Origin of the sequence: Methylobacterium carpenticola, assembly GCF_042748905.1 — a bacterium.
GTDB lineage: Bacteria > Pseudomonadota > Alphaproteobacteria > Rhizobiales > Beijerinckiaceae > Methylobacterium > Methylobacterium carpenticola.
Window position 1 is genome coordinate 5012501 of sequence record NZ_JBHZEO010000001.1, and the last position, 218627, is coordinate 5231127.

Annotated in this window: 217 protein-coding genes, 1 tRNA gene and 2 pseudogenes (2 of these 220 running past the window's edge); 106 read left to right on the forward strand and 114 right to left on the reverse strand. The window is 72.0% G+C overall.

All coding sequences use genetic code 11. The features are described 5' to 3' along the window. The 4 genes from ACE101_RS23230 to ACE101_RS23245 all read right to left on the reverse strand — a co-directional run. Window positions 1-1003 carry the 5' portion of a L,D-transpeptidase family protein gene (locus tag ACE101_RS23230; protein ID WP_379134670.1) on the reverse strand. Its footprint begins 128 nt before the window's first position, so only the first 1003 of its 1131 coding nucleotides appear in the window; the start codon lies at window positions 1001-1003; its stop codon lies off the left edge, out of view. A gap of 51 nt (window positions 1004-1054) precedes the next feature. Beyond that, window positions 1055-1735 carry a haloacid dehalogenase type II gene (locus ACE101_RS23235; RefSeq protein ID WP_379134672.1) on the reverse strand — a complete coding sequence of 227 codons (681 nt, stop codon included), beginning with the start codon at window positions 1733-1735 and terminating at the stop codon, window positions 1055-1057. Between the two features lie 156 nt (window positions 1736-1891). Further along, entirely contained in the window at window positions 1892-3421 is a 1530-nt protein-coding gene (murJ, locus tag ACE101_RS23240; protein WP_379134674.1) for a murein biosynthesis integral membrane protein MurJ, read from the reverse strand. Window positions 3422-3487: 66 nt separating this feature from the next. Further along, entirely contained in the window at window positions 3488-4507 is a 1020-nt protein-coding gene (locus tag ACE101_RS23245; protein ID WP_379134677.1) for a glycosyltransferase family 2 protein, read from the reverse strand. Between the two features lie 93 nt (window positions 4508-4600). On the opposite strand from ACE101_RS23245, the gene ACE101_RS23250 reads away from it, so the two are divergent. Continuing rightward, the gene (locus ACE101_RS23250; protein ID WP_379134679.1) at window positions 4601-5473 is read left to right on the forward strand and encodes a ChbG/HpnK family deacetylase; all 873 of its coding nucleotides are present in this window, start codon (window positions 4601-4603) and stop codon (window positions 5471-5473) included. A 4-nt stretch (window positions 5474-5477) separates the two neighbouring features. Here ACE101_RS23250 and ACE101_RS23255 read toward each other — a convergent pair whose 3' ends face one another. Continuing rightward, window positions 5478-5780, reverse strand: a complete 303-nt coding sequence (locus tag ACE101_RS23255) for a ribbon-helix-helix domain-containing protein (RefSeq protein WP_379134682.1) — start codon at window positions 5778-5780, stop codon at window positions 5478-5480. A 283-nt stretch (window positions 5781-6063) separates the two neighbouring features. On the opposite strand from ACE101_RS23255, the gene ACE101_RS23260 reads away from it, so the two are divergent. From ACE101_RS23260 to ACE101_RS23280, 5 genes are all read left to right on the forward strand, one after another. Then, window positions 6064-7176, forward strand: coding sequence for a pyridoxal phosphate-dependent aminotransferase (locus tag ACE101_RS23260; protein WP_379134685.1), 1113 nt, complete (start codon window positions 6064-6066; stop codon window positions 7174-7176). Next, window positions 7169-8104 (forward strand): prephenate/arogenate dehydrogenase family protein, encoded by a 936-nt coding sequence (locus ACE101_RS23265; RefSeq protein WP_379134688.1) that lies wholly within the window; start codon window positions 7169-7171, stop codon window positions 8102-8104. Before ACE101_RS23260 ends, ACE101_RS23265 begins: the two co-directional genes overlap by 8 nt. Window positions 8105-8276: 172 nt before the next feature. After that, a complete protein-coding gene (locus ACE101_RS23270; RefSeq protein WP_379134691.1) occupies window positions 8277-9464 on the forward strand; it encodes a patatin-like phospholipase family protein in 1188 nt (395 codons plus the stop codon). A gap of 71 nt (window positions 9465-9535) precedes the next feature. Then, entirely contained in the window at window positions 9536-12232 is a 2697-nt protein-coding gene (mdeB, locus tag ACE101_RS23275; RefSeq protein WP_379134694.1) for an alpha-ketoglutarate dehydrogenase, read from the forward strand. A gap of 102 nt (window positions 12233-12334) precedes the next feature. Further along, window positions 12335-13588 (forward strand): 2-oxo acid dehydrogenase subunit E2, encoded by a 1254-nt coding sequence (locus tag ACE101_RS23280; protein ID WP_379134697.1) that lies wholly within the window; start codon window positions 12335-12337, stop codon window positions 13586-13588. Between the two features lie 278 nt (window positions 13589-13866). Here the strand turns inward: ACE101_RS23280 and ACE101_RS23285 are convergent, their stop codons facing one another. Then, window positions 13867-15102 (reverse strand): hypothetical protein, encoded by a 1236-nt coding sequence (locus ACE101_RS23285; RefSeq protein WP_379134700.1) that lies wholly within the window; start codon window positions 15100-15102, stop codon window positions 13867-13869. A 256-nt stretch (window positions 15103-15358) separates the two neighbouring features. Here ACE101_RS23285 and ACE101_RS23290 point away from each other — a divergent pair, with 256 nt between their 5' ends. Both ACE101_RS23290 and ACE101_RS23295 read left to right on the forward strand, forming a co-directional pair. Continuing rightward, window positions 15359-16207: a 23S rRNA (adenine(2030)-N(6))-methyltransferase RlmJ gene (locus ACE101_RS23290; protein ID WP_379134703.1), complete on the forward strand. Its 849-nt coding sequence runs from the start codon at window positions 15359-15361 to the stop codon at window positions 16205-16207. 61 nt (window positions 16208-16268) lie between these two features. Then, window positions 16269-16487 (forward strand): hypothetical protein, encoded by a 219-nt coding sequence (locus ACE101_RS23295; protein WP_379134705.1) that lies wholly within the window; start codon window positions 16269-16271, stop codon window positions 16485-16487. Between the two features lie 107 nt (window positions 16488-16594). On the opposite strand, the gene oxlT is transcribed toward ACE101_RS23295, so the two are convergent. Next, window positions 16595-17857, reverse strand: coding sequence for an oxalate/formate MFS antiporter (gene oxlT, locus ACE101_RS23300; protein WP_379134707.1), 1263 nt, complete (start codon window positions 17855-17857; stop codon window positions 16595-16597). Window positions 17858-18100: 243 nt separating this feature from the next. Between oxlT and ACE101_RS23305 the strand changes: the two genes are divergently transcribed. The 5 genes from ACE101_RS23305 to tam all read left to right on the forward strand — a co-directional run bounded on the left by ACE101_RS23305 (window position 18101) and on the right by tam (window position 21537). Continuing rightward, window positions 18101-18892 carry a class II glutamine amidotransferase gene (locus tag ACE101_RS23305; RefSeq protein WP_379134709.1) on the forward strand — a complete coding sequence of 264 codons (792 nt, stop codon included), beginning with the start codon at window positions 18101-18103 and terminating at the stop codon, window positions 18890-18892. Between the two features lie 138 nt (window positions 18893-19030). Beyond that, on the forward strand, window positions 19031-19741 hold the full coding sequence (locus ACE101_RS23310; RefSeq protein WP_379134711.1) for a sigma-70 family RNA polymerase sigma factor: 711 nt from the start codon (window positions 19031-19033) through the stop codon (window positions 19739-19741). A 155-nt stretch (window positions 19742-19896) separates the two neighbouring features. After that, window positions 19897-20310: a DUF1236 domain-containing protein gene (locus ACE101_RS23315; RefSeq protein WP_379134713.1), complete on the forward strand. Its 414-nt coding sequence runs from the start codon at window positions 19897-19899 to the stop codon at window positions 20308-20310. Window positions 20311-20438: 128 nt separating this feature from the next. Next, the gene (locus ACE101_RS23320) at window positions 20439-20690 is read left to right on the forward strand and encodes a hypothetical protein (RefSeq protein ID WP_379134716.1); all 252 of its coding nucleotides are present in this window, start codon (window positions 20439-20441) and stop codon (window positions 20688-20690) included. 70 nt (window positions 20691-20760) lie between these two features. Then, complete coding sequence (gene tam / locus ACE101_RS23325; RefSeq protein WP_379134718.1) at window positions 20761-21537, forward strand: trans-aconitate 2-methyltransferase; 777 nt, start codon at window positions 20761-20763, stop codon at window positions 21535-21537. A gap of 30 nt (window positions 21538-21567) precedes the next feature. Here the strand turns inward: tam and ACE101_RS23330 are convergent, their stop codons facing one another. The 4 genes from ACE101_RS23330 to ACE101_RS23345 form a co-directional block, all read right to left on the reverse strand. After that, window positions 21568-22284: an LptA/OstA family protein gene (locus ACE101_RS23330; RefSeq protein WP_379134720.1), complete on the reverse strand. Its 717-nt coding sequence runs from the start codon at window positions 22282-22284 to the stop codon at window positions 21568-21570. Further along, entirely contained in the window at window positions 22281-23003 is a 723-nt protein-coding gene (gene lptC / locus ACE101_RS23335; RefSeq protein WP_379134723.1) for an LPS export ABC transporter periplasmic protein LptC, read from the reverse strand. The genes ACE101_RS23330 and lptC overlap by 4 nt, the downstream gene beginning before the upstream one ends. Window positions 23004-23111: 108 nt before the next feature. Next, window positions 23112-23726 (reverse strand): ribonuclease D, encoded by a 615-nt coding sequence (locus tag ACE101_RS23340; protein WP_379134725.1) that lies wholly within the window; start codon window positions 23724-23726, stop codon window positions 23112-23114. Window positions 23727-23819: 93 nt separating this feature from the next. Beyond that, a complete protein-coding gene (locus tag ACE101_RS23345; RefSeq protein WP_379134728.1) occupies window positions 23820-24197 on the reverse strand; it encodes a ComEA family DNA-binding protein in 378 nt (125 codons plus the stop codon). Between the two features lie 249 nt (window positions 24198-24446). Here ACE101_RS23345 and rpmF point away from each other — a divergent pair, with 249 nt between their 5' ends. Continuing rightward, entirely contained in the window at window positions 24447-24632 is a 186-nt protein-coding gene (gene rpmF / locus ACE101_RS23350; protein ID WP_012334986.1) for a 50S ribosomal protein L32, read from the forward strand. Between the two features lie 32 nt (window positions 24633-24664). Here rpmF and ACE101_RS23355 read toward each other — a convergent pair whose 3' ends face one another. Beyond that, window positions 24665-24880, reverse strand: a complete 216-nt coding sequence (locus ACE101_RS23355) for a hypothetical protein (RefSeq protein ID WP_379134731.1) — start codon at window positions 24878-24880, stop codon at window positions 24665-24667. Between the two features lie 65 nt (window positions 24881-24945). After that, window positions 24946-25545, reverse strand: a complete 600-nt coding sequence (phaR, locus tag ACE101_RS23360; protein WP_379138871.1) for a polyhydroxyalkanoate synthesis repressor PhaR — start codon at window positions 25543-25545, stop codon at window positions 24946-24948. A gap of 246 nt (window positions 25546-25791) precedes the next feature. On the opposite strand from phaR, the gene ACE101_RS23365 reads away from it, so the two are divergent. From ACE101_RS23365 to ACE101_RS23380, 4 genes are all read left to right on the forward strand, one after another. Next, complete coding sequence (locus ACE101_RS23365; protein WP_379134733.1) at window positions 25792-26973, forward strand: acetyl-CoA C-acetyltransferase; 1182 nt, start codon at window positions 25792-25794, stop codon at window positions 26971-26973. 164 nt (window positions 26974-27137) lie between these two features. Next, window positions 27138-27866, forward strand: coding sequence for an acetoacetyl-CoA reductase (phbB, locus tag ACE101_RS23370; RefSeq protein ID WP_379134736.1), 729 nt, complete (start codon window positions 27138-27140; stop codon window positions 27864-27866). Between the two features lie 180 nt (window positions 27867-28046). Next, complete coding sequence (locus ACE101_RS23375) at window positions 28047-28820, forward strand: ferredoxin--NADP reductase (RefSeq protein WP_379134738.1); 774 nt, start codon at window positions 28047-28049, stop codon at window positions 28818-28820. An 11-nt stretch (window positions 28821-28831) separates the two neighbouring features. Next, window positions 28832-29557: an aspartate/glutamate racemase family protein gene (locus tag ACE101_RS23380; RefSeq protein WP_379134740.1), complete on the forward strand. Its 726-nt coding sequence runs from the start codon at window positions 28832-28834 to the stop codon at window positions 29555-29557. Between the two features lie 7 nt (window positions 29558-29564). Here the strand turns inward: ACE101_RS23380 and ACE101_RS23385 are convergent, their stop codons facing one another. From ACE101_RS23385 to ACE101_RS23395, 3 genes are all read right to left on the reverse strand, one after another. Then, window positions 29565-30047, reverse strand: a complete 483-nt coding sequence (locus ACE101_RS23385) for a hypothetical protein (protein ID WP_379134742.1) — start codon at window positions 30045-30047, stop codon at window positions 29565-29567. 208 nt (window positions 30048-30255) lie between these two features. Beyond that, window positions 30256-31749, reverse strand: coding sequence for a M48 family metalloprotease (locus tag ACE101_RS23390; RefSeq protein ID WP_379134745.1), 1494 nt, complete (start codon window positions 31747-31749; stop codon window positions 30256-30258). A 5-nt stretch (window positions 31750-31754) separates the two neighbouring features. Further along, complete coding sequence (locus tag ACE101_RS23395) at window positions 31755-32570, reverse strand: DNA-binding protein (RefSeq protein WP_379134748.1); 816 nt, start codon at window positions 32568-32570, stop codon at window positions 31755-31757. Window positions 32571-32940: 370 nt separating this feature from the next. On the opposite strand from ACE101_RS23395, the gene ACE101_RS23400 reads away from it, so the two are divergent. The 4 genes from ACE101_RS23400 to trmB all read left to right on the forward strand — a co-directional run bounded on the left by ACE101_RS23400 (window position 32941) and on the right by trmB (window position 36154). Then, window positions 32941-33360 carry a hypothetical protein gene (locus ACE101_RS23400; protein WP_379134750.1) on the forward strand — a complete coding sequence of 140 codons (420 nt, stop codon included), beginning with the start codon at window positions 32941-32943 and terminating at the stop codon, window positions 33358-33360. A 188-nt stretch (window positions 33361-33548) separates the two neighbouring features. Then, window positions 33549-33998, forward strand: coding sequence for a helix-turn-helix domain-containing protein (locus tag ACE101_RS23405; RefSeq protein ID WP_379134753.1), 450 nt, complete (start codon window positions 33549-33551; stop codon window positions 33996-33998). A 91-nt stretch (window positions 33999-34089) separates the two neighbouring features. Beyond that, complete coding sequence (metK, locus tag ACE101_RS23410; RefSeq protein WP_379134756.1) at window positions 34090-35268, forward strand: methionine adenosyltransferase; 1179 nt, start codon at window positions 34090-34092, stop codon at window positions 35266-35268. A gap of 184 nt (window positions 35269-35452) precedes the next feature. Next, window positions 35453-36154: a tRNA (guanine(46)-N(7))-methyltransferase TrmB gene (gene trmB, locus ACE101_RS23415; RefSeq protein WP_379134759.1), complete on the forward strand. Its 702-nt coding sequence runs from the start codon at window positions 35453-35455 to the stop codon at window positions 36152-36154. A 108-nt stretch (window positions 36155-36262) separates the two neighbouring features. Here trmB and ACE101_RS23420 read toward each other — a convergent pair whose 3' ends face one another. Beyond that, window positions 36263-36511 (reverse strand): hypothetical protein, encoded by a 249-nt coding sequence (locus ACE101_RS23420; RefSeq protein WP_379134762.1) that lies wholly within the window; start codon window positions 36509-36511, stop codon window positions 36263-36265. 173 nt (window positions 36512-36684) lie between these two features. Here ACE101_RS23420 and ACE101_RS23425 point away from each other — a divergent pair, with 173 nt between their 5' ends. Then, window positions 36685-38478: an HWE histidine kinase domain-containing protein gene (locus tag ACE101_RS23425; RefSeq protein WP_379134765.1), complete on the forward strand. Its 1794-nt coding sequence runs from the start codon at window positions 36685-36687 to the stop codon at window positions 38476-38478. Window positions 38479-38527: 49 nt separating this feature from the next. Here the strand turns inward: ACE101_RS23425 and ACE101_RS23430 are convergent, their stop codons facing one another. Next, window positions 38528-39364 (reverse strand): hypothetical protein, encoded by an 837-nt coding sequence (locus tag ACE101_RS23430; protein ID WP_379134768.1) that lies wholly within the window; start codon window positions 39362-39364, stop codon window positions 38528-38530. Between the two features lie 206 nt (window positions 39365-39570). Here ACE101_RS23430 and ACE101_RS23435 point away from each other — a divergent pair, with 206 nt between their 5' ends. Together ACE101_RS23435 and ACE101_RS23440 are read left to right on the forward strand one after the other, a co-directional pair. Next, entirely contained in the window at window positions 39571-40170 is a 600-nt protein-coding gene (locus ACE101_RS23435; protein WP_379134771.1) for a superoxide dismutase, read from the forward strand. A gap of 707 nt (window positions 40171-40877) precedes the next feature. Next, the gene (locus ACE101_RS23440) at window positions 40878-42557 is read left to right on the forward strand and encodes a methyl-accepting chemotaxis protein (RefSeq protein ID WP_379134774.1); all 1680 of its coding nucleotides are present in this window, start codon (window positions 40878-40880) and stop codon (window positions 42555-42557) included. 30 nt (window positions 42558-42587) lie between these two features. Here ACE101_RS23440 and ACE101_RS23445 read toward each other — a convergent pair whose 3' ends face one another. From ACE101_RS23445 to ACE101_RS23460, 4 genes are all read right to left on the reverse strand, one after another. Next, a complete protein-coding gene (locus ACE101_RS23445; protein WP_379134777.1) occupies window positions 42588-44156 on the reverse strand; it encodes a GMC family oxidoreductase in 1569 nt (522 codons plus the stop codon). Between the two features lie 140 nt (window positions 44157-44296). Continuing rightward, complete coding sequence (locus ACE101_RS23450; RefSeq protein WP_379134780.1) at window positions 44297-44845, reverse strand: twin-arginine translocation signal domain-containing protein; 549 nt, start codon at window positions 44843-44845, stop codon at window positions 44297-44299. A 47-nt stretch (window positions 44846-44892) separates the two neighbouring features. Further along, window positions 44893-45288, reverse strand: coding sequence for a VOC family protein (locus ACE101_RS23455; protein WP_379134782.1), 396 nt, complete (start codon window positions 45286-45288; stop codon window positions 44893-44895). A 98-nt stretch (window positions 45289-45386) separates the two neighbouring features. Continuing rightward, window positions 45387-45959 carry a TetR/AcrR family transcriptional regulator gene (locus tag ACE101_RS23460; RefSeq protein ID WP_379134785.1) on the reverse strand — a complete coding sequence of 191 codons (573 nt, stop codon included), beginning with the start codon at window positions 45957-45959 and terminating at the stop codon, window positions 45387-45389. Window positions 45960-46078: 119 nt separating this feature from the next. Here ACE101_RS23460 and ACE101_RS23465 point away from each other — a divergent pair, with 119 nt between their 5' ends. Together ACE101_RS23465 and ACE101_RS23470 are read left to right on the forward strand one after the other, a co-directional pair. Continuing rightward, window positions 46079-46426, forward strand: coding sequence for a darcynin family protein (locus ACE101_RS23465; protein WP_379134787.1), 348 nt, complete (start codon window positions 46079-46081; stop codon window positions 46424-46426). Window positions 46427-46463: 37 nt separating this feature from the next. Beyond that, window positions 46464-47678 (forward strand): adenylate/guanylate cyclase domain-containing protein, encoded by a 1215-nt coding sequence (locus ACE101_RS23470; protein ID WP_379134789.1) that lies wholly within the window; start codon window positions 46464-46466, stop codon window positions 47676-47678. Here ACE101_RS23470 and uraH read toward each other — a convergent pair. Both uraH and pucL read right to left on the reverse strand, forming a co-directional pair. Beyond that, complete coding sequence (uraH, locus tag ACE101_RS23475; protein ID WP_379134792.1) at window positions 47654-48493, reverse strand: hydroxyisourate hydrolase; 840 nt, start codon at window positions 48491-48493, stop codon at window positions 47654-47656. The two genes, ACE101_RS23470 and uraH, sit on opposite strands and share 25 nt — an antisense overlap. Beyond that, entirely contained in the window at window positions 48490-49329 is an 840-nt protein-coding gene (gene pucL / locus ACE101_RS23480; RefSeq protein ID WP_379138874.1) for a factor-independent urate hydroxylase, read from the reverse strand. The genes uraH and pucL overlap by 4 nt, the downstream gene beginning before the upstream one ends. 217 nt (window positions 49330-49546) lie before the next feature. Between pucL and rnhA the strand changes: the two genes are divergently transcribed. Continuing rightward, window positions 49547-50218, forward strand: coding sequence for a ribonuclease HI (rnhA, locus tag ACE101_RS23485; RefSeq protein ID WP_379134794.1), 672 nt, complete (start codon window positions 49547-49549; stop codon window positions 50216-50218). An 84-nt stretch (window positions 50219-50302) separates the two neighbouring features. Here rnhA and ACE101_RS23490 read toward each other — a convergent pair whose 3' ends face one another. The 3 genes from ACE101_RS23490 to ACE101_RS23500 all read right to left on the reverse strand — a co-directional run bounded on the left by ACE101_RS23490 (window position 50303) and on the right by ACE101_RS23500 (window position 55510). Beyond that, window positions 50303-51382 carry a tartrate dehydrogenase gene (locus ACE101_RS23490; protein WP_379134796.1) on the reverse strand — a complete coding sequence of 360 codons (1080 nt, stop codon included), beginning with the start codon at window positions 51380-51382 and terminating at the stop codon, window positions 50303-50305. A 99-nt stretch (window positions 51383-51481) separates the two neighbouring features. After that, on the reverse strand, window positions 51482-53215 hold the full coding sequence (gene mqo, locus ACE101_RS23495) for a malate dehydrogenase (quinone) (RefSeq protein WP_379134798.1): 1734 nt from the start codon (window positions 53213-53215) through the stop codon (window positions 51482-51484). Window positions 53216-53689: 474 nt separating this feature from the next. Then, on the reverse strand, window positions 53690-55510 hold the full coding sequence (locus ACE101_RS23500) for a chloride channel protein (protein WP_379134801.1): 1821 nt from the start codon (window positions 55508-55510) through the stop codon (window positions 53690-53692). 200 nt (window positions 55511-55710) lie between these two features. Between ACE101_RS23500 and ACE101_RS23505 the strand changes: the two genes are divergently transcribed. The 3 genes from ACE101_RS23505 (at window position 55711) to ACE101_RS23515 (ending at window position 56434) form a co-directional block, all read left to right on the forward strand. Then, window positions 55711-55787 (forward strand) — tRNA-His (locus ACE101_RS23505). 135 nt (window positions 55788-55922) lie between these two features. Beyond that, entirely contained in the window at window positions 55923-56108 is a 186-nt protein-coding gene (locus tag ACE101_RS23510; protein ID WP_379134803.1) for a hypothetical protein, read from the forward strand. A 5-nt stretch (window positions 56109-56113) separates the two neighbouring features. Further along, window positions 56114-56434: a hypothetical protein gene (locus tag ACE101_RS23515; RefSeq protein WP_379134805.1), complete on the forward strand. Its 321-nt coding sequence runs from the start codon at window positions 56114-56116 to the stop codon at window positions 56432-56434. Window positions 56435-56573: 139 nt separating this feature from the next. Here the strand turns inward: ACE101_RS23515 and ACE101_RS23520 are convergent, their stop codons facing one another. Beyond that, window positions 56574-56765, reverse strand: coding sequence for a hypothetical protein (locus ACE101_RS23520; RefSeq protein ID WP_379134807.1), 192 nt, complete (start codon window positions 56763-56765; stop codon window positions 56574-56576). Window positions 56766-57047: 282 nt separating this feature from the next. Then, window positions 57048-57347, reverse strand: coding sequence for a hypothetical protein (locus tag ACE101_RS23525; RefSeq protein ID WP_379134809.1), 300 nt, complete (start codon window positions 57345-57347; stop codon window positions 57048-57050). Between the two features lie 177 nt (window positions 57348-57524). Between ACE101_RS23525 and ACE101_RS23530 the strand changes: the two genes are divergently transcribed. The 4 genes from ACE101_RS23530 to ACE101_RS23545 all read left to right on the forward strand — a co-directional run bounded on the left by ACE101_RS23530 (window position 57525) and on the right by ACE101_RS23545 (window position 59641). Then, window positions 57525-58118, forward strand: coding sequence for a hypothetical protein (locus tag ACE101_RS23530; RefSeq protein ID WP_379134811.1), 594 nt, complete (start codon window positions 57525-57527; stop codon window positions 58116-58118). Window positions 58119-58328: 210 nt separating this feature from the next. Next, on the forward strand, window positions 58329-58712 hold the full coding sequence (locus ACE101_RS23535) for a phasin (RefSeq protein WP_379134813.1): 384 nt from the start codon (window positions 58329-58331) through the stop codon (window positions 58710-58712). Between the two features lie 61 nt (window positions 58713-58773). Continuing rightward, the gene (locus tag ACE101_RS23540; protein WP_379134816.1) at window positions 58774-59364 is read left to right on the forward strand and encodes a hypothetical protein; all 591 of its coding nucleotides are present in this window, start codon (window positions 58774-58776) and stop codon (window positions 59362-59364) included. Between the two features lie 10 nt (window positions 59365-59374). Then, on the forward strand, window positions 59375-59641 hold the full coding sequence (locus ACE101_RS23545; protein ID WP_379134818.1) for a hypothetical protein: 267 nt from the start codon (window positions 59375-59377) through the stop codon (window positions 59639-59641). Window positions 59642-59865: 224 nt separating this feature from the next. On the opposite strand, the gene ACE101_RS23550 is transcribed toward ACE101_RS23545, so the two are convergent. Continuing rightward, window positions 59866-60132: a hypothetical protein gene (locus ACE101_RS23550; RefSeq protein ID WP_379134821.1), complete on the reverse strand. Its 267-nt coding sequence runs from the start codon at window positions 60130-60132 to the stop codon at window positions 59866-59868. Between the two features lie 113 nt (window positions 60133-60245). Continuing rightward, a complete protein-coding gene (locus tag ACE101_RS23555) occupies window positions 60246-62282 on the reverse strand; it encodes an elongation factor G (protein ID WP_379134823.1) in 2037 nt (678 codons plus the stop codon). A 173-nt stretch (window positions 62283-62455) separates the two neighbouring features. Between ACE101_RS23555 and ACE101_RS23560 the strand changes: the two genes are divergently transcribed. From ACE101_RS23560 to ACE101_RS23595, 8 genes are all read left to right on the forward strand, one after another. Beyond that, entirely contained in the window at window positions 62456-63601 is a 1146-nt protein-coding gene (locus ACE101_RS23560) for a CaiB/BaiF CoA transferase family protein (protein WP_379134825.1), read from the forward strand. A 29-nt stretch (window positions 63602-63630) separates the two neighbouring features. After that, window positions 63631-64785, forward strand: a complete 1155-nt coding sequence (locus tag ACE101_RS23565; protein ID WP_379134828.1) for an acyl-CoA dehydrogenase family protein — start codon at window positions 63631-63633, stop codon at window positions 64783-64785. Continuing rightward, window positions 64785-65666 (forward strand): HTD2 family dehydratase, encoded by an 882-nt coding sequence (locus ACE101_RS23570; protein ID WP_379134831.1) that lies wholly within the window; start codon window positions 64785-64787, stop codon window positions 65664-65666. The genes ACE101_RS23565 and ACE101_RS23570 overlap by 1 nt, the downstream gene beginning before the upstream one ends. Window positions 65667-65771: 105 nt before the next feature. Then, window positions 65772-66794: a TRAP transporter substrate-binding protein gene (locus ACE101_RS23575; protein WP_379134834.1), complete on the forward strand. Its 1023-nt coding sequence runs from the start codon at window positions 65772-65774 to the stop codon at window positions 66792-66794. Between the two features lie 391 nt (window positions 66795-67185). Next, window positions 67186-67773 carry a TRAP transporter small permease gene (locus ACE101_RS23580; protein ID WP_379134837.1) on the forward strand — a complete coding sequence of 196 codons (588 nt, stop codon included), beginning with the start codon at window positions 67186-67188 and terminating at the stop codon, window positions 67771-67773. Next, a complete protein-coding gene (locus ACE101_RS23585; RefSeq protein WP_379134840.1) occupies window positions 67770-69095 on the forward strand; it encodes a TRAP transporter large permease in 1326 nt (441 codons plus the stop codon). The genes ACE101_RS23580 and ACE101_RS23585 overlap by 4 nt, the downstream gene beginning before the upstream one ends. 80 nt (window positions 69096-69175) lie before the next feature. Then, window positions 69176-69754, forward strand: coding sequence for an NADPH-dependent FMN reductase (locus tag ACE101_RS23590; protein WP_379134841.1), 579 nt, complete (start codon window positions 69176-69178; stop codon window positions 69752-69754). Between the two features lie 213 nt (window positions 69755-69967). Next, window positions 69968-70372: a hypothetical protein gene (locus ACE101_RS23595; RefSeq protein ID WP_379134844.1), complete on the forward strand. Its 405-nt coding sequence runs from the start codon at window positions 69968-69970 to the stop codon at window positions 70370-70372. A 374-nt stretch (window positions 70373-70746) separates the two neighbouring features. On the opposite strand, the gene ACE101_RS23600 is transcribed toward ACE101_RS23595, so the two are convergent. The 3 genes from ACE101_RS23600 to ACE101_RS23610 all read right to left on the reverse strand — a co-directional run bounded on the left by ACE101_RS23600 (window position 70747) and on the right by ACE101_RS23610 (window position 73694). Continuing rightward, entirely contained in the window at window positions 70747-71631 is an 885-nt protein-coding gene (locus ACE101_RS23600) for an HpcH/HpaI aldolase/citrate lyase family protein (RefSeq protein ID WP_379134847.1), read from the reverse strand. A 159-nt stretch (window positions 71632-71790) separates the two neighbouring features. Next, window positions 71791-72681: an N-formylglutamate amidohydrolase gene (locus ACE101_RS23605; RefSeq protein ID WP_379134849.1), complete on the reverse strand. Its 891-nt coding sequence runs from the start codon at window positions 72679-72681 to the stop codon at window positions 71791-71793. Between the two features lie 107 nt (window positions 72682-72788). After that, complete coding sequence (locus ACE101_RS23610) at window positions 72789-73694, reverse strand: glycosyltransferase family protein (protein ID WP_379138877.1); 906 nt, start codon at window positions 73692-73694, stop codon at window positions 72789-72791. A gap of 148 nt (window positions 73695-73842) precedes the next feature. Here ACE101_RS23610 and cpdR point away from each other — a divergent pair, with 148 nt between their 5' ends. The 4 genes from cpdR to ACE101_RS23630 all read left to right on the forward strand — a co-directional run bounded on the left by cpdR (window position 73843) and on the right by ACE101_RS23630 (window position 76059). Continuing rightward, entirely contained in the window at window positions 73843-74199 is a 357-nt protein-coding gene (gene cpdR / locus ACE101_RS23615) for a cell cycle two-component system response regulator CpdR (protein ID WP_012334928.1), read from the forward strand. 71 nt (window positions 74200-74270) lie between these two features. Next, entirely contained in the window at window positions 74271-74528 is a 258-nt protein-coding gene (gene grxC / locus ACE101_RS23620) for a glutaredoxin 3 (RefSeq protein WP_379134852.1), read from the forward strand. Between the two features lie 76 nt (window positions 74529-74604). Then, entirely contained in the window at window positions 74605-75483 is an 879-nt protein-coding gene (locus tag ACE101_RS23625; RefSeq protein ID WP_379134855.1) for a carbon-nitrogen hydrolase family protein, read from the forward strand. Window positions 75484-75588: 105 nt separating this feature from the next. Next, a complete protein-coding gene (locus tag ACE101_RS23630; protein WP_379134857.1) occupies window positions 75589-76059 on the forward strand; it encodes a DUF1178 family protein in 471 nt (156 codons plus the stop codon). 18 nt (window positions 76060-76077) lie between these two features. Here ACE101_RS23630 and ACE101_RS23635 read toward each other — a convergent pair whose 3' ends face one another. Next, window positions 76078-76581 (reverse strand): disulfide bond formation protein B, encoded by a 504-nt coding sequence (locus ACE101_RS23635; protein ID WP_379134859.1) that lies wholly within the window; start codon window positions 76579-76581, stop codon window positions 76078-76080. 11 nt (window positions 76582-76592) lie between these two features. After that, window positions 76593-77174 carry a YqaA family protein gene (locus ACE101_RS23640; protein WP_379134862.1) on the reverse strand — a complete coding sequence of 194 codons (582 nt, stop codon included), beginning with the start codon at window positions 77172-77174 and terminating at the stop codon, window positions 76593-76595. A gap of 223 nt (window positions 77175-77397) precedes the next feature. Here ACE101_RS23640 and ACE101_RS23645 point away from each other — a divergent pair, with 223 nt between their 5' ends. From ACE101_RS23645 to ACE101_RS23660, 4 genes are all read left to right on the forward strand, one after another. Next, window positions 77398-78735, forward strand: coding sequence for a protoglobin domain-containing protein (locus tag ACE101_RS23645; RefSeq protein ID WP_379134864.1), 1338 nt, complete (start codon window positions 77398-77400; stop codon window positions 78733-78735). A 209-nt stretch (window positions 78736-78944) separates the two neighbouring features. Continuing rightward, window positions 78945-79070 (forward strand): type B 50S ribosomal protein L36, encoded by a 126-nt coding sequence (ykgO, locus tag ACE101_RS23650; protein ID WP_379134867.1) that lies wholly within the window; start codon window positions 78945-78947, stop codon window positions 79068-79070. A gap of 97 nt (window positions 79071-79167) precedes the next feature. Beyond that, complete coding sequence (locus ACE101_RS23655) at window positions 79168-79791, forward strand: tetratricopeptide repeat protein (RefSeq protein WP_379134870.1); 624 nt, start codon at window positions 79168-79170, stop codon at window positions 79789-79791. A gap of 15 nt (window positions 79792-79806) precedes the next feature. Beyond that, window positions 79807-80844: an alpha/beta fold hydrolase gene (locus ACE101_RS23660; protein WP_379138879.1), complete on the forward strand. Its 1038-nt coding sequence runs from the start codon at window positions 79807-79809 to the stop codon at window positions 80842-80844. Window positions 80845-80891: 47 nt separating this feature from the next. Here ACE101_RS23660 and pyk read toward each other — a convergent pair whose 3' ends face one another. The 4 genes from pyk to ACE101_RS23680 form a co-directional block, all read right to left on the reverse strand. Next, on the reverse strand, window positions 80892-82328 hold the full coding sequence (gene pyk, locus ACE101_RS23665) for a pyruvate kinase (RefSeq protein ID WP_379134873.1): 1437 nt from the start codon (window positions 82326-82328) through the stop codon (window positions 80892-80894). 119 nt (window positions 82329-82447) lie between these two features. Next, the gene (locus tag ACE101_RS23670) at window positions 82448-82909 is read right to left on the reverse strand and encodes a DUF1036 domain-containing protein (RefSeq protein WP_379134876.1); all 462 of its coding nucleotides are present in this window, start codon (window positions 82907-82909) and stop codon (window positions 82448-82450) included. Continuing rightward, window positions 82881-84185, reverse strand: a complete 1305-nt coding sequence (locus tag ACE101_RS23675) for a glycerate kinase type-2 family protein (RefSeq protein ID WP_379134878.1) — start codon at window positions 84183-84185, stop codon at window positions 82881-82883. Before ACE101_RS23675 ends, ACE101_RS23670 begins: the two co-directional genes overlap by 29 nt. Window positions 84186-84219: 34 nt before the next feature. Then, on the reverse strand, window positions 84220-85170 hold the full coding sequence (locus ACE101_RS23680; protein ID WP_379134881.1) for a DMT family transporter: 951 nt from the start codon (window positions 85168-85170) through the stop codon (window positions 84220-84222). Window positions 85171-85343: 173 nt separating this feature from the next. On the opposite strand from ACE101_RS23680, the gene ACE101_RS23685 reads away from it, so the two are divergent. Further along, complete coding sequence (locus ACE101_RS23685) at window positions 85344-86126, forward strand: N-formylglutamate amidohydrolase (RefSeq protein WP_379134884.1); 783 nt, start codon at window positions 85344-85346, stop codon at window positions 86124-86126. A 142-nt stretch (window positions 86127-86268) separates the two neighbouring features. Further along, window positions 86269-86574, forward strand: a complete 306-nt coding sequence (locus tag ACE101_RS23690) for a DUF1244 domain-containing protein (protein ID WP_379134887.1) — start codon at window positions 86269-86271, stop codon at window positions 86572-86574. Between the two features lie 5 nt (window positions 86575-86579). On the opposite strand, the gene ACE101_RS23695 is transcribed toward ACE101_RS23690, so the two are convergent. Continuing rightward, on the reverse strand, window positions 86580-87065 hold the full coding sequence (locus ACE101_RS23695; RefSeq protein ID WP_379134890.1) for a nucleoside deaminase: 486 nt from the start codon (window positions 87063-87065) through the stop codon (window positions 86580-86582). A gap of 151 nt (window positions 87066-87216) precedes the next feature. On the opposite strand from ACE101_RS23695, the gene ACE101_RS23700 reads away from it, so the two are divergent. Further along, window positions 87217-87483: a DUF2312 domain-containing protein gene (locus ACE101_RS23700; protein ID WP_015932389.1), complete on the forward strand. Its 267-nt coding sequence runs from the start codon at window positions 87217-87219 to the stop codon at window positions 87481-87483. A gap of 35 nt (window positions 87484-87518) precedes the next feature. Here the strand turns inward: ACE101_RS23700 and ACE101_RS23705 are convergent, their stop codons facing one another. The 4 genes from ACE101_RS23705 to croR form a co-directional block, all read right to left on the reverse strand. Then, window positions 87519-87938, reverse strand: a complete 420-nt coding sequence (locus ACE101_RS23705; protein WP_379134893.1) for a DUF2141 domain-containing protein — start codon at window positions 87936-87938, stop codon at window positions 87519-87521. Next, window positions 87935-89509 (reverse strand): phytoene desaturase family protein, encoded by a 1575-nt coding sequence (gene crtI / locus ACE101_RS23710; RefSeq protein WP_379134896.1) that lies wholly within the window; start codon window positions 89507-89509, stop codon window positions 87935-87937. The genes ACE101_RS23705 and crtI overlap by 4 nt, the downstream gene beginning before the upstream one ends. Before the next feature lie 160 nt (window positions 89510-89669). After that, window positions 89670-90488, reverse strand: coding sequence for a TrmH family RNA methyltransferase (locus ACE101_RS23715; RefSeq protein ID WP_379134898.1), 819 nt, complete (start codon window positions 90486-90488; stop codon window positions 89670-89672). A 13-nt stretch (window positions 90489-90501) separates the two neighbouring features. Continuing rightward, window positions 90502-90969, reverse strand: coding sequence for a 3-hydroxybutyryl-CoA dehydratase (gene croR, locus ACE101_RS23720; RefSeq protein WP_379134900.1), 468 nt, complete (start codon window positions 90967-90969; stop codon window positions 90502-90504). Window positions 90970-91167: 198 nt separating this feature from the next. On the opposite strand from croR, the gene ACE101_RS23725 reads away from it, so the two are divergent. Both ACE101_RS23725 and ACE101_RS23730 read left to right on the forward strand, forming a co-directional pair. Beyond that, window positions 91168-92055, forward strand: coding sequence for a metallophosphoesterase (locus tag ACE101_RS23725; protein WP_379134902.1), 888 nt, complete (start codon window positions 91168-91170; stop codon window positions 92053-92055). A 132-nt stretch (window positions 92056-92187) separates the two neighbouring features. Continuing rightward, window positions 92188-92409 (forward strand): hypothetical protein, encoded by a 222-nt coding sequence (locus tag ACE101_RS23730; RefSeq protein WP_379134905.1) that lies wholly within the window; start codon window positions 92188-92190, stop codon window positions 92407-92409. A 109-nt stretch (window positions 92410-92518) separates the two neighbouring features. Here ACE101_RS23730 and ACE101_RS23735 read toward each other — a convergent pair whose 3' ends face one another. Beyond that, window positions 92519-92896: a 4a-hydroxytetrahydrobiopterin dehydratase gene (locus ACE101_RS23735; protein ID WP_379134906.1), complete on the reverse strand. Its 378-nt coding sequence runs from the start codon at window positions 92894-92896 to the stop codon at window positions 92519-92521. A gap of 214 nt (window positions 92897-93110) precedes the next feature. On the opposite strand from ACE101_RS23735, the gene ACE101_RS23740 reads away from it, so the two are divergent. From ACE101_RS23740 to ACE101_RS23775, 8 genes are all read left to right on the forward strand, one after another. Beyond that, on the forward strand, window positions 93111-94082 hold the full coding sequence (locus ACE101_RS23740; protein ID WP_379134909.1) for an ABC transporter substrate-binding protein: 972 nt from the start codon (window positions 93111-93113) through the stop codon (window positions 94080-94082). A 67-nt stretch (window positions 94083-94149) separates the two neighbouring features. After that, a complete protein-coding gene (locus ACE101_RS23745) occupies window positions 94150-94884 on the forward strand; it encodes an ABC transporter permease (RefSeq protein ID WP_379134912.1) in 735 nt (244 codons plus the stop codon). Further along, on the forward strand, window positions 94865-95635 hold the full coding sequence (locus tag ACE101_RS23750) for an ABC transporter ATP-binding protein (RefSeq protein ID WP_379134914.1): 771 nt from the start codon (window positions 94865-94867) through the stop codon (window positions 95633-95635). Before ACE101_RS23745 ends, ACE101_RS23750 begins: the two co-directional genes overlap by 20 nt. Window positions 95636-95651: 16 nt before the next feature. After that, on the forward strand, window positions 95652-96608 hold the full coding sequence (locus ACE101_RS23755; RefSeq protein WP_379134917.1) for a quinoprotein relay system zinc metallohydrolase 2: 957 nt from the start codon (window positions 95652-95654) through the stop codon (window positions 96606-96608). A 455-nt stretch (window positions 96609-97063) separates the two neighbouring features. Then, window positions 97064-98866 (forward strand): lanthanide-dependent methanol dehydrogenase XoxF5, encoded by a 1803-nt coding sequence (gene xoxF5 / locus ACE101_RS23760; protein ID WP_379134920.1) that lies wholly within the window; start codon window positions 97064-97066, stop codon window positions 98864-98866. Between the two features lie 138 nt (window positions 98867-99004). After that, the gene (locus ACE101_RS23765) at window positions 99005-99616 is read left to right on the forward strand and encodes a c-type cytochrome, methanol metabolism-related (RefSeq protein WP_379134923.1); all 612 of its coding nucleotides are present in this window, start codon (window positions 99005-99007) and stop codon (window positions 99614-99616) included. Continuing rightward, window positions 99616-100485, forward strand: a complete 870-nt coding sequence (xoxJ, locus tag ACE101_RS23770) for a rare earth element methanol dehydrogenase accessory protein XoxJ (RefSeq protein WP_379138880.1) — start codon at window positions 99616-99618, stop codon at window positions 100483-100485. The genes ACE101_RS23765 and xoxJ overlap by 1 nt, the downstream gene beginning before the upstream one ends. 53 nt (window positions 100486-100538) lie before the next feature. Further along, window positions 100539-101039 carry a PQQ-dependent catabolism-associated CXXCW motif protein gene (locus ACE101_RS23775; protein WP_379138883.1) on the forward strand — a complete coding sequence of 167 codons (501 nt, stop codon included), beginning with the start codon at window positions 100539-100541 and terminating at the stop codon, window positions 101037-101039. Here ACE101_RS23775 and folK read toward each other — a convergent pair. Genes folK through folP form a run of 3 tightly spaced genes read right to left on the reverse strand, consistent with a single transcriptional unit; the run spans window position 101029 to window position 102714 of the window. After that, the gene (folK, locus tag ACE101_RS23780; RefSeq protein ID WP_379134926.1) at window positions 101029-101544 is read right to left on the reverse strand and encodes a 2-amino-4-hydroxy-6-hydroxymethyldihydropteridine diphosphokinase; all 516 of its coding nucleotides are present in this window, start codon (window positions 101542-101544) and stop codon (window positions 101029-101031) included. The genes ACE101_RS23775 and folK overlap by 11 nt on opposite strands. Beyond that, the gene (gene folB / locus ACE101_RS23785) at window positions 101537-101905 is read right to left on the reverse strand and encodes a dihydroneopterin aldolase (protein WP_379134929.1); all 369 of its coding nucleotides are present in this window, start codon (window positions 101903-101905) and stop codon (window positions 101537-101539) included. Before folB ends, folK begins: the two co-directional genes overlap by 8 nt. Next, a complete protein-coding gene (folP, locus tag ACE101_RS23790; protein ID WP_379138886.1) occupies window positions 101905-102714 on the reverse strand; it encodes a dihydropteroate synthase in 810 nt (269 codons plus the stop codon). Before folP ends, folB begins: the two co-directional genes overlap by 1 nt. A gap of 771 nt (window positions 102715-103485) precedes the next feature. On the opposite strand from folP, the gene ACE101_RS23795 reads away from it, so the two are divergent. Next, the gene (locus ACE101_RS23795) at window positions 103486-104298 is read left to right on the forward strand and encodes a quinoprotein dehydrogenase-associated SoxYZ-like carrier (RefSeq protein WP_379134930.1); all 813 of its coding nucleotides are present in this window, start codon (window positions 103486-103488) and stop codon (window positions 104296-104298) included. Here ACE101_RS23795 and ACE101_RS23800 read toward each other — a convergent pair whose 3' ends face one another. The 13 genes and pseudogenes from ACE101_RS23800 to ACE101_RS23860 form a co-directional block, all read right to left on the reverse strand. Further along, complete coding sequence (locus ACE101_RS23800) at window positions 104299-105222, reverse strand: cyclase family protein (RefSeq protein WP_379134932.1); 924 nt, start codon at window positions 105220-105222, stop codon at window positions 104299-104301. A gap of 121 nt (window positions 105223-105343) precedes the next feature. Next, window positions 105344-105709, reverse strand: coding sequence for a hypothetical protein (locus ACE101_RS23805; RefSeq protein ID WP_379134935.1), 366 nt, complete (start codon window positions 105707-105709; stop codon window positions 105344-105346). Further along, complete coding sequence (locus ACE101_RS23810; RefSeq protein WP_379134938.1) at window positions 105690-106385, reverse strand: hypothetical protein; 696 nt, start codon at window positions 106383-106385, stop codon at window positions 105690-105692. The genes ACE101_RS23805 and ACE101_RS23810 overlap by 20 nt, the downstream gene beginning before the upstream one ends. Further along, a complete protein-coding gene (gene pqqE / locus ACE101_RS23815) occupies window positions 106382-107521 on the reverse strand; it encodes a pyrroloquinoline quinone biosynthesis protein PqqE (RefSeq protein WP_379134940.1) in 1140 nt (379 codons plus the stop codon). Before pqqE ends, ACE101_RS23810 begins: the two co-directional genes overlap by 4 nt. A gap of 11 nt (window positions 107522-107532) precedes the next feature. After that, window positions 107533-107814, reverse strand: a pseudogene (pqqD, locus tag ACE101_RS23820) (pyrroloquinoline quinone biosynthesis peptide chaperone PqqD); the annotation flags it as partial. An 11-nt stretch (window positions 107815-107825) separates the two neighbouring features. Beyond that, window positions 107826-108632, reverse strand: a complete 807-nt coding sequence (gene pqqC / locus ACE101_RS23825; RefSeq protein WP_379134943.1) for a pyrroloquinoline-quinone synthase PqqC — start codon at window positions 108630-108632, stop codon at window positions 107826-107828. Window positions 108633-108877: 245 nt separating this feature from the next. Continuing rightward, window positions 108878-109777 (reverse strand): pyrroloquinoline quinone biosynthesis protein PqqB, encoded by a 900-nt coding sequence (pqqB, locus tag ACE101_RS23830; protein WP_379134946.1) that lies wholly within the window; start codon window positions 109775-109777, stop codon window positions 108878-108880. 45 nt (window positions 109778-109822) lie between these two features. After that, window positions 109823-109912 (reverse strand): pyrroloquinoline quinone precursor peptide PqqA, encoded by a 90-nt coding sequence (gene pqqA / locus ACE101_RS23835; RefSeq protein ID WP_012335429.1) that lies wholly within the window; start codon window positions 109910-109912, stop codon window positions 109823-109825. A 75-nt stretch (window positions 109913-109987) separates the two neighbouring features. Further along, a complete protein-coding gene (gene pqqA / locus ACE101_RS23840; RefSeq protein WP_012335429.1) occupies window positions 109988-110077 on the reverse strand; it encodes a pyrroloquinoline quinone precursor peptide PqqA in 90 nt (29 codons plus the stop codon). Between the two features lie 240 nt (window positions 110078-110317). Next, complete coding sequence (locus ACE101_RS23845; protein WP_379134949.1) at window positions 110318-111022, reverse strand: response regulator transcription factor; 705 nt, start codon at window positions 111020-111022, stop codon at window positions 110318-110320. A 40-nt stretch (window positions 111023-111062) separates the two neighbouring features. Next, the gene (locus ACE101_RS23850) at window positions 111063-112643 is read right to left on the reverse strand and encodes a sensor histidine kinase (protein ID WP_379134952.1); all 1581 of its coding nucleotides are present in this window, start codon (window positions 112641-112643) and stop codon (window positions 111063-111065) included. Between the two features lie 181 nt (window positions 112644-112824). Beyond that, on the reverse strand, window positions 112825-114687 hold the full coding sequence (locus ACE101_RS23855; protein ID WP_379134955.1) for a flagellin N-terminal helical domain-containing protein: 1863 nt from the start codon (window positions 114685-114687) through the stop codon (window positions 112825-112827). 543 nt (window positions 114688-115230) lie between these two features. Then, a complete protein-coding gene (locus tag ACE101_RS23860; protein ID WP_379138888.1) occupies window positions 115231-116229 on the reverse strand; it encodes an NAD-dependent epimerase/dehydratase family protein in 999 nt (332 codons plus the stop codon). A 92-nt stretch (window positions 116230-116321) separates the two neighbouring features. On the opposite strand from ACE101_RS23860, the gene ACE101_RS23865 reads away from it, so the two are divergent. After that, window positions 116322-117212 carry a LysR family transcriptional regulator gene (locus ACE101_RS23865; protein ID WP_379134958.1) on the forward strand — a complete coding sequence of 297 codons (891 nt, stop codon included), beginning with the start codon at window positions 116322-116324 and terminating at the stop codon, window positions 117210-117212. A 7-nt stretch (window positions 117213-117219) separates the two neighbouring features. Here the strand turns inward: ACE101_RS23865 and ACE101_RS23870 are convergent, their stop codons facing one another. The 5 genes from ACE101_RS23870 to ACE101_RS23890 all read right to left on the reverse strand — a co-directional run bounded on the left by ACE101_RS23870 (window position 117220) and on the right by ACE101_RS23890 (window position 123118). Next, window positions 117220-118575 (reverse strand): OprO/OprP family phosphate-selective porin, encoded by a 1356-nt coding sequence (locus tag ACE101_RS23870; RefSeq protein ID WP_379134961.1) that lies wholly within the window; start codon window positions 118573-118575, stop codon window positions 117220-117222. A 127-nt stretch (window positions 118576-118702) separates the two neighbouring features. Next, on the reverse strand, window positions 118703-119500 hold the full coding sequence (locus tag ACE101_RS23875) for a formylmethanofuran dehydrogenase subunit C (RefSeq protein WP_379134964.1): 798 nt from the start codon (window positions 119498-119500) through the stop codon (window positions 118703-118705). Beyond that, complete coding sequence (fhcD, locus tag ACE101_RS23880; protein ID WP_379134967.1) at window positions 119497-120432, reverse strand: formylmethanofuran--tetrahydromethanopterin N-formyltransferase; 936 nt, start codon at window positions 120430-120432, stop codon at window positions 119497-119499. Before fhcD ends, ACE101_RS23875 begins: the two co-directional genes overlap by 4 nt. A gap of 2 nt (window positions 120433-120434) precedes the next feature. Continuing rightward, entirely contained in the window at window positions 120435-122066 is a 1632-nt protein-coding gene (locus tag ACE101_RS23885) for a formylmethanofuran dehydrogenase subunit A (protein WP_379134970.1), read from the reverse strand. After that, window positions 122060-123118, reverse strand: a complete 1059-nt coding sequence (locus tag ACE101_RS23890; protein ID WP_379134973.1) for a formyltransferase — start codon at window positions 123116-123118, stop codon at window positions 122060-122062. Before ACE101_RS23890 ends, ACE101_RS23885 begins: the two co-directional genes overlap by 7 nt. 449 nt (window positions 123119-123567) lie before the next feature. On the opposite strand from ACE101_RS23890, the gene ACE101_RS23895 reads away from it, so the two are divergent. From ACE101_RS23895 to fae, 7 genes are all read left to right on the forward strand, one after another. Next, window positions 123568-124563 carry a beta-ribofuranosylaminobenzene 5'-phosphate synthase family protein gene (locus tag ACE101_RS23895; RefSeq protein WP_379134976.1) on the forward strand — a complete coding sequence of 332 codons (996 nt, stop codon included), beginning with the start codon at window positions 123568-123570 and terminating at the stop codon, window positions 124561-124563. A gap of 179 nt (window positions 124564-124742) precedes the next feature. After that, complete coding sequence (locus tag ACE101_RS23900) at window positions 124743-125636, forward strand: NAD(P)-dependent methylenetetrahydromethanopterin dehydrogenase (protein ID WP_379134979.1); 894 nt, start codon at window positions 124743-124745, stop codon at window positions 125634-125636. A gap of 92 nt (window positions 125637-125728) precedes the next feature. After that, window positions 125729-126859 (forward strand): ATP-grasp domain-containing protein, encoded by a 1131-nt coding sequence (locus ACE101_RS23905; protein ID WP_379134982.1) that lies wholly within the window; start codon window positions 125729-125731, stop codon window positions 126857-126859. Then, complete coding sequence (gene mch / locus ACE101_RS23910) at window positions 126856-127830, forward strand: methenyltetrahydromethanopterin cyclohydrolase (protein WP_379134985.1); 975 nt, start codon at window positions 126856-126858, stop codon at window positions 127828-127830. Before ACE101_RS23905 ends, mch begins: the two co-directional genes overlap by 4 nt. Before the next feature lie 70 nt (window positions 127831-127900). Then, window positions 127901-128818, forward strand: coding sequence for an ATP-grasp domain-containing protein (locus tag ACE101_RS23915; protein WP_379134988.1), 918 nt, complete (start codon window positions 127901-127903; stop codon window positions 128816-128818). A 4-nt stretch (window positions 128819-128822) separates the two neighbouring features. After that, window positions 128823-129707, forward strand: a complete 885-nt coding sequence (locus ACE101_RS23920; RefSeq protein WP_379134991.1) for a triphosphoribosyl-dephospho-CoA synthase — start codon at window positions 128823-128825, stop codon at window positions 129705-129707. A 213-nt stretch (window positions 129708-129920) separates the two neighbouring features. Continuing rightward, on the forward strand, window positions 129921-130436 hold the full coding sequence (fae, locus tag ACE101_RS23925; protein ID WP_379134994.1) for a formaldehyde-activating enzyme: 516 nt from the start codon (window positions 129921-129923) through the stop codon (window positions 130434-130436). Between the two features lie 236 nt (window positions 130437-130672). Here fae and ACE101_RS23930 read toward each other — a convergent pair whose 3' ends face one another. Next, the gene (locus ACE101_RS23930; RefSeq protein ID WP_379134997.1) at window positions 130673-131386 is read right to left on the reverse strand and encodes a HisA/HisF-related TIM barrel protein; all 714 of its coding nucleotides are present in this window, start codon (window positions 131384-131386) and stop codon (window positions 130673-130675) included. A gap of 44 nt (window positions 131387-131430) precedes the next feature. Between ACE101_RS23930 and ACE101_RS23935 the strand changes: the two genes are divergently transcribed. Further along, window positions 131431-132495 (forward strand): hydantoinase/oxoprolinase family protein, encoded by a 1065-nt coding sequence (locus ACE101_RS23935; RefSeq protein ID WP_379134999.1) that lies wholly within the window; start codon window positions 131431-131433, stop codon window positions 132493-132495. Window positions 132496-132647: 152 nt separating this feature from the next. Here ACE101_RS23935 and ACE101_RS23940 read toward each other — a convergent pair whose 3' ends face one another. Further along, window positions 132648-135209, reverse strand: coding sequence for a putative bifunctional diguanylate cyclase/phosphodiesterase (locus ACE101_RS23940; protein WP_379135002.1), 2562 nt, complete (start codon window positions 135207-135209; stop codon window positions 132648-132650). Window positions 135210-135421: 212 nt separating this feature from the next. Continuing rightward, window positions 135422-137587 (reverse strand): hybrid sensor histidine kinase/response regulator, encoded by a 2166-nt coding sequence (locus tag ACE101_RS23945; RefSeq protein WP_379135005.1) that lies wholly within the window; start codon window positions 137585-137587, stop codon window positions 135422-135424. A gap of 245 nt (window positions 137588-137832) precedes the next feature. Between ACE101_RS23945 and ACE101_RS23950 the strand changes: the two genes are divergently transcribed. The 4 genes from ACE101_RS23950 to ACE101_RS23965 all read left to right on the forward strand — a co-directional run bounded on the left by ACE101_RS23950 (window position 137833) and on the right by ACE101_RS23965 (window position 140466). Further along, window positions 137833-138543 (forward strand): gamma-glutamylcyclotransferase, encoded by a 711-nt coding sequence (locus tag ACE101_RS23950; RefSeq protein ID WP_379135007.1) that lies wholly within the window; start codon window positions 137833-137835, stop codon window positions 138541-138543. A gap of 326 nt (window positions 138544-138869) precedes the next feature. Then, entirely contained in the window at window positions 138870-139076 is a 207-nt protein-coding gene (locus tag ACE101_RS23955; RefSeq protein WP_379135009.1) for a hypothetical protein, read from the forward strand. A gap of 277 nt (window positions 139077-139353) precedes the next feature. Further along, window positions 139354-139521: a hypothetical protein gene (locus tag ACE101_RS23960; RefSeq protein ID WP_379135011.1), complete on the forward strand. Its 168-nt coding sequence runs from the start codon at window positions 139354-139356 to the stop codon at window positions 139519-139521. A 123-nt stretch (window positions 139522-139644) separates the two neighbouring features. After that, window positions 139645-140466 carry a hypothetical protein gene (locus ACE101_RS23965; RefSeq protein WP_379135013.1) on the forward strand — a complete coding sequence of 274 codons (822 nt, stop codon included), beginning with the start codon at window positions 139645-139647 and terminating at the stop codon, window positions 140464-140466. Here ACE101_RS23965 and ACE101_RS23970 read toward each other — a convergent pair. Next, window positions 140448-140694, reverse strand: a pseudogene (locus ACE101_RS23970) (hypothetical protein). The gene ACE101_RS23965 and the pseudogene ACE101_RS23970 sit on opposite strands and share 19 nt — an antisense overlap. Window positions 140695-141001: 307 nt before the next feature. On the opposite strand from ACE101_RS23970, the gene ACE101_RS23975 reads away from it, so the two are divergent. Both ACE101_RS23975 and ACE101_RS23980 read left to right on the forward strand, forming a co-directional pair. Beyond that, a complete protein-coding gene (locus ACE101_RS23975) occupies window positions 141002-141277 on the forward strand; it encodes a hypothetical protein (RefSeq protein WP_379135014.1) in 276 nt (91 codons plus the stop codon). Window positions 141278-141414: 137 nt separating this feature from the next. Beyond that, the gene (locus ACE101_RS23980; protein WP_379135017.1) at window positions 141415-141720 is read left to right on the forward strand and encodes a hypothetical protein; all 306 of its coding nucleotides are present in this window, start codon (window positions 141415-141417) and stop codon (window positions 141718-141720) included. Here ACE101_RS23980 and ACE101_RS23985 read toward each other — a convergent pair. Both ACE101_RS23985 and ACE101_RS23990 read right to left on the reverse strand, forming a co-directional pair. Next, entirely contained in the window at window positions 141675-142040 is a 366-nt protein-coding gene (locus ACE101_RS23985) for a BLUF domain-containing protein (protein ID WP_379135020.1), read from the reverse strand. The genes ACE101_RS23980 and ACE101_RS23985 overlap by 46 nt on opposite strands. Window positions 142041-142187: 147 nt before the next feature. Further along, window positions 142188-143222: a Rieske 2Fe-2S domain-containing protein gene (locus ACE101_RS23990; RefSeq protein WP_379135023.1), complete on the reverse strand. Its 1035-nt coding sequence runs from the start codon at window positions 143220-143222 to the stop codon at window positions 142188-142190. A 181-nt stretch (window positions 143223-143403) separates the two neighbouring features. Here ACE101_RS23990 and ACE101_RS23995 point away from each other — a divergent pair, with 181 nt between their 5' ends. Next, a complete protein-coding gene (locus ACE101_RS23995) occupies window positions 143404-143823 on the forward strand; it encodes a DUF3597 domain-containing protein (RefSeq protein ID WP_379135025.1) in 420 nt (139 codons plus the stop codon). 45 nt (window positions 143824-143868) lie between these two features. Here the strand turns inward: ACE101_RS23995 and ACE101_RS24000 are convergent, their stop codons facing one another. Further along, the gene (locus ACE101_RS24000; RefSeq protein WP_379135028.1) at window positions 143869-144753 is read right to left on the reverse strand and encodes a fumarylacetoacetate hydrolase family protein; all 885 of its coding nucleotides are present in this window, start codon (window positions 144751-144753) and stop codon (window positions 143869-143871) included. 389 nt (window positions 144754-145142) lie between these two features. On the opposite strand from ACE101_RS24000, the gene ACE101_RS24005 reads away from it, so the two are divergent. Further along, entirely contained in the window at window positions 145143-146438 is a 1296-nt protein-coding gene (locus tag ACE101_RS24005) for an OmpP1/FadL family transporter (protein ID WP_379135030.1), read from the forward strand. A gap of 78 nt (window positions 146439-146516) precedes the next feature. Here the strand turns inward: ACE101_RS24005 and phaC are convergent, their stop codons facing one another. Beyond that, window positions 146517-148265 (reverse strand): class I poly(R)-hydroxyalkanoic acid synthase, encoded by a 1749-nt coding sequence (gene phaC, locus ACE101_RS24010; RefSeq protein ID WP_379138891.1) that lies wholly within the window; start codon window positions 148263-148265, stop codon window positions 146517-146519. Window positions 148266-148425: 160 nt separating this feature from the next. On the opposite strand from phaC, the gene ACE101_RS24015 reads away from it, so the two are divergent. The 5 genes from ACE101_RS24015 to ACE101_RS24035 all read left to right on the forward strand — a co-directional run bounded on the left by ACE101_RS24015 (window position 148426) and on the right by ACE101_RS24035 (window position 151593). Next, the gene (locus ACE101_RS24015; RefSeq protein ID WP_379135032.1) at window positions 148426-148752 is read left to right on the forward strand and encodes a hypothetical protein; all 327 of its coding nucleotides are present in this window, start codon (window positions 148426-148428) and stop codon (window positions 148750-148752) included. A gap of 235 nt (window positions 148753-148987) precedes the next feature. Then, window positions 148988-150208 (forward strand): LL-diaminopimelate aminotransferase, encoded by a 1221-nt coding sequence (locus ACE101_RS24020; RefSeq protein WP_379135034.1) that lies wholly within the window; start codon window positions 148988-148990, stop codon window positions 150206-150208. Window positions 150209-150401: 193 nt separating this feature from the next. Further along, window positions 150402-150617 (forward strand): hypothetical protein, encoded by a 216-nt coding sequence (locus tag ACE101_RS24025; protein ID WP_379135037.1) that lies wholly within the window; start codon window positions 150402-150404, stop codon window positions 150615-150617. 128 nt (window positions 150618-150745) lie between these two features. Continuing rightward, on the forward strand, window positions 150746-151093 hold the full coding sequence (locus ACE101_RS24030) for a hypothetical protein (protein WP_379135039.1): 348 nt from the start codon (window positions 150746-150748) through the stop codon (window positions 151091-151093). Between the two features lie 119 nt (window positions 151094-151212). After that, window positions 151213-151593, forward strand: coding sequence for a hypothetical protein (locus ACE101_RS24035; protein WP_379135042.1), 381 nt, complete (start codon window positions 151213-151215; stop codon window positions 151591-151593). A 12-nt stretch (window positions 151594-151605) separates the two neighbouring features. Here ACE101_RS24035 and ACE101_RS24040 read toward each other — a convergent pair whose 3' ends face one another. Continuing rightward, a complete protein-coding gene (locus ACE101_RS24040; RefSeq protein WP_379135044.1) occupies window positions 151606-152592 on the reverse strand; it encodes a quinone oxidoreductase family protein in 987 nt (328 codons plus the stop codon). Window positions 152593-152897: 305 nt separating this feature from the next. Here ACE101_RS24040 and ACE101_RS24045 point away from each other — a divergent pair, with 305 nt between their 5' ends. Further along, window positions 152898-155171, forward strand: coding sequence for a S8 family serine peptidase (locus ACE101_RS24045; protein WP_379135046.1), 2274 nt, complete (start codon window positions 152898-152900; stop codon window positions 155169-155171). Between the two features lie 40 nt (window positions 155172-155211). Here the strand turns inward: ACE101_RS24045 and ACE101_RS24050 are convergent, their stop codons facing one another. The 3 genes from ACE101_RS24050 to ACE101_RS24060 form a co-directional block, all read right to left on the reverse strand. Then, complete coding sequence (locus ACE101_RS24050; protein ID WP_379135049.1) at window positions 155212-155469, reverse strand: hypothetical protein; 258 nt, start codon at window positions 155467-155469, stop codon at window positions 155212-155214. A gap of 80 nt (window positions 155470-155549) precedes the next feature. Beyond that, on the reverse strand, window positions 155550-155867 hold the full coding sequence (locus ACE101_RS24055; protein WP_379135051.1) for a S8 family serine peptidase: 318 nt from the start codon (window positions 155865-155867) through the stop codon (window positions 155550-155552). 609 nt (window positions 155868-156476) lie between these two features. Next, on the reverse strand, window positions 156477-160220 hold the full coding sequence (locus tag ACE101_RS24060) for a vitamin B12-dependent ribonucleotide reductase (protein ID WP_379135054.1): 3744 nt from the start codon (window positions 160218-160220) through the stop codon (window positions 156477-156479). Between the two features lie 535 nt (window positions 160221-160755). On the opposite strand from ACE101_RS24060, the gene ACE101_RS24065 reads away from it, so the two are divergent. Both ACE101_RS24065 and ACE101_RS24070 read left to right on the forward strand, forming a co-directional pair. Then, on the forward strand, window positions 160756-161172 hold the full coding sequence (locus ACE101_RS24065) for an NADH:ubiquinone oxidoreductase subunit NDUFA12 (RefSeq protein ID WP_379135057.1): 417 nt from the start codon (window positions 160756-160758) through the stop codon (window positions 161170-161172). A 131-nt stretch (window positions 161173-161303) separates the two neighbouring features. Further along, the gene (locus ACE101_RS24070) at window positions 161304-161960 is read left to right on the forward strand and encodes a DUF2155 domain-containing protein (RefSeq protein WP_379135059.1); all 657 of its coding nucleotides are present in this window, start codon (window positions 161304-161306) and stop codon (window positions 161958-161960) included. A gap of 267 nt (window positions 161961-162227) precedes the next feature. Here ACE101_RS24070 and aat read toward each other — a convergent pair whose 3' ends face one another. From aat to ACE101_RS24090, 4 genes are all read right to left on the reverse strand, one after another. Next, window positions 162228-162908 (reverse strand): leucyl/phenylalanyl-tRNA--protein transferase, encoded by a 681-nt coding sequence (gene aat, locus ACE101_RS24075; protein ID WP_379135062.1) that lies wholly within the window; start codon window positions 162906-162908, stop codon window positions 162228-162230. Window positions 162909-163018: 110 nt separating this feature from the next. Next, a complete protein-coding gene (gene accC, locus ACE101_RS24080) occupies window positions 163019-164374 on the reverse strand; it encodes an acetyl-CoA carboxylase biotin carboxylase subunit (RefSeq protein ID WP_379135065.1) in 1356 nt (451 codons plus the stop codon). A gap of 10 nt (window positions 164375-164384) precedes the next feature. Then, window positions 164385-164864: an acetyl-CoA carboxylase biotin carboxyl carrier protein gene (accB, locus tag ACE101_RS24085; RefSeq protein ID WP_379135068.1), complete on the reverse strand. Its 480-nt coding sequence runs from the start codon at window positions 164862-164864 to the stop codon at window positions 164385-164387. Between the two features lie 149 nt (window positions 164865-165013). After that, window positions 165014-165787, reverse strand: coding sequence for a DsbA family protein (locus ACE101_RS24090; RefSeq protein ID WP_379138894.1), 774 nt, complete (start codon window positions 165785-165787; stop codon window positions 165014-165016). 199 nt (window positions 165788-165986) lie between these two features. Between ACE101_RS24090 and ACE101_RS24095 the strand changes: the two genes are divergently transcribed. Beyond that, window positions 165987-167159: an aminotransferase class I/II-fold pyridoxal phosphate-dependent enzyme gene (locus tag ACE101_RS24095; protein WP_379135070.1), complete on the forward strand. Its 1173-nt coding sequence runs from the start codon at window positions 165987-165989 to the stop codon at window positions 167157-167159. Between the two features lie 26 nt (window positions 167160-167185). On the opposite strand, the gene ACE101_RS24100 is transcribed toward ACE101_RS24095, so the two are convergent. The 3 genes from ACE101_RS24100 to ACE101_RS24110 all read right to left on the reverse strand — a co-directional run bounded on the left by ACE101_RS24100 (window position 167186) and on the right by ACE101_RS24110 (window position 172988). Beyond that, a complete protein-coding gene (locus ACE101_RS24100) occupies window positions 167186-168541 on the reverse strand; it encodes a methyl-accepting chemotaxis protein (RefSeq protein WP_379135072.1) in 1356 nt (451 codons plus the stop codon). Window positions 168542-168958: 417 nt separating this feature from the next. Continuing rightward, window positions 168959-172069: an Rne/Rng family ribonuclease gene (locus ACE101_RS24105; RefSeq protein WP_379135074.1), complete on the reverse strand. Its 3111-nt coding sequence runs from the start codon at window positions 172067-172069 to the stop codon at window positions 168959-168961. Window positions 172070-172664: 595 nt separating this feature from the next. After that, entirely contained in the window at window positions 172665-172988 is a 324-nt protein-coding gene (locus ACE101_RS24110; RefSeq protein ID WP_379135077.1) for a hypothetical protein, read from the reverse strand. Between the two features lie 226 nt (window positions 172989-173214). Here ACE101_RS24110 and ACE101_RS24115 point away from each other — a divergent pair, with 226 nt between their 5' ends. From ACE101_RS24115 to prfB, 3 genes are all read left to right on the forward strand, one after another. Next, the gene (locus tag ACE101_RS24115) at window positions 173215-174486 is read left to right on the forward strand and encodes an N-acetylmuramoyl-L-alanine amidase (RefSeq protein WP_379135079.1); all 1272 of its coding nucleotides are present in this window, start codon (window positions 173215-173217) and stop codon (window positions 174484-174486) included. Window positions 174487-174630: 144 nt separating this feature from the next. After that, a complete protein-coding gene (locus ACE101_RS24120) occupies window positions 174631-177057 on the forward strand; it encodes a penicillin-binding protein 1A (protein WP_379135082.1) in 2427 nt (808 codons plus the stop codon). A 254-nt stretch (window positions 177058-177311) separates the two neighbouring features. Further along, window positions 177312-178440 (forward strand): peptide chain release factor 2 gene (prfB, locus tag ACE101_RS24125; protein WP_379135085.1). Its coding sequence is split into 2 segments (ribosomal slippage): window positions 177312-177380 and window positions 177382-178440, totalling 1128 coding nucleotides; the frame shifts between segments, so codons are not numbered across the junction. Between the two features lie 27 nt (window positions 178441-178467). Here the strand turns inward: prfB and ACE101_RS24130 are convergent. Both ACE101_RS24130 and bcp read right to left on the reverse strand, forming a co-directional pair. After that, the gene (locus ACE101_RS24130; protein ID WP_379135088.1) at window positions 178468-179688 is read right to left on the reverse strand and encodes a M23 family metallopeptidase; all 1221 of its coding nucleotides are present in this window, start codon (window positions 179686-179688) and stop codon (window positions 178468-178470) included. A gap of 471 nt (window positions 179689-180159) precedes the next feature. Beyond that, on the reverse strand, window positions 180160-180624 hold the full coding sequence (gene bcp, locus ACE101_RS24135) for a thioredoxin-dependent thiol peroxidase (RefSeq protein WP_379135090.1): 465 nt from the start codon (window positions 180622-180624) through the stop codon (window positions 180160-180162). A gap of 223 nt (window positions 180625-180847) precedes the next feature. Between bcp and ACE101_RS24140 the strand changes: the two genes are divergently transcribed. Continuing rightward, entirely contained in the window at window positions 180848-184291 is a 3444-nt protein-coding gene (locus ACE101_RS24140; protein WP_379135092.1) for a YhdP family protein, read from the forward strand. A 26-nt stretch (window positions 184292-184317) separates the two neighbouring features. Here the strand turns inward: ACE101_RS24140 and ACE101_RS24145 are convergent, their stop codons facing one another. After that, a complete protein-coding gene (locus ACE101_RS24145; protein WP_379135095.1) occupies window positions 184318-184533 on the reverse strand; it encodes a hypothetical protein in 216 nt (71 codons plus the stop codon). Window positions 184534-184742: 209 nt separating this feature from the next. Between ACE101_RS24145 and ACE101_RS24150 the strand changes: the two genes are divergently transcribed. Beyond that, window positions 184743-184886, forward strand: a complete 144-nt coding sequence (locus tag ACE101_RS24150; RefSeq protein WP_379135097.1) for a hypothetical protein — start codon at window positions 184743-184745, stop codon at window positions 184884-184886. Between the two features lie 64 nt (window positions 184887-184950). Here ACE101_RS24150 and ACE101_RS24155 read toward each other — a convergent pair whose 3' ends face one another. Further along, a complete protein-coding gene (locus ACE101_RS24155; RefSeq protein WP_379135100.1) occupies window positions 184951-185901 on the reverse strand; it encodes a ribokinase in 951 nt (316 codons plus the stop codon). An 89-nt stretch (window positions 185902-185990) separates the two neighbouring features. Between ACE101_RS24155 and ACE101_RS24160 the strand changes: the two genes are divergently transcribed. Beyond that, the gene (locus tag ACE101_RS24160; protein ID WP_379135103.1) at window positions 185991-186785 is read left to right on the forward strand and encodes a GntR family transcriptional regulator; all 795 of its coding nucleotides are present in this window, start codon (window positions 185991-185993) and stop codon (window positions 186783-186785) included. Window positions 186786-187021: 236 nt separating this feature from the next. Here the strand turns inward: ACE101_RS24160 and ACE101_RS24165 are convergent, their stop codons facing one another. From ACE101_RS24165 to mnmA, 4 genes are all read right to left on the reverse strand, one after another. Beyond that, entirely contained in the window at window positions 187022-188455 is a 1434-nt protein-coding gene (locus ACE101_RS24165) for a sensor histidine kinase (RefSeq protein ID WP_379135107.1), read from the reverse strand. Between the two features lie 81 nt (window positions 188456-188536). Further along, a complete protein-coding gene (locus tag ACE101_RS24170; RefSeq protein WP_379135109.1) occupies window positions 188537-189367 on the reverse strand; it encodes a TVP38/TMEM64 family protein in 831 nt (276 codons plus the stop codon). A 17-nt stretch (window positions 189368-189384) separates the two neighbouring features. After that, complete coding sequence (locus tag ACE101_RS24175) at window positions 189385-190038, reverse strand: class I SAM-dependent methyltransferase (protein WP_379135112.1); 654 nt, start codon at window positions 190036-190038, stop codon at window positions 189385-189387. Between the two features lie 112 nt (window positions 190039-190150). Continuing rightward, window positions 190151-191299 carry a tRNA 2-thiouridine(34) synthase MnmA gene (mnmA, locus tag ACE101_RS24180; RefSeq protein ID WP_379135114.1) on the reverse strand — a complete coding sequence of 383 codons (1149 nt, stop codon included), beginning with the start codon at window positions 191297-191299 and terminating at the stop codon, window positions 190151-190153. 277 nt (window positions 191300-191576) lie between these two features. Here mnmA and ACE101_RS24185 point away from each other — a divergent pair, with 277 nt between their 5' ends. From ACE101_RS24185 to sciP, 3 genes are all read left to right on the forward strand, one after another. Next, window positions 191577-192788, forward strand: coding sequence for a flagellar hook-length control protein FliK (locus tag ACE101_RS24185; RefSeq protein WP_379135117.1), 1212 nt, complete (start codon window positions 191577-191579; stop codon window positions 192786-192788). Between the two features lie 101 nt (window positions 192789-192889). Beyond that, window positions 192890-193585, forward strand: coding sequence for a flagellar hook assembly protein FlgD (locus ACE101_RS24190; RefSeq protein WP_379135119.1), 696 nt, complete (start codon window positions 192890-192892; stop codon window positions 193583-193585). Between the two features lie 109 nt (window positions 193586-193694). Continuing rightward, entirely contained in the window at window positions 193695-193970 is a 276-nt protein-coding gene (gene sciP, locus ACE101_RS24195) for a CtrA inhibitor SciP (RefSeq protein ID WP_012334833.1), read from the forward strand. Window positions 193971-194013: 43 nt separating this feature from the next. Here sciP and flbD read toward each other — a convergent pair whose 3' ends face one another. From flbD to fliF, 5 genes are read right to left on the reverse strand one after another with little or no spacing between them, the layout of a single operon-like run. Further along, window positions 194014-195378: a sigma-54-dependent transcriptional regulator FlbD gene (flbD, locus tag ACE101_RS24200; RefSeq protein WP_379135122.1), complete on the reverse strand. Its 1365-nt coding sequence runs from the start codon at window positions 195376-195378 to the stop codon at window positions 194014-194016. A 55-nt stretch (window positions 195379-195433) separates the two neighbouring features. Beyond that, complete coding sequence (fliN, locus tag ACE101_RS24205) at window positions 195434-195784, reverse strand: flagellar motor switch protein FliN (RefSeq protein ID WP_379135125.1); 351 nt, start codon at window positions 195782-195784, stop codon at window positions 195434-195436. A gap of 16 nt (window positions 195785-195800) precedes the next feature. Continuing rightward, window positions 195801-196484, reverse strand: coding sequence for a FliH/SctL family protein (locus tag ACE101_RS24210; RefSeq protein ID WP_379135128.1), 684 nt, complete (start codon window positions 196482-196484; stop codon window positions 195801-195803). Between the two features lie 46 nt (window positions 196485-196530). Next, the gene (gene fliG, locus ACE101_RS24215) at window positions 196531-197583 is read right to left on the reverse strand and encodes a flagellar motor switch protein FliG (protein WP_379135131.1); all 1053 of its coding nucleotides are present in this window, start codon (window positions 197581-197583) and stop codon (window positions 196531-196533) included. Window positions 197584-197604: 21 nt separating this feature from the next. Further along, entirely contained in the window at window positions 197605-199242 is a 1638-nt protein-coding gene (gene fliF / locus ACE101_RS24220) for a flagellar basal-body MS-ring/collar protein FliF (RefSeq protein ID WP_379135133.1), read from the reverse strand. Between the two features lie 361 nt (window positions 199243-199603). Between fliF and ACE101_RS24225 the strand changes: the two genes are divergently transcribed. Beyond that, a complete protein-coding gene (locus ACE101_RS24225) occupies window positions 199604-200449 on the forward strand; it encodes an SGNH/GDSL hydrolase family protein (RefSeq protein WP_379135135.1) in 846 nt (281 codons plus the stop codon). Between the two features lie 44 nt (window positions 200450-200493). Here ACE101_RS24225 and bioB read toward each other — a convergent pair whose 3' ends face one another. Further along, complete coding sequence (bioB, locus tag ACE101_RS24230) at window positions 200494-201492, reverse strand: biotin synthase BioB (protein WP_379135138.1); 999 nt, start codon at window positions 201490-201492, stop codon at window positions 200494-200496. Between the two features lie 113 nt (window positions 201493-201605). Between bioB and ACE101_RS24235 the strand changes: the two genes are divergently transcribed. Next, on the forward strand, window positions 201606-202505 hold the full coding sequence (locus tag ACE101_RS24235; RefSeq protein ID WP_379135141.1) for a LysR substrate-binding domain-containing protein: 900 nt from the start codon (window positions 201606-201608) through the stop codon (window positions 202503-202505). Between the two features lie 21 nt (window positions 202506-202526). On the opposite strand, the gene ACE101_RS24240 is transcribed toward ACE101_RS24235, so the two are convergent. Further along, entirely contained in the window at window positions 202527-202808 is a 282-nt protein-coding gene (locus ACE101_RS24240; RefSeq protein WP_379135144.1) for a hypothetical protein, read from the reverse strand. 75 nt (window positions 202809-202883) lie between these two features. Beyond that, window positions 202884-204002, reverse strand: coding sequence for a PA0069 family radical SAM protein (locus ACE101_RS24245; RefSeq protein ID WP_379135146.1), 1119 nt, complete (start codon window positions 204000-204002; stop codon window positions 202884-202886). A gap of 111 nt (window positions 204003-204113) precedes the next feature. On the opposite strand from ACE101_RS24245, the gene ACE101_RS24250 reads away from it, so the two are divergent. Continuing rightward, entirely contained in the window at window positions 204114-204617 is a 504-nt protein-coding gene (locus ACE101_RS24250) for a hypothetical protein (RefSeq protein WP_379135148.1), read from the forward strand. A 516-nt stretch (window positions 204618-205133) separates the two neighbouring features. Here ACE101_RS24250 and moaB read toward each other — a convergent pair. From moaB to ACE101_RS24265, 3 genes are all read right to left on the reverse strand, one after another. Continuing rightward, entirely contained in the window at window positions 205134-205682 is a 549-nt protein-coding gene (moaB, locus tag ACE101_RS24255; protein WP_379135151.1) for a molybdenum cofactor biosynthesis protein B, read from the reverse strand. A 10-nt stretch (window positions 205683-205692) separates the two neighbouring features. Further along, window positions 205693-206601, reverse strand: coding sequence for a KPN_02809 family neutral zinc metallopeptidase (gene ypfJ, locus ACE101_RS24260; protein ID WP_379135153.1), 909 nt, complete (start codon window positions 206599-206601; stop codon window positions 205693-205695). 93 nt (window positions 206602-206694) lie between these two features. Further along, complete coding sequence (locus ACE101_RS24265) at window positions 206695-207555, reverse strand: uracil-DNA glycosylase (RefSeq protein WP_379135156.1); 861 nt, start codon at window positions 207553-207555, stop codon at window positions 206695-206697. 212 nt (window positions 207556-207767) lie between these two features. Here ACE101_RS24265 and ACE101_RS24270 point away from each other — a divergent pair, with 212 nt between their 5' ends. Next, complete coding sequence (locus ACE101_RS24270; protein WP_379135158.1) at window positions 207768-209432, forward strand: electron transfer flavoprotein-ubiquinone oxidoreductase; 1665 nt, start codon at window positions 207768-207770, stop codon at window positions 209430-209432. A 133-nt stretch (window positions 209433-209565) separates the two neighbouring features. On the opposite strand, the gene ACE101_RS24275 is transcribed toward ACE101_RS24270, so the two are convergent. From ACE101_RS24275 to ACE101_RS24290, 4 genes are read right to left on the reverse strand one after another with little or no spacing between them, the layout of a single operon-like run. Continuing rightward, on the reverse strand, window positions 209566-210429 hold the full coding sequence (locus ACE101_RS24275) for a PPC domain-containing DNA-binding protein (protein WP_379135160.1): 864 nt from the start codon (window positions 210427-210429) through the stop codon (window positions 209566-209568). Further along, window positions 210419-212029 carry an acyl-CoA synthetase gene (locus ACE101_RS24280; protein WP_379135163.1) on the reverse strand — a complete coding sequence of 537 codons (1611 nt, stop codon included), beginning with the start codon at window positions 212027-212029 and terminating at the stop codon, window positions 210419-210421. Before ACE101_RS24280 ends, ACE101_RS24275 begins: the two co-directional genes overlap by 11 nt. Window positions 212030-212080: 51 nt before the next feature. Further along, window positions 212081-212728 (reverse strand): ribonuclease HII, encoded by a 648-nt coding sequence (gene rnhB / locus ACE101_RS24285; RefSeq protein WP_379135165.1) that lies wholly within the window; start codon window positions 212726-212728, stop codon window positions 212081-212083. Then, window positions 212725-213573: a glycoside hydrolase family 25 protein gene (locus ACE101_RS24290; protein ID WP_379135167.1), complete on the reverse strand. Its 849-nt coding sequence runs from the start codon at window positions 213571-213573 to the stop codon at window positions 212725-212727. The genes rnhB and ACE101_RS24290 overlap by 4 nt, the downstream gene beginning before the upstream one ends. Before the next feature lie 196 nt (window positions 213574-213769). Between ACE101_RS24290 and ACE101_RS24295 the strand changes: the two genes are divergently transcribed. After that, the gene (locus ACE101_RS24295; RefSeq protein ID WP_379135170.1) at window positions 213770-214213 is read left to right on the forward strand and encodes a DUF488 domain-containing protein; all 444 of its coding nucleotides are present in this window, start codon (window positions 213770-213772) and stop codon (window positions 214211-214213) included. 68 nt (window positions 214214-214281) lie between these two features. Here ACE101_RS24295 and ACE101_RS24300 read toward each other — a convergent pair whose 3' ends face one another. Together ACE101_RS24300 and ACE101_RS24305 are read right to left on the reverse strand one after the other, a co-directional pair. Then, window positions 214282-214629, reverse strand: coding sequence for a DUF6481 family protein (locus ACE101_RS24300; protein ID WP_379135173.1), 348 nt, complete (start codon window positions 214627-214629; stop codon window positions 214282-214284). Window positions 214630-214828: 199 nt separating this feature from the next. Then, the gene (locus tag ACE101_RS24305; RefSeq protein WP_379135175.1) at window positions 214829-215599 is read right to left on the reverse strand and encodes an NAD kinase; all 771 of its coding nucleotides are present in this window, start codon (window positions 215597-215599) and stop codon (window positions 214829-214831) included. 83 nt (window positions 215600-215682) lie between these two features. Between ACE101_RS24305 and cutA the strand changes: the two genes are divergently transcribed. Beyond that, the gene (cutA, locus tag ACE101_RS24310; RefSeq protein WP_379135176.1) at window positions 215683-216003 is read left to right on the forward strand and encodes a divalent-cation tolerance protein CutA; all 321 of its coding nucleotides are present in this window, start codon (window positions 215683-215685) and stop codon (window positions 216001-216003) included. A gap of 4 nt (window positions 216004-216007) precedes the next feature. On the opposite strand, the gene ACE101_RS24315 is transcribed toward cutA, so the two are convergent. From ACE101_RS24315 to ACE101_RS24325, 3 genes are all read right to left on the reverse strand, one after another. Then, the gene (locus tag ACE101_RS24315; protein WP_379135178.1) at window positions 216008-216970 is read right to left on the reverse strand and encodes an MBL fold metallo-hydrolase; all 963 of its coding nucleotides are present in this window, start codon (window positions 216968-216970) and stop codon (window positions 216008-216010) included. Window positions 216971-217046: 76 nt separating this feature from the next. Further along, window positions 217047-218285 carry a Zn-dependent hydrolase gene (locus ACE101_RS24320; protein ID WP_379135181.1) on the reverse strand — a complete coding sequence of 413 codons (1239 nt, stop codon included), beginning with the start codon at window positions 218283-218285 and terminating at the stop codon, window positions 217047-217049. Window positions 218286-218495: 210 nt separating this feature from the next. Continuing rightward, on the reverse strand, window positions 218496-218627 hold the end of the coding sequence (locus ACE101_RS24325; RefSeq protein ID WP_379135183.1) for an NAD(P)H-dependent flavin oxidoreductase. Its footprint extends 837 nt past the window's final position; 132 of the gene's 969 nt are visible here — the last part of the coding sequence; the start codon falls outside the window, past its right edge; the stop codon is at window positions 218496-218498.

Here is a 218627-nt window from a genome sequence, read left to right on the forward strand (position 1 = left end):
CGATCACCGGCAGGGCGACGAGGATCGGCACGGGCGGGGCCGCGGCGATCACGGCGTGCCGGGCCGGGATGGTGATCACCTCCTGGCCCGCCATCGCCAGGGCTTCCGGCCGGCTGACCTCGCCAAGAGCGGCGCCGCGGCGCAGGAGCGCCGCGAAGACCGGATGCTGGCCGCCATCCGCGTAGGTGGTCCGCACCGCCTCGATGCCGCGCCCGACGAGAGCGGCGATCCGCGCCTCCTCCCCGGTGCGGCGCGCCAGCGCCAGCGCCTCGATGGCCGGGTCCGGATAGGGCACGAAGCTGTAGCGCCCCGCCACAACGGTCACGATCGGCTCGCGTCCGGTCGCCTCGAACCGGTCGGAGCCCTCCTTGAGCTGCCGCCAGAAGGCGATGTGCGGATCCTGCCGGTGACGGGCAAGGTTCTCGGCCGTCATGCGGAACGGGAAGGCCTGGAACTGAAACGCCGCCTGGCCGCCCGCGAAGGCCTCGCGGGCGAGCGCGAAGATCTCACCCACCTGCCGGTCCGTCATGGCGAAGCAGCCGGCCGACGAGCAGGTGCCGTGCACCATGAGAGCCGAGCCGGTGCCGCCCTGCGCCCGGTCGTAGGCATTCGGATAGCCGACGTCGAAGGACAGGTAATAGCGCGATTTGGGATTCATCTGCTGCGGGCGGACCGCGTAGAATCCCTCCGGCGCCTGCCGGTCGCCCGCCTTGCGCTTCGGGCCGAGCTGCCCCGACCAGCGGCAGATCGGGAAGGTCTTGAGCAGCACGAAGCGGCCGTCCGCAGCGCGCTTCCAGACCTCGATCTCGGATTCCTTCTTGTAGGCCCGCATCAGGATCGGGGCGGCCGGGTTCGTGTCCCGCGCCGTCATCAGCGCGAGGGTCGCGGCGGGAAGCGGCGTGAGATGCTTCGGCGTGGATTGCGCCCGCGCGGCCGGAGCGGCGGGCAGCACCGCCAGCGCCGCGATCATCACCCACCGAACCGCCATCCGCCGCCTCGCCATTCCGGCCGTCTCCCCTTGCACGCCATTGTGCGGATCTTGCGGCGCCGGGGCTCAACCATGGAGAAGCGCGTCGAGACGGTCGATCACCCGCAGCGGCGGCAGGTCGGGATATTCGTCGGGCTGGCCGGTGCGGTTCACCCAGGCGGGCAGGAAACCTTGCCCGGCGGCGCCCGCCACGTCCCAGCGGTTGGACGACACGAACAGGATGGCGGCGGCCGGCAGCCCGAGCCGGTCCGTCGCCAGAGCATAGGCGCGCGGGCTGGTCTTGAAGGTTCCGGCCGGGTCGACCGAGATCACCGCGTCGAGGAGCGGGCCGAGCGACGCCGACCGCACCGCCTCGTCCAGCATGCCGGGATCGCCGTTCGAGAGGATCGCGGTGGCGAGTCCCGCCCGCCGCAGGGCGCCGAGGGCGGCGGGCACCTCCGGATAGGGATCGAGCCGCCGGTAGGCGTCGAGGAGCGGAGCGCGCATGGACCGGTCGATGCCCGGATGCTTGGCGAGCGCGTAATCGAGAGCCTGTGCGGTGAGCGCGCTGAACGGCGCGTAGCGGCCGGCGAGGGAGAGCACCCAGGAATATTCGAGCTGCTTGTGCCGCCATGTCTCGGAGAGGCTCGCCGCCTCGGCGCCGATCGCCGCCGCGTGGCGCTGCACGGCGGAATGCACGTCGAACAGCGTGCCGTACGCATCGAAGACGACGGCGCGGGCGGCGTCGAACGGGGAGGGGAGGGGCATCGGCCGTCTCGCGAGGCGCAGAAGCCATCCATGTAGGGCGGGCCGAACCGTCAGGATGTCCGCTCCGGCGGAAAACCGCGACCGAAGCGCAATCTCGCAGCCAAGCGCAGGCTCATGTCCGATATCCGCAAGATCGCGATCTTGCGGATATCGGGCTCACACCCGCTTCAGCCGCACCCCGAACAGCCGCAACGCCGCGAGCAGCGTCGCCGCGTAGGCGATCAGACCGAGCGACCCGAGCGCCGTCAGGATCGCGAGTTCGCGGAAGCGGGGCAGGGCGGGCATCAGGCGTTCGAGGAGCGGCAGCCCCCCGATTGTGCCGGCGGCGAGCACCGCGCAGCCGGCGAGCACCCCGCAGGTGGTGACCGCGAGCGCCCGGCTCGGCGCGGTCCAGCCGCGGCGGCGGGCGATCAGGAACAGCATCAGCCCGTTCACCCAGACGCCGGCCGCGGTGGCGAGCGCGAGCCCGGTCACCCCGAGCGGGCCGGTGAGCGCCACCTTGAGGGCGACGTTGAGGGCGACGGCCGTGAGCGAGGCGATGACGGGCGTGCGCGTGTCCTGCCGGGCGTAGAAGCTCGCCACGATGCTGCGGATCAGCACCGCGGCCGGCAGGGCGAGGCCGTAGGCCGCCAGCACCGCGCCGGCACGCGCCGCCGCCTCCGCGTCGAAGGCGCCGCGCTGGAACAGGGCCGTCATGATCAGGTCCGGCACCAGCAGGAAGGCCACCGCGAAGGGGGCCGAGAGGGCGAGCGAGAAGCCCGTCGCCCGGTTCTGCGCCGCGTGGGCGGCGGCGGCGTCCCCGGCGGCGAGCCGGCGGCTCATCTCCGGCAGCAGAACGGTGCCGGCCGCGATGCCGATCACCCCGAAGGGCAGCTGGTAGAGGCGGTCGGCGTAGTAGAGGGCCGAGACCGCTCCCGTGGGCAGGAACGAGGCGATGATCGTGTCGGCGAACATCGCGATCTGGACGCCCGCCGAGCCGATCACCGCCGGCCCCAGCATCCGGAAGAAGCGCACCATCCCGGTGTCGGACAGCGTCGGGCGGGCGAGGCGGGGTGCGACGCCGGCCCGCGCCGCATCCGCCCAGACGAGCAGGAATTGCAGCACCCCCGAGACCGCCACGCCCCAGGCCGCCGCATAGGCGGCGTTCGGGAACAGGAAGGCGAGCGCCAGGGCGGCGAGCAGCGAGAGGTTGAGCAGCACGGGCGCGGCGGCGGCGGCGGCGAAGCGCCGGCGCGCGTTGAGCACGCCGGAGAGCAGCGTGACCAGGGTGATGAACAGCAGATACGGGAAGGTGATGCGGGTGAGCGCCACCGCGAGGACGAATTTCTCCGGCTCGTCCGCGAAGCCCGGCGCCAGCGCCCGCACGATCCAGGGCATCAGCGGCAGGGCGAGCGCGAGGAGCGCCACCTGCACGCCGAGCATCAGGGTGAAGATGCGGTCGGCGAACAGGCGCGCGCCGGTGACCTCCCCGGCCCCGTCGAGCCCCGCATAGGTCGGCACGAAGGCGACGTTGAAGGCGCCCTCGCCGAAGATCGCCCGGAAGTGGTTGGGCAGCCGGAAGGCGACCACGAAGGCGTCGGCGATCGGGCCCGCACCCATCACGGCGGCCATCACCACGTCCCGCAGGAAGCCGGTGACGCGCGACACCAGGGTCCAGCCGCCGACCGAGAGGATGCTGCGGATCATGTCACCGAATCTCTCACTCTGACGGGCGCATCCGCGCCCGCAGCGGGCGCCCTCGCGCCCGCCGGGTCATACGGCGCCGGTGAAGGTGGCGCGGCCGCGGCGATCGTCCGGGAAGGCTCCGCTCTGCCCCGCCGCGGCGGGGCCGATCCGCTCGGCCACCACGTAGAGCGGGCGCCGCTTCACCTCGGCGAAGATGCGCCCGATATACTCCCCGATGATGCCGAGCGACATCAGCTGCACGCCCGAGAAGAACATCACCGACACGATCAGCGAGGCGAAGCCCGGCACGTTCGGGCCCCAGAACAGGTACTCGGCGATGAAGTAGAGCGCCGCCAGGATGGCGAGCGCCGCGATGGCGCCGCCCAGATAGGTCCAGACCCGCAGCGGCACGGTCGAGAACGAGGTGATGCCGTCGAAGGCGAAGCGGAACAGCTTGCGGAAGCTCCACTTGCTCTCGCCCTCGTGGCGCGCCGCGACCACGTAGGGCACGCCGACCGAGCGGAAGCCGATCCAGGAATAGAGGCCCTTGGAGAAGCGGGCGCGCTCGGGCAGCGCGCGCAGCACCTCGACGCCCTTGCGGTCGATGAGGCGGAAATCCCCCGCGCCCTCCGGCAGCGGCATCTCGCCGAACCGGGCGAAGAGCCGGTAGAACAGGCGCGCGAAGCCGCGGCGCAGGGCGCTCTCCCCATCCCGGTCGACGCGCTGCGCGTAGACCATGACGTTGCCCTCGCGCCAGCGCTCCACGAAGGTCTCGATCAGCTCGGGCGGGTGCTGGAGATCGGCATCCATCAGCACCACGGCGCGGCCGCGGGCATGGTCGAGGCCGGCCGCGATGGCGACCTCCTTGCCGAAGTTGCGGCTGAACGAGACCGCGCCGACGCGCGGCTCGCGGGCATTCTGCCGGGCGATCACCGCCGCGGTGTCGTCGCGGCTCCCGTCATCGACGAACACCACCTCGAAGGCCGGGGTGATGCGCTCCAGGACCGGCAGCAGGCGGCCGAGGAGCGCACCGATATTGGCGCTCTCGTTGTAGACCGGTATGACGACGCTGAGGTCGATCGGGTCGCTGGGCCTGAACAGCTCCACGGTGCCGTTCCTCAATCTGGTGCCGGCGGGGCCGGCTTCTGGCGGGCATCAAAAGCCGGTTTCGACGCCCGGCTCAAGGGAATGCTGTAGCGGATGCGACCTGAACGGCGCCCGATCGTGCTCTGCGCGGACGATTACGGGCTGAGCGCCGGGGTGAGCCGCGGCATCCGCGCCCTGGCGGAGGCGGGGCGCCTCTCGGCCACCGGCGCGATGACGAACCTGCCGGCCTTCGCGCGCGAGGCCCCGGCCCTGCGCGCGTTCGACGGGCGGATCGGGCTCGGCCTGCACCTGACGCTGACGGCGGGTGCGCCGCTCGCGGCGATGCCGCGCCTCGCCCCCGCCGGGAGCCTGCCCCCGCTCGGCCGGCTGATGCGGATGGCCTTCGCGGGCGCCCTCGACGGAGGGGAGATCGCCGCCGAGATCGCGCGCCAGCTCGACGCCTTCGAGGAGGCGATCGGGCGCCCGCCCGATTTCGTGGACGGGCACCAGCACGTCCACGTGCTGCCCGGGATCCGCGGCGCCCTCCTCGCGACGCTCGCGCGGCGGGGCCTGTCGGGCCGGCTGTGGCTGCGCGACCCGGCCGACCGCCTCGCGGCGATCCGGGCACGGCCCTCCGCCCCGAAGGCCGCCCTGGTGCGGACCCTCGCCCTCGGCTTCCGGGCCGCCGCCGCCCGACAGGGCTTCCCGACCAATCGCGGCTTCTCGGGCTTCTCGGACTTCGCCTCCGGCGAGGCCTTCGCACCGGCCTTCGAGCGGGCCTTCTCCCATCCCGGGCCGGCCCCGCTGGTGATGTGCCATCCGGGCGAGGTGGACGACGAGCTGCGCGCCCTCGATCCCGTGGTGGAGAGCCGGCCGGCGGAACTCGCCTACCTCGCCTCGGACCGGTTCGCCGATTTCCTGGACCGGGCGGGCCTCGTCCTCGCCCCGAGCCCCGTGGCGGTCTCCGCTGCGGTCCAGGCGGGCTGAGGCCTTATTCCGCCGCCATCAGGGCCGGAACGCCGAACCGGCCGGTCCCGCCCTTGGCGAGGTAGATCAGGCAGGAGCAGCGCAGGAGCGAGGCGAAGTTGCGCACCTCGCCGTGGCGTTCCAGCACCTCGTCATGCAGCTTGGTCGCGAACTTGGCGACGCTCAGGTTCTCCTGCCGGGCGATGTCCTCCAGGATGGTCCAGAACGCGGCTTCGAGCCGCAGCGACGTGCAGTGCCCCCCGATGCGCAACGAGCGCGTCTCGCAGGCGTAGTTCTCCGGCGGCTGCTCCGCGAAGATGCGGCACATGGCTTTCCTCCATCATTGGAAGAAGTCTAAGCGGGTTTGCCCGGGCAAGCCAACGCGTCACCCACGCGGCCCTTTGATGTGACGCCGATTGCGGATGACCGCACGGCACGCGCCCGCCCCCCGCTCGGGCATCCGTGCCGGCCCGGCACGGGGGCGGCCTTCGCCGCCGCGCGACGGCGGGGCCGGACGCGGTGGCGGGGGAGGGGCGCGTCCCGCTCCTGTTCCCCTCGCACCCGACATGTTCTAGACGGGCGACGTCCTCACCGCATGCCCGGAATCCGTCATGTCCGCCGCTCTCCGTCCCGTCCCGCGCCCCGGCGTTCTCGAGATCGAGGCCTATGTGCCGGGCAAGAGCGCGGCGCCGGCCGGCGTGAAGCTGCACAAGCTCTCCTCGAACGAGACGCCGCTCGGCCCGAGCCCGGCCGCCGTGAGCGCGATGCGCGACACCGCCGCCCATCTCGAACTCTACCCGGACGGCAGTTCCACCGCCCTGCGCCGGGCCATCGCGGCGAAGTACGGGCTCGACCCCGAGCGGATCGTCTGCGGGGCGGGGTCGGACGAGCTCCTGTCGCTCCTCACCTACGCCTATCTGGGCGCGGGCGACGAGGGGATCTATTCGCAGTACGGCTTCCTCGTCTACCGCATCGCCATCCTGGCGGCGGGAGGCACGCCGGTCGTCGTGCCGGAGCGCGACCACACGGCCGACGTGGACGCGATCCTGCGCGCCGTCACCCCGCGCACCCGCATCGTCTACCTCGCCAATCCCAACAACCCGACCGGCACCTACCTGCCCTTCGACGCGGTGCGCCGCCTGCATGCGGGCCTGCCGGGCAACGTGCTCCTGGTGCTCGACGCGGCTTACGCGGAATACGTGCGCCGCAACGACTACGCGGCCGGCCTCGAACTGGTGGCCGAATCCGAGAACGTCGTGATGACCCGGACCTTCTCGAAGGCCTACGGGCTCGCGGCCCTGCGCATCGGCTGGATGGTGGCCCCGGCGGCGGTGGCGGACGCGGTCAACCGCATCCGCGGCCCCTTCAACCTCAGCGCGGCGGCCATCGCCGCCGGCACGGCCGCGGTGGCCGACGACGCCCACATCGCGGCGGCCGTGGCCCACAACGAGGAATGGCTGCCGAAGGTGAGCCGGGCGCTGACCGATCTCGGCCTCGCGGTCACCCCGAGCGTCGGCAACTTCGTGCTGATCCACTTCCCCGACACGCCCGGCCGGAGCGCGGCCGATGCGGATGCCTTCCTCACCGCCCGCGGCCTGATCCTGCGCCGCGTCGCGGCCTACGGCCTGCCGAACGCGCTGCGCATGACCATCGGCTCGGCCGAGGCGAACGAGGCCGTGGTCGCGGCCCTCGGCGACTTCGTGCGGGAGCGCGGACATGCGTGAGGAGCCCGCCCGCATCCGCCGCCTCGCCCTGGTCGGCCTCGGGCTGATCGGCTCCTCGATCGCCCGCGGCGCCCGGGCGAACGGCCTCGTCGACAGCATCACCGCCATCGACCGCGACCCGGAGGTGCTGGAGCGCGTGCGGGCGCTCGGCATCGCCGACCACGTCACCGACGACGTGGCGGCGGGCGTCGCGGAGGCGGATCTCGTCATCCTGTGCGTGCCGGTGGGGGCGGTCGGCCCCGTCACGGCGGCGCTGGCCGACACCCTCAGGCCGGGCGCCATCCTGTCGGATGTGGGCTCGGTGAAGGGCGCGGTGGTGGCCGCCGCCGCGCCCCACCTGCCGGCGCACGTCGCCTTCGTGCCCGCCCACCCGGTCGCCGGCACCGAGCAATCGGGCCCGGATGCGGGCTTCGCCACCCTGTTCCAGGGCCGCTGGTGCATCCTGACCCCGCCCGACGACACGCCCCCGGAGGCGGTCGCCCGGGTGCGCGGCTTCTGGGAGGGCCTGGGCTCGGTGGTCGAGACCATGAGCGCGGCCCATCACGACCTCGTGCTCGCCATCACCAGCCACGTGCCGCACCTCATCGCCTTCAACATCGTGGGCACGGCGGCGGATCTGGAGACCGTCACTCAATCCGAGGTGATCAAGTTCTCGGCCGGCGGCTTCCGCGACTTCACCCGCATCGCCGCCTCCGACCCGACCATGTGGCGCGACGTCTTCCTCAACAACAAGGAGGCGGTGCTGGAGATGCTGGGCCGCTTCAACGAGGATCTGGCGGCGCTGGCGCGAGCGATCCGCTGGGGCGACGGCGACGCGCTGCACGCCCTGTTCAGCCGCACCCGCACGATCCGCCGCGGCATCGTCGCCATGGGCCAGGAGACGGCGGAGCCGGATTTCGGCCGGCGAGGCACCAAGACGGCGGGCTGACCGCGCCGCTCCGGCGGCGGCAGGGCCGCCGGAAGCGCACCGATGCACCGCGGCCACGCCCGCCCCGAAGGGAACTCTTCCGGGCCTCAAGCTTTGCCATAAGCGTTGCCATTCCGGCGCGCTTGCCCGAGAGTCCGGGCGAGGCGGCAGCGAGACCGACGGCGGAGTTCCCGTGTTTCTTCGATCGCATCCTGTGCGCGCGCTCCTCGCCGCGCTGGTCGCCGCGCCGATCGCGGCCTGCTCCTCGATCCCGCGCACGCCCTACACGGCCGCGGAGGCCGCCATCGCCACCGTGCCGGGGCAGGCGCCCAGCATCCGCTACTGGGCCGACGCGCCGGCCTCCGCCTTCGCCAGCGTGAGCGAGGCGGCCACCTCCCAGAAGGAGCCCTTCACCTACCTTGCCCTCTCGGGCGGCGGCGGGGACGGCGCCTACGGGGCGGGCGTGCTCAACGGCTGGACCGACAGCGGCCGGCGCCCGGCCTTCACCCTCGTCTCGGGCGTCTCGACGGGGGCGCTGATCGCGCCCTTCGCCTTCCTGGGGCCGGCCTACGACCCGACCTTGCGCGAGATCTACACCAGCGGCATCGCCTCGACCCTGGTGCAGTCGCCGAGCCCGCTGAACCTGCTGCTCGGCGACGGGCTGTTCGGCGACCAGCGCCTGCGCGACCTCGTCGGGCGCTACATCAGCCCCGAGATCCTGGCCCAGATCGCCGAGGAGCACCGCAAGGGCCGCCGCCTCCTCGTCGTGACGACGAATCTCGATTCGCAGCGCGCCATGATCTGGGACATGGGCGCCATCGCGGCGAGCGGCCAGCCCAACGCCATGGAGCTGTTCCGCGACGTGCTCACCGCCTCGGCGAGCGTGCCGGCGGTGTTCCCGGCCATGCTGATCGAGGCCCAGGCCGGCAACCGCGCCTTCCAGGAGCTGCACGTGGACGGGGCGGTGGCGACCCCGGTCTTCACCCTGCCGGAATCCTTCCTGGGCCAGGACCGGCACTTCGCGAGCCGCCGGGGCAGGCCCAACATCTTCGTGATCATCAACGGCCGCATCGAGCCGAGCTTCGACGTGGTCGAGAACCGCACCCTCGCCATCGCCTCGCGCACTCTCTCGACCGTGGGCCGCGCCCGCTCGCGCGCGACGCTGGCCAGCACCGCGGCCTTCGCACACCGCAACGGCATCGGCTTCAACCTCACCTATATCGACCGGCGGATCCCCGAGGTCGCAGCCCAGCAGGGCTTCGACACCGCCTACATGCGCAGGCTGTTCGACGACGGCTACGACAAGGCGCGCTCGGGCGCCCTCTGGCAGACGGCGCTGCCGCGCGACCAAGTGATCGAGGCGCAGGCCCTCCCCCGGTAATCGGCGCTTGTGGTTCTCCCCGGCTTGGGCGATTCCAGCCTGAAGAGGCGAGACAGCCGGGAGGAGAAGCGATGAGCGCCAGCGTCAAGCCGGGCGTCACCCCGTCGATCGTGGGACCGCGCGGCGTCGCCGATGCGGATCCCGGCGAGACCGCCGACTGGCTCGCCTCCCTCGAATCGGTGGTGCGGCATGCCGGGCCCGAGCGGGCCCGCTTCCTCCTCGACCGGCTGGAGGAGAAGGCCAAGGCCATCGGGCTCGTGGACGAGGCACCGCCCTATTCGCCCTACCGCAACTCGATTCCCCTCGAGAAGCAGCCGCCCTATCCGGGGGACCTCGCCACCGAGGAGCGCCTGACCTCGATCATGCGCTGGAACGCGCTCGCCATGGTGGTGCGGGCGAACATGGCCTACGGCGAACTCGGCGGCCACGTGGCGAGCTACGCCTCGGCGGCGGAGATCTTCGAACTCGGCTTCAACCACTTCTTCCGCGCCGGCGACGAGACCGGGGCCGGGGCGGATCTCGTCTTCTTCCAGCCGCACTCGGCGCCCGGGGTCTATGCCCGCGCCTTCCTGGAGGGGCGCCTCTCGGAGGATCACCTCAAGCATTACCGGCAGGAGATCGCCGGGCAGGGCCTGTGCTCCTACCCGCATCCCTGGCTGATGCCGGATTTCTGGCAGGTGCCCACGGGCTCGATGGGCATCGGGCCGATCAACGCCATCTACCAGGCGCGCTTCATGCGCTACCTGCGCGACCGCGGCCTCGCCGATACCGACGGGCGCCACGTCTGGGGCGTGTTCGGCGACGGCGAGATGGACGAGCCGGAATCGATCGGCGCGCTCAGCCTCGCGGCGCGGGAGAAGCTCGACAACGTCACCTTCGTGATCAACTGCAACCTCCAGCGCCTCGACGGCCCGGTGCGCGGCAACGGGCAGATCATCCAGGAGCTGGAGAGCCTGTTCCGCGGCGCGGGCTGGCACGTGATCAAGGTGCTGTGGGGCTCGGAGTGGGACGCGATCTTCGCCCGCGACACCAACCACGCCCTGCTGCGCCGCTTCGCCGCCACGGTGGACGGCAAGTACCAGACGCTGGGCGCCAAGGACGGAGCCTACAACCTCGCCCACTTCTTCGGCGAGGACGAGGAGGTGAAGGCCCTCGTCTCGCACATGTCGGACGCGGACGTGGACCGGCTCAAGCGCGGCGGCCACGATTTCCGCAAGCTCTACGCGGCCTTCGCGGCGGCCCGCGCCACCCGGGACCGCCCGACCGTCATCCTGGCCAAGACCAAGAAGGGCTACGGCATGGGTGGGGCGGGTGAATCGCGCATGACCGCCCACCAAGCGAAGAAGCTCGACACCGACGCCCTCAAGGCCTTCCGCGACCGCTTCGCCCTGCCGCTCTCCGACGCGGAGGTGGAGCGCCTCGACTTCTACCGCCCGCCGGAGGGCAGCGCGGAACTGCGCTACCTGCGCGAGCGCCGCACGGCGCTCGGCGGTTCCCTGCCGAAGCGCCGCCGCACCGCCCCGCCCGTGCCGGTGCCGGAGCTGTCCTCCTACGCCGCCTTCGCCCTGGAGGCGGACGGCAAGGAGATGTCGACCACGACGGCGGCGGTGCGTCTGTTCGGCAACCTCCTGCGCCACAAGGAATTGGGGCCGCGCATCGTGCCGATCGTCGCCGACGAGGCGCGCACCTTCGGCATGGCGAACCTGTTCCGGCAGGTCGGCATCTACTCGCCGCTCGGCCAGCTCTACGAGCCCGAGGATGCGGGCTCGATGCTGTTCTACAAGGAGGCGCGAGACGGGCAGCTCCTGGAGGAGGGCATCACCGAGGCGGGGGCGATCTCGTCCTGGGCGGCGGCGGCCACGGCCTACAGCGTCCACGGCCTCGCGATGCTGCCCTTCTACATCTACTACTCGATGTTCGGCTTCCAGCGGGTCGGCGACCTGATCTGGGCGGCGGCCGACCAGCGGGCGCGGGGCTTCCTCATCGGGGCCACGGCCGGGCGCACCACGCTCGGCGGGGAGGGGCTCCAGCACCAGGACGGGTCGAGCCTGCTCGGCGCCTCGACGGTGCCGAACTGCCGGGCCTACGACCCGGCCTTCGCCTACGAGATGGCGGTGATCCTCGATCACGGCGCCCGCCGGATGATGGAGCAGGGCCAGGACGAGTTCTACTACGTCACGGCCATGAACGAGAACTACGCCCAGCCCTCGATGCCGGCCGGCGCCGAGACGGGCATCGTGCGCGGCCTCTACCGCTTCGCCGCCTTCGGCGAGGGCGAGCGGGTGCGGCTCCTCGGCTCGGGCGCCATCCTGCCGGAGGTGATCGCCGCGGCCCGCATGCTCGCCGAGGAATGGGGCGTCGGCTCGGCGGTGTTCAGCGCCACGAGCTTCAGCGAACTCGCGCGCGACGCGCAAGCGGCCGAGCGGGAGGCGCGGCTCAAGCCGCAATCCGCGGCCCGCCGCAGCCACGTGGCGGACCTCCTGCCCGGCAAGGCCCCGGTGGTGGCCGCCACCGACTACGTGCGGGCCTATCCGCAGCTCATCGCGCCCTATCTGGAGGGGCGCTTCGTGACGCTCGGCACGGACGGGTTCGGGCGCAGCGACACGCGCAGCCGCCTGCGCCGCTTCTTCGAGGTCGACCGCCAGCACGTCGTCGTGGCGGCCCTCGCGGCGCTCGCCGACGAGGGCGCGATCGGGCGCGAGCGGGTCGCCGAGGCGGTGACCCGCTACGGGCTCGATCCGGAAGCGCCGCCGTCCTGGACGGTGTGACGCATCAGCCTGCCCCTCTCCCGCAGGCGGGAGAGGGGAACCCGCGCCGGAGCCTCAGCCCGTCCGATCTCTCCCCGAAGCCCTCCGCCCGAAGCCCCCCGCATGACCTCCCGCCTGCCCGTCACGCTTCCCGATATCGGCGACTTCACCGACATTCCCATCGTCGAGATCCTGGTGAAGCCCGGCGACCGCATCGCCGTGGACGACCGGCTCATCAGCCTCGAATCCGACAAGGCCACCATGGAGGTGCCCTCGCCGGTGGCCGGCGTGGTGGCCGAACTCCTGGTCGCGGTCGGCACCAAGGTCTCGGCCGGCACGCCGATCCTGATGATCGACACCTCCGGCGAGGCACCCGCGCCGGTCCCGGCCGCGCCGCCTCCCGCCACACCCGACGCTCCGGTCTCCGCGCCTCCTGCGCCGGCGGCTCCGCCGACCGCGCCCGGCGTCCACGCCACCCCGGCGGTGCGGGCCTATGCGCGGGAACTCGGCGTGCCCCTCGACGAGGTGCCCCCGACCGGCCCCGTCGGCCGCGTGCTGCGCGAGGATGTGCAGGCCTTCGTGCGCGGCTCGCTCGCGAACCCGCCCGCGAGCGCCCCGCCGGCGCCGGCCGCCTCCGGCATCGGCGCCGGCCTGCCGGCTTGGCCGCAGGTGGATTTCTCCCGCTTCGGCCCGGTGCGGCGCGAGCCGCTCTCGCGCCTTCAGCAGCTCTCGGGACCGAACCTCGCCCGCAATTGGCTCACCATCCCGCACGTCACCAATTTCGACCATGCGGATGTCACCGAGACCGAGGTGTTCCGGCGCGAGCTGAATGGGCAGCCGCGCCAGCCCGCCGCGAAGGTCACGATGACGGCCTTCCTCCTGAAGGCCGCCGCCGCGGCCCTGCGCGCGTACCCGCGCTTCAACGCCGCCCTCGACGGGGGCGACCTGATCCTCAAGGACTACGTGCATGTCGGCTTCGCCGCCGATACGCCGCGCGGCCTCGTGGTGCCGGTGGTGCGCGACTGCGACCGCAAGGGCGTGGTGGAGATCGCCGCCGAGATGGCGGCCCTCGCCGCGGAGGCGCGGGCCGGCACCCTCAAGGGCGAGGCCATGCAGGGGGGCTGCTTCTCGGTCTCATCCCTCGGCGGCGTGGGGGGCGACGGCTTCACGCCGATCATCAACGCCCCCGAGGTGGCGATCCTCGGCGCCGCGCCGGCCCGGATCGAGCCGGTCTGGGACGGTGCCCTGTTCCAGCCGCGGCTGATCCTGCCCTTGAGCCTGTCCTGGGACCACCGGGTGGTGGACGGCGTCGCGGCGGCCCGCTTCCTGCGCTTCGTCGCCGAGGCTCTCGCCGATATCCGCCGGGCGGTCCTCTGATCCGATTTCCGATTGGTTGCTCGGCGATTGCCAGGGCAATCGCCTCGCAAGGGGCCATCGGCTTCGCCCGGATGTGCGCGCAAGGCTCCGCGCCGCGCGGGCTCGTCGTGAGACCTGTGCGCGACGCGTTGGGACCACGACATGTTGGGGGTGCGCCCTGGCAGGAACCACCGTGGATGGTGGCACCGTCGCGCCGCGCACAGGTCTCAGGGTCCGGCCCCCGCTCGATCGAGGCGGGTGCCGGATCACCCCCCGCCGGGCGGGCGCGGGTGGAGCCGCTACATCGCCGTGCTGCGCAGGATATACGTCACGCCGCTGCCGAGATCGGCGACGAAGGGGCCCGCGAATTCGAGGCTGTCGTTGTCCAACCGGCCGAGGGAGGTGCAGGCGAGGACCGACGTCATCTCGCCAGCCCGCGAGAACAGGAACAGCTGGCCGGACGGCGCGTGAATCTTCCAGCTGTGCTCGTTCGCGAAGGCGGCAACGCCGGCCTCGTCGGTGATCCTGCCATCCGGGTGCAGGGCGAGGAGCGGCCCCGGCGCGGAGAGCGTGTTGACGAACATCCGGTAGCGGCCGGACACCCGCGCATTCGCCGAAGCCAGCGTCTGCACGCTCTGGCCCCGCTCGTAGGACAGGCTGCCCTCGCCCGCGTAGGAGGCCGGATACGTCTCGCGTGCGAGGCGCCGGTATTCCTCAAGCAGATCGGTGGCTTCGAGGTAGTGCCGCTGCGGCGTGAAGGCCCAGTGCGCGCAGATCGCGTCGCCGCAGATCGAGGCCGGCGACTTGTGCAGCACCGGGCCGACGGCGCTGATCCAGAATTCCTCGTCGCCCGGGACGACGCCCGAGAACTCCGCGAACCGCTTGCCGAACCACGCGAAGCAGTTGACGGAGAAGCGTCCGAAGATGGTCTGCGACGGGATGCGGATGGCGTCGAGCCGGCCCGCCCGCAGGGTGTCCAGGAAGAACCGATGCACGCTCTCGGCAAAACCGCCGTGGGCCCAGCCGACCGGATCGGTACAGCTCGTGCCGACCAGTTGCGCCATCGCGGCGGCACCCGACCCGGCGAACACGCCCTGGCAATTCATCAGGAAGGTGGAGACTGAATTGTTGATGATCTGCGGGAAGACGACGAAATGATCTGGATTCGCGACGCGATACCGGAGGAACCTTTCGAAGAAATACTCTTCCAGATAGACGACGTCGTCGTCGAAGCGGATGTAGATGGCGTCGGTGTCGATGCATTCCTGGAAAAACTGACCGATCGTCAGCCCCGCCCAGCTGTCGCCCGTGCGCTTGATGGCGGTCGGTAGGATCGGCTTGATCTTGGCATGGCGCGCAGCCAAGCTATGGATATAGTCGAGATCACCCGCGGCGTTGGTGTTGACCCAGAGATGGAGCTCATCGACAAGTTCCGAAGAGATAATATAGGGAATTATAATTTCCATATACTGCCGCCGTCCGGCCGGCATCACAGCAACGACGCGGTATCCTTCGTACATGATGGGCTCCAGCAAGGACCTCTCGACCCAAACATACTTTACCAGCGGTCGCAAGCGAGGCCCTGGAGATGGCCGCCGCCCGTGGCCCGGCTGCAATGGTCGCGCGGTTGTATTTGGCTGATCATGCGGGCGTGCTGAATGCGGCGGCGGAATGCCGGAGCACGCCGCTCGCGAGGTGGAGGGCGAGCGGCCGCCGACACGAATCAGGGTTCGGCGGCTGCCCGCGACGGGCCGGTTCCCTCCCTGTCGGGGAATGCTCTAGAAGGGCGGCGTGAACTACCGCCATGCCTTCCACGCCGGCAACCACGCCGACGTCCTCAAGCACCTCGTGCTCACCCGGGTGCTGGCCTACCTCCAGCGCAAGGAGGCACCGTTCCGCGCCATCGACACGCATGCGGGCCTGGGCTGGTACGATCTCACCGCCGACGAGGCCACCCGCACGGGGGAGTGGCACGATGGCTGGGGCCGCCTCGCCGAGCCCTTCGCGCCCGAGATCGAGGTCCTGCTCGCGCCCTACCGCGCGGCGGTGGCCCACCTGCAGGAGCGGCACGGCCCCGAGAGCTATCCGGGCTCGCCCGCGCTGATCCGGCACTTCCTGCGCCCGGGCGACCGGGGCGTATTCGTGGAGCTGCATCCGGCGGACGGGGCGCTGCTGCACGAGCGCTTCAGCCATGATGCCCGCACCAAGGTGATGGCGCTCGACGGCTGGACGGCGCTGCCGGCCCTGATCCCGCCCAAGGAGCGCCGCGGCCTCGTGCTGATCGACCCGCCCTACGAGGTGCCGGGTGAGATCGGCCGGCTGGGCCGCGACCTCGCCAAGGCGGTCGCCAAGTGGCCGACCGGCCTCTATCTCGCGTGGTATCCGATCAAGGATATCGGGGCGGTCGACCGCATGGCCGCCGCTCTCGGCGCGGCCCTCGACCGGCCGGCCCTGCGCATCGACCTCCTCATCGACTCTCCGGACGATCCGACGCGGCTCTCCGGCAGCGGCCTCATCGCGGTCAATCCGCCCTACACGCTCGCGGGCGAGATGGAGACGGTATTGCCGGCCCTGGCCGAGCGGCTGGCGCGCGGCGCCTACGGCGCCTTCCGCTGCGAGGCGATCGGGCGAGCAGCGTAGGGGGCGAGGAAACCTTAAGCCGATCGTGCTTCCGTCCGGGCTCCTGACGGGAGCCCACCCCATGACGAACGCCATCGGCAGCGCCACCACCGGCCTTCTCGCGGCGACGGGCCGCTTCGCGGCGGGCGCCACCCGGGTCGCCGCGGCACCATCGGGCGGGCCGGGCGGCGCCGTGGAGGCCGCCGTGGGTCTCGCCGCCAAGACCGACCTGTCGATCCAGACGGCGATGCTACGGCAGGCCAACGAGATCCAGAAGCGCGTGCTCGACATTCTGGTGTGAGGGCGTCGTCAGCGTCGTCGCCGCCGAAGCGGTGACAGCTTCGGCGGCGGCGACGATGCGAAACCAAGGACCTCGGCGGAATCTCTCGATGCCATTCCGCCGAGGCGTTACGCCTGCGCGTGGTGGCGCTTGAGCATGGGTCTGAGGACGGTGATGGCGAGGCAGGCGGCGATCAGGTCGAGGATGGCGACGGTGTAGAGAACGCTCGTCCAGGTGCCGGTGGCCTGCATCAGCAGGTTGCCCGCGGGCACCAGCAGCGCCGCCAAGCCCTTCGCGCAGTACAGCACCCCGTAGATCTTGCCGATGTGCCCCGACCCGAACGTGTCCGCGGCGGTGGCGCTGAACAGGCTGTAGACCTCGCCCCAGGCCAGGAACACGATCCCGCTCAGGATCACGAACGCCCACGGATTGTGCCCGAACGTGCCCAGCGCCACGATCCCGATCCCCTCCAGCGAGAAGGCGATGAACATCGTCTTCTCCCGCCCGATCCGGTCCGAGATCCAGCCGAAGAACGGCCGCGAGATCCCGTTCATGATCCGGTCCAGCATCAGCGCGAAGGGCAGCGCCGCCATGGTGATGAAGTACAGGTTGACCTGGAAGTTCTTCACCCCGAGATCCTGCGCGATCACCCCGAGCTGGGCCACCGCCATCAGCCCGCCGGTCACCGTGCAGGTGAACATGATCAGCATCACCCAGAACACCTTGGTGCGCAAAGCCTCGCCCAGGGTGTAGTCGCGCCGGCTCTGCTGGACGGTGGTGGAGAAGGTCACCTCGCCGCGGGCCGGCGAGCGCAGGCCGATCGAGGCCAGGATGATCAGCGCGCCCTGGATCAGGCCGAAGACGAAGAAGGCCTGCTGGAAGCCGCCATCGGCGATCATGCTGGCGATGGGCAGGATGGTGAGCGCGGATCCGGCCCCGTAGCCGCCGGCGGTGAGGCCGACGGCGAGGCCGCGGCGGTCGGGGAACCACTTGAGGGCGTTGGCGATGCAGGTGGCGTAGACGCAGCCGACCCCGATGCCGCCGATGACCGCGCCGATGTAGAAGCCGGTCAGGGAGGAGGCGTAGGAGTTCACCACCCAGGCCAGGCCGGTGAAGAAGCCGCCGGCCATGACGACGCGGCTGGGGCCGTAGCGGTCGATGAAGTGGCCCTCGATGGGGGTGAGCCAGGTCTGGACCACCACGAAGATGGTGAACGCGACCTGGATCGCGGCCCGGTCCCAGCCGAAGGTCTTCTGGATTTCGGGGACGAACAGCGTCCACGCGTACTGGATGTTGGCGGCGGCGACCATGCAGATCACGCCCAGGATCAGCTGGAACCAGCGACCCGCGATCGCGGGCGAGTGGGTCCGGGTAGCGGCGACGGACGTCATCTGCGGCTTCTCTCCCTGCTGCGCTCGCCGGCGGGACGGCTTGGCCATGCGCTTGGGGTTCAGTATTTTTAGCTTGATCTCATAGGCAAAGGAAAAATTTTGAATACCAGGTGAAATTCCGATGAAGCGGGGCGCCGCGGGGATTGCGCGCCCGAGGCGGTTTCGGGAAGAGTGCCAACCCCTTGGACGGAGGTCGCGCGCGGCCCCGGCCCGCTTCCGCCCACTCCTCGTCAGGTCCGCGCGATGTGCGAACTGCTCGGCATGAGCGCGAATGTGCCCACCGACATCCGCTTCAGCTTCGCCGGCCTCGCCCGCCGCGGCGGCGAGACCGGACCGCACGGGGATGGCTGGGGCATCGCCTTCTACGAGGGCAGGGGCTGCCGCAGCTTCCACGACCCGCAGGCGAGCGCCCGCTCGGAGATCGCCCGGCTGATCCGCCAGTACCCGATCAAGAGCCGCATCGTGGTGGCGCATGTGCGCCGCGCCAATCGCGGCCGGGTCTCCCTCGAGAACACGCACCCGTTCAGCCGGGAATTGTGGGGCCGCACCTTCACGTTCGCGCATAACGGGCAGCTCAAGGGCGTGAAGCGCCTGCCCCTGGGACGCTTCAAGCCGGTCGGCACCACGGATAGCGAGCACGCCTTCTGCTGGATGCTCGGTCGGCTGGAGGCGCGCTGGACGACGCTGCCGCGCCCGACCCTCCTCGACGGCGCCGTGCGGGCGCTGGCGGCCGAGCTGCACGGGCTCGGCGTGTTCAACATGCTGCTCACCGACAGCCGCACGCTCTACGCGCATTGCGGCAAGCGGCTCTGCTACCTCACCCGCCGGGCGCCGTTCGGCACCGCCACGCTCATCGACGAGGATTGGTGCGTGAACTTCTCCGAGGAGACCACGCCCGACGACATCGTCACGGTGGTGGCGACGCAGCCGCTCACTCGGGACGAGCGCTGGACGGACCTGGCGCCCGGCACGGTCCTGGCTTTCCGGCTCGGCGTGCCGGACGGCGACGAGACGGGAGCGGCGGTCGGCGGCTGACGATCGCGGGGCTGACGGCCTGGCCTTTTCGCAGCCGCGGCGCGACCCATCTCTCTCAAGGAGCCCTCGGTCCGGCGCCCGTGATCCGGACCGCGCGGGAGCGCCCCCGCCCCGTCGGTGAGCCAGATGCGGAGACCCATGTCGCACGACCAGCCGACCGATCCCCGTCCCGGCCTGTCGGCCACCATCCGCAGCCATCTCGGCAACCAGTTGCGCGTCGCCTACGAGGCGCTCGGGTCCGAGGATTCGAGCGGGCGGTTCGCCGACCTTATCGAGCGGCTCGAAGCGGCGCTCGCCGCGCAGGGCGAGGTGGTGCGGCCCGAGTTCCGCGACGGCCTGTTGCAGGCGGTGCCCTCGCTGCGCGCCTTCGCCCTCTCGCTCACCAGCAACGCCGCCCGGGCCGACGACCTCGTGCAGGACACCCTGCTGAAGGGCTGGCAGCACCGGGCGCGGTTCCAGCCCGGCACCAACCTCAATGCGTGGCTGTTCACCATCCTGCGCAACATCTTCTACTCGGATCACCGCAAGCGGGTGCGCGAGGTCGAGGATCAGGACGGCTCCTACGCGGCCCGCCTCGCCACCGCCCCGCATCAGGGCGACCGGCTCGACGTGGAGGATCTCCAGAGCGCGCTCGCCAAGCTGCCGCCCGACCAGCGCGAGGCGCTGGTGCTGGTGGGCGCCGAGGGCGTCTCCTACGAGGAGGCGGCGGCGATCATGAACTGCAAGGTCGGCACGGTGAAGAGCCGGGTCAGCCGCGCCCGCAACCGCCTCGCGGAACTCCTCGGCTACGACGAGGAGGATCTCGGGGCCGACCGGCTGATCCAGTCGGCCATGCCGAAGGACGGCTGAAGGGGCGTCGCCGCACCCGGGCGGCCGGTCCGCCCAAGCAACATCCGAGATTCCGGCCGATCTCGACTGAACCGTTTCGCGTGTCGCGGCGTTACTCCCGCCGAATCCCGCCTCGCTCGACCGGGGCGGACCGGACCGAAACGGAGAGTGAATCCATGAAGACCAAGACGCTTCTGGCCATGACCGCCCTCGCCCTGTCCCTGCCGATGGCCGCCCAGGCCCAGGGCCTGGTGCGCGGCGCCGAGCGGGGCGCGCAGGAGGGTGCGGACGCGGCCGGGCCGATCGGCGGCATCGTCGGCGGCGCGGTGGGCGCGGCCACGGGTGCGGTCGGCGGCCTCCTCGGCGTCGACGATCGTCCGCGCTTCCGTGAATACGCCACCAGCCGCCGCGTGCGCTCCTACGATTACGACGGCGACATCCGCGTCGGCGCCGTGCTGCCCTCCTCGGGCGTGACCTATTACGAGGTGCCCTCCGAGTACGGCGTGCGCGGCCGCCGCTACACCGTCGTCAACGATCGCGTCGTGCTGGTCGATCCGGGCAGCCACCGCATCGTGCAGGTGATCGACTAAACGCGATCGGCCAAGACCTTCGTCGGGCGCCGCGCGGGCGGCGCCGACTCCCTCCGAGCCCTGGCCCCTCACCCGATGGGCCGGGGCTCTTCGATTCCCCATCGATCACTCCAACGGGATTGCGGATCATGGCGGACAACGATGCCCTCGACCCGCCCGCGCTGCCGCCGCGCGTGCGCGAGCACCTCGCCCAGCAATTGCGCGCCACCTACAACCAGCGCTCCGAGAAACCGGATTACCTCGGCGATCCCGGCCTGCCCTCTGCCTTCGATCCGCAATTGCGCCGCCTCGAGCGGCGCCTGAAGGCGCAGGAGGCCGGAGCCGCGGCGGTGGCGGCGGCCCTGCATGGCATCGGCCGCTCCGAGAGCGGCGACGCGTAAGGAACCGCTTCCGCAACAGTCGATCTCCGGCTAAGGTTCTGTCACGACGGGCGGAAATCCGGAGGGCGCCATGGCGGGCTGGGATGCGGCGCAGTACCTCAAATTCGCCGACGAACGGACGCGGCCGGCCGCCGACCTGCTCGCCCGGGTGCCGCTCCAGGCACCGGCCCGGGTGGTCGATCTCGGCTGCGGCCCCGGCAACAGCACGGAACTCCTCGTCGCCCGCTTCCCGCAAGCCGACATCCGCGGCCTCGACAGTTCACCGGAGATGCTGGATGCGGCGCGTCAGCGCCTGCCCGGGATCGCCTTCGCGGAGGCGGACATCGCGACCTTCAGGCCGGAGCCGCCCCCGGACCTGCTCTTCGCCAACGCGGTGCTGCAATGGCTGCCCGACCATGCGAGCCTGCTGCCGCGCCTCGCGCGCAGCCTCGCTCCCGGCGGCTGCCTCGCCGTGCAGATGCCCGACAATCTGGAGGAGCCGTCGCACCGGCTGATGCGCGCGGTCGCGGGCGAGCCACCCTTCGCGACGCGCCTCGCCGCGGCCGCCGCCTCCCGCGCCCGCATCGGCAGCTTCGCGGAATACGACGCGTGGCTCTCGGCGGCGGGCTGCACGGTCGAGATCTGGCGCACCACCTACGTCCATCCCCTCGCGGGCCATCGCGGCATCGTCGAATGGGTGCGCGGCACGGGCCTGCGCCCCTTCCTCGATCCGCTCGACGGGGAGGGACAAGCGGCGTTCCTCGCCCGCTACGAGGCGGCCCTCGCCGAAGCCTATCCGCCGCAGAGCGACGGCCGGGTGCTGCTGCCCTTCCCGCGCCTGTTCCTGGTGGCCCGGCGGACGCGGTGAATCCCGGTCAGCTGGTTTGCGCGCGCGGCTTCAGTTCGCCTGCGCGCGCGGCTTGGGCGCGGGCTTGCCGGCCTGGGCGGGGGGCTGCTGGCAGCCGGCCTGCTTGCCCTTGGCCTCCTCCTTGCCGCCCGGCACGAACATCGCGGAGACGCGCCCGCCCGCGGTCGGGTCCATGTTCGCCCGGCCGGTATTCATGTCGTAGACGAGGCGGTTGCCGCGGGTGACGTTCTGGCACTGGCTCAGCACCACGTTGCCGGTGAGGATCACGCGGTTGGCCGCCTTGTCGAACACGGCGTTGTCGCCGGTGGCGACCTGATCCTTGTTCACCACCGTCACCGGCCCGGCACAGACCACCTGCTTGATCGCGCCGCTGTCGGTCGGATCGGCCGGCTTCGTCTCCGCCTTGACCTCCGCCAGCTTCGCATCCGCCGGTTTGGAATCCGTGGGTTTGGCGCCGTCCTTCGCCTTCGCGTCCTTGTTGCGCAGGTAGTGGACCGTCATGGTGGAGCAGCGGATGGTGCTCTCGCCCTGCACGGCCACGACGTTGCCGGCGAAGATCGCCTTGTTCTCGCGGTCGAAGACGTCGAGGCGGTCCGCGTCGATCTTGATCGGCTCCTTGCCCGAGCCGCCGAAGGCGCCGAAGCCGGAATTGCGCTCCTTCTTGGGCGGCGCGGTCTCGCCGTGGAGGGCGGCCGGAGCGGCGAGCAGCAGGGTGGCGGCGAGCGCCGCGGCGAGGCGGGTGGTCACGGCTGGTCGTCCTTCACCTCGGCCGCGGAGGTCCGCACCGGCGCGTCGCCGGTCCCCGTCACGCCGCCGTCGAACACGGTCTTGACGTTGCCGACGAACGAGATCGAGCGGCCGTTATCGACCACCTCCAGCCCGTCGGACCGGATGGTCCCGTTCGGCAAAGTCACGGTCACGGGCTCGCGGGAATTCAGCGTCCCGGCCTTGAAGTTCACCTGGGCGGAGGTGAGGCGCGCCTCCTGGCCCTTGTCGGTCCAGAGCCGGATGCTGCGGCTCAGCTCCAACGATTCCTTCTGCGTGTCGAACACGCCCGCGGCGGCTTCGAGATGGGACTGGGTCCCGGTCTCGTCGGCCTGCATGCGGCCCTTCATGCTCTGCAGCTCGATCACGGTCGGGCGCCGCACATCCTGGAGCGCGGCCTTGGCCGTCACCTCGTAGGGCCGGCCGTCCTTGCCGCGATAGCCGGTGAGGCGAGGGCTCTCCATCGTCACCTTGGAACCCGAGACGCTGACCTCGCCGAGGCTCACCGTGACGCCGAGGGCCCCGAACGGATCGAGCCAGGCCACGGCCGCCACGGCGAGCACCGCTGCCGCGGCCCCGAGGGGAATCGCGACGCGCAGGAAGCGCACCTGCGCGCTGTGGCGCTGCGCCCGCCGATGCGCGCGCTGGCGGCGGGCATCGAGCGGCGCGAGGCCGGGGCCTGGAATCTCGACGGCTTCCATCACGGGGCTCGCCCCACCTCTCTCGCGCTCCGGCTGGGATCCTGCCGGCAGAGGCGGGCCCGTCGGCCTCCTTGCCGCGCTCCGGTGTCGAAGTTGTGGCCGCGCCGCTCAGCTATGGGCCAGGATGTCGACGTCCTCCCAGCCGAGCAGGTCGAGCTTCGCCCGGGTCGGCAGGAAGGCGAAGCAGGCCTCGGCCATGGCGGTGCGCTCCTCGCGGGCCAGCATCACGTCGAGCTTGGCGCGCAGGGCGTGCAGGTGCAGCACGTCCGAGGCCGCGTAGTCGATCTGCGCCGGGGTGAGCGTCTCCGCGCCCCAATCGGAGGATTGCTGCTGCTTCGAGAGCTCGACGCCGAGGAGTTCGCGCACGAGGTCCTTGAGGCCGTGCCGGTCCGTGTAGGTGCGCGCGAGTCGCGAGGCGACCTTGGTGCAGTAGATCGGTCCCGGCATCACGCCGAGCCGGTGATAGAGCACCGCGAGGTCGAATCGCGCGAAGTGGAAGATCTTGGTGACGGTGGGATCCGCCAGGACCCGCTTGAGCACCACGGGCTCCGGACCGACCTTGGGGATCTGCACCACGTCGGCCTCGCCGTCGCCGCGGGAGATCTGCACCACGCAGAGCCGGTCGCGGTGGGGCTGGAGGCCGAGCGTCTCGGTGTCGATCGCGATGGCCGGGCCCGGATCGTAATCGGCGGGCAGGTCGCCGCGGTGCAGGCGATGGGGCATGGGGCTGGGTCCGGACCTGTGCGCCGCCGTCTCGCGCGGCGGCTCCCCCGCGCCTAACACCCCCTCCCTGCACCGGCAAGGCGCTGAAGCGGCTCAGGTCTTCTGGCGGGCGACGACCTTGTCCTTGATGCCCTCGTAGACGTTCGACGGAACGATCTTCTTCGAGAGGAGCTCGTCCTTGCCGCGATAGGGCCGGCCCTTGATGATCGCCTCGGCGCGGGCGGCGCCGATGCCCGGCAGGGTGTCCAGCTCCTCCTTGGTGGCGCTGTTGAGGTCGATGAGGGCGGGCTTGGCGGCGGGGGCCGGGGTGGTCGGAGCGGCGGGCTTGGCGGCCGGGGCGGCGGGGGCCGGCTTGGTCGTCGTCGTGGGGGCCGGCGCCGGCGCCTGGGCCAGTACGGGCGCCGCCGCGCCGAGAAGCGCCGCCGCGGCGAGCGCGCGGCCGAAGCGGGCTAAAGGACGGATCTGGATCATGGGAGGGACCTCCGAGGGTCGCTTGCGCCGGGTCCTGGCCGGCTCGCCCATCAGGCGCCCCGCCGGTTGAACTGCGGCTTAACGGTGAGCGGTGGATCCTGCCGGCGGCCTCCGGCGGAGAAATCCCGGCGACGGGCTAGCCAGGGCCGTCCGGCCTCTGTATAAGCCGCGCTCCATCAGTTCTCAGGGTGCGCGGCGGCTCCGCCCGGGGCAGCCCCGTGCCTGTTTTGCTGCAAGAGAATACGTGTCATGGCCGTTCCGAAGCGAAAGACCTCCCCGTCGCGGCGCGGCATGCGCCGCTCTGCCGATGCCCTCAAGGCCCCGACCTACGTCGAGGACAAGGATTCCGGCGAGCTGCGCCGCCCGCACCACATCGACCTGAAGACCGGCATGTACCGCGGCCGGCAGGTGCTGAAGGTCAAGACCGAGGCGTAAGGCCTTCGCGCGGGGCGGCCTATCCGCCCCCGTCAGCCCATCCGTTTCGCACCGGCCGCGTAGCGCTCCGACGCTTCGCGGCTGCGTTGGTTTCGGGGTGGGCGCAACGATCCCGCCGGGCCATCGATCAGTTGGACGAGGAACGGCGCCAGCGGCCGGGCCGGGACGGCCCGCGCCGGGGCAGGCGCCCCGACGAGTGCCAGCGCCCACGACGGCGTCTCCGGCTTCTCCGTGTCGGCGTGGGACATTCCGGCGCTCTCCGCATCCTCCGGCGCATCAACCCGCAAGGCGTGCGCCGGTGCCGCGGGAGCCCTCACTTCTTGGCGAGGGCGTCGAGCCGGCTCTGCATCTCCAGCATCTGCCGGCGCAGGTCGTCGAGTTCGCCCCGCGAGGCGGCCGGCGGCGCGACGGGAACGTCCTCGGCCGGCGGCTTTTCCGGCTGGGTCCCCGGCGTGAAGGGCGTGAACATCTTCATCGCCTCGCTGAAGAAGGTCATGTTGGCGCGGACCTGCTCCTCCATGGCGTGCTGGAAGGCGCTCGCCCCGAAGGTCTGGGACATCTTCTCGCGCAGGCCGTTCTGCTCCTTGGCCAAATGGTCCATGGAGAATTCGAGGTAGCTCGGCACCATCGCCCGCATGCTGTCGCCGTAGAAGCGGATCAGCTGGCGCAGGAAGGCGACGGGCAGCAGGTTCTCGGCCCCCGCCTTGTTCTCCTGCTCGAAGATGATCTGCGTCAGCACCGAGCGGGTGATGTCCTCGCCGGACTTCGCATCGTAAACCACGAAATCCTCGCCGGCCTGCACCATGGCCGCCAAGTCTTCCAGGGTCACGTAGGTGGACGTGCCCGTGTGATAAAGACGCCGGTTGGCGTACTTCTTGATGACGGTGGGTGCCGACTTGCCGCTGTCCGCCATCTCCACGGGCTCTCCTCTGGGTCAACCTGCAGCCGACGTAAGGCCGCCGGTCCGGGTCCGCTGTTCAGCGCGTTTCCACGTATGGACCTTAAGGCGTTCCTGTGCTGGCGAAAATAGCAATCTGCGCGGCATCCACGCAAACCGTGTCTCGACACCACCGACAGCCAGCTTGACTTCCCCCTGGCCAGGGCGTTCATCGGCTTCAAACGCGCCGGGTGGCGCGGAGATCGAAAGGTGGAGGTGCGCATGGCCGAGAAGCAGGACATCGTCATCGTGGGCGCGGCGCGCACGCCGGTCGGCTCCTTCAATGGTGCCTTCGCGAGCCTGCCCGCCCATCAGCTCGGCGCCGTCGCCATCCGCGCCGCCCTGGAGCGCGCCAAGGTCTCGCCGGAGGACGTCGACGAGGTGATCTTCGGCCAGGTGCTCACCGCCGCCGAGGGCCAGAACCCGGCCCGCCAGGCCGCCATCGCCGCGGGCATCCCGCAGGAAGCCACCGCCTGGTGTCTCAACCAGCTCTGCGGCTCGGGTCTGCGCACCGTCGCGGTGGGCATGCAGCAGATCGCCAACGGCGACGCCACCATCATCGTGGCCGGCGGCCAGGAATCGATGTCGATGGCGCCCCACGCGCAGCACCTGCGCGGCGGCCAGAAGATGGGTGATCTCGCCCTCGTCGACACGATGCTGAAGGACGGCCTGATGGACGCCTTCAACGGCTACCACATGGGCGTCACGGCCGAGAACATCGCCCAGAAGTGGCAGCTCACCCGCGAGGAGCAGGACAGATTCGCGGCCCGCTCGCAGAACAAGGCCGAGGCGGCGAAGAAGGAGGGCCGCTTCAAGGACGAGATCGTCCCCGTGACCGTGAAGACCCGCAAGGGCGACGTGGTCGTCGACACCGACGAGTACATCCGCGACGGCGCGACCCCCGAGGGCATGGCCAAGCTCCGCCCGGCCTTCTCCAAGGAAGGCACGGTCACGGCCGGCAACGCCTCGGGCATCAACGACGGCGCCGCCGCCATCGTGCTGATGTCCGCCGCCGAGGCCGAGAAGCGCGGCCTGAAGCCGCTCGCCCGCATCGCCTCCTGGGCCACGGCCGGCGTCGATCCCAAGATCATGGGCACGGGCCCGATCCCGGCCTCCCGCAAGGCCCTGGAGAAGGCCGGCTGGAGCGCCTCCGAGGTCGACCTGATCGAGGCCAACGAGGCCTTCGCGGCCCAGGCCCTCGCGGTGAACAAGGAACTCGGCTTCGACGATTCCAAGGTCAACGTGAACGGTGGCGCCATCGCGATCGGCCACCCGATCGGCGCCTCGGGCGCCCGCGTGCTGGTGACCCTGCTGCACGAGATGCAGCGCCGCGACGCCAAGAAGGGCCTCGCCACGCTCTGCATCGGCGGCGGCATGGGCGTCGCCATGTGCGTGGAGCGCTGAGCGCCGCATCGGCCGGGCGGCCGAGGCCACCCTATACTCCGGACGAGGCCCGGCGAGGGCCTTGTCCAGACGGACGAAAGAACCAACAACGAAGAGACGTCTGGGCTCTTCTCGAAGTGCCCGGGCATCTCTAGGGAAGAAATGCATCCGCAAGGAGAGGGCACATGGCAGAACGCGTCGCACTGGTGACAGGCGGAACGCGCGGCATCGGCGCCGCGATCTCGAAGGGTCTGAAGGCGGCCGGCTACAAGGTGGCGGCCAATTACGGCGGCAACGACGAGGCCGCCAACGCCTTCAAGGCCGAGACCGGGATCCCGGTGTTCAAGTTCGACGTGGGTGATGCCGCCGCCTGCGAGGCGGGCATCCGGGCCGCCGAGGCCGAACTCGGACCGATCGACGTCCTGGTCAACAATGCCGGCATCACCCGGGACGGCATGTTCCACCGGATGACCTTCGAGCAGTGGCAGGCGGTGATCCGCACCAACCTCGACTCGATGTTCACCTGCACCCGTCCGGTGATCGACGGCATGCGCGCCCGCGGCTTCGGCCGCATCATCCTGATCTCGTCCATCAACGGCCAGAAGGGCCAGATGGGCCAGACCAACTACTCGGCGGCCAAGGCCGGCGTGATCGGCTTCGCCAAGGCGCTCGCTCAGGAGAACGCCAACAAGGGCATCACCGTGAACGTGATCGCCCCGGGCTACATCGCCACCGAGATGGTGATGGCGGTGCCCGCGGAGGTGCTCAAGACCAAGATCCTGCCGCAGATCCCGGTCGGCCGCCTCGGCGAGGCGGAGGAGATCGCCCGCGCGGTGGAGTTCCTGGCCGGCGAGCAGGCGGGCTTCATCACGGGCTCGACGCTGACCATCAACGGCGGCCAGTACATCGCCTGATCGACGGGCGGCGGCGCCGGTCGCGCCGCCGCCTGCGCCCGGAACGATTCCAGCGAACCACCCTTTGCCGCAGTGATCTGATCACGATGCAGACCGGGTGCGTTCCCAGGCACCTTGACGGCTCTGCTGCAGGTGCGAGATGACCGGCGCCAAAAGGTTGACGATCCAGGAATCCGTCCGATGAGCAATTTCAACGAGGAGCGTGTGCTGTCCGTCCATCACTGGACCGACACGCTCTTCAGCTTCCGCACGACCCGCGACCCGTCGTTCCGCTTCCGCAACGGCGAGTTCACGATGATCGGGCTGAAGACGGAGGGCAAGCCGCTGCTGCGCGCCTACAGCGTGGTTTCGGCCAATTACGAGGACGAGCTGGAGTTCTTCTCCATCAAGGTGCCGAACGGCCCGCTCACCTCGAAGCTCCAGCATCTCAAGGTCGGCGATCCGATCGTCGTCAGCCGCAAGGCCACCGGCACCCTCGTCCTCGACAACCTGCTGCCGGGCCGTCACCTCTATCTCCTCGGCACCGGCACGGGGCTCGCCCCCTTCCTGTCGATCATCAAGGATCCGGAGACCTACGAGCGCTTCGAGAAGGTGGTGCTCGTCCATGGCTGCCGGCAGGTGCAGGAACTCGCCTACGGCGAGACGATCACTCAGGATCTGCCGAACCACGAGCTGATCGGCGAGATGGTGCGCGAGCAGCTCATCTACTATCCGACCGTGACCCGCGAGCCGTTCCGCAACCGCGGCCGGATCACCGACCTGATCACCTCGGGCAAGCTGTTCGAGGATGTCGGCCTGCCCGCGATGAGCATCGAGGCCGACCGCTTCATGCTGTGCGGCAGCCCGGACATGATCCGCGACACCCGCGAGCTGCTGTCGAGCCGCGACTACGTCGAGGGCAACCACGGCGAGGCCGGCCACTACGTGATCGAGAAGGCCTTCGTCGAGAAGTAGGACCGCCCGGCTTGCGCCTGCTCGTCATCAACCCCAACACCACCGCGGCGGTGACCGACCTCGCCGCGTCCGCCGTGCGGCGGGTGCTGCCGGGTGTCGCGCTGCGGGCGGTGACGGGCCGCTTCGGCGGTCACTACGTGGCGAGCCGGGCGACCTACGCCATCGCGGCCCACGCCGCCCTGGACGCCCTCGCCGAGCACGGCGCGGGTTGCGACGGGGTCTACCTCGCCTGTTTCGGCGATCCCGGGCTTCTCGCCCTCAAGGAGGTCTCGGCGGTGCCGGTCGTCGGCATGGCGGAGGGCGCGCTCCACCTCGCCTGCACGCGCGGGCGGCGCATCGGCATCGTCACGGGCGGCGCCCTGTGGAAGCCGATGCTGGAGGAATTCGCCGCGAGCCTCGGCTTCGCCGGCCGCATCGCCGGCATCCGCACCATCGCGCCGACCGGGGGCGAGATCGCCCGGGATCCCGACTCGGCCCTCGCCCGCCTCGCCGCCGCCTGCCGGGCCTGCGCCGCGGAGGACGGGGCCGACGTGGTGGTGCTCGGCGGGGCGGCCCTCGCGGGCCTCGCGGACCGGATCGCCCCGGACGTGCCGGTGCCGGTCCTCTGCTCGGTGGAGGCGGGGGCCCGGATGGCGCTCGCCGCCGCGGCGGTGCGGGCCGGCCGCGCCCTGCCGCCCGCCATGGCGAGCACCGGGCTCGCTCCCGCGCTCGCGGCCCTGCTCGCCGAGCCGGCCTGACCGGCCGCTACTGCACGATCTTCGGAGCCGACCCCTCTGGCGCCTGCGGCACAGGCGCCTGCGGCGCAGGCGCTTGCGGTGGCTGCCCCTCCGGCGCCTGCGGCGCTTGTCCCTCCGGCGCCTGGACCACCGCCGGCAGCAGCACGCCCTTGGCGACGCTTCCCTCCGGCCCGAACTCGCCGGCGACGAGGCGGCAGGCGGTGTCGCGGTTCGCCATCATCTGGTTCGACATCAGCGTGAACATCGTCTGCACCTTGGCGCCGAAGGGACCTCGCGGCGGGCGCACATCCTCGATCGTCACGTTGAAACGGCCGAGCAGGGCCTCGAAGGCCGCGACCCCGATCGGGTAGCCGCAGACATTCGCCGCCGCGAAGACATAGGCCGCGGTCTCGAGGGAGCGGGGCGGGGGCGCATTGCGGATCTGCTGGGCGGCGGCGCTGCCGGCGCACAGGACGAGGCCGGCGAGCGCCGGGGCGAGACGGGATGGCATCGGGCTTCCTCCGGGGCGATGGGGCGGGGCTCTGCGGCCCCGCTCCGGCTCGCGGCACTAAGCAGACTTGCGTCGGCGTGCCAACGCCTCCTCCGCTTAGGCTCCTGATGTTCCGCAGGTTTCTGTCGCAAAACCGGCGATCGCCCCTGCGAAACCTGCTGAGAGCAGGATCCGTTCACGGCGCGATCGGATCCGAACGGAAGCGCCCCTATTCCACGATGAGCTTGTAGGGCTGCCCCGGTCTCAAGGCGGCGCCGCGCTCCAGGCCGTTCAGCACCAGGAAGGTCTCGGTGCCCCGGTCGCCCACCGCCATGCGGCTTCCCATCACCTCGGCGGTGTCGCCGGGCGCGGCCGCCACGATCTGGATCCGCGCGGGCCGCAGGCGCCGCGCCTCGTCGGGACCGACCGCCGCGACGCTTCCCAGCCAGCGCCCGAAGGCGGCCTCGGGATCGCTCGCCCCCTTGGCGGCGATGATCATCCGGAAGGTGTTGGTGCCGACACGGACCGCGGCGAGGCGGAAGAACCACTCCTTGCCCTTCGACACCGCCGTCACGGCCGGGAAGCCGTTGATCATGCGGTTCTCGAAGCTGCCGGTCTCGATGGCGTCGTTCCAGGTCGCCCGCAGGACATCCTCCAGGCCCTGGCCCGGGTTGGTCTCGACGGCATCGAACAGGAGCCGCCGGCTCCCGTCCGGGGTGGTGCCGAGCACCGCCCGCGCGGTGTTCTCCAGGGCGAAGCCGTCCGGTGCCTCGAACGTGACGCCGAGCCGCGGGTGGATGAAGCGGCGCCCGCGCACCAAGCCGTCGGCCGGGTTGTCGCCATAGGCGATGCCGTCGATGCCGGCGAGATAGTGGGTGCGGTCGTCGGTGCCGAGACCCGGCGCCCCGATGCGGCGGGCCGCCTGCGTCACCTGGGTGATGCGCTCGGGCGTGCTCGGATGGGTTGCGAGGAGATCCGGCTCGGACGAGAGGCCGCTGCCGGCCCGCAGCGCCGTCGCCCGGTTGAGGCTGGTGAGGAAGCGGGCGGCGCCGAACGGGTCGTAGCCGGCCCGCGACAGGGTGCGCACCCCGGTCTGGTCCGCCTCGAATTCCTGCGAGCGGGAGAACTTGGCCAGCACGAAACGCGACTGGTCCTGCAACAGGGCGCCGGTCGCCGGATCCTTGAGGACGTCGGCCACGACCTTGCTGACGAGTTCCGAGCGCAGGGCCATCTCGGTGCGGGCATTGGCGTGCCGCAGGGTGACGTGGGCGATCTCGTGCGCCAGCACGGCCGCGAGTTCCGAGGTGTCGTTGGCGAGCGCCAGGAGCCCGCGGGTGACGTAGAGCCGGCCGTTCGGCAGGGCGAAGGCGTTGACGGCGGGCGCGTCGAGCAGGGTGACCGCGTAGGTCTCGTCGGGCCGCTCCGTCGCCTTCACCAGCCGGTCGGTGACCTCGCTCACGAGCTTCAGCGCGGCCGGGGCCCGGTACTCGCCCCCGAAGGAGGCGACGAGCTTGGCATGGTCGGCATCCGACCCGGTGCGCTCGCGCCCGCCGGTGGTGCGCGGCGCCTCCGGCGGCACCGCCACGGCCACGGGCGTCAGCGCCCCGGTCTGGTCGCCCGCGCAGGCCGCCGCCGCCAGGATGAGCACCAGCGCGGCGACGCGGCGCGTCGCGGCGGCTCCCGGCCCGCTGGCCGGCGATTTCCACGTGAAGAGCCCGTCCATCGCGATCAACGGCGCTGCGCCCGCTCCTCGTCCAGCATCTCGATCGTCTCGGCCGCGCCGATGTCGAGGGTCGGCCCGCGCCAGAGCTCGACGAAGCCGCGAGCCCGCACGCGCCGTCCCCGAAGCGCGGCTGCCGTCAAACCACGTTCGAGCAGGGTCCGCCAAGTGCGTTTCGACACCGTGACCGTCAGACCTTCCTCTCCGAAAGGGGCGAAGTTGAGGTAAGTCCGGCTGCGACGCTCGCCGACGCTGCGCACCCGCCCCTCCGCCACCACGAACCGGCCCGCCAGGGCGGCGAGCCGCGCCGCATCCTCGGCGGGGATCGGCTGCCGGTCCGCCCAGAGGCCGCGCCGCTCCCGCCGGGCCGCCGCCTCCACGGAGAGAAGCGCCGGCCGGCAGAGCCTATCCGATTCGCCGGCATCGACCAGGGCGAGACCCGCCGCCACGAGGCCGCCCGCGAGATCGACGGGCTCACCCTCCGCCGTCTCGGCATCGAGGACCACGCGTTCCCAGCGGTCCGGGGCCGGCTCCTCCCGGGTGGCGAGGGGGCGGCCCACCCGCGCGCCGAGCCACGCGCGGGCCGCTGCGGCGAGCGCCGGCTCCTCCGGCCAGCGCACCCCGTCGAGCCGCGCCCGGCGGCCCGAGGCGAGCAGCAGATCCCCCTCCGGGGTGAGCGCCTCCAGCCGGTCCTGCCCGGGGACCCGGTGACGGCAGCCCTCGGCCGCCGCCGGCGCAGCGGCGAGAATCGCCAGGATCGTGCCGGCGAACGGCCACTTCCTGCATGCCGCCGGTTGGCTGCGCCTCTCCGGGATGCTATGCACGCGCCGTGGGTCTCCGTAGCTCAGCTGGACAGAGCACAGGTTTCCTGAACGGAAAATTGGGCGTCGCGCCGGGAAACCACGCGACGGATCCGCTCAAAGTCGGGGAAAGCGTCGATCTCGCGTCACGCCGATCCCGAGCCAAGCCCGGCCCCGCCGGGAAGGTGTAGAGACTAGACGGGCGGCACCTAAGGGCTTTCTCGGCCTATGGTGAAGGGATAGTCCAGACCACGAACGCCGGATGGCGGCGGCGAAAGCCGAAGTGGGATGAAACCTGGGGTCGCAGGTTCGAGCCCTGCCGGGGACGCCACGCTTCTCTGAGCCCCTTCGGGGCCGAGATTCCTCTTGAAATCAGCGATTGAGACTGCAACCTGTGGATGCGGGCCCGCATGCGGCGCTGCACCCGGATGCCGTGCGGCGCTGCGGCCGGGGGGACACGGCGGCCGCATACCGGCGGCACTATTATCAAATGCGAAAGCAGGAGCTTGGCGATTTCGCTTATGCGAAGGGCATGATCACTCGACTTGATTCGCAGCCGGCCCGCATCGCCACCGGGACCGGATCGGAAGACGGCCTGCTGCTGTTCGCGGACGGTTTGCTCGTCGCCGTCGTCTCTCAGCTCCGCCATTCGGTGGGCGACGAATTGATCGGCCGCTGGTTCCTCGAAGCGGGGTTCGGCCCCTGCGCATACCGCGCTCCCGAAGTCTTCGACACCGCCGAGGACGCGAAGCAATGGGTCAGGGGCCGCGTCGAGGACGACGCGGCCGACCGGGGCTGCGCCGCCGCCGCGTGACGCGGGTCGCGGGTCCTCCGGCCCGCGCCGTCTCCGCCGAGCGACGCTGTTTCCCGCGCCGGGCGTTGCCGCGCCGAACGGCCCGTTCGGCCCGACGCCGAGCGTTTACGCACTCTCAACCATCGGGGAGCAACAATCCGGGCACTTCCCCCGATGGCGCGGCCTGCGCGCCGCTCCTGCGAGCCCCCATGGCCGGCAAGCCCGCCGACGCGCGCGACGTTCACATCGGCCAGCGCATCGAGATGCTGCGGGTGCGGGCGAAGCTGTCCCAGGAAGCCCTGGCCCGCCGGCTCGGCATCTCGGCCTCGCAATTCGGGAAGTACGAGAAGGGGCAGAACCGCATGAGCGCGGCCGACCTCGACCTCGTCGGCCGCCTGTTCGACGTGCCGATCGGGTACTTCTTCGAGGGATTGCCCGCGGTCGAGAATGCGCGGCCCGGCTTCGCGGAAAGGCCCCAGGCGGCCCTGCTCGGCCCGGGTCCCTGGGCGGATTTCGCCGGAGCCGTGGCCCGCGCCGCCGATGCGCATCTCGGCGCCGAGGAACGCCGGCGTCTCGCCGCCGTCGTGCGGGCCCTCGACCGTGCTCTCCAGGCCACGCCCTCGTTCGATATAGAGAACGACTCCGGTTCTTCAGGTTGACCGCCGCTTTGCCGGCTGCCACAACCCGGACGCGCCGAAACCGCCGGGTCGACGATCGGACGGTCGCGCCCGGCTGGTCAGGGGATAACCGATGGCACGTACCGATTACCTGTTCACAAGCGAGTCCGTTTCCGAGGGGCACCCGGACAAGGTGTGCGACCGCATCTCCGACACGGTCGTGGACGCCTACCTCGCCGAGATGCCGGAGGCCCGCCTGGGCGTCGAGACGCTCGCCACCACGAACCGCATCGTCATCGCGGGCGAGGTGCGCGGTCCCGATTCGGTGACCTTCCAGCGCCTTGAGGAGCTGACCCGGGCCGCCGTGAAGGACATCGGCTACGAGCAGGACGGCTTCCACTGGAAGCACAACGACGTCCAGATCTTCCTGCACGCCCAGTCGGCCGACATCGCCCAGGGCGTGGACGCCGCGGGCAACAAGGACGAGGGCGCGGGCGACCAGGGCATCATGTTCGGTTACGCGACCGACGAGACCCCCGCCCTGATGCCGGCCCCGATCTACTACGCCCACAAGATCCTCAAGGACCTCGCGGATGCGCGCAAGGGCCGGGTCGGCGAGGCCGCCAAGCTCGGCCCCGACGCCAAGAGCCAGGTCACGGTGCGCTACGCGGATGGCCGTCCGGTCGAGGCGACCCAGATCGTGCTCTCGACCCAGCACCTCGACGAGAACCTCGATTCGGCCGCGGTCCGCGCCATCGTCGAGCCCTATATCCGCGCGGCGCTGCCGGGGTCGTGGGTCACCGACCGGACCGTCTGGCACGTGAACCCGACCGGCAAGTTCGTGATCGGCGGCCCGGACGGCGATTGCGGCCTCACCGGCCGCAAGATCATCGTCGACACCTACGGCGGCGCGGCCCCTCACGGCGGCGGCGCCTTCTCCGGCAAGGATCCGACCAAGGTCGACCGCTCGGCGGCCTACGCGGCGCGCTACCTCGCCAAGAACGTGGTCGCTGCCGGCCTCTCCCGCCGCGCCACGATCCAGCTCGCCTACGCCATCGGCGTCTCGAAGCCCCTGTCGATCTACGTCGACCTGCACGGCACCGGCGAGGTGGACGAGGCGAAGCTGGAGAAGGTGCTCGGCGAGATCCTCGATCTGTCGCCGCGGGGCATCCGGACGCATCTCGGCCTCAATAAGCCGATCTACGCCCGCACCTCGGCCTACGGCCATTTCGGCCGCGACCCCGAGGCGGATGGCGGCTTCTCCTGGGAGAAGACCGACCTCGCCGGAACCCTGAAATCGGCCCTGGCCTGATCCGCCGCTCCGGTGCTACGGGGCGCCCTAAGCAGGTTTCGCAAAAGTGCTCGCCGGCTTTGCGGCGAGAACCTGCGACACCTCGGGAAACGCAGCGGACGAAGCGGTGGCACGCCAACGCAAGTCTGCTGAGCGATGGGGCGCCCCGCAGCGGAGCGCGCCCCGCCACCTGCACCGGACGACGATGACCGACGACGACACCGACGCGGCCCCCGAGCGGGGCCGCGCCTTCTACGGCCGCCGCAAGGGCAAACGCCTGCGTGCGGGCCAGGAGGAGCGCATCGCCGCGCTCCTGCCGCGGCTGCGGGTGCCCGCGGACGGGCCCCTCGATCCCGCCGCCCTGTTTCCCCGCCCCGTCTCGGCCCTGTGGGTCGAGATCGGCTTCGGCGGCGGCGAGCATCTGGCCGCCCAGGCCCGCGCCCATCCGCAGATCGGCTTCATCGGCTGCGAGCCCTTCGTGAACGGCGTCGCCAAGCTCCTGCGCGCGGTGGACGACGGCGGCCTCGACAATGCGCGGCTGTGGGACCGCGACGCGATGGAGCTGCTGCCGCGCCTGCCGGCGGCGAGCGCCGCCCGCGTCTACCTGCTCTATCCCGATCCGTGGCCCAAGCGCCGCCAGCGCAAGCGGCGCTTCGTCTCGGACGAGAGCCTCACGGAGATCGCCCGCGTGCTCGCCCCCGGCGGCGAGTTCCGCTTCGCCAGCGACATCGACGATTACGCGGGCTGGACCCTGGTTCGGACCGCCCGCGCGCCGCATCTGCGCTGGACCGCCGAGCGGGCGAGCGACTGGACGCAGCCCTGGCCCGACTGGCCGGGCACCCGCTACGAGGCCAAGGCCGTGGCGCAGGGCCGCCGGCCGACCTACCTCGCCTTCGCGCGCGACTGAAGCTTCGCGCGCGACCGAAACCTTGGCGCGCGACCGAGTCGTCTCCAGGATCGACCTCCCGCGCCCTCCCCGGGCGATGGCGCGGGTTTCCGCACGCGCGGGCGCCCGTCAGCGGGCGAGCGCCTGGCGCAGGGCCGTGATCGCCGCCTCCAGCATCGCCTCCGCCTCGGGCCGGAAGACGAGTTCGTCCGCCGTCGCCTCGATCAGGCCGGCCGCCGCCAACTCCTCCACCGCCCGAGGATCGGCGGAATGGCCCGCCCCGTCGTGGCGCACGACACGCGAGACCTTCTGCCCGCTCTCGAGTTGGTGGTACGCTGCGAATGCGAAGACCGAGAGAGCCTTGTCGCTGAGTGCCATGACGGTCATCATCCTCGGACGGCCAAGCCCGTCGGGCCTGGGCGGGGACAGAAGGAGCGGAGAGATACCGGGACCGGTCCGAACGGGTGCCGGCCGGATGCGGTTCCCCAACGCGTGAGCCGCCTTTCCGTTCGTGGCCGGCGCGGCCGGCCTTGAGACCAGTGGGGCGCGTCTTGAACCACAGGCCTGACCAGCAGCCCGGCCGGCACGGGGACGCGCCGGATCCGGGTTCATCCGAGGATGCCGGCGCGCGCTTCGCCTTCGAGGCGGCGCCGCTCGGGCTCGTCTGCCTGGCCGGGCCGGACGACCGCATCGTCGCCGTCAACCCGCGCCTCTGCGCGCTCCTGTCGGCGACGCCGGCCGACCTCCTCGGCCGAACCCTCGCCGATCTCACGGATGCCGACGCTGCGGCGCCCGACACCGCGTCCGGCGCGGCCGTCGAGCAGTGCTGGCGGCGCCCCGACCGCGGCGCCGTCTGGGTGATGGTCCGGGCCGGGCCGCCGCGCGACGGCCGGCGCGTGCTGGTGGTGGAAGCCGCGGAGGATCACGGGGCCGCCGCCCGCGCCGAGCAGACCCGCCTCGCTCTCGCCTCCGCGGGGCTCGGCGACTGGAGCTGGAGCCCGGCGAGCGGGGCGATCACCCTGTCGGAGCGGGCGGCCGAGATCCTCGGCCTGCACCCCGGCCCCTCGATCACCTGGGAGGAGCTTCAGCTGCGCCTGCGGCGCGACGACCTGGAGCGGGCCCGGGCCCTGATCCACGAGACGATGCCCGAGGGCCGGGCCTATGCCATCGACCTGCGCTACCGCCGACCGCCGGACGATCAGGAGGTGTGGATCTCCGCCCGCGGCCGGGCTCAGTTCGGGCCGGACGGCACCGTCACCGGGATGATCGGCGTCGTGCAGGACGTCACCGCCCGCGAGGAGGCGCGCCGGGCGCTGCACGACCGCGAGCAAAGGCTGCGCGTCGCCACCTCGGTCGCCGCCCTCGGCATCTTCGAATGGCATCTCCTCGACGATCAGGCGCTCTGGGAGAACGAGCGTATGTGGGAGATCTTCGGCCGCCGTCCGCAGGACGGCACGATCAGCATGACCGAGTTCTTCCGCGACGTGATGCACCCGGAGGACAAGGGCCCGTTCCGCGCCGCCGTCGCGGCGGCCGTTCAGGGCGAGGGCGTGCTGCACGCCACGGGCCGCGTCCGCCGCGCCAGTGACGGGACGTGGCGGACGATCGAGATGGCGGGGCGCTTCGAGCGCGACACGCCGGGGAGCCTGCCGCGCCGCCTGATCGGCGTCGTCGCCGACATCACCGACCGGCGCCTCGCCGAGGAGCGCCAGACTCTCCTGATCCGCGAACTCCATCACCGGGTGAAGAACACGCTCGCCACCGTGCAGGCCATCGTGGGCTCCACCGCCCGCACGGCGTCGAGCATCGAGAGCTTCTACGAGGCCTTCGTCGGCCGGATCATGTCGCTCGCCCACACCCACTCGGTGCTGACCGAGGACGTCTGGCAGACCGCCTCCCTGCGCGGTCTCCTGGAGAACGAACTCAAACCCTACGCGGACGGGCCGATGACCCCGGAGGCGGACGGACGCGTCACCCTGGACGGGCCGGCGGTCGATCTCGCCTCGGAGATCGCGGTGCCGATCGGCATGGCGATCCACGAACTCACCACCAACGCGGCGAAGTACGGCGCCCTGTCCAACCGCGCGGGCCGCGTGCGGGTGCGCTGGAGCCTGGAGCCCGAGGGGGAGCGGGTGGTGCTGCGCTTCGAGTGGCGGGAGACCGGCGGGCCGCTGGTCAAGCCGCCGAGCCGCCAGGGCTTCGGCTCGCGGCTGCTGCAACGGGTGCTCTCGACCCAGGTCCAGGCCAACGTGGCGATCGACTACGACCCCGAGGGCCTGCGCCTGACGATGCTGGCGCCGATGCCCAAGCGCAACATCGCCCTCAACCCCCTCGCCAAGCTCTGATCCGGCTTCCCGACGACCCGCCCGGAAGCCGAATGAAGGGGCCGCCCGCTCAGGCAGCTCCCGAGCGCAGCTCGTCTCCGGCCTCGCCGCCCTCGGCGATGAAGGTCTTGAGTTCGTCGAGGGAGTGGAAGCGGTACTTGCCGCCCGGCGTCTGCGCGTCGATCGTGCCGTCGGAATACATCACGTAGGTGTTTCCGCCCGACGCATAGGTGCCGACGATGGCCGGCTCCTCGGGGCCCGGCCCGGCTTCCGGCTCCGGGCCGGAGGGCGGCTCCGGGGCCGGGGCGGGCGGCATCTCGGGCGCCGGGATCTCGGCCCGGGGCTCCTCCGGCGGCGGAGCGGCGGGCACCGCCGCCGCCGCGTCCGGTGGCGGGGAGGGGAGCTCGGAGGACGGCGCCGGCTCGGTCTCGGCGGGGGACGACGGATGGTCGTCGGGGTCGGCCCGCGTGAAGCGCAGCTCGGGCGCGGCGAGAACCGCCGCGCTCGCCACGCCGGCCTCGCCGAGGGCTGCGGCCACCGGGGAGGGGACCGGCGGCGCGGGCGGCGGCTCGTCGGCCGGCGGCACCGGCTCGGCGGACAGGGCGGGGGCAGGGGCGGGCGGCGCCTCGGCCCGGAGCGGCAGCGGCATGGCGGGAAGCGGCGGCGCGGGCTCCGGCGCGGCCGCGCGGCCGGCCTGTGCCCGGGCGGCGAGGAGGTGCTCGATGCGGGCGAGCCGGGCGACCGCCACGGCGATGCCGAGCAGCACCGCCCCGCCGCTCGCCCCGACCGCGCCGGCGATGACCATGGTCCAGCCGATCTCCAGCCGCACGAAGGGAAGGCCCTGCGCGATGGCGGCGAGGCCGCCCAGGATCATCAGCAGGGAGAGCGCGAACAACGCACCAATCATCAGGACTCTCGAACACGCGCGGGCGGGGCCGCTCACGGCCGAGATTTAAAGCCCTGCCGCCCTTTTGCAAAACCGGGGAGAGGGCGATTCTCCGCCCATGCGGCACGTTGCCGGCGAGCTCCGGCCGACTTACGTAACGCCCGGATCCCGCGCCGCAGCGAGGCTGCCGGCGGCGGTCCATCGCTCTAGCGATCCGGAGACACCCGATGGCCTTCACGCTGCCCGAACTGCCCTACGCCTACGACGCGCTGCAGCCCTACATGTCGAAGGAGACCCTCGAGTTTCACCACGACAAGCACCACAAGGCCTATGTCGACACCGGCAACAAGCTCCTCGAAGGCTCGGAACTCGCGGGCAAGAGCGTCGAGGAGGTGGTGAAGGCCTCCTACGGCCAGAACCAACCCCTCTTCAACAACGCCGGCCAGCACTACAACCACATCCATTTCTGGCAGTGGATGAAGCCGAACGGCGGCGGCGCGATCCCCGGCGCCCTTGAGAAGAAGATCGCCGAGGACCTCGGCGGCACCGACAAGTTCAAGGCCGACTTCATCCAGGCCGGCGTGTCGCAGTTCGGCTCGGGCTGGGCCTGGCTCGCCGTGAAGAACGGCAAGCTCGAGATCATGAAGACCCCGAACGGCGAGAACCCGCTGGTGCACGGCGCCAAGCCGATCCTCGGCGTCGATGTCTGGGAGCACTCCTACTACATCGACTACCGCAATCGGCGCCCCGACTACCTCAAGGCCTTCATCGAGAACCTCGTGAACTGGGAGCACGTGGAGAAGATGTACGCCGAGGCGATCGCCTGAGGCCGGATCTCCGGACCTGAGTTCCTCCACCCGGGAGGGGATGAGGACCGACGGCGCTCCGCTCTCGGGCGGGGCGCCGCTTTCAGATGGGCCGCCCGGAAGCCGTGCCGCCCAATCGAGAGCTTCTCTAAGTCTTTGATTTTGTTCACCACCAGGGCGTGGTGCCGCGTGGCGCATCCCTCCGTCGGCCTGACGGGCTCCCCTCTCCCACTCGGGAGAGGGGAGCCCGCGCCTCGATCGGAACCCACGAGCCGGATCCATCGGGACGGTCGTCGAGACCAGCCTGGCCCTCGTCCGTCAGGGTCGACGCCGCCGGTCGCCACCTCATGGTGGGGTGATACGGTTTCCGGAAGATCACTTTCGGAAACCGTATCACGAGCCCGCGCGGCGCCTGAGCGAGGCCGGTTTCCGCATCGCGAAGCGATCATCCGGAAACCGTATGACAGCCTGCACGCTGGGCTGCGCGGGCGCGACGCCCGGATGATCGTCCGGAACCCGATGATTGACGATCTGCCGGCCCTCTGTCGCAAGGTCATGGTGGCGCCATGACCTGCTCACCGGATATTTTCCACGAAGCATGACTGTTATAACGGTCAGTTCGAATCGAACTCCATAGCATAGTTGGCTAAAATTCATTCGATTTAAGAGCGAATTAAAAATTCCCGCCTAGGCATAGCTCCATCTTCCACAGACAAAGCACTCCTCCCATGCGCATCACCCTTGGACGCAAGCTGGGCGCGGTCGTCCTCATTCTCAGCCTCGTGGCGGCCGGGATCTCGGCCTTCGCGCTTCATCAGGCGGCAAGCGAGCAGCGGCGCGCCGCGGACACGGAGGCGATCTGGGCCGCCGCCCTCCAGGCGCGGACGCTGGCGCAGGCGATCGAGCACGCGGTCGTCGCCGCCACCGCGGTCTACACGGCCGACGACACGCAGGGCGCCAAGGGCTACTTCTCCGCGCTCCAGGCGGCGCTGGCGGATGTCGAGCGGGCCCGCGCCCCCTTCCTGTCCGCCCTGCGCGCCGAACTCGCGCCCGAGGAAGCCCGCCGGCTCGACCTCGCGATCAAGGAATTCATCGCCTACCAGACCGATACGGCGCAGCTCGGCCTCACCGTCTCGCCCAAGGCCGCGCTGATCCAGGCCACCGACGAGGCGACGGTGCGCAACCGCGAACAGATGGTCTCCCACATCACCAAGCTCGGCGAGACGACGCTCGCGGCCCTCGACCAGACGCGCGCCGCCGCCGCCGCGGAGCGCGAGCGAGCGGCCCTGGCGCTCGTCGTGGCACCCGGCGCGGCCATCGCCCTCTCCCTCGCCGCCGCGTTCTGGATCGCCACCACCCAGATCCGGCGCCCCCTCGTGCGCCTGAAGGAGACCATGCGCGCGCTCGCGGCCGACCGGCTCGAGGCCCGGGTGCCCTACGCGGAGCGCCGCGACGAGGTCGGCGAGATGGCGCAGGCCATCGCGACCTTCCAGGCCGCGCTGATCGAGAAGCGCGCCCTCGATGCCGCCGCCCGCGACCGCACCGCCCGGGACGTGGTGCGCGGCGAGCAGCTCGCCGAGGCCACCGGAGCCTTCCGGCGCGAGACCCAGGACATCGCCGCGACCCTCGTGCGCGCCGCCGCCGAGATGCAGGGCGCGGCCGAAACGTTGCTCGGCGCCTCCGGCGAGACGGCCGAGCAGACCGCCGCCGTCCTGCGGGCCTCCGAGCAATCCTCCGTGATGGTGACCACGATCGCGGGGGCGGCCGAGGAACTCTCGAGCGCCGCCCACGAGATCGGCACCCGCGTGCATCTCACGGAGGCGGTGGCGACGAGCGCGCTCGCGGAGGCCCGCGGCCTGGAGACGACCGTAACGGCGCTCACGACGGCGGCCACCGAGATCGGCGCGGTGGTGACCCTGATCCGCACCGTGGCCGAACAGACGAACCTGCTGGCGCTGAACGCCACCATCGAGGCGGCCCGGGCCGGGGAGGCGGGGCGGGGCTTCGCCGTGGTCGCCGCCGAGGTGAAGTCCCTCGCGGGCCAGACCGCGCTCGCCACGGACCGGATCACCGCGCAGGTGAGCGCGATCCAGGACGCGGCCCAGGACACGGCGGGCGCCCTCGGCGCCATCGGCGCGACGATCGGGCAGGTGAGCACGATTGCCCGCGACGTCGCCGCCGCGGCCGACCAGCAGGTCACGGCGAGCCAGACCATCGCGGCCTCGATCGCGGGCGCCGCGGCCGAGGTCCGGACGGTGTCCCGGAGCATCGGCGGCGTGCAGGCGACCGCCTCCTCCACCGAGGAGCAGGCGGGGCAGGTGCGGCAGGCGGCGAACGCGATCGCCGCCCGCACGCAGGCCCTGCAGACCGCGGTCGCCTGCTTCGTGGAGCGCGTGCAGGCCGCCTGAGCGCCGACCCGCCGCGCCGGGCCGTTTGCGTCAGATCTCCCGGCGCTGCATCGCTCCGGCGATGTGGTCGGCCTGCCGCAGCGCCAGCGCCACGATGGTGAGGGTCGGGTTGCAGGCCGCCCCGCTGGTGAACTGGCTGCCATCCGAGACGAACAGGTTCTTCACGTCGTGCGTCTGGCCGAACTTGTTCACGACGCCGTCCCGCGGCTTCGCGCTCATCCGGTTCGTGCCCATGTTGTGGGTGCTCGGATAGGGCGTGACCGGATAGGTGACGGTGGCCCCCACCGCCTCGTAGACCGATGCCCCCTGCCGGTAGGCGTGGGTCCGCATGGCGACGTCGTTGGGATGGTCGTCGAAATGGACGTTCGCCACCGGCATCCCGAACTTGTCCTTCACGGCCGCATCGAGTGTGATGCGGTTCGTCTCCTGCGGCAGGTCCTCGCCCACGAGCCACATCCCGGCCATGCGCGGATACTGCTCCATGGCGCTGGTGAAGCTGCGGCCCCAGGCGCCGGGATTGAGGAAGGCCGCCATGAAGGGGATGCCGAGGGAGACCGTCTCCATCTCGTAGCCGCCCACGAAGCCGCGGGACGGATCGTGCCGCGCCTCGTCCCGGATGATGCCCGCCATGGTGGTGCCGCGGTACATGTGCACCGACTTCTCGAACACGCCGTAGACGCTGCCGGTCATGTGCCGCATGTAGTTGCGGCCGACCTGGCCGGAGGAATTGGCGAGCCCGTCCGGGAACAGGGACGAGGCACTGTTGAGGAGAAGGCGCGGGCTCTCGATCGAGTTGCCGGCCACCGCGACGATGCGGGCCTTCTGGCGCTGGAGCGCGCCGGTCTCGTCCGCGTAGACCACGCCCGTGACCTTGCCGGCGGCGTCGTGCTCGATGCGGAGCGCCATGCAGTTCGGGCGCACCTCCAGCTTGCCCGTCTCCTCGCCGCGGGGGATCTCGGCGATGAGCGTCGACCACTTCGCGCCGGATTTGCAGCCCTGGAAGCAGAAGCCGATCTGCTGGCAGGAGCCGCGGTCGTGGCGCTCCTGGCTGTTGATCGCCATGCGGCCGGTATGCACCTCCCGGTAGCCGACGCGGCGGGCCCCGGCCTCCAGCACCTTGTAGTTGTTGTTGCCGGGCAGGCCCGGGATGCCGTTGGTGCGGGTCACGCCCATCCGGTCCTCGGCCTTCTCGTACCAAGGGTCGAGTTCGGCCCGGGTGATCGGCCAGTCGAGGAGGTTGGCGCCCGGGACCGGGCCGTAATGGTCGCGGGTGCGGAACTCGTGCTCCTCGAAGCGCAGGGAGGCGCCTGCCCAATGCACGGTGGATCCGCCCACCGCCTTGACGATCCAGGCCGGCAGGTTGGGAAAGTCTCGCGCCACCCGCCAGGAACCCGAGGTGGTGCGCATGTCCGCCCAGGCGAGCTGGGCGAAGCTCGCCCACTCGTCGTTGACGAAATCCTCCATGTTGTGGCGGGCGCCCGCCTCCAGGATGACGGTGCGGATCCCCTTGAGCGCGAGTTCCGTGCCGAGCGTGCCCCCGCCCGCGCCCGAGCCCACGATGACGACGACACCGTCGTCGTTGAGGTCGAATGTGGCCATGCTTTCCTCCGGTCGCGCCGGCGGGCCGCGCTTCGCGCGTCGCCACAGCCGCGCATCTCTCGTTCTTCGTGCTTGTCTTGGACTTGGGCTTGGACTTGGACTTGGCTTGAACTTGAACTCGGGCTTGGACGGCCGGGTGCTCAGACCTTCGGAAGCCAGTCGATGTCGTTGAAGCCGCGGTTGATGTAGCCGCCCTTGTCGGCCGAGGAGCCCTCGTAGCCGAATTTCGGCCAGAGATCGGGCTGGTTGTAGAGCGAGACGACGAGGTCGGCGCGCAGCGCCTTGAAGAACGGCGTGTGCTCGATCGCCTGGAGCAGGACGACGCGGTCGGCCTCCCAGCCGATCTGCGCGTAGGCGACCCTGTGGCGGCTGCGGGCATCCTCGTCGAGGCGGCGGATCCCGTCGCCGAGGAGCTGCTTCACCGCCGGGTCGCTCGCGGCCTTGGCATCCCAGGGCCTCACGGCCGCGATGTAGGAGGTGTCGGCGAGAAAATCGTGCGGGTAGATGTCCCGCGCCACCTTCACGAGGGTCTTCAGCTCGGCGGGCGAGAGGGCGGCGCCGCCCTCCGCCCAGGCCTCCTCGGCGGACAGCCCGACGCCGGTGGCGACGGCGGCGGCCGGCGCCGCCACGGCCGCGCTCTGCAGGAAGCTGCGCCGGCTCACCCGCCGGCGCGGATCGACTTCTCTCATGGGCGTTTCCTCACGATGTGTTGTTCTTGATGCCGGGTCGGCGGCGTTCAGCCGAAGCGTCCGCCCTTCTGGATGACCTCGATCTTGTACCCGTCCGGATCGGTGGCGAAGAAGAACCGGGCGAGGGTGCGGCCCTGGTGCTGGAAGTCCTTCACGGGCGTCGCCGGCAACCCCTCGCGCGTGAAGCGCGCATGCTCGGCATCGACGTCGTCCACCACCACGGCGAGGTGGCCGTAGCCGTTGCCGATCTCGTAGGGCTCCTGACGGTCGAAATTGACGGTGAGTTCGAGTTCGAAGGGCGAGGCGGGATCGCGGAGATAGACGAGGGCGAAGCCATCGAACTCGAACCTGTCGGCGACTTCGAGCCCGAAGGCCTTGGCGTAGTAATCGCGCGAGCGGGCCTCGTCGCGCACGCGGATCATCGAATGGACGGGCTTGGCCATGAAACCGGGTCACCTCTCTCCGGGGCCGGCCGCGGCCGGCTGGTGATCCGGATCGTAGCGCAGCACCGCAGCCGCAGGTGGTAGCGGGCTGTGTCGCCTCAGGGGCCCGGCGGCTGACCCAGATAGCCGAAGACGGCGCGCCCGACGCGCACCTCCAGCCGGCCGGGATCCGTCTCGCCGCGCTCGCCCGCCGCATCGACGAGGCCCTTGACCATGGCGAGGACATCCGTCGACGCCTCGTGCAGGTCGTCGACGGCGAGGGCGGGCAGCCGCGCGAGTTGCCCGACGAGCATCGCCGTGAAGGCGTCGGAAATCCGGCGCTCGTCCTCGCCGAGAGGCAGCCGCCGCTCCTCGAAATCGAGCAGCCTCGCCAGAACGGGGCGTCGCATCTGGTGCCGGACGGCCGCCGCGATGAGATGGAGCACCGCGCTGCGGCCGTCCGGCCTGTGTTCCGCCGCGGCGATGTCGGCCAGGAGCAGGGCCGTCTCGCGTTCGATCAGCGCCACGGTCAGCGCCTGCTTGGCGGGGAAGTACTGGTAGAGCGAGCCGATGCTGACGCCCGCCCGCTCCGCAACGGCATTCGTCGTGTACCCGGCGAAACCGCGCTCCTCCAGAATGCGAGCCGCCGCCTCGACGATGATCCGCACGGTCTCCGCCGACCGGGATTGCACGGGCTTCTTCCGTGGCTTGAGGGAGGCGGAACGGACCTGAACCGGCATGGGAATGCGAGTAGGCGATGTGACCGATCGCTCGCAGATTTGGGCCGTCAACGAACGCAAGGCAAGACCTCATGTCGGCCCCTGAAACCCTCAGCATCTTCATGCTCGTCAAGACCTCCCCGGAGTGGCTCGGCTTCCCTGTCCCGACCCGCTTCGCTCATCTCCGCAAAGATTTGCAGCCGATCATCCGGAAATACGCCGACCGGGTGACGTTCCGCTGGTACGATGCGGAATTTTACACGACACGCCTGACGGATCTCTGGCTGATCGAAGCGAAAAGCAGCCACGACTACGAGATGATGGTGGAGGAGCTGCGCGAGACACCGCTCTGGGACAGGTATTTCCAGATCGTGGAGATCATCCCGGCAATCGAGAACGCCTATGCGCGGAACTACGACGAGGCGCCGGTCGGCGCCTGAGCGGCATGAGGGCGGCAGCCTGTCCCGGACTATGGCGATGACCGATGATCTGCTGCGCTGCACGGGGGAACTGGCCCGATCGACCCTCGCAGGAGCGTCCGAGACCGATCTCCTTGCACGCTTCTGCGAGGAACTCCGTGCGAGCGGCATCCCCCTGTCGCGTGTCGAGGTCGGCTGTGATGCTCTCAGCGCCGCGTGCGCGAACCGCTTCTTCTGCTGGCGGCCGGGCCGGGCGGTCGGAGACGGGAGCCGGGCCGCGGCGGCGATCTTCCGCCGCATGCTCGCCGGCCGCCTGTCCCGGCTCCGGGCGGCGCGGTCGCCTGGAGGAAGCGGTGCGGAGACCGGTCCGCCCGCCGTGTTCGGCGCCGAGGGCGTCACCGAATTCGTGGCATTCGCCACGCATCTCGAGCCGGATGCCACCCTGGGCCCCCTCGACGACGTCATGACGCTGTTCGCCACCGCGCGCCCGGGAGGGTTCGGCGCGGACGAGATCGCCTTCCTGGAGCGGATCGTGCCGTTCTTCGCGCTGGCCCTGAGCACCCGCCTCAACCTCGAAACGGCGCGCACCCTGTTCGACACCTATCTGGGCCCGCACGCCGCGGCCGCCCTGCTCGCCGGACGGGCCCGGCGCGGCGCGGTGAGGCGGATCCGCGCGGTGGTGCTGTATTGCGACCTCGTCGGCTTCACGGGGCTGACCGAGCAGGTCTCTGCCTCCGACCTGATCGCGACGCTGAACCGCTTCTTCGATGCGGTGACGCAGCCGATCGTGGCGGCCGGCGGGCATGTCTCCGGCCATGTCGGCGATGCTGCCGTCATGTACTGCCCGATCCGGTCCGCCGACGACATGAGAGCCGTCTGCGCCGCGGCCGTGCGAGCGGCCACCCTTGCCCTCGACGCCGTGGCGGGGCTGGCGCCCTGCGGCTCGGGCCGGGGCCTTCGCGCCAGGATCGGGATCGACGTGGGCGAGGTCGTGCATGGCAACATCGGCTCGGCCGACCGGTTCTCATTCACCATCATCGGCGATCCGGTCAACCGGGCCGCTCGGCTGCAGGAGCTGGCCAAGGAACTCGGTGTGTCGCTGCTGATGACCGGAGCCGTGGCCGGACGCGCCGGGATCGCATCCAGGAGCTACGGCCTGCACGTGCTGCGCGGGTCCGACCGAACCGTCGAGGTGGTGGGGCTGCCCGCGCCGGCCCCCGAAGGGCCGAGTGCGGGCCGCCCGCCGGCTCAGCTCCCCCGGTACACCGTGTAGCTCCACGGGGTCGCGATCATCGCCACGTGGTAATGGCCCTCCGGCTCGTCGATGCCGAAGCGGATCGGCACCGTTTCCAGAAAGAGATTGCGCACCGCGCCATCGACCCGGCCACGGAAATACGGCCCGATGTCGAACTCGATCTCGTAGCGGCCCGCGCGCAGGGGAGCGCCCGCGAGGAGCGGCGCGTCGGTGCGGCCATCCGCGTTGGTGGTGCGGCTGTCGAGGAGCCGGCGCCCGGCCCGCCCGACCGCGTAGAGGCGCAGCGCGACGCCCGCGGCGGGCCGGCCGCCATGGGTGTCGAGAACGTGGGTCGAGAGGCGCCCGGTCGATGGCGGCAGCCCCGGCCCCTCGACCGCGCGGGCGAGGCGAAGCCGGACGATATGCCCGAATTCGCCGAGCGAAGCGGCGCGCTCCGCCGCGGGTTCGCCGGCGAGCCGGGCCGCGAGGGCATCGAGGACCGCGTCGATCGTCTGCCGCTCGGCACAGATCAGGAAGGGAAAGCCGAACCGCTCCCGATAGGCCGCGAGGCCGCGGGCGAAGGCCTCCGCCTCCGCGGCCGCCGCCAGCGGGTCGAGTCCGGCGGCGTCCTCGGCCGTGGGCTCCGGATGGGCCGCCAGGAGAGCCCGCTGCTCCTCGGGGGAGGCGGCCATCAGCGCTGCCATGAGGGCCGCGTGCAGGGCCGAGACGGTGGCGAAGGGGCGGGCGGACGCGGCCCGCTCCCCGAGGAAGGCCGCCCCCGGGATCAGGCTGCCCACGAAGCCCGCGAAATCCTCCGCCGGGGCCGCGTTGAGGGAATCGAGATGCGTCGTCATCGTCCCACCGTGCACTCGATCTGGCCGTGCGGCTCGTCGGTCGGCAGGAAGACCTGGTTCTCGTTGTCGAGGCCGAAGGGCGACAGGTCGAGGAGCAGGTAATGCTTGTTCGGACAGGCCAGGGTGATGGTCTCGATCTCCGGCACCGCCGCCAGCGCCGCCTCGCCCATCCGGTAGAGGCTGTCCTGGATGCTGTGGCTGTAGGTGGTGGCGAAGACCCGCAGCAGGCTCTCCAGGATGCGGGCATTGGCGGCCGGATACGCGGCCGGCGGGCGCGACCACAGCCAGGACGCCTCCATGCTGGAGGCGGCGAGGCGGTCATGCGTCTCGCGGATCGTGGTGTAGGGATCCTTCACGTAGTTGGCCCAGCCGGATTCGGTGGTCTTGAGGAAGGTGAAGTCCGACAGGCCCGATTCGAGGATCTGCGCCCCGTCCCGTCCCAGCACCACCTTGGCGACGGAGGTCCCGTTGCCGTCGAGGGTGAAGGCGTGCGGGTGGGGCGTCCCGTCGACGGCGAGCCGCGACCAGCGCGTCTCGTGGGCGGTCACGGTGGCGGTCTCGACCATGGCGTAGGAGTCGAGCAGGCGCCGGGCGACCGCCTGGCAGAACGCCTCCGTGGCGAGCGTCAGGCTCTCGCGCGCCACCACGTTGACGACGTTCTTCACCGTGTCGGTGGAGACCGTGGTCGAATTGTCGGCCTGCGTGAAGGCCGGATCGAAGCCGCCGGTCAGCATGGCCTGGACGGTGAGTTCGCGCACCTCGTGGCGCTCGCCGTCGCGATGGACGCGCATCACGCGGACGCGGCTCTTGCCGTAGGTCTTGTGCAGGAGGGTCATGGTCTCGAGGGTCTCCACCGGGACCGATCCTGCGCGGCGGCGGCGGCCCGGCGCAAGGCTCACCGTGCTGCGCCGGTCGTCGAGATGCGGGTCACCCGCGGGCTGGGATTCCGTTCAGCTTCGCGTGAGAGGATGCGCTCCGCGGTTGCGGCGCCGCCCGGATGGCGGCAGTCAGGACGGGGCCGCCCGCCTTCACACGCGAAAGAGTTCAGTGCCCATGCGAACCATCGTCTACGCCGACGGCGGCTGCGACCCCAATCCCGGCCCGGGGGGCTGGGGCGTCGTGATCCTGGCGCCGGAGGGGCCGGTCGAGCTCTGCGGCGGCGATCCGCGCAGCACCAACAACCGCATGGAGCTGATGGCGGCGATCAGCGCCCTCGAGCATTTCCCCGAAGGCGCGGCGATCGAGATGCGCTGCGACAGCCAGTACGTGGTGAAATCCGTCACCGAGTGGCTGCGCGGCTGGAAGGCCAAGGGCTGGCGCACCACGACGGGCGAGGTGAAGAACCGCGACCTGATGGAGCGCCTCGACGCGCTCAACGCCCGCCGCGACGTGCGCTGGGTCTGGGTGCGGGGCCATGCGGGCGAGGAAGGCAACGAGCGCGCCGACCGGCTCGCCGCGGAGGGCCGCCGCAAGGCTCTCGGCCTGCCGCCCGGCCCCGCCGCCCCGGTCGCGGTCCCGGCGCCGCCGCAGCCCACCGCCCCCCGCGGCACCGCGATCCCGATCGACGGCGCCCTCGGCCTTCAGCTCGCCCGCGCCGCCAAGCAGGCGGGGCTGACGCCGCAGGCCTTCATGGAGGAGGCGGTGCGCCTCGCCCTCGATCTCGGGCCGGAGGGCGTGGCGCAGGCGCGCGCGTCCGTCCGCGCCCGCAAGGCTCCCGCCGCCTGAGCGGAATTGCCACGTGGCGATGCTGCCGACCTCATCGCGTCGGCATCATCCGCCGACCCGGTGACCGGTTCGGCGGATGAGTACCTAACCGAGCGCCTCGGCCACGGCCTGCCCGCAGGCCGTGGTGTCGGCATTGCCGCCGAGGTCGCGGGTGCGCAGGGTGCGCTCGGCGAGCACCCGCTCGATCCCTGCCACGATCTCCGCGGCGGCCTCCCGTTCGCCGAGATGCTCCAGCATCATCGCGCCGGACCAGATCTGCCCGATCGGGTTGGCGATGCCCTGGCCGGCGATGTCCGGCGCCGAGCCGTGCACCGGCTCGAACAGCGAGGGGAAGGTCCGGTCCGGGTTGATGTTGCCGGAGGGCGCGATGCCGATCGTGCCGGTGCAGGCGGGGCCGAGATCCGACAGGATGTCCCCGAACAGGTTCGAGGCCACCACCACGTCGAACCAGTCCGGGTGCAGCACGAAATGCGCCGTCAGGATGTCGATGTGGTACTTGTCCCAGGACACGTCCGGGTAACGGGCCGCCATCGCCTCCACGCGCTCGTCCCAGTAGGGCATCGTGATCGAGATGCCGTTGGACTTGGTGGCGGAGGTGAGGTGCTTCTTCGGCCGCGACTGCGCCAGCTCGAAGGCGAAGCGCAGCACCCGGTCGGTGCCGTGGCGGGTGAAGATCGATTCCTGCACCGCGAATTCGCGCTCGGTGCCGGAGAACATCCGCCCGCCCGCGTTGGAATACTCGCCCTCGGTGTTCTCGCGCACGACCCAGAAGTCGATGTCGCCGGGCTTGCGGCCGGCGAGCGGGGACGGCACGCCGGGCATCAGCCGCACCGGGCGCAGGTTCACGTATTGGTCGAAGTCGCGGCGGAACAGGATCAGCGAGCCCCAGAGCGAGACGTGATCCGGGATCTTCTCCGGCCAGCCGACCGCCCCGAAGAAGATCGCGTCGTGTCCCTCGATCTGCGCCCGCCAATCCTCCGGCATCATGCGGCCGTGCCTGGCGTAATGGTCGTAGGAGGCGAAGTCGAACCAGTCCTGCTGCAGGGTGAAGCCGTGGCGCTTGGCCGCCTGCTCCAGCACCCGGACGCCCTCGGGCACCGTCTCCTTGCCGATTCCATCCCCGGGGATCACGGCGATGCGATAGTGGCGCTTGGCGGCGGACATGGCGCGTCTCCCGAGATGCCTGTTTCCTCCGCCCTCGCGCATCCGGGCGCGCGGGTCAATCGAAAGCCGCGCGCCCGTCCTCCACCCGATCCGCCCCGGTCAGGGCGCGAGATCGTGGACCGGCTCCGCAACGGCCCCGCTGTTGCTGTTCAGCACGGTGCTGCTGCTCGGAACGTTCGGCTTCAGCGCCGACCGGTCGATCTGCGGCGGCGCCGGAAGCTGCAGTTGCTCGCTCGTAGAGGCCCAGGCCTGGGCGACCCGCTCCGGATCGTCGTTCAGCCGCTGGCCGTAGCTCGGAACGATCTGCCGGATCTTCGCCTGCCATTCCGGCGTCGCGACGTTCGCGGCGAAGACCTTCTCCAGCACCTGCAGCATGATCGGGGCGGCGGTGGAGGCGCCGGGCGAGGCCCCGAGGAGCGCGGCGATGCTGCCGTCCTTCGCGTTGACGATCTCCGTGCCGAGCTTCAGCACGCCGCCCTTGTCCTTGTCCCGCTTGATGATCTGCACGCGCTGGCCCGCCTGCCACAGGCGCCAGTCCTCCTTGCGGGCCTTCGGGAAGTACTCGCGCAGGGCGGCGAGGCGGTCCTCGTCGGACAGCATCAGCTGCCCGGCGAGGTATTCCACCAGCGGATACTCGTCCAGGCCCACGCGCAGCATGGGCCAGACGTTGCTGGTGGTCGTGGAGGTGAGGAGGTCGAAATACGAGCCCTCCTTCAGGAACTTCGTCGAGAAGGTCGCGAAGGGGCCGAACAGGATGACGCGCTTGCCGTCGAGGACGCGGGTGTCGAGGTGGGGAACGGACATCGGCGGGGAGCCGACGGAAGCCTTGCCGTAGGCCTTCGCGAGGTGCCGCGTCGCCACGTCCGGGTTCTCGTTGATCAGGAACGAACCGCCCACGGGGAAGCCCGCGTAATCCTCGCCCTCCGGGATGCCGGAGGCCTGCAGGAGGTGCAGGGCGCCGCCGCCCGCGCCGATGAACACGAACTTGGCGTCGACGCTCTGCTTGGAGCCGTCCTTGAGGTTCCGGGAGGTCACGCGCCAGGACCCGTCCGCGTTCTTCGCGATGCCATCGACCTCGGTCGAGAGCCGCAGCTTGAAGTTCGGCTGGCCCTGCAGGTGGGACACGTACTGGCGGGTGACCTCGCCCCACTCGACGTCGGTGCCGAGCGGCGACCACGTGGCGGCGACCTTCTGCTTGGGATCGCGCCCCTCCATCATCAGGGGGACCCACTTCCCGATCTGCTCCGGATCGGCCGAGTATTCCATGCCGGCGAAGAGCGGGCTGGCCTTCAGCGCCTCGTAGCGCTTCTTCAGGTAGGCGATGTTGTCGTCGCCCCACACGAAGCTCATGTGCGGCGTGTAGTTGATGAAGGAATGGGGGTTCTTCAGAACGCCCTTCTTGACCTGCCAGGCCAGGAACTGGCGGGTCACCTGGAAGGCCTCGTTGATCTCGACGGCCTTGGCGATCTCGACCTGGCCGTTCTTCTTCTCGGGCGTGTAGTTCAGCTCGGCGAGGGCGGAATGCCCGGTGCCGGCGTTGTTCCAGCCGTTCGAACTCTCCATCGCCACGCGGTCCAGGCGCTCGACCATCTGGATCGACCAGCCGGGCTCCAGTTCGTTCAGCCACACGCCCAGCGTCGCGCTCATGATGCCGCCGCCGATCAGCAGCACGTCGACCTTGCCCTCCGCGGGCGCGGCCAGGGCGACCGGGCCCGGCAGAGCCGCCGCCGCCACGCCACCCATCGCGGCTGCGAGGATCTGCCTGCGGCTGAGCGGAAGGATGTCGTGCGAAGACTCTGCGGGACGGTGCTTGTTCCTGTCGTCGGCGTTCATCGATGAACCTCGTTCTCGCGCGCGCCCGCAATGTCCGGCGTCGCGCGTCTGGATTTGGACAATCATTGGATTGAAACGATCGGAATCCTGCCCTGCCCAGGGTTCAAGCCGTCCGTTCGGATTCAATCTCAAGACGCGGAAGATCAGCCGGCTGACAATCCAGCCGGCACTCGGCTTCCCTGAAGCGCCCAATTATCCTGGCATTACCTTAAGAAAGACCAGACAGCCTGAGCCGATCGAAGAGGCAGATGCTCTGCCCGCTTGCGCGGGGCGGCCCGACGAGGCGGTTGCGGCGCAATCGCAGACCGATCCCGGAAGCTGGAATGACGTTGGCGGCCGTCAGGGCGGGAAGACGCTGGCTGATTTGGCTCAGCGATTTGATGCCGGCCTCCCTAGACGATCGTGCCCGAGAGGACAATCGGGGCTGCCGGTAGGGCACGGCGCCGCGTCGGGAGCGGCCGGGGCGCTCCGACCTCACCCCACCTCGCCCACGGTGGCGGCGCGCTGGCGGTCCAGCTCCTCGCTGTAGCGGCGCAGGGTGTGCTTCTCGGTGAGCAGCCCGATCACGCGCGCGGTCTGGCGGCTCTCGACCACCGCCAGGGCCTCGCTCTCGGTGCGGTCGAACAGGGCGGCGGCCTCCTTGGCGTTCATCTGCGGCAGGAGCATGTCGCCGCGGCAGCGCAGGATGTCGGCCACCCGGGTCGCGCCGGCCTGCTCGTCGATGGGCGCCGCATGCGCCTCCGGCACCAGCACGATGCCCGCGTAGAGCCCCACCTCGTCGACGGCGACGACCTGGCTCGCCGAGCCGAGGGGGAAGCTGCGCCGGAAGGTGGCGAGCGTCGTGTCGGCCCGCACCGTGCGCACGTCGCGGCGCATCATCTGGCCGACCGTCAGCGTGCGGATCCAGCCGATGTCGTGGGCGCTGCGGATGCTCTCGCCGCGCAGGTGGAAGCGCCAGGTGGCGAAGGAATAGCCGAAGGTCTTGCGCACCGTCAGCGAGGAGGCGATCACCGCCACCAGCACGAGGGCCGTCACCGGGAAATCGCCGGTCATCTCCAGCGCCAGGAAGGTCATGGTGAGCGGCCCGCCGATCACCGCCACCGCGAGCGAACTCATGCCGACGATGGCGTAGGTGGTGGGGGGCAGCGCCGTGGCGATGAGGGGCGGCATCAGCACCGCGTAGACCTTGCCGGCGATCGCGCCGAGGAACAGGGAGGCGAAGAACAGGCCGCCCCGGAAGCCGGTGCCGATCGAGATCGCGGAGGCGAGCGCCTTGGCGCAGAACAGCCCGATGAGGGCGCCGGCCCCGAGCACCGGGCCTTCCTGCGCGAGGTTGAGATGCAGCGCCCCGTGCCCCGCCGAGAGCACCTGCGGCGAGGCGACGATGGCGAGCAGGCCGATCAGGAGGCCCCCGAGGGCGGGCCGCGCCAGGGTCGGCAGGCCGCTGCGCCGGACGCTCGCCTCGGCGAGCGTGACGGTCTGCATGATCAGGATGCCGAGGCCCGCGCAGATCAGGCCGAGCCCGATCGTCGGCAGGTAATCCCCCGGGCTCACGGGGGGCGTCGGGTCGAGGACGATGCCGGCCGGATGCGGCAGCACCGCCCGCGAGACCAGGGCGCCCACGAGCGCGGCCGCCACCACCGGCGTGAGCGACGCGATGGCGTAGGTGCCGATGATGAGTTCGAAGGCGTAGAAGGCCCCGGTGAGGGGCGCGTCGAAGGCCGCCGCGATGGCGGCGGCGGCCCCGCAGCCGACCAGCACGCGCATGTCCGAGCGCCGCAGCTCGAAGCCGAGGCCGAGGCGCGAGGCGAGGCCGGCGGAGATCTGGGTGTAGCCCGCCTCCAGCCCCACCGAGGCGCCGCAACCGTTCGAGATCAGGTTCTGCAGCGCGACGAGGGTGGAATCGCGCAGGCTGAGCCGCCCGCCATGCAGCGCGTTCGCCTCGATCGGGTCGACCACCGGGCGCCCCGGGACCCGCCGGAACCGGTTCCCGAACCGGATGGCGAGGCCGAGCACGATGCCGCCGATCACCGGCACGCTCAGCACCACGGCGGGCGCAAGGGAGGGCACGGCACTCAGGCGGCCATCCGCGACGAGGCCGTAGAACAGGCGGTGCAGCGCCTGCGTGGTCCAGGCCATGCCGCTGACCGCGAGCCCGGAGAGACATCCCACCACGATCGCGAGCCCGACGAGACCGACCTCGCTGCCGCGCACCAGGGCCCGCAGGCCGCCGGGAGCCTGCACGACGGGGCCGTCGGTGAGTGAGCGTCGGATCGTCTCGGGCTTCGCCGTCATCGGGCCGTCGGGATGGGCGTGCCGGGCCGCGGGAACCGGCCCGGGCGGCCCCGGGTGTTTAGGGGCGGGTCGGCCCCGGGTCGACCGGCATTTGTCGTCCGCCTGCTCAGCGCCCCCGCGTTTCACGATTTTCTGCCCCCCGATCGTGCGGACACGGCTTGTCAGAGCCCTCCGGGCGCATTACACAGCGCCCCACGTCGGCCGCCATAGCTCAGTTGGTTAGAGCGCTAGATTGTGGATCTAGAGGTCCCCCGTTCGAGCCGGGGTGGCGGTACCACCGACCCGGCCTCGCGCCGCAGGCGTCTCCGACGCGACCATCCCCGGACCGCACCGCCCTACATCAATCCGAATGCCGCGCTCTGCCGCGGGAACGACGTCGGCCGTGCTACGGTTCGGCAAGCGGAGGGACGTGATGGCCGATCCTGAACACACCGACGAGATGACCCAGGAAGAGGCGTTCCACATCCCCGACGAGGTCGCCGCCGCGCTGACCGAGTTCGCGGCCGTGGAGCAGCTCAGCCGGGGCGACGCGATCTGCACCATCCTCGCCGAGTACCTGCGCCTGAAGGGCTACCTGAAAGGGTGGCCGCGCGCGTGAGGGCGATGGTTCTTCTCGCTCTCCTCGCCGCGGCGGGGCCGGCCGCCGCACAGGATCGGGCGCTGGTGCTGCCCCACGTGGAAGGGGAGCGGCTCGGAACCATCGTCGGGCGGGCGATGGCCTGCGGCGCCCCGGAGGCGGAGACCCGGCGCGCCAGCGCGGCCGCCTCCGCGCGCCTGCGCGGGGCCGTGGGCGAAGCGGGATGGCGCGACCGGTTCCTGCCGGCCTTCAACGACGCCGTGGCGCTCGTCTCGCAGCTGCCGGAGGCCGATTGCGACCGGGCGCTGGCGGCCTTCAGTGCCCTGGAGCGGAACCCGGCGCCGTGACGGCGGGGGCAGTTCCCCGCACACCGGCATCCGCCGTCGCGCCGATCAGCCAGAGACCGAGGCCCGCGATCAGCATGAGCCTCACCAGAACGACGAGATCGTCGAACAGGCGGCGCATCGGGCTCGCCGGCGCCGTGCGTCAGGGATCGATGCCACGCAGCTGGATCTCCAGCCGCTCGATATCGTCCCGCAGCCGATCCATCATGCGCCGCGCCGCCGGATCGGCCGGAGCGGCCTCGGCAGCACTCGCGGCGGCGCGCAGGGATTCGCGCTTCGCCGTCAGGGCGAAGGAGATCTGGGCACGGGCTTCTTCGGGGGTGCGGGCCGACATGGGTGCCTCGGGATGGGGTGCCTCGGACGCGGCCGGAGCCCCATGCTCCGGCCCTGAAACCGGAACAACGGCCGGGAGGCCGCCAGGCTCCATCACGCCTGCCGGGCCGGGAGCCGGCTCGGCAGGCGCTCGCGGCCCGCGTCGCGATCCTCTCGCCCTTCGGTCGCCGCGTCCCTTCGCCCGGCTGGAGCCCGCCGGCCGCATCACCCCGACCGTGCCGGGCGTTTCCGCCCGGGCACCGGCGTCACCGCGCCGGTCGCGGGCGGATCGACGGATCGGGCGTCAGAGCGGAAGGGCGTGCTGGGGCCGCGACTGGGCGTAGAGGCTCGCACCCGCATCCGGCCCGACCACGCGCACGAGCGCCTCTTCGTCGCAGGTGCCGGCGATGCGCAGACCCAGCCGGTGGAGATGGTCCTTGTCGGTGCAGTAGGCGGCGAGCCGAGCCCGGCCGGTCTCCGGCACCCGGGCGACCAGCGCATCGACGTCCGACTCGCTCGCGCGGTGCAGGGCCGCCAGCAATTCGAGCGGAATCGGATATTGCGCGAAGGCCTTGGGCATCGGCCGGACCTGATTCTGAGCCATGGGCGATCTCCAGGGATTCGGGAGCCCGAGCTTCGCGCCGACAGGGTTAGCAGAGTGTTAAGACGGGCCGCCGGTGCATCCGAACGGCCTGCTCCGACAGTCGGTCTGGACGCACCTTGCCATCGACACAATAATCGCGACGCTTGAGAGGCGCACCGAACCCGGTGGCGATGCAGAATGATCGATGCCGAGACGGCGAATGCGGGCACCGTGAGCGAAGCGGCGATCCGCCAAGCGCTGACGGACTACCTTCAAAGCCAGACTTTCCGACGCTCTCCGAAGCTCGCTGCCTTCCTGTCCTTCATCGTCGAGGAGGAGTTGGCCGGGCGCGGCGACGCCATCAAGGCGTATACGATCGCCACGCGGGCCCTCAATCGCTCGCCGAGCTTCGATCCGGCCAACGATCCGAGCGTGCGGGTGGAGGCCGGCCGGCTGCGCCGCGCCTTGGAGGAGGCCCAGAACCAGGAGGGCGCCGCTTGGCCGGTGCGCATCGTGGTCCCGGTGGGCGGCTACCGCCCGATCTTCGAGCCGCGCAGCGGGACGGCCGCGCCCGAGCGGCCTGAGCCGGTGCCCGTCCGGCCGGAGACGGCTTCACCGCCCGAGCCCACGCCCGAGCCGGCCCCCATCTTCGACACCCGCGGCCAAGCCATCATCGCCGGGCTCCTGACGGCGATCCTCCTGCTCCTCGCCGTTCAGGTGGGCCTCAAGCTCCACGGCCTGTACGGCAGCGCGACCCGGCCCGTGCCGGCGGATGACGGCCGCCACCGCTGATCCCGCGGACGCGTGGCGGCAGCGCGGGGCGAATTTCCCTTCGCGGGAAAATGCTCTAGCGTCGCGGGCCGGACGGCTCCCGGCAGGCTCCGTCCGCGGTGCGGCTCCTCCGGCGCCGGTCGGTTGACACCCGCATCGCACTGCAACATAGTTCTGCTGCGTCGCACAACAGCACGGCGGCCTGCGGCAGGACCTTCGGGGGAGACGACCATGACGAACAAGGGCTTCGAGATCCCGAACGAGGTGCGCGACAGCGCCGAGAAGGGTCTCCAGCAGGCCAAGAGCGCACTCGGCAACCTGCTCGGCACCGCCCGCAAGTTCGCCGAGACGGTGCAGACCTCGACGGAGACGGCTCAGACCAAGGCCGGCACCGCGGTGACGAAGGGCTTCGACTACACCGAGCAGCACCTCGCCGCGACCTTCGACCTCGCCGAGAAGCTCGTGAAGACCCGCGACCTCAAGGAGGCCATGAACCTCCAGAGCGAGTACATGCGCAACCAGATCGCCGCGCTCCAGACGCAGGCGAAGGAATTCACCACCTTGACCGAGGAGGCCGCCAAGGCCGCCGCCGACAAGGCCACCGGCAAGGCGTGACGGATCAGGAGCGCAGCCCCGCCCGGCATCGCGGATGCCGAGCGGGGCGCGGGACCGCGCGATGACGAACGGACGCAGAGGACGCCCCGAGAAGCCGCCCCGGCGGATCCGCGGCCAAGCCGGGGGCTCGGCCCTGGCGCAGAACGGGCCGCCCGCCGCGGAGGCACCGGACCGCGCCCCTGCGGACGAAGCCGCGGCGATGGCCGTCGCCGGCCAGCAGCCGGAGGCTGCGGCTGTCGCGATCGAGGCGGCGCCCGTGCCGGTCGATCCTGAGCCCGAACCCGAAACGGCGCCGCCCGAGGCCGCCGAGGCGCCGGATCCCGTGGACGCGACGGTGCCCGCGGCTCCGCCTCCCGTGCCCGAAGCGCCCGTCCCGGTGCCGATGGCTCGGGAGACCGCCGCGCCGGAGGCCGAGGAGTCGAAGCCGTCCATCGCCGGTCCTTCGGGACTTGCCGCGATGAACCTCCGCCTCCTCACCTTCATGCAGGACGAGATGACGGCCGCCTTCGCCCATTGGAGCGCCCTGCGCGAGATCCGGGCACCGGGCGATGCGGCCCAGTTGCAGCTCGCGGAATTCAACCGCCGCCTCGCCGCGGCGATGGACTGCTGGCGCGACCTCGCGCGCCTCGCCCTCGGCTCCCGCACCATCTGAGAGACGCTTCATGTTCGGACCGTGGTACGCGGCGACGCTGCTCGCCATCGAGTCGCAGACGGTGATCGCGCTGCGCCTCGCCGCCCTCGCCGCGGGCGGTCCGGCCGCGCGCCGCGAGACCGAGCGGATGATCAACGAGAAGATCGGCGCCGCCGTGGAGGCCGCCGACACCCTGCTGACCGGCGGCACGCCCGACGCGGTGATCGCCCGCTACCGCGAGCACGTTCAGGCCAACGTGACGCGCCTGAGCGCGGACAAGCCGGTCCTGCCGGCCTGACCGGAACGAGGCGCTGCCGGCTCCTCGTTCCCGCATCATCGCCGCCGAAAAGGCGGCGGCTTCGGCGAAGGATGCTCATACGGCTTCCGATTGATCGCTTGGCGATGGCTGCGCCATCGCTTGCGCGATGCGCAAACCGGCTTCGCTCAGGCGTGCGCGGAGCCCTGCTCCGCGCCGCGCCGGCCGATGATACGCCTTCCAGACGCGATCGTCCGGAAACCCTATCAGTTGATCTGGCAGAAGCCCCTGCCGCTGCCGACCACACGCCCGTCCGCGCACCAGGGCTTGGCGGGCTTGGCGAGCGGCAGGGTCGTGCCGGTCGTCGTCGGAATCGGCCCGTCCTCGGCGGAGGCGGTGCGGAGCCGGGGCGGCACGGCCGGCGCCGCCTCGCCCGCGGGTTGCGGGGTGGCCTCCGCCCGCAGATCCCCCGCCTCGGCCGCCCGGCCGGCGAGCAGGCAGGCAAAGGCCGCCATCAGAAGACCCGTCCGCATGATCTCCTCCACCATCGGAGCGGGAGACTGGCGGAGGAAGTCTTAACGCCCGGTCTTGCCGATCCGCCGCAATCGCGCGACCGCGATCGAAGCCTGTGGATGGCGGGGCCCGATCAGCCCGCCCTGCGCACCGGCTGGCCTGCGCGGACCGCGTCGGCGGACCGCCCGGTCAGCTCGGCCCGGTGATCGAAGCGCGCCGTGTAGTGGCCGACGCCGGCCGTGGCGGAGCGCAGCTCCACGATGAGGCCGTTCATCTCCGCCTCCGGGATCAGCGCCTCGACCTGATCCCAGCCCGTCCAGCCGGGCCGCGCGTCGAAGCCGAGGATCTGCCCGCGGCGGGCGGTGACGAGGCCGGTCGCCCGCGCGGTGGCCGAACTCGGCACCGAGAGGGTCACGGCGAGGATCGGCTCCAGCAGCACCGGCCCGGCCTTGGGCAGGGCGTCGTCGAGGGCGAGCCGCGTCGCGGCCTGGAAGGCGGCGTCGGAGGAATCCACCGCGTGGGCGGCCCCGTCCTTGAGGGTCACGGCGATGTCCTCGACCGGGAAGCCGAGGGGGCCGCGGGCGAGGGCGGCCCGGGCGCCGGCCTCCACCGAGCCGATATACTGACGCGGCACCGACCCGCCCACCACCTCGTCCTCGAACCGGAAGCCCTCGCCGCGCGCGAGCGGCCGGACCGTGATCGCCACGTCGGCGAACTGGCCGTGCCCGCCCGTCTGCTTCTTGTGGCGCCCCCGTGCCACCGCGCCGCTCCGGATGGTCTCGCGGTAGCCGACCCGCGGCCGGTCGAGATCGACGCCGATGCCGAACCGCGCGCCGAGCCGCTCCACCGCCACCCGCAGATGCATCTCGCCCTGGCCGGTGAGCCGCATCTCGCCGAGATCGGCATGCTGCTCCAGAGAGAGCGCCGGATCCTCCTCCAGTACCTTGGCCAGGGCCCCGGCGAGACGCACGTCGTCCTTGCGGTCGCGGATGCGCAGGGAGACGGCATGGACCGGTTCGAGGGGCGGCAGCGCCACCAGGGCGGCGGGCGCCTCGTTCCCCACCGCCACGGTCTCCGCGGTGGCGATGCCTTCGAGCTTGGCGAGGCCCGCAACCTCGCCCTCCCGCGCCTCCGGCACCCGGGCTCCCGCGGCGCCGGTGAGCGTCATCAGGCCGGCGATGCGGGCCTGGTTCCCGCCGCTGCCCGTCACCCCGTCCCCCTCCCGCAGCACGCCGCGCAGGACGCGCGCCACCGAGAGCTTGCCGCCGAAGCCGGCATGCAGGGTCTTGACCACCTGCGCGAGGCCGGGGCCCTCCGGCGCGACGCCGAGCCGGGCGCGGGTCTCGGCGAGGCCGGGCGCCTCGTGCCGCAGGGCCTTCAGCAGCCGCGTCACGCCGTGCCCGTGCTCCGCCGCGCCGAACAGCACCGAGACCACCTGCCCCTCGCGCAGCTCCCGGGCGAGATCCGCGAAGACGCGGTCGCGCGCGGGCTCCACCTCGGAGATCAGGTCCTCCATCAGCGCATCGTCGTGATCGGCGAGGCGCTCCAGCATGGTGAAGCGCTCGGCCTTCTCGCGCGGCCACTCGCCCTCCGGCAGGGCGACAACCTCGCTCGGGGCCTGCTCGCGGTAGACGAAGGCCCGCTCCAGGGCGAGGTCGATGAAGCCGACGGCCTGCTCCCCCTGCCAGAGCGGGATCTGGCGCAGCAGCAGCGGGACGCTGGAGGCGGGCTGGAGCAGGGCGAGGGCGTCCCGCAGGGAGCCCGGCGTCGCATCCGCCTTGTTGATGAACAGGAGGCGCGGGATGCCGGCGGCTTCGAGGTCGCGCAGCACCAGTTCGAGGGCCGGCCGCTTGCGCTCGTCCGCCTCGCAGACGACCACCGCCGCGTCGCAGACCGGCAGAGCCGCGCGCATGTCGTGCGCGAACTCCACCGAGCCGGGACAATCGATGAAGGTGAAGGTATCGCCGAGGAAGCTCACGCTCGCCACGGCCGGCTCCACGCTCATGCCGTGGGCCCGCGCCTCCGCCGAGACGTCACCGGTCCGGTTGCCGCTCGCCGCGCGGCCCGGGCGGTCGATCGCGCCCGTGCGGTGCAGGATGGCTTCGAGCAGGGCGGTCTTGCCGCTCTGGAACGGTCCGACGATCGCGATGCACCGGGTTTGCCCAGCCACGTGACGCCTCCTCGACCTGTGCGGCCCGTTGATTGGGCACTTAGCCAATGAGTTAAGCACCGGGTCCGGTTCAGGGCAATCCTTCGCCGAAGGCCGCGATCGGGCCGGCCGCGGGATTGGACAGCGGCCCGACGCCGTCGCATGGTCCCTCCCAACGAGAACCGGGAGGAGCGATGACGGATGCTGGCGGATCGGGCGCGCGGCCGCTCGACGGGATCACGGTGCTCGCGCTCGAACAGGCGGTGGCGGCGCCCTACTGCTCCTCGCGGCTGGCCGATGCCGGCGCGCGGGTGATCAAGGTCGAGCGGCCGGAGGGCGACTTCGCCCGCGGCTACGACGCCGCGGTGGGCGGCCTGTCGAGCTACTTCGTCTGGCTCAACCGGGGCAAGGAGAGCCTCGTCGCCGACATCAAGGATCCGGCCGATGTCCGCCTCCTCCACGCCATCCTGGCCGAGGCGGACGTCTTCATCCAGAACCTCGCGCCGGGCGCGGCGGAGCGGGCGGGCTTCGGCTCGGAAGCCCTGCGCGCGGCCCATCCCCGGCTGATCACCCTCGACATCACCGGCTACGGCAGCGGCCATGCCTACGCGCAGATGAAGGCCTACGACCTCCTGGTCCAGGCGGAGAGCGGGCTCGCCGCCATCACCGGGCATCCGGCCGGGCCGGGCCGGGTCGGCGTCTCGGCCTGCGACATCGCCTGCGGCATGGCGGCCCACGCCGCGGTGCTCGAAGCGCTCATCGCCCGCGAGCGCACCGGCCGGGGCTCCCGGCTGTCGGTCAGCCTGTTCGACGGCATGGCCGACTGGATGAACGTGCCGCTCCTCTACTACGAGGGCACCGGCCGGGCGCCGCAGCGGGTCGGGCTCGCCCATCCGTCGATCTGCCCCTACGGCGCCTTCCGCACCGCCGACGACGGCCTCGTGCTGATCGCGATCCAGAACGAGCGCGAATGGGCGGCCTTCTGCGCCGGCGTGCTCGGGGAGCCGGACCTCGCGACCCGCGCGGGCTACCAGTCGAACACCGTCCGGGTGGCGAACCGGCCCGAGGTCGACGCGCGGGTGGCGGCGGCCTTCGCGGGGCTCACCCGCGACGCGGCGGCCGAGCGCCTGCGCGCGAGCGGCACCGCCTACGGCTTCGTCAACGAACTCGCCGACCTCGTCACCCATCCGGCCCTGCGGCGCGTGAGCGTGGAGACGCCCGCCGGCTCCGCCCGCATCGTCGCCCCGCCCGCCCTGATCGACGGAAGCAGCCGGCCCCTCGGCCCGGTGCCGGCGATCGGCGCGCAGAGCGACGCCATCCGGGCCGAGTTCGGCCGCTGAAGCTCGCCGCTGAAGCCCTTGGAGACCCCATGACCGAGACGACCTATCCGGAGATCCGCGAGGCGGTGCAGAAGCTCTGCGCCCGCTTCCCGGGGGAATACTGGCGCGCCCTCGACCGGGAGATGGCCTATCCGACCGCCTTCGTGACCGCGCTCACCGAGGCCGGCTACCTCTCGGTGCTGATCCCCGAGGAATACGGCGGCTCCGGCCTGCCGCTCTCGGCCGCCGCGGCGGTGCTGGAGGAGATCCAGCGGGCCGGCTGCAACGGCGGCGCCTGCCACGCCCAGATGTACACGATGGGCACGGTGCTGCGGCACGGCTCGGAGGCGCAGAAGCGGCGCTACCTGCCGGAGATCGCGTCGGGCGCCCTGCGGCTCCAGGCCTTCGGCGTCACCGAGCCGACGAGCGGCACCGACACCTCCGCCCTCAAGACCACCGCGCGGCGCGACGGCGACCACTACGTCGTCAACGGCCAGAAGATCTGGACCAGCCGGGCCGAGCATTCCGACCTGATGCTGCTGCTCGCCCGCACCAGCCCGGTCCCGGAGGGGGGCAAGCGCACCGAGGGGCTCTCCGTCCTCCTCGTCGACATGCGCGAGGCGCTCGGGCGCGGCCTCACCATCCGGCCGATCCGCACGATGATGAACCACGCCACCACGGAGGTGTTCTTCGACGACCTGCGCGTGCCGACCGGGAACCTGATCGGCGAGGAGGGCAGGGGCTTCCGCTACATCCTCTCGGGCATGAATGCCGAGCGCATCCTCATCGCGGCCGAATGCGTGGGCGATGCCAAGTGGTTCATCGACAAGGCGACGGCCTATGCCAAGGACCGGCGGGTCTTCGGCCGGCCGATCGGCCAGAACCAGGGCATCCAGTTTCCCGTCGCCACGGCCTACGCCCATATGCGCGCCGCCGAGCTGATGGTGCGCGAGGCCCTGCGCCTCTACGAGGCCGGCACCAATCCGGGGCCGGAGGCGAACATGGCCAAGATGCTCGCCGCCGACGCCTCGTTCGAGGCGGCGAATGCCTGCATCCAGACCCATGGCGGCTTCGGCTTCGCGGAGGAATACGACGTGGAGCGCAAGTTCCGCGAGACCCGCCTCTACCAAGTGGCGCCGATCTCCACGAACCTGATCCTGTCCTACCTCGCCGAGCACGTGCTCGGCCTGCCGCGGTCGTACTGATGCCCGATCTCGACATCGACCACCTGCGCGGCTGGATCGGCCGCACGCGCGTCGTGGAGGATCTCGTCACGCCCCGCCTCGTGGCGGAGTACCGGGCGACCCTGGCGCCGAACCTCGCCCCGGTGGGGGAGGGGGAGGGGGAGGCGCCGCTCGCGCTGCACTGGTGCCTCGCCCCCGAGACACCGGCCGCCGACACGCTCGGGCCGGACGGCCACGCGGCGAAGGGCGGCTTCCTGCCGCCGGTGCCGCTGCCCCGGCGGATGTGGGCCGGCGGCGAGGTCGAGACCCTCGCGCCCCTGCGCCTCGGCGACCGGGTGATCCGGCGCGAGACCGTGGCGGACGTCGCCGTGAAGGAAGGCCGCACCGGCACGCTCTGCTTCGTCACCGTGCGGCACGAATACGAGACGCCGCGCGGGCTCGCGATCCGCGAGCGGCAGGACATCGTCTACCGCGAGGCGAGCCGGCCGGGCGATCCCCCCGCCGCGGCGCCGCCCGCGGCCCCCGCGCTCCCGGGGGCCGATCTCGCCTGGAGCGTCGCGGCGACGCCGGTGCTGCTCTTTCGCTACTCGGCCATGACCTTCAACGGCCATCGCTTCCACTACGACTTTCCGTACGCGACGCAGGTCGAGGGCTATGCCGGCCTCGTGGTGCACGGGCCGATGCAGGCGAGCCTGCTCCTCAACCTCGCGGCCTCGCTCCTCGGGCGCCCTCCGGCCCGGTTCCGCTACCGCGGCGTCTCGCCGATGATCGCGGGCCAGACCTTCACGGTGGCCGGCCGCCGCGAGGGCGGCGGCGTCTCCGGCTTCACCGCGGACGCCGCCGGCCGCCGCTGCATGGAAGCGGAGAGCTTGCAGGTGGAGAACTCGGAGGCGGAGAGCTGACGCGTCGGCGTTGAGCGATCGTCGCATTGCGCCCTGCCGGCCCGCCTGCCAGGGTCGGCAACGAGAACAGGGCCGGAGCACCGGCCGGAACCACGAGGAAACGCCATGTCCCGCTCCCCCGGCCGTCTCGGGCCGCTCTCCCGCCGCGCGCTCTGCGCCGCGGCCACGCTGCTGATGCTCGGCGGCGGCGCCGTCGCACAGGCGCCCATCGTCATCAAGTTCAGCCACGTCACCGCCCCCGACACGCCCAAGGGCCGCGGCGCCGACAAGTTCAAGGAGCTGGCCGAGAAGTATACCGGCGGCAAGGTCAAGGTCGAGGTCTATCCCAACTCCCAGCTCTTCAAGGACAAGGAGGAGGTGGAGGCGCTCCAGCTCGGCGCCGTGCAGATGCTCGCGCCCTCGCTCGCGAAGTTCGGGCCGCTCGGCGCGAAGGAGTTCGAGGTCTTCGACCTGCCCTACATCCTGCCCGACAAGGCGGCCCTGCGGCGGGTGACGGACGGCGCCCTCGGCAAGCGCCTGTTCGAGAAGCTCGAATCGAAGGGCATCACCGGGCTCGCCTACTGGGACAACGGCTTCAAGATCATGAGCGCCAACAAGCCGCTGCGCCAGCCCGCGGATTTCCGCGGCCTCAAGATGCGGATCCAGTCCTCGAAGGTGCTGGAGGCGCAGTTCCGCGCGCTCGGCGCCATCCCGCAGGTGATGGCCTTCTCGGAAGTGTACCAGGGCATGCAGACCGGGGTCGTGGACGGCTCCGAGAACACGCCCTCGAACATGTTCACGCAGAAGCACCACGAGGTGCAGAAGTTCGCGACCCTCTCGGATCACGGCTATATCGGCTACGCGGTGATCACGAACAAGAAGTTCTGGGACGGCCTGCCGGCGGAGGTGCGCGGCCAGCTCGACAAGGCGATGGCGGAGGCGACGACCTACGCCAACGAGGTGGCCGGCAAGGACAACGCCGACGCGCTTTCGGCGATGAAGGCCTCGGGGAAGATCACCTTCATCGACCTCACCCCGGAGGAGAAGGCGGCGTGGCGCAAGGCGCTGGAGCCGGTGACCGCCGAGATGACGAAGCGCGTCGGCAAGGACGTGATCGAGGAATTCCAGCGCGAGGCGCGCACGCAGTAGCGGGTGTCCCGTCGGGACGGACACGCTTCCCCTCTCCCGGGCGGGAGAGGGGCTAGAGCATTTTCCGACGAAGTGGATCCCGGTTCGTCGCAGAAAATGCGGTAAAATCAAAGACCTAGAGCGGCGCCTGATTGCAACGTGATCGGGCGCCGCTCTAGGGGTGAGGGACGGACGCGTCGGCAGGAAGCCTGAACCGTACCGCCGCCCCGCTCGCCGCTTCGCGCCCGACCCCGAGGCCGAGCCACCCTCACGCGGGCGTTCAGGCCCGTGCGCGATCCTCGATCGCCTGCCCCTCTCCCACCCGGGAGAGGGGTCCCGCGAGCGTCCGGCGAGGTCCGGTCGCTGGCGCCGTGCGAACCGCCCCGCCCCATCCACCCCAGGTCCTCAACCGATGATCCTGCTGCGCGTCCTCGACCGCCTGGAGGAGATCCTGATCGCGAGCCTGATGGCCGCGGCGACGCTGCTGATCTTCGTCGCCGTCGTCCATCGCTACGCCTCGGGCATCGATCTCCTGTTCCCCATCACCCAGGCGATCCACCTGTCCTGGGCCCAGGAACTCTGCATCTACATGTTCGTCTGGATGGCGAAGTTCGGCGCCGCCTACGGCGTGCGCACTGGCATCCATGTCGGGGTCGACGTGCTGGTCAACCGGCTCGATCCCCGCCTCCGCAACAAGGTCATCCTGTTCGGGCTCCTCTGCGGGGCGCTGTTCACGGCGATCATCGGCACGATGGGCTGGAAGTTCGTCCTCGGCCTCGTCGATACCGACCAGACCTCGCCGGACCTCGAGATCCCGAGCTGGATCGTCTATCTGGCGATTCCGCTCGGCTCCTACCTGATGTGCTTCCGCTTCCTGCAGGTGGCTTGGAGCTTCGCGCGCACGGGCGAGCTGCCCCACCACGATCCCGGCCACGTGGAGGGCGTGGTCGAGAGCCCGCAGGCCGCCCGCGATCTCGCCGCCGAGGAGCGCTCCCGATGAACGCCGCCGTCATCTTCGGGCTGCTCATCGCCCTGATGCTCACCGGCATGCCGATCTCGATCGCGCTCGGCCTGTCGGTGCTCACCTTCCTGTTCGTGATGACGAGCGTCCCGATCGAGGCGGTGGCGCTGAAGCTGTTCACCGGGATCGAGAACTTCGAGATCATGGCGATCCCGTTCTTCATCCTGTCGGGCAACTTCCTGACCCATGGCGGCGTCGCCCGGCGGATGATCAACTTCGCCACCGCGATGGTCGGCCACTGGTACGGGGGCCTCGGGCTCGCCGGCGTGATGGCCTGCGCGCTCTTCGCGGCGATCTCCGGGTCGAGCCCGGCCACCGTGGTCGCCATCGGCTCGATCATCCTGCCCGCCATGGTGGCGCAGGGCTTCCCCAAGCGCTTCGGCGCGGGCGTGATCACCACCTCGGGGGCGCTCGGGATCCTGATCCCGCCCTCGATCGTCATGGTGATGTACTCGGTGGCGACGAGCGGCGCGGTGGTGTTCGGGCCGGACGGCAACCGGGTCTCCTCGGCCTCGATCTCGACCCTGTTCGTGGCCGGCGTGGTGCCGGGGCTGATGCTCGCCGCGCTCCTCGGCTTCACCACGTGGTACCGGGCGCGCAAGCACGATTATCCCCGCATGCCGCGCGCCTCCTGGCGCGAGCGCTGGGTCGCCTTCCGCAAATCCGTGTGGGGGCTCCTGCTGATCGTGCTCGTCCTCGGCGGCATCTACACGGGCGCCTTCACGCCCACCGAGGCCGCGGCGGTGAGCGCCGTCTACGCCTTCGTGATCGCGGTCTTCGTCTATCGCGACCTCACGTGGCGCGACGTGCCGCGGGTGCTGCTCGATTCCGCCAACATGAGCGCGATGTTGCTCTACATCATCACCAACGCGGTGCTGTTCTCGTTCCTGATGACGAGCGAGCAGATCCCGCAGGCGATGGCGAGCTGGATCACCGGGGCCGGCCTCGACTGGATCGTCTTCCTGCTCATCGTGAACCTGCTGCTGCTGATCGCCGGCAACGTGATGGAGCCGTCCTCCATCGTGCTGATCATGGCGCCGATCCTGTTTCCGATCGCCGCCAAGCTCGGCATCGATCCGGTGCATTTCGGCATCCTGATCGTCGTCAACATGGAGGTCGGCATGTGCCATCCGCCCGTGGGGCTCAACCTCTACGTGGCGTCCGGCATCACCAAGATGGGCATCACGGAACTCACCATCGCGGTCTGGCCCTGGCTGCTGACCATGCTGGTGTTCCTCGTGATCGTGACCTACGTGCCGGCGATCTCGCTCTGGCTGCCGCGGCTCCTCGGGATGATGTGAGGGAGCGGCGGCCCGGGATCCCCTTCGGCGGGAAGCGCTCTAGGTCCGTCGGCGGATCCGATCGTCCCGGAGTACCCGCCATGGTCCTCGTCGTTCCCGTCATTCTCGGCAGCGTCCGCCATGAGCGCCACGGCCTGCGCGCCGCCCGCTACATGGTCCGGGCGCTCGAAGCCCGCGGCCACGAGGCGCCGCTCGTCGATCCGGCGGCCCTCGCGCTGCCCCTCCTCGACCGGATGTACAAGGAATACCCGAAGGGCGAGGCCCCCGCGGTGCTGGAGACGCTCGCCGCCACCTATCGCCGGGCGGACGCCTTCGTGATCGTCTCGGCCGAGTACAACCACAGCATCCCGCCGGCCCTGTCCAACACGCTCGATCACTTCCTGGAGGAGTATTTCTGGCGGCCCTCCGCGATCGTCTGCTACTCGGCCGGCCGCTACGGCGGCGTGCGGGCGGCGATGCAGCTGCGGGCCATGCTGGCCGAACTCGGCATGGCGAGCATTCCCTCGCTCCTGCCGATGCCCGAGGTCCAGAAGGCCCTCGATCCGGACGGCGCGCCGCTCCAGCCCTGGCTCGACAAGAGCGCGGGCCGCTTCCTCGACGAACTCACGTGGTACGCCGAGGCCCTGCGCGCGCGGCGGCAGGGCGGCACGCCCTATTGAGGGCTGGACCCTGATCCTTCGCGCAGGGTTCCGCAGGGCCCGCGCGGCACGGAAGCCACCCCGCCAAGATGCGGCCATGATGAGCAAATCCTGCCTGCCGCCGGTCAACCGCAAGAGCCTGTTAAGGAAGCTTCGCCATCGTTGAGGCTGTCTCCGACCTGTCGATCGGGACGTACCGGGTTCCGGCCCGGCCTCACGCCTGACGAGGATCCGATGTCCGTACTGCGTTTCCGCTCCTCTCCCGCCGGCTTGGCCGTGGTGGCCCTCGGCGGCTTCGCCCTGTTCGGATGGGGCGCGTTCGGCGTGACGGCCGCCGGGCAGCGCAGCCTCGAAACCCGCCTCGCGCAGGCGGAGAGCGACCGCGACACCCTCCAGGCGTGGCAGAAGCAGTTCCGCGACGTGGAGACCGAGCTGCGGGAGATGCAGGCCAAGGTCGGTGCCACCCGCGATGAACTCGCCCAGGTCACGGCCACCCGCGAGAAGGCGAAGGCTCAGCTCGCCGCCACCCAGCGCGACCTGACGGCGATCACCAAGCGCCTCGATCAGGCCCGGGAGAAGGCCACGCAGACGACGGGCAGCCTGCCCGCCGCGGACCCGGCCAAGAAGCCGGCCCGCTGATACGGTTTCCGGAAGATCACTTTCGGAAACCGTATCACGAGCCCGCGCGGCGCCTGAGCGAGGCCGGTTTCCGCATCGCGAAGCGATCATCCGGAAACCGTATGACGCCGCGGATCGCCGGTCAGGCGGCAACCTCGCGCCCGCTGCGCGCCGCATCCCCGTCGCGCAGGGCCTCCTGCGCCGCGCACCGGGAGGGGATCGCCCGGCGCATCGCCACGCATCGAGACGCGACCTCCACTGTCCGGCGCCGGGACGACGCGGGTCACCAATTCCTGCACGATTTGTGCGTCGCGGGATGAGCGGGTCAAGCCGCGCCGGACGGACGTGACCCGGCCGCGGATCCGCCGCGGCCGGGTCGGCCTCAGCGGTCCTTGTCAGCGGTCCTTGGACGCGATGGCGTCGGCCCAGGCCACCGCCCGGCGGGCCATGCCGATGTGCTGGCGCTCGAACATGCGGCCGTTGATCTGGATGGCGCCGCGCTTGGCGTTCTCGGGGCGGTCGAAGGCCGCGATGACGCCGCGGGCGATCTCGACCTCGGCCTCGGTCGGGGTGAAGGCGGCGTTGGCCGGCCCGACCTGGTTCGGGTGGATCAGCGTCTTGCCGTCGAAGCCGAGGATGCGGGCTTGGCCGCATTCCTCGCGCAGGCCCTCGACATCGGCGAAGTCGTTGAACACGCCGTCGAGGATGGTGAGCCCCTCGGCGCGGGCGGCGGCGAGCGCCATCATCAGCCAGGGCAGCATCGGGGCGCGGCCGGGGACGATCTGGGTCCAGGTGTCCTTGGCGAGGTCGTTGGTGCCGAGGACGAAGCAGGCGAGCCGGGTGCCCGGGTTGCGCCGCGCCGCCGCGATCGCCTGGATGTTGAGGATGGCGGCCGGCGTCTCGATCATCGCCCAGACCCGGATATGCGCGGGCGCGTCGAGCGCCTCCAGGCGGTCGGCGATGTTCTCCAGCACGGCCGGGGAAGAGACCTTGGGCATCAGGATCGCGTCGGGGCCGGCCTCGATCGCGGCCTTGAGGTCCGCCTCGCCCCACGGGGTCTGCGGGGCGTTGACCCGGACGATCAGCTCGCGGTCGCCGTAGGCGCGGCTGCGCACGGCGGCGCAGACCTGCTCGCGGGCGACCTCCTTGGCGTCCGGCGCCACCGCGTCCTCCAGGTCGAGGATCAGCGCGTCCGCCGGCAGGGTCTTGGCCTTCTCCAGGGCGCGCGGGTTGGAGCCCGGCATGTAGAGCACGCTGCGGCGCAGGCGGAGATCGGTCATGGCGTCGTTTCCTCTGGGTTCGCCCTCTCGACAGGTTCCGGAATGATCCTCGCGGGCGCCCATCGAGAACCTGCTGCCTCTCGGCAGAGAGCTGCCTCCTGGCGGCACCCTAATCGAAAAATGCTGCGCCGCACACAACCCGGCCCGCGGGGTCGCCCGCTACTCGGCGGCGATGCGGGCGGGAGCGAGGTCGAGGGGCAGGGCGGAGACGGCGCGGAACACCGCGGCGAGGCGCTCCACCAGGGCATCGAAGCCCGGCTTCGGGATCAGCGTGCGCTCGTCCATGTAGAGGGCGCGGTTGATCTCGATCTGCAGCGCGTGGCGGCCGAGGGAGGGCTCGCCGTAATGCTCCGTGATGAAGCCACCCGCATAGGGCTTGTTGCGCACCACCCGGAAGCCCTGATCCTGCAGGGCGGCCTCGACGCCGTCGGTGAGCGTGTGGGCGCAGGCGGTGCCGAAGCGGTCGCCCAGCACCACGTCGACCCGGGGGCCCTCCTCGCGCCCCAGGCTCGTGGAGGGCATGGAGTGGCAATCGATCAGGACGACATGCCCGAACAGCGTGGTGGTGCGGGCGATGAGCCCGCGCAGGGTGCGGTGATAGGGCTTGTAGAGCCCCTCGATCCGCGCGGTCGCCTCCTCGACGGGCAGGCGCCCGCGATAGATCTCCTGCCCGTCCGCCACGACGCGCGGCACCGTGCCGAGGCCCCCCGCGACCCGCATCGAGCGGATGTTGGCGAAGGGCGGCAGGCGCCCGTCGAACATGCGCGGGTCGAGCTCGTAGGGCTCGCGGTTCACGTCGAGATAGGCCCGCGGGAAGCAGGCCCGCATCAGCGGCGCGCCGAGGCCGACCACGGGCGCGAACAGGCGGTCCACGAAGGCGTCCTCGGAGCGGCGCAGGGAGACCGCGTCGAGCCGCGAGGCGGCCACGAAGGACGGCGGATAGACCGCACCGGAATGCCCGGTGTTGAAGACGTAGGGCAGGCTGTGCCGCTCCGGCTCGTCGACGACGAAGGGCGGCGAAAAGAGGCTTTCGGGACCCGGGCTGCTCATCCGGCCGCCCGGGCGCGCGCGACGGGGAGGGAAGGGGGCTTCAACCGCATGTCGCTACTGTGACGTCCGGGCCGGGAGCTGTCCACTGGCGCGCGCGCGGGAAACCGTCACGGAAGCGGCCGGAAGACGCGCTCCGGGGAACCGAGCCGGGCGCGCGAACCGTCGAGGAGGCCGCGCCCGACCGCGCGACGCACCTCCCGGGAGAAGCGGTTGCGGGCGAGGTAGATGCCGATCCGCGGCGGCATTAGCAGCAGGGTCTTGGCCTTGTGCGCGCGGGGCACGTGAGGCAGGCGCAGCATGGCGAGCTGGTTGCGGATGAAGGTGTAGAGCCGCCGCGGCGGCTGGTCCGTGAGGGTCAGGCCGAAGGGGAGCCGGATCACGCCCCGGCCGAGTTCATGCGCCATCGGGATGTCGGGAGCCACGAAGATCGCGTAGCCGCGATGCGCCGCGCGCATGCCCCATTCGACATCGATGGCATCGATGAAGAAGTCGGCCCGGAAGGGACCGACCGCCCGCGCCGCCGCGCAGGCGAGGAGCGAGCCCGACGAGAAGGCGAAGCCGACCCGCCGCACCGGCGCCTCGGGCCAGCGCGGATCGGGATCCGGCACCGCGCCGAGGGGCCGCCCCTCCGGGCCGACCGGCTCGGCGGCCACGATGGCCGGGCGCTCGCCCGCCCGGCTCAGCGCGCCGTGCCGGGCCGCCAGCGCCCGCACCGCCCCGGGCGCGGGCAGGCTGTCCTGATCGAGGAGGAACAGGAAGGCGTCGCCCGCCGCCTCGGCCGCCGCGAGAAGGCGGTTGTAGGCCGCGCCCAGCCCCTCGTTGGCGGCGGGACGCAGCAGATCGAGCGGGGTCTCCCCCGCCGCCCGCCGCAGCGCCGCCTCGAGTTCCGGCGGCAGCGGCGAGTTGGCGACGATCGCGAGCGCCCGCGCCTGCGGCGCGACCCGGGCCACGAGGCGCAGGAGCTGGTCCGGATCGGGGTGGAACACCACGATCCCCGCCAGCACGGTGTTCATCTTGCCTAAGGGAATTGCGTCCAAGGGTGCCGTCCGTTTCGGGTTCCCCGAAGCGCCGCCGAGACTGGGCCGGCGCATCAACACCTTGTTTACCAAGCCGACGCTTTATGGAAAGAACGCGTCGAATCGACAGCCGGGACACCGCTCGATGAAGATCCTCCTCGCGGAAGACGACAACGACATGCGTCGCTTCCTCGCCAAGGCCCTGCAGAATGCGGGCTACGACGTGGCCTCGTTCGACAACGGACTCTCGGCCTACAACCGGCTGCGCGAGGAACCGTTCGAACTCCTGCTCACCGACATCGTGATGCCCGAGATGGACGGGATCGAACTCGCCCGCCGGGCGACGGAGCTCGATCCGGACATCAAGGTGATGTTCATCACCGGCTTCGCCGCGGTGGCGCTCAACCCGGATTCGAAGGCCCCGAAGGACGCCAAGGTCCTCTCGAAGCCGTTCCATCTGCGCGAGCTCGTCAACGAGGTCGAAAAACTGATGGCGGCCTGACCGGGCCGGCTTTCGCTTCCGGACGAAACCCTCTATCCGGCGCGGGCGACCAGACCCGCGAGAGCCGCCCGATGCAGCCCGTCACGATCTACACCACGAGCTGGTGCCCCTACTGCTCGGCCGCGAAGTCCCTCCTGCGCGAGAAGGGCGCCGCCTTCACGGAGATCGACGTGGAGGCGAAGGCGGGCGCGCGGCGCGAGATGACCGAGAAGGCGGGCGGGCGCACCAGCGTGCCGCAGATCTTCATCGGCGCCACCCATGTGGGCGGCTGCGACGACCTCTACGCCCTCGACCACGCCGGCAAGCTCGACCCGCTGCTGGCGGGCTGAGGCGCGAACGCCCTTTTCCTGTCCGCCGGACTTCCTCTAGGCTGACGCGCCCCGCACGCCAGAGAGAGATCCGCCCATGACCGCGCCCCGCTTCGTCGCCGCCTGCGTCCAGATGCGCTCCGGACGCGACCCGGCGCAGAACCGCGACGCGGCCGTGGCCGGCGTGCGCGCGGCGGCGGAGCGCGGCGCGCATTACGTCCAAACCCCGGAGATGACCTCGCTCCTGGAGCGCGGCCGCGACAACCTGTTCGCGAAGATCACGGTGCCGGAGGCGGACATCACGCTCGCCGCCCTGCGCGAGACCGCCCGGGCGCACGGCGTCGTGGTGCATGTGGGCTCGCTCGCGGTGCGCAACGGCGACAAGGTGGCCAACCGCGCCTTCCTGATCGGGCCGGAGGGCGAGATCCTCGCCTCCTACGACAAGCTCCACCTCTACGACGTCGACCTGCCGAACGGCGAGAGCTGGCGGGAATCCGCCACCTACACGGGGGGCGCCTGCGCGGTCGTCGCCGACCTGCCCTGGGCCCGGCTCGGCATCGCCATCTGCTACGACGTGCGCTTCCCCGCCCTCTACCGGGCGCTGGCCGAGGCGGGTGCCGAGATCCTCACCGCGCCCGCGGCCTTCACGCGCCAGACCGGCGAGGCGCATTGGCACGTCCTGCAGCGCGCCCGCGCCATCGAGACCGGCTCGTTCATGATGTCGGCCGCGCAGGGTGGGCGCCACGAGGACGGCCGCGAGACCTACGGCCACTCGCTCATCATCGATCCCTGGGGACGCATCCTGGCGGAGGCGGACGGGGCCGAGCCGGGGGTGATCCTGGCCGAGATCGATCTCGGGCTCGTCGCCGACGCCCGTGCCCGCATCCCGGCCCTGCGTCACGCCAGACCCTTCACGGTGGAGACCCGCACGGCGGAGACCCGCACGGTGGAGACCGCGACGGCGCGCCGCGCCTGACCGGGCGGAAAATGCTCCGGAAAATGCTCTAAGAGGCGCCCGCCACGGTCGGATTCGCGAGGATCGCCTCTCGCGGGCGCGGCCGCTCATCCCGATATCCCGATCATGATCCGTTACGCCCTCTCCTGCGAGGCCGGCCACGCCTTCGAGAGCTGGTTTCCGTCGAGCGAGTCCTACGACGACCAGCTCGCGCGCGGCCTCGTCGCCTGCCCGGTCTGCGCGAGCCCCAAGGTCGCCAAGCAGCTGATGGCGCCCGCCCTCGGCCGGCGCGGCAATCGCGGCGGCCTTCCGGCCCCGGCGGAGGCCCCTCCCGCCGCTCCGGCCCCCGAGCCGGTCCGCCTGATGTCGGAGCCCGAGCGCCAGCTGCGCGCGATGATCAGGGAGCTGCACGAGCACGTGGCCCGGACCTCGGACCATGTCGGCGACCGCTTCGCGGAGGAGGCCCGCAAGATGCATTACGGCGAGGCCGAGCAGCGGGCGATCCACGGCGAGGCGAGCCTCGCGGAGGCCCGCGCCCTCCTGGAGGAGGGCATCGCCGTCCAGCCCCTGCCGTCGCTGCCGGACGAACGGAACTGAGACCCGGTTCGCCGGCGCTCAGCTCCGGACGGCGCGCAGGGACGCCGCCCCGGCGAAGCCCGCCAGGGCGAGCGAGATCAGGGCGTTCCAGCCCGCCAGCGACACGCCGAGGAAGCGCCACGCCGCATCCGTGCAGCTCACCACCCGGATCGTGTCGAGGCTCTTGAGGAAGTCGTTGACGCTCGCCGGTGCGGCCCCGGTCCCGCCGCCGCAATCGCTCGGTCCCGGCCAGAAACCCCATTCCGCCCCCGCGTGATAGGCGCCGAGCCCGGCGCTGGCCAGGAACAGGAGGGCGAGCCCCGCCAGGACCCAGCGCGCGAAGCGCGGCGGCAGCAGGGCCGCCGCGAGCGCGAGCGGCAGGGCGAGGTAGTAGGGCTGGCGCTCCGTCAGGCAGAGCTTGCACGGCACGTAGCCGAAGCCGTGCTGGACAATCAGCGCCGCCCCGACCGTCGCCGCGGCGGCGGCAAAGAGCACCAGCGCCGCCGGACGGGTCGCCGTGACCCGGAACGCGATCGCCGTCATGACCCTCACCCTCAGAACAGGTAGCGGAAGCTCACGAACCCGGCCACGCCGACCGCCACCACGACGGCGGCCACCGCGTTCAGGTGCCGGTCGAGCACGGTGCGGATCCCGACCCCGTAGCGGCTCACCAGCCCCGCCAGGATGTAGAACCGCGCGCCCCGGGTGATCAGGGAGAGCAGCGTGAACCAGAACAGGTCGTAGCCCGCGAAGCCCGAGGTGATGGTGACGAGCTTGTAGGGGATCGGCGTGAGGCCCTTGAGCAGGATCACCCAGTGGCCGTGCTTGGCATAGGCCTCCCGGAAGGCCTCCGCCCCGTGCGACAGGCCGTAGAGGTTGAACAGCCATTGCCCCAGGGAATCGTACAGGAGGGCGCCGATCGCGTAGCCGACGAGCCCCCCGACCACCGAGGTGAGCGTCGCCACGAGGGCGTAGGTCCAGGCCCGCTCGGGCCGGCTCACCACCATCGGCACCAGCATGACGTCCGGTGGGATCGGGAAGAACGAACTCTCCGCGAAGGAGACGGCCCCGAGCGCGTAGGGTGCGGAGGGGCGCGCGGCGAGCGCGAGGATCCACTCGTAGAGGCGGCGGAGCATCGATTCGAGGGCCTGTCTTCGCGTGAGGATGTGCCCTTTCAGCACAGGATTGCGGCGCTGGCGAGAGCCATGCACGCGGCTCTTCCGATGCTCGTCCGGAAGATCGCGGCGCGCGGGCCCCGGACCGCCCGGCACGATCGCCGCCCGGGCAACGGACCGTTAAGCGCGATCTGGGACTGTCCGCCGCAGTTTCGACCAGTTATCCGGCGCCCGGGGGCTCCACGTGCAGAGCAGCGATGAGATCAGCGGCCGCTTGGCGTTCATGGAGATCGATACCGCCACGGTCGCGACGCTACGACGCCTGTGGCCGGTGATTGCGCCGGCATTGCCGGGAATCCTGGCGCGATTCTACGACACGATGCGCAGGACGCCGCGACTCGCGGCGATGATCGGCCCGCAGCAGCCGCGGCTGGTCGCCGCCCAGTCGGCGCATTGGGAGGAGCTGTTCAGCGGGCGCTTCGATGCCGAGTACCTGGCGAGCATCCGGCGCATCGGGCGCGTGCATCACCGGATCGGGCTGGAGCCGCGCTGGTACATCGGCGGCTACACCCTCGTGCTGAACGCGCTCGTGGGCGTGGTGACGGAGCGGGCCGGCCTTCTCGGGCGCCGCACCCTGCCCGCGCAGATCGCCGCCATCAACAAGGCGGTGATGCTCGACATGGATCTCGCCCTCACGGTCTACGTGGACGTGCTGACGGACGAGCAAGAGCGCCGGGAGCAGGCGCTCACGCAGGCGATCGCGCAATTCTCCGGCGCGGTGCAGTCGAGCCTCTCGGTCTCCGGCGCGGCGAACGGCGCGCTGGCCCGCAGCGCCGAGACGCTGAACGCCGCCGCCGCCGATGCCAGCACCCTCGCCGACGAGGTCACGGGCACCGCCGAGCAGACCGCGTCGAACCTCCAGGCCGGCGCCGCGGCCGCGGAGGAACTCGCCGCCTCGATCCGCGAGATCGGCCTGCAGGCCGGGCGCTCCGCCGACGTGGCGCGGCAGGCCGTGGACAGCGCCCGCAGCACCGAGGAGACCGTGCTCGGCCTCGCCGAGCAGGCCCGGGCGATCGGCGAGGTCGTCGACCTCATCAACGAGATCGCCGGCCAGACGAACCTGCTGGCCTTGAACGCCACCATCGAGGCGGCCCGGGCCGGGGAGGCGGGCCGCGGCTTCGCGGTCGTCGCCGCCGAGGTGAAGTCCCTGGCCGGGCAGACGGCGAAGGCGACCACCGATATCGGCTCGCGGATCGGGGCCATCCAGGAGGCGACCCGGCGCAGCACGACGAGCATCCAGGACATCGTCCGGGTGATCGGCGAGGTGAGCACCATCGCGACCACGATCGCCGCCGCCGTCGAGGAGCAGACGGCCGTCACCTCGGAGATCGCCGGCAACGTCCAGCGGACGGCGGCGGCCACGAGCCTCGCGGTGGAGAGCATCGCGACCCTGCGCGACCGCACCGCCTCGTCGGCCGCGGCGGCCCAGGACGTCACCCAGGCCCGCGAGACCCTGGATCAGCAGCTCGCCCGCCTGCGCACCGACATCGACGGCTTCCTCGACACCGCCCGCTCGGCCTGAGGATCAGGACAATCGCGGAAGCAATCGCCTTGGCCTCCCGATCAATCAACATTGACTTTTCGGCCCGTCACGGTACACAGGCGGCCCTCGCACGGACGGCGCCTTGCGCCGCCCGGCCTTGGCGTTTGGTCTCGGGCCGCGCCGCGATTTCGTTCAACCTCGACACCGCGACCGGTGAGGAGCCGGCGCGCCGACGTGAGACCAGACCGATGAAGATCCGCAATTCGCTGAAGTCGCTCGCCGGTCGGCACCGCGACAACCAGATCGTGCGCCGCAAGGGCCGCATCTACATCATCAACAAGACCCAGAAGCGCTACAAGGCCCGCCAGGGCTGATCGGCGGCGCGGAGCCCCCGCGGCTGCCCAGCCGCAAGGGGGCGCCGCGGCAAGCCATCGCGTTGACCATCCGGCCCGGGCGCCGGAGCATGGCGGCATGCGTCGCCTCTCCGCCGCGCCCGGCCTCGCCGGGCTTCTCCTGACCGGTCTTCTCCCGGTGAGCCTCGCCGGTTCTCCGGCCGGAGCCCAGAATGCGGCTCCGCCCGATCCCGGTGGAGCGCCCAAGGAGGCGCCTCGGCCGCCCGCGACGCTGGACGACCTCTTCGGCCGGCTCAAGGCCGCCAAGACCGACGCCGAGGCCCGCGCCGTGGCGCAGCTCGTGGAGCGTCGCCTCGACCGCTCCGGCAGCGACACCGTCGATCTCCTGGCCAACCGCGCCGGCCAAGCCCTCAAGGACAAGGACGCCGCCCTCGCGGTGGAACTCCTCGACCGGGTGGTGGCGCTCGAACCCGGCTGGGCCGAGGGCTGGAGCCGCCGGGCCACCGCCTTCTACCTCCTGGAGGATCAGGCGAGCGCGCTCGCCGACCTGAGCCGGGCGCTGCGGCTGGAGCCGCGGCATTTCGAGGCCTGGGCGGCCCTCGCCCACATCTACATGGCGAGCGACGACAAGGCCCGGGCGCTGGCGGCCTTCCGCCGGGCCCAGGAGATCTATCCCCGCATGGGCAAGGTGCGCGAGGCCATCGATCATCTCTCCCCCGACGTCGACGGCCGCGACCTGTGAGCCGCGCGCTTGCGCATGCCGCCCGGCCCTGAGCCGCGGTCCCGGCGGATCCTGCGCGTGCTGACGGCTTTCCTCGGCGGGATCGCGGCGCTGGTGCTGGCGCTCGCCGCCGGCGGCGCCCTCGCCACGTGGTTCATCACCCGCCAGGTGGAGGCGCGCTATCCGCCCGCGGGCCGCACGGTGCCGGTGACCGGCGGGCACCTCGCCGTGCTGGAGGCGGGCCCGGGAGAGGGCAGGCCGAGCCGCGGCACCGTGGTGCTGCTGCACGGCGCCTCGGCGAACGGCATGGACCCGATGCAGGCCTTCGGCCGGCGCCTTGCCGGGGACGGGTTCCGGGTGCTGGCCTTCGACCGGCCGGGCTTCGGCTGGAGCGAGCGCATCGCGGGGCCGGCGGCCGCCTCGCCCACCGTGCAGGCGCGGCTGATCGCCGAGGCGCTGGAGGCGATGGGCGTCGGCCCGGCGACATTCGTCGGCCATTCGTGGTCCGGGGCGCTGGCCGCGACCCTCGCCCTCGACCATCCGGACCGGGTCTCCGGTCTCGTGCTGCTCGCCCCCGCCCTCTATCCCTGGCCGGGCGGGACGGTGTCCGGCTACGCGGGCTGGTCCCGCTTCCCCCTCGGCCGGGCGCTGCTCTGGATCGCTACGCGCACGATCGCCGCGCCGCTCGGGCTCACCTGGCTCGACCGCTTCGCCGCGGCGGTCTTCCGCCCTGATCCGCTGCCCGCGGACTACGTCGACGCGGCCCGGGTGCCGCTGGTGCTTCGCCCCGCCACCTTCGCGGCGAACCTGCAGGATCTCGACGGGCTCTACGGCTTCCTGGCCGGTCAGAGCCCGCGCTATCCCGAGATCGCGGTGCCGACGACGATCGTGGCCGGCGACATCGACCCGATCGTGCGGACCGAGGTCCATGCGGTGCCGATGGCGCGGGCGGTGCCCGGGGCCCGGCTCGTGGTGCTGCCCGGCATCGGCCACATGCTGCACTACACGGCGACCGACACGGTGGTGTCGGAGATCGAGGCGGTGACGGCCCGCCAGCGGGCGGGAGCGGATTGAGGGGAGGCGCGGTCGCGGGCTCGCGGATGCCGGGCCCGCGCACCCCGTCAGGCCTTCGCGGCGTGCTCGCGGGTCACCTGGGCGATGCGGATCAGGTTCGTCGCCCCCGGCGTGCCGAAGGGCAGGCCGGCCACCACGATCACCCGGTCCCCGACCTTGGCGAAGCGCTCGCGCACCGCGAACTTGCAGGCGCGGAACGACATGTCGTCGATGTCGCTCGCGTCGTTGGTGACGATCGGGTGCGTGCCCCAGGCCATGGCGAGGCGCCGGGCCGTCTCGCGCTTCGGGGTGAGCGCGATCACCGAGGCGTTCGGGCGGGCGCGGGCGAGCCGCAGGGCCGTGGAGCCGGAGGCCGTCCAGGCCATGATCGCGTCGAGGCCGAGGGTGCCGACGATCTGGTGCGCGGCGAGCGCGATCGCGTCCGAGGCGGTCGCCTCCGGCACCGAGCGCTGGGCGGCGATGATCGACCAGTAGATCGCGTCCTGCTCCACCTGCTCGGCGATGCGGCTCATGGTGGTCACCGCCTCGACCGGGTAGGCGCCCGAGGCGCTCTCGGCCGAGAGCATGACCGCGTCCGCCCCCTCGTAGACGGCGGTGGCGACGTCCGAGACCTCGGCGCGGGTCGGGACCGGGGCGCTGATCATCGATTCGAGCATCTGGGTCGCCACCACCACCGGCTTGCCGAGGCGCCGGGCGCCGCGGGTGATGCGCTTCTGCACGCCGGGCACCTGCTCCAGCGGCATCTCCACCCCGAGGTCGCCGCGGGCCACCATCAGCCCGTCCGACACCTCCATGATCGCGTCGAGATGGGCGAGCGCCTGCGGCTTCTCGATCTTCGCCATGACCAGGGCGCGGCCGGCGGCGATCGCCTTGACCTCGGCCACGTCCTCCGGGCGCTGCACGAAGGAGACCGCGATCCAGTCGATGTTGGCGGCGAGTCCCGCCTCCAGGTCGAGATGGTCCTTCTCGGTCATGGCGGCCACCGGGATGGTGGTGTCGGGCAGCGAGACGCCCTTGCGGTTCGAGATGCGCCCCCCCACGAGGACGCGGGTCACGGCCCGGCGCGGCCCGACCTCGACCACCGACAGGCGCAGCTTGCCGTCGTCGATGAGCACCGTGTGCCCCGGCTCCAGGGAGGAGAGGATCTCCGGATGGGGCAGGTGGACCCGGGTGGCGTCGCCGGGGGCCTCGTCCCCGTCGAGGACGAAGGTCTGGCCGGTCTCCAGGATCGCCGCGTCCCCGGCGAAGCGCCCGACCCGCAGCTTCGGCCCCTGCAGGTCGAGCAGGATGGCGATGGGCCGCCGCAGGCGCTGCTCGATGGAGCGGATCACGGCGACGCGCTCGGCAAGGTTCTCGCGGGGCAGGTGGCTCATGTTGAGCCGGAACACGTCGGCCCCGGCCTCGAAGAGCCTCTCGATCACCTCCGGTTCGCCGGAGGCCGGGCCGAGGGTGGCGACGATCTTGGTGCGGCGGGCGCGCTTCATGGCAGTTCCGGGCGGAGAGGGCGACGGCCGCCCCGCCGGGAGAACCGATCGGGGTCGACCGAGCCCTGCATACCAGTCCGGGCCGGGCCGATCTCCTCTCCCTTCTGGCGAGACGGCGCTCAGGGACTCGAGGCGGGCCGGCCCGGATCGGTGAGCTGGATGGTCCAGCTCTTCTGCTCGCCGGTATCGACCTCGAAGAAGCCGTTGCGGTCGAAGCCGCGGGCGAGGCAGTCCTCGACGCCCCGGATGGTGAACTCGCGGTCGCGGGTGCACATCAGCGAGCGCCCGCTCCACTCGCCGCCGCGGTCGTAATCGACCGCGAAGACGTAGTAGTAGCGGGCGGCGAGCGCCCCCTTCAGCAGGGTCTCGCAGCCCTTGGCGGTGAGGTTCCACCAGCCTTCGGTGACCCAGCCGCCGGCATCGCGGTAGCCGAGGGCCACGCCGATGCGGCTCCCGGTCATGTTGCACATGCGCAGGTCCGCCCGCGCGGGCGCGGCGGTGACGGCGGTGACGAGGAGCGCGGCGAGGGCCGCGCCGGTCGTGCGGAGAATCCTATCCCACCAGGATGATGCGGCAATCATTGACGTTGGTGCGGGTCGGTCCGGGCCGGACGAGGTCGCCGATCCGGTCGAAGAAGGGGGTCGAGTCGTTCTCCGACAGACTGACCCGCGGGTCCAGCCCCGCTGCTGCCGCACGGGCGAGCGTCGTCTCGTCCACGATGGCCCCGGCCGGGTCGGTGGCCTCGCCCCGCCCGCCATCGGTGCCGTCGGTATCCGCCGAGAGGGCCGCGATGCCGGGCGCCCCGTCGAGGGCGACGGCCATCGCCAGCATGTATTCCTGGTTCGGCCCGCCCTGGCCCTCGCCGCGGATCGTCACGGTGAGTTCGCCCCCGGAGATGAGCGCCACCTTGCGGCCCTCGGCGGCCATCTGCCGGGCGAGCGCGGCGTGCTCGGCCGCGACCTCCCGGGCCTCGCCCTCGAGGTCGGCCCCGAGCAGCACCGGCTCGTAGCCCGCCGCCTGCGCCGCCGCGGCCGCGGCCTTGAGAGCGTCGATCGGCCGGGCGATGATCCGGTACTCGGTGCGCGCGAAGAGCGGGTCGCCGGGCTTCGGGCTCTCGTTGGCGGGGTCGTTGAGCAGCGCCTCCGCGGCGGGCGGCAGCGGAATGCCGCGGCGGGCGCAGATGGCGCGGGCATCCGCCAGCGTGGACGGGTCCGGCACGGTGGGGCCCGAGGCGATCACCGCGGGATCGTCGCGCGGCACGTCGGAGATCGCGAGCGTGAGCAGCCCGCCGGCCTCGCGGGCGGCGAGGGCCAAGCGCCCGCCCTTGATGCGCGAGAGGTGCTTGCGCACGCAGTTGATCTCGTCGATGGCGGCGCCCGAGCGCAGCAGGGCCTTGGTGATGCCCTGCTTCTCCGCCAGGGTCAGGTCGCCCGCGGGCGCGATCCAGTTCGCCGAGCCGCCGCCGGAGAGCAGCACCAGGACGAGATCGTCGGCCCCCGCCGAGGCGGCGAGTTCGAGGCTGCGGCTCGTGGCGTCGATGCCGGCCTGATCCGGCACCGGGTGGCCGGCCTCCACGACGGCGATGAGGCCGGCGGGCTCGCCGTAGCCGTGGCGGGCCACCGCCTGTCCGACCAGCCGGTCCGGGCCGAGGCCGTGGACCTCGCGGTAATGGCGCTCGGCCACCGCCGCCATGCTGGCGCCCGCCTTGCCGGCGCCCAGGATCACGAGGCGGCCGGCCGGCGGCGGGGGCAGCTCGGGCACGAGGCAGCCCCGGGGATGGGCCGCCGTCACGGCATCGTCGAGGAGGCGCAGCAGCAGCGCGCGGCGCGCATCGGCGGGGGAGGGGCTGGCGGTCACGGGGCGGATCCTCGGTCTGTTTGTTGCGTGTCGATCAGGATCGGCGGCGCCGGGGACGGGCGACCGCGATGCCGATGAGGATGAGGGCGCCGCCGAGGGCCTGCGGCCCGCTCAGCGCCTCGCCGAGGACGAGCCAGCCGAGGGCGGCGGCGGCCACGGCTTCGAGGAAGATCACGAGGGACGAGAAGGCGGCGGGCAGCCGGCCGAGGGCGACCGAGAGCAGGCCCTGGCCGCCCGCGTGGCTGAGGAGCGCCAGGGCGACGAGGCCCGCGACCGCCCCGGCCGAATGCGGCAGGACGGGCCGCGTCTCGACCGCGAGGACGACGCCGAGCAGCACGACGGCGGTGACGCAGGAGGCCACGAAGGTGACGCGGGCGGCGCCGAGGCCCTGTGCCCGGGCGCGCTCCACGGTCAGGAAGTAGAGGGCGAAGAACACCGCCGTGACCACGCCGTCCCGGTCGCCCGCGAGGCGGGCGGGGTCGACCTGGACCGACTGGCCGATCAGCGCCACGCCGCCCGCGAGGCAGAGGGCGAGGCCCGCCAGGGTCGCCCGGGCCGGCCGACGGCGCAGGCCGATCCAGGCGAAGAGCATCACGAAGACCGGAGCGGTGGTGGCGAAGAAGGTGGCGTTCGCCACCGTGGTGCCGAGGATGGCCCTGTGCCAGAAGACGAGGTCGCCCGCGAAGGCGAGGCCGGCGAGCAGCGCCGCGGGAGCGAAGGCCGGCCGGCGCAGATGGGGGCGGTGCGCCTCCTCGACGCGCATCCAGGCGTAGAGGGCGGGCAGCGCCAGGGCGACGCGCCAGAAGGCGCTGGCGAAGGGGCCGACCTCGGGGCTGACCAGCCGCACGAGCACCGGAGAGACGCCCATCGCCACCGCGCCGAGGAACAGGGCCAGGACGGCGAAGCCGGCCCCCTCGCTCGCCGGGCCGGCCGCGGGAGCAGCCCGCTTCGCGGCAGCCAGGTCGGGCAGGGACGGGCGGGACATCGTTGCGCGGTCTCGGGTCGGGGCGGCGGATCGATCCCCGAAGCACTATGGCATGTCGCGGCCCGCGTCACCCTGGCGGCCGGTCCGGGCACGGGCCCGGCCGCTCGGCCATTTGGGTGAGGCGGCGGGCCTGCGCTAAGGAGCCGGCTCCCGCCCGCCAGCCCCGGCCCGCCATGCCCGATCCCGTCCCGAGCCATCCCGTCGAGAGCCATCCCGTCGAGAGCCATCCCGTCGAGAGTCTTGCGGGAGACCCGGCCTGCGGGCTGCTGCTGCTCTGCGACCACGCCTCGAACGCGGTGCCGGAGGATCTGGGCTCGCTCGGCCTCGACGCGCCGCATTTCGAGCGGCACATCGCCTACGACATCGGCGCCGCCGCGGTGACGCGCTCGCTCAGCCGGCGGCTCGGGGCGCCGGCCCTGCTCACCACCTTCTCGCGCCTGATCATCGACCCGAACCGGGGGCGGGACGACCCGACGCTGGTCATGCGCCTCTCGGACGGGGCGGTGGTGCCCGCCAATGCCCGCATCGGCCCGGAGGGCGTGGCCGCGCGCATCGCCCGCTTCTACGACCCCTACGACCGCGCGATCGCGGGAGCGCTCACCGCGGCGCGGGCGGCCGGGCGGCCGCCGGCCGTGGTGGCGGTGCACAGCTTCACGCCCGCGTGGCGCGGAGTGCCGCGGCCCTGGGAGGTCGGCATCCTGTGGGACGGCGTCGACGGGCGGGTCGCCCGGCCGCTCCTCGCGGGGCTCTCGGCGGATCCGGCGGGATTCACGGTGGGCGACAACGAGCCCTATGCGGGCGGCTTGCCGGGCGACACCCTGGACCGCCACGCGAGCGCGCAGGGCTTGGCCAACGCCCTGATCGAGATCCGCCAGGATCTCATCGCCGACGCGGCCGGCCAGGAGGATTGGGCGGCGCGCTTCGCCCGCCTGCTCGCACCGCTGATGGCGGCTTGACGCCCCGGCCCGGAGCGCCGACCTGAGCCGAAGCCGCGTTCCAGGCAGCATGGCCCCCGCGATCCTGCCTGGCTTCGTATTGTCCGCATCATCGCCGCCGCCGGCTCGGCGGCCATTGCGAATGATGCCGAGGGAGAGACCCATGCAAGGGATCGACGAGACCACCCGCACCGAACTCGAAGCCGCGGTGTTCCGCCGCCTCGTGGCGCATCTCCAGGCGCGCACGGACGTGCAGAACATCGACCTGATGAACCTCGCGGGCTTCTGCCGGAACTGCCTGTCGAACTGGCTCAAGGACGCCGCCGACGCGCGCGGCCTGCCGCTCACCAAGGACGAGAGCCGCGCGCACGTCTACGGCATGCCCTACGAGGAGTGGAAGGCGAAGCACCAGACCGAGGCCGGCCCGGCCCAGCAGGCGGCCTTCGCCGCCCGCCCCGAGACCCACTGACGGGTTCAGCCGTCCCGGCTTCCGGCCGCGGCATCGGCCCGGTAGGCCTGCCACACCGCCACCGCCTCCGCCCGCATCATCGGACGGGTCGGGATCGAGCGCGCCCCGGTCGGCTTGGCGACCTCCCGCACCACAGCGCTGTCGTCGAAGTCGCTGTAGGTGCGGATGTCCTCGGCCGTCGAGGCGTAGCGGATCTCCGCGATGCCCGCCCAGTAGGCGGCGGCCGCGCACATCGGGCAGGGCTCGGCGCTGGTGTAGAGGATCGCCCCCGGCAGCTGCGGGCTCCCCGCGCGCCGGCAGGCTTGGCGGATCGCATCCATCTCCGCGTGCCAGGTCGGGTCGTTCTCCGCCGCCACCCGGTTCGCGCCCTCGGCCAGGATCCCGCCGTCCCGGACGATGACGCAGCCGAAGGGCCCGCCCGCCCGGTCGATCAGGGCGGTCTTTTCCGAGAGCGCGATGGCGCGCCGCATGAACTCCGTCTCGTCGGTCATCGGATCTCCCCGTTTCGGTGGCAGACAGGCCGTCACACGGCCGTGGCAGGCTCGCCCCCTGCCCCGGCAAGAACTCGGTAAGGTTGAGAGCCTATCAACCCTGACGAGGGCGCCCCTCGGGGAGCGCCGATCCGACAGAGGAATTCGAGCCATGGCTGCATCCCCCGTGCTCGCGGTCGACAACTCGTCGGTCGCCGCCGACCAGCTGAAGAGCATCATCGAGCGCATCGAGCGCCTGGAGGAGGAGAAGGCCGGCCTCGCGGGCGACATCAAGGACGTCTACGCCGAGGCGAAGGCCAACGGCTTCGACACCAAGGTGCTGCGCAAGATCATCTCGATCCGCAAGCGCGACCACGAGGAGCGCCAGGAGGAGGAGGCGATCCTGGAGCTCTACATGCAGGCCCTCGGCATGGCGTAGGGTCGGGGTCTGCGCGACCGCGGGCCTCGGCCATCCTACCGCGCCCCGAGCGCCCGCTGCAGCCGGATGCGGATCGCCGCGCCCGGCTCGGCGAGGCGGAAGGCCGCCGCCGCGTAATCCGGCCGGCCGCCCCGGCCGGCGCCGTTCGAGAAGCCGTAGGGCTCCCGCGGCAGGCCGAGCGGCGTGCGCGCCAGCCGGCCGTCGCCGTCGAGATCCTGGAACGCCGCCACCGCATAGGTCCCGGGCGGCACCTCCGTGAAGACGACGCGCAGGGTCGGCGCGCGCGCCGGCGCGTCCCGGCCGTCGCGGCAGAACTCCTCCGACAGACCGCCGACGCAGAGCGCCACGTAGACGGTGCCGCCCCCCGGCTGCACCCCCTCGACCTCGACGGCGAGGTCGGCGGCGAGCGCGGGCGCGCCGAGCACCGCGAGGAGGAGGGCGCCCCGGAGCCTCACGGGACCTCGCCGCCGGGCGCGACCTCGAGCGGCGCGAGCGATGACGGGGCGGGCCGCGGCTCGCGGGCCAGATCCTCCATCAACAGCCGCGCGGTGATGCGGGCCCCCTCGTAGATCACCGGCAGGCCCGAGCCCGGATGGGTGCCCCCGCCCACGAGGTAGAGGCCCCGCCCGAAGCGGTTATGCGGGCGGAAATAGAGCATCTGCCCGAGATCGTGGGACAGGTTGAAGGTCGCGCCCTCGTTCACCGCGAAGTCGTCGCGCCATTGGGTCGGATCGACGATGCGCTCGTAGCGGATGCGGCTCTCGATGTCGGGCAGGCCGAGCAGGCGCAGCCGGTCGAGGACGAGGCGGCGGTAGACCGGCCGCACCGCATCCCAGTCGATCCCGGCGCGCAGGTTCGGCACCGGCACCAGCACGTAGAGGCTGGTATGGCCGGGCGGCGCCATGCCGCCATCCGTGTAGCCCGCGTGCTGCACGTAGAGCGAGGGCTGCATCGGCAGGATGCCGCCGGAGATCTCCGCGATGTTGCGCCGGTAATCCTCGGCCAGCAGGATCGTGTGGTGGCCGAGCGCCTCCGGCATCCGGCCCTCCAGGCCCAGATACAGCATGAAGGTCGAGCAGGAGAGGCGGGCCTTGTCGAGCTTGGCGTCCCGCCAGCGCGGCCGGTGGCGCTCGGGCACGATCTCGCGCACGACCTTGGCGAAGTCGCCGTTCACCACCACCGCGTCGGCCATGATCCGCTCGGAGCCGGCCTCGATCCCGACCGCGCGCTCGTTCTCGAACAGCACCCGGTCGACGCTCGTGCCGAGCCGGATGTCGACCCCGAGGCGCCGGGCGAGCCCGGCCATCGCCTCCGAGACCGCGCCGCAGCCGCCCACCGGGTGGAAGACCCCGTGCTCGTATTCGAGGAAGCTCAGGATGGTGAACAGGCTCGGGCACCGGAACGGCGACATCCCGAGGTATTTGGTCTGGAACGAGAAGGCGAGGCGGACCCGCGGATCCGCGAAGTAGCGGGCGAGGTCGCGGTCGACGGTGGCGTGCGGGCGCAGGAGCGGCAGCGCCCGCAGCATGGCCGGCGAGGCGAGGCTGCGCAGCGAGTCGAAGGCCTGCTCCAGCACCGGCCGGAAGGCGGCGAGCTTCGCCCGGTTGTCGGCGAGGTAGCGCCGGACGTTGCGGGCATCCGCCGGCGCGATGCGGGCGATCTCGGCCTCGAGACGATCCATGTCCGAGGAGGCGCGGATCTCGCCGCCGCCCTCGAAGACGAGGTGGTAGAGCGGATCGAGCCGCTCCAGCCTCACGTGATCCTCCAGCCGCTCGCCCACCGAGGCGAAGATGTCGGCGAGGATGCGCGGATAGAGGAAGAAGGTCGGCCCGATGTCGAAGCGGTAGCCTCCCGGCGCCGTCATGGTGCGGGTGCGCCCGCCGACCTCGGCCTCCCTCTCGACCAGCGTGACCTGAACGCCCTCGCGGGCGAGCAGCAGCGCCACGGCGAGGCCGCCCGGCCCCGCCCCGACCACCACCGCCCGCCGGCCCGTCAAGGTGCGGCTGCCCTCCCGCGGCTGAAACAAACCTCACTCCTCGCGCGCCTGGCCCGGATCGACCGGAGATCCCCTCACAGTCCAGTTCTGGGGCGCGCGGGCATCCCGGCAATAGCCGCTCCATGCCGCACCGGCATTTTGCGTGATTCTCGTCCGCTGACGATCGGATCGCGTCCGAGGCAGGCGCCGGTCAGCCCCGCGCGACGGCGAGCCGCGGACCGGCGAGGCGATGGAGCGCCACCGCGCCCGCGACGGACACGTTGAGGGAATCGACGCCCGGCGCCATGGCGATGCGCACCCGGCGGGCCCGGGCCATCAGCGCCTCCGGCAGGCCGGTCCCCTCGGTGCCCAGCAGGAGGAGCGCCCGCGGCGGGGGCGGCAGCGCCGCCAGATCCTCGGCCCCGCCGGGGGTCAGCGCCACCGGCACGAGGTCGTGCCGCGCGCAGAGCCCGAGCAGGGCCTCCCCGTCCGGCACCCGGCCGAAGGGCATCGTCAGGGCGGTCCCGGCGGAGACCCGGATCGCCTTGCGGTAGAGGGGATCGCAGCTCCCCGCATCGAGGAGCACCGCATCCGCCCCGAAGGCGGCGGCGTTGCGGAACAGGCCGCCGACATTGTCGTGGTTGGCCAGCCCCACGAGGCCGAGGAGCAGGGCGGGCCCCGGCGGCACCAGGGCGTCCGGCTCGGGGGGCGGGCCGCTGCGCCCGATCGCCAGCACGCCCCGGTGGATCGGGAAGCCGGCGAGCGCGCTCATCACCGGGCGCGGGGCGACGTAGAGCGGAGCCTGCGTCCCGGCTGCGGCGATGGCCGGCAACAGGCCCGGCAGGCGCTCGGGCGAGAGCAGGATCGAGTCGATGGCGAAGCGGGCGCGGGGCGAGAGCAGCACCCGCAGCACCACCTCGCCCTCGGCGACGAAGCGGCCCTGGCGTCCCACGAGATCCCGCTCGCGGATCGCCGCATAGGCGGCGATCCGCGGGTCGGCGGGATCGTCGATGGGGATCGGGTCGGGCACGCGGGCGCGCCGCTCAGCCTTTGGCCGGGCGGGCGGCGAGCGGGTCGGCCTCGGCCTTGGTCGGCACCTTCACCAGGGCCTCGCCGTCGAGCACGGTCTCGCCGTTGACGGTGCAGGTGCATGTGAGGCGCGCGCGGCGGCGCTCGGGCACGAGTTCGGCGACCTCGACGGTGACGTCCACCGTGTCGCCGATGCGCACGGGCGCGCGGAAGTTCAGGCTCTGGCTGATGTAGACGGCGCCCGGCCCCGGCAGGCGGGTGCCGAGCACCGCCGAGATCAGCCCCGCCGTGTAGAGGCCGTGGGCGATGCGGGTGCCGAACGGCGTGCGGGCGGCGAAGTGCTCGGAGAGATGGATCGGGTTGCGGTCGCCGGTGATCTCCGCGAAGCCGACCACGTCCGAGGAGGCGATGGTCTTCGTCAACGTCTCCGCCATCCCGACGGCGAGATCCTCGAAGTATAGAACGCGCAGTTCGGGCAGCATGGCGTCTCTCTCCCTCACGCAGCATTGCGCCATGCGCGGCCTCGCACAGGATGAGGGGGAAAATCCAGTGTCCGAAGGTCGGGGAGGGCCGGAACGCGCCGCCGGGCCCTGCACCATCGGCGAGGCTCGGCGAGGCTTGGCCTTGCCGGGGCGGCACGGCATAGACGCCGGGCCCGCCACCGCGACGGAGCGCCCAGGATGCCGACCGACGACACCTTTCCGGCCTTGCGCCCCACCCTGCGCCTGTTTCCGCTCTCGGACCTGCATCTGGAGCGGCGCAAGGCCGCCGACCTGCCGCCGCTCGCGCCGGATTTCGACGTGCTCGTCTGCGCGGGCGACGTCTGGGAGGGGCAGCCGGAGCGGGGACTCGCCGTGCTCCTCGATCTCGCGGGGGAGCGCCCGGTGGTGCTGGTGCCGGGCAACCACGAGCATTACGCCCCGGCGGGCGACCCGCGCACGGCCCCGGCCCTGCTCGCGGCGCAGGAGGCGGAGGTCGCCCGGATCAACAGCGCGGCGGGCCGGACCCGGATCGCGCTGCTGCGGGCGGGCGCCGCGACCGTGATCGGCGGCGTGCGCTTCGTCGGCGCCACCCTGTGGAGCGACTGGTCCCTCGCCGGGCGCTGGCTCAAGCCCGAGGCCCCGAACCGCCCGGCGGATCCGGTCGCCGACGCGGCCGCCCGCATGACCGACCCGCTCACCGGCTCGCGGGAATATCGGGCGATCCGCCTCGCCGACGGCACCGCCTGGACCCCCGCCGCCGCGATGGCGGCGCATGCGGAGGACCGGGCCCGCCTCGCGGCCGCCCTCGCCGTGCCGCATGCGGGGCCGACGGTGGCGGTGACCCACCACCCGCCGATCGCCGAGGCCGCCGACCGCTACCGCGACGCCCCGGGTGTCCCCTGGTGGGTGCCGGCCTTCTACGCCACCACGCTCCTCGACGATCTCCCGGCGGCGCACCGGCCGGCCCTGTGGATCTCAGGCCACTTCCATGCCGGGCACGATCTCGTGCTCCATGGCACGCGCTGCGTGGCGAACCCGGTGGAGGGGCGCAGCTTCGAGGCCGGGAAGGTCGTGGCGGTCGGGTGATCCCGCGCCCTCGTCCTGAGCGCGGTTGGCCGGGGAAACGAGGGAGCGCCCACCCGATTCCCACCGCCGCGGACCCCTTGGCGCCGCGAATCCGCGCCCCATCCTGCTCCGACCCCCGACCGGAGCGCTCCGATGAACGGCTTCCTCGCGATCGTGCTGATCTGCGCCAACGGCATCGCGGTGCAGGATTGCGAGGAGGCCACCGCCACCGACGTGTTCAAGACCAAGGTCGCCAACGAGATCGGCTGCGCCAGCGGCTGGCAGGAGATCATCGCCCGCTCGGAGGTCCGCGCGGGCATCGGGCAGACCGCCTATCTCAAGACCCAGTGCAAGCGCATCCGCCAGAGCGGCTGACCTCTCATACGGTTTCCGGATGATCGCTTCGCGATGCGGAAACCGGCCTCGCTCAGGCGCCGCGCGGGCTCGTGATACGATTTCCGAAAGTGATCTTCCGGAAACCGTATCACTTGTCGTACTTGATGTAGGCGAAGCGCGGGTCGGCCGGGGTGCCTTCGAGGGCGCCGCCCTCCAGGCCCGGCTGCCAGCCCACCACCTCCTCGATCTTCCGCGCCAGGGCGAAGTCCTTCTCGGTGATGCCCTTCGCCGAATGGGTGGTCAGCCGCACCTCGACCCAGGCGTAGGAGGCGGTGAGGTCGGGGTGGTGCCACGCGGCCTCGGCGAGGTGGCCGACGGTGTTGATCACCATCAGCGTGCCCTTCCAGCCGTTCGTCTTGTAGACGCGCTTGATCCAGCCGTCCTCGTAGTGCCACGCGGGCAGGTCGCGGGCGATGCGGTCGGCGATGGCGCTCGGCTCCAGCACGGCGTCGCGGGTCACGGCCATGGGACGTCTCCTCATCCGCTCGACGAAAGTACGGGTGACCGGGGGCGGGCGGGCGCCCCAAGGTCGGCACCGCCGGCAGCGGCGCGATGGCGAAAAGGTGAACCGGCACCCGGCCTTGCGCAAGCCTGCGTGGTGGACGGAACCGGCGGCTCTCCTTAACGAGGGCGCCGGATGAAGCGGCCGGACGGACCGGACCGGATCAGGGAGGAGCGCGATGCTCTCACGGCGCGGATTGCTGGCGGCCGCCGCCCTCTGGCCGCTGCCGCTCGGCGCGGCGGAGGCGGGCGCGCTCCGGGTCGGCGTGCTGCCCTTCGGCACCGTCTCGTGGGAGGCCGCCGTCATCGCGGAGCGGCGCCTCGATGCCGCCCAGGGCTTCGCCCTGGAGACTCTGCGGCTCGCCGGCAACGACGCCGCCCGCATCGCCTTCCAGGGCGATCAGGTCGACACCATCGTGTCGGACCTGCTCTGGGCCGCACGCCTGCGCGCCGAGGGCAAGCCGGTGAAGTTCCTGCCTTATTCCTCCACCGAGGGCGCCCTGATGGTGGCGGCCGCCAGCCCGATCCGCACCGTGGCCGACCTCGCGGGCAAGCGGATCGGCGTGGCGGGCGGAGCCCTCGACAAGAACTGGCTCCTCCTCAAGGCCCGGGCCGAGAAGGACGGGCTCGACCTCGAACGGGCCGCCCGGCCGGCCTTCGGGGCGCCGCCGCTCCTGATGCAGAAGCTGGAGACGGGCGAACTCGACGCGGCGCTCCTCTACTGGACCTTCTGCGCGCGGCTGGAGGCGAAGGGCTTCCGGCGCCTGATCGGTGCCGATGAGATCGCCGGCGCCTTCGGGGTGGAGGGACCGATCGCGCTCCTCGGCTACGTCTTCGACGAGGCGCTCCTGCAGCGCAAGGCCGCGGTGGTGGCGGCCTTCGCCCGGGCCTCGCGGCAGGCCAAGCAGGCGCTCCTGACCGACGAAGGCGCGTGGCGCCCCGTCCGCCCCCTGATGGCGGCCGAGGACGAGGCGACCTTCGCGACCCTCAAGCGCGACTTCCTGGCCGGCATTCCGCGCCGGCCGGTGGCCGCGGAGCGGGCCGATGCGGAGCGCCTCTACGCCGTGCTGGCGCGGCTCGGCGGCGAGCGGCTCGTCGGCAGCGCCACCGCCCTGCCGGAGGGGCTCTACTGGGATGCGCCGAATGGCTGAGCGGGCTGCGCAGGCGGCTTGCCCCCGCGGGCGCGGCGCCCTCCCGGCCGGGCGGGCGTGAGCCGGCATGGCCCTCGCGACGCGCCTGCTCTCGGCGCTCCTCCTCCTCGCGGCGTGGTGGCTGGCGAGCCGCTTCACCGACCTGCGCACGCTGCCCTCGCCCGAGGCCGTGGCGGCCTTCGTATGGCGCGAGACGCAGAGCGGCGACATGCCCCGCAACGTCGGCATCACCCTGTGGCGGGTGGCGCTGTCGTTCCTCCTCGCCATGGTGACGGGGGCATGCCTCGGCATCCTGCTCGGGCGGCTGCGGACCGCCGACCGGCTCCTCGACACGCCGCTCCTCGTGCTCCTCAACACCCCCGCCCTGGTGATCACGGTGCTGGCCTATATCTGGCTCGGCCTCACCGAGACGGCGGCGATCCTGGCGGTGGCGCTCAACAAGATGCCGAACGTCGCCGTGATCATGCGCGAGGGTGCCCGCGGGCTCGATCCGGGGCTCGAGGAGATGGCGCAGGCCTTCCGGTACGACCGCCGCACCTGGATCCGCCACGTGCTGCTGCCGCAGCTCGAACCCTTCGCGGTGGCCGCCGCCCGGTCCGGGCTGTCGCTCGCCTGGAAGATCGTGCTCGTCGTCGAGCTGCTCGGGCGCCCGAACGGCGTCGGCTACGCCATCTCCTACTATTTCCAGCTCTTCGACGTGACCGCCCTGTTCGGCTACAGCCTCGTCTTCAGCGCCGTGATGCTGGCCGCCGACACCCTGCTGCTCCAGCCCCTCGATGCGCATGTCCGACGCTGGCGCTAAGTTCGACGCCGGGGTCGAACCCGGCGCCGGTCCGGCCGTCGCGGTCGCGATCCGCCGCAAGACCTATGCGCGCCGCGGCGAGCGCGTGGAGGCGGTGCGCGACCTCGCCTTCACGGTGGCGCCGGCCGAGACCGTCTGCCTGATCGGCCCCTCGGGGGCGGGCAAGACCACGACGCTGCGCATCCTCCTCGGCCTCGACCGGGACTTCGAGGGCAGCGTCGTCCCCGATCCCGCCTCCCTGGCGACGGGCATCGTGTTCCAGGAGCCGCGGCTCCTGCCCTGGCGCACCGTGGAGCAGAACGTGCGCCTCTCCCTGCCGCGCCCGGAGCGCGGTCGGCCCCTCGGGGGCCTGTTCGAGGAACTCGGCCTCACGCCGTGGCGCGACCGCTACCCGGGCGAGCTCTCGGTCGGCATGGCCCGCCGGGTGGCGCTGGCCCGGGCGCTCGCCATCGAGCCGCGCCTCCTCGTCCTCGACGAGCCCTTCGTCTCCCTGGACGATGCCGCCGCGGCGGCCTTGCGCGGGGCGGTCTTCGGCGCGGCGCGGCGGCGGCGGGCGGCCGTGCTGATGGTGACCCACAACGTGCCCGAGGCGCTGGAGGTGGCCGACCGGCTCCTGCTGCTGACGCCCCGGCCCGCGCGCCTCGTCGCCGCGGTGCCGCTCGCGACGCCGAAGGCCGAGCGCGGCCGCGCCTGGCTGGAGGCGACCCGCCGGGACCTCGCCGCCCGCTTCCCCGAAACCGTGGCGGCCTGACATTCGGAGATCCGCGATGCGCGCCCTTCCATCCTGGCTCCTCGTCGCGGCGCTCGCCCTGCCCCCCGGCCCGGCCCCGGCCGTCCGCGCGGAGGAGGCACCGCCCGCCGCGGCCGAGACCGCGCCCCTGCCGGTGCAGGAGGTGGCGCCCGGAATCTTCGTCCATGCCGCCCCCTATGCGCTTGCCGCCCGGAGCAACGCGGGGGCGATCGCCAATGCGGGATTCGTCGTCGGGACGGAGGCGGTGGCGGTGATCGACACCGAGGGAAGCCTCGCGGCGGGCCGGCGCCTGCTCGCGGCGATCCGCGCCAGGACCGCGCTGCCGATCCGCTACGTCGTCAACACGCATGTCCACCCGGACCACGTGCTCGGCAACGCCGCCTTCGTGGCGGAGGGCGCGACGTTCGTCGGCCACCGGAACCTGCCCGACGCCCTGGCCGCGCGGGCCGGGAGCTACCTGCAATCGAACGCCCCGCTGGTGGGACCGGCCTTCGCGGGCACGCGGATCGTGCCGCCGACCCTGCTCGTCGAGGACCGGCGGGATCTCGATCTCGGCGGACGGGTGCTGCGCCTGGACGCGTGGCCCACCGCTCACACCAACAGCGACCTCACGGTGCGCGACCTCGCCACCGACACGTGGTTCCTCGGCGACCTCCTGTTCGTCGGCCACGTGCCCGCCCTGGACGGGCGGCTCGCGGGCTGGATCGCCGTCCTGCGCCGCCTGAAGGCGGAGCCCGCCGCCCGGGTGGTGCCGGGTCACGGCCCGGCCGTCGTGCCCTGGCCCACGGCCGCCGGCCCCATCGACCGCTACCTCGCGACCCTGGAGACCGAGGTGCGGGCGATGGTGCGCGAGGGCCGGCCGATCGGCGAGGCCGGCGAGGCGGCGGCCGGCGAGGCGAAAGACTGGTCACTCTTTCGTGAATTCAACGCCCGAAACGCAACCACGGCGTATCAGGAACTCGAATGGGACTGAGCGGCATCCGTCGAATCCGATCACTCCATTGAGGTTCAGAGCCGGCTCATCCTGAGACAAGCGGCCTCATCGGCGTGCCGCTCGATTACACAAGTCGTTGATGATGCAATGCAGCAATTTTGCGCTGCGATGCAGCGCAGAGGGAAATTCGTACTTAAGTCACCCTTTTCGATGCCGAAACCGCTGCGGACGGGCACCGATCGTTGTTGACGCCGCCTATTTTTCTCTTAGAGTTCGTTCAGCTTCGGTTTCCAACGGTGCCGCCAGGGGAGGGCGGTTGCCGGTTCGCAGACACGGCATGCCCCAACGGCAGAACAAGCCCGGGCCAGCAACCAAGCCTGTTGTGACACGCTGCCGAAGCATAAAAGACGTCCCCAAACGCAAACAGCAGGTTCGTGCCGCCATGCTCCTGAATCCAGGGGCGGGTCACGCAAATGCACCTGTCGGAGGAATCCATGAGAGCGGTCCATCTCCTCGCGTTGAGTGCCGGCGTTCTGGGCGTGACGCCCGCCCTGGCGAATGACGATCTGATCAAACAGATCGCGAACCCGGCGCAGCAGGTTCTGCAAACCGTCGACTACGCCAACACCCGCTATTCGAAGCTCGACCAGATCAACACCGGCAACGTCAACAAGCTGCAGGTGGCCTGGACGTTCTCGACCGGCGTGCTGCGCGGTCACGAGGGCTCGCCGCTGGTCGTCGGCGACATCATGTACGTGCACACGCCGTTCCCGAACATCGTGTACGCGCTCGACCTGAACCAGGACGGCAAGATCGTCTGGAAGTACGAGCCGAAGCAGGATCCGAACGTGATCCCGGTGATGTGCTGCGACACGGTCAACCGTGGCCTGGCCTATGCCGACGGCAAGATCATCCTGCACCAAGCCGACACCACCGTGGTCGCCCTCGACGCCAAGACCGGCAAGGTCGCGTGGTCGGTGGTCAACGGCGACCCGAAGAAGGGCGAGACCAACACCGCCACCGTGCTGCCGGTGAAGGACAAGGTCATCGTCGGCATCTCGGGCGGCGAGTACGGCGTGCGCTGCCACGTCACCGCCTACAACCTGAAGGACGGGAAGCTCGCTTGGCGCGGCTACTCGATGGGTCCGGACAGCGAGATGCTCGTCGACCCCGAGAAGACCACCTCGCTCGGCAAGCCGGTCGGCAAGGATTCCTCGCTGAAGACCTGGGAAGGCGATCAGTGGAAGCAGGGCGGCGGCTGCACCTGGGGCTGGTTCTCCTACGACCCCAAGCTGAACCTGATGTATTACGGCTCGGGCAACCCCTCGACCTGGAACCCGAAGCAGCGCCCCGGCGACAACAAGTGGTCGATGACCATCTGGGGACGTGACGTCGACACCGGCGTCGCCAAGTGGGTCTACCAGATGACCCCGCACGACGAGTGGGACTACGACGGCATCAACGAGATGATCCTCACGGATCAGAAGGTTGACGGCAAGGATCGTCCGCTCCTGACCCACTTCGACCGCAACGGCTTCGGCTACACCCTCGACCGCGCGACCGGCGAGCTCCTCGTCGCCGAGAAGTTCGATCCGGTGGTGAACTGGGCCTCCAAGGTCGACATGGACAAGTCGTCCAAGAACTACGGCCGTCCGCTGGTCGTGGCCAAGTACTCGACCGAGCAGAACGGCGAGGACGTGAACTCGAAGGGCATCTGCCCGGCGGCTCTCGGCACCAAGGACCAGCAGCCGGCGGCCTTCTCGCCCAAGACCAACCTGTTCTACGTGCCGACCAACCACGTCTGCATGGACTACGAGCCGTTCCGGGTGAGCTACACCCCGGGCCAGCCCTATGTCGGTGCGACCCTGTCGATGTACCCGGCCCCGAACAGCCACGGCGGCATGGGTAACTTCATCGCGTGGGACGGCGTGGCCGGCAAGATCAAGTGGTCGCTGCCCGAGCAGTTCTCGGTGTGGTCGGGTGCGCTTGCCACCGCCGGCGACGTGGTGTTCTACGGCACGCTCGAAGGCTACCTGAAGGCCGTCGACGCCAAGTCGGGCAAGGAGCTGTACCGCTTCAAGACCCCGTCGGGCATCATCGGCAACGTGATGACCTACGAGCACAAGGGCAAGCAGAACATCGCCGTCCTGTCGGGCGTCGGCGGCTGGGCCGGCATCGGCCTCGCGGCCGGCCTGACCGACCCGAATGCCGGTCTCGGCGCGGTGGGCGGCTACGCGGCCCTGTCGAACTACACGAACCTCGGCGGTCAGCTCACCGTCTTCACGCTGCCGAACTAATCGGTCGCAGGTTCTACCCGTACATAAGTCTGGCCGGCGCGGGTTTCCGCGCCGGCTTCCTTATGATTATGATTATGCGGACCTCGGGACCCCGGCCCGCGATGGGGGGCTCTCGTCGTATACAGGGAGAAACGTCCGTTGCGTCACCTCAGCACGACCGCCCTGCGGCCCGTCCTGGCCGGCCTCGCCCTAGCAACCCTGTCCGTGGTTGCCGTATATGCTGAGGGTGCCAAACCCGCCGATCCGGCGCTCGCCAATTCGCTCAATGCCAACGACAAGACCGCCGAGGTCGACCAGAAGGTGCTCGACAAGGCGCAGGCCACGAAGGTGGAGGACGGCAAGTACCTCGACGCCGACGGCCATCCGACCTTCCACGTCAGCGACAACGGCAAGAAGGTCGACTGGTACGCCTATTCGGGCTACCGGCGCTATCATGCCGAGTGCCACGTCTGCCACGGCCCGGACGGCATGGGCTCGACCTACGCCCCGGCCCTGAAGGACTCGCTGAAGCACCTCTCCTACGAGGAGTTCATCGGCATCCTGGTCGGCGGCAAGCAGGACGTCAGCGCGTCGCAGCAGCAGGTGATGCCGGCCTTCGGCGACAACAAGAACGTGATGTGCTACGCGGACGACCTCTACGTCTACCTGCGCGCCCGCGCGGCCGGCGCCATGGGCCGCGTGCGCCCCTCCGACAAGGAGGACAAGCCCGAGGCGGCCAAGAAGGCCGAGAAGGAGTGCCTGGGCGGCTGATGGCCCGGGCCGGCGCCTCCCACGCGACGGGCCGGCTGCTCGCCGGCCTCGCGGTCCTGCTGATGGCGGCGGGACCGCGGGCCGCTGTCGCGCAGCAATTGCCCGACCTCGTCACCACCGACGCCCTGCGCGTCTGCGGCGATCCGGGCAACATGCCCTTCTCCGACCGCAAGGGGGAGGGGTTCGAGAACCGGATCGCCGCGATCCTCGCCGACGAGCTGAAGGTCCGCTTGCGCACCTACTGGTTGACGCAGGGGCCGGGCTTCGTGCGCAACACGCTGGGCTCGGGCCTGTGCGACGTGATCATCGGCTCGGCGCTCGGCACCGATCTCGTCCAGAGCACCAACCCCTATTACCGCTCGGCCTACGTGCTGGTGTCGCGCCGGGGCGACCTCCCGGGCGTCGGCGCCCTCGACGATCCACGGCTCAAGGGCAAGGCGATCGGCGTGGTGGCGGGCACGCCGCCGGTGAACCGGATGGGGGATCTCGGCCTCGTCGGGTCGATGCGGCCCTACGCGCCCTACCAGTTCGATCCGTCGAACCCGCACCAGACCGTGTCGGCCCAGATCGTGGCCGACCTCGCCGAGAAGAAGCTCGACGCGGCGATCCTGTGGGGCCCGGCGGCGGGCTGGCTCGCCCGCCAGAGCGGGGTGCCGATGGAGGTGGTGCCTCTCCTCAGGGAGCCCGACCGTCCGGCGCTCACCTACCGCATCGCGATGGGGGTGCGGATCAACGAGAACGAGTGGAAGCGCACGCTCAACACCGCCCTGCGCAAGCGCCGGGCGGAGATCGAGCAGGTGCTGCGCGACTACGCGGTGCCGCTCCTCGATGAGGAGCAGAATCGGCTTCTCGACGAAGCCAAGCCGTGAAGCGGGCCGCCTTGGGGTATGGTGTCCTGGCGGCTCTCGCGCTGCTGGCCCCGATGCGGCCGGCCGCCGCCGCGCCCCCGCCGCCCGAACCCTCCGGCTACCGCAACGACAACTTCCGCTCCCCCACGCCCGCGACGCTTCAGGGCGCGCGGGTGGTGACGACGGAGGAGGCCGAGGCGCTGTGGCGGGCGGGCGTGCTCTTCGTGGACGTGATGCCCCGGCCGCCGCGGCCGGCCACGCTGCCCGCGGGGACGATCTGGCGGGATCCCCCGCACGAGAGCATCCCGCACGCGCACTGGCTCGCCAATACCGGCCTCGGCGCCCTCGCCCCGGAGACGGAGGCCTATTTCCGCGACACCCTCGACCACCTGACCGGCGGCGACAGAGGCAGGCCCCTGGTGTTCTTCTGCCTGCGGAACTGCTGGATGTCGTGGAACGCGGCGAAGCGGGCGCTGTCCTACGGCTACCGCCGGGTGATCTGGTTCCCGGACGGCGCCGATGGCTGGAGCGACGCGGCGCTCCCTCTCGAGCGCCTGCAACCGGTCAAGCCCTGAGGGGCGGTCCGGCGGCGGGGGCGCCCCCGGCCTCGTCCGGCTCGATGCCGGTGCGGTCGAGCTTCGCCAGCGCCTGCGTCACCGTTTCCCCGCCGATCACGAGGCCGGGCGCGATCTCGGCCAGGGGCACGAGCACGAAGGCGCGCTCGCGCACGAAGCGGTGGGGCAGGACGAGGCGCTCGTCCTCCACCACGGCGCCCGCATAGTGCAGCACGTCGATGTCGATGACGCGCGGCCCCCAGCGCCGCTCGCGCACGCGGCCGAGCCGCGCCTCGACGGCGAGGCAGGTCTCCAGCAGGGCGTGGGGCGGCAGGGTCGTGTCCACCCCGACCGCGGCGTTGAGGAACCAGTCCTGATCGGTGTCGCCCCAGGGGGGCGTGCGGTAGAAGCGCGAGCGCGCGGTGATGCGGATGCCCGGTGCCGCATCGAGTTCGGCGATGGCGCGGGCGAGCATCGCGGCCTTGTCGCCGAGATTGCTGCCGAGCCCGAGATAGGCCTCAGCCATGGCGCGTCCTCGTGACCTCGACCGAGACTCCGTCGAGGATGGCCGGGATGGGGGCGGAGGGCTTGTCGACCCGCACGGTGATCGCCGTGAGGGCGGGGAAGCGCGCGAGGCTCTCGGTCGCGATGGTCTCGGCCAGGGCCTCGATGAGGCGGAAGCGCCGGCCGGTGGCGATCTCCGTGGCGAGGGCCGCGAGGTCGGCGTAGCTCACCGTGGCGGCGATGTCGTCGCTGCGGCCGGCCGCGCGCAGGTCGAGGCTGACCTCGAGGGAGAGGTAGAAGCGCTGGCCGAGCCGGTTCTCCTCCTCCAGCACGCCGTGATGGGCGAAGACCGCGAGGCGGTGGACGAGGATGCGGTCGCCCATCAGGCGGCTCCCCCGCGGGCGGTTGCACCACTCGCGGCGGGATCCCGGCGCATGATGGCGTCGATCACCTGGCAGGCTTCGACATGGGGGCGCACGTCGTGGGCGCGCACGATGTCGGCGCCGAGCGTGGCGGCGGCGGCGTGGGCGGCGATGGAGCCGAACAGCCGGTCGGCCGGCGCCGTCGCGGTGTTGTGGATGCGCCCGAGCAGGGATTTGCGGGAGATGCCGACGAGGAGCGGAAAGCCGAGCGCCCGCAATTCGGGCAGGCGGCGGATCGCCTCCAGGTGCTGCTCCCAGCTCTTGCCGAAGCCGATGCCCGGATCGAGGACGATGTCGCGCTCCGGGATGCCGGCCTTCGCCGCGATGGCGAGGGAGCGGTCGAAGAACCGCTTCATCTCGTCGAGGATGTCGAGGCTGGCATCCACGCTCTCGCGGTTGTGCATCACGATCACCGGGGCGCCGTGGGCCGCGGCGACGCGGGCGATGTCGGGCTCGCGCTGGAGGCCCCAGACGTCGTTCACGATGCGCGCGCCGGCCTTGAGGGCGGCCTCGGCGGTGGAGGCCTTGTAGGTGTCGATGGAGATCGGCACCGGGCAGGCGGGCGCGACCGCTTCGAGGACCGGGACGACGCGGGCCTGCTCCTCCTCGGCGGGGACGGGCACGTGGCCGGGCCGGGTGGATTCCCCGCCGATGTCGAGGATGGCGGCGCCCTCCGCCACGAGGGCGGCGGCCTGGGCCCGGGCGGCCTCGCGCTCCTGGAAGCGCCCGCCATCCGAGAAGGAATCCGGCGTGACGTTCAGGATACCCATGACCAGGGTGCGCCGGCCGAGTTCCGGCAGCAGGGCGGCGAGGACGGCGGGATGGTCGGTCACGGGAACCTCGGCGGGATCGGCGCGGGACGTCTCCCGCGCTTATGCCGGATCGCGGGCGGGGCGCAACGTTCGGCGGCGCGCGGGACATCCGCCGCGGCGTCGTACCTTGGGCGGGGTCGCGGCGTCCGGCGCCCGCGGCAGGGGAGGGGCGGCGGCCCGGATGCTCCCGGAGCCGCCGGGTGTTGCGATCCGCGCGCCCGTCAGGACAGGCGGCGCGCGATGGACGCGATGGAGACGACCGCAACGATCGGCTGGTTTCAATCCGTGCCCCCGCGAGGGGGCGACCTTGACAGCGGCGACCGCCCGTTCAGTATCAGTCTTGTTTCAATCCGCGCCCCCGTGAGGGGGCGACTTCCCTTGTGTAACCCACACCGGCCCCGAACAGAATGGCGACGGTTGCGCGAACCGGGGGAGTGACGGCGCAAGGAATCGGTCGCGAACCCGCCCCACCATCCGCTGCCCCACGATCTCAAGGCCTTAAGGCCAGCGCGAGCCTCCGCCGCGCCGGCCCATCGCTTCCGGTTCGCGCGCAGAAGGATCACGATCCAGCGTGTCCCCGGCCAAAGCGCCCGGCCGTCAGGGGTTTGACCGCAGGATGGCATGGCGCGCGGCGCTCCCGGCCTCTACATCTGATGGCACAGGCAAGAGGCGGCACAAGAGGCGGCGGACGCCCCGGCCCCGGCGGAGGACACCGATGAGGAGCCCACGATGATCCGATCCCCCAAGAGACCGAGTCTCTGGAGACCGGCCCTCGCCGGCGCGGCGCTGGCGCTCGGGCTCGCCGGTCCCGCCCTCGCCCAGGACGAGGCGCGGCCCGAGACCGCCTGGACAGAGCTGCGCGCCGGCATCACCGGCGACAGGCCGATCCGGGACGGGGCCGGCCTCGTCACCCTGGAGACGCCCAAACGCGCCGAGGATGCGGCCATCGTGCCCGTCGCGATCCGCATCGCCCTGCCGGGAGGCGACGCGCGCGCGGTCAAGAGCCTGACCCTGGTGGTGGACGAGAATCCCTCGCCGGTCGTCGGCACCTTCCGCTTCGCCAAGCCGCAGCACCGCTTCGACCTCTCCACCCGCATCCGGGTGAACTCCTACTCCTACGTCCGCGCCATCGCCGAGACGGAGGACGGCGCCCTCTACATGACCAAGGCCTACGTCAAGGCCGCGGGCGGCTGCTCGGCGCCCGCCGTCAAGGATCCGGCCGAGGCCAAGGCCAATCTCGGCCAGATGCGCTTCCGCAGCTTCGCCGATCGCGGCGAGGCCCAGGTCCAGGTCCGCCACCCGAATTATTCGGGGCTCCAGATGGATCAGGTCACGCGGCTCTACACGCCGGCCTGGTTCGTGGAATCGCTCAGCGTCCGCCAGGGCGAGACGCCGCTGTTCTCGATGACGGGCGGCATCTCGGTGAGCGAGGATCCGACCTTCCGCTTCAGCTTCACGGGGAACGGCGAGCCGGTGACGGTGGTGGCCAAGGACACGGAGGGGCGGACCTTCACGCACAGCTTCCCGGCCTCCGGGAGCTGATCAGGGCGGGGTCGGGCGCATCACGCCGTCCGGCCCGCGCCGGAGCGGGGCGGGCTGCTCGGGCAGGGGCGCGCCCGGTGCCTGCGCGATGCTCACGCCCTCGGGCCAGTCCGGCGGCGCGATCGCCACGTAGCGGGCATAGCCCCCGGTGCCGCCGAGCGGCTTGGCGAAGCCGATCGTGATCAGCGCGCCCGCCTCCGGCACCTTGTCGAGATTCGCCACGCCCTCGGCCTGCGCGAAGTTGTTGTGCATCAGCCACGCCTCGCCTTCGAGGGTCGGCGTGGTGTCGGTGTCGAGCGGCTCGTGGCCGTGGAACAGGATCCGTCGCTCGCGGTGGAGGAATTGCAGCGCGGCGAGGCTCACGCCGGGAAACGGCTTCCGGCGGAAGCGCTCCGTCTCGGCCCAGCGCTTCGACCAGTCCGAACGCACCATCACCACGGCGCCCTCGGGGATGCGCCCGTGCCGCTCCTCCCAGGCCGCCACGTCGGCGACCTGGAGGTGGTAGCCCTCGTCGCCGGCGACCTGCGGGGTGATGTCGATGACGACGAGCGGGCGCAGGGCGTAGGTCGCCGGCAGGTCGCTGATGGTGGCGCCGCGCGGGTTCCAGTGGGCCGGCGGGTCGAGCTGCGTGCCATACTGGTCGGTCGGCAGGTCGTAGGCGGTGGCGACGAAGCCGTGCTTCTCGTAGGTGAACACGTCGCCCAGCGCGACGTAGCCCGGGATGTCCTGCCCGGCCTGCGCGGCCCTGAAGCGGGCATGGGCGAAGCCCGGCCAGACCGGCTGCACCGGCGCGAAGGCGTGGGTGAGGTCGATGTACTTGGCGCGCTTGAGCGTGGATTCGTAGACCCTCCACAGGGAGGTGTCCTCGGCCCGCGCCGGCAGGGCGAGGAGGGCGAGCATCGCAGCGGCCGCGGACCGTCTCATCATCGCGTCTCCCATGCGGTTGCGCAGCGGGAGAGTGACGCGCGGCAGGATCGCTGACAACCGGGGCCGGAGGTGGGTCCTCTCTCCGCCGGGTGGGACGACGAAGAGAGGGCCCCCAGGGTCAGTTCACGCTCGCCCGGTAGCAGCGGATCTCGGCCTCGGCCTGGGCGCGGCGCAGCTCCGCGACCTTGTCGTCGAAGAGCTTGGTGGAGCGGAACTCGTTCGCGCGCTGGCCGATGCCCTGGCGCATCGACAGGATGGTCGAGGCCTGGACGTACCGCTCGTAAGGCAGCACCGCCGCGATCGCGTCGATCGAGCAGGAGCATTTCTGGAGCGCGTCGCGGGTCTGGCCGTTCGCCGCCATGCAGCCGAAGACGTAGTCGGCCCGCGCGTCGGTCGGGTAGTCGTTGTCGTCGGCGGCGGCGGCGAGCGCCCCCGCCAGGAGGGCGCCAGCGGCGAGCGCCCCCTTAACCCAGGCTCGGTTCATACGTGAGTGTCTCCTGCAGGAGCTTGCCGCCGTCCGGGGTGGTCGCGTCGATGGCGATCGAGACGATCTGGCCCGGCACGGCGGGCGAGACCACGAAGGTGTAGGTGAGGCTGTCGAAGCCGCGCAGCTTGTCCTTGACCGGGTCGTTCACGAAGGGCCGCAGCACCACCCGCCAGCCCGGGCGGGTCCCGCCCTCCACGGCAACCTCGGTCGGGGTGACGGTGCCGCCCTCGCGCATCGCCTTGCGGATCGCGTTCTTCAGGTAGCGCGGGTTGCCCTTGAGCGCCTTGGCGACGTCGAGGACGTGGTATTCGAGGAACTGCGCCAGCAGCGGATTGCCCGCCATGTTCTCGTAATGCGCGGTCGGCTGGCGGCGCTCGCCCGTGAAGGCCTCCACCGTCAGGTCGCGGGTGTCGGGCTCCTTGCCCGGGGCCACCATCTCGCGGATATGGTCCTCCACCGGCGGGCCGAAGGGCCCGTCCGCGATGCCGCTGAAGCGGGTGTAGCGGTAGGTCAGGGTGCGGCCCGGCGGCGTCGCGGCGAAGTGCTTGCCCTCGAACAGGAGGTCGATGGCGTCCGGCGTCCCGGCCTGGGTCGCAGGGGCCGGCTGCGTCTGGGCGAGCACCGGACCGGCCGCGAGCGCTCCGAGCACGGCCAGCAGAACGGCGGATCTCACGCGGATACTCCCTCGGGTTGGGGCACGGCCGGCGCGCCGCCGATCGTGCGGTACTGGTAATCGGGCGCGGTCTCCAGGGCCGATTCGGCGATGGCGAGCGCCTGGACCTTGCCGTGGAGCGGCGACAGCGAGCAGGCCGGGTCGGTGGCGGCGGCGTCGCCCGCGAGCGCCAGCGCCTGGCAGCGGCAGCCGCCCCAATCCTTCTCGCGCCGGTCGCAGGAGCGGCAGGGCTCCTTCATCCAGCTCGTGCCCCGATAGGCCTGGAAAGCCGGGGATTGCGCCCAGATCTCCCCGAGGGCGTGGTCGCGCACGTTCCAGAATTCGAGGCCCGGGATCGTCTCGGCGGCGTGGCAGGGCAGCACCTTGCCGGCGGGCGTGACGTTCATCAGGCGCCGGCCCCAGCCGCCCGCGCAGGCCTTCGGGTACTTGGCGTAGTAGTCCGGCACCACGAGGTCGATGACGAGCTGGCCCTTGAGGCGCTCGCGGGCCTCCTCGACCACGCGGATCGACCAGTCGACGTCGGGCTTGGCCGGCATCAGGGCGGCGCGGTTGACGTAGGCCCAGCCGTAATACTGGGTGTGGGCGACCTCCAGCCGCTTGGCGCCGAGCTTCACCGCGAGGTCGATGATGGTCGGCACCTCGGCGATGTTGCCGCGGTGGATCACCGCGTTGAGGGTGAGCGGCAGGCCGAGCGCCACCACCCGCTCCGCGAAGGCGAACTTCTGGGGCTGCGCGTTCCGGAGGCCGCCGATCTTCTCGGCATTGGCCGCCTCGGCCGCCTGGATCGAGAGCTGCACGTGGTCGAGCCCGGCCTCGGAGAGGGCGTCGAGTTTGCCCAGCGCCCCCGCCACCCCGGAGGTGATCAGGTTCGAATAGAGGCCGAGATCGGCGCAGGCCTTGGTGATCTCGACGATGTCCTGCCGGGCGGTGGGCTCGCCGCCCGACAGGTGGACGTGCAGAACGCCGAGAGCCGCCGCCTCCGCCAGCACCCGCTGCCACGTCGCCGTGTCGAGTTCGCCCGAGCGCTTGTCGAGTTCGAGCGGGTTCGAGCAGTAGGGGCAGCGCAGCGGGCAGCGATGGGTGAGCTCCGCGAGGAGCCCGATCGGGGCCGGCAGGGTGGGGGTGACGGCGTTCATGGGACCTGTCCTCAGGCCGGCGGCGCGGCCGGCAGCGTCTCCAGCACGCGCTTCTCCGCGAGGCCATTCAGCATGGTGATGACGTCGGGCTCGATCACGCTCGCCGGCGCGTCGTACTGCGCCGCCAGCGCCTCGGCGATCGCCCGGATGCTGCGCGCCCCGTCGACCAGCGACAGGACCGCCACGGCGTTCTGGTCGAGGTCGAAGGTGCGCTCGGGCGCGAGCAGCACATGGGCGCCGCGCACGCCGTCGAAGCGCATCCGCACGCCGCGCGGCAGGCGCGGCACGTCGGTGGAGGTCAGGCTCACGCGCGCGCCTCCACCAACCCCTCGCCGGGCTGCCACGCATCCGGCGGCACCATGCCGGGGCTCACATAGGCGAAGTAGAGGGCGTCGAGCTGCGTCCAGAGCACCGTGCACTTGAAGATCAAGGCGTCCATGGCCTGCCGCTGCAGCGCCGGAGTGGTGGCGTGCTGCTTGACGTAGTCGAGGGCGAAATCGGCGTCGCGCGGCGCCTGGGTGAGGCGCTTGTCGAAATAGGCGAGCGTGTCCTTGGTGATGAAGTCGTAGTTCTTCAGCATGCCGGCGACGCGCTCGGAGATGATCGTCGGCGAGAACATCTCGGTGAGCGAGGACGCGATCGCTTCGAGCAGCGAGCGCTCGGCCACGAAATGCACATAGGCCTCGACCGAGAAGCGGGTGGCCGAGAGGATGCCCCGGGTCGAGAGCACGTAGGCGCGGTCGAAGCCGACGCCCTCGGCGAGCTTCAGCCAGCGCTCGATGCCGCCATCGCCCTCGTGGTCGCCGTCGTGGTCGACGATGCGCTGACGCCAGATCCGGCGGAGATTGGCGTCGGGCATGCGGGCGAGCACGGCCGCGTCCTTCACCGGGATCATCGCTTGGTAATAGTAGCGGTTGAGGGCCCAGGCGCGGACCTGATCCTTGCTCAGCTTGCCGTCGTGCAGCAGCCGGTGGAAGGGGTGCAGGTTGTGGTAGCGGCGGGCGCCGATGTCGCGGAGCGCCGCTTCGAGCTCCGCGGGGCTCAGCAGGCGCGCGTCGCCCGCCGCCGGAGCGCCGGCCGCGGGGAGGGACAGGGACAGGGCTGCGGTCATGGCGTGATCGGTTGCCTTCGTGATGGTGTTCATCGGAGCGCTGACGGCCCCGTTCCTCCCGGAGCCGAGGTGGCGGCTGCGGCCGCTGGGGTCAAGGGTCAAGCCCTTCACGTTCCTGGCAATCCGGATCCGCCTCATGGTCGGAGGATGGTCGATCCCCGCTCCGGACCGCCGCTCCTCGCAGCCCGCGCCGGGCGCCGGCCCTGCGCTGGATCAAGCGTTGCACCGCACCGGCAACGGCTGGATCACAGCGCGATCGTCAGCCCGTCATGGGCGACGGTCCAGCCCTCGGCCTCGACGGCCCGGCGGGCGTCCGAACCCTCGACCAGCACCGGGTTGGTGTTGTTGATGTGCACGAAGATGCGCCGGCCGATCGGCACGGCGGCGAGCGCCGCGATGGAGCCGCCATCCCCGGTCATCGGCACGTGGCCCATGCGCCAGCCGGTCTTGGTGCCGACGCCGGCGCGGATCATGTCGTCGTCGGCGAGCACCGTGCCGTCGAACAGGAGCAGGTCGGCGCCCGCCAGCCGGCACTTGAGATCGTCGGTGACGCGCGCGCAGCCCGGCACGTAGGCGAGGCGCTTGCCCCCCGCCTCGATCATCGCGCCGACCGTGGTCTCGGTCTCGGCGCCGATCTCGGGCGTGCCGTCCTCCAGCCAGAGCGGCACCTTGCCGGGCACCGCGAAGAGCGTGACGGACAGGCCCGGCACCGGCTCGAAGGTCTCGTTCAGCGCCACCTCGCGGCGCGCCACGTGCTCCGCCGCCAGCACGTCGAAGACGCGGTTGGCGGAGACCGAATCGAGGATGTTGCGGGTGGCGTGCAGCCGGAAGGGCTGGCCCTCGCGCAAGGTGAGCAGCCCCGCCACGTGATCGACGTCGCCGTTCGTCAGCAGCACCGCCGCGATGGGCGAGTGGCGCAGGCCGTGGCGCGGATGCAGGGCGGGGGTGGCGAAGAGCTGCTGCCGGATGTCCGGCGAGGCGTTCACCAGGAGCCAGGTGTCGCCATCGGGGGAGACGGCGAGGCTCGACTGGGTGCGGGGCAGGACCCTGCGGTCCCCCGCCCAGGCCATGGCGCAGATCGGGCAGCGGCAGTTCCACTGCGGAACCCCGCCCCCCGCCGCGGAGCCGAGGATGATCGCCTGCATGGTGTCCCTCGTCGGCGCGACGTCATCCTGACGGCCGGAGACCCCTCAGTTGAAGGGATCGATCTCGGCCGACTCGTAGCTGGTGACTTCCATGCCGACGCAGACCTCGGCGACCACCGGAAGAGCCCACTTCATGATGTTTCCCCTCTCGCTGACAGGTGGATCAGAACCCCCGGCGGCGAAACCGCCGGAGGCGTGGAACCGACGCCCTTAGTTGAAGGGATCGATCTCGGCCGACTCGTAGCTGGTGACTTCCATGCCGACGCAGACTTCGGCGACCACAGGCAGAGCCCACTTCATGACGCTTCTCCTTGGACTTCCAGGATCCTCATAAGAGGTTCCTAAGATGTTGAGATGACAGTGTTTTCTGTCACCCGGGATATATCGGCAATCGTGATCGGAAGCGCAAGAGGTATTTTTCCTGTCGCCGATCCCCAAGCGGGGCCGATCCTCTCAGACCGGTCTTATTGTGCCGGTCCCGCACGGGCTTAGGCACGATGGATCGTGCCCCAAAAAATCTCGTGAATGGCAAACCCGGGATTACTGCCGGAAGCTCGGCTCGTGCAGGTCGAGCATGAAGCCGCGCCCGCGCACGGTCACGATGCTGGGGCCGCCGAGCCGGGCGATGTCGCCGAGCTTCGTGCGCAGGTAGCCCACATAGACGTCGACCACGTTGAGCGAGAGGCCGCCCTGGTTGGCCCAGAGCCGGTCGAAGATGTCGCCGCGGGTCACGGGCCGGCCGGCCTGATCCATCAGCACGCAGAGCAGTTCCGCCTCGCGCTGGGTGAGGCGGGCGGTGGTCTCCCCGCAGCGCACCTGCCGGGTGGCGAGATCGAGGGAGAGGCGGCCGGCACTCACCAGGGTGCGCGGCTCACCCGCCGCGCGCCGCCGCTGCAGGTGGGTGCGCAGGCGCGCCAGCAATTCATCGAAGGCGAAGGGCTTGACGATGTAGTCGTCCGCTCCGACCGCGAGGCCGTCGACCCGGTCGCTGACCTCGTCCTTGGCGCTGAGGAACAGGATGGCGCCCGGATAGCCGCCCTCGCGCAGGGAGCGGCAGACCTCGTGGCCGGAACCGTCCGGCAGCATGATGTCGAGGAGCACCGCCTCCGGCACCCGGTCGCGGGCGGCGGCCAGCGCCTCGTCGACGCTGCCCGCGAGGTTGACGGAGAAGCCTTCGGCGCTCAGGCCGCGGGCCAGCATGCCGCGGATGTCGCCATCGTCCTCGACGACGAGGACGCTCGTCATCGGGCCATGCTCCGGATCTCGGCCGGATCGTCGGGCGCACTCACGCCGCGTCCTCCCTGGCTTCGGCGGGCAGCTCAAGGGTGACCCGGGCGCCGCGCTCCTCTGAACCGCCCGAACTCAGGCGGATCGTGCCATCATGGCGCTCGACGACCCAGCGCGCCAGTGCCAATCCGATGCCGAAGCCCTGCGCGGGCGAGGAATTGCCGCCGCGGCGGAAGCGTTCGAACAGGGTTTCGGCCTCCTCGGGAAAACCCGCCCCGTCATCCGCCACGGTCACCTCGGCACCGTCGCGGCGGGCGCTCAGGACCACCCGGACACTCGTCGCCCCGGCCGCGTGGCGCAGCGCGTTGTCGATCAGCCCCTCGACGATCTGGCGCAGCCATTCGGGATCGGCCTGGATCTCGACGTCGGTCTCGCTCGGCTCGAAACTCAGGGCGATGCGGCGGCGCTTGGCCTCCGAGGCGCAGTTCTCCACCGCCTCGGACAGGACGCCCGCGAGGCTGACCGGGCGCCGCTCCAGCTCGATCTGCCCGGATTCCGAGCGGGCGATGCGCAGCATGTCCCCGACCCGGCGGTGCAGGCGCAGCGCCCGCTTGCGGATGGTGGCGATGACCGGCCGGAAGGAATCCGGCGTCTCGGGGGAGCGCGCGGCGAGATCGCACTCGCCGAGGATCACGGTGAGCGGCGTGCGCAGCTCGTGGCTGACATCGGCGAAGAAGCGCCGCCGCGAGCGGTCGATCTCCTCCAGCCGGCTGTTGGCGGCGCGCAGCTCCGCGGTGGCCTGGGCCACGGTCTCCTCCAGGGCGGCGCGGGCGGCGGCGATGCGCTCCTCGCGGCGCTTGAGGCGGGCGGCCATGCGGTTGAAGCCCGCGACGAGGAGGCCGAGTTCGTCGTGGGCGGCAACGGGCAGCCGGGTGTCGAGTTCGCCCCGGCCGATGGCGGCGGCCCCCGCGCGGATGTCCTCGATGCGCCGCAGGAGGGGCCGGGTGAGGATGCGCTGGACGAGCACCAGCACCACCACCGCGAGGACGGCCACCGCGAGGGCGACGATCCGCAGGCGCCCGGCCAGCGCCCGGGCCTGGGCGGAGGCGACCTCCACCCCCCGCCGCTCGGCCTCGACCAGGAAGGTGAGGGGCTGGCCCGTCACCGCCCCGAAGGCGTTGAGGGCGCCGCGGATCGCGTCCGAGCGCTTGGCCGCCTCCGGCTCGCGCTGGATCTGCGCCACCTGCCGGTCGAGCATGACCCGGGCGGCGCGCAGGCGGGCCAGGGGCCGCGAGCGGGCGGCGTATTGCGTGCGGTCGATGATCGCGTCGCTCTGCGCGACGGCGCGGTTGAGGCCCTCGTCGACGGCATTGAGCGCCCGGTCGACCTCGTCGCGGGCATTGGCAAGGCGCTCGGGCCGGCTCGGATTCTCGCCCACCGCCTCGACGGCGGCGAGGCCGAACTCGGTCAGGCGCCCGGACAATTCGGCGATCAGCTCCAGGCGGACCTGCGCTTCGAGGGTGCTGTCGAGGGTGCGCTCGGCGGCGGTGAGCGCCCAGTAGAGGCCGCCGGCCGCCAGGACGACCAGAGCCGCCGCGCTCCCGATCAGGAGCCCGAACCGTACCCGCAACGACCCCATCGGCGCTCCTCCGTGGCGGCGCCCCGCCGCCCGCCCGATTTTGCGGCGCCCCGCCGCTGGCCCCATTCTGCCACAGGGCCGCGGGCCCATGGTGCGCGACGCGGCCGGCCTCCGGACGGGGCCCGAACGCGAACGGCCGGGGCGAGGCCCCGGCCGCATGGGTCGTCCGTGGTGACGTGGATCAGCGCAGGAGCTGGAGCACGCCCTGCTGGGCTTGGTTGGCCAGCGACAGCGCCGAGATGCCGAGCGAGTTGCGGGTCGAGAGGGCCTGCGAGTTCGCCGCCTCCTCGTTCATGTCCGCGTTGGTCAGGTTCGCCGCGCCGGTGTCGAGCACGTTGATGATCTGCTTGGTGAAGTCCTGCCGGTTCTGCACCACCGCGAGGTTGGCGCCGAGCGACGAGGCGAGGTTCTTCAGGTTGCTGACCGCCGAGTTGATCGTCGTCAGCACCTTGTTGATCGCGTTCGTCTCGAGGAAGTCGTTCTGGCCGATGGTCGACAGGCCGAGGCTGGCGGCCGAGACGTCGTTGCCCGAGACCGAGAGCGAGGAAGTGCTCTTCTCGTTGAAGTTGATCCGCAGCGTGTCGCCCGCGAGCAGGTTGACGCCGTTATAGCCCGAATCGGCGGCGAGCTGGTCGATCTGCGTCAGCAGGTTGTTGTAGGTGGTGACGAGCCCGTTGCGCGAGGTCAGGCCGTCGCCGCCGATCGTGGCATTGGCGGTGGCGGTGTTGAACGGGTTGGTGGCGCCGACCGTGAGCAGGGTGAGGCTCTCGGCGCCGGCCTCGTTGGTGGTGGTGACCTTGATCTGGCCCGTCGTGGCGTCGAGGGAGGCCTGGGCGTTGGCCGGGGCCAGCGCCGCGTTGAGCTGGGTCAGGGTCGCGATCTGGCCGAGCGCCGTGCCGAAGGTCAGCGACACCGCCGTGCCGCCGCCCACTTGGACGGTGATGGTCTGCCCGTCGAGCCGGCTCGCGTTATAGGTCGTTCCCGTGATCGCGCCGCGGCCCGCCTCGAAGAACTGCGTGTCGAAGCCGAGATTCTTCACCTTGGAGGTGGGGGTGCCGCCGTCGCCGACGGCGATCGTCGTCGAGGGATCCGCCGCCGTGAAGGTGAACTTGCGGGTGTTGGCGTCGTAGGCGGCGGTCACCGCACCACCGGTCGCAACTCCCACCTTCTGGGCGAGCGAGATCATGGTGTCGTTGCGGGCGACCGTGATCGTCTTGCCGTTGACGGTGAAGTTGTCGCCGACGTGGAAGCCGAGGCCGGTGGCGAGCGAGGTCGAGGTCGGCACGAGCACGCCGGCCACTTCGTTGGGCGAGGCGCCGAACAGGTTCGTGGTGCCGGTATCGGTGCCGATGGTGAAGGCGCCGCCATCGGCCGTGCCCTTGGCCACGATGTTGGCCCCGCTCGCCTCCACCGTCACCGCCGAGCCGTTGGATTTCAGCTGCGTGTTGATGGATTTGACCAGGACGTCCTGGCTGACGTCGTCGACGCCCTTGTTGAGGGTGATCTTGACGTCGTCGATGGTCAGCGTGGCGGTGTTGCCGGAGGCGAACAGCGCGGCGTCGATGTTGGTGGTGTCGCTGAGGTCGACCGTGCCGGTGGTGGTCTGCTGGGTCACGCCCGTCGAGGCGCCGATGGCGCGGTCGGCGGAGGCGGCCGTCGGGCCGACCGAGAGCAGGTTCGAGGCGGTGGCGCCGGTCAGCGCGGTCGAGGCGACGCTGGCCTTGGCCGTGAAGGCGTTGGAGGCGGCGAGGGCCTGCTGGGCCACCGATTTCAGCTGGTCGGTGAGGCTGCGCAGCTTGGTGATGCCCGTATTGGCCGCCTGGATGATCTGGATGCCGTTCGACACGCCATCGAGCAGCGCGCTCAACCCCGCGGAGCGCGACGACAGCCCGTCGGCCGTGAAGTAGTTGGTCGGGTTGTCGAGGGCCGAGTTGACCTTCTTGCCCGTCGCGAGGCGTTCCTGCGTGGTGGCGAGGAGGTTGGCGGTGTCCTGCAGCGACAGCAGGTTCTGACGCGTCGCAGCCGAGAGGGTGATGGACGACATCTGAGCAGAGCCTATTCATGTCGGCGCCCTCTCCGCTCCGAGAGCGCGCGCACGTGTCGCTTTCCACGAAATTACGGCGGCATGGTTTAAAATCAGTTAAGGCGTCGAGTACCCGCCGGACTGCTCGCGCGAGGGCAGCAGAAGGGCTGAAGAGCAGGCCCGAACTGCCAGCTTGCGGGCACCTTCAGCGAACAATTCGAGCCCCGGCACCCGACCAATTCTCGGCAGACCCGCAGTAGGATTGAGTGCGTGCAGTGGCAGGACACGCAACAAATCGCACCCCGCCGGACAGTTCCGGAGGCGGGCCCGTGGGTTACGGGGGGCACCGCGGCAGATGCAGATCCCCCGGAGCACTCAACAGATCGGCCCTGAATTACGCCGGCCATCGGTCGCTTGATTCGCCGCGCCACGGCTGATTCGGGCGACATGCCTATCCGCATCGCTGTCAACACGGATTCGAAGCGTCATCGCCAAGCAGAGGGGCGGCAGCGCCACGACCCGGAACCGGGCCTCCGCTGGTCGACGAGCCCGCTTGAATCCGCATCAACTCACCCCGGCCAGGGACGATGCAGCCGGCGCTCCCGCGGGCAGGCAGCCGAGATCCGCCAGGGTCGCCGCCACCGCGGCGTCGAGGGGCGTGTGCGGTTCGGCCCCGAGCAGGGCGACGAGCCGCCGGTTGTCGAGGTGCAGCGGCTCGCGCCAGAGATAGAGCATCTCCCGGGCCTCGCGCAGGAAGGGCACCATGGGCTCCGCGAGCCGCGCCAGCCCCCAGGGCACGCGGCGCACGGGGAGATCCGGACGGCCGACCGCCCGGGCGATCGCCGCCGCGATCCGGGTGCCGTCCGCGTCCCAGTGCCCGCCGCAATGAAAGCGGGCGAAGGCCGGCAACTCCGCCTCCCGCTCCGCCACGCGCACCATCGTCTCGGCGAGGTCGGGCAGGTAGGCCCATTGATGGCCGATCCCGCGCGGGCCCGGATACCACAGGCGCCGGACCGGCCGCCCCCGGCGGGCGAAGAGCGAGAACCACGTGTTGCCGGTGGCCCCGGGGCCGAAGAAGTCGCCGGCCCGGACGATCAGGCTGCGCACGCCCGCCTGCGCGGCCTCCTCCAGGCGCCGCTCCATCACGACCCGGATCGCGCCCTTGCGGGTGAGGGGGTTCTGCGGCGCGTCCTCGTCCGGGTTCGGGCCCGCATCGGGTCCGAAATTGTAGACGTTGCCGGGCAGCAGGATGCGCGCCTCCGCGGCCCGCGCCGCCGCGAGACTCGCCCCCAGCATCGGCAGCACCAGCCGGTCCCAGTCGCGGTATCCGGGCGGGTTGACCGCGTGGACGATCAGCCCCACCCCGCGGGCGGCCTGCGTCACCGCGGCCTCGTCCCGGGCGTCGCCCCGCATCCAGGCGAGGCCGTCGCCCTCGCGGCGAACCGCGGCGGGATCGCGGTGCAGCGCCCGCACCGTCCAGCCCTCCGCTTGCAGGCGGCGCGCCACCGCGCCGCCGATGCCGCCCGTCGCGCCGAGCACCAAAGCCGTCCTCGTCCCGCCCATCATCCGCTCCCGTTCCATCGATAGGGGGAGGGTCTCACCCAAGCGCCCATCCGTGAATTGCGGATCGCCGGCGAGCCGCTATACGAAAATGCATGACCCTGCCGAGCTGGGACCATTGCCGCGCCGCCCTCGCCGTCCTGGAGGAGGGCTCGCTCTCGGGCGCGGCGCGGGCGCTCGGGCTGACGCAGCCGACCCTCGGCCGCCAGATCGCGGCCCTGGAGGCGGCGCTCGGCGTCGTGCTGTTCACCCGTTCGCAGGCCGGGCTGGTGCCGACCGAGGCGGGCTCGGCCCTGCGTCCCTACGCGGAGGCGCTGCGGGCGACCGCCGCGGCCCTGGAGCGGGCGGCGACGGCGGCGGAGGAGGCGGTCGCCGGGACGGTGCGGATCACCGCCTCGGAGATGGTGGGCGCGGCGGTGCTGCCGCCGATCCTGGCCCGGCTCCATGCCGCGCATCCCGGGCTCGCCCTCGAAGTCGTGCTCTCGGACCGGGTGCAGGATCTGCTGCGCCGCGACGCCGACATCGCCGTGCGGATGACCGAGCCGGCCCAGGGCGCGCTCCTGGCCCGGCGGGTCGGCGCGGTGCGGCTCGGCTTCCACGCCCATCGTTCCTACCTGGCGCGGCGCGGCACGCCCGCCACGCCCGCCGACCTCGCCCGCCACAGCCTGATCGGCTTCGACGCCGAGACCCCGTTCATCCGCAGCATGCGGATCCCGGACGCCGCGTTCGACCGCGACCGTTTCGCGTGGCGCAGCGACAGCACCCTCGCGCAGGCCGCGGCGGTCCGGGCCGGCTTCGGCATCGGCGTCTGCCAAACGGCCCTCGCCGCCGCGGAGCCGGATCTCGTGCCGGTCCTGCCGGAAATCCGCTGGGACCTGCCGACCTGGATCGTCATGCACGAGGATCTGCGCCGCCTGCGGCGCTACCGGGCGACCTTCGATGCCCTGACGGAGGGCTTGGCGGCGCATTGCGCCGCCGCCTCGTGAGCGGGCTTCACCAGTAGAGCTGCACCCGGCCGATGAACACGTCCGCATCGATGGTCCGCCCGCCCTGGCTCGCGGCCGAAGGGGAGGTGCGGGAGCGGACGTAATCCGCCATCAGGCGCAGGTTCGGCTCCGGATACCAGTTCACGCCGAGGGTCAGGTCGCGCTCGATGCCGCCGCGCACGGAGCCGTCGTCGAGGTCGACGGCGCTCAACCGGGCCGAGACTTCGAACACCCCGGCGCCGCCGTTGCTGACCCGCTGCGCGTCCCCGACCTTGATGCCCTCGAAGATCGCGTAGGTGGTGCCGTATTTCGGCGTCAGCGCATAGGCGCGGTTGTCGCCGTTGAGGACGTAGCTCGCCTGCACGTAGCCGCCCTGGAAATCCAGGGGCGCGGCCCCGCCCCGGCGCTCGACCCGGGTGCGGATGTATTCCGCCTGCACCAGCAGCGGGCCGCCGCGATAGGCGGCCTCCAGGCCGACCCGGCCGATGCTCGCCGCGTCGCGGATGTCGCCCGTATCCACGAACCGGCGCGTGAACAGGAAGGCCTCCGAGCGCGAGGAGAGCTGCAAGGGCTCCTCGCCGGCCGGCAGGCCGCGATAACTGCCGGCCAGCCCCAGATGCAGCACCGTGCCGTCGCGGCGGATCGGCGCCCAGGTGGCACGCGCGGTGCCGGCGATGCCCTCGCTGCGCACCCCCGTATTGATGTTGCCGCCGAACACGCCCGCCACCACCGTCCAGTCGTCGCGGGCGTGGCCGAGCGCGAAGCCGAAGTTGCGGGCGGGCGCGAACGCGTCCGCGAGCGAGCGCTCGGTGAACAGGGTGTTGTTGTCGCTGATCAATTGGTCGAGGCTGAACGGCTCCTTGACGTTTCCGAGGGTGAGGATCGTGTCGGAGATGCCCTTCCAGGAGACCGCCGCGTCCTGGATCGGGCGCACCGGATCGTTGAAATCGTACTGGAAGGCGAATTCCCAGGTCTTGCCGAGGCTGAGAAAGCTCTCGATCCAGGCGCGGCGCACCGCCACGTTGTCGGCAAAGGGTTCGGGGAAGCCGGGCTGGCGGATGCCCGCCGCGCCGACATCGACCTGCAGCCGCCCGCCGATGCGGAAGGTGGCGGTATCGTCGGGGAAGCGCAGGGTGATGCCCTTCTCGCCGATGGTCAGCGTCTCGCCATAGGGCCCCGCCGGGCCCTCGGCCCAGACGGGACCTGCGGCGCGGGACTTCCCCTCACGGGGCTTTCCATCCCAAGACTTTCCGTCCCAAGGCTTTCCATCCCAGAACTTTTCTTGGGAGCGCGCCGGTCCGGGCGCCTGCCCGGCCAGGGCTGCGACGAGGCCCGCGGCGCACGCGATCGATCGACGGCCCATGTGCCGGCTCCCTGAACAGCGTCCCGCCGCACGGTAGCGGGGATGGGACGCCGAGGCTCGGTCTTTTGGGTGACAGTCTCACGACGAACATGCGTCGCGCCGCCGTCGCGGGAGGGCCTGGGGGACTTCAGCCGAGCGGGGTGAGCAATTCGCCCTTGCCGAGGGTCGCGAGGTCGCCGGAGCGGCGGGCGAGCCGCGCCCGGGCGAGGCCCGCGAAGCGCGCCGAGACCGGCTCCAGCGCCTTGGCGAGGAGGCGCAGGAACACGAGGTCCTGCGTGCCCGTCTCCACGAAGGTCGGCAGCAGGGCGCCGTGGCGTTCCACCAGCAGCGTGCCCCGGCGCATGCCGTAGCCCGGATGGTCGCCGACCGCCCCGGCGACGATGGTGCCGGCGATCATGCGCGCGCCGGCATGGTCGCCCGCCGCCTCGGCCACGATCAGCCCCGCGCGCATGCGGTCGCCGAGGCGCTCGCCCGCGCGCCCGCCGATCACCAGGGTCGCCCCGTCGAGGCCGCCCATGGCACCGTGCAGGGCCCCGCCCGCGCTCGCACCCGCATCGCCCGCGACCGCGATGGTGCCGCCCTTGGCCGCCGTGCCGGCGAAGGGCCCGGCCGCGCCGGAGACCCGGATCGCGCCGCCGGTCATGCCCTCGCCGAGGCGCTGGCCGACATCGCCCTCGACCACGACGGTGCCCCGCGCGAGGCCGGCACCGACCCGGTCGAGGCGGTCCGAGCCGCCCACGATGCGCAGGTCCTCCGTGCCGTCGAGCGACAGGGCGAAGCAATCGCCCAGCACCAGCCCCCGGCGGCTGGTGCCGATGGGCAGCCGCGCGGCCTCCGCCTCCGAGAGGCCGGCGAGGCGGGCCGGCGTGAGGCCGGAGAGGTCGAGCCGCTCGGGCGGCGCTTGGCGCAGGGTGAGGGTGCTCATGCCGCCGCCCCGTCGATGAGGTCCCGCAGGTGGAAGTGGTGGCGGCCGAGATTGCCGCCGTAATTGCCGGCCGTGACCGCGACGAGGCCGAGTTCGCCCCCGGCCCGGGTGGCGGCGTGGAGCGCCGCCCGCATGGAATGCGAGATCGCGCCCGCCGAGAGCCCGTCGATGACGATCTCCAGCACCACGTTGACCTCGGGGGGCAGGGCCGAGCCGGCCCGTCCCTTCAGGGTCGGGCAATAGGCGTCGTTGGTGGAGGCCATCATGCCCTTGGTGCGCGCGCCGACCTTGGAGCCCGAGCGCACGATGCCGCCCGGGAAGGGCAGGATCACGTCCGGCACGCCGCGCGCCGCCGCCACCGCGATCTCGGCCACCTTCAGGGTGTCGCCGAAGGCCCGGCCGAGGAACAGCAGGTTGCCGCCGCCCACCGCGCCCTCGATGGTCGGGACGGAATGCTCGCACAGGAACTCGCCGTCCATCACCGGCGTGCGCCAGAAGCGCCGTCCGCCGAAGCGCTTGGCCACGGCGAAACCGTCGCCGAACATCCGGATGGCGCCGCCGAGCTTGATCGCCTTGCCGCGGTTCGGGTCGTCCCAGGCGATGCCCGCATAGGCCGCGCTGCCCGGCGAGGTCAGCACGCATTGCCCGACGCGCTTGAGGAGCTGCGATTTCAGCCCGCCCGCATCGAAGCCGAACAGCAGCACCCGCACCCCGGGCCGCCCGTCCGGCGTCGCGTCGGGGCCGAGCACCGCGTCGATCCCCGCCTCGGCGCCGCAGCCGATCACGGAGGTGGCGAAGCCCGTCATGGTGGTGGCGGCGATCATCGCCCATTCGGGCGTCTCGGCGGTGAGCACGAGGGCCGTGCCCGCCATGTCGAAGGCCTCCGCGAAGGTGTCCTCGACCCGGATGCCGTTGAGAGTGAGGTCCGCCATCGTCAGCCCCGCACTGCCACCGGCTCGAAGGCGTCGCGCCCGGCGAAGGCCGCGTCCGGCACCGAGAAGGTGTCGAGCCCGGCCCCGAAACGGCCCTGCAGGTAGGAATCGGTGCGCCGCGCCATGCCCTGATCCGCCTCGACCGCGAGGCTGAGCGTGCGGCCGAAGCGCCGCGCCACCACGGTCCCGTCCTCCACGATCACCACCCCGTCCTTCAGCACCCGGTGGGCCGCGCCGAACATCGCCGTCCGGTCCGGCTGGTCGCGGTAGACCGCGACGTCCGCCCGCGCGCCGGGGCGCAGGTGCCCGCGGTCGGTCAGGCCGAGGAGCTTGGCGGGCCCGGAGCGGGTGAGCTGGGCGACCTCGCCGAAGCTGTACTCGCGGGTGAGCGCGTGGAGGCTGGAGCGCTCCGTCGCCACCTTCGGGTGGCCCGCGAGTTCGCGGTCGCGCGCCTCCTTGTCCATGAGCAGGTGCAGGATGCGCGGATAGGCGGTGAAGGGCCCGCCATTCGGGTGGTCGGTGGTCAGGATGGTGCGCTCGGGGTCGGGCGAGAGCAGCATCAGCTCGAGGCCGATGGCGAATTGCAGCGAGGAGGTCGGGCCGCGGTCGCGGTAGCGGAACGGCACGATGCCGCCGCCCTCGGCGTCCCCCGCATTCACGATCCACTTCTTCGGGTTCGCCCCCTTGCGGCCGGCGAACTGGCGCAGGATGTCGAGGGAGATGGTGCAGGTCTGCCCGAACACCACCTGGCCGACATCGAGGGTGGCGTTGGGATGGCGGCCCATCGCCTCGGCGATGCGGGCCGCCGCCGAGGTGAAGCCGCCGCCGAGCGGGTTCTGCGGATCCACCGCCGCATAGGCGTAGAACTGGGCGTGCGCGAAGTGGATGCGCCGCCCCTCCGCCGCCTCCAGCGTCTCGATGAAGCTGTCGTCGGCGCCCGGCAGGCCGAGATTGCTGCAATGGACGTGCAGCGGATGCGGCACGCCGATGCTCTCGACGGCGTTCAGCAGCCCGTCCAGGATCTGCCGCGAGGTGAGCCCGTAGGCCGGCACCGCGTCGTCGAGGGAGAAGCGCACCGCGCCGTCCTTGAAGGCCTCGGCGCCGCCCGCGTTGATCACCTTCACGCCGAGCGCCCGGGTGGTGGCGAGGTTGAGCGCCACGAGGTCGCGCACCGCGTTCGCCCCGGCCTTGTCGCGCAGGAGCTGGAGCAGGTGGTCGTCGTTGCCCATCACGCAGAGCCCGCCCCGGTCGAGGAGCGGGATGTCGGCGAGTTCGAGCTGGGTCGCCAGCGCGTTCACCGGCGGCATCGCCGGCTCGACGGCGGTGGTGTAGCCCATCCGCGCGTAGAGCGCGCCGATATCCGAGGCCGAGCCGTGCGGGTTCGCCGCGTCGGCGGATTCGGCGATGCCGAGTTCCGGCAGCAGCAGGCGCGACAGCACCACGTTGCCGCCCGCGATGTGCGAGTGGACCTCGACGCCCCCCGCCATCACCACGCAGCCGGCGGCGTCGATGGTCTGGTCGGGGGCGCGGTCCGGGGCCGCGACGATGCGGCCGTCCTCGATCCAGACGTCGCCGATGGCGTCGCGCCCGGCGGTCGGATCGACGACCCGGCCGCCGGCGATACGGGTCAGCATGAGGCGGAGCGCTCCTGAGCGGGCGTGAGGCGGTCGTGAAGGGCGTCGATCAGCGCGGCGGCCGCGGGCGCGGCCCCCGGCTTCGCGGCGGGATGCCAGGTGATCGCGGCGCGGCGGGGATGCCAGAGGGCGCCGCCTGCATCCTCGCCCGGAACCGCGACCGCAAGGACGATTTCGGCCTCGCTGCCGTCGGGGGCGCCGAGGAGGGCGATGCTCGGCACCGTGGCGAGCCAGCCGGGCCGCGGGGCCGGGAGGGAGCCGAGCCAGAGGGCGGCATCCGCCTCGCCGGCCTCGGCCAGGCGTGACGCAGCGAAGCGCCAGGGATCGTGCTCCGGATAACCGCGGCCGAAGCCGACCCGCGGTCCCTGCGCGGTGGTCCAGGCGGCGACCTGGGCGACGGCCCGCCCCTGATGCGGATCGGAGAGCGGCAGGGCGAAGACCCGCGTCGTCTCGTTCAGGTCCTTGACGAGGCCGTTCAGCATCTCGGCCCCGAGGCCGCCGATCTCGGCGGGATCGTAGAGGATCACGCCGTAGCGGGCGGCGCCGAGGCGCCCGGCGAGGTCGGAGAGGGGGGTCTCGCCCGCGATGCGCCCGGCCACGAGGGCGCGCAGCAGGCCGATCGCGGCCGGCAGCCCCGCCGCGCCCGCGGCGAAATCGGCGCCCTGCCCGGCGGCGAGGGACAGGATGGTGCGGCCCGATCCCGCGGCGCGGCCGCGGCTCGGGCCCGATGCCGCGAGATCGGCGAGGATCGCCGCCTCGGCGGCGCGGTCGCCCAGCACCAGGACGAGATCGGCCCGGCCCACCGCCTCGGCGGGGGTGGTGGTCATGGCGCCGCCCGCGGCGAGCGCGCCGAGATCCGCGTAGAGCCCGTCCGACGAGACCGTATCGAGGGAAGCGCCGATGCTCCGCGCGAGCCGGAAGGCGGCCTGCACCGCCGCCACGTCGGCGCTGAGCCCGGCCACCACCGGCGCGCGGGCGCGCCTCAGGAGGTCGGCCGCGGCGGCGAGCGCCGCGTCGGGATCCGTCGCTTGCCCTTTCACCCAGGCCGTCATCCGCCCTCGCATCCTTGGCCGGCCGGGCCGGCCCGCATGAAACCGGCCCGCACGAAACCGGCCCACGTGAAATCCGCCTCGGCGTTCGCCGCCGTTCCGTCGTGCGGAGGCCTGCGGCCGGGAGTACTCCCGAGGCCGCCCGAGACGTTTGCATCCCGGGCTCCCGGCAAGCAAGTCCCCCTGAAAGTCGGGGCGGATCACCCGAAAAATTTCTTGAAGGCCGGCGCGTTGCCCTCGGCCGCGGCGTTATGGGACAGTGTCGCATCGCCCCGCATCAACCCTTGCGCGTGCCCCTCCGATCGTGAGAACGGGCCTTCCGCGAGAGGCCGCGGGCTCAGGCAGGGGTACGGGTTGGCGGACGGGGCAGGCAGTCGGCAGGCTCGCGGGGGAGCGCCCACGCGAACCCGCCTCGCGCATCGGCTTGACGCAGGTTCTTGACGGAAAACCGCATGGCACTTTTCCGAAACCTGCTTGAGCAGGGGCTCGTGCGGGTGCGCGCACCGGCCCGGCTGCATTTCGGCTTCCTCGATCTGCACGGTGGCCTCGGCCGGCGCTTCGGCAGCATCGGCGTCGCCGTGGACGCCCCCGGCATCGACCTCACGGTCGCCCCCGCCGAGACCCTGAGCGTGGCGGGGGAGGGGCCGGGCATCGCCGCGGAGCACGAGCGCGTGCGGACCGCCGCCATCGCCGCCGCACGCCAGCTCGGCGTGCCGGCCTCCGGCGCCTTCCACCTCGATGCGGTGATCCCCGCCCATGCGGGCTTCGGCTCGGGGACGCAGCTCGCGCTCAGCGTCGCAGCGGGGCTCGCGGCGCTCCACGGGGCGCCCTTCGCGCCCGCGGATTTCGCCGCCGCCCTCGACCGCGGCAACCGCTCGGGCGTCGGGCTCGCGGCCTTCGTCGCCGGCGGCCTGATCGTCGATGGTGGGCGCGACGGCAGCGACGCCGCCCCGCCCATCGTCTCGCGCCTGCCCTATCCGGAGGCGTGGCGCATCGTGCTGCTGCTCGATCCCGCCGGCACCGGCGTGCACGGGGCGCAGGAGCGTCACGCCTTCCGGGACCTGCCGCGCTTCCCCGCGGGCGAGGCGGCGGAGATCTGCCGCATCGTGCTGATGCAGGTGCTGCCCGCCGCCGTCGCGGGGGCGATCGAGCCCTTCGGCCGCGGCATCACCGAGATCCAGCGGCGCATCGGCGACTATTTCGCCCCCTACCAGGGCGGGCGCTACGCCAGCCGCGCGGTGGCGGCGGCGCTCGCCGACATCGAGGCCCTCGGCATCGGCGGGTTCGGCCAGAGCTCCTGGGGACCGACCGGCTTCGCCCTCGTCGGCTCGGAGGCGGAGGCCGCGGCCCTGGCCGCGCGGCTGCGCACGAACCACCCGGATCTCGCGATCGTCGTCGCCCGCGGGCGCAACCACGGCGCCTCGGTCACCCGCGAGCCGGCCACCTGATTCCGCCGGACCATGGTCGGGGTCCGAACCGGCGGTAAAACGTCTATCAAGGACCGCCGCGGCACGATGCCGGGACGCGCCTTCCGGGACGATCGGGCTTCGCTCCCGTATCCCGGAGGACCATGATTGATCATCCGTCCACGGGGCCCCCGGGCGGATGACGTGAGGAGACCCGCGCCATGGCCCGCTCGATCCTGCACATGCTGACGCCCCTCAAGCACATGAGCCCGTTCGACGTGAACATGGCGGTGGATGCGGGCTTCGAGGTGGTGACGACCTATACGGGCGTGAGCCTGGGGGAGGTCGGGCCGCTGGTGCAGGATTCGATCTTCTCCCGCGCGCCCCAGGACGGGGTGCGCACCGGGATCTTCATCGCGGGCAAGAACGCCGAGGACGCCCTCGACATGGTCGACCGGGCGCGCAAGGCCTTCGTGCCTCCCTTCGTGAACCACATCTTCGCCGATCCGGCCGGCTCCTTCACCACGGGGGCGGCGATGGTGGCGCAGGTGCACAAGGCCCTGCGCGACCGCTTCGGCGCCGGGCTCCAGGGCCAGCGCATCGTGATCTTCGGCGGCGCGGGCGTCGTCGCCTACGTGGCGGCGGTGATCGGCGCCATCGAGGGCGCCCGCCCGGTGATCGTCGGCCATGACGGGCAGGAGCGGGTGAGCAAGATCGCCGCGACCATGAAGTGGCGCTTCGACATCGACGTCGAGGCGGTGGACGGCTCCAGCGGCGAGGCGCGCCGCGCCGCCATCGTGGACGCGGACGTGATCCTCTCGGCGGGCCCGGCCGGGGTGGCGATCCTCTCGGCCGAGGATCTCGGCCACGCCCCGAAGCTGAAGGTCGCCTCCGACGTGAACGCCGTGCCGCCGGCCGGGATCGCGGGCATCGACGTGCATGCGGACGGGGTCCCGCTGCCCAGCGGGCGCGGCGTCGGCATCGGCGCGCTCGCGGTCGGCGACGTGAAGTACAAGACCCAGGCCGGCCTGTTGCGCCGCATGCTGGAGGCCACCGAGCCCCTCTGCCTCGACTTCCGCGACGCCTACCGGCTCGCGGTGGAGATCGCGGGCTGAGGGCGGAAGGGCCCGGAGCGTGTCCCCGCATCCGCCCCCGCGATGACTTCATGACGCCGCCCCCATGACCCCGCCCCCATGACCCCGCCCCCATGACGCGCCCCGGCGGCGCGATCCTGATCGCCGCGCAGTCCGGGCGCGCGCTCGCGGCGGCGGCGCGGCGGGCGGGCCTGCGCCCCTTCGTGGCCGACCTGTTCGGGGATGCCGACACCCGGGCCCTCGCCGCGGGCTACCGGCAGGTGCCGGGCCGCTTCGGCGCCGGGCCGGGCGGGCGGGCCGTGCTCGCGGCCCTCGACGCCCTCGCGGCCGAGGCGGGCCCGAGCCTCGGGGTGGTGCTCGGCAGCGGCTTCGAGGGCTCGCCCGCCCTGATGCGGGCCATCGCGGCGCGCCACCGCCTCATCGGCGCCGCGCCCGATACCGTCGCGGCCCTCAAGGATCCGCCGGGCCTCGCCGCCCTCTGCACGCGGCTCGCCATCCCGCACCCGCCCCTCAGCCTCGATCCGGTGCCGGATCCCGAGAACTGGCTCCTCAAGCGCCGGGGCGCCTCGGGCGGCGGCCATATCCGGCCGGCCGGGCCGGGACCCGTGCCCCGGGGCGCCTCTCTCCAGCGCCGGATGCCCGGCCGCGCGCAGTCCCTGAACTTTCTCGCCGACGGACGCCGGATCCTCGTCCTCGCCGACACCGCCCAATGGTCCGCCCCGGCCCCGGGACGGCCCTTCCGCTACGCGGGCGCCGTCGATCCGGGCGGGATGCCGGAGGGCGTGCGGGCGGCCGCGACGGCGGCCGTCGCCGCGCTCGCGGAGGCGACGGGGCTGCGGGGCCTCGCCAGCGCCGACCTCCTCGTCGACGGGTCCGACTGGTGGTTCCTCGAGATCAACCCGCGCCCCGGCGCCACCCTGGACGTGCTCGACCGCCGGGCCGAACCGCTCCTCCTCCGCCACATCGACGCGGCGGGCGGCCGGCTCGGGCCGACCCTGGCCCTTCCTCCAGATGCGGCCGCCACCGAGATCTGTTACGCCGCCGAGGCCATAGCACCGGTGCCGCCCCTGGCTTGGCCGGACTTCGTGATGGACCGGCCGCTCGCCGGCAGCCGGATCCCCGCCGGGGGGCCGATCTGCACGGTGCGGGCCGCCGGGCCGGATGCCGAGGCCGCCCGGACCGGGGTTCGGGCGCGAACGGGGGCCGTGCGGGCCCTATTCACCGCGAGGGAGACCGTCCCATGAGTTCCACCATCGTCCGCCCGAGCGTGAACGCCGTGGCCTCCCCCCTGGTCGAGGCCCTGGTGGCCGATGCGGCCAAGCTCCGCCTCGCCGTCTCGGCCAATCGCGGCGAGGCGCGCCTCGTCGATGCCGGGGCGAGCGCCCTCGGCTCGATCGAGGCCGGGCGCCGCATCGCCGAGATCTGCCTCGGGGGCCTGGGCACCGTGACCATCGCGCCGACCGGCCCGCTGACCGCCTGGCCCTTCACGGTGACGGTCCACAGCACCGATCCGGTGCTCGCCTGCCTCGGCAGCCAGTATGCGGGCTGGAGCCTCGCGGACGAGGGCGGTGATTCCGGCTTCTTCGCCCTGGGCTCCGGCCCCGGCCGGGCCGCGGCGGCGGTGGAGCACCTGTTCGAGGAGCTGCACTACAAGGACAACGCGGTGCAGATCGCCCTGGTGCTCGAATCCGCGAGCGCCCCGCCGGCCTCCGTGGTCGCCAAGGTGGCCGAGGCCGCGGGCGTGCGGCCCGAGGCCGTCACCTTCATCTACGCGCCGACCCAGAGCCTCGCCGGCTCGACCCAGGTGGTGGCGCGCGTGCTGGAGGTGGCCCTGCACAAGGCCCACTCGGTCGGCTTCGACCTCGCCCGCATCGTCGACGGCATCGGCGCCGCCCCCCTGAGCCCGCCCCACCCGGACTTCGTGCAGGCCATGGGCCGCACCAACGACGCCATCATCTATGGCGGGCGGGTGCAGCTCTTCGTGGATGCGGAGGATGCGGAGGCCAAGGGCCTCGCCGAGGCGCTGCCGAGCACGACCTCCCGCGACCACGGCGCGCCCTTCGCGGAGATCTTCGCCCGCTTCAAGGGCGACTTCTACGCCATCGACTCGCATCTCTTCAGCCCGGCCGAGGTGGTGGTGACCTCGGTCCGCACCGGCCACAGCCATCGCGCCGGCCGGCTGGTGCCGGAGCTGGTCGAGCGCTCCTTCGCGTGACGCGTCCCGCGCGGGATCCCCTCGCCCGAGAGCGGAGCCCGCGCCATCCCCCAAACCCGGAGATCCCCCGATGCGCATCGGGCTCGCGGCCGATAACGGCGCGTGGCACAAGGGCCGCCTGCAGGCGGCGCTGACCCGGCTCGGGGCCGAGCCGATGCTGTTCTCGCTCGCCGAGGTCACCGTCGAGACCGGCGCTCCCGAGCCCCTGCGCGTGCCGGGCTTCGGCGATGCCCTGCCGGACGGCGTCCTCCTGCGCACCATCGCGGGGGGCACCTTCGAGGCCACGACGATGCGGCTCGGCGTGCTGCATGCCCTCGTGGCCGCCGGCACGGTGGTGTGGAACAGCCCCACCGCCATCGAGCGCTCGGTGGACAAGGCCGCGACCAGCCTGCTCCTCGCCCGCCACCGCGTGCCGACCCCCGAGACCTTCGTTCTCTCCCGGCGCGAGGCCGCCGCCGCTCTCGTCGCGCGCGAGGCCGGGCCGGGACGCCCGCTCGTGCTCAAGCCCCTGTTCGGCTCGCAGGGCGAGGGCCTCCAGCTCATCGAGCGGCCCGACGAATTGCCGCCGGAGGAACTCGTCGGCCGCGTCTACTATCTCCAGCGCTACATCGCCCGCCGGGACGGGGCGTGGCAGGATTACCGGGTCTTCGTCTGCGACGGGCGGGCGGTGGCCGGGATGATCCGCCAGGGCGACGGCTGGATCACCAACGTCCACCGGGGCGGCCGGCCGCTGCCCTGGGGCGTGCCGCCCCGCGCCGCGGACCTCGCCGAGGCGGCGGCCCGGGCGGTGGGCGTCGACTACACGGGCGTCGACCTCGTGGAGGACGGGGAGGGCGGCTTCATGGTGCTGGAGGTCAACAGCATGCCGGCCTGGTCGGGGCTGCAGCAGGTGACCGACACCGACATCGCCGAAACCGTGGCGCGCGGCTTCCTCGCCGCCGTCCGGGCGCGTACCGCGCCGGCGCCGCGCCTCGTGGCGCAGGGGTGAGGCCGTGACGGCGCCGGCGGCGATCGCGGCGGCCTATCTCGCCGCCTGCCGGGCCGAACTCGCGGCGCTCAAGCCCGGCAACGTCCACGTCTTCGCCGAAGGCCACCGCATGACCCTGGCGGATTTCGAGACCAGCGCCGCGGTCTCCGCCGGGCCGCTCACCGCACCGGGCCGCCGGGTCGGCGAGCGGGCGGAGGCGGCCGTCGCGGCCACCATGGTGGCGGTGGGGCAGAACACCAATCTCGGCATCGTGCTCCTCTGCGCCCCCCTCGCGGCGGCGGCCGAGCAACCGCCCCCCCTGCGCTCGGCCCTCGACCGGGTGCTGGCCGGGCTCGACGCGGCGGATGCCCGGGGCGTCTTCGCGGCGATCCGGCGCGCCAATCCGGGCGGGCTCGGCCGCGCCGCCCGCCACGACGTGACGCAGGCCGCGGCGCCCCCGCCGCTCCTCGCCGCGATGGCGGAGGCGGCCGACCGCGACCGCATCGCCCGCGCCTACGTGACCGGGTTCGCGGACCTGTTCGAGATCGGCCTGCCGGCCCTCGACCGCGCCCGCGCGCAGGGGCTTACGGCGCCCTGGACCGCGACCGCGATCCACCTCGCCTTCCTGACGGCCTTCCCGGACAGCCACATCGCCCGCAAGTTCGGGCTCGATCGCGCCGAGGCGGTGCGGGCCGAGGCGCAGGCGGCGCTCGGCGCCCTCGTCCTCGGCGAGCCCGCCACCGCCGCTCTCCTCGCCCACGACCGGCGCCTCAAGGAGGCCGGGCTGAACCCCGGCACCAGCGCGGACCTCACCGTCGCGACGCTGTTCCTGGACGCGCTGCGACGCTTCGAGTTCGATCAAGTTCCCCCAGGTAAAGACCGAGGGAAAGCAACCTGCCAAAAAGTCTAAATCCCTTACCCGGCAATGCCTTTCTTATCGACCAAAATGGCATCGCTCCACGAAGTTGGCGGCTTGTTCGCCGTTCGGCACCGCTGTAGGGTCCGCCGCGCTATCCGGGAACCGGTTCGGCTGCTTAGCCGGACGCCGCAACAAGGATGGCGCGCTTCCAGCCGTGCCTGTTTCGTGGGCGGCTCATCTTTTGACTCCTGGGAGAAACCCCGCATGGCGAAGATCAACAAGGTGCTGGTGGGCGAGGCCCTCGTCGGCGACGGCAACGAGGTCGCTCACATCGACCTGCTCATCGGGCCGCGCGGCAGCGCCGCCGAGACCGCCTTCTGCAACAGCCTCACCAACAACAAGCACGGCTTCACCAGCCTGCTCGCCGTGGTGGCGCCGAACCTGCCGTGCAAGCCGAACACGCTGCTGTTCAACAAGGTCACGATCAACGACGCCCGCCAGGCGGTGCAGATGTTCGGCCCGGCCCAGCACGCGGTCGCCAAGGCCGTGCAGGACTGCGTCGCCGAGGGCATCATCCCGGCCGACGAGGCCGACGACCTCTACATCCTGGTCGGCGTGTTCATCCACTGGGAAGCCGCGGACGACGCGAAGATCGAGAAGTACAACTACGAGGCCACGAAGCTGTCGATCGAGCGCGCCATCAAGGGCACGCCGACCGCCGCCGAGGTCACCGCGCAGTACAAGAGCGCGCAGCACCCCTTCGCCGCCAACGTTTCCTAGACAGGAAACCGTCCGGAGCAGCGCGCGGCTCCTCCGCCGCCCCCACCGCCTCCGCCGAAGGGGCTGTTCCAGCGACTGGCTTCCATCTTCCTCGGACGTTGATGGTTCTCGGGAGGGCTTCGGCCCTCCCGTTTTCGTTGGGGCTGCCGTCCGTCGTCGCAACCACGGCCGGATCCGCCCCCGCACCTTCGCGGGGGTCCGGCCGACGCGTCATCGGGCGCGTCGGCGTTCCGGTCCTATGCGTCCCGGTGCTCCGGACGCAGCCGCCCGTCATGGAGCGCGCTCGCGACCAGGATGCCGGCCACCCCCGCGTCCCGCAAGGCCGCCAGATCCTCCGGCCCCCGCAGGCCCCCGGCCGCGTAGAGCCGGGCCGCGGGCGCCCGCGCCCGCACCGCGGACAACCCCGCCAGATCCGGCCCGGCCCCGCTCCCGACGCGGCCGAGCGCCATCACGATGATCTCGGAGGGCCAGGCGGAGGGATCCTCGTGCAGGGAGGCGGGGCCGAGGGCCGCGCCGTCCCGGCTGTCGAGGGAGAGGATGGCGCGGTCGCCGAGCCGGCGCACCAGAGCCGCGTCGGTCTGGCTCTCGCTGCCGATCACCGGGCGGCCGAGCCCGGCGGCGAGGAAGGCCTCCACGCCCGCGGCGCTGGCGAAGCCCGCATCGACCCACAGCTCCACGCCCGGCGCGGCCGCCGCGATGGCCCGCAGCGCCGCCGCATCCGGCGGCACGCCATCCATGATCGCGTCGAGATCCGCCACGTAGAGCCGGCGCGACGGCCACGCGGCGAGGAGGCCCCGCGCCACCGCGGCGGGCTCGGGGCTCGGGCTCAGCGGCGTGACGATGGGGGCGTAGGCATGGCGCTCGCCCGCCTTCGCCCGCACCACGAGGCCGTGACGAAGGTCGAGGACCGGAATGACCGCGACCGGGCTTGCGCCGTCCCCGATGCTCATGCCACCCGGGCCCCGCCCGCCCGTTCCATCCGCGAGATCCGCCCGTGAGCCAGCATCCGTCGTCCCCGTTCGCCCGCACCATCGGCTGGGACCTCGGCGGGGTCCATGTCAAGGCCGCCCTGGTGGAGGGGGGCCGCGTGCGCGCCGTGGTGCAGGCGCCCTGTCCGCTCTGGCGCGGGCTCCCGGCCCTCGATGCCGCCCTCGCGGCCTTGCCCGATTGGACCCGCGAACCCGCCCGCCACGCCGTGACGATGACGGGCGAACTCACCGATTGCTTCGCCGACCGGGCGGACGGGGTGGCGCAGCTCGCCGGCTGGGCCGCGCGGGCGCTTCCCGGGAGCGTGGCGGTCTATGCCGGCCGGTCGGGCTTCGTGTCCGCGGAGGCGGCGGCCGGGGCGGCGCCCGACATCGCGAGCGCCAACTGGTACGCCACCGCCTCCCTCGTCGGCCGGCTCGCCCCGGCCGCCCTCCTCGTGGATATCGGCTCCACCACCGCCGACCTGATCCCGGTCGTGGAGGGGCGTCCCGCCGCCCAGGGCTACAGCGACGCCGAGCGGCTGGAGACCGGGGAACTCGTCTATACGGGGGTCGTGCGCACGCCGCTCCTGGCGCTCGGCCCCGTCGCGCCCTTCCGCGGCCGGCGCACCGCCCTGATGGCCGAGACCTTCGCGGCGACCGGCGACGTGCACCGGCTGCTCGGCGACCTCCCCCCCGAGGAGGACCAGCAGGACACGATGGACTTCAAGGGCAAGTCGCTCCCCGAGACCGAGACGCGGCTCGCCCGCATGATCGGCCGGGACCGCCACGAGGGCAGCACCACCGACTGGACCCGCCTCGCCGGTCACTTCGCCGAGGCGCAGCTGCGCCTGCTGCACGACGCGGCCGCGGTGATCCTCTCGCGCGGCACCCTGCCGGACGCGGCCCCGGTGATCGCCTGCGGCGCGGGTCGCTTCGTCGCCGCCCGGCTCGCGGCCCGGCTCGGCCGCCCGTCCCGCGACCTCACCGACCTGATCGCCCCGCATCTCGCCCCGGAGGCGGCCGGCTGGGCCTCGACCTGCGGGCCGGCAGTGGCCGTCGCGTGGCTCGGCGGCGGCAACGCCACAGCCTGATCCGCGCAGGTCCGAGCGGCGGATCATACGGTTTCCGGATGATCGCTTCGCGATGCGGAAACCGGCCTCGCTCAGGCGCCGCGCGGGCTCGTGATACGGTTTCCGAAAGTGATCTTCCGGAAACCGTATCAAACAGGCGTTGAAGTCCGCGCTCAGGCCAGCTGCGGCATCAGGACGGCCGGCTCCCAGCCGTCGCGGCGCTCCGCCGCCCGGCAGCGCGCGGCGAAGATCTCGGCCGGGAGCGGCCTCCCGAGCAGGTAGCCCTGGCCCTCCTGGCAGCCTTCGGCCGCGAGGGTGCGCAGGGTCGCCTCCGTCTCGATCCCCTCGGCCAGCACGGCGAGGTCGAAGCTGCGGCCGAGTGCCAGGATCGAGCGCACGACCGCCCGGTCCTGCTCCGAGCCGGTGACGGCCTGCACGAGCGAGCGGTCGATCTTCAGCCGGGTGACGGGGCAGCGATTCAGCAGGCTCAACGACGCGGTGCTCGTCCCGTAATCGTCGACGGCGAGGCCGGCCCCCATCGCCCGCAGGGCCCGCAAGGTCGGGATCAGCCCGTCGCCGTGCTGGAGGATGAGATCCTCGGTGATCTCCAGCTCCAGGGCGGCGGCGGGCAGGCCCGTCTCGGCGAGGGCGGCCCGGACCTCGTCGACGAGGTGCGCGGAATGGAACTCCCGGCTGAACAGGTTCACGGCGATGCGAAGCTCCCCGAGGCCGCTGCCGCGCCATGCCGCGGCCTGCGCACAGGCGGTCCGCAGCACCCAGCGGCTCACCGCCGGCGCGTGGGCGCTGCTCCGCAGCGGCGCCAGGAAATCCGCCGGCGCGAGCAGGCCGAGTTCGGGATGCCGCCAGCGCAACAGCGCCTCGGCGCCCACGACGGCGCAGTCGCGCAGCTGCAGCTGGGGCTGGTAATGCAGCTCGAACTCCCCTGCGGCCAGGGCCCGGGGCAGCTCCCGCTGCCGTGCGGTCGCGGCGAGCAGCGTGCGGCGCATCTCGGGGCGGAACGGCCGGTGGCAATGCCGGCCCGATCGCTTGGCCTCGTAGAGCGCCATGTCGGCCCGCGTGAGCAGATCGTCGCTCACCGCCTCGCCGGCTTGCGTGACGGCGACGCCGATGCTGGCGCCGAGGTGAAGATCCTGGTCGCCGATGCGGAAGGGATCCGCCAGGCTGCGGAGGATCGCCTCGGCGGTGCGGTCCGCGGCGGCGGGCTCCCGCAGATGCGGCAGCAGGATCGCGAACTCGTCCCCGCCCATCCGCGCGGCGATCCCGGACGTGCCGAGGCAAGCCTCAAGGCGCTGGCCGGCCTGCCGGATCAGATCATCGCCCGCGTCGTGGCCGAAGGTATCGTTGACCGTCTTGAACCCGTCGAGGTCGATCATCAGCATCGCTGCGTGATCCCCCGGATCGGACAGGCTCCCGATCGCGCGCGCGAAGCCGCGGCGGTTGCACAGCCCGGTCAGCCCGTCCGTCTCGGCCTGACGGCGAAGGGAGGCCATCAGGGTCGCCCGCTCGTGCATGCGGATGTGGAGGACCGCGAGGGCATCGAACAGGCGGTCGATCTCGCGGATGCGCGTCGTGGCCGGGGAGGGGGCGGGCTCGCGGCCCTCCGCCAGGGCGATGACGGTCTCGCGCGCGCTCAGCAGCGGATGCAGGACGGAGAGGCGCAGCGAGCGCAGGAGCAGCGAGAGCGCCGCGAGCAGGGCGAGGGCCCCGCAGGCGACGGCTGCCAGACGGGCCCGGGCCGCGTCGCGCTCCCGCGCGAAGCCCGCGACCATCCGGCCGAGATAGGCGACGCGCAGCTCCTCCAGGGGCTTCATGCGCGGCACGTACCGGGCGGTCAGCTCGTCCGCCGTCAGCGCGTGGGCGCCCGATTCGCGCCCCTGCGCCACCACGGCATCGATCAGGCCGAGGCCTTCGCCGAGGAAATCGGCCTCGACCCGCCGGAGCAGATCGCCGAGGGGCCCCTCGGCCGCCACCACGGCCTGCCCGCGCAGCAGCCGCCACATCTCGCGGATACGGCCCCGGGTCTCCAGAACATCCGCGAGCTGGCGATGGCTCAGCGGCTCGCGCATGGCGAGCGCGGGGATGATGTAGGCCCCGATGCGGCCGCCATGCTCCCGGAGGTCGCTCACGAGATGCGCGATCAGGGAGGGGCCGACGAGATCGGGGGTGGTTTGCCCGAGCACCCGGACCTCCCAGATCAGGACGTCCTGCAGCACCTCCACCACGTCGATCATCGCCGCGATGGCGCCGGTGATCTCCTCCCGGCCGCGAGCGGAGGGCGGCAGGGCGGCCACGCGGTCGACGCTCCGCCGCGCCTCGCGCAGGCGCGTCTCGACGGCCGCGACGAGATGGGCGGGAACCGGCCGGGCGCGCGGGCCGAGGAATCCGGGATCCCCGGGATCGCGCAGGGCGGCGAGGGAGGCGTCGCTGGCCGCCCGGAAATCCCGCAGCCGCACCGCCGCAGCGTCGCTGCCAGGGGCGAGGGACATGACCAGGTTCGCCGGGCCGCGCTCAGCCGAGATCCGGTTGGCCGCGTCGAGGATCCGCGTGAACTGGCCGATCGCGACGAGCTTCCGCCGGCTCTGGACGAGCGCGCCCACGGAGGGCACGACCACCACTGCCGTCAGCGCGAGCAAGCTCGCGCCGATCAGCACGATGGTGGCCCGGAGCCTGAATGCCAGGCTCGTGCCCGCGCCCGCCCTCTTCCTGCGCCCCACGCCCAGCTCCCGACACGCGATTGCGGGCCGCAATCGAGACGACCGGCCTCATCGAGGCCGCGCGACCGAATTCTAGCCCGATCGGCGCGGATACTGGCATGAGACTCGTTGCGGAAGTTTTAGCGCCTCACCTTCCCAAAGGTCAGAGGGAAGCGGGCGCCGGATTCATTGGCGCAAACTCGACGAGGGCTCCCGCAAGGCCCGGCCCCGGGTCAGGCCGGCGGCGACGTCCCCTCGCCGAGCACCGTCCGCAGCTTCGCGGCGAGCTGGGTCACCGTGAAGGGCTTGGTGATGAGCTGCGTGCCGGGATCGAGCATGCCGTTATGGACGATGGCGTTGCGCGTGTAGCCGGTCATGAACACGACCTTCAGGTCCGGCCGGCGGCGCAGGGCCTCGTCGGCGAGCTTGCGGCCGTTGACGTCGGGCATCACCACGTCGGTGAGCAGGAGCGCCACCTCGGGGTGGAGCGCCAGCAGGTTGAGGGCAGCAGAGGCCCCGTCCGCGTCGAGCACCCGGTAGCCGAGGTCCCGCAGGGCCTCCACGGCGAACTGGCGCACCGCCGGTTCGTCCTCCACGACGAGCACCGTCGCGTCGCCCGCCGCGAGCGCCAGGGCATCGCGCGCGGCCGGGCGCGGCTGCTCCTCGGGGCCCGCGTGGCGCGGCAGGTAGATCTTCACGCTCGTGCCCTGGCCGGGCTCGGAATACACCGCCACGTGCCCGCCGGACTGGCGCACGAAGCCGTAGACCTGGCTCAGGCCGAGCCCCGTGCCCTGCCCCTGCGCCTTGGTGGTGAAGAAGGGCTCGAAGACCCGCGCCAGCACCTCGGGCGCCATGCCGCTGCCGTTGTCGGTCACCGCCACGAGCACGTATTGCCCGGCTGCCACCTCCGGATGGGCGGCGACGTAACCCTCGTCCAGATAGGCGTTGGCGGTCTCGACGGTCAGCCGGGCGCCGGTCTCCGGCATGGCGTCGCGGGCATTGACCGTCAGGTTGAGGAGCGCGCTCTCGAGCTGGTTGGGATCCGCGAAGGTCCTCCACAGCCCGGCCGACAGCACGGTTTCGAGCCGCACGGATTCCCCGAGGGTCTGGCGGAGCAGCTCGGCCATCCCCGAGACGAGGGCGTTGGCGTCGACGGGCCGCGGATCGAGGGGCTGGCGGCGGGCGAAGGCGAGGAGCCGCCCGGTCAGCGCCGCGGCGCGCTCGGCCCCGCCGATCGCGTTCTCGATGAGCCGGGTCTGGCGGGCATCCGCCGATTCCATGCGCCGCTGCAAGAGTTCGAGCGAACCGAGCACCACGGTGAGCAGGTTGTTGAAGTCGTGCGCGAGGCCGCCCGTGAGGCGCCCCACCGCCTCCATCTTCTGCGACTGGCGCAGCTGGTCCTCGCTCGCCTCGCGCCGCAGGATCTCGGCGCGCAGCTGCGCCAGCGCCTCGCCCTCGCGCCGGGTGCGCCGCAGGGCCACCAGCGTCAGCCCGACGAGGCCGAGGGTGGCCGGCAGGCCGAAATAGAGGTGGCTCGCCACCGCGTCCCGCCACTCGGCGAGCAGGGTCGCCCGGTCGATCCCCGCGGTGACGTAGACGGGGTAGTGGGGCAGGCGCCGGTAGGCGTAGAGCCGGTCGCGCCCGTCGATGGTGGAGGCGGTCTCGTAGAAGCCCTCCTGCGGCGCGCGGGCGAGCGCGGCGAGGAAGCCGCTCGTGGGCGGCGTGCGCAGGATGCGGCCCCCGATCTCGGGCGCGCGCGCCAGGATGGTGCCGTCCTCCCGCAGGAGCGAGACCGTGTCGAGGCCGCTCTCGCGCACCTGCGCGTAGAAGTCCCGGAAATAGGCCGGGTCGATGGCGACCGCGACCACGCCGCGGAAGCCCGCGCCGGGCCGGGCGCTGCTCACCTGGAAGGCCGTGGCGCCCGCGGGCCCCGCCGCCATCACCTCGCCGACGAAATCCCGTCCCCTGGCCAGCACCCCGTCGCGGTGGAGGCGGAAGAACGGGCGCGCCGCAAGGTCGCCCTCGCGTTCGGGCGCCAGGGGGGTCGCCGTGACGAGCGGCCGGCCCTCCGCGTCGAGGACCCAGATGGTGCTCACCTGCGCGAGGGAGTCGCTCAGCTCCGCCAGCTGGCGCTGGAACTCGGGCCCACGGGCGCGGATCGCCTCGTCCGGCAGGTCGCCCAGGATCTGGTTGACCTGCCGCGTCACGAGGTCGGCGGTCTCGAACACCTTGATCGCGTGTTCGCGCACCACGTCGAGGGTGCGCTCCAGGCGCCGCTCCGCCTCGCGCCGATGGCTGCCGTAGGAGAGCCATCCCCCCGTCGCCAGGACGAGGAGGGGCAGGAGGACGGCCGCGACCACGACGAGATGGAGCGACCGTTCGGCCGCGCTCGCCGCCATGCGCGGTGCGCCGGCCGCATCGGATCGGGATGGCGGCACCAGGGCTGTCACGGAAGGCGGCGCGGATTCGGTTCGGGCTGTCCCCGGAGAACCGGGTATCGGAGAGACGGGGTATCAGACCGGCGAAGCCTGCACCAGCGCCGGACGGACACAGGGGCGCCCGGCGCGCACCGGGGCCGAGCGTGTTGCGCCCGAGGATGAACACCGGGTTGACCGGATCCCGCAGGAACGGTTTCTCATCGCGCATGCCGACCGCCCCCGCTCTCACGGCCGACCTGATCGCCCGCGTCCATCCGGGCCGGGGCCTCGACGATGCGGGAGCGATGCCGCTCCTGGCGGAGGCCGAGACGGACGCGCTCCTCGACGCGGCGCTCGCGGCCAAGCCCGGCGCGCCGGACGCGCTCTGGCTCTTCGCCTACGGCGCCCTGATGTGGCGGCCCAACTTCGCCTTCACCGAGCGCCGGCCGGCCACCGTGCGGGGCTGGCACCGCCGCTTCTGCCTGTGGCAGTGGCGCTTCCGCGGGACGCGGGAGACGCCCGGCGTGATGCTGGCCCTCGACCGGGGCGGGCAATGCCGGGGCCTCGCCTACCGGCTCGCCGGGCCGGAGCCGCGGGCGGCCCTGCGCGCGGTCTGGCACCGGGAGATGCGCGGGCAGGGCTACGCGGCCCGCTGGCTCCCCGCCCTGACGCCAAAAGGGCCGGTCACGGCGCTCGCCTTCGTGGCGAACCGCGCCGGCGGGCGCTACGCGGGGCGGCTGACGGAGGGCGAGGTCGCCGCCCGCATCGCGGCGGCCTGCGGCCATATCGGCCCCAATGCCGAGTACCTCCTCAACACCGCGGCGGCCTGCGCGGCGCTCGGGCTGCGCGACCGGCACCTGGAGCGCCTGCAGATCCAGGTCGCCGCGCATCTGCTGGCCCGGCCGGCCGCGGCGGCAGCCGGCGGGACCGGGCCGTGAGCCTCCGGGAGGCGGAACAAGCCGCATCCCCGGGATTTGTCCTCCGTGCGGAGCGGCACCCGTCTCCGGAATGCAGCAACGTCGTGAAAAACGCCGCGCCGCGGCCCGTGCGTGCTTGACGTCGACGGTCTTCGAGCGCATGTCGATCCCCGTCGCGCGTCCTCGCCTCGGCCGTTCGCGCGGCTCCACCGGAACCACGAACTCCATGTCCAGCGACAGTAGTCGAAGGACCACGCCGCCCGCGCCCGCCGCGTGAGCCGCGCCTGATCGTGAGATCGGGCTCGCCCGCGACCGGCCGCAAGGCGGCTGGTCGAAAGAGGTGAGCCATGAACGAGTTTCCTGTGCGGGCCCGCGCGGCCGCTGATGCCGTCCGTCGCGACCAGAGCATTGCCTTCGCCCTTCTCCTGCTCCTCGCCCTCGTGTTCGCGCCGGTCATCGGCCTGCACGTCGCGGTGGCGTCCTTCGGTGCGGCCCCGGCCGCGCCCGACGGCGTCGCGGCGGCGCCGAGCGACAGCAAACCCTCGCGCGGGTAACCGACGGCCGCGCGGCCGGGGCGCTCGAAAGCCGGCATCCGCCGTGCTTGGATGCGCCGTTCGGGAGGCCGCCGGCCCCCGGTGCCGGAACGGCCGTGCCATGAACGACGACCTGCGCGAATCCCGCGGCGCCCTGATCCTGCTCGCCGCCGCCGTCCTCTCGGTCCTGCTGTTCGGGGCGGTCACGCTCCTGGGACTCGCCGGCTGAGCGGCGCTCACCGGGCAAGGAACATTCGGGGTGCGCCGGAGGATGTGTCCTCGAGGAGGAGCGCGCCCCATGACGGACACCGACCCCGCCAAGCCCGGTGACCGGGCCCCGCCCGGAACGCCCGGGACCGGCGAGAATCTCTGCCCGCGCTGCCACGGCTCCGGCCGGATCGACGGCACCGCCTGCCCGGATTGCGCGGGAACCGGCAAGATCACCGAGCCGATCGGCGGCGCCTGACCACCCGGCCTCCGCCGGCGCGGACGGGTGAGGACCTCGGCCTCCCCCGACCGGCAACGCCGCCTTCACCGGTGACCTGCGATACCATCGCCCGATTCGGACGAAGCGGGGAGACGGTCGCGGATGGCGGACGAGGCGGAGCGGCCCAGGAGTGACGGCGCGACCGGGCGGAGCACCGCCAAGAGCGGCACCTCGGCGAGCGGGACCTCGGCGAGCGGGACCTCGGAATGGCGCGAGGTCCGCAATGCCCGCGCGCGGGCGCGGCTCGACAAGGCCCTGCCCGCGATCTTCCCGCCCCTCGTCCTGCGCCACGCCCTGGCGCGGCCCTTCGTGCCGCCGACCCCGCGGCTCGCGGTCGAGAGCTACTGGCGCACGCATGTGCTGCGCGCCGACCGGCTCGCCCGGGGCCTCGCCGCCCGCAGCGGCCATCCCGAGGGCTGGACGTGGCGGCTCGGCCCGAAGGAGGAGGGGCTCGCGGGCAGTTTCCGCATCCCGCCCGCCCCCTTCCGCGAGCCGGCCTTCGCGCGCGGGCGCGGGCATTGCTGCATCTGCGGCCAGCCTGTCTTCCGCTTCGGCTGGCACGAGGATCTCTGGGGTGCGGGCGAGCCGAACCGCAATGCCGGCTGGCATTCCGCCTGCGTCACCGCCTGGAAGTTCTGGATCGCCGCGAGCGACCACGTGAAGGTGCTCAAGGCCCGCCAGCGCCACCGCTGCACCGAGACGGGCAAGCGGCTCCTGCGCAGCGCCGAGGTGGACCACCGGGTGCCGCTCTACCGGGTCTGGCGCGAGCACCGCGACGCGCCCTGGCCGGTGCTGCTCGGCTACTGGGGCCTGCCCAACCTGCAGGTGGTGAACCGGGCCGCCCATGCGGGCAAATGCGCGGCCGAGGCCGGCGAGCGCGCCGCGCATCGCCGGCAGGCATCGGATCAGCGCGGGCCGATGTGAAGGCCGGCGTCGGGCAGGAGGTTGCGGGCGCGGCCACCCGTCTGCTGGCCGCGCCCCTGCTGGTCGTAGGGCCGCTCGGGATGCCGGTCGCTGTCGCCGCCCGAATCGTACTCCCAGGGCTGCGACCACGGGGCCCGGCCACCCAGCGAGCCGGTCGGGGCCCGCCAGGGCGAGCCCCGGGGCCAGCAGGACCGCGCCGAGCACGAAGGTCCTGATCAAGCCCGACATCGTCGCCGTACCGGCGCTCACCGCGCCCGCCCCCTCATACGGTTTCCGGATGATCGCTTCGCGATGCGGAAACCGGCCTCGCTCAGGCGCCGCGCGGGCTCGTGATACGGTTTCCGAAAGTGATCTTCCGGAAACCGTATCACCCGTCACGCCGAAGGGATCGTTCCGCAGCGGAACGCCCGGCCGATGTTTCGTCACCGCGTTACGGGACGCAACGATCCGGGCCCGGCGACGCAATCGGCCCGTAACGGCCGGCTCCTACACAACGCCCCGACACGACACCGCAATGCCGCGAGGGGAGCCACCGATGATCCGAACCGCCACGCTGATCACCGCGACCGCCGCCCTGGCCTCCGCCCTCCTGACGCCCGGCCTCTGGGCCGAGCCCGCCCGCATCGCACCGGGCAAGGCCTATACCGACCGGCTGAGCGCCGCCTCCTTCGCACCCACGGCCCAGGACGTGACCCTGTTCTCCCTCACGAATGCGGGCGGCGGCGACGCATCGGCCCGGCCCTGCCGCGGCCCGCAGGGAGGGGGCGCCCGCTGCTTCGCCGCGGCGGCCACCGGCGGGATCCTGCGCTGATGGCCGCCCTGCGGCAGCGCCTGCACGAAGCCCTGCTGGTCGGCGGGAGCTTCGGGCTGGGCATCGGCCTGGCCTTTCTGATCGCACCCCTGCTCTGAGGGCGAGATTTTCCGGCCCGGCGGCGCTATATCGGCGCCATGCTCAAGCTCGCCGGCACCCTCCTCGCCCTGACCCTTCCCGCCGCCGCCCTGGCCCAACCGCAGCCGGACCGCGTACCGGCCCCGGCGCTGCCCTGCGGCCAGGTGGTGGCCCTGGTCACCCAGCGCGGCGCGGCGCTCGTCGGCACCGGCCCCTACACCTACGAGCGGCTGGTGCGGGATGTCGGCTTCTGCGCCATCGAGCAGACCACCGAGCCCTTCTACGGGCCGTCCGCCGATGCGGGCCAGTGCTTCCTCGGCTATCGCTGCCGCGACCGCGCCACCGAGGGCCGCCGGGGCGATTGACGCCTCTCCTCCATCCGCCGCCGGGGCAGGCTGATCGGTGCGTCGACCAGGATGAGCAGGGCCCGGCGCAGGATCTCGGCGAGATGCCCCTGCTCGCCGACGAGGCCGGGAGCGGGCCCGGAGCGGTTCAGGCCGCGGTCGAGTTCCGGAGAGGCGCGTCGGTCGACGAGGATCGACTCGAAGATCGGCGGTGCCGCCGATCGCGGCCCCTCCGGCACCTGCAGGAAACCGTGCCCCGTATAGACGAGGACGCCCGGGACGCCGGCCGCCGCGTTGCGGGCCCGCGCGGCCGCCAGGATCGCCGCGATGATGCCCGGCATCGAGCATCATCGCGGGCGGATGGGCGCCCGTGCTCTTGTCGATGATGCGAAACAGCTCGTCCGGCCTGCGGCTCCCCCGGAGGAAGGGCCCCGCAATACGTCTGTCGCGGCGCGGTCGTCCAGCGTGCGGCCCATCAGGACCGGCGTTCAACTGCGCCAACGCAGCTCCCGCGGGGCGAGGGGATTGATGAAGGCGCCGCCGGCCTCGCGGGCGCGCAGGAATTCGCGCTTGAGGCTGAAGTACCACTGGGACTGCACGTCGCTCTCGCCCATCAGCACCATGGCGGGCTTCCGGTCGAGCCCCTTCTGGGCGATCTGCAGCACGTCGCGGTCCTGGCCGAGGAACTGGCGCATCAGCGGGCGGGCGACCGGCTTGAGCAGGTTGAGTGCCGGCACGTTCCAGTACATGGCGTTGATCAGCGCCGTACGGCCGGGGCCGCGCGGCGTCGCGAAGGTGTAGTTCGCGATCCGCTTCTTCCCCGCCGTGATCCGCTCCAGGCGCACGCCGGGCAGGCGGAACTCGATCTCGACCTCCGGCACCGCGCCGAGCAGGCGGTAGACCACCGAGGCGGTCTTGGCCGTGTGGCTCGTCATGGTGAAGCCGAACGGGGAGGGGGCGAACTGCTTCACCTTCTCCTTGAGGGTCTTCGAGGGCCGCCACCACCAGGAATCGTGCACGTAGGCGACGTGGGCCGGATCGACGAAGCTCAGCGCCACGAGGTCGAAGCTCGCCTCGACCTCCAGGATCTCGACCAGCATCCCGCAATAGGAAAAATCCACCGCGGGGATCGGGGGGGCGCCCTGCGGGCCCGGTCCGGCCGCGACCCAGACGAGGCCGGAGACCTCCTCGATCGCGAAGCGCGGCAGCCGCACCGTGGTGAAATCGGCGTCGTCCCGGCGGGCGAGCGCGGGAATCGCCGCGCATTGCCCGTCCGGCCGGAACTGCCAGCCGTGGAAGGGGCAGACGAGGTTGCCCTCGACGAGGCGCCCCGCCGAGAGCGCCATGCCGCGATGCGGGCAGCGGTCGCGCAGGGCGAAGAGCGCCCCCGTCTCCTCGCGCCCGACCACGATCGCTTCCTCGCCGAGGGTCACGGAGACGAGCTGCCCCGGGCGAAGCTGGCGGCTCTCGCCCACGCAGTACCAGACGGCGTCGAGCGGGCGGCGGATCGGATCCCCTGTCATGCGGTCCTGCGGTTGGGGCGGCCCCGTCATGCGGGCGCCGGCTGTTTAGGGCAAAGTCCGGTCCGCGTCATCGGGGCCGCCGCGCCAGGAACGGAGTGCGGACCGGTTCGTTGAACCGCGGCCATGGGCGCGTTGCGGCGGCACCGAGATCGCCGGCCCCCATGTCAGAGGAGAGAGCGCGATGAGCCTGCTTGGAACGATCGTCAGCAAGATCCTGCATCCCTTCGGCGGCGGCGAGGCCCAGGCCGCGACGCCGGACGCTTCGGCCTCGGGGAGCGCCGCGCCCGGCTCGGCCGGCGGTGCCGGTCCGGCCACCACCGGCACGGTCCCCACCGTCGACGGCAAGGTCGATGTCGAGGCCGTGCTGTCGGACCTCGCGGCCAAGGCCGGCCAGCCGCTCAACTGGCGCACCTCGATCGTGGACCTGATGAAGCTCCTGCACCTCGACAGCAGCCTCTCGGCCCGCAAGGAACTCGCGAGCGAGCTGAACTACACCGGCGACACCAACGATTCCGCCACGATGAACGTCTGGCTGCACAAGCAGGTGATCAAGAAGCTGGAGGAGAACGGCGGCAAGGTCCCGGACGACCTGAAGGACTGAGACCGGCCGCGCCGCGGCCCCTCGGCGGGGCCGCGGCCACGGGCCTCAATTCGTCGGCTCGCCGGCCGCGACCTTGGCGGTCCAGTCGTCGAAGGCGATGACGTTCTGGCGCTGCTCGCCCAGCCCCTCGATGCCGAGACTCACCACGTCGCCGGCCTTCAGGAAGCGCGGCGGCTTCATGCCGAGGCCGACGCCCGGCGGGGTGCCCGTGGTGATGACGTCGCCCGGCTCCAGCAGCATGAAGTGCGACAGGTAGGAGACGATCTGGCGGCAGTCGAAGATCATCGTCTTCGTCGAGCCCGTCTGCATCCGCTCGCCGTTGACGTCGAGCCACATCGAGAGGTTCTGCACGTCGGGGATCTCGTCCGGGGTGACGAGCCACGGGCCGAGCGGGCCGAAGGTCGGGCAGCCCTTGCCCTTGGTCCAGGTGCCGCCCCGCTCGAGCTGGAATTCCCGCTCCGAGACGTCGTTGCAGACGCAGAACCCCGCCACGTAGTTCATCGCCTCGTTGGCATGCACGTAGGAGGCGCGCTTGCCGATGACGATCGCGAGTTCGACCTCCCAATCGGTCTTGGCCGAGGCTTTCGGGATGATGACGTCGTCGTTCGGCCCGACGATGCAGGACGGCGCCTTGTTGAAGATGATCGGCTCGGCGGGGATCGGCGAGTTGGTCTCGGCGGCGTGATCCGCGTAGTTCAGCCCGATCGCGATGAAGTTGCGCACGAACCCGACGCAGGGCCCGAGCCGCGTGCCCGCCGAGACCAGGGGCAGGGTGGCCGGGTCGATCGCCCGCAGATTGCCGAGGCTCTCGGCCGCGAGGGTCGGCCCCGCGATGTCGCGGATCACGCCCGACAGGTCGCGGATCGTGCCGTCCGGGCCGACGATCCCAGGCTTCTCGTCGCCGCTCTCGCCCCAGCGTACCAGCTTCATGACGGATCCTCCCGCTCGCGGCCGGCGGCTGCCGCCGGACCTCGGGCCGAGATGGGGCATCCGCCCCCCATCCGGCAAGCGTCGGCGCGCTTGCCCCCGTCCGCGGCGTGGCAATTCCAGCACACCGGTCGACATTCCGGCGGCGGGCGCCGCCGGTCGGCGCCGCGCGCAGGATTACCGGAACGGATGACAATAGTGCAGAAAAGATCAGGAAACCCATCCTTAAGGTAATGGCGTCGATCGATCAGTCGAGGGAACCGGACCCGCGCGGCCCGCGCCCCCGCGGGCCGATTGCGGCGGCGGTGCGGAGTACGGCAGAGTACGGCCACGCTGCCGAGCCGGGACTCAAGATTCGCGGGCGGGGCGGCCCTGGAGGGGATGGAAACGTCATGATCACGAGGATCAGGGGCGCGCTGCTGGCGGGCGTTGCCCTGGGGATGAGCGTCGGAGCCACCGGCGGGGCGATGGCGGGGGCCTTCGGCCTGCGCGAGCAGAGCGCGCAGGCGCAGGGCCTGGCCTTCGCGGGCGGGGCCTCGGGCTCCGGCGGCCTGTCGTCGATGTTCTGGAACCCCGCCGTCGTGACGATGAAGCCGGGCTGGAACTCGGACTTCAACGCCACGGTGGTGATACCGCAGGCGGAATTCACGACGCTGCCGGGCACCTTCGCGCCGCTGCGCACCCTCGGGGAGTCCGGCGATATCGGCCAGGCGGCGGTGCTGCCGGCGACCTACGCCAATTACCAGCTCAGCGACCGCCTGTTCATCGGCCTGTCCGGCGCGGCGCCCTTCGGCCTGATCACCAAGCCCAGCCAAGTCTGGTCGGGGCAGGTCTACAGCCGCTCCTCGCGGGTGTTCTCCCTGAACTTCAACCCGGTGATCGGCTACAGGGTGACCGACTGGCTGTCGGTCGCGGCGGGCCCGACCATCGAGTACTTCAAGCTCAAGCTGCGCCAGGCCACCGGCATCCTGCCGACCTCGCCGAGCGCCGAGCTGAGAGGCACGGATTGGGGCGTCGGCTTCACCGCGGGCGTGCTGATCCAGCCCACCGCCGGCACCACGATCGGCGTCGGCTACCGCTCCTCGATCCACCACGAACTCGAAGGGCTCGCCACCGGCGTGCCCGGCCGGATCCGCGCCAACCTCAACACTCCGGAGAAGATCTCGGTCGGCCTGACCCAGGCCGTGACGCCGGACTTCCGGCTCAATTTCGGCTTCGAGTGGGACAACTGGTCGAGGCTCGGCGAGCCGGCGATCGTCTCGACCTCCCTCAACCGGACGGTCTCGTCGCTGCCGCTGAACTACAAGGACGGGTTCTACTACTCGGTCGGCGGCGAGTACGATCTCAACCCGCAATGGACGGTGCGGGCGGGCTTCGCCTACGAGGTCTCGCCGATCGACGACAGCAACCGCTCGACCCGGCTGCCGGACGGCGACCGCTACTGGGGCGCGATCGGCGCGAGCTACCGCTACAGCGAGAAGATCCAGTTCGACATCGCCTACTCGCACCTGTTCGCGGCGGGCCGCAACCGGATCGCGATCATCCCGGGCGACCAGCTCTACCGGGCGCCGCTCGCCTATCTGGCGACGACGGATGCGAGCGCCGACGTGGTGTCGGTCGGCCTGAAGTACCGCTGGGACAACCCGCCGGCCCCGCTCGCCCCGGCGCCGATCGTCCGCAAGTACTGAGACGCATGACCGGGGGCCTCGCGCTCCCGGCGCATGCGGAGAACCGGGGCCGGGGGCGCGGAGCCCCCGGCCCGCGCCTCACGCCCGGATCCGCACGTAGGTGCCGGGCGCGGGGGCGAGCGAGGGAAGCTGGCCGCCGCCGGGCTCGCGGGCCGGAACCCGCTCGGGAGCCTGGCCCTCGATCCACGAGAACCAGTAGGGCCACCACGAGCCCGGATGCTCGACGGCGGCGGCGATCCACTCGCTCAGGGAGCCGTGGGCGGGACCGCCGGTCCAGTACTGGTATTTCGGCTTGCTCGGCGGGTTGACCACGCCCGCGATGTGGCCCGAGCCGGCGAGCACGTAATCGACCGGACCGCCGAAGGCGCGGCAGCCCTCGAAGACCGACAGGGCCGGGGCGATGTGGTCCTCGCGGGTGGCGAGGTTGAAGATCGGGATCGTCACCCGGCCGAGATCGAGCCGGACGTTGCCGATCTCCATCTCGCCCCGCGAGAGCTTGTTCTCCAGGTAGCAGTTGCGCAGGTAGAACGAGTGGTTCGCCGCCGGCATCCGGGTCGCGTCGGAGTTCCAGTAGAGCAGGTCGAAAGGCAGCGGCGCCTTGCCCTTCAGGTAGTTGTTGACGACGTAGGGCCAGATCAGGTCGTTCGGCCGCAGCATGTTGAAGGCGGTGGCCATCTTCGAGCCGTCGAGGTAGCCGCGGCTCTGCATGCTGGCCTCGACCGCCTGGATCTGCTGCTCGTCGACGAAGACCTTGAGGTCGCCGGCATGCGTGAAGTCGACCTGGGTGGTGAGGAAGGTGGCGCTGCCGATGCGCGGGTCGTCGGTCGCGGCCATGTAGGCGAGGGTCACGCCGAGCAGCGTGCCGCCGACGCAGTAGCCCACCGCCGAGACCTCGCGCTCGCCCGTCGCCGTCTCGATCGCGTCGAGAGCCGCGAAGATGCCCTCGCGCATGTAGCTCTCGAAATCCTTCTTCGCGTGCCGCTCGTCCGGATTGACCCAGGAGATCACGAACACCGTGAGCCCCTGCGACACCGCCCAGCCGATGAAGCTCTTATCCTTGTTGAGGTCGAGGATGTAGAACTTGTTGATCCAGGGCGGCACGATCAGGAGCGGGCGCTTGAGCACCGTCTCGGTCTGGGGGGCGTACTGGATCAGCTCCATGAGGTCGTTGCGGAAGATGACCTCGCCCGGCGTGTTCGCCATGTTGACGCCGATCTCGAAGCGGCCCGGATCGGTCTGGCGCAGACGCAGCTCCCCGCGCCCGGCCTCGACGTCCTCGGCCAGCATCTTCATGCCGCGCACGAGGTTGGCGCCGCTCTCCGACAGCGTGTCCCGGAGCAGCTCCGGGTTCGTCATCACGAAGTTCGAGGGCGAGAGGGCGCTCGACAATTGCCTGACGTAGAAGCGGGCCTTGGCGCGGGTGTGGTCGTCGAGCCCCTCGGCCTCGTCGACCAGGATCTCGGCCCAGCGGCTGGTGATGAGGTAGCCCTGCTTGAGGAAGTCGAACATCGGGTTCGACGACCATTCGGGGGCGGCGAAGCGCTTGTCGCGCGGGTCGGGCATCACCACGGGCGGCGCGGCCTCGCCCTGCATCCGCTGCAGGGTCGCGCCCCACAGGGCCAGGAACTGGCCGCCGATCAGGGTCTGCGCCTCCGCCGCCTTGTGGGGATCGGTGAACCAGCGTTCGGCCACGGTGCCGAGCGTCCGCACCACCTCCGCGACGCCGTCGGCCGCGGACGAATCGGTCTTGCCCTGCTCGAAGGGCTTGGCGTAGGCCGCCATCGCCCGCCCGAACTCCTCGACCAACAGCCCCGCATTGCGGGACATCGATTCAACGTCCACGACAGGCGTCGCGATCTTCTCGACCGTCACGCGTGCACTCCTCCCTCACGGGTCGGCCGCCCCTGCGGGATGGGCCGCCTTTCAGACAAATTAAGGCCTCACAACCGGCTTCCGCCAGATCTCGATTGGGTTTTATTCAGCCGCCATGCGTCCTCAGAGGCTCCTCATCCTGCTTGCCCTCGCGTCCGCACCGCTGCTCTCGGCCTGCGTCCTCGACAGCGCCACGGTCCGGGACGCCGCGCAATCGGCGGGCTTCACCCCCAAGCCCCCGCAATCGGCGGACTTCGTCGTCCAGTCGCGGCGCGAGAACACCGACTACCTCCCGGTCGGGGTGTCGGCCCCGCCCCGCACGATCCGCGCCAAGTCGGCGACGGGCGTGAAGGACCTCGAAGCCGACCTCGACGCCAGCCGCCGCCGCAACGAGGCGAAAGGCAAGGATGCGGCCAAGGCCGTGGTTCCGGCCGCGCGATAGGCGAGAGGCGAGAGGGCAGGGCGGTCGGTCATGCGCGGGCCCGGGGCTCCTGCCAGACTTGTGCGACAGGGCGACGATGCCGGGCGGGCCCGCATTCGACTTCCGTGGGGTCCGGAGGCGGTTTCGTCGCGGGCCGAACGGGGCTAAGCAGAACGACTCCGGCGGCATGGGCGCCGCCGGCCGTGCTAAGACGCGACAGGCGCCGCAGCGATCGGCGCCGACCAGGATCCGGCCGATGACCGACTTTCACCGCATCAAGCGACTGCCCCCTTACGTCTTCGAGCAGGTCAACCGGATCAAGGCCGCCGCCCGGGCCAACGGCGCCGACATCATCGATCTCGGCATGGGCAACCCGGATCTCGACGCGCCCCGCCACGTGATCGAGAAGCTGGTCGAGACGGCCGGCAAGCCGCGCACCGACCGCTACTCCGCCTCGAAGGGCATCGCGGGCCTGCGCCGGGCCCAGGCCGGCTACTACGCCCGCCGCTTCGGCGTGACCCTCAACCCCGAGACCCAGGTCGTGGCGACGCTGGGCTCGAAGGAGGGCTTCGCCAACATGGCCCAGGCGATCACCGCCCCGGGCGACGTGGTGCTGGTGCCGAACCCGAGCTATCCGATCCACGCCTTCGGCTTCCTGATGGCGGGGGGCGTGATCCGCTCCGTCCCCGCCGAGCCGACGCCGGCCTTCTTCCCGGCGGCCGAGCGGGCGATGCAGCACTCGATCCCCAAGCCGGTGGCCCTGGTGGTCTGCTACCCCTCGAACCCGACCGCCTACGTCGCCTCCCTCGACTTCTACCGGGACCTCGTCGCCTTCGCGAAGAAGCACGAGCTGATCCTGCTCTCGGACCTCGCCTATGCGGAGGTCTATTTCGACGACAACAACCCGCCGCCCTCCGTGCTGCAGGTGCCGGGTGCCATCGACGTCACGGTGGAATTCACCTCGCTGTCGAAGACCTTCTCGATGGCCGGCTGGCGCATGGGCTTCGCGGTGGGCAACGAGCGGCTGCTCGCGGCGCTGACGCGGGTGAAGTCCTATCTCGATTACGGCGCCTTCACGCCGATCCAGGTCGCCGCGACCGCGGCGCTGAACGGCCCGGAGGAGTGCATCCACGAGATGCGCGCCACCTACCGGCGGCGGCGCGACGCGCTGGTCGATTCGTTCCAGAAATGCGGCTGGACCATCCCCGTCCCCTCCGCCTCGATGTTCGCCTGGGTGCCGATCCCGGAGAAGTTCCGGGGCCTCGGCAGCCTCGAATTCTCCAAGCTCCTCGTGGAGAAGGCCGACGTGGCGGTGGCGCCGGGCATCGGCTTCGGCGAGCACGGGGACGAGTTCGTGCGCATCGCCCTCGTCGAGAACGAGCAGCGCATCCGCCAGGCCGCCCGCAACATCCGCCGTTTCTTCGACGGGGCGGAGCGCACCCTGCACAACGTCGTGCCCATGCAGAAGGCCGTGTGAGGGCGGGGCTCCGGCCCCGGGCAACCGCTTGCGCACTTGCCCGGGGCTCCGGCGCTCCCCGGTTGTGGCCGGGGGGTGACAGGGCGGGGGAAAGCCCCGCCCGGCGGCCCGCTGGCGGGCGCTGCGCCTTGATCGGAGCGAGGCGCGGCGTCAGGGTTGCGGCCACGCTGTCTAGGTCACACCCGGGTTCCCCATGCGTCGTTCGCTGACAATCGTCGGTCTCGTGCTCGCGGCCCTCGCGCCGGCCGCCTGCGCGCCGAACCCGATCGTCGCCCGCGATCCGGTGCCCGCGCCGGGACCCGAGGAGGCGTATCGCTGCGAATCCCGCTCGGCCGTGCTCAACGGCTACTGGAGCACCTGCGAGCCGGTGCTGCGCGAGCGCGAGGTCGTGGTGCGCAGCAAGGGCTGACGCCTCCGGCGCGACGGCCCCGCGCACGCGGCGCGACAAGAAGCGCTCGCCGAGAAACACTCGCCAAGAAACGCTCGGCGCTCCTGGCGCGTTGACGGAGCATTCGCCGTCGCGCCGAGGATCCGCCCGTGCTTCGCCCCTCGCTCCTCATCGCCGCCCTGCTCGTCGCAGGTCCCGCCGCCGCCCAGACGGCCGGCGCGCCGCTGACCGTGCGGGTGCGGCCCGAGCCGATCCCGCGCGAGGACATCTACGCCCGCGCCGCCGCCCGCGGGCCGGTGGTGCTGCAGGTCGACCCCTTCGCTCCGCGGAGCGGCCTGCCTCTGGTGGCGATCCGCGCCGTGCCCATCGCCTCGGTGCAGAATGGCGGCGCCTTCGGGCCGACCGGCTTCGGCTACTACAACGATGCGGTCAGCGAGGGCCCGCTCAACCGCCGCTCGCGGCCGGCCGCCTACGTCCTCGGCAGCCGGCCTGACTGAGCGCTCGGCAGACGAGGCGGTGGCGCGCCACCGCTTGGTCCGCTTCGATTCCCGCTGTGTCGCAGGTTCATGTCGCAAAGCCGGCGACCATTGTTGCGAAACCCGCTGAGGAGGCTTCCATGCGTGCCGCCTTCGCCCTCGTCCTGGTCGCGCTCGCCGGCATCGCCGGTCCCGCCGCCGCGCAGAGCGTCGGCTACGTCACCGGCATTCCGGGCCGCGATCCGGCCGGCGACGACGAGATCGGCTGGGGACCGGCCTACCGGCCCGAGACCAGCTTCTCCCAGCCCGGCACCCCGCCGACGCCCGGCGATTTCGCGGGCGCCGCCTACCGCGCGCGCACCGGCCGGGGCGTCTACGACGACGTGCAGGGGCCAACCGCCGGCTTCGGGCCTGCGCACGAGGCGCCCGTGACGGCACCCCGGCGCCGGGTACGGGCCCAGGCACCGGCCCGCCACCGGCAGGCGCGGGTCCGGCCGCCGCACCGGCAGGCGGCGCGCTGACCCGCGCGGGGCTCAGCCCTCCGGCACGATGACGATCGCGCCGGCGACGCGGCGCGCCTCGGCCGCCTCGTGCGCCTCCGCGATGCGCCCGAGGGGGAAGCGCTCCCCGATATCGACCCGCACATGCCCCTGCGCGATCGCCTCGAAGAGGTCGGCGGCGTTGGCGCGGAAGGTCTCGACCTCGGCGTTGTGCGGGAAGACGGAGGGCCGCGTCAGGAACAGGCAGCCCTTCTTGTTCAGCAGTTCGGGGTCGATGGCGGGGGAGGGGCCCGAGGCCGCCCCGTAGGAGACGACGAGCCCGAACGGCGCCGCGCAGTCGAGGGACCGGATCAGGGTGTCCTTGCCGACCGCGTCGTAGACGACCCGCGCCTTGCGCCCGCCCGTCGCCGCCAGGAAGGCCTGCGGCCAGTCCGGGTCGCCGAGATCCACCACCGCTTGGCAGCCGGCCGCGAGGGCGGCGTCCCGCTTCTGCGGCGACCCCGTGGTGCCGATGACGGTGGCGCCGAGCGCGGTGGCCCAGCGGGTGAGGATCTGCCCGACGCCCCCCGCCGCCGAGTGGACCAGCAGCAGATCCCCCGCCTGCACCGCATGGGTCTTGCGCAGCAGGTACTGGGCGGTCATGCCCTTGAACAGCAGGGAGGCCGCGGCCTCGTCGCTCACCGCCTCCGGCAGGACGACGAGCTTGTCCGCCGGGACGTTGCGCCGGTCCGCATAGGCGCCGACCCCGGCATTCATGTAGGCGACGCGGTCGCCTTCCCGGATGGTGCCGACGCCGGGGCCGACCGCCTCGACCACGCCGGCCGCCTCGAAGCCGAGCCCGGTGGGCAGCGGCAGCGGATAGGCGCCCCGGCGCTGATAGATGTCGATGAAGTTGAAGCCGATGGCGGTCTGACGGATCTGGACCTCGCCGTCGCGCGGCGGCGCCAGTTCCTCGGTGCGGAGCGACAGGACCCGCGGGGGACCGAACTCCGTGATCACCACCCTGCTTGCGCTGGACATGGGAGAGCGCCTCCTCACCTCGTTGCGATGGGCCGCCGGTCGGGCGGGCCCGCCGCCTCGGCCGAAGGCTGTTCTAAAGGCAAAGCGGGACCTGCGGATCCCGGCCTCCGTCGCGGCTGATGCGCGTCCCCGTCACGCCGCCGCGGTCCGGCCGCATCAAAGCCTCGTTCACCCTTCGGCAGACCAGCGATCGCGCGGGACCCGCCCCGGGCGGGATCGCTCGAATTGCGCGCATACCCCTCATGCGCCGGTGACGCCCGGCGGGTCTTGTGATCTCCACGCAGGCCAGGGGGGGCACGCTGCCGATGACCAAGACGCCCATCACGACCGCCCGGGGACTGGTCGAGGAGGAGGAGAACGGCCTCGACGGGCTCTGGGACTTCGTCCGGGGGCACACCGCGGCGCAGCGTTTCGCGGCGGCGCAGGACTTCGTGAGCGGCACGGCCCCGCACGGGGCGGACCTCCTCCAGGCGCCCGGCGTCGCGGGCAGCGCGCTCGCCGCCGCCGGCTACGATCCGGCGATCGACAAGGGCCAGTGGAACATCGCCGCGATGTACGGCCCGAAGGCGCAGGCGATCCTGAAGCAGTTCAACGGCCAGGGCGTGCATATCGGCCTCTACGACGACGGCATCGACAAGACCAGCGCCGCGGTGATGGCGCATTACGACGCCTCGCGCGAACTCACGATCAGCGGCGTGAAGGCCGATCCCGGCCTCCTCGCCGGCAACGGCCAGGGCGTCCACGGCACCGCGACGGCGGGCCTGCTCGTCGCCGATGCCGGCCGGACCGGCGGGCAGATGACCGGCCTCGCCTACGGGGCGGGCCTGACGGCGGTCAACATCTTCAGCGGCGCGGCCTCGGGCACCGGGATGCTCGCGGCGATCGCGCAGATGAGCCGGTTCGACGTCACCTCGAACTCCTGGGGCTGGAGCGCCAAGTGGGCCGACCGCGCCGACCTCTCCGGGTCGTTCGGCCGGCAGCTCATCGCCAACCTCACGGCGGCCGCGACCACCGGCCGGGGCGGGCTCGGCACCGTGATCGTGAAGGCGGCCGGCAACGACTGGTTCACCGACCATCGCGACGCCAACACCCAGGAATTCAACGCCGACCGGCACGTGATCACCGTGGGAGCGGTGGGCCAGAACGGCACCGTGGCCTTCTACTCGCAGCGCGGCGCCTCGGTCCTCGTCTCGGCCTATTCCAGCGGCGGCGGCGCCGGCATCCTGACCACGGACCGGACCGGGGCGGCGGGCTACGCGGCGGGCGACCTCACCAGCACCTTCGGGGGCACCTCCGCGGCCACGCCGCAGGTCGCGGCGGTGGTCGCCGACATGCTCTCGGCCAATGCGAGGCTCGGCGCCCGGGACGTCCAGGCGATCCTGGCGCTCGCCGCGCGCGACACGGAATCGGCGGTCTTCACCACCGCCCGCACCGGCAACATGGCCTACGGCTTCACGGTGAACGCCGCCCGGACCGTCAATGGCGGCGGCTATCACGTCTCGAACGACGTCGGGTTCGGCACCCTGAACGCCCATGACGCGATCCGCGAGGCGGAGGTGTGGTCCTATTTCGAGCCCGCCCCGCAGACCTTCGCCAACGAGCTGAGGCTCTCGGCGAGCGCGGCCGGCAAGGCGGTGCCGGCCACCGGCACGGGGGCGAGCTTCAGCTTCACGGTCGGCGGGGGGATGACGGTGGAGAGCGTCGCGCTGGCGCTCACCGTGACGACGAAGAACCTCGACGCCATGAAGGTCGTGCTGACCGACCCCTACGGCAACCGGTCGATCCTGCTCGACGCGTCGCAGACCCTGGCGGGCGAGACCGGGAACGCGGCGAGCGGCCTGACCTGGACCCTCGGCTCGCAGGCCTTCCGGGGCGAGATCCCGGCCGGCACCTGGACCGCCGCGGTGACCGACCCCAAAGCCACCGACGGGCTGGTGGTGAGCGCCGCCCGCCTCGACGTCTTCGGCGCCTCGGCCGCGCTGCCGCACGTCTTCCACTACACCGACGAAGCCCTGATGATGCAGGCGGACAACCCGGCCCGGAAGATCCTGAGCGACCCGGGCACGAGCAATGCCTGGATCGACACCGCGGCGATGACCGGAACCACCCGCATCGACCTGCGGGCGGGCGCCACCTCCACGGTGGACGGCCGGGCCTTCCTGACCCTCGCGCAGGGCACCACCATCAACCGGGTGACGCTCGGCGACGGCGCCGCGACGGTGACCGCGAACAACAACGGCGACACGGTCGTGGCCGGCCACGGCTTCGCGACCATCGCGGGCGGCACCGGCGCCGACACGCTGGTCGCGGGCTATGGCGGGGCGCGGATGACGGGCGGCGCCGGGGCGGACGTGTTCGCCTTCGGGCATGACGGCTTCGGCACCACGACGATCACCGATTTCGTGCGCGGCGTCGACACGATCGACCTGCGCGGCCTGCACGACCTCTGGGGCTCGCTGCGCATCACCGAGACCGCCGCGCAGACCCTGATCACCGGCCTCGACGGGGCCGGCGACGCCATCGCGCTCCTCAACATGGGGAATCAGCGCCTGACGGCGAGCGACTTCCTGTTCGCGTGAGGGCGGCGCGGCCTCGGGACGGCCCCTGCGGCCGCCGGCCTCAATCCTCGATGACGGCCTTGACCCGGGAGGCACGTTCGAGCCGCGCGGCCAGGCGCGGCGTCGCGACGAGACCGACCATGCCGAAGGCCGTCGGCTCCCCGAACCCGCCGAGTTCCGCTTGCAGCCGCTCGCGCGTGACGAGGGCTTTCAGGGCCTGAAGATCGTCCGCGGTCTTGCGCAGTTGCTCCTTCACGAGCGCGGTGCGCTCCTCCCGGGCCGGAGCGCCTGTCTTGAAGACGACGGTGTAGCGGTGCATGTCCCCGGACGCCGCCTGCGATCCGGGAAGACCGACCGGGCTCGGCGTGTTCGATGCGGATTTCCGTGGAGCCGTCGCCATCAGAGATACCGTGCGATCTTGGCGGAGCGCCGGCCCGTCTGCACGGACGACGCGTTGGCCAGGAGCTTCGCCCGCAATGCCTGCGCCGACAAGGTGGGCTCTCGACACAGGTAGAGCGCCGCGACGCCGGTGGCGTCCGCGGTGAATTCCTGCAGCAGCCAGTTGAGGCCGTAGACCACGCGCATGAAGCTGGTGCGTGCGGTCTCGCTCTCGATCACCGAGGCGACCATCAGCTCCGCCTCGGGCGCCACGCCGACCGTCGAACCCGCGATGATCCCGCAGACATGCGGGCCATGGCCGTCCGGCTCGATATCCAATTATTTCGGAGATTCAATCAAATATAATATACGCCAATGCCGAGCTTTACCGCAAGAGGAGTCGCACTTCATAGCATCAGGCGCAGATCTCATTATGTAAATGTATTTTCCAACTGCATTTTTAAACACATTCAGAAGTTCATGAATATTCGCCAATCATACTTTTCCCGAGACTGACAGTCCACCGATAGAGCTGTCTGAATTTACAGACGATATGGCCCCCGCCTCACAGGATCTTGGGAGCGGAACAGCAAATCGTCGTCGCCTCGCCACAGGCCGAGAACGGAAACGAACGCCCCGTGATCAAAGCATGCGTCGCGATGGGCAGGAGCAAACGAGCGGCCTTCGTTCTCGGCAGCCCCTCGGCCGCGGAGCGCCCTTGAATGATGCTCCATCATCCGGCGCACCGGAGGTGGTCAGGACGGCTTCGAGGGTCGACAGACGGCCATCGACGGTCGCGCGGACGATCTGCGATCGCCAGTGCCCCGGGGTGACGAGCGCTCGGCTTCCGGATCCTCTCGCGACCCTCGACGACGAAAGGCCCGGGCGGAGAATATCCGCCCGGGCCTTCGATTCCGTCAGGACGGGCCGGTCGGTCGGCCCGGGGCGTCACGAGCACCCGGTCGTGGAGCCGCAGGTGTCGCACTTCAGGCAGGTGCCGTTGCGGACCAGCGTGAAGTTCGCGCATTCGGGGCAGGCCTCGCCCACGTAGCCCTTCATCTTCGCCTCGGCGCGGCGGTCGGCGACGCTGCGGCCGGCGACGGCCGGATCGGGCTTGGCGAAGGGGAGGGGCTCGGTCAGCGCCTCGATCTTGCCGGCCAGGGCCGGCTCGGTCTTCAGCGCCACCGCGCCCCGCACGGCGTGGATGGTGCCGCCGGCCGGGGCCGACTGGCCGGTCGCGGGAGCGGCCACCCCCGCGGTGGCGCTCGCCGGGCCGCCCTGGATCAGGGTCAGCCGGTCGGCCGAGCCGCGCAGCAGGCCCCGCGACACCACCGCCGCCACCGCCGGTTCGGGCGCCGGCTGCTTCGACTGCGCGACGCCGCCGCCCATCACCGTCGAGCCGATCTCGGACGGGTCGACATGCGCGAGGTCGGTGCGGCCGAGATACGAGATCGCCAGCTCGCGGAAGACGTAGTCGAGGATCGAGGTCGCGTTCTTGATCGCGTCGTTGCCCTGCACGAAGCCCGCCGGCTCGAAGCGGGTGAAGGTGAAGGCGTCGACGTATTCCTCCAGCGGCACGCCGTATTGCAGGCCCAGCGAGATCGCGATGGCGAAGTTGTTCATCAGCGACCGGAAGGCGGCGCCCTCCTTGTGCATGTCGATGAAGATCTCGCCGAGGCGGCCGTCATCGTACTCGCCGGTGCGCAGATAGACCTTGTGCCCGCCGACCACCGCCTTCTGGGTGTAGCCCTTGCGGCGATCCGGCATCTTCTCGCGGGAGCGGATCCGCTCGACGCGCTCGATCACCCGCTCGACGATCTTCTCGGCCACCGCCACGGTCTTGGCGGCGGTCGGCTGGGCGAGCAGGGTCTCGACCGCCTCCTCGACGTCGTCCTCGTCGTCATCGGCGATGAGCGCGGCGTTGAGGGGCTGCGAGAGCTTCGAGCCGTCGCGATAGAGGGCGTTCGCCTTCAGGCCCAGCGTCCAGGACAGCCGGTAGGCCTCCTTGCAATCCTCCACCGTGGCGTCGTTGGGCATGTTGATGGTCTTGGAGATCGCCCCCGAGATGAAGGGCTGCGCCGCCGCCATCATGCGGATGTGGCTCTCGACCGAGAGGTAGCGCTTGCCCGTGCGCCCGCACGGATTGGCGCAGTCGAAGACCGGGTAATGCTCGCGCTTCAGGTGCGGCGCGCCCTCGAGCGTCATCGCCCCGCAGACGTGGATGTTCGCCGCCTCGATCTCGCGCTTGCCGAAGCCGAGATGCGCCAGGAGGTCGAAGGCCGGATCGGCGAGCTTCTCGGACGGGACCTTGAGGGTCTGGGTCAGGAAGTCGTCGCCCAGCGTCCAGCGGTTGAACACGAACTTGATGTCGAAGGCCGATTTCAGGCCGGCCTCGACCGCCGCGATCTTCTCGTCCGTGAAGCCCTTGGCCCGCAGGCTGCCCGGGTTGATGCCGGGCGCCTGGCCGAGCGAGCCGTGGCCCACCGCATAGGCCTCGATCTCGGCGATCTCGGATTCCCGGTAGCCCAGCGCCCGCAGCGCGTCCGGCACCGCCCGGTTGATGATCTTGAAGTAGCCGCCGCCGGCGAGCTTCTTGAACTTCACCAGCGCGAAGTCGGGCTCGATGCCGGTGGTGTCGCAATCCATCACGAGGCCGATCGTGCCGGTCGGCGCGATCACGGTGGCCTGCGCGTTGCGGTAGCCGTGCTCCTCGCCGAGGGCCAGCGCCCGGTCCCAGGCCCGGGTCGCGTGACCCACGAGGTCGGCCAGGGGGCAGGCCGCGTGGTCGAGGGGCACCGGCTTGGTGTTGAGGAACTCGTAGCCCTCGGCCTCGCCATGGGCGGCCCGGCGATGGTTGCGGATCACCCGCAGCATCGCGTCGGCATTCTCCTCATAGGCCGGGAAGGGGCCGAGCTCGCGCGCCATCTCGGCGGAGGTGGCATAGGCCACGCCCGTCATGATCGCGGTGAGCGCCCCCGCCAGCGCCCGCCCCTCGCGGGAATCGTAAGGGAGGCCCATCGTCATCAGCAGGCCGCCGACATTGGCGTAGCCGAGGCCCAGCGTGCGGTAGCGGTAGGAGAGGTCGGCGATCTCGCGCGAGGGGAACTGCGCCATCGTCACCGAGATCTCGAGCACCACCGTCCACAGGCGGCAGAGATGCTCGTAGGCCTCGACGTCGAAGGTCTTGGCCGTGCGGTCGTAGAGCGCCAGCAGGTTCGCCGAGGCGAGGTTGCAGGCGGTGTCGTCCAGGAACATGTATTCGGAGCACGGGTTCGAGGCCCGGATCCGCCCGCCCGCCGGGCAGGTGTGCCAGTCGTTCATGGTGGTGTTGAAGTGCAGGCCCGGATCGGCCGAGGCCCAGGCGGCCGTGCCGATCTTTTCCCACAGGTCGCGGGCCTTGGGCGTCCGCGTCACCTTGCCGCCGATGCGGGCCTTGAGCGGCCAGTCGGCATCCGCCTCCACGGCGCGCAGGAACTCGTCGGTGAGCGAGACCGAGTTGTTGGAGTTCTGGCCCGAGACCGTGAGATAGGCCTCCGAATCCCAGTCGGTGTCGAAGATCGGGAAATCGACCTCGGTGGCGCCCTGGCGGGCGGACTGGATCACGCGCTTGATGTAGGCGTCCGGCACCATGGCGCGGCGGGCGGCCTTCACCTCGCGCTTCAGCGCCGGGTTGCGCTCGGGGTCGAAGCAGGCATCGCCCTCCGCCTCGCAGTTCACGCAGGCGCGCATCACCGCCTTGAGATGCTTGGCGGCGACCTTCGAGCCGGTGACGAGGGCGGCGACCTTCTGCTCCTCCTTCACCTTCCAGTCGATGAAGGCCTCGACGTCCGGATGGTCGATGTCGACGATCACCATCTTGGCGGCACGGCGCGTGGTGCCGCCCGACTTGATGGCGCCCGCCGCGCGGTCGCCGATCTTGAGGAAGCTCATCAGGCCCGACGAGCGCCCGCCGCCCGCGAGCTTCTCGTTCTCGCCGCGCAGGGCGGAGAAGTTCGAGCCGGTGCCCGAGCCGTACTTGAACAGGCGCGCCTCGCGGACCCACAGGTCCATGATGCCGCCCTCGTTCACGAGGTCGTCGGCCACCGACTGGATGAAGCAGGCATGCGGCTGCGGATGCTCGTAGGCGGTCGCCGACCGGGTCAGCTCGCCCGTGCGGAAATCGACGTAGAAGTGGCCCTGGCTCGGGCCGTCGATCCCGTAGGCCCAGTGCAGGCCGGTGTTGAACCATTGCGGCGAGTTCGGCGCCACCATCTGGCGGGCGAGCATGGCGCGCAGCTCATCGAGGAAGGCCTGCGCGTCCTCCTCGGCGGTGAAGTAGCCGCCCTTCCAGCCCCAGTAGGTCCAGCAGCCGGCGAGCCGGTCGAAGACCTGCGTGGCCGAGGTCTCCGAGCCGTAGCGGGCCTCCTCCGGCAGGGCGGCGAGCGCCGCCTCGTCGGGCACCGAGCGCCACAGGAAGGAGGGAACGTCGTTCTCCTCCACGCGCCTCAGGGCCGCCGGCACGCCCGCCTTGCGGAAATACTTCTGGGCCAGCACGTCGCAGGCGACCTGGCTCCAGGCCTCCGGCACGTCGATCCCGTCGAGGCGGAACACGACCGAGCCGTCCGGATTGCGGATCTCGCTCACCGCCTTCCTGAAGGGGATGCCCGCATAAGGGGATTGTCCGGCCGTGGTGATGCGCCGCTCGATCCGCATGAAGTCCTCTCCCAAAAGACATGACAGCCCGAACCGCGACCCGCGCGGCCGTTCCCCCAGACAAGGTTCAGGATGCCTCTCCCCAGCGCATCAACGCGCGGCCAGGGATCGCCCACCGCAGCTTGGCGCCGCGGGGCTGGTGGACGTTCAGCCGGCGAACCGGTCGTCCAACCTGCGGGCAAGCTAGCGAGCTTCGGGGCTCCGCGTCAACAACTAGTGTGCCGCCTCCCTGTTCCCCGCTAGATGTTGTGCCGGCGACCCAATTCCTGTGGATATCCCGACCCGCGCCGGTAACTCCGCATCGGCCCTTCGGGATTCGCCGCGAAATTTTTCGCTGTGCACCGGCGAGTCACGCCGTCGCGCGGTCCACGCGCCGGGGATCTGGTGCAAATCGGCCACGGCCGGTCCTGCGCCCCGGGGATGGCGCCCTGCGACGCAGGGCGGCTGGACTTCGCGGGACGGCGTCACCATAGTCCGGCGCGAATTTCTCCACGCGCGGGCGCCGGCTGCCCGCGCCAGCGACGAGACGGCCGCGATGGCGCTGAAAGACACTCTCCTGCGGATCTTCACGTGGTGGAGCGGCTCGACCGTGAGCCTCGACCTCTACACCAAGCGCCACGGCAGCCATGTCGGCACGGACGAGTTCGGCAACCGCTACTACCGGGCGAACGGCCCGCTGATCGATCCCTCGGTGGGGCCCGAGCGCCGCTGGGTGATCTACAACGGCGAGGCGGATGCCTCGAAGGTGCCGCCGGGCTGGCGCGGCTGGCTCAGCCACACGGTGGACGTGGCGCCGAGCGAGGAGACCTACGTCCCGCGCGAGTGGCAGAAGCCGCACGAGGAGAACCTGACCGGCACGGTGGCGGCCTACCGCCCGCGCGGCTCGCAGCTCTCCTGGGGCCAGCGCCCGGCCGCGACCGGCGACTACGTGCCCTGGACGCCCGGCGAGTAAGCCCTCCGCCGGACGGCCTCCGGACGGATCGTCCGGACGCCGCATCAGACAGCCCCGGCGCGGAACGCCCTTTTTCCACCACCCTTCGGGTGGAGAGAGCAGGCAGCCGAAGGGAGTTCGCGTTGAGCCGCATGACCGCACGATCCTCCGCTGGGGCGGCCCGCGCCGCCGCGCGCGCGGCCCTTGCCCTCTGCCTCGCGGGCTTGGCCGGGAGCTTGGCGGCGCCGTCCGCGCAGGCCGACAAGATCCGCAACCCGACCGCGGTCTTCTCCGGGCTCGACAAGATCACCGGCCGCATCGTCTCCTTCGAGGTGGCGGTGGACGAGACGGTGCAGTTCGGCGCGCTCCAGCTCACGCCGCGGGTCTGCTACACGCGCCCGCCCACCGAGAGCGCCAAGACGACGGCCTTCCTGGAGGTCGACGAGGTCACGCTGGAGAACAAGTACCGCCGGATCTTCACCGGCTGGATGTTCGCCGCGAGCCCCGGCCTGCACGCCATCGAGCACCCGATCTACGACGTCTGGCTGGTCGACTGCAAAGGCGGCACGGACATCATCGCGGAGGCGAAGGAGCAGGACGACGCCCCCGTGGCGGCGGCCAAGCCCGAGCGGCGCCGCCGCGAGCCCGGCCAGCGCGAGGAGGCGCGGCGGGCGCAGCCGGTCAACCGCGAGGGGCAGGTGGACGTGACGCCGCTGCGCGGCACCCCGGTTCAGCCGCGCCAGACCCCGTCGCGGCGCTTCTTCCCGACGAACGAGGGACCGTCGAACTTCAGCTCGGATCCGCGCTGAGGCGACCGCTTCCGCCCCGACCTCCCCGGAAGACGGGACGGTGCCCGGCGCGACGGCGGCGGGCACCGTTTCGCGTCGCGGCATCCGTGACGCTCCTCACGCCCCCTGCCGCGGGCGCTCTGACGCAGCGGCGTCTGTACAACCCCGCCCGCCCGTGTAGATTAACACCCGCCGGGTCCGCTCTCGGCACAGTCGATCCCTCCTCCGCCGACGCGAACATCGTCGGCGGAGCTTTTTCGTGACAATTCGGAACTTGGCGCTGCCGGATTATCCCGGGTCCACGACCCGGTTATCCTGCAGCCAGGCGAGCGCCTCGGCGCCCGAGAGCGGGGCCGGATTCCAGCGGGCCGGGTGCTCCACCGCCTCGCGCAGCAGGCGCTTGTAGACCTGCCGCGGCACCTCGGTGGCGCCGAACTGGGTGAGATGGCTCGTCACGAACTGCGCGTCGAGCAGCCGGTAGCCGTCGCGCTTGAGCCGGGCGGCGAGATGCACCAGCGCCACCTTCGAGGCGTCGCGGGCGAAGTGGAACATGCTCTCGCCGAAGAAGGCGCCGCCGAGGGAGACGCCGTAGAGCCCGCCCACCAGCACCCGCGGCTCGCCCGCATAGACCTCCACCGTGTGGCAGTAGCCCAGGTCGAACAATTCGCCGTAGAGGGCGCGGATGCGGCCGTTGATCCAGGTGCGGACGCTGTCGCGGCGCGGGGCGGCGCAGCCGGCGATGATCCCGTCGAAATCCCGGTCGGTCACCACCTCGAAGGCGTCGGAACGCACCGTGCGGGCGAGCCGGCTCGCCACGTGGAAGCGGTTGAGGGGCAGGATGCCCCGCTCCCGCGGCTCGACCCAGTAGATCGCCGGGTCGTCCGCATCCTCCGCCATCGGGAAGATGCCCGCCGCATAGGCCTTGAGCAGGATCTCGGGCGTGATCTCGACGAAGACGCTGCCGTGCATCGAGGGCTTCCGGTCGAGAGAGGGCTCCATTCTCCACGGGCCGGGCGGCCGTTGTAAATGGCCACCTTGCAGCGGGGCATCGCCGACGCGGCGACGCCCCGCCCGCGCCGTCAGGCGACGTCGAGGCCGCCGGTCCGCAGGAACTCCTCCAGCCAGTGGATGTCGTAGAGGCCGTTCTGGATGTCGGGGTTGCGCACCAGGGTGCGGAAGAGCGGCAGCGTGGTGTCGACCCCGTCCACCACGAATTCGTCGAGGGCCCGGCGCAGGCGCATCAGGCACTCGGTCCGGGTGCGGCCGTGCACGATGAGCTTGCCGAGGAGCGAATCGTAGTGGGGCGGGATCCGGTAGCCCTGGAAGGCCGCGGAATCGACCCGCACGCCGAGGCCGCCCGGCGGGTGGAAATAGGTGATGGTGCCGGGCGAGGGCCGGAAGGTCGCCGGGTGCTCGGCGTTGATGCGGCACTCGATGGCGTGGCCCTCGACCCGCACGTCCTCCTGGCGCAGGGACAGGGGCGCCCCGGCCGCGACCCGGATCTGCTCGTTCACGAGATCGATCCCGGTGATCATCTCGGTGACGGGATGCTCCACCTGGATCCGGGTGTTCATCTCGATGAAGTAGAACTCGCCGTCCTCATACAGGAACTCGATGGTGCCTGCGCCGGTATAGCCGAGTTCCTGCATGGCCCGGGCGCAGATGCCGCCGATGCGCTCGCGCATCTCCGGGTTGAGGGCGGGGGAGGGGCCCTCCTCCCAGACCTTCTGGTGGCGGCGCTGGAGCGAGCAGTCGCGCTCGGCGAGGTGGATCGCGCCGCCGCGCCCGTCGCCCAGCACCTGCACCTCGATGTGGCGCGGCTTCTCGAGATACTTCTCGATGTAGACCGCATCGTCCCCGAAGGCGGCCTTGGCCTCGATGCGGGCGGTGGCGAGGGCGGTCTCCAGATCCTCCTCGCTGCGGGCGACCTTCATGCCGCGCCCGCCGCCGCCCGAGGCGGCCTTGATCAGGACCGGGTAGCCGATCTCGGCCGCGACGCGCCGCGCCTCGTCGGGATCCGAGACGCCGCCCTCCGAGCCCGGCACGCAGGGGATGCCGAGCCGGGTCGCCGTGCGCTTGGCCTCGATCTTGTCGCCCATCACGCGGATGTGCTCCGCCTTCGGGCCGATGAAGCCGATATTGTGGTGGCCGAGCACCTCGGCGAAGCGGGCGTTCTCGGACAGGAAGCCGTAGCCCGGATGCACCGCGTCGGCCCCGGTGATCTCGCAGGCGGCGATGATCGAGGGGATGTTGAGGTAGCTGTCGCGGGCGGGCGGCGGCCCGATGCAGACGCTCTCGTCGGCGAGCCGCACATGCATGGCGTCGGCGTCGGCGGTGGAATGCACCGCCACGGTGGCGATGCCGAGTTCCTTGGCCGCCCGCAGGATGCGCAGCGCGATCTCGCCCCGGTTCGCGATCAGGATCTTGTCGAACATCGGCGCTTCGTCACTCGATCACGAGAAGGGGCTCGCCGAATTCCACCGGCTGGCCGTCCTCGATGAAGATCGCCGTGACCGTGCCGGAGCGGGGCGCCACGATGTCGTTGAAGGTCTTCATCGCCTCGACGAGGAGGAGACGCGCGCCGCTCTCGACCCGCGAGCCCACCTCGACGAAGGGCTTGGCGTCGGGCGAAGGGCGCCGGTAGGCGGTGCCGACCATCGGCGAGAGCACGGCGCCCGGATGGCTCGCCAGCGCCTTCGGGTCCGGCTCCGCGGTGGCGGGCGCCGGCACGGCGGCGGCCGGCAGGGGCGGCGGCGCGGCGGACGGAGCCGCCACCGGCACCTGGATCGCCGTCGCCGCCAGGTTGCGCGCGACGCGGATGCGCAGATCACCCTTCTCGACCTCGATCTCGGTCAGGTCGGTCTCGGCGATCAGGGTCGCGAGCTGGCGCACCAGATCGGGATCGAACGGATCGTGCTTGGACATGCGGTCGGCAATCAGGTCGGTTGAAGGAAGGGATCGGCTCGCCGGAACGACGCGGCGGTGGCCGTGCCGGCCGCAACGAGAGGCGACCGTGCGCGCAATTAGGACCAGTTCGGCCGGATTTCAAACGGCGATTGCGCCGCGCGCGCCGCTCAGCAGGTGGCGTGGCCGCACTGGCGCACGCCCGCGATGGTCTTGCGGATCGGGTCGGCGCCGACCGCGCCCGGGATGATCTCGTCGCCGATGATGAAGGCGGGGGTGCCGGAGAGGCCGAGCTTGTCGCCGAGGCCGACATTCTCCTGAAGGGCGGCCTGCACCTCGGGGGATTGCATGTCCTTCTGCAGGCGCGCGATGTCGACGCCCATCTCCTTGGCCACCGCGACCGCGCGCTCGCCGTTCACGCGGCCGCGGCTCTCGAGAAGCCGGGTGTGATAGTCGAACAGCTTGTCGCCCTTGAGCTGCTGCTTGACCGCGAGCGCCACCTTGCTGGCCTCGACCGAATCCGGGCCGAGGACCGGGAAGTCCTTGAGCACCACCTTGAGCTTGGGATCGGACTTGATCAGCGCCTGCAAGTCGCCGAGCGCCCGCTTGCAGTAGCCGCAATTGTAATCGAAGAACTCGACCAGGGTGACGTCGCCGTTCGGGTTGCCGGCGACGTAGCCCGCCACCCCGTTGTGCAGCACGTCGCGCGTTTCCTTGAGGGCGCTGGCCTGGGCCTGGCGCTGGGCCTCCTGCTGGCGCTTCTCCAGCTCGGCCATCGCCTCCTGCAGCACCTCGGGGTTCTTGAGCAGGTAGTCGCGGATCACGCCCTCGATGGCCTGCCGCTGGACATCCGTCATCGGGGCCTCGGCGCGGGTCGGCGCGGCGGCGAGCGCGAGGGCCCCCGTGAGGGCGAGGGCGGGCAGAAGGCGGGGCAGGGGCAGCATCATCGTCCTCGTGGGCTCCTCGCCTCGCGGAGGTTTCACGTCGCGCGGGCGGCTCTCTCTGCCTGCGGGGTTAGGCGGTTTCGCGGCATGCGGCAAATCACGGTCGCGTCGCCGGGAGGCCGCCCCGCGCCCGCGGCGTTGCGGGATGCGGGCGATGCGCCTTATCTGCCGGGCTCCTCCTTCGCCACGGAATGCTCCCATGCGGCCCGCACCGACCGACCCGCTCGTCTCCCGCCGCGCCGCGCGGGTCGCCCCCTTCCTCGCCATGGACGTGCTCAGCGCCGCCGCCGCCAAGGAGCGGAGCGGGGATTCGGTGGTGCACATGGAGGTGGGCCAGCCCGCCGCCCCGGCGCCGAAGGCCGCCCTCCGGGCGGCGCAGGAGGCGCTGGCGGGCGGGCGCATCCCCTACACGGAGGCGCTCGGCATCGCCCCCTTGCGCGCGCGCATCGCCCGCCACTACGCCGAGGCCTACGGCGTCGCGGTGCCGCCCGAGCGCGTCGTCGTGACCACGGGCTCCTCGGCGGGGTTCGTCCTCGCCTTCCTGGCCCTGTTCGATGCCGGGGGCCGCGTCGCCATCGCGGAGCCGGGCTATCCGGCCTATCGCAGCATCCTCCAGGCCCTCGACCTCGAACCGGTGCCGCTGCGTCTGCGGGCGGAGGACGGCTTCGTGCCGACCGCCGCCGCCCTGCGGGCCGCCCATGCGGAGCGGGCCCTCGCGGGCCTGCTGGTGATGAGCCCGGCCAACCCGTCCGGCACCATGATCGACCCGGTCGGGCTTGCCGAACTCGGCCGCACCTGCCGGGCCCTCGGCGTCGCCTTCGTGTCGGACGAGATCTATCACGGCCTCACCTACGGGGTGCCGGCCGCCACCGCGCTCCAGAGCGATCCGGACGCGGTGATCATCAACTCCTTCTCGAAATACTACTGCATGACGGGCTGGCGGATCGGCTGGATGGTGGTGCCGGAGGGGCTGGTGCGCCCGATCGAGCGGCTGGCCCAGAACCTCTACATCTCGGCGCCCTACCTGTCGCAGGTGGCGGCGCTCGCGGCCTTCGACGCCACCGCGGAGCTGGAGGCGGTCAAGGCCGATTACGCCCGCGCCCGGGCGCTCCTCCTCAACGAGCTGCCGGGGCTCGGCCTCGGCGACGTGCATCCGGCGGACGGCGCCTTCTACCTCTACGCGGACGTGGCCCGGCTCACCAACGACGCGAGCGGCTTCTGCCGCCGCATGCTCGACGAGGCCGGGGTCGCGGCGACGCCGGGCCTCGACTTCGATCCGGCCGAGGGCCACCACCACCTGCGCTTCTCCTTCGCGGGCGGCGAGGCGGAGGCGCACGAGGCGGTGCGACGGCTGCGGGGCTGGCTCGGCTGACCGGCCGCCGGTCCCGAGCCGGCGGATCAGACCCGCAGGATCGCCTGGGCGTGATCCGCCATCGTCCGCGCCACCTTCTCGAAGGCCTGGAAGGCCGGGGTGGCGCGGTCCCAGTCGTGGGCGCTCACGCCCTGCACCACCTGGGCGGCCTGCCGCCTCGCCTCCTCGAAGGCGGCGAGCACGGCGTCGAGGGGCGTGCCCGCATAGGCCGGATCGGCCTTCAGGGCGGCGCAGAGGGCCGGGAGATCGAAGGCGTCGAACACCGCCTCCTCGGGCTTGGCCGGCCGGGCGCCGACGAGGACCATCGCCAGCCGCCGCTTCCAGGCCGCCAGATCCGCCGGCAGCCGCACGAAGCCGTAGGCCGGGATGTCGCGGCGGGCCGCCGCGCCGAGGGTCTCGACCGCGATCGACTCGGCCCGGCCGAGCTGCCCCATCAGGCCGTCGATCTCCTGGCGGGTCTTCTCGGTCTTGGCCGCGACCTGCTGCACGCCGGCCGAGATCTCGTGGGTGGCGGATTGCTGCTGGCCCAGCACCTCGGCCAGCGCCCGGATGCCCTCGGCCGAGCCGGCCACCGCCTGCCCCTCCTCCACGATGCGGGCGCCGACCCGGCTCACCGCGGCGGTCCCGGTCGCGACGGCCTGCCGGCTCTCGGAGACCGCGCTCTGGATCGCGGCGAGTTCCTGCAGGAGGGCCGCGAGGCGGGTGCGGATCTGGTCGGTGGCGCGGGCGGTCTGCCCGGAGAGCTGCTTGACCTCGGCGGCGACCACCGCGAAGCCCTTGCCGGCCTCGCCGGCCCGGGCCGCCTCGATGGTGGCGTTGAGCGCGAGCAGGTTGGTCTGGCTGGAGATCGCCTCGATGGCGCCCGCGATCTCCTGGATCTGCTGGGCGGCGCTCTCGAAGCCGCGCAGCCGCTGCTCCATCTGCACGGCGCCGGCCTCGATCACCTCCATGGTCCGGCCCGCCTCCTGCATGTCGGAGGCGCAGCCGGCAATGCCCGCGCGGGCCCGCTCGGCCAGATCCGCGCTGCTCTGCGAGCGGCTCCACAATTCCCGGGTCGAGGCTGCGACCTCCTCCACCGCCGCCGCCATCGTGCGGGTCTGGCTGGCGACCTCGGAGGCGTCGTGCGTCATCCAGACCAGGATGGTGCCGGCCTCGGACGCCTCGGCCGCGATGCGGGCGCTCAGGCCCAGATCCCCGGCCGCCGCGCGGCGGCTGCGATCCACCAGCCGGCCGAGGGACGCACCGATGCGCCCGGAGAGGCCGCTCGCCGAGCCCGAGGCCGCGACCTGATCGAGCAGGCCGACCATCTTCTCCTCGGCCGCCTCCGAGGATTCGACGGCCACGACGGGGTGCTGGCGGGCGGCGCGAAGAGCTCGGAACATCGAAATAGACCCACGTTGGACTTCCAATTGGAATCCAACGAAAGCTTTAAGGAACCGTCAAAATAGTCCTCAACACGCCGCCGGAGGCTTCCGTCATGGCGCGTGCCCTAAGTTCTTTCTAAAAGCCAGACCGCCAAATCCTGTGCGTTACACCGAAGACAGGCCGGACAACGATCGGAGACCCGGCAATCGTGCGAAGGACAGAGCAATCCGCACCGATGCAGCCACAGCATTGTTCGGTACCATCTGCGATCAGGCCGCAGCGAATTTCGGCCACGCCATGAAATATTATTCGCTATATCTTGCACGATAATGCAAGCTCCTACCCCCTTCTCGACGAAAGGCCCGATCCTCGTCGAGGATCGGGCCTTTCGTCATCTTACGGAACCATCGGCTCCGCCACGTGTGCCGAGACGATCACTCGCCGCCGATCGCGGCTTTCGTCCGCGACCACCAGCCGGCCCGCTTGGGCCGATCCGGATCGGGGGGCGTGAGCACCACCGCGACGGGCTCCGGCTCGGGCGCCGCAGGCGCGGCGGCCGGCGCCTCCGCGGCGGGCGCTGCATCCGGGGCAGGCGCCTCGATCGCGGCCGCCGTCACGGCCTCGCGGTCGACGGCCGAGAGATCGGGGATCTCGGCGGCCGCGGCCGGCGCCACGGCCTCGGGTGAGGGACCGGCGATCTCGCCCACGGCGACGATCTCCTCCGCGAGGGCATCCTGGGCGAAGGTGCCGCCATCCGCCTCCACGGTCTCGCTCTCGCCGACCACGACCTCGTCGCCGATATGGCCGACCTCCTCCTCGTGCCGGTCGCGGCTGCGCCCGCCACGGCGGCCGCGGCGACGGCGGCGGCCGCCGTTCTCGTCACCCTCGCGGGAGGGTGCGGCCTCGCGGGCGGCCGGGGCCTCGCCGTCCTCGGTGATCGGGATGGTGACGGGCCCCTCCGCGGAAGCGGCCTCGTCCTCTGCATCCGCATCGGAATCCGCCTCGGAATCCTCGGCACCGGCCTCGAGCGGACGGCCATCGCCGCGTCCACGGCGGCGGCGGCGGCGGCGGCGACGGCGACCGCCGTTCTCCTCCTCGGACGCCCCAGTCTCGGCGGTCTCCTCGGCGCCCTCGGCCTCGTCGAGGGTCTCCTCGACGGCCTCCTCCTCCTCGTCCTCCTCCTCGAGCGGCGGCGGCTGGACGGCCTCGGCCCGGATGCTGGTGACGGGCAGGCGCGGCTCCGGCGGCTGGGCCGGCTCGCCGCGGTCGAGGTGGAAGGCCGAGGTCGGCGGCAGCCGCTCGTCGGCCGCGACCGTGATCGCCACCCCGAAGCGCGTCTCCAGCTCGCGCAGATGCACGCGCTTCTGGTTGAGGATGTAGAGCGCCACGTCGGTGCGGGTGCGCAGGATCAGGTTGTGGCTGCTCGCCTTGATCAGCGCCTCCTCGATGGCCCGCAGGATCTGCAGGGCGACCGACGAGGTGGCGCGCACGAAGCCCGAGCCGCCGCAATGCGGGCAGGGCACGGACGAGGATTCGAGCACGCCGGTGCGGATGCGCTGGCGCGACATCTCGAGCAGGCCGAAGGGCGAGATGCGTCCGACCTGGATGCGGGCGCGATCGTCCTTCAGGCACTCGTTCAGCTTGCGCTCGACCGCCCGGTTGTTGCGCTTCTCCTCCATGTCGATGAAGTCGATGACGATCAGGCCGGCGAGATCCCGAAGCCTGAGCTGGCGGGCCACCTCCTCGGCGGCCTCCAGGTTCGTCTTGAGCGCGGTGTCCTCGATATCGTGCTCGCGGGTGGCGCGCCCCGAGTTCACGTCGATGGAGACGAGGGCCTCGGTCGGGTTGATGACGAGGTAGCCGCCCGAGCGCAGGGAGACGTGGTTGGAGAACATCGCGTCGAGCTGCTGCTCGATCCCGTAGCGGGCGAAGAGCGGCACCGGGTCGCGATAGGGCTTCACGACCTTGGACTGGCTCGGCATGAGCATCCGCATGAAGTCCTTGGCCTCGCGGTAGGCGTCCTCGCCCGAGACCAGAACCTCGTCGATGTCCTTGTTGTAGAGGTCGCGGATGGCGCGCTTGATCAGCGAGCCCTCCTCGTAGACCAGGGCCGGGGCCGAGGAGGTGAGCGTCAGCTCGCGCACGCTCTCCCAGAGGCGCATCAGGTACTCGAAGTCGCGCTTGATCTCCGGCTTGGTGCGCGCGGCACCGGCCGTGCGCAGGATCACGCCCATCCCCTCGGGCACCTCCAGATCGGAGGCGATCTCCTTGAGGCGCTTGCGGTCGGCCGCGCTGGTGATCTTGCGCGAGATGCCGCCGCCCCGGCCGGTATTGGGCATCAGCACCGAGTAGCGGCCGGCGAGCGACAGGTAGGTGGTGAGCGCCGCGCCCTTGGTGCCGCGCTCCTCCTTGACCACCTGGACCAGGATCACCTGGCGGCGCTTGATGACTTCCTGGATCTTGTAGTGGCGGCGGGGCGCACGGGGCCGGTCGGGGATCTCGGCGAGCGCGTCGCCGCGGCCGCCGACCTGCTCGACGACCGGCTCCTCGTCCTCGGCCTCGCCCTCGCCCTCATCGTCGTCGGACTCGTCGTCGTCGGACTCGTCGTCATCCTCGTCCTCGTCGGATTCGGACCGGTCCTCGTCGTCGTCGTGCTCGTCGTCGGATTCCTCGTCAGCCTCCCGGGCCTCCTCGTCGGACGAGACCTCGCCGGCCTCGGCGATCGATGCCGGCTCGGCTTCGTCCGGGACGGCCTCGGGCGACAGGGCCGTGACGATCTCGGCCGGGGCCGGCTCGGCGCCCGCCTCGGGAGCGGTCGCCTCGGGCGCCGGAACCTCGGCCTGCGCGGGAGCCTCGGCGGACATGTCGGCGGGAGCCGCCGCGTCGGCCGCCGGGGCCTCGCCCAGGGCGGGTTCGGATTCGGGCTCGGATCCGGGCTCGGGCACAGCCTCGACCACCGGCTCCGCGGCCGTCGCGACCGCGCCCGCGCTCTCGCCGGCCAGGGTCTCGCCCGTCGGCCCGGCGGCCGGGGCGTCATCGTCGCGGGCCTCGGCCACGGGCGCCGCCTCGGCGGCCTCGGGCGCGGCGGATGCGGTCTCGGCAGCCAGGTTCTCGCCCGCCTCGGGCTCCAGCCCCTCGGCGGGGGCGCTCACCACCGGATCGGCCTTGGCGGAGGCGGCCTCCGCGCGGCGGCCGCGGCGACGGCGACGGCGGCGCTCGTCGGGCTCGCGCTCGGGCCGCTCCGCGTGCTCGCGCTCGGCCTGCGCATCCTCCTCCAGGAGGGCGAGCCGGTCGGCGATCGGGATCTGGTAGTAGTCGGGATGGATCTCGCTGAAGGCGAGGAAGCCGTGCCGGTTGCCGCCGTACTCGACGAAGGCGGCCTGCAGGGAGGGTTCGACCCGCGTGACCTTGGCAAGGTAGATGTTGCCGCGCAGCTGGCGGCGGTTAGCAGCCTCGAAGTCGAATTCCTCGACCTTCGATCCTTTGACCGTCACCACCCGGGTCTCTTCCGGGTGGGAGGCATCGATGAGCATCTTGTTGGCCATGACGAACTTTCGGCATGGCGAATGACGGCAGCAAAGCTCGACCGAGCCGGCCCGGCGGTGACGCCGGCCTCCGGAAGGCTCTCATGGGCCGCGGTCCTTCGACCACGACGGCTGATCTCGCGCTGGGTTTGCCGTCAATCGCCGCTGCGCGCGTCCATGCGCGCGAGGGGTTGACCACGGCCGGGGGCAGGGAGCGCGGAAGGGCGCGACGCCGGATGCGCGCGCTCGGATCGGCAGCAACGGAACCCGAAGCTGTGCGTCCGCGCATTCTCCCACCGACCTCTCGAAACGACGGGCCGGCGCTCGCGGGGAGGCCGACCGGCGATAGAATGGCGGCGACGCCTCTCAACAGGGCGCCACCGCTGGCGAAGACGACACCCGCCCGGCTCGGGGCCGAACCGTCCGGCGGTGAGCCGGCGACGGACCTGGCGCGGGGCTCGCAGCGAGCCCGGACAGGCCCGCGGGCCGCGACGGAAACCGGCGGCGACGGGCAGGGGTCGATACCATTACAGAGGGTTGAGCCCGATTGGCAAGCCGGATCCGCGAGGGAGCCGGGCAATCGCCGAGGCGGTCGCCCTGGTGGCGGGGTCTCGCCTCAATTGGTCAGCCGGAGGTTCGTGGCGGCGATCTGCTGTCGACGCCGCTGGGCCGCCGTGACGATCGCGGGCCCGTCTGAGGCCCGCATGTTGAGCGACGCCGACGAGGCGCAGCTGGCGAAGGCGTCACCGAACCGGCCCGCGACCGGCCTGACGTCGGTGTCGTGGGGGCCGCCGCTGTCGCCATAGGCGGTGTGAGAGGCCTGGATGGTCGCCACCTGGATCCCCGCGCTCTTCAGCGATGAACAGGCCGAGGGCCAGTCCACGTCGGCGCAGCCCGCGTGGAGGCCGGACGGACGCAGATCGTCGGCCCCGTCCGTCACCAGGATGACGTCGGTCAGTGGCGCATTCGCCGCGGAGCCGCCCCCGGACGATTCGGCAGCCCTCGAGTTCCGGCCAGGTCTGCTCCTGAGCGACGGCCGGGCGCGCCGCCGGCTGTGCCACGGGAGCAACAACGCACGCTCAACGGCACGCAGGAGCTTTGCCGCGCGTTAACCATGGCCCGGTTATCGCCTAACCGGACCTGACCCCTTGATTCGCGCGGAGCCCATGCCGAGACGCGCCGCACGCTTCCTGTCCTGCGCCGGCCTTAGGCCGGCAGTGCTCGCCGTCCTGGCGACGGCGTGGCTGTGCGCCGCGCCCGCACGGGCCGGGGAGGCGCCGGCGGTGGCGATCGCCGCCGAGGTCGGGCCCGCGCCCGAGGGCGGCACCCGGCTCAGCGTGGTGCTGTCGCGCCCCGTCGAGGCCAGGGCCTTCGTGATGGAGCGGCCCGACCGGGCCATCATCGACCTGCCGGAGGTGAACTTCCAGCTGCCGCCGGAGACCGGCCGCCGCCGCGAGGGGCTCGTCGCCTCCTTCCGCTACGGGCTGTTCGCGCCGGGGCGCTCGCGCATCGTGATCGACCTCGCCCAGACCGCCGCCGTGGCCCGGGTCGCCACGGCGCCGCGCCAGCGGGACGGGGCCACGCTCCTCACCATCGACCTCGCCCGCACCGACCGCGACGGCTTCCGCCGCGCCGCCGTCGCCCCCGAGCCGCCGGCCGCCGCGAAGGCCGTGCCGGCCAATCCGGGCGACAGCCGCCCGCTCGTCATCGTCGATGCGGGCCATGGCGGCACGGATCCGGGGGCGATCGCGACGAACGGCGCCTTCGAGAAGGACATCGTGTTCGGGGTCGCGCGCGAGCTGGTGCGGCGGCTCGAGGAGGGCGGCAAGGTGCGGGTGCGGATGACCCGCGACAGCGACGTCTTCGTGCCCCTGTCCGAGCGGGTGCGCATCGCCCGCGAGGCCCGGGCGGACCTGTTCGTGTCGATCCACGCCGATTCGATCTCGGCGGCCCCGCAGGTGCGCGGCGCCACCATCTATACCGGCTCCGAGAAGGCCACCGACGCGGAATCGGCCCGCCTCGCCGACCGCGAGAACAAGGCCGACCAAGCGGCCGGCGCCGACAGCGCCGAGGGCCCGGGCGACGTGGCCGACATCCTCCAGGAACTCACCCTGCGCGAGACCCGCAGCTTCTCGGCCCGCTTCGCGCAGGGGCTGCTCGGCCAGCTCGACCGGGTGATGGAGATGAGCGCCAAGCCCCATCGCGAGGCCGGGTTCCGGGTGTTGCGCTCCCCCGACGTGCCCTCGGTCCTCGTCGAACTCGGCTACCTGTCGAGCAAGCGCGACCTCGACCTCCTGCTCTCGGAGGAATGGCGCACGAAGGTCACCGGCCGGATGGCGGAGGCGATCGAGACCTTCTTCGCCGGCCGGGTCGCCCCCGGCTTCGGCCCCGCCTATGCCAGGCGGGCCGCGACGGGACCCGCCCCAGTTTCACCATAGATCCCGTGTCGATGGGCGCTCGTCGGCGCCTCGATTCCCCGCAACCCTCGCCGCGGCGCACGCGCCGGGGCGGTGGTATGGGGATATCGCGACCGCGGCGCGGCCTGAGGCCCCTGCGGCTCATCATCGACGGATCGGGTTCGGATGCGCTTTGTCCTTCGCTTCTTCGGCTTCCTGTTCAGCATCGCCGCGATGGTCTTCGTCGCGGGCGCCGCGGTCGGAGGCTACTTCTACTGGAAGTACTCCCAGGATCTGCCGGATCACGCCGCGCTCGCCAATTACGAGCCGCCGGTCATGACCCGCGTGCACGCGGCGGACGGCAGCCTGCTTGCCGAATACGCCCGCGAGCGCCGGCTCTACCTGCCGATCCAGGCGATGCCGAAGATCGTCGTCGCGGCCTTCCTGTCGGCCGAGGACAAGAACTTCTACAAGCACGGCGGCATCGACCCGGAGGGCATCGTCCGGGCCATCCTCACCAACGCGTCGAGCGGCAAGAAGCAGGGTGCCTCGACCATCACCCAGCAGGTCGCCAAGAACTTCCTGCTCTCCAGCGAGCAGACCATCGACCGCAAGGTCCGCGAGGCGCTCATCGCGCTGCGCATCGAGTCGACCTACTCCAAGGACAAGATCCTCGAACTCTACCTCAACGAGATTTTCCTCGGCACGATCGTGCCGGGCCGCAACCTGCACGGGATCGCGGCGGCCGCGCTCGACTATTTCGGCAAGTCGGTGCACGAGCTGACCATCCACGAGGCGGCCTATCTGGCGGCCCTGCCCAAGGGCCCGAACAACTACCATCCGTTCCGCAAGACCCAGGCGGCGCTCGCGCGGCGCAACGAGATCATCGGCCTGATGGCCCAGAACGGCTACATCACGCGCGAGGAGGCCGAGGCCGAGCGCAAGCTGCCGCTCGGGGTCAACCCGCGCAGCGTCTCGCCCAATACCGCCAACGCGAACTACTTCGCCGAGGAGGTGCGCCGGGAGATCTCCGAGCGCTACGGCGAGAAGAAGCTCTACGAGGGCGGCCTGTCGGTGCGCACCACCCTCGACTCGAAGATGCAGGCCCAGGCCCGCAAGGCGCTGGTCGACGGGCTCGTGCGCTACGACCAGGCGCGCGGCTGGCGCGGGCCGCAGGCGAGGATCGACCTCGCCGGCCGCGACTGGGGCCAGGCGGTGGCCGGGGTGCCGGCGCTCGGCGACGTGCAGCCCTGGCGCCTCGCCGTGGTGCTCGACACCGCCGGCGGCCGGGCGCAGATCGGCCTGCAGCCGCGCAAGGAGAGTTCGGGGCAGGTCTCGAAGGACCGCGAGACCGGGATCATCACCGCCGAGGGCGTGCGCTGGACCGGGCGGGGCATCGCCTCGGCGCTGAGCGCGGGCGACGTCGTCTACGTCGAGCGCATGGACGGGGCGGCCAACACCTACCGGCTGCGGCAGGTGCCCGAGATCTCCGGCGCCATCGTCGCCATGGACCCGCATACGGGCCGCGTGCACGCCATGGTGGGCGGCTTCTCCTTCGACGAGAGCGAGTTCAACCGCGCCACCCAGGCGATGCGCCAGCCGGGCTCCTCCTTCAAGCCGATCGTCTACTCGGCGGCCCTCGACAACGGCTACACGCCGTCCTCGATCGTGCTCGACACGCCGATCACGATCGAGGCGGGACCGGGCCAGGAGGCCTGGACGCCCTCGAACTACGACGGCAAGTCGGGCGGCCCCCACACCCTGCGCTACGGGATCGAGCACTCGAAGAACCTGATGACCGTGCGGCTCGCCAAGGACATCGGCATGCCGCTGATCGCCGAGTACGCCCGCCGCTTCGGGGTCTACGACGACATGCTCCCGGTGCTGCCGATGTCGCTCGGCGCCGGCGAGACCACGGTCATGCGCATGGTCACGGCCTATTCGATGCTCGACAACGGCGGGCGGCGCATCCGCCCGACCCTGATCGACCGCATCCAGGACCGCACCGGCGAGACGATCTACCGGCACGACAACCGCAAGTGCATCGGCTGCGACGCCGAGAAGTGGTCGGGCCAGGACGAGCCGAAGCTGGTGGACGAATCCGAGCAGGTGCTCGACCCGCTCACCGCCTACCAGATGGTCTCGATCATGGAGGGCGTCGTGCAGCGCGGCACGGCGACGATCCTGAAGGAGATCGGCAAGCCGCTCGCGGGCAAGACCGGCACCACCAACGACGCCAAGGACGCGTGGTTCGTGGGCTTCTCGCCGGACCTCGCGGTGGGGGTGTATCTCGGCTTCGACAAGCCGCGCTCGCTGGGCGACCGCGCCACCGGCGGCGGGCTCGCGGCGCCGATCGCCCGGGACTTCCTGAAGGCCGCGCTGGCCGACAAGCCGCCGACACCCTTCCGGGTGCCGCCGGGCATCAAGCTGATCCGGGTCAACCTCGCCACCGGCACCCGCGCGGGCGGCAGCGAGGGCGGCGTCCTGGAGGCCTTCAAGCCCGGCACCGCGCCGCCCGACAGCTACTCGGCGCCGCCCGCGGCCCAGCAGCCCGCCCCCGGCGCCCCGCCGCCGGACGCGGACCGCGCGGCGCAGGCGGGTGGGTTGTACTGACGCACCTCCCCGTCCGGCCCGCGCGTCACGGGCCGTACGATCCACCTGAAGCGGACCGCGACGTTCCGGAAGCGGGAGCGCCGGCTCGAGGATCAGAAGGCCCGGGCCGTCATCGCCGCTCGCCCGCTGCGGCTTGCGACCGGGCTCGCCGGGGATGTGTCCCCGGTCGGACGTCAGCGAGTCGCGCCTCCGTTTACACCGGCGGGCCGGGACGCTATCACCGCCACCCACCTCACCAACGACCGTCACACGAGATGCGCGCCGAGATCGAACAACTCTCGGATGCCGCCAAGCAGTCGATCGGACTGCTGAGGAGGCATCTTTGACTGGGATACTGCCGATAAGCGCCTCGCGGAGCTGAACGCCCGCTCGGAGGACCCCGATCTCTGGAACGACCCGGAGGCGGCCCAGAAGGTCATGCGCGACCGCAACGACCTCGAGGAGGCGGTCTCCGCCATCCGGCGCCTGGAGCAGGGGCTGGAGGACGGCGCCACCCTGATCGAGCTCGGCGAGATGGAGGGCGACGAGGCCAGCATCCGCGAGGGCGAGGAGCAGATCCGCGCCGTGCAGGCCGAGGCCGCGCGCCGCCAGATCGAGACCCTGCTCGCGGGCGAGGCCGACGGGAACGACACCTACCTCGAAGTCCATGCGGGGGCCGGCGGCACCGAGAGCCAGGACTGGGCCAACATGCTCCAGCGCATGTATGCCCGCTGGGCCGAGCGCCGGAAGTACAAGGTCGACATCGTCGAGTGGTCCGAGGGCGAGGAAGCCGGCATCAAGGGCGCCACGCTGCTCATCAAGGGCCACAACGCCTATGGCTGGCTCAAGACCGAGTCGGGCGTGCATCGGCTGGTGCGCATCTCGCCCTACGATTCGAACGCGCGGCGCCACACCAGCTTCGCGAGCGTCTGGGTCTACCCGGTCATCGACGACCGCATCACCATCGAGGTGAAGGAGTCGGACTGCCGCATCGACACCTACCGCTCCTCGGGCGCGGGCGGCCAGCACGTGAACACCACGGATTCGGCCGTGCGCATCACCCACATCCCCACCGGGATCGTGGTGGCCTGCCAGCAGGAGCGCTCGCAGCACAAGAACCGGGCCACCGCCTGGAACATGCTGCGCGCCCGGCTCTACGAACTGGAGCTGAAGAAGCGGGAGGAGAAGGCCAATGCCGAGGCCGCGTCGAAGACCGACATCGGCTGGGGCCACCAGATCCGCTCCTACGTGCTGCAGCCCTACCAGCTCGTGAAGGACCTGCGCACGGGCGCCCAGTCCACCAGCCCGGACGATGTGCTCGACGGCGACATCGACCCCTTCATCGAATCCTCGCTCGCCCAGCGCGTCTATGGCGGGGCCGAGGCCGTCGAGGACATCGACTGACGGGGCTCCGGACGAAAGCCGCGACGGTCAGCGCGCGGCGAGCACCACGGTGCCCGCCCGCAGGAAGCGCGTCGGATCCACCGGCTCGCCGTCGATGCGGGTCTCGTAATGGAGATGCGCTCCCGTGGAGCGGCCGGTCGAGCCGACGCGGCCGACGATCTGGCCCGCCTCCACGGTCTGGCCCGGCGACACGGTGAAGGCCGAGAGATGGGCGTAGCGGGTCGCGATTCCGTGACCGTGGTCGATCTCGACCATGTTGCCGTAGCCGCCCGCATAGTCCGTCGACACCACCGTGCCGGCCGCCGCCGCCCGGGCCGGGGCGCCGTACTCGGCCTTCAGGTCCACGCCCGTGTGGAGGGCGAGGCCCCGGGTGAACGGGTCGACCCGGTAGCCGTACTGGCTCGACAGGCCCGCATCGACGAGCGTGGGCCGCGCGAGGGGCAGGCTCCGGACGATCCGCCGCAGGTCGTCGCGCTCGCCGATGCTGCGCTGCGCCTGGAGCAGCGCCGTCTCGAACGCCCCCGCGCCCACGGGCACCAGCGGCCCGCCGAGGCCGGCGGGGCGGGGCGCTGCGAAGCGGGCGGGATCGAGGCCGAGATCCGCCACGATGCGGCGCAGGCGTGCGGCCTCGCCGTGGCTGCTCCGCAGGATCCGATCCACGGCGAGGTCCTGCTGGGCCGCCACCGCGGCGAGCCCGGCGGCGAGCCCGGCGACGCGCAGGGACAGCCCCGGCTGCGCGGCCGGGCCCTGCACCTCGCTGCGCAGGCCGAGCGACTCGGGCGAGGGAACCGGTATCGGGGCCGGCCTCGCGGGTGCGGTCCGGCCGGGGAGGGCGCCCGTGGCGACGGCGGGATCGCGCGGCGGCGCCTCGCCCCCCGCCTCGGTCAGGCCGAGAAGCATCGCCTGCCGGTTCTCCAGGGCGACCTGCCGGCTCGCCAGCTCGGCGACGCGGGTCTCGACGCCGTCCTGTTCGAGGAGCTTCTGCGTCGCCACCCGGTCGAGGCGGGCGCGCAGCGCGCTCACCCGCTCCTCGTAGGCGTATTGCAGGGCGCTCTGACGAGCCATGAACTGCGCGAGCGCATCGTCGTGGAAGACGATGAACCACGTGGCGGCGCTCGCCCAGAAAGCCAGGAGGACGAGGAGCGATCCCGCCACCGCGGCGGTGCGCCGCCGGACCACCCAGACCTCCGTCTCCGTGACGGGGAGGGGACGGGGGCGGGCACCGGGTCGGGAGGAGGGTGAGGACATCGGGTGTTCCGGGGACGTGCCGCGGAGTTCAGCCCGTTAAGGTTAAGGAACCGCCAAAGCGTACGGCGCCGGACCGATCGGGGAGTGGCGATGATGCCGCGGCACGCTCTTGCCGATCATCCTGATAGCTTGGGCTCCGCGCCGGAGCGGCGGATGAAGGCGCCGAGCGGCACCGCTTCTTGGTGCTGAACACAATCAAGGCGTTATGCGGTTTTCAGCTGATCCGTTCAGCGTGGCCGATAGCGGTCCTGCATGAGACACCATCGCTACGCTGAACGGATCGCCAAGAAACCGCATTAGAGACGCTTTCGGGTGAGGAGCGGTGCGCGCTCCGGATTCGCTCCGCTGACGAGCCGGCACCCGAGAGGGGTGAGCGGCGTCGCCGGAAGGCACGCGGCGACCATCGCGCGCCCGACAGCCATGCCGCCTGCGGGGAGCGGGGGAAACCCGCGGCACCGCACCGCCGGTCCCTCAGAGCGCCCGGGCCGCCTTCAGCACCGCATCGGCATGGCCCGGCACCTTCACCTTCGGCCAGACCTGCGCGATGCGGCCGTCGCGGCCGATCAGCACGGTGGTGCGCTCCACCCCCATGTACTTGCGCCCGTACATGCTCTTCTCGACCCAGACGCCGTAGGCCTGAAGCATCGCCTTCTCCTCGTCCGAGACGAGCGGGAAATCGAGCCCGTACTTCTCGCGAAACTTGTCGTGGCTCTTCATCGGATCGGGCGAGATCCCGATCACCACCGTGTCGGCGGCCGCGAAAGCGTCGCGCAGGTCGTTGAACGCCTTCGCTTCGAGGGTGCAGCCGCTCGTGTCGTCCTTCGGATAGAAGTACAGGACCGCCTTGCGTCCCTTGAGGGAGGTGAGGCTGATCGTCTCGCCACCGGTGGCCGGCAGAGAGAAATCGGGGGCGGGATCACCGGGATTCAGGGCCATCGTGCCTTCCTTTCGGCCGAATGATGGTGTGCCTCGTGATCCCGCGCGGCCGCCGCGACGGTCCGAGGGGAAACCGCCGTAGAGGCGCGCTTGCGTCCAGGCAGGCGCCGCGGGACCATCGGCGGCCGACAGGGATGCGGCCAGGCGATTAATCGCGGGTAACCGGACGGAGGAGACACTGGGCGGACAAGTCCCGCAGGCCCATCTTCCGGCTTCGACAGGCATGGATCAGGCTGCTCATCCCGACCCCGCTCCGCTCCCGGCGGCGCCGAGCCCCGCCCAGCGGCGCTCGGTGGTGCGGCGCTGCGTGCGGGGCGTGCTGCTCCTGAAGCTCGCGGTCGCGCTGCTCCTCGGCCTCGGCTGCGGCCTCGCCTATCTGCGCCTGTCGAGCGGCCCGATGAGCTTCACGTGGCTGGAGCCCCGGCTCGCCGCCGCCATCGCGGGGCGGCTCGGCCCCGGCTGGAGCGTCGACCTGCGCGACAGCGCCATCGAGATCGACCGCGACGGGGCGCTGGCCCTGCGCACCACCGGGCTCGACATCCGCAACCCCGAAGGGGTGCTCGTGGTGCGCGCGCCCCTCGCCCTCGTCAGCATCGACCTCCTGCCCCTGCTGAGCCTGTCGATCCAGCCGCGCTCGGTGGAGTTCCGCGACCTGCAGCTGCACGCCGTCGTCCACCGTGACGGCTCCATCGCGGCGGCGGCGGATCCCACCGGCGCTCCTCCGCCGACCCCGCCCGTGGTCGACGCCGCCCGGGGCACCGTGTCGCCGCTCTCGGCCACGGTGGCCTCGATCCTGAGCCTCGTCCTCGACCCCGCCGGGGTGATCGGCAGCCTCGACCGGGCGCGGCTGACCAATGCCCGCCTGACGCTCACGGACGACAGCGGCGCCGAGCGGGCGGTGTTTCCCCGCGTCGACGGCCTCTTCACCCGCGACGCGGTGCGGGACGCCAAGGTGTTCGAGATGCGCATCATGGGCCCGCACGGGCCCTGGCGCTTCGGCGGCGACATCGAGCAGGCGAAGGACCAGCTCCGCCGCGGGGTGCTCACCCTCGACGATCTCCCGGTCACCGACCTGCTGCTGCTCTCCGGCCAGTCGCGCCTGCCGCTCACCACCGACGTGAAGCTGTCCGGCCGGGCCACGGTGGCGATGCACGGCGCCCGCCTCGACACGATGACCCTCGCGCTCAAGTCGAGCGAGGGCACCTTTCTGATCGAGGAGAAGGATTTCAACCCGGTCACGATCGAGAGCGTCTCGGTGGATGCGAACTGGGACGAGGCCCGGCGCACGCTCAAGCTCGATTCGCTGGATTATCGCGGCGCCGGCAACGCGGTGCGGCTTGCGGGCGAGTGGGCCGCGAGCGGCGCGGGGGCCGATACGGCTTGGCGAGCCACCCTGACGGGACGCGATGCGGTGCTGCGCGGCGCCGTGGAGGGCGACGCCCCGGTCCGGCTCGACACGCTCGAAGCCTCGCTCGCGGGGCGCGACGACGGCATCGTCATCGAGCGCTTCGCCCTGGCGGGGCCGACCGCGAGCGGTACCATCACCGGCACGATCGGCACCCGCGCGGACGAGGGCGGCCTCACCCTGCGCATCCAGGCCGACCGGGCGGAGGGCCGCACCGCCCTGCGCCTGTGGCCCGAGCACATCGCGCCGCCGATCCGCACCTACCTCGTCGACAACCTCCGGGGCGGGCGCCTCGACAGCCTCGACATCACCGTCGACATGACCCAGGCGGAGTTCGCGGCCGCCACCCGCGGCGATCCGATGCCGGACGGCGCGGTGCGGATCGCCTTCGCGGTCAGCGGCGGCGGCCTCACCATCTCGCCGGACGCGCCGCCCCTGAGCCGCGGACGCGTCTCCGGGCTGGTGACCGGGCGCAACACCACGATCCGCGGCGCCACCGCGGAGATCCGGATGGCGGACGGGCGGGTGCTCTCCCTCCAGGACGGCTCCTTCGTGATCAAGGACGCGGTGCCGCACGCGGTGACGGCCCAGATCGGCCTGCGGCTCACCGGCGGCACGGACGCGCTCGCCGCCCTCCTCCAGGCCAAGCTGTTCCGCGGCCTCACCGGGGCCGAGATCGACCCGGCCACGGTCCGCGGCCAGACGGACCTGCGGATCGACTTCCCCTTGAGCCTCGAAGCGGTGCCGGACATCGCGGACCTGCCGGTGGTGATGTCGGGCAGCCTCACCGACGTCGCGGTGGACCGCCTCGTGGGCAAGGACCGGCTGGAGAACGGCCGCTTCACCCTCGCCTACGACCGCTCCGGCTTCGCCATGAAGGGCGAGGCGAGGCTCTCGGGCGCGCCCATGAATGTGGACCTGCACCAGCCGAAGGCCGGCGTCCCCGGCGAGGCGGTGGTGGCGCTCGTCCTCGACGACGCGGCGCGGGCGCGGCGGGGCCTGCCGACCGCGCCGGCCCTCGCCGGGCCGGTGCCGGCGCGCTTCGTGGTGCCGGTGGGCCGCCCCGGCAAGACCACCGCCAAGGTCGAGGTCGACCTCGCCCGCGCCGCCATCGACGGGCTGGTGCCCGGCTGGACCAAGGCCGCGGGCAAGCCGGGCCGGCTCACCTTCGCGCTCACCGAGACCGGCGCCGGCACCGAACTCAGGGACCTCGCCCTCGACGCGGGCCCGGTCTCGGCCCGGGGCAGCGCCGTGATCTCTGCCGAGGGCGGCCTGGAGCGGGCGGAGTTCACGAGCCTCAAGCTCTCCCCCGGCGACGACGTGCGCGGACAGGTCGAGCGCAGCGGCGGCGTCTACAAGCTCGCCCTGAAGGGCGGGGTGGCGGATGCGCGGCCCTTCCTGCGCGCCCTCACGGCGGCACCGAAGAAGGGCGCCAAGGAGGCGGCGCAGAAGGATGTCGACGCGGATCTCAATTTCGCGATCCTCACCGGCTTCAACGACGAGGCCCTGACGAGCGCCACCCTCCGGCTCTCCCTGCGCGGCGACGACCTGCGGCAGGCCCGGATCCAGGGGCGCCTGCGGGGCGCCTCCGTCCGCGTCGAGGTGAACCGGGCCGAGCGCAGCACCACGCCGGTCCTCACCGCCGAATCCACCGATGCGGGCGCGGTGCTGCGCTTCCTCGACATCTACCGGCGCATGCAGGGCGGCCGGCTCGCCCTGCACACCACCATGAACGACGGGCCGCAGACCGGCGCGGTACAGATCCGCTCCTTCACCCTGCGGGACGAGCCGGCGCTCGGGCGTATCATGGCGCAGGGCGAGCCCGCGCCGGAGGACCGGGGCGGGCGCTCGCCGGGACGGCGGCAGGAGACCAACGACGTCGGCTTCGACCGGCTCAGCGCGGAATTCGTGCGCACCGGCACGCGCGTGGACTTCTCGGACGCGGCGATCTCCGGGCCGGCCATGGGCTTCACGCTGGGCGGCTGGCTCGATACCGGCCGCAACGCCACCGACATTCGCGGCACCTTCGTGCCGCTCTACGGGCTCAACAACGTGTTCTCGCAGGTGCCGATCGTCGGCCCGCTGCTCGGGGGCGGGCACAACGAGGGCCTGTTCGGCATCAACTTCTCGGTCACGGGCTCGATGAGCGCGCCGAACGTCGCCGTGAACCCGCTCTCGGCGATCGCGCCGGGCTTCCTGCGCAAGCTGTTCGGCGCAGGCGGAGATCCCTCCGCGACGGCCTCGCCGCGGCTCAACCCGTGAGCGCGCCGCTCACCGGGTGATGCACATCACCGGGTGATGCGTTTGGGCGCGATAGGGTCGCTCGCCGGGAAGGTCTCCTCCACCGCCTCGTCGAGGAGTTGGTCCTGGCGGGCCTTCAGGTCCTCGCCCGGCTGCCGCTGGCCGGGAGCCGCCTCGGCGGCCCGGTCGGCGAGGGGTTGGCCAGGCATGCGCTCGTCGGCATCGGGCCGGGAATCCGGCCGGGACGGCGTGGACGGGGTCATGGCATCCTCCGGGTTGGTGCCGAGGCTTAACCAACTCCGGACGGCGCCGATCGTTCGCCGGGAGCCGCCGAACCGGAAGCGTGCGCCCCCGCACCGCTGCCGGACCTTCCCTGCCCTACTCAAGGATCCATCGACGGCGCGGACGCCGCCGATGGGTTCCAGCCGGCGGGGCGCCCATCAGCACCGCCTCCCACCCGGAAGATCGGGCCATGCGCAGGACCTCGCTCACCGCCGCGGCCGCCACCCTCGCCGGCGCCGTCGCCGCCATGACCCCGTCCACGCCGTCCCGGCCGGATTCCCGGCCCGATGCCGACGGCTATCGGGTCGGCTGGCGCCGGGTTCCGGTCTGCTGACCGCCGCTCCCCGCCGGCCGATCCGATCGCCCCGCCGCCCGCCCGGGAGGCGGGGTGCCGCGCGTCAGGCGCCCGCGAGGAGCGCGTCGCGGGCGGCCCGGTCGGGCAGGGCGTCGAACACGCCGAGCCGGGCGACCACGCAGGCCCCGCAGGCGGCGGCCTCGCGCAGGGCCTCGCCCAGGGGCCGCCCCGCCGCGAGGGCGACCGCGAGCCCTGCCGTGAAGGCGTCGCCCGCCCCGATCGTGTCGACCGCCGTCACCGGGATGGCGGGCTGCGCGAGGAGCGGGCCGTCCGCCTCGCGGGCCAGCGCCCCCCCGGCCCCCAGCGTCACCACGACGATGCGGGGCCCCCGCGCCAGCAGCGCCGCGATCAGCGCCTCCCAGGATTCGCCGGGGAGCCCGAGATCGTCGCGCAGGGCCGCCGCCTCGGTGGCGTTGAGGACCAGCACCGTCGTGTCGGCGAGGAGCGCCGCCGGGACCGGCCGGAAGGGCGAGGGGTTCAGCAGGGTCGCGACCCCGGCCGCCCGGGCGCGGCGGAACGCCTCGGCGACCGGCGCCGTGCCGATCTCGAACTGCGCCAGGACGAAGCCGGCCCGGACCAGCCGCCCGGCCGCCCGTGCCACCGCCGCGGGGCCGAGTTCGGCATTGGCGCCGGGAAACACCGCGATGCAATTCTCGCCCTCCGCATCGACGAAGCCGATGCCGGCCCCCGTGGGGGCGTCGGTCCGGTGCAGCATCGCGGCCGGCAGGCCGGCCCGCCGCAGGGCCGCCTCCGCCATGTCCCCGAACAGATCGCGGCCGACCGCCAGGAGACCGTCGACCCGGGCGCCGAGACGGCGGGCGCCGACCGCGAGATTCAGTCCCTTGCCGCCGGGATCGAGGCGGAATGATCCCGCCTCCAGCGTCTCGCCGGGTCGCGGCAGCCGCGCAACCGTGGCAGAACAGGCCGCGACGAAGCTTCCCAGGACGAACAGGTCCGGATCCTCCCCCATGTCGGTCACGCCCTCATCGGTCACGGCGATGTCCTCCCTCCGGCCTGCAACCGGCACGACAGCATGTCCGGCGCCGGTTGTCATGGCGGGCCTCCCGACCGACGCTGCGCCCCATGCCTGACGGCAAGACCGAGAGCATCCACTGGGGCCGCGGCCCGGCGGCCCCGTCGCTGCCGAGCCTCGTCCAGCTGCGCCAGGACACGGCGAAGCCGCTCTACCAACAGTTGGAGGAGCAGCTGCGCGCGCTGATCGAGGACGGCACGCTGGCGGCCGGCATCACCCTGCCCGCCGAGCGCGCCTTCGCCGAGGCGATGGGGGTGAGCCGCACCACGGTGCAGCGCTGCTACGACACGCTGCGCCGCCAGCGCTACCTGAGCGCGCACGGGCGGCTCGGCTACATCGTCGAGGCCGGCCGCGCCCGGCTCAGCCCCGGCATGGACCGGCTCAAGGGCTTCACGGAGGAGATGCGCGAGATCGGCCGCGTGCCCTCCTCGGAGATCCTGGAGCGGATCGTGGTGCGCGATCCCGCCCTGGCGGAGCTGTTCGGCCGCCCGAGGCAGGCGGAGTTCCTGCGGCTGGTGCGCATCCGCAAGGGCGACGGCATCCCGCTGTCGCGGGAGGTCGCGTGGTACGACCTGACGGCGGCGCCGCTCCTGGCGGAGGCGGATCTGAGCGGGTCGGTCTACGCCCTGCTCGGCGAGGCGGGGGCCGGTCTGGTGCGCTGCCAGCAGACGATCGAGGCGGCGATGCCCGACGCGGAGGCCTGCGCGGTGTTCGGCTTCCCCGAGCCGCGCCCCTGCCTGCTGATCAAGCGGCGCTCCTACGCCCGCGACGACCGGATGATCGAGTACGTCGAGGGCCTGTTCCGCGGCGACGCCTACGCGTACCGCCTCGACCTGCGGGTTTAGGGCGCTGGAAGAACCGGCGGCAAACGATTGGCCGCGTGGCGCATTTTCGTTTCCACGATCTTAAGAAACAGGGTTAACGAAGCCCTCCAAGCCGGTTCGGGCGGCCGATGCCGCAAGCCGGCGGGCCCGCCTCATACGGTTTCCGGATGATCGCTTCGCGATGCGGAAACCGGCCTCGCTCAGGCGCCGCGCGGGCTCGTGATCCGGTTTCCGAAAGTGATCGTCCGGAAACCGGATCACACCCGGTCCGGCAGGGTGATCCGGAACCGGGCGCCCACCCGCGTCTCGTCGAGGCTGAGCGTGCCGCCGTTGAGGCGCGTCAGCTCCGCGGCGATCGGCAGGCCGAGCCCGGTGCCCCCGGGGCGGGCCGCCCCCTGGAAGGGCGAGAACAGATTCGCCCGCGCCCGCTCGGGCAGGCCCGGGCCGTTGTCGGCGACGAGGACCGTCACGACGGATCCCTCGCGCGCCGCCGTGATGGTGACGAGGGGCGGGGCGCCCCCGGCGGTGCCGGCGAGCGCCAGCGCCTGCACGGCGTTGCGCACGAGGTTGATGACCACCCGCGAGAGCTGGTCGGGGTCGGCATCGACCATCAGGTCGTCGGGCGTGCGCGCCTCCAGCCGCACCGCCGCCGGCAGGTTCCCGGCGAGATCGAGGGCGTCGGCCAGGATCGGCTTCAGCGGCGTCAGCCGGCGCTCCGGCACGCGCTCGGCGACCCGGCCATAGGCCAGCGTCGCCTCGCAGTAGCGGATCGCCCGGCCGAGCGTCGCCATCAGGCGCGGCGCCACCCGCTGCACCGCCGGATCGGCGGTCGCCTCCAGGCGGTCGCCGAGCAGCTGCGCCGTGGTGAGCAGGTTGCGCAGCTCGTGATTGATCTTGCTCACCGACAGGCCGAGATCGGCCAGGCGCCGCTTCTGGCGCAGCTCCCCGGCGAGCACGGTCTCCATGCGGGCGAGCGCGGTCTCGGCGAGCCCGATCTCGTCGGTGCGCCAGGAGGGCGCGATGAGCCGCGAGGCGTCCTCCGGATCATCCGCGAAGGCCGCGATGTTGCGCGTCAGGCGCAGGACCGGGCGCACGATCGAGACCTGGAGGGCGAGGAACACCAGCCCCCCGGTGATGCCCGAGATCACCAGCGAGGTGAGCAGGATCCGCCACGAGAAGGCGATCAGCGCCTCGCGCAACGGAGCCGTGTCGATGACGATCTCGACGAACTCGACCCCGTCCATGCCGTGGCCCACCACGCGCATCGGTGCGGTCTCAGCCTGGCGGAGGGTGTGCCACGCCCCGGCGATCAGGTCCGCCCAGTCGGTGTCGCGCAGGTCCACCGTCTCGCTCACCTCGGAGGGCATCTCCGTCACGGTGATGAGGCGGCGGGTGCCGCCGGCCCTGAGCGCGATCGCCCGCGCCCCCACCCCGGTCAGCAGCCGCCGGGCGAGGTCGTCCGAGACCTTCTGCTGGGGGGCGGCATCGAGGGCGAGGGCCGCCACCTGCGCCGCCGCGACCCGGTCCGACAGCCAGGTGCGGCGGAAATTGGCGACGCTCGGCACGTAGATCAGGATCTCGGCCAGGAGCACGAACAGGATCGTGAGCAGCAGCAGCCGGCCCGACAGGCCGAACCGGCTGGCGGCGCCGGCCGGGGCGTTCCGCTCCCGCAGGGCATCGGCGAGGCGCACGATGGTCCGATCCTCCCGGCAGCCGCCGGCATCGGCGACGTGAGGCAGATTAGGCGAGAACGCCCATGGCGAACCGCGTTGTCAATCGTCGCAGGGGACCGCCTTGGGACTGCGGCGCAGCCGCCGCACCACGACCGGGAGCAGCGCCAGGGCGCCGAGGGCGACGAGCGTCGCGACGAGTTCCGGGGTGATCACCGAGCGCAGGGAGAGGGCGCGCTCGCAATCGGTGCCGGCGGCGGCGAGGCAGGCCGCCCGCGCATCCTGATGGGCCGCCACCACCGCCTCGATCCGCGCGCCCGTCGCGGCGTAGATGAAGCCCCCGGGCGAGATCCCGATCAGGGTCGCGAGCGCGAAGGTGCGCAGGGGGACCCCGAAGATGGCCGGGCCGAGATTGGTCATCCAGAACGGGAACAGCGGCAGCAGCCGCAGGAACAGCACGTAGGAGAAGGCGTCGCGCCGGAAGCCCGCGGCGAGCCGGTTGAGCCGCTTGCCGGTGTTGCGCAGGAGCCATTCGCCCGCCGCCGTGCGGCCGATCGAGAAGACGATGACCGCCCCCGTCGTGGACGAGGAGATGGCGAGCAGCGCCCCCGGCACCGTGCCGAACAGGAAGCCGCACAGCATGGTCATGAAGACCGAGACCGGCACCGAGACCACCACGATGCCGATATAGAGACCGGAGGCGAGGGCCATCGCCCGCAGGCGGTCCTCCTCCACCACTCCGAGCGCCCAGGCGCGCGAGGCGAGCAGCCGGTCGAGGCTGAACCACTGCGCGGCGCCGCCCGCGACGAGGCCGATCGAGACCAGCACCAGGGCGACGAGGGGCAGCACGCGCAGCCAGCGCCGCCAGGGCGGCCGGGCCACCGCCTCCGGCCCGGGCTCGTCGGCGGGCGGTCCCGGCTCCTGCGCGCCCATGCGGCTCATCCCGCGGCTCACGCCGCCTTGCGCAGGCGCATGATCTTGAAGAAGCCGCCCGGGAAGGTCGGCCGCAGGCCCATCACGGCGACCCCGCGCCGGGCCGCCCAGGCCTCGATGCGCGCGGCCTTGAAGTCCGAACTCCAGCCGATCTTCGAGCAGAGCGGCGCCACGATCTCCTCGACCCGGGCCATCGCGCCGTCGGCCTGCCCGAAATGGTTGGCGAGCACGATCTCGCCGCCCGGGCGCAGCACGCGCAGGAACTCGTCGAGGGCCCCTTCGGGATCGGGCACCAGGGTGATCAGGAACTGCGCCACCACCGCGTCGAAGGTCGCATCCGCGTAGCCGAGCCGGCAGACATCCATCACCTGCAGGCCCTTGACGTGGGCGAGGCCGCGGCGGCGGACCTTCTGGGCCGCCCGCTTCAGCATGTCCTGCGAGAGGTCGACGCCGTAGAGTTCGCAGGAGGCCGGGTAGTAGCCGAGGGACAGGCCGGTGCCGACCCCGGCCTCCAGGATGCGCGGCCCGTTGGCCATGGCGACCGTCACCGCATCGCGCGCGGCGGGCTCGGTCAGCTTGTCGTACACGACGTCGTAGACCGGCGCCCAGCGCGCATAGGCCTTGCGCATCAAGGCGGTGGTGGGCCCCCCCGCCCGCGGCTCGCTCAACATGGTCCCGTGTCTCTCCTAAGCATCATTCACTGAAGCGCCGGTTCGGCGGCGGCGATGATGCGGCAGCAAAAATCCAAGCGGAGCCGCGCGCGGCGGTTCGGCCGAAGGCTGATCACGCCGCCTCGCGCTGCGCCGCCTCGACCCGCAGGATGGTGCCGCCGCCGAGCACCCGCGCGCGCGGCCCGTCATCCGCGTAGATCACGCAGGCCTGGCCCGGCGAGACCCCGTCCTCGGGGGTGGCCAGCACCACCTCGGCGCTCGCCGCGGCGCGGTTCCAGCGCAGGGTGGCGGGCCGCGGCTCCCGGGTGGAGCGCACCCGCACGGCGACCGGCAGGCCGTCGAGTCCGGTGAGGGGGCCGTCGCCGAGCCAGTTGGTCTCCGCGAGGCGGATCACCGAGGTGGCGAGCGCCTCGCGCGGGCCCACCACCACGCGGGCGTTCTCGGGATCGAGGCGCACGACGTAGAGGGGTTCGCCGGTGGCGAGCTTCAGGCCCCGCCGCTGGCCGACCGTGAAGCCGATGATGCCGTCGTGGTGCCCGAGGGTGCGGCCGTCGAGATGGACGATGTCGCCCGGGCGCACCGCATCGGGCCGCAGCCGGGCGATCACGTCCTGGTAGCGGCCCTGGGGCACGAAGCAGATGTCCTGGCTGTCGGGCTTGTCGGCGATGGCGAGGCCGAGGTCGCGGGCGAGACGCCGGGTCTCGTCCTTGGGCAGCTCGCCGAGGGGGAAGCGCAGCACGTCGAGCTGCTCGGGCGTCGTCGCGTAGAGGAAGTAGCTCTGGTCGCGGGCCGGATCGAGGGCGCGGTAGAGCGCCCGCCCGCCGCCGGGGAGCGGCCGGCTCGCCACGTAGTGGCCCGTCGCCAGGGCGTCCGCCCCGAGGTCGAGGGCGGTGGCGAGGAGGTCGCGGAACTTGATCGAGCGGTTGCACTCGACGCAGGGGACCGGCGTCTCGCCGTGGATGTAGCTGTCGGCGAAGCGGTCGATCACCGCCTCGCGGAAGCGGTCCTCGTAGTCGAGCACGTAGTGCGGGATGCCGAGGGTCTCGGCGGCCCGGCGCGCGTCGTGGATGTCCTGGCCCGCGCAGCAGGCGCCGCGGCGGTGCGTGGCCGCGCCGTGGTCGTAGAGCTGGAGCGTGATGCCGACGACGTCGTAGCCCTCGCGCTTGAGCAGCCCGGCGACGACCGAGGAATCGACGCCGCCCGACATCGCCACCACGACGCGGGTGTCCTGCGGGGCCTTGGGCAGATCGAGCGAGTTCATCGTCTTGAGGGCGGGCGGCTTCGGTGCGGCGCGGCCGCGGGCCCGCTTCTGGCAACGGCGCTGCGCGCCCTGTCTATAGTGATGGAATGGCCGTTCTGCCAGGGTGCCGTGACCGACCCGCACCCGGCAGGTTCTGCCGGGTGCGCGGCAAGATCCTCTCAGGGGCCGCGGCGGGCCCGCGGGCTTCCTTCAATTGCCTAGATTTTTCAGATGTTTGCGTTTGCGCCGGGCTGGCCTCGGCCTTGCGTGACCGGCCGTGATCCGGGAGTGGTTCGGCATGGCTGTGACGGGAACGGGCGAGGGGGTTCATGCGGTCGTGCGGGAGAGCCCGCGCGGCCTCGCGCGGCGCGCCTCCGGTCCGGAAGCGCCCTTCCGCGTCGTGCAGCAGCAGGCCCGCGCCGAGGAGACGGCCCGGTCATCGGCGGACCGGACGCGCTCGGCCGGCGCGCAGGCCCGGCGGGAGACCGCCGCGCAGAACGCGGCGTCGCGCCGCGCCGAGGCCGCGCATGCGCGGTCCCAGGCGGCCGAGACGGCGGACCGGGCCGCCGCGCGCCAAGCGGATCATCTCCAAAAGGATCGTCTCCGAGCGGATCGCAGCACGGCCGCCAATTCGGACAAGGCCACGGATGCCGCTGCCGGCACCGTCTCCGCGGAGGCCGGCAAGGACGTCAAGGATACGAAGGAGCGCGACGCCTCCGAGACGGACGAGCGCGCGCAGGACGGGAGCGGCGGCCAGCCGGAGGTCACCGCCCAACCCATGCAGCCCCCCGCATCGCCGCCGCCTTCCCCCGGCGCCTCCGGAGGGGCCGAGTCGGACGACGCGGCGGCCCGGGCGGGCGGAGCCAAGGGGGATGATGGGGTCCCGACCGCCGCCGGTGACGGCAAGGCCGCAGGGATGGAGGCCGCCGCAGCCGCGCCGGGCTTCGCGGCCGCTCTGGCGGATGCCTCCGCGGCCGGCACGCCCGCCATGGGCCCGCCGCCCGGAGGCGTGACCGCGGGCACATCCTCCGCGGGGGCGTCCGCCGCGACGGGGAGCGCCGCGCCGGCCGCCGAGGCCCCGCCGCCGCCGCCGATGCCGCTCGCCGCCGTGCCGATGACCATCGGCCTGCGCTCGCTCGCCGGGAGCAGCCACTTCGAGATCCGCCTCGACCCGGCCGATCTCGGCCGGATCCAGGTGAGTCTCGACCTCGACCGCGAGCACGGCGTGAAGGCGCATCTCGCGGTGGAGCGGCCCGAGACGCTGGCCCTGCTCCAGCGCGACGCGGGCAGCCTGCAGCAGGCCCTGGCGCAGGCGGGCTTCTCGGGCACGGATGCGGCGCTCAGCTTCTCGCTCCAGGACGGATCGGGCGGCCAGGGCCGGGCCGGCCGCGACGGATCCGCCCCCCCGGGGCCGGGCGCGGGGATCGGGGCCGACGCCCCCGATCCCGAACCGGTTCCGCTCACCCCCGTGCTGCGCTCCGGCCGGCTCGGGCTCGACATCCGCATCTGAGTGGAATCGCGTCAGGCGATGCTGCTCAGCGTCTTGTTTCCGCATCATCGTCGCCGCCGCACCGGTGACCGGCGCAGGATGCTCAGCCCGACGGGATCCCCATGGCCTCCAGCGTCAGCAACGCGCTCTCGGGAACGAGCGGCACCGGTTCGTCGACGGCGAGCGACGCCGCCACCATCGCGGGCAACTTCAACCAGTTCCTGACGCTGCTCACCACGCAGCTCCGGAACCAGAACCCCCTCGATCCCCTCGACACCAACCAGTTCACGCAGCAGCTCGTGCAGTTCGCCTCGGTCGAGCAGCAGCTCAAGACCAACGACCGCCTCGACACCCTGCTCGCCGCCAGCAAGGCCTCGGCCGCCGCCAATGCGGCGGGGCTCGTCGGCAAGACCGTGACGGCGAACGGCACCACCGCCACCCTCTCCAAGGGATCGGACGGCACCGGCACGGCGGCCTGGACGCTCAACGCCGCACGGGCGGCCACCAAGGCGACGCTGACGATCACGGACGCCAAGGGCAACGTCGTCGCCACCCAGACCAAGGCCCTGACGAGCGGCAGCCAGAGCTTCACCTGGGACGGGCGCACCTCCACCGGCCTCACGGCGCCGGACGGCACCTACACCCTCAAGGTCCAGGCGGTGGATGCCACGGGCCAGAGCGTCTCGGTCGACACGACGGTGACGGGCGAGATCGAGAGCGTGGACGTGACCGGCTCGGAGCCGATGCTGAGCGTCGGCGGCCGCGAGGTGCCCCTGAGCAGCCTCCAGGCCATCGGCGGCGCCGCGGCGGGGGCGTGATCCACAGGGTTACGCACACGAATCAGATCCTAAGAATCGGATTCAAGCAATCTTAAACGCGGCTGGCTAGCCTGAATCGTGACAGGTCAGTCGAGTGTAAGAGCGTATCATGACCGAACCGCACCGCCCGAGGGTGAAGTATGTCATCGGGCCCGATGGAAGCCCGCTGACGATCGCGGACCTTCCCCCGACCAACACCCGCCGGTGGGTGATCCGGCGCAAGGCCGAGGTGGTGGCGGCCGTCCGCGGCGGGCTCCTGAGCCTCGAGGAGGCCTGCCAGCGCTACACCCTGACCACCGAGGAATTCCTGAGCTGGCAGTACTCGATCGAGCAGCACGGCCTCGCGGGCCTGCGCACGACGCGCATCCAGCACTACCGGCAGTGAGGGCCCGGCGGCGCGGCGGGGAGCCGTCGCGTCGCGGATGCCGTCAGCCATAGGCGGCGATCGCCCGCGCCTGGCCCGGCTCCGGCACCGTGATGCCGGCCTGCATGTACTCGTTGAGCTTGTTGCGCAGGGTGCGGATCGAGATGCCGAGGATCCGCGCCGCATGGGTGCGGTTGCCGAGGCAATGGTCCAGGGTGTCGAGGATCAGGTCGCGCTCGACCTCCGCCACGGTGCGCCCCACGAGGCCGCGCGTGACGGCCTCCGCGGTCTGCACCGCCCGCACGGCGGCTCCGGCACCCCCGTCGAGGGCCTCGCCCTCCGGGCTGCGGATCGCCTCCGCGCCGATCTCCGCGCCGCTGGCGAGCAGCACGGCCCGGTGCAGGGTGTTCTCCAGCTCCCGCACGTTGCCGCGCCAGGGATTGGCGACGACGAGGCGGCGCGCCTCCGCCGAGAGCGGGCGGGCCGGGATGCCGTTCACCTCCGCGTATTTGCGGGCGAAATGCGCGGCGAGTTCGAGGATGTCGGCCGGGCGCTCCCGCAGGGCGGGCAGGCGCAGATGCACCACGTTGAGGCGGTAGAGCAGATCCTCCCGGAAGGTGCCCTTGCGCACCTCCTCGGCGAGGTTGCGGTTCGAGGTGGCGATCACCCGCAGGTCCACCCGCACCGGCTTGTCGCCGCCGACCCGGTCGATCACCCGCTCCTGCAGGGCCCGCAGCAGCTTGGCCTGGAGGCGGACGTCCATCTCGGAGATCTCGTCGAGGAGGAGCGTGCCGCCGGAGGCCTCCTCGAACTTGCCGATGCGCCGGGCCACCGCCCCGGTGAAGGCGCCCTTCTCGTGGCCGAACAGCTCGGATTCGAGGAGCGCGTCGGGGATCGCCGCGCAGTTGACGCTCACGAAGGGCTTGGCGGACCGGCCCGACCGGGCGTGGACGTGGCGGGCCAGCACCTCCTTGCCGGTGCCGCTCTCGCCGCTGATCAGCACCGAGGCGTCCGAGCGCGCCACCTGCTCGGCGAGCTTCACCACCCGCTCCATGGCGGGGTCGCGCCAGACGAAGGCCCGGGCATCCGCCGCCACCGCCTCCAGCACCGCGGCGATCAACTCCGGATCGGGAGGCAGCGGGATGTATTCCTTGGCCCCCGCCTGGATCGCCGCCACCGCCGCCCGGGCATCCGAGCCGGTGCCGCAGGCGATCACCGGCGTGCGGATGCGCTCCTCGGCGAGCGCCCCGACGAGGGTGCGGATCGCCAGCGAGACGTCCACCATCACGAGGTCGGCGCCCTTGGCACGCAGCACCGTCAGGCCCTGCTCGACCCCGTCGGCCTGGGTGACCGCCGCCCCCCGGCTCATGGCGATCTTGGAGGCGGTGACGAGTTCGCCGTTCAGGCGTCCGATGATCAGAAGGCGCATGGCGGGCACTCCGTTTCGGGGGACGCCTCGCGGCGCCGGTGGAGCCGGTCGGGGATCACGCGTCGCCCTTGACGATCTCGGTCATGGTGACGCCGAGGCGCTCCTCGACCAGCACCACCTCGCCGCGGGCGACGAGGCGGTTGTTGACGTAGATGTCGATGGCCTCGCCGACCTTGCGGTCGAGCTCCAGCACCGTGCCGGGCCCGAGGCGCAGGAGGTCGCCGATCGGCATCCGGGAGGCCCCGAGCACCGCCGAGACCATCACCGGCACGTCGAAGACCTGCTCCAGATCGAGCGCGCTCTTCGAGATGGGCGGGCCGTCCCGCAGGGAATCGGCGCCGTTCTGGTCGTAGGCGAGATCGGCTTCGCTGAGCTGGGGCAGGCCGAGATCGTCTTCGGGGCTCATCGGGGACCTTTCGGGATCAGGCGGGGTTCGGGGCGGCGGCCAGGGTGGCCTCGATGGCGGCCTCGATGGCGGCGCGCTCGCGCACGATGCCGCCATCGGCCCATTCCAGGCGGACGTCGCCCGGGGGCAGGTCGGGATCGCCGAGCACGATCAGGCGGCCGTCATAGCCGCGCTCGCGGGCGAGGCGCGCGAGCGCCGTCTCCGTCTCCTCCACCAGGGCGTCGTTCACCCGCACGGCGAGGTGGGGCACGCCGCGCAGATGGTGCAGGGCGGCGCGGGCGGTCTCCAGGATCGCCGCCACCGGATGCGCGTCGAGGGCGTCCCCGGCGATCCTGCGGCCGAGGGCGACGGCGAAGTCGAGGGCCTGGGCCTCGCGGGCGGCGTCGCGGGCATCCGCCGCCGCGAGCAGGCCCACCGCCGTGGTGGCGAGGCGGTTGAGGGCGTCGGCGAGGCGGGCCTGGACCTGGGCCTCGGCCTGGGCGCGGCCCTCCTGCAGGCCGCTCTGGCGGGCGGCCTCGACCTGCGCCCGCAGCACCGCCTCGGCCTGGGCCGCGGCCTGCGCCTGCGCGGCGGCGCGGGCGGCCTCCTCCCGCTGCCGGGCCGCGGCCTCGGCCTCGGCGGCCTCCTCCCGCGCCCGCGCGGCGCTGCCGCCGGGGACCCGGAAGTCGTTGTCGAAGAGGAAGCGCCGGGGCTGGGCCATGGGATATCAGGATGGGATCTCGGGGCGGTTGGAACGGGGGCGCCGGTCAGTAGACCAGCTCCTCCTCGGCGCTGTTCTTGGCGATCATGATCTCGCCCTTCTCGGCGAGGTCCTTGGCCATCTCGGTGATCTTGGCCTGGGCCTCGTCCACCTCCTTGAGGCGGATCGGGCCGAGCGAGGCCATCTCGTCCTGCAGGTTCTTGGCCGCCCGCGTCGACATGTTGGCGAAGAAGAACGTGCGCACCGGCTCGGATGCGCCCTTGAGCGCGCGGCCGAGCGTGTCGCGGTCGACGTTGCGCATCAGCGTCTGGACGCTGCCGGCATCGAGCTTCAGGAGATCCTCGAAGGTGAACATGAGCTGCCGGATCTTCTTGGCAGCGCCGCGGTTGTTCTGGTCGAGGGCGGTGAGGAAGCGCGCCTCCGTCTGGCGGTCGAAGGCGTTGAACACGTCCGCCATGAGTTCGTGGGCGTCGCGCCGCGTCGTCTGCGCGATGGTGGAGACGAACTCGCTGCGCAAGGTCTCCTCGATGTGGCGCAGGGCCTCCTTCTGCACCGTCTCCATGCGCAGCATCCGGTTGAGGACGTCGATCGCGAAATCCTCCGGCAGGATGGTGAGCACCCGGGCGGCATAGTCCGAGCGCACCCGCGACAGGATCACCGCCACGGTCTGCGGGTATTCGTTGCGCAGGAACGAGGCCAGGATCTCGGGGTCGATCTGGGTCAGGCTGCTCCAGACCCGGCGGGCCGAGGCGCCCTTGACCTCCGCCATGATCAGCGAGACCTGCTCGGGCGGGAAGATCTTGAGCAGCAGCGCCTCGGTGCGCTCGTAGCTGGAGCTGACGCCGCCGCTCGCCGAGAGCTTCGACACGAACTCGACGATGAGCTGCTCGACCGTCTCGACCTCCAGCGAGCCGAGCTGGACCATGGCGTGCGAGACCTTCTTGACCTCGTCCTCCTCCAGCATCCGCCAGATCGGCGCGCCGACCTCCTCGCCGAGCAGCAGCAGCAGCGCGGCCGCGCGCTGCGGACCCGGCAGATCGGCGAGGCGCGAACTCGCCATCATGGCGTCGGCGAGGGCGGGTTGCGGGGAGACGGCCATCGGTTCTGGTCTCTCGGGGCTCTAGCGGTCGTTGATCCAGCCGCGCAGGACCTCGGCGGTCTCGGCCGGGTTCTGGCGCACGATGTCGGCCACGCGCTCGATCGTCTCGGCCTGGATCTTCCCGTTGACCTTGGCGAATTCGACGAGCCGGTGGGCCGGGCTCTCGGGGAGGAGGGCGTCCTCGGGCGCGGCGCCCGGCAGGGTCGGGACGGCGGAACCGGGGCCGAGGCCGGCGCCGGCCGCCGCCAGTTCCGCGGGCGCGACCTCCACGGTGATCACCTGCCGCAGCAGCGGGCGCACCACCGCCAGCACCACCACCAGGGTGAGGAGCGCCAGCACGCCGAGTTCGGCGAAGCGCAGCACCTCCTCCTTGGTCGGCCGGAGCAGGGAGGCGAGCAACCCCTCCTCGGCGATCTCGGCCGGGACCGGGCTGTCGGCGAAGCGCAGGTTGACCACCTCCACCTGATCGCCCCGGGCCTTGTCGTAGCCGATGGCGGTGCGCACCAGCGCGGTCATGCGGTCGAGCTCCTCCTGCGGGCGCGGGGCGTAGACGGGCTTGCCGTCCGGCCCCGGCGCGTAGGTGCCGTCGATCACCACCGCCACCGAGAGGCGCTTGATGCGGCCGCCCTCGTTGACCTCCGTGCGGGTCACCCGGGAGATCTCGTAGTTCGTGGTCTCCTCGTTCTTGTTCGTGTTCTCGCGGGTGCCGGTCTGCTGCTGGTTCTCCCGGGCGCCGGGCAGTTCGTTGCCGACGCTGACCCCGGTCTCGCCGGGCCCCTGCGAGGCCTGCATCTCCGAGCGCGTCTGGGTCGAGCGCACCACCCGGCTCTCGGGATCGAAGGTCTCCGAGCGGCTCTCGACCCGGTTGGCGTCGAGTTCGGCGGCGACCTGCACGCGGGCCCGCCCCGAGCCGACGATGCCGGCCATGATTCCTTCGACCTGCGCCCGCAGGCGCTGCTCCAGGCCGGCCTGCCGCTCGTCGAGGCCGCGGCGGGCCTCGCCCTCCTCGGAGGCCGCCCCGTCCGCGAGCAGCCGCCCGCGCTCGTCCACGATCGAGATGCGCTCGGGCTTCAGCCCCTCCACCGCGGAGGCCACGAGGTGGCGCACCGCCCGCACCTGCCCCGGATCGAGTTCGCCCGCGAGCTTGAGCACGATCGCGGCGCTCGGCACCTCGCGGTCGCGGTTGAACAGCCGCTTCTCCGGGATGACGAGGTGCACGCGCGCCGCCTGCACCCGGCCGATCGCCCGGATCGAGCGGGCGAGCTCGCCTTCCAGGGCGCGCAGGTGGTTCACCCCCTGCACGAAGCTCGTGGACGAGAAGGCGTCGCCCTTGTCGAAGATCTCGTAGCCGACGCCGCCGGCGCTCGGCAGGCCCTTGCCGGCGAGGTCCATGCGCAGCCGCGCGAGATCGGCCCGGGGCGCCATCACGGTCTGCCCCGTATCGCCGCGGGTCTCGGTGCGGATGCCCCGCGCCTCCAGGTCGCGGATCACCGCGCTCGCATCCTGCATCGAGAGGTCGGCGTAGAGCACGCCCATCTCGGGCCGCGCGGCGCGCAGGATCACGAAGGCGAAGAAGCCCACGAGGGTGAGCGTCACGGCCCCCATCGCGGCAAGCCGCGCCGGTCCGAACTTCGCCACCAGATCGAGAACCGGCTTCACGACGCGCTCAACCCACCCCCGGGCCGACCGGGCCCTTAGGCAAAAATTGCCGGGACGTGGTTAGTGACCGGTTAACGGACCGCACGCGGCTGCGGCGATCCTCACCACCCGGTTAACCCCATCGGGACAAGCCGCGCCGGCCGCCGCCGCGCCCGTCACCCATCGTCAAGCTTAAGGCCCCGTCACGGCCAAGATCGCAATGTGAAGCGTGGCGGATGGCAGCTGCCGACCACCTTGACGGATCTTACGGGGTAATGATTTCGAGAGAAGAATTTCACTGGATGATCAGAACAAGTCATGCTACTTGCCCTGATCATCGGCGGACAGCCGAGCTTCCCTCTCTCTCCTTGCGATTCTGACGATGCGACTCCGGTTTGATCTTGGCCGGGCGGTCCGGTGCGCGGACGGCCTCGGGCGGTGGTTCGTTGCGGCTTGCGTCCTCTCGCTGGCGCTGGCCGGCCCCGTCCGGGCGGCGGAGGCCGTGTGCGCCGCGCCGCGCTTTCTCGATCAGGTTCAGCTCGCATCCCTGAGCGGGCACGTGACGCGGCACGAGGCGGTGCGCGTGCTCGCCATCGGCTCCTCCTCGACGGAGGGGATCGGCGCCTCCTCGCCGGCCGCCGCCTATCCGCAGCAGCTGGAGGAGGATCTCTCGACCGCATGGCGCGGCACGCCGGTGCGCGTCGCCAATGCGGGCATCGGCGGCGAGACCGCGTCCCAGACCCTGGCGCGCCTGGAGCGGGCGCTGACCGGGCCGGAGAAACCCGACCTCGTCCTCTGGCAGGTGGGCACGAACGACGCGATCACCGGCGGCGACGAGGCGGCCTTCCGGGCCATGGTCGAGCGCGGCATCGCCCTGGTGCGCGCCGCCGGCATCGACCTCGTGCTGATCGACCAGCAGTATTTTCCGGGCATTCCCGACCACGCGCGCTACGAGCGCTTCGTCGGCATCGTGGCCGCCGTGGCGATGCAGGCCCGCGTGCCCGTCTTCTCCCGCTACGCGCTGATGAAGGACTGGAACAGCCAGGACCCGGCGCTCCTCCTCAGCATGCTCTCGGGCGACCGCTTCCACATGAGCGACCGCGGCTACGACTGCCTCGCCGAGGCGCTGAGCCGCGGCATCGTCCGGGCATCCCTGCCCGCCGCCCAGACCGTGGCCCGCGCCAAGCGCCCGGCCGTCAGCGACGCGCTGCCGACCCGGAAGGGCTGAGGGGCGCCCGCAGCGCCCTCCCTCCTGCGGCGAGGGCGCTCCCGCTACTCCGCCGCCTCGAGCGCCTCGATCGCCGGCACCGGCAGGCCGATGTCGCGCAGGAGCTGGGCGTCCGCGTCGGCCTCGTTGTTGGCGGTGGTGAGCAGGCGCTCGCCGTAGAAGATCGAGTTGGCCCCCGCGAGGAAGCACAGCACCTGGGCCTCGCGGGTGAGGCTCTTGCGGCCGGCGCTGAGGCGCACCCGGGCCTTGGGCATCACGATGCGGGCGGTGGCGCACATCCGCACGAGGTCGAGGGGATCGACCGGCGGACGCTCGGCGAGCGGCGTGCCGGCCACCGCCACCAGGGCGTTGATCGGCACGCTTTCCGGATGGGGGGCGTGATTGGCGAGCACCTGGAGCATGGCGGCCCGGTCGGTCACGCCCTCGCCCATGCCGATGATGCCGCCGCAGCAGACGCCGATCCCGGCGTCGCGGACCGCCTGAAGGGTGTTCAGCCGGTCCGCGTAGGTGCGGGTCGAGATGATGTCGCCGTAGAAGTCCGGCCCGGTATCGAGGTTGTGGTTGTAGGCGGTGAGCCCGGCCTCGGCGAGGCGCCCGGCCTGCGCGGGGGTCAGCATGCCGAGGGTCACGCAGGCCTCCATGCCGAGGCCGCGCACGCCCCGCACCATGGCGAGCACCGCGTCGAATTCCGGCCCGTCCTTCGGCTGGCGCCACGCGGCGCCCATGCAGAAGCGGGTGGCGCCGGCGGCCTTGGCGGCGGCGGCCTCGCGCAGCACCGTCTCCACCGGCATCAGGCGCTGGCGCCCGACGCCCGCCTCCTTGTGGTGGGCCGATTGCGGGCAATAGGCGCAATCCTCCGGGCAGCCGCCGGTCTTGATCGAGAGCAGGCTCGCCCGCTGGATGTCGGCCGGGTCGTGATGGGCGCGGTGGACGAGGGAGGCCCGGTGCACGAGGTCGAGGAGCGGCAGGTCGTGGATCGCCTGGATCTCCGCGACGGTCCAATCGTGCCGGATGGCGTCGGGGCGCTCGGTCGTGGTGCTCATCGGGTCCCTCTTGTCTTTCGTCCCGCATAGAGGATGTGCGGGCGAAGGGGAATCCGGTCCTCCGTCCGGATCGACGGTTGTCAGCGGCGGCGCATCTCGCCCATCGTCGCGCCATGTCGCTCCCGGTCCCCCTCTCCGCCGTCCGCTCCTTCGAGGCCGCCGCGCGCCGGCGCTCCTTCAAGGCGGCGGCCGCCGAGCTCAACCTGACAGCGAGCGCGGTGAGCCACGCGATCCGCAAGATGGAGGAGGCCCTCGGCGTCGCCCTGTTCGAGCGGGTCGGGCAGGGGGTGACGCTGACGCCCGCCGGCGAGGTGCTGCTGGAGCATGTGGGCCGCGCCTTCGAGGAGCTGCACCGGGGGCTCGACTTCGTGGCGGCGCGCGGGCCGCAGCTGCTGCGCCTGCACTGCGCCCCGAGCTTCGCCGCGCAGTGGCTGACCCCGCGGCTCGCCCGCTTCCTCGCCGACCATCCGGGCTTCGAGGTGCGGCTCGCCGCCGGCATGGACTACGCGCGCTTCACCACCGACGAGTTCGACGCCGACATCGTCTACGGCCCCCCGCGGGGCGAGGGACTGGTGGTGGTCCCCCTCTGCACCGAGACGGTGATGCCGCTCTGCGACCCGGTGCGGGCCCAGCGCATCCGCAGCCCGGCCGACCTCCTCGATCAGGTCCTGATCCAGAGCGACAACAAGCTGGTGCGCTGGCCGCTCTGGTTCGCGCGCAACGGCCTGCCGGCGCCGCGCCCCCCCGGGGTGCGCTTCGACCGCAGCTTCCTCGCCATCGCGGCGGCGGCGGACGGGCTCGGCGTCGCCCTCGAATCGCCGCTGCTGGCGGAGCGCGAGATCGCGAGCGGGCGCCTCGTCGCGCCCCTGCTGGGCCGCGCGCAGGACGTGACCTATGTGGGCCACCACCTCGTCTTCCCGGCCGCGACCAAGCGGCGGGCGCCGTTGCGCACCTTCGCGCGCTGGCTCGCGGGGGAACTCGGGATCGACCCGGCGCTGGCGGAGCTGGGGTGAGCGGGACGTCGCCGCCCTCACTCAATAGCTGTAGTCGCGCCGGGGATAGGCCCGCGACGGCCCGTAACCGGCATCCCGCGTCCGCACCCGGGACCCGTACTCGATGTCGCGGCGGGCCCGCCGGTTGGCGAGCGCCCGGCCGGCGAGGCAGCCCGCCACGGCGCCGACCACCCCGCGCTCCGCGAGATAATGGCCGGCGATCCCGCCGATGATCGCTCCCTTGATGCAGCCCTTCGCCTCCGCTGCTCCGACGCTCGCGAGCGTCAGGACGGCGACGACCGACGCCTTGGCCACGATCCGCATGCAGTTCCTCCGGGCTGGTGGGGAGAACAACCGCGGCGGCGGGGCGTTCCGGATCGATCAGGCGGGAGCGCCGCCCTACAGCAGCCGGTACTGCCCGCCCTCCGGCACCGGGACGGCGAAGAGGTCCGTGCGCAGCGGCGTGCGGCCCTCTCCGTAGCCGAGGCGCCGTGCCGCCTGCCGCATCCGATCCGCGAGGAGGGCCGCGTAGGGGCCGCTGCCGGTGAAGCGCCGGCCGAAGGTGGCGTCGTAGACCTGCCCGCCCCGGGCCTCGGCGAGGAGCGCGAAGGTGCGGGCCGCGCGGTCGGGATAATGCTCGGCGAACCAGTCGCGCACGAGGTCGGCGAGTTCGTGCGGCAGGCGCAGGAGCACGCTGCCGCACTCGCTGGCGCCGGCCTCGCGGGCGCGGGCGAGCAGGGCCTCGATCTCGTGGTCGTTGAGGCCCGGGATCACCGGCGCCATCAGCACCATCACGGGCACGCCGGCATCCGCCAGGGCCCGGATCGCGGCGAGCCGCTTCTCGGGCCGCGGCGCGCGCGGCTCCATGCGGCGGGCGAGGACCGGATCGAGGGTCGTCACCGAGAGCGCCACCCGGACGAGGCCCCGGGCCGCCATGCTCCGCAGGAGGTCGAGGTCGCGCAGCACGAGGTCCGACTTGGTGACGATCCCCACCGGATGATTGAAACGGTCGAGCACCTCCAGCACCCCGCGGGTGATGCGGTGGCGCCGCTCGATCGGCTGGTAGGGATCGGTCGCCGTGCCGAGGGCGATCACCCGGGGGCGGTAGCCCTTCGCCGAGAGTTCCCGCGTCAGCAGATCGGCGGCGTTCGGCTTGGCGAAGAGCTTGGTCTCGAAGTCGAGCCCCGGCGAGAGCCCCGCATAGGCGTGGTTCGGCCGGGCGAAGCAGTAGACGCAGCCGTGCTCGCAGCCGCGATAGGGGTTGATCGAGCGGTCGAAGCCGATGTCGGGCGAGTCGTTGCGGGTGATGATCGTGCGGGCCCGCTCGATCGTCACCTCGGTGCGCAGGGGCGGCAGCGCCTCGTCGCGCTCCCAGCCATCCGCGAAGGCCTCGCGCCGCGCCGGCTCGAAGCGCCCGGTCGGGTTGGCGGTCGCGCCCCGGCCGCGGCGCTGCTCGGCCGCCGGCGTCGCGGCCGACAGGCGCCGATCGCCCCGGATTCCGCCGTCCTGCCCCGCCACGATCCCGATCCCCGCCCGATCCCCGGACAAGACTGGAACAAAAAGTGAACATTGGCAAGTGGCGCCGATCGAGGCAGGACGACCGATGATGCATGGGTTAAGGGCCGCCGCATGATCACCGCCGTCGTTCATGTCAGGCAAGCGGACAGGCCCGAAGCCATCGAGGCACTGGCGGATTCGCTGTCGGCGCTGGTGGCGGGGGTGGCGGCGGGGGTGGTCGGCGACGCGGTGATCGTGGCGGCCGACCCCACGGACCGCGACCTCGCCCTGGTGGCCGACCGGACCGGCGCCGCCCTGGTCGCGCGGGGCGCCGATCCCTGGTTCGCCGCGGCGGCGGTGGCGCGCCGGTCCTGGCTGTTCTGCCTGGAGGCCGGCGACGTGCCGGCGGAGGGCTGGATCCGCACCCTCGACCGCTTCGCCGGAACGGCGCCGGAGGGCGTGCTCGGCCGCCTGCGCCGCCCGCACGCCCCGCTGCCCCACCGCCTCGCCGCCCGCATCGAGACGGTGGCCGGCACGCGCACCATGCGGGCCGGCGACGTGGTGCGCCGCGAGGCGCTGCCGCTCGCCGGCCGCTTGCGGGTACGCCGGCTCAACGGGATGCTGATGCGGGAGTGACGTACGGAGCGATCCACAGGGACCTCGTGGATTCCCCCGAGCCACGAGTGGACGGCGACGGTCTAACCGAGCACGGGATGACGGACGGGACGGTCCGGCCCAGCCCGGAGCGGCTGTCTCGGGAAGCCTGAAGTTCCTCGCCGCGGCTCTCGCCCTGACGATCGCCGCCACCGCGGCCGCCGCCGAGCCGTTCGAGCTGCCCGACGACGGAGCCGCTGGCGACCGTCGAGCTGCCGAACGCCTGGTCACCCGAGGAGATCGAGAAGGGCGCCCAGGCGACCTCGCCGGATTCCTCCGTCCACGTGGCCTTCGAGATCGACAACCCTCAACCGGGACGGCGAGGACAAGGACGGGCCGACCAAGGTCAGCCTGTCGATCCTCATCCCGTCACCGACTGAGGTCGGCATCCTGAGCGACCGGGGCTCGCCGGACGGTGAGAAGACGCACGCCCGCCAGCTGCGGCGCATCGCCGAGAGCATCCAGCGCCTCGGGAGCCGACGGGCCAGGGCAGGGCGCTCAGGCGCCGGCCCCGCGCCTCAGGTGCTCGTCGAGGCGCGGCATGATCTCGACGAAGTTGCAGGGCCGGTGGCGGTAGTCGAGCTGGGCGGCGAGGATGCCGTCCCAGGCGTCCCGGCAGGCCCCGGGCGAACCCGGCAGCACGAAGATGTAGGTCGCCCCCGCGACGCCGGCCGTCGCGCGCGATTGCAGGGTCGAGGTGCCGATCTTGTCGTAGGAGATGCGGTGGAAGATCGCCGAGAAGCCGTCCATGCGCTTCTCGAACAGGGGCTCCAGGGCCTCGGGCGTGACGTCCCGCCCGGTGAAGCCGGTGCCCCCCGTGGTGATCACCGCGTCGATGCCGGGATCGGCGATCCAGGCCCGCACCTGGCCCCGGATGGCCTCGACGTCGTCCGGCACGATCGCCCGGGCGGCCAGCGCGTGCCCGGCCTCGGTCAGGCGTCCGGCGAGCGTGTCGCCGGAGCGGTCGTCGGCGAGCGTGCGGGTGTCCGAGACGGTGAGCACCGCGATCCGGAGCGGGACGAAGGGGCGGGCGGTGTCGAGGGCCATGGGCCGCCTCCTACAGCTGCGCCGCCCGGAACGTGTCGCAGGATTGCGTCTGGCCGCTGCGGAAGCCGGTCTGGAACCAGCGCATGCGCTGCGCCGAGGAGCCGTGCGTGAAGGAATCCGGCACCACGTAGCCCTGGCTCTGCTTCTGCAGGCGGTCGTCGCCGATCGCGTTGGCGGCCGCCATCGCCTCCTCGATGTCGCCCTGCTCCAGGGCGTTGAAGCGGTCGTCCGAGTTCTTGGCCCAGACGCCCGCGAGGCAATCGGCCATCAGCTCGACGCGCACGGAGAGCTGGTTGGCGGTGCGCTCGTCCACCTGCTGCTGCCGCTTCTGCACCTTGCCCAGGATGCCGAGCACGTCCTGCACGTGGTGGCCGACCTCGTGGGCGATCACGTAGGCGTAGGCGAAGTCGCCCTTCACCCGGAACTTCTGCTCCATCTCCTTGAAGAAGGTCGTGTCGAGATAGACCTTCTTGTCGAGCGGGCAGTAGAACGGCCCCATCGCGGCCCGGGCGGCGCCGCAGGCGCTGCGTGTGCCGCCCTGGTAGAGCACCATGGTGGTGGGCGTGTATTGCCGCCCGGTCTGGTTCGGCAGCACCTCCTTCCAGACATCCTCGGTGTTGCCGAGGATCGCGGCGGCGAAGCGCCCGGTCTGGTCGGTGGGCGCGCCGGTGCGGCGCTGGCCATCCGGACGCTGCCCGTCCGCGCGCTGCTCCTGGGGGGCGCGCTGCCGGTTCACCATCTCGGCCCCGCCGATCAGGATCGCCGGGTTGATGCCCGTGACCCAGCCGATGATGCACAGGATCACGATGGCGCCGATGCCGAGGCCGCCCGCCCCGCCGCCCGGGAGGCCGAAGCCTCCGCCGCCCTCGCCGCGACGGTCCTCGACGTTCTCGGAGGTCCGAAAGTCTTCCCAGCGCATGTCCGTCACCCGTTCGTCCCGGACGGACGGCTACGCGGGCCGGCGCCGGGGCTCAAGAGTAATCGACGCCGCCGGGCACGGTTCCGCTTCGAGTCACCCGGCCGGGCCGCCCTCCGGCCCGGCCAGGGCCGCGCGCAGGGCCCGGAAGTCGCGCCAGGCGAGGCGCTTCTGCAGGGGCTGGCGCAGCAGGTAGGCGGGGTGCAGCGTGGCGAGGAGCCGGATCTCGCGCTTTCCCGTCTGGTACGGGAACCAGCGCCCGCGCGACTTCAGGATGCCGTCCTTGGTGCCGGCGAGCGTCTGGGTGGCGACGCCGCCGAGGCAGACCAGGATGTCGGGATCGGCGAGCGCGATCTGCCGCTCGATGAAGGGCTTGCAGGTGGCGACCTCCTGGGGCGTCGGGTTGCGGTTGCCCGGCGGGCGCCAGGGCACGACGTTGCCCACATAGGCCGAGGTCCGGTCGAGGCCGATCGCCGCCATCATCCGGTCGAGGAGCTGGCCCGAGCGGCCCATGAAGGGCTTGCCGACCCGGTCCTCGTCGGCGCCCGGCGCCTCGCCCACGAACATCACCCGGGCGGCGGGGTCCCCGTCCGCGAAGACGAGGTTCTTGGCGGTGAAGCGCAGGGGGCAGCTCTCGAACCGGGCGAGCAGCCCTTCGAGCTCCTCCAGCGAGCCGGCCGTGCGGGCGAGTTCGCGCGCATCGCCTGCGGCCTCGCCGGGATCGGCGGCGGCGGAGCGGCCGAAGGTGCTGCTGCGCGCCGGCGGGCGGGGGGCCGCCACCGCGGGAGCGGCGGGCGCCGGCTCGGGCGGGGGCGGCGCCTGGCGGGCGGCGGCCTTCGCCGCGCTCTCGGCGAACCGGTCGTGCGGCGCCTCGTCCAGGGCCGCGTCCACGCCGGCCGCGACGTGGAAATCCAGGTAGGCGAGGAGGTCGCCGCATTCCGAGGCGTCGTCGGTCATCCCCGTGATGTGGCAAGCCTTCCGCCTGTGGACAACGGCGAATCGCCACCTCATGCCTGCGGCACGGCGCGCCGGATCACCCTTCGTCCGCTTGCGCCCGACGAGCCGGCGTCGCACGGTCCGCGAGATTGGAATGGCTTGAGCCTGTCCTAGATCGTTTATATGTGAACGATCTCGCGGCCGCGGGATTCGAGCGCGAGGGAGGATGAGGGATGGAGTTGCCGGAACGCGAGGCGATGGACTTCGACGTGGTCGTCGTCGGGGCGGGCCCGGCGGGGCTCGCGACGGCGATCCACCTCAAGCAGCTCGCCGCCGAGGCCGGCGGCGACGTCTCGGTCGTCGTGGTGGAGAAGGGCGGCGAGGTCGGCGCGCACATCCTCTCGGGGGCGGTGATCGACCCGATCGGCCTCGACCGCCTGCTGCCGGACTGGCGCGAGGATCCGGACCGCCCCCTCAAGACCGCGGTGGTGAAGGACGAGTTCATGTTCCTGGGGCCGGCCGGGGGCGTCAGCCTGCCGAACATCGCCTTCCCCAAGCTGATGTCGAACCACGGCAATTTCGTGGGCTCGCTCTCCAACGTCACGAAGTATCTCGGCCGCAAGGCGGAGGAACTCGGCGTCGAGATCTATCCGGGCTTCCCGGCCGCCGAGGTGCTGCACGACGAAGCCGGCGCGGTGGTGGGCGTGGCCACGGGCGACCTCGGCGTCGCCCGCAGCGGCGAGCCGCGTGACGACTTCACCCGCGGCATGGAGCTGCGCGCCCGCTACACGGTGTTCGCGGAGGGCGCGCGCGGCTCGCTCACCAAGCGGGTGATCGACCGCTACAAGCTCAACCAGCATTCCGACCACCAGAAGTACGGGCTCGGGGTCAAGGAGCTGTGGCAGGTCAAGCCGGAGACGTTCCGGCCCGGCCTCGTGCAGCACACCATGGGCTGGCCGCTGCCCAACAAGGCCGGCGGCGGCTCCTGGCTGTACCATTTCGACGACCACCTCGTGTCGGTGGGGTTCGTCACGCACCTGAACTACGAGAACCCGACCCTGTCGCCGTTCGAGGAGTTCCAGCGCTTCAAGACGCACCCGATGATCCGCGAGACCTTCGCGGGCGCCAAGCGCATCGGCTACGGCGCGCGGGCGATCATGGAGGGCGGCTGGCAATCGGTGCCCAAGCTCGTCTTCCCGGGCGGCTGCCTCGTCGGCGATTCGGCGGGCTTCGTGAACGTGCCGCGCATCAAGGGCTCGCACAACGCGGTGCTCTCCGGCATGCAGGCCGCGAAGGCGCTGTTCTCCGCCGTGGCGGCGGACCGGCGCCAGGACGAGATCACCGAGTACGAGGCGGGCTGGCGCGGCAGCGAGATCGGCTACGACCTCAAGCGCGTGCGCAACGTCAAGCCGCTCTGGTCGAAATACGGCACGCTCGTCGGCGTGGGCCTGGGCGGCCTCGACATGTGGCTGAACGAACTCACCGGCCTGTCGCTGTTCGGCACGCTCAAGCACGGCAAGCCGGACTATGCCTGCACCAAGCCGCTCAAGGACGTGACGCCGATCAAGTACCCGAAGCCCGACGGGGTGCTGACCTTCGACCGGCTGTCCTCGGTCTATCTCTCGAACACCAACCACGAGGAGGATCAGCCGGTCCACCTCCAGGTGAAGGATCCGGAGCTGCAGAAGCGCTCCGAGCACGACGTCTTCGGCGGTCCCTCGGGGCGCTACTGCCCGGCGGGCGTCTACGAGTGGATCGAGGATGGCGGCTCGGTGCGCTACCAGATCAACGCGCAGAACTGCGTCCACTGCAAGACCTGCGACATCAAGGATCCGAACCAGAACATCAACTGGGTGACGCCGGAAGGTCCGGGCGGTCCGAACTACGTGAACATGTGAGGGAAGGGGGCGACAGCCCCCTTTTTCTTGTTCCCCGATTCTCCGCGTCCGTTACACCCGAGCGTTTTCCCCGGAACTCCCTCCACTGACGCTCCGGCCGTGCGGGAAAGAGGAAGAGCGGGCGGGCCCGCCCTCACACCCTTTCCAGGCACAGCTCGAAGGTGATGCAGACGCTGTTGCGGCCGCGGGCGAGGGCGCCCTCGTGGATCGTCCCCGCCACGTCGACCACCGCGATGTCGAGCTCGGCCAGGGGCCGGCCGTCCGGACCCTCGCGGACGAGGCCGTCCCGGATCAGCACCTCGCTCGCATCGGTCGGCACGACGCGTCCGTCCGCGAAGGCCGGCTGCACGATGCTTCCCAGACCCCGCACCCGGGCGCGGCGCAGGCCGAGATCGGCGCAGGCGCCCTCGACCGCCGCGAACAGCTCCTCGTTCGGCTGGATCTTCAGCAGCACGCAGGCCGCTTCCGCGGATGCGGGCCCGGCCACCGGCGTGAACAGCGAGAAGTTCGTCTCGGCATCCGGCAGCACGCGCCAGGCGGGCCCCGCCGTGCCCCAGATCTCGGCCCGCGGCGGGGTGCGGATCACCACCTCGCCGGGCAGCAGGTGGCCGGCCCGGCGCCGTCCGTCGGCTTCGGTCCAGATCCCGTGCACGTGCAGGAAGGGCGCGCCGTCCCGCTCGCCGCAGGTCACGCTCGCCCGTTCGAGCCGCGTCTCGCCCGCGGGCCGGAAGGTCTCGCTGTAATAGGCCGCATAGGTCGGGTCGCTGGAGAGCGCTGGCATCACGTAGGCGAAGGGCCCGAACGAGCCCCCGTCGAGATGCGCCACCGCCCCCGTCACCCCCGCCGCGGCGAGGGGAGCGGCCAGCGTGTCGAGGAGCGTCGCGCCGGGCTCGAGCCGGGGGGAGAGGTGGAGCAGGGCCCCGGCCGCCGCGATCCGGCGCTCGGGCCGCAGCGGTCCCGGCTGGGCGAGATGCGCGCGCACAGGCTCAGGCCGCATGGCTCGGACGCCCGCCGAGGGGCAGGAGGCCCGCCGCTTCCAATTCCTCGCGCACCATCTTCTTGGTGATCTTGCCGTAGCCGGATTTCGGCAGGGACGGTCGCAGGAAGATGCGCTTGGGCAGCTTGTAGCGGGCGATCTTGCCGTCGAGGAAATCCAGGATCTCGGCCTCGGTGAGCGCCGCTCCCTCGCGGGGCACGCAGACCGCGATGCCGATCTCGCCCCAGGTCGGGTCCGGCACGCCGAGCACCGCCGTCTCGGCCACCGCCGGATGGGCCAGGATCTTCTCCTCGATCTCGCGCGGATAGATGTTCGAACCGCCCGAGATGTACATGTCGGAGGCGCGGCCGGTGATGGTCAGGAAGCGCTGCGCGTCGAGGAAGCCGAGATCGCCGGTGCGGAACCAGCCGTCGCGGAAGGATTCCGCATTGGCCTTGGGGTTGTTCCAGTAGCCCGCGAAGACCGCCGGGCCGCAGACGCAGATCTCGCCGGTCTCGCCCGGCGGCAGCGCGCGGCCCTCTGGATCCTGGACCTGCACCTCCATGCCGGTGCGCTCGATGCCGCAGGTGCCGATGCGCACCCCCGGCCCGTCCTCGGCCTCGTGCAGGTGGGGCGGCAGCACCGTGATGTTGCCCGTCACCTCGCCGAGCCCGAAATACTGGACGATGACCGGCCCGAGGGTCCTCAGCGCCCGCTTCTGGTCCTCCCGGTACATCGGCGCGCCCGCGTAGATCACGTAGCGCAGGGAGGAATGGTCGTGCGCGGCCACGGCCGGATGCTCGACCATCATCTTCAGGATGGTCGGGACCGTGAACATGTTGGTGATCCGGTGCTGCTCGACCAGCCGCCAGACCTCGCCGCCGTCGAAGCGGTCGGAGCCCGGCAGCACGGTGGTCACCGCGCGGGCGACCTGGGCCAGCGCGTGGACGCCCGCCCCGTGCGAGAGCGGCGCCACGACCAGGGAGGCATCGCCCTCCGCGGTGGTGCCCGGCATCAGGTCGCAGAGGTGGTTGGTGATCACGAAGGCCATCTGGCCGTGGGTGAGCACGGCCGCCTTCGGCTTGCCGGTGGTGCCCGAAGTGTAGAAGAACCAGCAGGGGTCGTCGTAATCCACGGCCGCGTTCGGCACCCGGCCCTCCGGCGCCTCCGCGAGCAGCGCCTCGTAGGCGACGCCCTCGGCCGGGCCGTCGCCCAGGGTGACGACGAGGCCGAGATCCGGGCGGGCCGCGCGCACCGCCGCCACGTGGTCCGGGTTGTCCGCCTGGCACAGGAAGGCGCGGGCCCCCGACTGCTCGGCCAGATAGGCGACGTCGCCCGGCATCAGCCGGTGGTTCGTGGGCACGAACACGGCCCCGAGCCGGAAGGCCGCATACATGATCTCCAGGATCGGGTTGCCGTTGCGGGCATGCACGAGGAGGCGGTCGCCCTTGGCGATGCCGCGGCCGGCGAGCGCCGCGGCGAGACGCGAGACGCGGGCGTCGAACGCGGCCCAGCTCCAGCGCCGCTCGCCCCAGGCGATCGCCGTGCGCTCGGGATGCCGCTCCGCCGCCTGGGTCAGCCCATGGGCAAGATTCATCACCCGGCGGGACATCGGGGTCATGGGGCGCCTCCCGGCTGTTGTCGGTGGTGTTCTCGTTCGGGCCGGCGCCGCTCAGGGCGGTTCCGGCGGCCCGTTATGCCACAGGGCGCCGCCGACCCGGAAGCTCCGCCGGTGATGGGGGCTGGGTCCCTCGCGCAGCATGGCCGCCCGGTGCGCCGCGGTGCCGTAGCCGACGTTGCGCTCCCAGGCATAGGCCGGGTGGCGGCGGGCCAGCACGGTCATCAGCCGGTCGCGCATCACCTTGGCGAGGATCGAGGCGGCGGCGATCTGGGGCACGAGGCGGTCGCCGCCGATCACCGCGCGCACCCGCCCCTCGAGGCCGGGCGGCCGGTCGCGCCCGTCCACCGCGACGGGGCCGGCGAGGCCGAGCCGCCGCACGCTGCGGGTCATGGCGTCGAGGGTGGCGGCGCGGATGTTGATGCGGTCGATGAGCGCCCGCGAGGCGCCCGCATAGGCGATGCGGGCATGGGCGGGCAGGCGGGCCGCGATGCTCCGGCGGGCGGCCGCGTCGAGCCGCTTCGAATCGTCGAGGGATTCGAGGAGATCGACCGGCAGGGCGGCGGGGTCGAACTGCACCGCCGCCACGATCACCGGCCCGCAGAGCGCGCCGCGCCCGACCTCGTCGCAGCCGATCAGGACGGGATAGCGCGCCGCCTCCTCCGCGCGGAAGGGGCGGGTCGCGCGGAGGAGGCGGGTCACTTCTCGGTGCAGAGTCCCGCGGCGGTGAGGCGCCGGTGGTGGCGCGGATCGCAGTCGGTGGCGAGGAACGAGGCCCATTCGGCCTGCGTGCCGTAGAAGGCGTTGCGGTCGACGTCGCCCTGCACCCCCGGCACCCGGCCCGTGGAGGTGAACTGCCAGAGCATCCAGTCCCGGTTGGCGAAGCGCTGCTCGGGCTCGGCCGCGGTGGAGCGCACCCAGTGCGGATAGTCGGGCAGCTCGCCCTCCAGCACGTCGCGGTGGAAGGTGATGTCCGTGTAGATGATCGGCCGCTTGCCCGTGTAGGCCTCCATCTCGCGCAGCATGTACTGCGTCATCGCGAGGGCCTGGGCCTTGGGCAGCTTCTTCGGGCACTTGGCGGAGTGGCCGTTCCACTCGACGTCGAGGACCGGGGGCAGGGCGGTGGGATCGTTCGGGACGTTCCGCTTGAACCACGCCATCTGCTCCTCGGGGGAGCGGCACCAGAACACGAAGTGGTAGGCGCCCCGCGGCACGCCGGCCCGGGCGGCGCCGTTCCAGTTCTCGCGGAAGCGCTCGTCCAGGTGGTCGCCGCCCTCGGTCGCCTTGATGAAGGCGAATTGCGTGCCGGCGGTGCGCACCGAGGTCCAGTCGATCGGACCCTGCCACTTCGAGACGTCGATGCCCTGGATCGGGTGGCGCTTGGCCCGCGCGACGCCCGGATGGGGCTTCACGTCGCCCTTGGTGGGATAGAAGTCGCTGGAGCCGGCGCAGGCCCCGAGCAGGAGGAGCCCGAGCCCGGCCGCGAGTCGCTTCGTCCAAGCGACACGACGCAGGGCGAGGGAGGAGAGCTTCGACTCCAGCGGCATCGACGCGCAACCTGAACTGACGCAGAACACAATGGCTATTCGATGGAGCGGGGCAGGTTAATGAAGGCTTGACAGTATCGCGCGCGAATTCCAGCGAGCGTTGCAGCAAAGACACTTACGGGCCGGCGCGGGCGGGCGCGGCCCTCGGCCGATCGGCCTAAGCGCCCGGCGGCATTGGATTTTGCGAGGGAAGCGGGTGGATAAGGTTCTGTTCACCATCGGGTACGAAGGCGCCGACTCGGAGCGCTTCGTGGGGGCCCTGCGCGGGGCGGGCGTGGCCGTGCTCGCCGACGTGCGGGCGGTCGCCCTGTCGCGCAAGCGCGGCTTCTCGAAGAGCGCCCTGCGCGACGGGCTCGCCGAGGCGGGAATCGGCTACGAGCACCTGCGGGCGCTCGGCACGCCGAAGGCCGGCCGCGAGGCGGCCCGCGCGCACGACGCCGCGCTGATGCGGCGGATCTACTGCGCGGAGGTGCTCGACACGGGGGCGGGCGAGGCAGCCCTCGACGGCCTCGCGGACCTCGCCGCGGGGGCGCCCACCTGCCTGCTCTGCTTCGAGCGCGATCCCGAGCGATGCCATCGCCGGGTGCTCGCCGAGCGGCTGGCGGCGCGGGGTTTCACCGTCGTCGACCTGTTCGCCTGACCGGGCGCCGCGAGAGCCGCCGCGCCGGGAGGATCAGCGGCCGGGCAATCGCCCCGAGGCCCGGGCCTTTACTTGCGGCGGGCCTTGCGGGCGGCGTAGCGGGCGTCGCGGGCGGCCTTCTGCTCGGCCTCGACGGCCTTCTGGCGCTCGGCCTCCTCGGCGGCCTCGCGCTCGGCGTGGGCGCGGGCCTCGGCCTCCTCGGCCGCGCGGCGCTCGGCCTCGGCCTTGCGCTCGGCCTCGCGCTCGGCCTCGCGGGCGGCACGCGCCTCGGCGATGCGCTGCCGCTCGGCGCGGCGCTCCTGCACCGCCGGATCGTCCTCTGACGGGCGGGCCTTGAACTTCTCCAGCATCGCCTTCTTCGCCTGCGCGGAAGCGCCCTGGCGGTTGCCAAACTGCTGGTCCTTGAAGCCTGCCATCGTGTGCGTCTCGTGGGTCCTGCTCGGGGGCGCGGGGCGCCCGGTTCGGGAAGAGACCGTCCTCTAGCGCCCGGCGCGTCCAGATTCAAAGGTAAACGAAGACGCGGCCCCGCGCGATCGGGCCTTGCGCAGGGGAGACCTCGTCGAGGATTGCGCGCCGCGCAGGCGTGGAGCCCCGCCCGGTGGCGGGACGGCGCCCTCAGCCGAACTGCTCGCGCAGGATGCGCTCGTCCATGCTGTGGCCGGGATCGTGCAGCATCACGAGGTCCGTCGAGCGGTCGAGCTGGGTCTCGACCCGGGCGACGCGGCGGAACTCCGTGTGGTCGGCCACCGCCGCCACCGGCCGGTACTCGGGGTCCTTCACCTCGATGCGGATGCGGGCGTGGTTGGGCAGCAGCACGCTGCCCTGGCGCCGCGGCCGGAAGGCCGAGATCGGGGTGAGCGCGATGAGCTGGGCCGAGATCGGCAGGATCGGGCCGCCCACCGAGAGGTTGTAGGCCGTCGAGCCGACCGGGGTCGCCGCCAGCACGCCGTCCGCGATCAGCTCGGGCAGGCGCACATGCCCGTCGATGGAGATCTTCAGCTTGGCGGTCTGGTGGGTCTGGCGCAGCATGTAGACCTCGTTGACCGCCCGCGCCGTGTGGGTGAGGCCGAGCACGTCGGTCGCCACCATCAGGAGCGGGTGGACCACGCTGCGCTCCGCCTGCTCCAGCCGCTCGGGCAGGTCGTCGAGGTGGAACTCGTTCATCAGGAAGCCGACCGTGCCGCGGTTCATGCCGTAGATCGGCTTGCCCGTGCCCATGAAGCGGTGGAGGGCCTGCAGCATCAGGCCGTCGCCGCCGAGGCCCACCACCACGTCGGCGTCCTCCGGAGGCACGTGGTCGTAGCGCTGCATCAGGAGGGCGGCGGCCTCACGGGCATCCGTGGTGGGACTCGCGATGAAGGCGATCCGGTTGAAACGCCGCGCCATGCTGATTTCCGCCCCGCTTGACGCCCCGGCGCCGCATCCCGCACGTCGGGGATCCGGATCCGCCGTCACGGGAGACGCATAGCATGGAGCGCCCGCTGCTCGTCTACACGACCTTTCCGGATGCCGAGACCGCGCTCGCGGTCGGGGAGGCGCTGGTGCGCGAGAAGCTCGCCGCCTGCGTGAACGTGCTGCCGGGCATGCGCTCGGTCTATGCCTGGAAGGGCGCGGTGGAGCGGGGCGAGGAGGTGGTGGCGATCCTCAAGAGCCGCGAGGGGCTGGCGGACGCCCTCGGCGCCGCCCTCAAGGCCCGCCATCCCTACGAGACCCCGATCATCCTGCACCTCACCCCCTCGGGCGCCGATGCCGGCACCCTGGCGTGGCTCCTCGCCGAGACGGGGGGCTGACCCCTCAGGCCGGGTTCACGCCCCATTGCAGCGGCACGAACTCGTAGCCCTCGCCCGCCTTGGCGATGTGGCCGGCCGCCGGGAAGGGCGCGTGGTAGAACGCCACCGCCACCCGCTCGGCGGCGGCCATGCCGAGCATCGCGTGCCGGGTGGCCCGGGCCTGGTCGGCATCCATGTCGAACACCGCCGACCAGTCGGGGTTGCGCACGAACAGGGCCGGGTGGTTGGTGACGTCCGACAGCGCCATCAGGCGATGCCCGCCGGATTCGAGCAGGAAGGCGGTGTGGCCCGGGGTGTGGCCGCGCGCGTCGAGGGCGGTGAGGCCGGGCAGCACCTCCTTGCCCCAGGCGTAGCGCTCGACCCGGATGTCCTTGGGCTCGAAGGCCCGGCGCACCGCCCCGACCGTGGGCTTGAGCGGATCGGGCGGGTTCGCCATCCGGCTCTCGTCCATCCAGAAGGCCGCCTCGGCCTCCGGCACCAGCACCTGGGCGTTCGGGTAGGCGAGGCTGCCGTCCTTGCGGCGCAGGCCGAGGATGTGGTCGGGATGGAAGTGGCTGATCACCACCGCGTCGATCTGGCCGGGCTCGATCCCGAGCGCCGCGAGCGCCCGCAGGGCCCCGCCGGTGGTGGGCGGTCCGTTATCGGCGAAGCCCGTGTCGATCAGCACCCGGCGCCCGCCGAGGGTGAGGAGCAGCGGCGTGAAGGTGATCGGGAGCTGGTCCTTCGGCAGGAAGGCCCGCTCCAGGGCGGCCTGCACCGCCTCGAAAGGCGCGTTGCGCACGAAGGACGCGTCGAGCGGGCGCGCCGCCATCCCCTCGTGCAGAGCCGTCACCGCCACCTCGCCGACGGCGTAGCGGTGGAGGGCGGGCGGCGGGGCCGGGCTCTGCGCGGCGGCGGGGCCGCCGCCGAGGCCGGCGGCGCTCGCGGCCGGGGCGGCGGCGAGCAGGGTGCGTCGGGTCATCGACATGGCTCTCTCATCCCGAGCGGACGGACGGGCCGCACCTAAGGCGGCCCGCCGCCCCGTCAAGCGAGACGGCCCGCGCTCAGCGGTTGGCGCGGGCGAGCGCCGCGTGCAGGAGCAGGTTCACCCCCGGCAGCGTCGCGGCGAGGTCGATGTCCTCGGCCTCGTTGTGGGTGATGCCGCCCTTGCAGGGGGTGAAGATCATGCAGGCCGGGGCGACCCGGGCGACGTGGTAGGCGTCGTGCCCGGCCTGGGAGCGCAGGTCCATGGTGGGGATGGCGAGCTGCCCGGCGGTGCCGCGCAGGAGACCGATCAGCTCCGCATCGAAGCCGAACACCCCGAAGCCCCATTCCTCGGCGATCCGGATCCCGGTGCGGGAGCGCGCGGCGCAATCCGGCAGGGCCGCGCGGAGGGACGCCTTCATGGTCTCCAGCGTCTCGAGGGCGGGGGCGCGCATGTCGACGAACAGCTCGGCATATTCCGAGAGCGTGCCGGGCAGGTTCGGCACGAGGTCGAGCCGCGCCGCGGTGGCCTTGGCGTCGGTGTCGGCATGGGCCCAGCCGATGTCGTTGACCGCCACCGCCACCATGGCGGCGCCCACGAGGGCGTTGTGGCGCTCGGCCATGGGGGTCGGGCCCGTATGGGCGGTCTCGCCCTCGACGGCGATGCGCATGCCGCAGCTCGGATAGCCGCCGGTGACGATGCCCACCGGCACGCCCGCCGCATCGAGGGCCGGGCCCTGCTCGATATGCAGCTCGAAATAGGCGTCGATGGCGCGGCCCCCGACCGGCTCAGGGCCGCGATAGCCGATGGCCTCCAGGGCGTCGCCGAAGCGGGTGCCGTCGCGGTCGATGCGGCCCTCGACCCATTCGGGGGTCTGCTGGCCCGACCACGCCAGGGAGCACAGCATCGGCGGCGAGAAGCGCGCGCCCTCCTCGTTGGTCCAGTTCACCACCTCGATGCTGCGGCGGGTCGCGATGCCGAGATCGTCGAGCGTGCGCAAGACCTCGAGGCCGGCGAGCACGCCCAGGATGCCGTCGAAGCGCCCGCCCGCCCATTGCGTGTCGAGGTGGCTGCCGATCACCACCGGGGGCAGGTCGGGCTCGCTGCCGGGGCGGCGCAGGGTCATGCTGCCGAGCCGGTCGATGGAGAGGGCGTAGCCCCCCTCCGCGGCCCAGGCCTTGAGCTGGTCGCGCATCACCCGGTCGGGCTCGGTGAGGGTGAGCCGCCGGATGCCGCCGCGCGGCCCCGTGCCGATGCCGGCCGAGACCATCAGCGTGTCCCAGAGCCGGGAGCCGTTCACCGAGAGATTGGTTGCCATGCTGGTTGACCACCGAAAGCCGTTTCGTCGCGCGCCAGCATGCGAGCCCCGTGCCGGGGGGACAAGCGCGGGATGCAGGGCAGGGGGGCCGCGGGAGCGGTTCTCGCCCTAGAGCATTTTCCGACGAAGTGGATCCCGGTTCGTCGCAGAAAATGCGGTAAAATCAAAGACCTAGAGCGGCGCCTGATTGCAACGTGATCGGGCGCCGCTCTAAGCCCAGCGGCGGGCCCCCAGCAGCCCCTCCCGCGCCGCCGCGTAGTCCCGCTTGAGCCGGGCGATCACCGCCGCGGCGGGCGGCGCGTCGTCGATGGTGCCGACGCCCTGGCCCGCCCCCCAGATGTC

What these genes read in the sequence shown, in the direction of transcription:
- ACE101_RS23235 (WP_379134672.1), bottom strand. Translation starts at nt 1,735, where the DNA reads ATGCCCCTCCCCTCCCCGTTCGACGCCGCCCGCGCCGTCGTCTTCGAT.
- murJ (WP_379134674.1), bottom strand. Translation starts at nt 3,421, where the DNA reads ATGATCCGCAGCATCCTCTCGGTCGGCGGCTGGACCCTGGTGTCGCGC.
- ACE101_RS23250 (WP_379134679.1), top strand. Translation starts at nt 4,601, where the DNA reads ATGCGACCTGAACGGCGCCCGATCGTGCTCTGCGCGGACGATTACGGG.
- ACE101_RS23255 (WP_379134682.1), bottom strand. Translation starts at nt 5,780, where the DNA reads ATGTGCCGCATCTTCGCGGAGCAGCCGCCGGAGAACTACGCCTGCGAG.
- ACE101_RS23260 (WP_379134685.1), top strand. Translation starts at nt 6,064, where the DNA reads ATGTCCGCCGCTCTCCGTCCCGTCCCGCGCCCCGGCGTTCTCGAGATC.
- ACE101_RS23265 (WP_379134688.1), top strand. Translation starts at nt 7,169, where the DNA reads ATGCGTGAGGAGCCCGCCCGCATCCGCCGCCTCGCCCTGGTCGGCCTC.
- mdeB (WP_379134694.1), top strand. Translation starts at nt 9,536, where the DNA reads ATGAGCGCCAGCGTCAAGCCGGGCGTCACCCCGTCGATCGTGGGACCG.
- ACE101_RS23280 (WP_379134697.1), top strand. Translation starts at nt 12,335, where the DNA reads ATGACCTCCCGCCTGCCCGTCACGCTTCCCGATATCGGCGACTTCACC.
- ACE101_RS23295 (WP_379134705.1), top strand. Translation starts at nt 16,269, where the DNA reads ATGACGAACGCCATCGGCAGCGCCACCACCGGCCTTCTCGCGGCGACG.
- oxlT (WP_379134707.1), bottom strand. Translation starts at nt 17,857, where the DNA reads ATGACGTCCGTCGCCGCTACCCGGACCCACTCGCCCGCGATCGCGGGT.
- ACE101_RS23305 (WP_379134709.1), top strand. Translation starts at nt 18,101, where the DNA reads ATGTGCGAACTGCTCGGCATGAGCGCGAATGTGCCCACCGACATCCGC.
- ACE101_RS23310 (WP_379134711.1), top strand. Translation starts at nt 19,031, where the DNA reads ATGTCGCACGACCAGCCGACCGATCCCCGTCCCGGCCTGTCGGCCACC.
- ACE101_RS23315 (WP_379134713.1), top strand. Translation starts at nt 19,897, where the DNA reads ATGAAGACCAAGACGCTTCTGGCCATGACCGCCCTCGCCCTGTCCCTG.
- ACE101_RS23320 (WP_379134716.1), top strand. Translation starts at nt 20,439, where the DNA reads ATGGCGGACAACGATGCCCTCGACCCGCCCGCGCTGCCGCCGCGCGTG.
- tam (WP_379134718.1), top strand. Translation starts at nt 20,761, where the DNA reads ATGGCGGGCTGGGATGCGGCGCAGTACCTCAAATTCGCCGACGAACGG.
- lptC (WP_379134723.1), bottom strand. Translation starts at nt 23,003, where the DNA reads ATGGAAGCCGTCGAGATTCCAGGCCCCGGCCTCGCGCCGCTCGATGCC.
- ACE101_RS23340 (WP_379134725.1), bottom strand. Translation starts at nt 23,726, where the DNA reads ATGCCCCATCGCCTGCACCGCGGCGACCTGCCCGCCGATTACGATCCG.
- ACE101_RS23345 (WP_379134728.1), bottom strand. Translation starts at nt 24,197, where the DNA reads ATGATCCAGATCCGTCCTTTAGCCCGCTTCGGCCGCGCGCTCGCCGCG.
- rpmF (WP_012334986.1), top strand. Translation starts at nt 24,447, where the DNA reads ATGGCCGTTCCGAAGCGAAAGACCTCCCCGTCGCGGCGCGGCATGCGC.
- ACE101_RS23355 (WP_379134731.1), bottom strand. Translation starts at nt 24,880, where the DNA reads ATGTCCCACGCCGACACGGAGAAGCCGGAGACGCCGTCGTGGGCGCTG.
- phaR (WP_379138871.1), bottom strand. Translation starts at nt 25,545, where the DNA reads ATGGCGGACAGCGGCAAGTCGGCACCCACCGTCATCAAGAAGTACGCC.
- ACE101_RS23365 (WP_379134733.1), top strand. Translation starts at nt 25,792, where the DNA reads ATGGCCGAGAAGCAGGACATCGTCATCGTGGGCGCGGCGCGCACGCCG.
- phbB (WP_379134736.1), top strand. Translation starts at nt 27,138, where the DNA reads ATGGCAGAACGCGTCGCACTGGTGACAGGCGGAACGCGCGGCATCGGC.
- ACE101_RS23375 (WP_379134738.1), top strand. Translation starts at nt 28,047, where the DNA reads ATGAGCAATTTCAACGAGGAGCGTGTGCTGTCCGTCCATCACTGGACC.
- ACE101_RS23385 (WP_379134742.1), bottom strand. Translation starts at nt 30,047, where the DNA reads ATGCCATCCCGTCTCGCCCCGGCGCTCGCCGGCCTCGTCCTGTGCGCC.
- ACE101_RS23390 (WP_379134745.1), bottom strand. Translation starts at nt 31,749, where the DNA reads ATGGACGGGCTCTTCACGTGGAAATCGCCGGCCAGCGGGCCGGGAGCC.
- ACE101_RS23405 (WP_379134753.1), top strand. Translation starts at nt 33,549, where the DNA reads ATGGCCGGCAAGCCCGCCGACGCGCGCGACGTTCACATCGGCCAGCGC.
- metK (WP_379134756.1), top strand. Translation starts at nt 34,090, where the DNA reads ATGGCACGTACCGATTACCTGTTCACAAGCGAGTCCGTTTCCGAGGGG.
- trmB (WP_379134759.1), top strand. Translation starts at nt 35,453, where the DNA reads ATGACCGACGACGACACCGACGCGGCCCCCGAGCGGGGCCGCGCCTTC.
- ACE101_RS23420 (WP_379134762.1), bottom strand. Translation starts at nt 36,511, where the DNA reads ATGGCACTCAGCGACAAGGCTCTCTCGGTCTTCGCATTCGCAGCGTAC.
- ACE101_RS23430 (WP_379134768.1), bottom strand. Translation starts at nt 39,364, where the DNA reads ATGATTGGTGCGTTGTTCGCGCTCTCCCTGCTGATGATCCTGGGCGGC.
- ACE101_RS23435 (WP_379134771.1), top strand. Translation starts at nt 39,571, where the DNA reads ATGGCCTTCACGCTGCCCGAACTGCCCTACGCCTACGACGCGCTGCAG.
- ACE101_RS23440 (WP_379134774.1), top strand. Translation starts at nt 40,878, where the DNA reads ATGCGCATCACCCTTGGACGCAAGCTGGGCGCGGTCGTCCTCATTCTC.
- ACE101_RS23445 (WP_379134777.1), bottom strand. Translation starts at nt 44,156, where the DNA reads ATGGCCACATTCGACCTCAACGACGACGGTGTCGTCGTCATCGTGGGC.
- ACE101_RS23450 (WP_379134780.1), bottom strand. Translation starts at nt 44,845, where the DNA reads ATGAGAGAAGTCGATCCGCGCCGGCGGGTGAGCCGGCGCAGCTTCCTG.
- ACE101_RS23455 (WP_379134782.1), bottom strand. Translation starts at nt 45,288, where the DNA reads ATGGCCAAGCCCGTCCATTCGATGATCCGCGTGCGCGACGAGGCCCGC.
- ACE101_RS23465 (WP_379134787.1), top strand. Translation starts at nt 46,079, where the DNA reads ATGTCGGCCCCTGAAACCCTCAGCATCTTCATGCTCGTCAAGACCTCC.
- ACE101_RS23470 (WP_379134789.1), top strand. Translation starts at nt 46,464, where the DNA reads ATGACCGATGATCTGCTGCGCTGCACGGGGGAACTGGCCCGATCGACC.
- uraH (WP_379134792.1), bottom strand. Translation starts at nt 48,493, where the DNA reads ATGACGACGCATCTCGATTCCCTCAACGCGGCCCCGGCGGAGGATTTC.
- pucL (WP_379138874.1), bottom strand. Translation starts at nt 49,329, where the DNA reads ATGACCCTCCTGCACAAGACCTACGGCAAGAGCCGCGTCCGCGTGATG.
- rnhA (WP_379134794.1), top strand. Translation starts at nt 49,547, where the DNA reads ATGCGAACCATCGTCTACGCCGACGGCGGCTGCGACCCCAATCCCGGC.
- ACE101_RS23490 (WP_379134796.1), bottom strand. Translation starts at nt 51,382, where the DNA reads ATGTCCGCCGCCAAGCGCCACTATCGCATCGCCGTGATCCCCGGGGAT.
- mqo (WP_379134798.1), bottom strand. Translation starts at nt 53,215, where the DNA reads ATGAACGCCGACGACAGGAACAAGCACCGTCCCGCAGAGTCTTCGCAC.
- ACE101_RS23500 (WP_379134801.1), bottom strand. Translation starts at nt 55,510, where the DNA reads ATGACGGCGAAGCCCGAGACGATCCGACGCTCACTCACCGACGGCCCC.
- ACE101_RS23510 (WP_379134803.1), top strand. Translation starts at nt 55,923, where the DNA reads ATGGCCGATCCTGAACACACCGACGAGATGACCCAGGAAGAGGCGTTC.
- ACE101_RS23515 (WP_379134805.1), top strand. Translation starts at nt 56,114, where the DNA reads ATGGTTCTTCTCGCTCTCCTCGCCGCGGCGGGGCCGGCCGCCGCACAG.
- ACE101_RS23520 (WP_379134807.1), bottom strand. Translation starts at nt 56,765, where the DNA reads ATGTCGGCCCGCACCCCCGAAGAAGCCCGTGCCCAGATCTCCTTCGCC.
- ACE101_RS23525 (WP_379134809.1), bottom strand. Translation starts at nt 57,347, where the DNA reads ATGGCTCAGAATCAGGTCCGGCCGATGCCCAAGGCCTTCGCGCAATAT.
- ACE101_RS23530 (WP_379134811.1), top strand. Translation starts at nt 57,525, where the DNA reads ATGATCGATGCCGAGACGGCGAATGCGGGCACCGTGAGCGAAGCGGCG.
- ACE101_RS23535 (WP_379134813.1), top strand. Translation starts at nt 58,329, where the DNA reads ATGACGAACAAGGGCTTCGAGATCCCGAACGAGGTGCGCGACAGCGCC.
- ACE101_RS23540 (WP_379134816.1), top strand. Translation starts at nt 58,774, where the DNA reads ATGACGAACGGACGCAGAGGACGCCCCGAGAAGCCGCCCCGGCGGATC.
- ACE101_RS23545 (WP_379134818.1), top strand. Translation starts at nt 59,375, where the DNA reads ATGTTCGGACCGTGGTACGCGGCGACGCTGCTCGCCATCGAGTCGCAG.
- ACE101_RS23550 (WP_379134821.1), bottom strand. Translation starts at nt 60,132, where the DNA reads ATGCGGACGGGTCTTCTGATGGCGGCCTTTGCCTGCCTGCTCGCCGGC.
- ACE101_RS23560 (WP_379134825.1), top strand. Translation starts at nt 62,456, where the DNA reads ATGACGGATGCTGGCGGATCGGGCGCGCGGCCGCTCGACGGGATCACG.
- ACE101_RS23565 (WP_379134828.1), top strand. Translation starts at nt 63,631, where the DNA reads ATGACCGAGACGACCTATCCGGAGATCCGCGAGGCGGTGCAGAAGCTC.
- ACE101_RS23570 (WP_379134831.1), top strand. Translation starts at nt 64,785, where the DNA reads ATGCCCGATCTCGACATCGACCACCTGCGCGGCTGGATCGGCCGCACG.
- ACE101_RS23575 (WP_379134834.1), top strand. Translation starts at nt 65,772, where the DNA reads ATGTCCCGCTCCCCCGGCCGTCTCGGGCCGCTCTCCCGCCGCGCGCTC.
- ACE101_RS23580 (WP_379134837.1), top strand. Translation starts at nt 67,186, where the DNA reads ATGATCCTGCTGCGCGTCCTCGACCGCCTGGAGGAGATCCTGATCGCG.
- ACE101_RS23585 (WP_379134840.1), top strand. Translation starts at nt 67,770, where the DNA reads ATGAACGCCGCCGTCATCTTCGGGCTGCTCATCGCCCTGATGCTCACC.
- ACE101_RS23590 (WP_379134841.1), top strand. Translation starts at nt 69,176, where the DNA reads ATGGTCCTCGTCGTTCCCGTCATTCTCGGCAGCGTCCGCCATGAGCGC.
- ACE101_RS23595 (WP_379134844.1), top strand. Translation starts at nt 69,968, where the DNA reads ATGTCCGTACTGCGTTTCCGCTCCTCTCCCGCCGGCTTGGCCGTGGTG.
- ACE101_RS23600 (WP_379134847.1), bottom strand. Translation starts at nt 71,631, where the DNA reads ATGACCGATCTCCGCCTGCGCCGCAGCGTGCTCTACATGCCGGGCTCC.
- ACE101_RS23605 (WP_379134849.1), bottom strand. Translation starts at nt 72,681, where the DNA reads ATGAGCAGCCCGGGTCCCGAAAGCCTCTTTTCGCCGCCCTTCGTCGTC.
- ACE101_RS23610 (WP_379138877.1), bottom strand. Translation starts at nt 73,694, where the DNA reads ATGAACACCGTGCTGGCGGGGATCGTGGTGTTCCACCCCGATCCGGAC.
- cpdR (WP_012334928.1), top strand. Translation starts at nt 73,843, where the DNA reads ATGAAGATCCTCCTCGCGGAAGACGACAACGACATGCGTCGCTTCCTC.
- grxC (WP_379134852.1), top strand. Translation starts at nt 74,271, where the DNA reads ATGCAGCCCGTCACGATCTACACCACGAGCTGGTGCCCCTACTGCTCG.
- ACE101_RS23625 (WP_379134855.1), top strand. Translation starts at nt 74,605, where the DNA reads ATGACCGCGCCCCGCTTCGTCGCCGCCTGCGTCCAGATGCGCTCCGGA.
- ACE101_RS23630 (WP_379134857.1), top strand. Translation starts at nt 75,589, where the DNA reads ATGATCCGTTACGCCCTCTCCTGCGAGGCCGGCCACGCCTTCGAGAGC.
- ACE101_RS23635 (WP_379134859.1), bottom strand. Translation starts at nt 76,581, where the DNA reads ATGACGGCGATCGCGTTCCGGGTCACGGCGACCCGTCCGGCGGCGCTG.
- ACE101_RS23640 (WP_379134862.1), bottom strand. Translation starts at nt 77,174, where the DNA reads ATGCTCCGCCGCCTCTACGAGTGGATCCTCGCGCTCGCCGCGCGCCCC.
- ykgO (WP_379134867.1), top strand. Translation starts at nt 78,945, where the DNA reads ATGAAGATCCGCAATTCGCTGAAGTCGCTCGCCGGTCGGCACCGCGAC.
- ACE101_RS23655 (WP_379134870.1), top strand. Translation starts at nt 79,168, where the DNA reads ATGCGTCGCCTCTCCGCCGCGCCCGGCCTCGCCGGGCTTCTCCTGACC.
- ACE101_RS23660 (WP_379138879.1), top strand. Translation starts at nt 79,807, where the DNA reads ATGCCGCCCGGCCCTGAGCCGCGGTCCCGGCGGATCCTGCGCGTGCTG.
- pyk (WP_379134873.1), bottom strand. Translation starts at nt 82,328, where the DNA reads ATGAAGCGCGCCCGCCGCACCAAGATCGTCGCCACCCTCGGCCCGGCC.
- ACE101_RS23670 (WP_379134876.1), bottom strand. Translation starts at nt 82,909, where the DNA reads ATGATTGCCGCATCATCCTGGTGGGATAGGATTCTCCGCACGACCGGC.
- ACE101_RS23680 (WP_379134881.1), bottom strand. Translation starts at nt 85,170, where the DNA reads ATGTCCCGCCCGTCCCTGCCCGACCTGGCTGCCGCGAAGCGGGCTGCT.
- ACE101_RS23685 (WP_379134884.1), top strand. Translation starts at nt 85,344, where the DNA reads ATGCCCGATCCCGTCCCGAGCCATCCCGTCGAGAGCCATCCCGTCGAG.
- ACE101_RS23690 (WP_379134887.1), top strand. Translation starts at nt 86,269, where the DNA reads ATGCAAGGGATCGACGAGACCACCCGCACCGAACTCGAAGCCGCGGTG.
- ACE101_RS23695 (WP_379134890.1), bottom strand. Translation starts at nt 87,065, where the DNA reads ATGACCGACGAGACGGAGTTCATGCGGCGCGCCATCGCGCTCTCGGAA.
- ACE101_RS23700 (WP_015932389.1), top strand. Translation starts at nt 87,217, where the DNA reads ATGGCTGCATCCCCCGTGCTCGCGGTCGACAACTCGTCGGTCGCCGCC.
- croR (WP_379134900.1), bottom strand. Translation starts at nt 90,969, where the DNA reads ATGCTGCCCGAACTGCGCGTTCTATACTTCGAGGATCTCGCCGTCGGG.
- ACE101_RS23725 (WP_379134902.1), top strand. Translation starts at nt 91,168, where the DNA reads ATGCCGACCGACGACACCTTTCCGGCCTTGCGCCCCACCCTGCGCCTG.
- ACE101_RS23730 (WP_379134905.1), top strand. Translation starts at nt 92,188, where the DNA reads ATGAACGGCTTCCTCGCGATCGTGCTGATCTGCGCCAACGGCATCGCG.
- ACE101_RS23735 (WP_379134906.1), bottom strand. Translation starts at nt 92,896, where the DNA reads ATGGCCGTGACCCGCGACGCCGTGCTGGAGCCGAGCGCCATCGCCGAC.
- ACE101_RS23740 (WP_379134909.1), top strand. Translation starts at nt 93,111, where the DNA reads ATGCTCTCACGGCGCGGATTGCTGGCGGCCGCCGCCCTCTGGCCGCTG.
- ACE101_RS23745 (WP_379134912.1), top strand. Translation starts at nt 94,150, where the DNA reads ATGGCCCTCGCGACGCGCCTGCTCTCGGCGCTCCTCCTCCTCGCGGCG.
- ACE101_RS23750 (WP_379134914.1), top strand. Translation starts at nt 94,865, where the DNA reads ATGTCCGACGCTGGCGCTAAGTTCGACGCCGGGGTCGAACCCGGCGCC.
- ACE101_RS23755 (WP_379134917.1), top strand. Translation starts at nt 95,652, where the DNA reads ATGCGCGCCCTTCCATCCTGGCTCCTCGTCGCGGCGCTCGCCCTGCCC.
- xoxF5 (WP_379134920.1), top strand. Translation starts at nt 97,064, where the DNA reads ATGAGAGCGGTCCATCTCCTCGCGTTGAGTGCCGGCGTTCTGGGCGTG.
- xoxJ (WP_379138880.1), top strand. Translation starts at nt 99,616, where the DNA reads ATGGCCCGGGCCGGCGCCTCCCACGCGACGGGCCGGCTGCTCGCCGGC.
- ACE101_RS23775 (WP_379138883.1), top strand. Translation starts at nt 100,539, where the DNA reads ATGCGGCCGGCCGCCGCCGCGCCCCCGCCGCCCGAACCCTCCGGCTAC.
- folK (WP_379134926.1), bottom strand. Translation starts at nt 101,544, where the DNA reads ATGGCTGAGGCCTATCTCGGGCTCGGCAGCAATCTCGGCGACAAGGCC.
- folB (WP_379134929.1), bottom strand. Translation starts at nt 101,905, where the DNA reads ATGGGCGACCGCATCCTCGTCCACCGCCTCGCGGTCTTCGCCCATCAC.
- folP (WP_379138886.1), bottom strand. Translation starts at nt 102,714, where the DNA reads ATGGGTATCCTGAACGTCACGCCGGATTCCTTCTCGGATGGCGGGCGC.
- ACE101_RS23795 (WP_379134930.1), top strand. Translation starts at nt 103,486, where the DNA reads ATGATCCGATCCCCCAAGAGACCGAGTCTCTGGAGACCGGCCCTCGCC.
- ACE101_RS23800 (WP_379134932.1), bottom strand. Translation starts at nt 105,222, where the DNA reads ATGAGACGGTCCGCGGCCGCTGCGATGCTCGCCCTCCTCGCCCTGCCG.
- ACE101_RS23805 (WP_379134935.1), bottom strand. Translation starts at nt 105,709, where the DNA reads ATGAACCGAGCCTGGGTTAAGGGGGCGCTCGCCGCTGGCGCCCTCCTG.
- pqqE (WP_379134940.1), bottom strand. Translation starts at nt 107,521, where the DNA reads ATGAACGCCGTCACCCCCACCCTGCCGGCCCCGATCGGGCTCCTCGCG.
- pqqC (WP_379134943.1), bottom strand. Translation starts at nt 108,632, where the DNA reads ATGACCGCAGCCCTGTCCCTGTCCCTCCCCGCGGCCGGCGCTCCGGCG.
- pqqB (WP_379134946.1), bottom strand. Translation starts at nt 109,777, where the DNA reads ATGCAGGCGATCATCCTCGGCTCCGCGGCGGGGGGCGGGGTTCCGCAG.
- pqqA (WP_012335429.1), bottom strand. Translation starts at nt 109,912, where the DNA reads ATGAAGTGGGCTCTTCCGGTGGTCGCCGAGGTCTGCGTCGGCATGGAA.
- pqqA (WP_012335429.1), bottom strand. Translation starts at nt 110,077, where the DNA reads ATGAAGTGGGCTCTGCCTGTGGTCGCCGAAGTCTGCGTCGGCATGGAA.
- ACE101_RS23845 (WP_379134949.1), bottom strand. Translation starts at nt 111,022, where the DNA reads ATGACGAGCGTCCTCGTCGTCGAGGACGATGGCGACATCCGCGGCATG.
- ACE101_RS23850 (WP_379134952.1), bottom strand. Translation starts at nt 112,643, where the DNA reads ATGGGGTCGTTGCGGGTACGGTTCGGGCTCCTGATCGGGAGCGCGGCG.
- ACE101_RS23855 (WP_379134955.1), bottom strand. Translation starts at nt 114,687, where the DNA reads ATGTCGTCCATCACCCTCTCGGCTGCGACGCGTCAGAACCTGCTGTCG.
- ACE101_RS23860 (WP_379138888.1), bottom strand. Translation starts at nt 116,229, where the DNA reads ATGGGCGGGACGAGGACGGCTTTGGTGCTCGGCGCGACGGGCGGCATC.
- ACE101_RS23865 (WP_379134958.1), top strand. Translation starts at nt 116,322, where the DNA reads ATGACCCTGCCGAGCTGGGACCATTGCCGCGCCGCCCTCGCCGTCCTG.
- ACE101_RS23870 (WP_379134961.1), bottom strand. Translation starts at nt 118,575, where the DNA reads ATGGGCCGTCGATCGATCGCGTGCGCCGCGGGCCTCGTCGCAGCCCTG.
- ACE101_RS23875 (WP_379134964.1), bottom strand. Translation starts at nt 119,500, where the DNA reads ATGAGCACCCTCACCCTGCGCCAAGCGCCGCCCGAGCGGCTCGACCTC.
- fhcD (WP_379134967.1), bottom strand. Translation starts at nt 120,432, where the DNA reads ATGGCGGACCTCACTCTCAACGGCATCCGGGTCGAGGACACCTTCGCG.
- ACE101_RS23885 (WP_379134970.1), bottom strand. Translation starts at nt 122,066, where the DNA reads ATGCTGACCCGTATCGCCGGCGGCCGGGTCGTCGATCCGACCGCCGGG.
- ACE101_RS23890 (WP_379134973.1), bottom strand. Translation starts at nt 123,118, where the DNA reads ATGACGGCCTGGGTGAAAGGGCAAGCGACGGATCCCGACGCGGCGCTC.
- ACE101_RS23895 (WP_379134976.1), top strand. Translation starts at nt 123,568, where the DNA reads ATGGCACTTTTCCGAAACCTGCTTGAGCAGGGGCTCGTGCGGGTGCGC.
- ACE101_RS23900 (WP_379134979.1), top strand. Translation starts at nt 124,743, where the DNA reads ATGGCCCGCTCGATCCTGCACATGCTGACGCCCCTCAAGCACATGAGC.
- ACE101_RS23905 (WP_379134982.1), top strand. Translation starts at nt 125,729, where the DNA reads ATGACGCGCCCCGGCGGCGCGATCCTGATCGCCGCGCAGTCCGGGCGC.
- mch (WP_379134985.1), top strand. Translation starts at nt 126,856, where the DNA reads ATGAGTTCCACCATCGTCCGCCCGAGCGTGAACGCCGTGGCCTCCCCC.
- ACE101_RS23915 (WP_379134988.1), top strand. Translation starts at nt 127,901, where the DNA reads ATGCGCATCGGGCTCGCGGCCGATAACGGCGCGTGGCACAAGGGCCGC.
- fae (WP_379134994.1), top strand. Translation starts at nt 129,921, where the DNA reads ATGGCGAAGATCAACAAGGTGCTGGTGGGCGAGGCCCTCGTCGGCGAC.
- ACE101_RS23930 (WP_379134997.1), bottom strand. Translation starts at nt 131,386, where the DNA reads ATGAGCATCGGGGACGGCGCAAGCCCGGTCGCGGTCATTCCGGTCCTC.
- ACE101_RS23945 (WP_379135005.1), bottom strand. Translation starts at nt 137,587, where the DNA reads ATGGCGGCGAGCGCGGCCGAACGGTCGCTCCATCTCGTCGTGGTCGCG.
- ACE101_RS23950 (WP_379135007.1), top strand. Translation starts at nt 137,833, where the DNA reads ATGCCGACCGCCCCCGCTCTCACGGCCGACCTGATCGCCCGCGTCCAT.
- ACE101_RS23955 (WP_379135009.1), top strand. Translation starts at nt 138,870, where the DNA reads ATGAACGAGTTTCCTGTGCGGGCCCGCGCGGCCGCTGATGCCGTCCGT.
- ACE101_RS23960 (WP_379135011.1), top strand. Translation starts at nt 139,354, where the DNA reads ATGACGGACACCGACCCCGCCAAGCCCGGTGACCGGGCCCCGCCCGGA.
- ACE101_RS23965 (WP_379135013.1), top strand. Translation starts at nt 139,645, where the DNA reads ATGGCGGACGAGGCGGAGCGGCCCAGGAGTGACGGCGCGACCGGGCGG.
- ACE101_RS23975 (WP_379135014.1), top strand. Translation starts at nt 141,002, where the DNA reads ATGATCCGAACCGCCACGCTGATCACCGCGACCGCCGCCCTGGCCTCC.
- ACE101_RS23980 (WP_379135017.1), top strand. Translation starts at nt 141,415, where the DNA reads ATGCTCAAGCTCGCCGGCACCCTCCTCGCCCTGACCCTTCCCGCCGCC.
- ACE101_RS23985 (WP_379135020.1), bottom strand. Translation starts at nt 142,040, where the DNA reads ATGCCGGGCATCATCGCGGCGATCCTGGCGGCCGCGCGGGCCCGCAAC.
- ACE101_RS23990 (WP_379135023.1), bottom strand. Translation starts at nt 143,222, where the DNA reads ATGACAGGGGATCCGATCCGCCGCCCGCTCGACGCCGTCTGGTACTGC.
- ACE101_RS23995 (WP_379135025.1), top strand. Translation starts at nt 143,404, where the DNA reads ATGAGCCTGCTTGGAACGATCGTCAGCAAGATCCTGCATCCCTTCGGC.
- ACE101_RS24000 (WP_379135028.1), bottom strand. Translation starts at nt 144,753, where the DNA reads ATGAAGCTGGTACGCTGGGGCGAGAGCGGCGACGAGAAGCCTGGGATC.
- ACE101_RS24005 (WP_379135030.1), top strand. Translation starts at nt 145,143, where the DNA reads ATGATCACGAGGATCAGGGGCGCGCTGCTGGCGGGCGTTGCCCTGGGG.
- phaC (WP_379138891.1), bottom strand. Translation starts at nt 148,265, where the DNA reads ATGTCCCGCAATGCGGGGCTGTTGGTCGAGGAGTTCGGGCGGGCGATG.
- ACE101_RS24015 (WP_379135032.1), top strand. Translation starts at nt 148,426, where the DNA reads ATGCGTCCTCAGAGGCTCCTCATCCTGCTTGCCCTCGCGTCCGCACCG.
- ACE101_RS24020 (WP_379135034.1), top strand. Translation starts at nt 148,988, where the DNA reads ATGACCGACTTTCACCGCATCAAGCGACTGCCCCCTTACGTCTTCGAG.
- ACE101_RS24025 (WP_379135037.1), top strand. Translation starts at nt 150,402, where the DNA reads ATGCGTCGTTCGCTGACAATCGTCGGTCTCGTGCTCGCGGCCCTCGCG.
- ACE101_RS24035 (WP_379135042.1), top strand. Translation starts at nt 151,213, where the DNA reads ATGCGTGCCGCCTTCGCCCTCGTCCTGGTCGCGCTCGCCGGCATCGCC.
- ACE101_RS24040 (WP_379135044.1), bottom strand. Translation starts at nt 152,592, where the DNA reads ATGTCCAGCGCAAGCAGGGTGGTGATCACGGAGTTCGGTCCCCCGCGG.
- ACE101_RS24045 (WP_379135046.1), top strand. Translation starts at nt 152,898, where the DNA reads ATGACCAAGACGCCCATCACGACCGCCCGGGGACTGGTCGAGGAGGAG.
- ACE101_RS24050 (WP_379135049.1), bottom strand. Translation starts at nt 155,469, where the DNA reads ATGCACCGCTACACCGTCGTCTTCAAGACAGGCGCTCCGGCCCGGGAG.
- ACE101_RS24060 (WP_379135054.1), bottom strand. Translation starts at nt 160,220, where the DNA reads ATGCGGATCGAGCGGCGCATCACCACGGCCGGACAATCCCCTTATGCG.
- ACE101_RS24065 (WP_379135057.1), top strand. Translation starts at nt 160,756, where the DNA reads ATGGCGCTGAAAGACACTCTCCTGCGGATCTTCACGTGGTGGAGCGGC.
- ACE101_RS24070 (WP_379135059.1), top strand. Translation starts at nt 161,304, where the DNA reads ATGACCGCACGATCCTCCGCTGGGGCGGCCCGCGCCGCCGCGCGCGCG.
- aat (WP_379135062.1), bottom strand. Translation starts at nt 162,908, where the DNA reads ATGCACGGCAGCGTCTTCGTCGAGATCACGCCCGAGATCCTGCTCAAG.
- accC (WP_379135065.1), bottom strand. Translation starts at nt 164,374, where the DNA reads ATGTTCGACAAGATCCTGATCGCGAACCGGGGCGAGATCGCGCTGCGC.
- accB (WP_379135068.1), bottom strand. Translation starts at nt 164,864, where the DNA reads ATGTCCAAGCACGATCCGTTCGATCCCGATCTGGTGCGCCAGCTCGCG.
- ACE101_RS24090 (WP_379138894.1), bottom strand. Translation starts at nt 165,787, where the DNA reads ATGCTGCCCCTGCCCCGCCTTCTGCCCGCCCTCGCCCTCACGGGGGCC.
- ACE101_RS24095 (WP_379135070.1), top strand. Translation starts at nt 165,987, where the DNA reads ATGCGGCCCGCACCGACCGACCCGCTCGTCTCCCGCCGCGCCGCGCGG.
- ACE101_RS24100 (WP_379135072.1), bottom strand. Translation starts at nt 168,541, where the DNA reads ATGTTCCGAGCTCTTCGCGCCGCCCGCCAGCACCCCGTCGTGGCCGTC.
- ACE101_RS24105 (WP_379135074.1), bottom strand. Translation starts at nt 172,069, where the DNA reads ATGGCCAACAAGATGCTCATCGATGCCTCCCACCCGGAAGAGACCCGG.
- ACE101_RS24115 (WP_379135079.1), top strand. Translation starts at nt 173,215, where the DNA reads ATGCCGAGACGCGCCGCACGCTTCCTGTCCTGCGCCGGCCTTAGGCCG.
- ACE101_RS24120 (WP_379135082.1), top strand. Translation starts at nt 174,631, where the DNA reads ATGCGCTTTGTCCTTCGCTTCTTCGGCTTCCTGTTCAGCATCGCCGCG.
- ACE101_RS24130 (WP_379135088.1), bottom strand. Translation starts at nt 179,688, where the DNA reads ATGTCCTCACCCTCCTCCCGACCCGGTGCCCGCCCCCGTCCCCTCCCC.
- bcp (WP_379135090.1), bottom strand. Translation starts at nt 180,624, where the DNA reads ATGGCCCTGAATCCCGGTGATCCCGCCCCCGATTTCTCTCTGCCGGCC.
- ACE101_RS24140 (WP_379135092.1), top strand. Translation starts at nt 180,848, where the DNA reads ATGGATCAGGCTGCTCATCCCGACCCCGCTCCGCTCCCGGCGGCGCCG.
- ACE101_RS24145 (WP_379135095.1), bottom strand. Translation starts at nt 184,533, where the DNA reads ATGACCCCGTCCACGCCGTCCCGGCCGGATTCCCGGCCCGATGCCGAC.
- ACE101_RS24150 (WP_379135097.1), top strand. Translation starts at nt 184,743, where the DNA reads ATGCGCAGGACCTCGCTCACCGCCGCGGCCGCCACCCTCGCCGGCGCC.
- ACE101_RS24160 (WP_379135103.1), top strand. Translation starts at nt 185,991, where the DNA reads ATGCCTGACGGCAAGACCGAGAGCATCCACTGGGGCCGCGGCCCGGCG.
- ACE101_RS24170 (WP_379135109.1), bottom strand. Translation starts at nt 189,367, where the DNA reads ATGGGCGCGCAGGAGCCGGGACCGCCCGCCGACGAGCCCGGGCCGGAG.
- ACE101_RS24175 (WP_379135112.1), bottom strand. Translation starts at nt 190,038, where the DNA reads ATGTTGAGCGAGCCGCGGGCGGGGGGGCCCACCACCGCCTTGATGCGC.
- mnmA (WP_379135114.1), bottom strand. Translation starts at nt 191,299, where the DNA reads ATGAACTCGCTCGATCTGCCCAAGGCCCCGCAGGACACCCGCGTCGTG.
- ACE101_RS24185 (WP_379135117.1), top strand. Translation starts at nt 191,577, where the DNA reads ATGGCTGTGACGGGAACGGGCGAGGGGGTTCATGCGGTCGTGCGGGAG.
- ACE101_RS24190 (WP_379135119.1), top strand. Translation starts at nt 192,890, where the DNA reads ATGGCCTCCAGCGTCAGCAACGCGCTCTCGGGAACGAGCGGCACCGGT.
- sciP (WP_012334833.1), top strand. Translation starts at nt 193,695, where the DNA reads ATGACCGAACCGCACCGCCCGAGGGTGAAGTATGTCATCGGGCCCGAT.
- flbD (WP_379135122.1), bottom strand. Translation starts at nt 195,378, where the DNA reads ATGCGCCTTCTGATCATCGGACGCCTGAACGGCGAACTCGTCACCGCC.
- fliN (WP_379135125.1), bottom strand. Translation starts at nt 195,784, where the DNA reads ATGAGCCCCGAAGACGATCTCGGCCTGCCCCAGCTCAGCGAAGCCGAT.
- ACE101_RS24210 (WP_379135128.1), bottom strand. Translation starts at nt 196,484, where the DNA reads ATGGCCCAGCCCCGGCGCTTCCTCTTCGACAACGACTTCCGGGTCCCC.
- fliG (WP_379135131.1), bottom strand. Translation starts at nt 197,583, where the DNA reads ATGGCCGTCTCCCCGCAACCCGCCCTCGCCGACGCCATGATGGCGAGT.
- ACE101_RS24225 (WP_379135135.1), top strand. Translation starts at nt 199,604, where the DNA reads ATGCGACTCCGGTTTGATCTTGGCCGGGCGGTCCGGTGCGCGGACGGC.
- bioB (WP_379135138.1), bottom strand. Translation starts at nt 201,492, where the DNA reads ATGAGCACCACGACCGAGCGCCCCGACGCCATCCGGCACGATTGGACC.
- ACE101_RS24235 (WP_379135141.1), top strand. Translation starts at nt 201,606, where the DNA reads ATGTCGCTCCCGGTCCCCCTCTCCGCCGTCCGCTCCTTCGAGGCCGCC.
- ACE101_RS24240 (WP_379135144.1), bottom strand. Translation starts at nt 202,808, where the DNA reads ATGCGGATCGTGGCCAAGGCGTCGGTCGTCGCCGTCCTGACGCTCGCG.
- ACE101_RS24250 (WP_379135148.1), top strand. Translation starts at nt 204,114, where the DNA reads ATGATCACCGCCGTCGTTCATGTCAGGCAAGCGGACAGGCCCGAAGCC.
- moaB (WP_379135151.1), bottom strand. Translation starts at nt 205,682, where the DNA reads ATGGCCCTCGACACCGCCCGCCCCTTCGTCCCGCTCCGGATCGCGGTG.
- ypfJ (WP_379135153.1), bottom strand. Translation starts at nt 206,601, where the DNA reads ATGCGCTGGGAAGACTTTCGGACCTCCGAGAACGTCGAGGACCGTCGC.
- ACE101_RS24265 (WP_379135156.1), bottom strand. Translation starts at nt 207,555, where the DNA reads ATGACCGACGACGCCTCGGAATGCGGCGACCTCCTCGCCTACCTGGAT.
- ACE101_RS24270 (WP_379135158.1), top strand. Translation starts at nt 207,768, where the DNA reads ATGGAGTTGCCGGAACGCGAGGCGATGGACTTCGACGTGGTCGTCGTC.
- ACE101_RS24275 (WP_379135160.1), bottom strand. Translation starts at nt 210,429, where the DNA reads ATGCGGCCTGAGCCTGTGCGCGCGCATCTCGCCCAGCCGGGACCGCTG.
- ACE101_RS24280 (WP_379135163.1), bottom strand. Translation starts at nt 212,029, where the DNA reads ATGACCCCGATGTCCCGCCGGGTGATGAATCTTGCCCATGGGCTGACC.
- ACE101_RS24290 (WP_379135167.1), bottom strand. Translation starts at nt 213,573, where the DNA reads ATGCCGCTGGAGTCGAAGCTCTCCTCCCTCGCCCTGCGTCGTGTCGCT.
- ACE101_RS24300 (WP_379135173.1), bottom strand. Translation starts at nt 214,629, where the DNA reads ATGGCAGGCTTCAAGGACCAGCAGTTTGGCAACCGCCAGGGCGCTTCC.
- ACE101_RS24305 (WP_379135175.1), bottom strand. Translation starts at nt 215,599, where the DNA reads ATGGCGCGGCGTTTCAACCGGATCGCCTTCATCGCGAGTCCCACCACG.
- cutA (WP_379135176.1), top strand. Translation starts at nt 215,683, where the DNA reads ATGGAGCGCCCGCTGCTCGTCTACACGACCTTTCCGGATGCCGAGACC.
- ACE101_RS24315 (WP_379135178.1), bottom strand. Translation starts at nt 216,970, where the DNA reads ATGTCGATGACCCGACGCACCCTGCTCGCCGCCGCCCCGGCCGCGAGC.
- ACE101_RS24320 (WP_379135181.1), bottom strand. Translation starts at nt 218,285, where the DNA reads ATGGCAACCAATCTCTCGGTGAACGGCTCCCGGCTCTGGGACACGCTG.